A 223,843-nucleotide genomic window follows, 5' to 3' on the forward strand; every position below is an offset into this window, starting at 1 on the left:
CGGAACCAGCGGTAGCTCACCGCCGTCACCGCGCTCAGCACCAGCAGCACCGCCAGGAAACTCGCAAGAATGCGGTGGCGGATTGTCAGTCGGGTCATGACCAGCTTTCATCGCAAGCGAAATGTAGAGACCGCAAGGTAACAGGCAGATATTGCCACAATCTTGCTCAAAACCTTGGTATCGAAGGTATCAAGGTAAGATAACCCAGCGTCCGGGCGCCGATGCCGGCAGCCTGCCCTGGGTCAGCCAGGCGAGCGGGATGGGCCACAGCGTGTCCTGAAAGCGCGCATGGAAGAAGGCGAAATGGCCGATCGCGGCCACCCCGATATCGGCCGGGGCGATCCGCAGATGGGCGCGCGCCGCGCCGGTAAAATGGCCGAGCGCCCGTTCCAGCGCCGGCACGGTGCCGTAGGGGTCGTCCTCCAGCCCGATGGCGAGCAGCGCCGCGCGGGCGGTGGCGAAGCGCGCGGCGAGACGTTCGGCTTCGCCGGGACGGTGCCGGCGCACGCTTGAGGGGTAATGCGGGCCCATACCCGCCCAGTCGTGCGCGACGCCGGCCGGTGTGTCCTCCATCCAGCCGAGGCGGCCGCCGGGAAAATAGCCGGCGAGCCGGGTTAGCGCGGGCATGGCGACATGCCATTTCAGCACCATGCCGGCGCGGGACGTGGGGGCATAGTCGCGCCAATGGGCGTATTGCGCGCCGACCGTCACCGCGCGGCGCACCTGCGCATTGGACGGCGCGAGGCCGAAAGCGACGCCGCCGAAGGAATGCGCGACGAGGTCGAGCGCGTCGCCGGGGAAGCTCCGGCGGATGAAGACGAGCGCGCCCTCCAGATCCTTTTCGCCCCAATCGGTCCAGTCGGCCTCAAAGCCGCGCAGCCGGGCGGGACGGCTCTCGCCAATGCCGCGATAGTCGAAGGTGAGCACGTTGAAGCCATGGCTGTGCAGCCAGCCGGCGAAGCGGGCGTAATAGCGCGCCCGCACCGACGTCGCGCAGGCGATGACCACGCTCGCCTGGTGCGGCGCCCTATCCTCATGACGCCACAGCGTCCCGCCGAGCTCATAGCCATCGGCGGCGGGAAAGCGGACGGGCAGGCCGGGAGGGTAGGGGATCACGGGGGTCGTCACGCGGCGGCACCTCTCGGCGCCGAGCATGACGCGCCGGCCCGCGCCTGTCGATCAGGCCGGCGTCGAGACAGGTGGGGCCGGAGCGGGCGCGGGCACCAGCTTTCCCGTCAGCAGCAGCCAGAGCGAATGGCCGGAGGTGATCCCCACCACCACTGTCGCCAGAGCGAGCAAGGCGGGGGCGAGCAGCGCCAGCGCCCCGGTCTCGCCGCGCCCGATCAGCTGGATGCTGGCGGTGGCCAGCGCGGTGAGACCGAAGGTGAAGGCCCAATAGGCCGGCGACAGCGATTGCTTGAGGATCCACGGCAGCAGCCGCGCCAGCAGCAGGAGCTGCAGCAGGCCATAGCCGATCAGGGCGCGCACAAAGATGTCCGGCGGGCCGTTGGTGACGGCGAGATAGGTCACCGCGCCGACCACCGGTGGGGCGAGCTGGATGCCGAGCGTCGGGCGCAGCGCCGGGGCGAGCGCGGCGCCGTGCTGGAAGCGGTAGAGCAGCACGGATTCCATGGCGAGCCAGGAGAACAGCCCGGCCCCGAAGGCGAGCTGGCCCCAGTCGGGATAGCCCAGCACGCCGCAGGCGGTGCCGGTGACGTAGCAGCCGGCGACGGTCGGCAGATAGAGCACCGGCGTCGCCAGCGCCGGGTCGCGCTCGCCATAAAGCAGCGCGCCGGAGCGCCAGACGCCGAAGCCGAGAGTGAAGGCGGCGCCCGCGATGAGCAGCAGGATCGCCAGATCGCGGGAATAGGGCGCGGCGGCGATGCTCACCAGCAGCGTCGCGACGCCGGCGAGGCCGACAAAGCCCGATTGCACGGGATGGCTGATCTCGGCCATCGCGGCGGGCCGGGCGCGCAGCCATTTCAGCGCGTAGAGCGCGAGCACCACGGCCCAGACGAGGGAGCCGGCCGCCATGATCGCCTCGCCGATGACAGCGGGCGTGCCCCAGACATGATGGGCGGCGCGCCAGCTGCCGCCGAGGCCGACCAGCCCCAGCACCATGCCGAAGAAGGAGACGGGGATGATGGGCAGTCGCGGGTGTGGCACGGTTCTCTCCTTCGGCACGCGGCATCGCCCCGTGCCGGCTTCTCGCACGCGCCGGCGCGCGGGTCTTTCAGGGATGCCGGGCGGATGGTCCGGTCAATCGTCCCGCAGGCCCGTCAGCAGCGCATCATAGGCGGGCGCGCCGCGCCGCGCGACGGTGTGGAGGCGACCCTCCGCGAGCAGGACGAGCGTATCGGCGATCGCCGCCTCGCGCCGCAGATGGGTCGCCAGCACCAGCGTGTGGTCTCCGGCGCAGGCGGTGAGCTGCGCCAGCACCGCGCGGGCGGTGGCGCCGTCGAGCCCATCGGTCGGCTCGTCGAGCAGCCAGAGCGGAGCGCCACGCAGGATCAGCCGGGCGAGTGCCAGGCGGCGCTGCTGGCCGCCGGACAGCCCGATGCCGCCTTCGCCGAGCCGGCTTTCCAATCCGTCCGGCTGCGCCTCCACCACATCGGCAAGGCCGGCCTGTGCCAGCGCGGCGTAGAGCTCGCCCTCGCTGGCGGAAGGTTTGGCGAGCCGGAGATTGCCGGCGAGGCTGTCCTGGAACAGCTCGGTGCGCTGGGTGAGCAGGCTCGATGGCAGGGTGGCGAGCGCGCCGGCCTGCGGCGTGAGTTCGCCCGCCAGCGCCGCGAGCAGGGTCGACTTGCCGGCACCGCTCGTCCCGAGAAAAGCGATGTGCGCGCCGCGCGGCACATCGAGGCTGAGCCCGGTCAGAACCCGCGCGCCGCCAGGTTTGAGCGCGTCATGGCCGAGCGTCACATCGGCGAGGCGGAGCGCCAGCCCCGGCGGCGGCGCGGCGGGGGCCGGGGGCGGCGCGGCGGGCCGCAGGCGCGGGGCGAGACGGGTGGCGGCGATGAGCGCGCGTTCGGCCTCGATCACGCCCCGCCGCAACGCCGCGAAGGGATCGAAGGCGGCGAGTGCCACCAGCAGCACCAGCGCCGCGATGGGGGCGTCAATGCCGCCGCCCTGCGCGAGCCCGGCGACCAGCACCAGCATCACGGCCAGCAGCACGCCGGAGGCCGCGGTGAAACTCGCGCCAATGCGCGTCTCCACCCGGTTCAGCGCGTCATCGGCATCCGTGAGCCGGGCGTCGGCCGCTGTGAGCGCGGCGCGCTGCGCCCCGAGCCGCCCGGCCATGACGAGATCGGTCTGCCCGGCGAGCAGATCCACCGCGCGGGCGCGCAGCACTTCCAGCACATGCGCCCGCCGCCGCGCAGGCTTGCGCGCGGCCTTCAGCGCGACGAGCGGCACGCCGATGCCGACACCGAGCAGCAGCGCGGCGAAGATCAGCGCGGTCGTCCCGTCGATCACCGCGATGGCGCCGATCAGCCCGGCCGCCACGATGAGCGCCGCCGCGACGGGCAGGGCGACGCGCAGATAGAGCGAATCCAGCGCGTCAATGTCGAGCGTCAGGCGGAACAGCAGGCGCGAGGGCCGGTCGGCCAGCCGTCCGGCCGCCTCCGGCGCCGCCCAGCCGCGAAACAGCCGCTCGCGCAGCCCGGCGAGCACGCCAAGCGCGGCATCATGCGTCACCAGCCGCTCGCCATAACGCCCGGCGGTGCGCAAAAGCGCCAGCAGGCGGATGACGGCGGAGGGGGCGAACAAGTCGAAGGCCAGCGCCGTCGCGGTACTCAGGCCGGCAATGGCGGTGGCGGTGATGAACCAGCCGGCGGTTCCGAGCAGGGCGATGCCGGCCACCAGCGTGACCACGGCAAGGCCGATGCCAGCGGACAGCGCCAGCGGCTTTTGCGCGAAGAACAGCCGGAGAATGGCAAAGAGCGCGCGGGCGCGGCCGGGGGGATGCTGACTCATGCCGCCTCTCCCGCTGCCGCGCCGGGGGCGAGGGTTATGACACGGTCCATCCGCGCGGCGAGTGCGGGATCATGGGTGGCGAGGATCAGCGTGCGCCCCTGCGCGAGCGCGAGCAGACCCTCTGTCACCTCGGCGCTCGTGGTGGCGTCGAGATGGGCGGTCGGCTCGTCGGCGAGGATGAGACCCGCCTGCGGTGTCGCGGCAAGACGCGCCAGAGCGAGGCGCAGCGCTTCGCCGCCGGAAAGGCCGCGCCCGGCTTCGCCAATGGGAGCGGGCCCACGCCGGGCGGCTACCGTGTCAAGCCGCGCCGCCGTCAGTGCCGCCGTGATGGCGGGCGCGTCCACGCCCGCGCGTCCGAGGCTGACATTGGCGTTCAGCGTCCCGGCGAAGATATGCGGGCGCTGGCCGATATGGGCCATGCGGGCGCGCAGCCGCGCCGCGCTCGCCTCGGTGAGCGTCTCGCCGTCGACCAGCACCCGCCCGGAATCCGGCGCGGCAAGGCCCGCGATGAGCGCCAGCAGCGTCGACTTGCCGGCGCCGCTCGGGGCGAACAGCGCCACATGCTCGCCTGCCGCGACATCCAGCGTGAAGCCGTCGAACACCGCCGCGCCATCGCCATGGCGGAAGCCGAGCGCCTCCAGCCGCACCGAGGGCGCGCCCTGCGCCGCCACCCGTCCCGGCGCGTCGTCGCCGACAATACCCGGCCCCGGCGCGGCGAGCCGCTCCAGCGCCGCGAGGGCCGCCTGCCCGGCGGCGCGGTCGTGCCAGGCGCTGGCGAGCTCGCGCAGCGGCTCGAACAAAGCGGGCGCCAGCAGCAGCATGAACAGGCCCTGCGCGAGACCGAAATCGCGGCCCCAGCTGCCGAATTCCAGCGCGCCCAACAGATGCAGGCCGATATAGGCGGCGACCAGCGCCACGCCGATGGCGGAGAACAGCTCCAGCACCGCCGAGGACAGGAAGGCGATGCGCAGCACCACCATGGTGCGGCGGGCGAGGCTGTCGGCATCCTCGCGCAGCCGGCGCGCGGTGGCATCCACCGCGCCGAGCGAGCGGATGGTGGCGAGGCCGCGCAGCCGGTCGAGCAGGAAGCCGTTGAGGCTGCCCATCTCCACGAGCTGCGCCTCGCTCGCCGCCTTCGCCTGCAGGCCGATCAGCGCCATGAAGAGCGGGATCAGCGGCGCGGTGAGCAGCAGCAGCAGGCCGGCGGCCCAGGAGATCGGCAGGACGCAGGCGAGCAGCACCAGCGGGATGACGCTCGCCTTCATCCGCGCCGGGGCGAAGCGGGCGAGATAGGGCACCACCGCCTCCGCCTGCTCGGTCAGCACGCTGGCGGCGAGGCCGGAGGCCGGCCGGTCGATGGCGAGCGGGGAGCGGGTGGCGAGCGCACGCGCCGCCTCTGCCCGCAGCCGGGTGAGTTCCGCCCGCGCGGCGCGAAAGCTCAGCCGGGCGCCGGCGGCGTCGAGACCCGCGCGCAGAAAGCCGAGCAGGGCGATGCCGAGCGCGGGCAGCAGCGCGGCGCTCGCCGGCTGGCCGTCGGCAATGGCGCCCACGGCGAAGGCGAGAAGGCCGGCCTGCGGAATCCACACCAGCGGGGCGGCGAGCTGGAGCATCAGCCCCGCTCGCTCGGCGCGGCGGGCGGCCGTGCGCATTCTGGGTTTCACGCGCGGCACAGGCGCCGCCACGGTCGCGGCGGGCATGTCAGGCGGCTCCGTCCGGCCGGCGAGGTGGCATCAGCGGCAATCCCGTTTCATCCGGTTCCTCTATAGGCCGGGTCGGGCGGGCGGCCTATCGGGGGCTTGCCGGATCGCGCTTCTGTGAGCGGGGACATTGTGTCCCAGCCCGCCCGCGCTCCAGTTACGCGCGCCGGCTTAGCTGCGCCGGGTTCAAACGCGCTCCTGCAGCGCCCGCGCCGCCGCCATGCCGATGAGCATCGCCGGAACGAAGACGAGGGTGCCCGGCGCGGCAAGGCCGATCGCCGTGAAGGCCGGGCCGGGGCAGAAGCCGCCGAGCCCCCAGCCGATGCCGAACAGCCCCGGCCCGACGATCAGCCGCGCGTCGATGTCGCGTCGTGTCGGCAGATGGAAGCGGGCGGCCAGCAGCGGCGCGGGGCGGGCCAGCGCGAGCCGGAAGCCGACAAACGCCACCAGCACCGCCCCGCCCATGACAAAGGCGAGGGACGGGTCGAAGCTTCCCGCGAGATCGAGGAAGTTCAGCACCTTGGCCGGGTTCGCCATGCCGGAGATGACGAGGCCGACGCCGAAGATGAGGCCGATGGCGAGATGGACAAGGACGGAAAGCGCCGCGCGCATGGCTCAGCCTCCGATCAGGTGGCGGGTGACGAAGACGGTGAGGAAGCCCGCCGCCATGAACACAGCCGTCGCCACCAGTGAGCGCGGGGAGAGCCGGGCGAGGCCGCACACGCCATGGCCGGAGGTGCATCCCCCGCCCCAGACCGAACCGAAGCCGACCAGCAACCCGGCGACACCCATCAGCACGGCATTGCCGGAGACGGTCTGCGCCACCGCCTCGCCGGTGATCACGCTCACCAGAAAGGGCGCGGCGACAAGGCCCGCGAGAAAGGCGATGCGCCCGCCATTTCCCCCATCGCGCGCGGGCGGCAAAAGCCGGCTGGCGATGCCGCTGATGCCGGCGATGCGGCCCTCGACGAGCAGCAGGAGCACGGCGGAAAGCCCGATCAGCACGCCTCCGGCGAAGGAGGCGTAGGGGGTGAACGCGGTCGCGGTGGCCATGAAGATCGTCATCTCGGCTCCTCGTCCCCGGCGGCGTGAGCGCCGCCCGGTGCGGCGCAGAACAGGCCGTGCATGGTGGTGATGAAGGTCTGAACGCGCGGATCGGCGAGCCGGTAGAATACCTGCTTGCCTTCCTTGCGGCCGGTGATCAGCCCGGCCGCCCGCAGGCCCGCGATCTGCTGGGACAGCGCCGGCTGGCGCAGGTCGAGCAGCGCCTCCAGTTCGCCGACCGAGCGCTCGCCGCCCACCAGCGCGCAGGCGATGAGCAGCCGGTCGGGATTGGCCAGCGTCTTGAGGAAGGCGCTGGCCTCCTCGACGCGGGCCTTCATCTGCGCGGCTTCATGCGAGAGCGCGTCGGTTTGCGAGAGCGCGTCCGTGTGCGAGAGCGTGTCGGTCATCGGCGTTCCGTTTCAGTCCCAGGGCGCGCCCTGCAGCAGGTCGAGCGGGATCTTGAGATAGCGCATCCCGTTGGCCTCCGCCTCCGGCAGCCGCCCGCCATTGGTGTTGATCTGCAGTGAATGCAGGATCAGCTTGGGCATGGGAAGGGTGCGGTCGCGGGCCTCGCGGATGGCGACGAAGCCGGCCTCATCCTTGCCGAGGTGGATGTTGCGCGCCTTCTGCTCGGCGACGGTCGACTCCCATTGCGGCGCCCGCCCGCCGGGCTGGTAGTCATGGCCGGTGAACAGGCGCGTCTCGTCCGGCAAAGCGAGAATGGCCTGGATCGAGCGCCACAGCGCGTGGGCGCTGCCGCCGGGAAAATCGGCGCGGGCGGTGCCGCTGTCGGGCATGAACAGCGTGTCATGCACGAAGGCGGCGTCGCCGATGACATAGGTGACGGAGGCCAGCGTATGGCCGGGCGAGAACATCACCCGTGCCGGAATGCCGCCGATGGAGAAGGTCTCGCCATCCGCGAACAGCCGGTCCCATTGCGAGCCATCGTCCGGGAAATCGGGCCAGTTGTAATAGCCCTTCCACAGCCGTTGCACGTCGCGCACCCCCGCGCCAATGGCGGTGGGGGCGCCGGTGCGGCCCTTCAGATAGCGGGCGGCGGAGAAATGGTCGGCATGGGGGTGGGTGTCGAGGATCCACTCCACCGTGTAGCCGCGCTCCTCGATGAAGGCGAGCAGGCGGTCGGCATTGTGGGTCGCGGTCTGGCCGGACTTCTCGTCGAAGTCGTGCACCGGGTCGATGATGGCGCAGCGCCCCGTCGCGGGATCGGCGACGACATACTGCACCGACCAGGTGCGGGGATCGAAGAAGCCGGTCACTTCCGGCTTCCGGTTCGCGGGAAACGGCGTCGCAGACGTGGTTGTCGCGGGAAGGGTCATGGTCGCGTCCTCCGCCGTCGGCTCAACGCCCGCGCGGGCAGGTGGAGATGCCGATCAGGCTGTAGAGCGGGCAGTTGCCCATCGCCGCGGTGGCGAGCGGCACGAGGCCGATCAGGCCGAGCCAGCGCAGGTCGCCCTGCAACAGCACGAGGAGCGAGAGCAGGCCGAGGCCGATGATGACGCGCAGCGCGCGGTCGATGCTGCCAATGTTCCGGGTCATGGGTGCCTCCCGAGGTGGAATGTCAGGAGGCTAATTCATTTGCAGAAAAATGCAATCGAAATAATGCAAGTGAAAACACGTAAGCCGACACCCGCGCGGCGTCGGGGCTGAGGTGCCCATGGACGTGTGGGTGACGGGAAAGCGCGCGGTGCGGCAAGGAAGGGTTCAGGCGAAGCGTGCGGGCGGCCGGTCGGCTACCCCCTCGGAGCCGACCGGCCGCGCCGCTTCCCCGCCCCCCGGGGAAAGACAACCCATATTAAGCCGGAACGGGCTCGCCGGCGAGTTCGGCTTCCTCGGCGGCGATGGCCGCGCGCTGGCGGCGGGCGGCAGCCGCATCCGCCCGGCGCTTCCAGATCTCATAGGCGATGGCGCCGATGATGGTGACGCCGACGATCAGCACGGCAAGCGCGCTGATGGCGGGCGTGGTGCCCTGGCGCACGCGCCCGGCGAGCACCGTGGTCAGCGTCTTGTCCGAGAGGATCGAGAAGGTGGTGGTGTTGTAGTTCTCGAAGGAGGACAGGAAGGCCAGCACCGCCGCCGAGGCCAGAGCGGGCTTGAGGAAGGGCAACAGGATGTGGCGGAACACCTGCGGGTAGGAGGCGCCGAGGTCCAGCGCCGCCTCTTCCTGCACCCGGTCGAAGCGTTGCAGCCGGGCGAGGATGATCAGCATGCAATAGGCCGAGATGAAGCTCGACTGGCCGAGCACGGTCAGGATGATGCCGTCATAGAGGAAGCGCGTGCCGGTATCGGCGGTGAACTGGCGCCAGAACACCACGGTGGAGATGCCGATGATGATGCCCGGCGTCAGAACCGGCGAGACCACGATCAGGTAATAGGTCGAGCGCAGCCGCGCGCTGATCTGCGTCATCACGATGGCGCCGGCGAGCCCGACCGGCACGGAGATGCACACGACGAGCAGCCCGATCCAGATCGAGGTCTTCAGCCCGTACATCATGTCGGCATCGGCCAGCAGCAGGCCGAACCAGTCGAGCGTCAGCCCTTCAATGGGCCAGACCTGCGGGTATTGCGGGGTGTTGAAGGCCGAGACCCCCATCACCGCCAGCGGACCGAGCAGATAGATAAAAAAGATCGCGATGTAGATCGCGAACATGATGCGCTGGAAAGGCCCCCCGCTCATCGCGTGATCTCCCCGAGGCTCAGGCGGAAGGCCTTCAGCACCAGCAGCACGAACAGGATGCAGGTGACCAGCAGCACGAAGGCATAGGCCGCGCCCTGCGGCCAGTTGAAGGCCTGATAGAAGCGGTCATAGACGATGGGCGTGAACCACAGCGTGCGCGGTCCGCCCAGCACCAGCGGCGCGGCGAGCGCACCGGCGCAGAGCATGAACACCAGCGTGCAGCCCGAGGCGATGCCCGGCTTGGCGTGCGGCATGACGATGAAGGCGTGGATGTGCCACCAGGGCGCGCCAAGGTCGCGCGCCGCCTCGATCTGGTTTTTGTCGAGGCTCTCAATGGCGTTGTAGAGCGGAAACACCATCATCAAGAGGTAGGCATAGCTGAGGCCCATATAGAGCCCGACATCGGCGGCGAGGAAGTCGATCGGCTCGGAAGTGAGGCCCGACCCCAGCAGCGCCTGGTTGATGATGCCGCCGGAGGAGAGCAGCACGCGGAAGGCGAAGGCGCGCAGGATCTCGTTCACCCAATAGGGCAGGATCAGCAGCAGCAGCAGGATGCGCAGCCGCCCGACGCTCGCCGACTGCGCCATGTGGAAGGCGATCGGGTAGCAGATGGCGAAGTTGAGCAGGGTGATGGCGATGCTCACCCCGATGGTGAGCAGGAAGGCCTTGATGTGCAGCCAGTTCCATTCGGCCGTGGAGGTGGTCGAGCCGAACAGGAAGTAGCGGTAGTTCTCCAGCGTGTAGAGATCCTTCGGCCCGCCCATCTGCGAGGGCGGCAGCTTCGGGCGGAACGACATGTCCACCATGGCGAGCTGCGGCAGCACGATGACGAAGAACGCCCAGAACCCCACCGCGATGACGAGGTAGAGCCCGACCGCCAGGCCGTTGCGCTGGAAGAAGGCCGGCCCGCTGGCGAGGCCCGCCCGCCGCTCATAGGCGGCGAGCGCGAACAGGATCAGCGCCACCGCGAGCGGCAGGCCGAAGGCGAGGGTGAGGCCGCCGGTGCCGGTCATGCGCGCTCCGGGCGTGCCAGCAGCAGCCCGTCCTCGGGCTGGAAGCCGATATGCAGCGTCTCGCCCGGCGTCGGCAGGGCGGTCGCCGCGCTGAGCGTGGCGGTGATCTTCTGGCCGGTGCGCACGCGCAGCGTCACATGGGTCACGCTGCCCTCATAGGCGACATCGAGCGCCTCGCCCTCGAAGCCGAGAGTGGAGGCGTTGCTGGCCTGCGGGTGCAGCCTGAGCTGCTCGGGGCGCACGAAGATCAGCGCCTCCTCGCCGGCCTTGAGGCCGACCGGGTTGCGACCCTTCAGCGTGCCGAGCGGGGTCTCCAGCGTGGCCTGCCCGTCCGTGACGGCGCTGATGCGGCCGCGGATCTGGTTGTTCTCGCCGACGAAGGAGGCGACGAAAGGCGTGCGCGGCTCGGCATAGACGGAGCGCCCGTCGCCGACCTGCTCGATCACGCCGGCATTCATCACCGCGATGCGGTCGGACATGGTCAGGGCCTCGCCCTGGTCATGGGTGATGTAGATGAAGGTGATGCCGACGCGCTTCTGGATGGCGCGCAGCTCGGTGCGCATATGCTGGCGCAGCTTGAGATCGAGCGCCGAGAGCGGCTCGTCGAGCAGCAGCACGGAGGGCTCCACCGCCAGCGCGCGGGCGATCGCCACGCGCTGCTTCTGGCCGCCGGACAGTTCGGAGACGCGCTTGTGGCCATGCTCGGACAGCGCGACCTGGATCAGCAGGTTCTTCACCTTCTCGTCGCGCTCATGGCGCGGCACGCCGCGCACGCGCAGGCCGTAGCCGATATTCTCCGCCACCGTCATCATCGGGAACAGAGCGAGGTTCTGGAAGATCAGCGCGGTCGGCCGCCTGTTCGGGCCGATGCCCTTCATGTCCTGCCCGCCAATGCGCACGCTGCCGCGCGTCGGCTCGATGAAGCCGGAAATGGTGCGCAACAGCGTGGTCTTGCCGCAGCCCGACGGGCCGAGGAAGGAGAAGAACTCGCCCGGTTCGATGGTGAGATTGGCGTCCCGCACGGCGACGAAGTCCCCGAAGGTGACGTTCACGCCCTCTAGCTCGACGGCAGCGGCCATAATGTTCCGTTCAATTTGCACGTGACAGGAGCGGCGCTCCGCGCGCCGTCCAACTCGGAGCGCCGCACCCGGACGCCCTCGCTTCGTCGTCATCCCGGCCAAGGCGAAGCCGCAGAGCCGGGATCGCCCACCATCCGGGCAGCGATCCCGGATCGCGCCGGTGGCGCGTCCGGGATGACGGGGAAGGTGGCCCGCAGGCCACCCGCCCGCGCCTCTTTCTCACGCCGCCTTGAACTTCTCGGCGTACTGGGTGCGCAGCTCGGCGAACCACGACGGCTCCGGCGGGCGGCTCCACAGATTGTCGAGCGCGTTGCCCGGATAGGCTTCGGCGAAGTTCTTCTTGGCGACCTCGGAGAGGAAGGCGTCCGCGCCCTTCACCACCGGGTTGTAGCCCGAGCCGTCGGCGACGGCGGCGGAGGCTTCCGGGGTGTGGATGTAGTTGATGAACTCATAGGCCTGCGCGATGTTCTTCGCGCCCTTGGTCAGCGCCCAGCCGTCGACCCAGGTGATGGCGCCTTCCTGCGGGGCCATGTAGGTGACGGGCTTGCCCTGCTTCTTCAGCGAGAGCGGCGGGCCGTCCCAGGTCTGGCCGATGACGCAGCCATTTTCCATGAAGCCGGACTTGGTGTTGTCAGCCGAATCCCAGAACTGCTTGACCTGCGCCTTGTTCTCGATGGCGAAGGCGAGGATCGGGTCGTAGATCTTGCGCATCGACGCTTCGTCCTTGAAGGCGTCGAGCATGCGGTTGGACGGCAGCTTGCCGGTCTTGTCCCACCACAGGCCGATGCCGAGCAGCAGCGAGTGCGGGCGGCCCTGCATCTTGCCCTTGAACTCGGGGGCCCAGAGCGTGCCGTAGGACAGCTTGTCATAGGTCAGGCCGGGCGCGAGGTCGGTGCGCCAGGAAATGGCTTCCGAGCCCCAGCAATGCGGCACATGGTAGAGCTTGCCGTCCCAGGTCCACACGCTGGTCGAGGCTTCCAGCATCGCCGGCAGGATGTTGTCGAGCTTCAGCTTCGAGGTGTCGTAGGGCGCGAGGACGTCGAGCTCCTTGAACTGCGGGGCGCGGTCGCGCGTCGGGGCGCAGAGGTCGAAGCCCTCGCCGCCGGTGGCCTGCAGCTTGTTGATCTGCTCCTCGTTCTGCGAGAACGGCGTGGTCTTCACCTTGATGCCGGTCTTCTTCTCGAAGTTCGGGATGACCGGGGCGGGCAGTTCGTCGTCCCAGTTCAGCAGGCTCAGCTCGCCCGAGGAGGAGAAGGCGTCCTTGACGATCCACGGGCCGGTTGCGGCGATGGTGCCGGCGGCAAGCGCGCCCTTGAACAGCACGCGGCGGTTGAAGCTGCGCGCCGCGAGCAGCGTTTCGGTCGTTGAATTGGTGGCATCCGGCTTTTTGGTCACGTCGGTCCCCTGCTCTGGTCGCCCCTGTGCGGGGGCGGATGGCTGGGGCCTGTTCAGCACGAAGCGTGCCAGAGGCGGAGGGCGTTGAACAAAGGCGACGGGGGATTTGCATGCGGCCGACAGGGCGTGCGTGGGCGCCATGCCCGGCGTCACCCGTCGCTACGTCAGGCGCCCGGCTGCCGCGCTTTTATGCAACTCCCGCGCGGGGCTGCACGCGGAACGGGCGCAGATACCACCGGGAACGAAACATCAGCGCTTTCGCTTCGGCTTATCCCGCGCCTTAACCGAGCGTCGCGAGGATTTCCGCCGCCAGCTCGTGCAGATCGTCGCGGTGGCCGGTGCGCCCCGATGGCGCGTCGACCGTCGAGGTCATCACCAGCGAGACGCCGAGCGCGGGGGCGACATAGAGCATCTGCCCGCCATAGCCCCAGCCATAATGCACCGGCGTGCCCGCCATCTCGCGGGTGAACCAGCCATAGCCGTAACCGTCGCCGGTGAAGCGCGAGGCCGTGCGCACGCGCCAGCTCTGCGCGATCCAGCCTTCCGGGATGATCTGCGCGCCCTCAGCATTCCGCCCGCCGCGCCGGTACAGCTCGGCGAAGGCGAGCAGCGAGGTCGGGCGCATCGCCATCTGGTTGCCGCCGAAATAGATGCCCTGCGGGTCGCGCTCCCAATCGGTGATGGCAAAGCCCTCGACATCGCCCAGCCAGTCGCGCGCCAGAGCGAGCGTGGAACGCCCGCTCACGCGGGTGAGGATGGCGGAGAGAAGATGCGTCGAGCCGGTGGAATAGAGCATCGCCCCGCCCGGCGCGTCGACGAAGGGCCGGTTCAGCGCCGCGCGCACCCAGTTCCGGCTGGCGATCCACTCGCCATAATAGGGCCCGGAGGTACGCTCCAGCCCCGCCTGCATGGACAAGAGATTGCCGATGGTGATCTCGTTGAGGCGCGGGTCGGGATTATCCGGCAGATCCGCGCGCAGCAGCGGGGCGACCGTCTGGTCGGCGCCCTCCAGCACGCCCTTGTCGATGGCGATGCCGACAAGGGCGGAGACGATGCTCTTCGACGCGCTCTTGATATTGCTCGGCCGGTCCACCCGCCCGCCCCGATAGCCGCGCGCGACGAGCCGCTCGCCCTCCTTCGCCACCAGCACGGTGCGCAAGGGCTCCAGCGCGGCAGCGCGGTCGAGGATCGGCGCGAGCCCCGCCGCCCGGTCAACTTGCGGGGCGGGGGAGGCGGGCGAAGGGGCAGCGGGCGCGCCGCGCTCACCCTGGGCGAGCGCGCGGGAGGCGAGAAGCAGCAGCGGAGCGGCAATCAGCGAACGACGGTGCATCCGGGGGAAGATAGGGCGGATGCGGGGGAAGGGTGGTCACGATGAGGGGAGTAACAACGAAGATAGTAAAGCATATAAAGTAAAGTGACGGCAAAACTACTTGAAGGAAATTTTCTGGTAAATTGCGCTTAATATTGGGTAAAACCTATTTATAAAAGGCAAACTGATCGAGCGTTAGTATCGTTTGCAGTGCCCTATGTTGTGTGTAATGTTCCGCCTTTGCTCTGCCATGTCCAACCGCGTGCCGTGCGATCACTCCTTTTTCATTTTCGAGATCGTAGTTGCCATAGATAAAATTTTTCAAATAAAAAGCAAATTCGATGGGAAAAAATAAAGTATCCTTTCCTCCTGCCATTTTGTTAGCTGCTTCGATCACGAAATCGAGCATCTTATTGATGTTACGGGTATGTGTTCCGGTCGACTTGAAATAAGCATCTCCAATTATTCCTTCAATTTCCGTAAGTAAAATTTTAATGCATGCAATCCAATCTCTATTTTTATAGGCATTTAAACCGGAACATATTATCTGTTCTCTGTCTTTAAAGTGTTCTTTGGTCATCCATCTGTCAAACATACGATCTATGCGTTCATCATTAAAAGAATCTACAATTTTTAATTCTTCTTCGTGCGTCGATAGTCCGTCCTCGTAGCATTGAAATAGATTTCTAAATTCAATATTCATTATCTCGACAAAGGGAAACCAGCCGTCAACGATGATTTTGCTGAAAATTTCATTAGCAGAAAATACGGCATACAGATCAGCGTATTTCATCTTCCGATGAAGCGCCCCTAGATCTCTTTTAGCTAAAGATATATCTAGCGACATATCTTCATTAAAGTCAAAGAACAGTCCAAATCGAAATCCTTCGCGGAATATAACTACGATTTTATCATAAATAGATATATTAACAAGTGGAAACCACATTTCAGTTACGTCAGCGATATCGCTGTTGAATATAATAGAACCGCCTTCGATTCTTTTTTTCGGAATTATGTCTATAGTAGTTGCTGCTGAATCTACCCAAAGCTCCGCCGAATCGTCGGGTCTAATAACAAGAAGTATCGTATTTGCGTTATAAAAACGTGGGTGAAAACCATTTTGTTTTGCGCAGAAATCAAGACATGAAATAATATTTGGTGCGACCCGATGAAAAACCGACTGATCGGACGTCATCGAGCCCCGCACCCAAACCTTAACGCTTGCCCCAGACTCGGCAGCTTCAGCCGATATGCCGTGAAAATTTACATTGGCAAGCATGAATGGCGAGCCAATATTCCGAAATCGCTCTTCTTGCTGCGGAGGTGTCGGAGTTGAAGTATCGTTCAAATCAACACCCATGAATGGTTACGGAGCGCCGGCCTCTGAATTGGTCAAATGGAATCGTTATGGCCAGTGCTATGCGATGAAACCTAATGCGCTTCTGGATCCGAGGCGAGCCTGCCAGACAACTAGTGCACCCTCACCCCCCCGTGGCGATCACCAGATCATCCCGGTGCACCATCGCCGCGCGGCCTTCAAACCCCGTGATCGTCGCGATCTCGTCGGAGGAGCGGCCGCGGATGCGGTCGGCGTAATCGTGGTCATAGGCCACCAGCCCGCGGCCGACTTCGGCGCCGTCCGGCCCGCGCAGCACCACGGCGTCGCCGCGCTGGAACTCGCCTTCCACCCGGCTCACCCCCGCCGGCAGCAGCGAGGAGCCCCGGCGCAGGGCGGCGACCGCGCCGGCGTCGAGATGCAGCACGCCGCGCGGCTCCAGCGAGCCGGCGATCCAGCGTTTGCGCGAGGCGACCGGGTTGGTGGGGGCGAGGAACCAGGTGCAGCGCGCGCCCTCGGCGATGGCGCGGATCGGGTTCTTCCCCTTGCCGGAGGCGATGACCATATGCGCGCCCGCCGTGGTGGCGATCTTGCCGGCCTCGATCTTGGTCTTCATCCCGCCGCGTGACAGCTCCGTGCCCGCGCCGCCGGCCATCGCCTCGATCTCGGCGGTGATGCGCGGTACCACGGGCAGGAATTCGGCGTTCGGGTCGTCATTGGGCGGGGCGGTGTAGAGCCCGTCAATATCGGAGAGCAGCACCAAGAGATCCGCGCTCGCCATGCCGGCGACGCGCGCGGCGAGCCGGTCATTGTCGCCATAGCGGATTTCCGAGGTCGCCACCGTGTCGTTCTCGTTGATGACCGGGACCACTTTGAGATCGAGGAGCTTGGCCAGCGTCGAGCGGGCATTGAGGTAGCGCCGGCGCTCCTCGGTATCGCCGAGCGTGATGAGGATCTGCCCGGCATTGACCCCCTCATGCGCCAGCGCCTCCGACCAGGCCCGCGCCAGCGCGATCTGCCCGACCGCGGCGGCGGCCTGGCTTTCCTCCAGCTTCAGCGGGCGCTTGGGGAGCTTCAGCACATTGCGGCCGAGGGCGATGGCGCCGGAGGAAACCACCAGCACCTCCTTGCCCTCGCGGTGGAGCTGGGCGACATCCTCCGCCAGCGCCGCGAGCCAGGCATGGCGCAGCGCCCCGCGCGCGGAATCCACCAACAGCGCCGAGCCGACCTTCACCACCACCCGGCGGAAGGCGGAAATCTGCGGCACCGCCGCCCCGCCCGTGGCAAGCGCGGCAGCCGCCGCCGGCTCAAGGGAGGCGTCGGCGGTGGGGGCGGAGGTGGTCTCGGAGGTCTGGGCGGCGGGGCGGCGGGTCATCGGGCGGCTTCACGGCAAGGGCGCGCCGGTCACCGGGCCGCGCCGAAGAAGGGGATGCCGTCTCATACGCGCTTTCGCCAAAACTCGCGCGGATTTTTGCGGGGCGGGGGGAGCAACCACCCAATACGCCGTCATGCCCGGGCTTGAGCCGGGCATCCACGTCTTCCCGCGTGCCGTCCGCTCCCGGTCATGGATCCCCGGGTCAAGCCCGGGGATGACGGGGGAGGGGAGCGGCGCCCCCCCTTCACGTCATCCCGGACGGCCGCAGGCCGATCCGGGATCGCGCCCCCGCTATTGAGCGCCGCTATTGCGGCCCGACAGGCACCACCCCACACGCCGTCATGCCCGGGCTTGAGCCGGGCATCCACGTCGTCCCGCGTGCCGTCCGCTCCCGGTCATGGATCCCCGGGTCAAGCCCGGGGATGACGGAGGAGGGGAGGGAGCGGCCGGGATGACGACGGAGGAAGGGCATTGCAGCCGTCGGCCTCACCCACACTGGCCGGATCGGTCACCCACCGTGTACACATCGTCCACCTCACTGCACTGACTGGTCACGGGCGGACCGGACGGCAGCGCGGAGGTATAAAAACACCGATCAGGGGCGCCAGGGTTCGGCCGGCTCGCGCGCCAGTTCCTCGGCGCGGCCCTCGTCGATGACATAGGCGAGCGCGCGCAGCGCCTCGCGCACGCCCTGGCCGGACTGCGCCGAGAGCGCCAGCGGCTTCTTCTTCGCCGCGCGCTGGAGCCGGGCGAGCTGGCTCTTCAGCGTCTCGGGATCGAGCGCGTCGGTCTTGGTCAGCGCGACGATTTCCGGTTTATCCTCAAGGCCCTGGCCATAGGCGTCGAGCTCGGCGCGCACGGTCTTGTAGACCTTGCCCGCGTGTTCCGACGTACCGTCGACGAGGTGCAGCAGCACGCGGCAGCGCTCGATATGGGCGAGGAAACGGTCGCCGAGGCCGACGCCCTCATGCGCGCCCTCGATCAGGCCGGGAATGTCGGCCAGCACGAATTCGCGGCCATCCACCTGCACCACGCCGAGGCCAGGGTGCAGAGTGGTAAAGGGGTAGTCCGCCACCTTGGGCTTCGCGGCCGTCGTGGCGGCGAGGAAGGTGGATTTGCCGGCATTGGGAAGGCCGACAAGTCCCGCATCGGCAATGAGTTTCAGCCGCAGGATGATCCAGCGCTCCTCGCCCTCCTGGCCGGGATTGGCACGGCGCGGCGCCTGGTTGGTCGAGGTCTGGAAATGGGCGTTGCCGAAGCCGCCATTGCCACCCTTCAAGAGGCGCACCCGCTGGCCGATCTCGGTGAGGTCGGCGAGGATGGTTTCGCCATCTTCATCAAGCACTTCGGTCCCGGCCGGCACCTTCAGCACGGCGTCGTCGCCCTTGCCGCCGGCGCGGTTCTTGCCCATGCCGAAGCCGCCCTTCTTGGCCTTGAAGTGCTGCTGGAAGCGGTAATCGATGAGGGTGTTGAGCCCGTCGACGCACTCGATCCACACATCGCCGCCCCGCCCGCCATCGCCGCCATCGGGGCCGCCGAACTCGATGAACTTCTCCCGCCGGAACGACAGACAGCCCGCCCCACCATCGCCGGAGCGGACGTAAATCTTTGCCTGGTCAAGGAATTTCATCGTGGATGCTCAAAATGTGGGGCGGGGCCCCCGCGTGGGGAGGCCCCTCAACCTAGCAGAATCTCCGGCTCAATGCCGGGTGTCGATGGCGTGAAGCGTCGGATGCGCGCTGGCCCCCCAGGCCCGCAGCGAACTCCACAGACGCTTCTCCAGCCGGAACCGGTCGACCGGCACCGAGGCACCGAGCGCCCGGACCCGCGTCAGCCCGACGCCGGTCCACTGGAAGCCGCACTTCTCCAGCACCCGGCGCGAGGCCGGATTGACGACGCGGGCGGAGGCGACAATGGCCTCGAGCCCGCGATCGGCAAAGGCGTGGTCGATCAGCGCCCGGACCGCCTCGGTGCCGATCCCGCGATCCCAATAGGGCTCGCCGAGCCAGTAGCCGATCTCCGGCGCATCCTCGTCGCGCTGGACGAAGCCGCACATGCCAACGGGAATGGGCGGGCCAAAGTTCGATTCGTCCGCCCCGCGAAGCGCGGCTTCGTTCTTCAAGAAGATCGCAAAGGTCGCCGCCTTCGGCCCACCCGGCAGCTTGGCGATGAACGCCGCCGCATCCGCCATGCCGTAGGGATGGGGAATGTTGGCGGTCATCTCGGCGACTTTTCGGTTGTCGGCGAGCTCCGCGATCCATGCCATGTCCTCGATTCGCGGCGCGCGCAGCACGAGGCGGCCGGTTTCGAGGACGGAGGTACAGCTCTCAGCGAGGGGTGACCCGAAGGTCGCTTCGACGATGGTCATGGGAGGTCTCCTGGGGGGCCTGGAACGACGAAGGGGAGGCGGTTTCCTCGCCTCCCCTGTCGGGCACCCCGGGATGTCCTCTCAGGACGTTCGGGAAATCCTACCGGTCGGGCGAGACCAGTGGGATTTCAAGAACCTCACTGGCTTTATTCGGCGGCCTGGGCGGCCGGAATGACGGATACGTAAGTGCGGGAATTGGCTTTGGTGCGGAACTCGACTCGGCCTTCGGTCAGCGCAAAGAGGGTGTGATCTTTGCCCATGCCGACGTTCACGCCGGGATGCCACTGCGTCCCACGCTGACGAACGATGATGTTGCCGGCCACGACCTGCTCGCTGCCGAACTTCTTGACGCCGAGGCGACGGCCGTCGGAATCGCGACCGTTGCGGGAAGAACCGCCAGCCTTCTTATGAGCCATGATGCTCTCCTGTTTCTCTCTGTGCGGTCTACGTCAGCCGGCGATCGAGGTCACGCGCACGACGGTGAAGTCCTGGCGATGACCGATCTTGCGGCGGGAATTCTGACGGCGACGCTTCTTGAATGCAATAACCTTGGCGCCGCGGGTGTGCTTCACGACCTCGAGGGTCACGGAAGCGCCGTCGACCAGCGGAGCGCCGACCTTCGGGCTGTCGCCACCGAGCATGAGGACCGGCAGGGTCACGGCAGTGCCGGGCTCGGCGTCGATCTTGCCGACAGTGACGAGTTGTTCGGCGGCAACGCGGTACTGCTTGCCACCCGTCTTGATGACCGCGAACATGTTATGTCCTTTCGTTCGAGCCCGAACTCCTCGCCGCAAGCGGCGCGGGATCGGCTTCTTTCGGTCGGTTGCGGGATGCGCATGGGCCGGATTGCCCTTTTCATGCGCGCTGCCTCTTAACCGCGAGCGCCCGTCCTGTCAAGGAATGGGCGGCACGCAAATGACCCGCCAGCCACGGCGCGCGCTGGCTTTGACGGGTCTTTCGATACCGGCCGTGAACCTTCCGGCGGGCGTCGCGTTGTCAGCGGCAATGGCGTCGCAGATGGCGACGCGCTCCAGATCGAGAGGCCTATCATGAACAGCCACCAGATCACCGGTGCCGCCCGTCAGATCGGCGGACGCCTGCGGAACGTCGCCGGCCAAGTGTCGCACGACGCGGCGCTGCGGGGCGAGGGCGTGTATGAGGAAGCGCTCGGCCGCGGCCAGCGTCTGGCGGGCGATGCCCGCGAGCAGGCGGTCCGTCTCGCCGACGGCGCCTATGACATGGGTCAGGAGTATTATGATAGGGGTGTGCGCGCCCTCGCCCAACAGACCCGTGCCCACCCCCTCGCCGTCGTCCTCGCGGCCGGTCTCACCGGCGCGGCGTTGGCCTGGCTGTTCAGCTCCGGCCGCCGTCGCTGAGCAAGGAAATCTCGGCTTGGCTGCGTCCCCTGAGGCGGCGCCCACAGCCTCTCCCGGCTTCCGGCGCGTCTTCCCTTGCAAGGCGCGCCGGCCTCGGCTATTGAGCCCCCGCTCCACGGCGCGGACCTGATCCGCGCCCCGTGCGCGGAGAGGTGCCGGAGTGGTCGATCGGGACGGTCTCGAAAACCGTTGTGCGTGCAAGCGTACCGTGGGTTCGAATCCCACCCTCTCCGCCATTCATTCTTACTGATACATTTCACGCGGTGTAGCCGCAGGCTTCACGAGCCTGCACCCGCCATGCCGTCGGCATGAGCGAGGCTGGCGAAGAAGTCGCGCAGGCGGTCGCCCTGGATGAGCACGTGGTCGCGAATCTCGTTGGCGGCCCGCTCGCCATCGCCCGCCAGTATCGCCTCGACGATACGCTGATGTTCGGCGAAGGAACTGGCGATGCGGCGGCCGGCGCGGAGCTGGAGGCGCCGGTAGGGTTGCAGCCGCGTCTGGAGCTGGCGCGCCTGCTCGGCGAGGAAGCCGTTGCGCGAGGCGGCGTAGATCAGCTGATGGAACCGTTCATTGGCCAGGTAATAGCTGTCGCCATCGCCCTGCCGTGCCTCATGCTCGCATTCCGCCAGCGAGGCGAGCAGCGCCGCGCGGTCCTGGTCGTCGAACCGCCGCGCCGCCAGAGCCGCGCACATGCCCTCCAGCGCCGCCATCATCTCGAAGCGCTCGACGATTTCCTGAAAGCTCAGTGAGACGACGAAGGCGCCGCGGCGCGGCAGCAGCTTGACCAGGCCGTTGGCGGCGAGCTGCACCAGCGCCTCGCGCAGCGGCGTGCGCGACACCCCGAAACGGTCGGCGAGGCTCTGCTCGTCGAGACGCTCGCCCGGCCGGAACACGCCGGTGACGATGTCGGTCTCGATCGCTTGTCGCAGCCGGTCCGCGTGGCGTGTGCGCCCGGTCTCCGGCTCCATCTGTCCCGTAGTCATGCGTCTTCCCAACCGGCCTGCGCGACGGCTCGCCCCTGGCGGACCCGGCGGGCGAGAAAGGTGGCGAGTCAACGGGCCGCCCCGAGCTTTGTCAATGATGGGCGGATGCAGTGCCGAGCATCTCGTTCATCCGAACGCCTGTCGCGAATACGTAGTTAGCATTCTTGTATACAAAAATGTTGACAGGTTATGCGCACGGGTCATGATCCCCGGCAGCAGGGATCAACACAACGCCTGCAATGGGGAACGCCAATGACGAGAGAGCAGGAGACCGTCCGCGGATGCGGGCGGGGCCGGATGAGCCATGTCCCATGTGTCGCGAGGCTTCGCATCCGGGAGGTCGACCATGTCGCATGAGATGCTGTCGATCCTCGGCCTTGCCGCCATGTTCGTGGTGGCGACCATCCTGCCGGTCAATATGGGCATCCTCGCCTTTGCCGGCGCGTTTCTCGTGGGTACGACCCTCGCCGGGCTGACGACGGCGAAGATCCTGTCCTTCTTCCCGTCTGGCCTGTTCCTGACGCTGGTCGGCATCACTTATCTCTTTGCCATCGCCCAGAACAACGGCACCATCGACTGGCTGGTGCGCCTCGCCGTGCGGGCGGTGCGCGGCCATGTGATCGCGATCCCGTGGGTGATGTTCCTGGTGGCAGCGGCGCTGACATCGGTGGGCGCGGTGAGCCCCGGCGCGGTCGCGATCATCGCCCCGATCGCGCTCGGCTTCGCCGTCAAATACGGCATCAGCCCGCTGCTCATGGGCCTGATGGTGATCCATGGCGCTCAGGCCGGCGGCTTTTCGCCGATCAGCATCTATGGCGGCATCACCAATGGCGTCGTGGCGAAGGCGGGGCTTCCGCTCGACCCGATCGTTACCTTCCTCGCGAGCTTCGCCGTCAATGGCGGCGTCGCGGTGCTGCTGTTCTTCGCGCTGGGCGGGATGAAGCTCATCGGGCAGCAGGTGCACATGGCCGGTGCCCCCGCCGGCGCCGGCTACCCGGCCGCGACCCCGCCGCGCTATGGTGACGCGGAAACCGAGGCCATCACGCTGGAGCGGCGCATCGCCGAGGGCGGTGTCGCCAGCAACGACCCGATGGCCAATAACCGCTTCTACCAGCTCTCCACGCTGGCCGGACTGATCCTCCTCGCGGTTCTCACTCTTGTCTACAAGCTCGATATCGGCTTCTGCGCCATCTCCATCGGCCTCGTCCTGTCGCTCATGGCGCCGACGCTCCAGCGCAAGGCGGTGGCGCAGGTCACCTGGCCGGAGATCGTGCTGATCACCGGCGTCTCGACCTATGTTGGCGTGATGGAGGCGATGGGCACCATCAGCTATGCCGCCAACAGCGTCGCGGGTCTCGCCTCGCCGCTCATGGCGGCCCTTGTGCTGTGCCTGATCGGCGCGGTGGTCTCGGCCTTTGCCTCATCCACGGCGGTGCTGGGCTCGCTGATCCCGCTGGCGGTGCCGTTTCTTCATGCCGGCACGGGCGTCGATGCCATCGGCTTCATCGCCGCCATGGCGGTGTCCTCGACTATCGTCGATGTGAGCCCCTTCTCGACCAATGGGGCGCTGGTGCTGGCCAACTCGCCGGAAGCCTCGCGCGACGGCTTCTTCAAGCAGCTGCTCGGCTACGGGGCGCTGGTCACCGTCATCGCACCCTTCGTGGTGTGGTTCCTGTTCGTCGTATTGTGAGGACATGCCGATGACGCAACCGGGCGCGGAGAAGCCCGCTCGCTCATGGTCGAGCCGGCGGGAGGACAAGGAGCGGCGGCTCACGCGCGTCGCGCCCTTCGCGGATGGTCGCGTGCTGAGGACCGGGGACATCGTCGCGGCGCTGGAGGCGGTTCTCGCCTCCGGCGACCGGGTTGCCCTGGAAGGGGACAACCAGAAGCAGGCGGACTTCCTGTCGCGCTCGCTGGCCAAGGTCGATCCGGCCAAGGTGCATGATCTGCACATGCTGGTCTCCAGCATCTCGCGGCCCGAGCAGATCGACATTTTCGAGACCGGTATCGCCCGGCGCATCGACTTCGCCTATGCCGGGCCGCAGAGCCTGCGGGTGGCGCAGCTGCTGGAGGATGGCAAGCTCGAGGTCGGCGCCATCCATACCTATGTCGAGCTCTATGCCCGCATGTTCGTCGACCTGACGCCGCGCGTGGCGCTGGTGGCGGCCGAGAAGGGCGACCGGCACGGCAACCTCTATACCGGCGCCAACACCGAGGACACGCCCACCATTGTCGAGGCGACGGCCTTTGGCGGAGGCATCGTCATCGCGCAGGTCAACGAGATCGTCGACGCCCTGCCGCGCGTCGACATTCCCGGCTCCTGGGTGGATTTCATCGTCAAGGCCGACACGCCGGCCGCCATCGAGCCGCTGTTCACCCGAGACCCGCGCCTCATCACCGAGCAGCACATATTGATGGCGATGCTGGCGATACGCGGCATCTATGAGCGCCACGGCGTGGTCTCGCTCAATCACGGCATCGGCTTCAACACCGCCGCCATCGAGCTGCTGCTGCCGACCTATGGCGCCCAGCTTGGCCTCAAGGGCAAGATCTGCCGCCACTGGACGCTGAACCCACATCCGACCCTCATCCCTGCGATTGAGAGCGGCTGGGTGGAAAGCGTCCATTGCTTCGGCGGCGAGGTCGGCATGGAGCGCTATATCGAGGCGCGCTCCGACGTGTTCTTCACCGGCCCCGATGGCTCGCTGCGCTCCAACCGGGTGCTGTGCCAGCTGGCTGGCCAATATGCCGTCGACATGTTCATCGGCGCGACGCTGCAGATCGACGGCGACGCCAACTCATCGACCGTCACAGCCGGCCGTCTCGCCGGCTTCGGTGGCGCGCCCAATATGGGGCACGACCCTGGCGGGCGGCGCCATGCCAGCGCGGCCTGGCTCGCCATGAAGACCGACCCGCGCCCCACCGCGCGCGGCCACAAGCTGGTGGTGCAGATGGCCGAGACGTTCCAAGCCGGCGGCGTGCCGACCTTCGTCGAGGAGCTGGACGCGGTTGCCGTCGGGCGCGCGGCGGGAATGCCCATCGCGCCGGTGATGATCTACGGCACGGACGTCTCGCATGTCGTGACCGAGGAGGGCGTGGCCTATCTCTACCTCGCCCGCGACGAGGAGGAGCGCCGCGCCGCGCTCGCCGCCGTGGCGGGCGTCAGCCCTATCGGCCTCAAGCATGATGCCTCCCGCACCCAGGATCTGCGGCGCCGGGGGCTCGTGGCCTATCCCGAGGATCTCGGCGTGCGGCCGACCGACGCCAAGCGCTCGCTGCTGGCGGCCCGGAGCATCGACGATCTGGTCACCTGGTCGGGCGGGCTCTACCAGCCGCCCGCGCGTTTCAGGAGCTACTGAGCCATGGTCCAAGCCCTCCATTTACCGGTTCGGCTGCACCCGGCCGACAGGCTTGCCGATCTCGCCGTGGCGGCTCTCATCGCCGAGGCCGAGCTGACGCCGAAGCCCGGTCTGGTCGATGCCCGCGGCCCGGGCGCCCATGCCGATATCGACCTCGCGACGCTGCTCTCTTCCGCCGAGGCCCTGCGCGGCTGTTTCCGCAATCTTGCGCTCGCGGGTTCCGGGCAGGCACCATCGCCGGAACTGCGCGAAGAACTCGCGCGCATCGGCCGTGTGGGCGAGGAGGCGATGTACCGCGTGACCGGCGGCGCCAACACTCATCGCGGCGCCATCTGGGCGCTCGGCCTGATGGTGGCTGCCGCTGCATTGCGACCGGACGAGACGGACCCGGATGCGGTTTGCGCCCTGGCCGGTGCGATCGCCCGCTTTCCCGACCGCCACGCCCCGGAAGCTGCGACCCATGGGGCGCGGGCCTGCCGTGTCTACAAGGTCGCCGGCGCGCGCGGTGAGGCCTGGCAGGACTTTCCCCATGCGCGTCTGGCTCTCGCCACGCTGCGTGAGCGCCGTGCCGCTGGCCATGCGGAGGAGGCCGCGCGGCTCGATGCGCTGATGGCGGTGATGGCCCGGCTGGACGATACCTGCCTGCTGCACCGTGGCGGCCGGCGCGCCCTGCGCGTCGCCCGGCTCGGCGCGCGCGCGGTGCTCGCGGCGGGCGGCGCCGGCGCCCCGACCGGACGTGCCGCGCTGCTCGGGCTCGACCGCCGCCTGCTGGCGCTGAACGCCTCCCCCGGTGGGGCGGCCGACATGCTGGCCGCCGCGCTTTTCCTTGACCGCCTCGATCGGGAGGGCTGAGCGATGGAGACCCTCGACCTCACCTTTCCCGGCACCCGACCCGTTACCCGGCGCGCCCATGTCGGCGTCGTCGCCTCGGGCGATCTCGAAGTGCTGCTCTGGCCAGCGGAGACCACGACGGTGCGGGTGCGGACCAGCGTCGATGGCTTCGGCGCGGTGTGGCGTGAGACCCTCGCCCGCTTCTTCGCCCGCTACCCGGTGGCGGTGCGCGTGGAGATCAACGATGCCGGCGCCACGCCGGGCGTCGTGGCGCTGCGTCTGGCGCAGGCGCTTGAGGAGACCGAGTCATGACCCGTGTCGCCGACCTGCTCACCCGCGCCAGCTTCGTCGAGATGAACGCCCGCGAGCGCGCCCGCAGCCTGCTCGATGCCGGCACGTTCCGCGAATTGCTCGGTCCCTTCGAGGGGCTGGAATCGCCCTGGCTGCAGCGGCAGGGCGTGGTGCCGCAGAGCGATGACGGGGTCGTGGTCGCCCGCGGCACGCTGGGCGGCGTGCCGGCGGTGGTCCTCGCCATCGAGGGCGCGTTCCAGGGCGGCAGCACGGGCGAGGTCTCCGGCGCCAAGATCGCCGGCGCCCTTGAACTCGCGCTGCGCGATGTCGAGGCGGGCAAGCCCATCCGGCCGGTGCTGCTGTTCGAGACCGGCGGCGTGCGGCTGCAGGAGGCCAATCTCGGCCTTGCCGCCATGGCCGACATTCACGCGGCGCTGATTGCGCTGCGCCGGCATGTGCCGGTGGTGGGCGTCATAGCCGGCATGGTTGGCTGCTTCGGCGGCATGTCGATCACGGCGGGCCTCGTCAGCCGCCTCATCATGACGCGGCAGGGCCGGCTTGGCCTGAACGGTCCGGAGGTCATCGAGCAGAATGCCGGCATAGCCGAGCTGGACAGCCGCAACAAGCCGCTGATCTGGAGGCTGACCGGCGGCGAGATACGGGTCGCCACCGGCTTTGCCGACGTGCTGGTGGAGGATGACGCGCAGGCCATTGCGGGTGAGGTGCGGGTCGCCTTCGCGGCGGGCGCGCCGGCCGAGCCGAACAGCGCGCGCGTCGCGTTCTGGCAAGCCCGATTGGCGGAATTGCCACCCAGCGCGGACGGCGCGGCGCTGCGGACCCTTTGGGCGGGAGACGATTGATGGGTGAGGTTTTGAGCCTGCGCGGCCGGCACTGGTTCGAGGCGCTGACGGACGGCGTGACGCCGCTTGCCGGCGGCATTCCCTCGGTTCTCGCCGCGGATATCCCGCTCGGATCGGACATGGCGCGCGTCATCGCCGTGGTGCCGGATCCCAACAATCGGTTGCCGCGGGCGCGCCAGGGCGAGATCGGCATTGACGAAGGCTGGGCCATCGCCCGGCGCGTGCGCGAGGCGATCGACGGCAGCGCCCGCCCCATCCTTGCGGTGGTCGATGTGCCGAGCCAGGCCTATGGCCGCATGGAGGAACTTCTCGGCATCCATCTCGCCTGCGCCGCTGCGGTTGACGCCTATGCCACGGCCCGGCTCGCCAGCCATCCCGTGGTGTCGCTGGTGGTCGGCAACGCGCTGTCCGGCGCCTTCCTCGCCCATGGCTATCAGGCCAACCGGGTGCTGGCACTCGATGACCCGCACGTGTCGATCCATGCCATGGGCAAGGCGGCCGCCGCCCGCGTCACGCGCCGCAGCGTCGCCGATCTGGAGCGGCTGGGGCAGGAGATCCTTCCTCTCGCCTATGACGTCGCTTCCTTCGCCAAGCTCGGCCTGCTGCATGAGCTGATCGGCGGGGTGGATGCGGATGCGCCTCCGCCCGCCGATGTGGCGCGAGTGCGGGAGCGCATCGTCGCCGCCATCGCCGATGCGCGGCACGGGCCGCCCGATCTCTCCAGCCGGCGCGGTTCGGCGGCGGCGCAGCAGAACCGGGCCGCCTCCATCGCCGTGCGCGCGAGGCTCGCGGCCGAATGGGACTGACCGAGCTTCGGGTCCACGACCTGCTGCAGGTTCCTTCCCCGGATGCGGTGGAGGTCGTGGACCCGCCCTTGTGGCTTGCCGGGGCGCTGGCGGCGGCGCCCTGGGTGGTGGTGCGCCGCGCCGGGCCCCGTCACGGCCGGGTCGCTGTCGGGATACGCGGCGCCATGCGGGACCAGCGTTGCGCGGCCTATCTCGATCCCGCCCATATCCGGCAGCGCGTCGCGCCGGAGGATCTCGTGGCCCGCGCGGCATGGGAGACGGCGCCACGCCGCGTCCAGCCGGTGCTGATGGAACTCGCCCGCCGCGCGTCGGCCTTCACGGCGACCGGCCTTAGCTGGGGCATCGCCGGCGGTGCCGGGTTCGAGCTGGCGACCGGGATGCCGGTCCTCAGCGATTCCAGCGATCTCGACCTGGTCCTGCGCGGCACGGCGCCGCTTCCCGAAACGGCGCTCACAGCCTTTGCGTCACTGGCGGGAGAGGCCGCGTGCCGGATCGACGTTCTGGTGGAAACGTCGGCCGGCGGCTTCTCGCTGGCGGAATATGTGGGCGCATCTGACACGCTCCTGCTGCGCCAGCCGGACGGCGCCCGGCTCATCGCCCGCGCGAGCCTGCGGGCCGGTGTCGCGCCATGAGGCTCGGATGATGCGCACCGCTCTCATCTTCCCCGGCCAGGGCGCCCAGCGCGCCGGGATGCTCTCGGCGCTGCCGGACCATGCCGCCGTCCATGCGACGCGCAGCGAGGCCGCCGAGGTGCTCGGGCAGGACTGGCGCGAACTGGAAACTAATGACGCGCTCGCCGGCGCGCGCGCCGCGCAGCTCGCCTTGCTCATCGCCGGCGTCGCCACGGCGCGCTTGCTGGCGTCGGCAGGGGCGGCCATTGATGTCGTGCTCGGCCAGTCGGTCGGCGCCTTCCCGGCGGCGGTGGCGGCGGGATGCCTGAGCTTCGCCGATGCGCTCACGCTGGTACGTGCGCGGGCCAGCCACATGGCGAGCCTGTACCCGAGCGGGTTCGGCATGGTCGCCATCATCGGCCTGCGGGCCGTGCGGGTGGCCGACATCGTCAGGCAGAGCGAGGCGGACGGGGCTCTCTACGTCTCGAATTATAATGGCCCGCTTCAAACCGTGATTTCCGGCGCCGACGCAGCGCTTGAGGCGGCGGTCGAGGCGGCGCTCGCGGCGGGCGCGCGCAAGGGGGAGCGGCTGCACATCGCCACCCCCTCGCATTGCCCTTTGCTCGCGCCGGTGGCCGCGGAGCTGAGGGAAGTGTTGCGGGGCATTCCCCTCCAGCCGCCGCGCATCGCCTATGCCAGCGCCAGCCGGGCGCGGCTCATCACCGATCCGGCCGCCATCGCCGAAGATCTCGCGGCCAATGTCGCCGAGCCTGTGCGCTGGCACGACGCCGCCAGCCTTCTGGTGGAGCGCGGCGTCGAGCTTTTCCTGCAGGCCCCGCCCGGCACTGTGTTGTGCGATCCGGTGAGCGAGGCCCATCCCGCCCTGCGCAGCGTCGCGCTCGATGGTCTATCGCTGGATTCCGCGCTTTATCTGGCGCGGGGCGACGGAGCGTCCGCCTGAGGCGCCTGCGGGCCCTCCAGGGGTGGCGCATCCGCCAGCCACGCCGCCAGGGCGCCGCGCCCAGCTTCGGTCAGCGCATAGATGCCGCGTTCGGCGCGCTCGAACCAGCCATAGACATTGCGGTGCAGGATCTTCTGCGCGTCCGGCAGGGTGGGGCGCAGATCGCGCGGGCGGCGTGGCGCGGCCTCCAGCGCCGCCGCGCAGGCGAGCGCCTGCTGGCGATAGGCGGTCATCACCGGCTTGCGCGTACCGCCCCCGGCGACCGGATCGCCCTGCCGGCGCTTGTGTTCCTCGACCAGCCGGGAGCGGCGGCGCGGATCCTTGCGCGGCAGGGCCGCAGTGGGGGAGATGAGAATCTCGACGCGCCCATCAGCGCTGATGCCGAGCAGGCCGAGCCCGAGGCGGCGGCACAGATTGCGGAAGCGCGGATCGCTCTCGCGCCCCCTGCCGCGCGCGGAGAGTTTCGCCGCCAGCCACACCTCGTCGCCAATTGCCAGTCGGTCGACGCCCTGCAGCACCAATTCAAGATTGAAGGTCAGCTTCAACTCGCCGATGACGACCACCGGCGGCTCATCAGGGCGCAGGCCGACGACGTCGCACGGGCCGATCTCGCCCTTGACGCTGTAGCCGAGCGCCTCAAGGAAGCGCTTCACGGGTTCATAAAGGGCGGTTTCCACGGGCACCTCACCGCCCGCGCCTAGCATGATTCCGGCGGGGAACGGGAGGGCTTTGCGGCGACTGGGTGCGTCGGCCACCGGCGTATCGGCTGTGAGTGTGCACTATCCGGGAGGCGAAGACCGAGCCATGCGCGGCCAGTGGCGACGATTACCGCGTCGAAGACTTGTTGCTCGCGCGCACCGCGCCGGCGGTCGAGCAGACTGGCGCGAATCGTGTCGCCCTCCCGCGCGTCGGCTTCGCAGCCGGACGGGGTTGCGGCCCAGGCCGGTGCCGCACCTGGCAGCTCGCGCGCGCCTGTGGCAGGCCGAGGCGCGGATCGCCGGCTGGATCTTGCCGCCGCTGCTGGTCGCGGCCCGAGAGGCGCTGGCGCGCGGGGGGGTACGTCGCCCCCAACGTCCCGCCGGCGCCCACCGCCATCGCGCTGGCCGGGCTTCGGGTCGGCGGGCTGATCGGGCTCGTCTTCGGCATCGCGCCGCTGACCGCCAAGGTGATCGCCGACCAGCATTCGTGGCTGACACCTTCTTCGATCTGGGCCTGCTGCCGACGAAAATCGTGGTGGCCAACGCGGTGATCCGCACCGGCGGCTGAACCGGGCTTACTGGACCGGTGGGGCGGCGTGCGTCGCCTCGTCGCTTGCCGTCTCGCCCTCGACCGTGCCGGTGGCCGGCGTCGCCGTCTCGGTGGAGGCGGTGCGGATCAGCGAGGCGAGCAGGCGCTTGCGCTTGGCCTCGTAGTAATAGCCCTTGGAATAGAGCACCACGGCGCGCGTCTCGTCGCGCCCGGCGGTGCGGTAGGCATTGGCGAGATAGGCCACCGCATAGGTCATGTTGGTGTCGGCATCGAGCAGGTCTTTCGGCTCGCCGCGAAAGCCGAGGGCGCGGGCGGTGTCGACGCGTATCTGCATGAGTCCCCAATAGGGCCCGTTGCGCCGGGTCGGCTCGAACTTGCTCTCGCGCCACGCCACACGGCGCACCAGCCATGTCGGTACATCGTAGCGCGCGGCGTGGCGCTCGATCAGCGCCTCGATATGCGGGGGCGCGCGGTCGGCCGTGGCGCGCGTCGCGGCGGGCTCCGGCGTGTCGTCGATCGGCCGGGCGGCGTCTTCCTGTTCCGCCCCGGCCGCCTCATCCTCGGGCGCGGCCTCAGCGTCCGCTGCGGCTTCCGGCTTGGGCGCGCGCAGCATAGCCAAGCCGGCGGCAGGCGGCGGCGCGAAGGCGAGAGGCTCAGCTGCACGGGGCTCGGGGGTGTCTGGCTCGGCGGCGCGCGGTGGCGGAAGGGGCGCGATGGAGGCGAGAACGATGCGCTTCTCGGCCAGACGCTTGGGCGGCAGCGGCACCACGGCGAGCTCGGCCGTAGGCGCCGCCACGGCGGGGGAAGCTATGGCCGGCGCGGGCGCCGCGGTCCTTGCCGCTACCGTGCCTACCGGCCGCTGGAGGCTGGTGGCGGTCGCCTGTGCCGGCGGTCGGGCGACGAAATGTTCGGTCGGCAGGCTTGCGGCGGGCGGCTCAACGAGCCAGTCGCCATAGGAGGGCGCGACCATGGCCGCACCGGCGCCGGGAACGAGCAGCGCCAGCGTCACGGTGCTGCCCGCTGGAGCGACGAGCGGGCCCCCGGCGCCCTGGCTCGGGCGCGCATCGGTCGCCCTTGCGGTGCCGGGTACTGTGGCGACGAGGCCAGCTGCCGCGAGCGCGACGGCGGTGAGCACAGGGGACCGTCCGCCGGCCCGCCAATATGTCGTTCGCTGTTTCACGCGTGCTGACTAGCACAGTTCGCCGCGTGTCGAAACGTTGCCGCCGCACCGCAGGTCGCCCGCGCTTCCCGACGGGTCAGATGTGGTACATCAGGTCGATGTCGGCATTGTCGGAAAAGGCCAGCATGTCCTTGAGCGACATGCGGTCGAGAATGTCCGACATGGCGTCGCGCACCTTGGTCATGGTGATGCGCACGGCGCAGCTGCCGAGGTCGCGGCAGTCCTGGCAGGGCACATAGGCGCTCTTGCTGGCGCAGCCGATCGGTGCCAGCGGACCATCCAGCACGCGGATGATGTGGCCGACGCGGATATCGGTGATCGAGCGCGAGAGCGCATAGCCGCCGCCCGGCCCCTTGCGCGAGCGCAGCATGCCGGCATTGCGCAGGTCGAGAAGAATGGCGTCGAGGAACTTCTTCGGAATGTTGTTCGCCGTGGCGATCTCCTGGCCGAGAGAATTCTTCCCTTCCGGTTGACGGGCAAGGTACAGCATTGCCTTAAGGCCATACTTGCCCCTGTTGGTCAGCATGTGCGGTCGGTCCTCGGCCGATGATGGGAGGGCTCCGCGAATGTGGCGCCTTGTTCTTCATGTGCCAGTCTCGTGCGGCCCAATCAACGGGCCGCGCCCGTGTGATGGCCGGCGCATGCGGTTTCCCGCCGTCCGGTCGGCGCTGGACGGGGGGTAGCGCCCGGCGCATCATCAACCGGCGCGCGCGTCCTCGCCGCCGCGGCGGTGCGCCGCGCGCGGGGAGCGCGGCGATGCAACCGGTAAACACCGACCATAAGGGCCGGATTCGCACGACGCTGCTCGCTGTCGCGGCGGGCGGGCTGGCGATCGGCCTCGCCCTGCACTTCGGCGGGCTGGCGGGCGGCGCCATACTCGCCTGGCGGCTCGGTGTGCTGCCGGTGCTGGCGGGGCTGGTGGTGGAGATCATCAGCAGCCTGCGGCGTGGCGAGGTCGGGCTCGACATCGTCGCCGCCCTTGCCATGGGCGCCGCGCTGGCGGCGGGGGAAACGCTCGCCGCTGCCGTCGTGGCGCTGATGTATTCCGGCGGCAGCTTTCTGGAGAGCTTCGCCGAGGGCCGGGCCCGGCGCGAGATGCAGGCTTTGCTCGCCCGCGTGCCGCGCACCGCGACGCGCTATGGTGACACTGGCCTCACCGAGGTGCCGCTCGCCGCCATCGCCCCCGGCGACCGGCTGCTGATCCGCCAGGGCGATGTCGTGCCGGTGGATGGCACGGTGGCGACGACTTCCGCCTTTCTCGACACCGCCGCGCTCACCGGCGAGTCGCTGCCCCAGCGGCTGGCGCGCGGTGCCGAGGCGCTGAGCGGGGCGACCAATGCGGGCGAGGCGTTTGATCTTCTCGCCACAAGGCGGGCGCAGGAGAGCACCTATGCCGGCATCGTGCGGCTGGTCGATGAGGCGCAGCGCTCCAAGGCGCCGATGGCCCGGCTCGCCGACCGTTGGTCGCTCGGCTTCCTCGCCGTCACGGTCGCGCTGGCGACGGCGGCCTATGTCGCGACCGGCGACCCGATCCGCGCCGTCGCCGTGCTGGTGGTGGCGACGCCCTGCCCGCTGATCCTCGCCGTGCCGGTGGCGCTGGTCGCCGGCCTGTCGCGCGCCGCGCAGTTCGGCGTGCTCATCAAGGGTGGCGCGCCGCTGGAAGCGATGGCCCGGGTGCGCACGCTGATCCTCGACAAGACCGGCACGCTCACGCAGGGCCGGCCGGAGATCGTCACCCTCGCCCCGGTTGCCGGCGGCACGGCGGACGAGATGCTGCGCCTCGCCGCCGGGCTGGAGCAAGCCTCGCAGCACCCGATGGCGCGGGCGCTGGTGGCGAGCGCGCGGGCGCGTGGTCTCACCCTCGCCTTGCCCGAGGCGGTGGAGGAACTACCGGGCGAGGGGCTTTCCGGCACGGTGGAGGGGCGAGGCGTCGCGGTGGGCGGGCCGGCCTATATCGCCGCGCGTCTCGCCACCGCGATGCCGGCGCCGCCGCCGCACATGGCGGGTTCCGTGCTGGTCGCCATCGCGCTCGACGGGGGGCTAGCCGGTTACATCGTCATGGCCGATCCGCTGCGGGAGGGCGTGGGCGCCGTGCTGGCCGGGCTGCGGGCGCAGGGCATCGCCCGCCTGCTGCTGGCAACCGGCGACCGGGCCGAGGTCGCCGCGCGCATCGCCGGCGGGCTCGGGCTCGACGGCCTGCATAGCGGGCTCTCCCCGGACCAGAAGGTCGACCTGGTGCGCGCCGAGCGCCGGCACGGCCCGGTGATGATGGTCGGCGACGGGGTGAACGACGCCCCGGCGCTCGCCGCCGCCGATGTCGGTGTCGCCATGGGCGCGCGCGGCGCCGCCGCCAGTGCGGAGGCCGCCGATGTGGTGCTGCTGGTCGACCGCATCGACCCGCTGGTGGCGGGCCTCGCCATCGCCCGCGGCGCGCGCGCCATCGCGCTGCAGAGCGTGGCGGTGGGTATCGGCCTGTCGGTGCTCGGCATGGTGGCGGCGGCGTTCGGCTATCTCGCCCCGGTGCAGGGCGCGCTGCTTCAGGAGGCGATCGACGTCGCCGTCATCCTCAACGCGCTGCGGGCGCTGCGCCTCATGCCGCCCGGAGTGGCGAAGGGCGCGGGGGGGTGATGCGACCGACAGAACTTCGACAGGTTGAGGGAGCTAGGCGACAGGGGGGAGCAAGATGAAGGGAGGGGCAAAGTGCCCGATCGTGCTGAGACCCGGCGTGTCCGCCACCGCCTCGCCCGCCGCATCCGTCAGGTCCGTGCCTGTTTCACCCCGCTCTGCTTCATCAACGGCGCCGCCGCGGCCTGCGTGGCCATCACCAGCCTGTTGGCGCCGGGTGGCTCTGCCGCTCATATCATTGCTGGCGGCATCGGCGCCGCGCTGGTGATCGCCGGCCTGTTCTGGGCGGCCGACCACGCCGGCGGCCGGCCCGGCCTGCGTCTGCCCGCCATATCGCTGCTGCTGACCGTGCTGTCGGTGGTCAGCCTCGGCGGCGCGATGATGACCGGGGTGCATCTGGCGGTGGCGCCAGAGCTGGATCTGGCGAGCGCGGCCAGCCTGCATGGCCGCATGGCCCTTCTGGCGCTGCTGTGCGCGCCGCTGGGCCTTGCCGGCGCCGTGCAGCTGCGGCTCGCCCGACTTCCCAGAGCGTCCGCGCCGCCGGCACCGACTTTGTCCCTCGGTGCGCGATGACGGTGGCGGTCGACATGGAGAGCTTCCACCCGTCCAGAACCGCCCCGGCGACCGCGATGCCGGAGGCGCGCGCGCCGTTTGCCGCCGCATGGGTGCTCCCGGGGGCGATGCCGGCGCCGGGCCTGCCCGACATCTCCGTGGTCATCCCCGCGCGCGACGAGGCCGGCGCCATCGCGCCGCTGCTGGCCGAGATTGCCGCCGCGCTGGCCGGGGAGCACTATGAGATCATCGTGGTGGATGACGGCTCGGCCGACGCCACGGCGGCCGTCGTCACCGAGGTCGCGGCGGCACAGCCGGAAGTGACGCTGCTGCGCCATCGCCGCTCGCACGGCCAGAGCGCGGCCATCCGTTCCGGGGTGGACGCGGCGCTCGGCTGGATTATCGTCACCCTCGACGCCGACGGGCAGAACGACCCGGCCGACATTCCCGCTTTGCTCGCGCTCTACCGCGACGCCACCCGCGGGCCGTATGTGCGCATGATCGCCGGCCAGCGGCGGCGGCGCAATGACAGCGTCGTCAAGCGCCTGTCCTCGCGCATCGCCAACCGGGTGCGCGGCGCGCTGCTCGGCGACGGCATCGTCGATACCGGCTGCGGGCTGAAAGTGTTCGATCGCGCCACCTATCTGCGGCTTCCCTATTTCGACCACATGCACCGGTTCCTCCCGGCTCTGGTGCAGCGCGAAGGCGGCGTGGTATTAACTCACCCGGTGAACCACCGCCCGCGCTCCGCCGGCCGCTCCAAATACGGCACCTGGAACCGGCTCTGGGTCGGCCTCATCGATCTCGCCGGGGTGATGTGGCTGACGTCGCGCATGAGCCGGCCGGAGGTGCATTCATGATCGCGGGTCTCTGGCTGGGTATCGGTCTTGTCGGGCAGGCCATGTTCTCGGCGCGCTTCCTCGTCCAGTGGTGGGCGAGCGAGCGCGAGGGGCGCAGCGTCATCCCGCACAGCTTCTGGTATCTGAGCATCGCCGGCTCGCTGAGCCTCGTCGCCTACGCGCTCTACCAGCGCGACCCGGTGTTCATCATCGGCCAAGGCGCGGGCCTTGCCATCTACATGCGCAACATCCGCCTGATCCGCCGTCAGAGCCGGGCGCCGGAGGCGCGGGTTGAAAGCGCCGCCTGAGGGCTTCGTCCCTGCCCCTGCCAAAAGTGTCGCCGGCCCGCTCGCGTTGGCCCTCGCTTTGTCCGTGTTCACCGTCGCGCTGACGCTGACGTTGCGTGGGGCCTATCCCGTCGACGAGACGCGCTATCTCACCGTCGCCTGGGAGATGTGGAACTCCGGCGACGCGGTGCTGCTGCATCTCAATGGCGAGCCCTACAGCCACAAGCCGCCGCTGCTGTTCTGGCTGATCAACCTCGCCTGGCACGTCACTGGCCCGCAGGAATGGAGCGCCCGGCTGATGCCGGCGCTGTTCCTGCCCTTGAGCGTGCTGGCGACCTACCGGCTCGGCCGCGATCTCGCCGGCCCGGTGCTGGGCGCCCGCGCGGCGCTGGTGCTGGCCGGCTTTACCGTCTACGCCGCGCTCGCCGCTTCGGTGATGTTCGACGCCATGCTGACGCTGGCCACCATCACCGCGCTGATCGGCCTGTTGCGCGCCGGCCGGCATCAGCCGCGCGGCTGGGCGCTGTTCGGCGTCGCGCTGGCGCTCGGCCTGCTCGCCAAGGGGCCGGTGATGCTGGTGCATGTGCTGCCGGCCGCGCTGCTCGCCCCGCTCTGGGTCGAGGGCGCGATGAACTGGCGGCGCTGGTATGGGCTGACGCTCGGCACGGCGCTGCTCGCCGGCATCCCCGTGCTGGCCTGGGCGCTGGCGGCGGGCGGCGCGGGCGGCGGGGAATTCGCCGGCACGCTCCTGTGGCACCAGACAGCGGGCCGCATGGTCGAAGCCTTCGCCCATCGTCGGCCGTTCTGGTTCTATCTGCCGCTGCTCCCGCTGCTGCTGTTCCCCTGGTGGTGCCTCCAGGGCTTCTGGAACCGGGCGGCGCTCGCCCCGCTGTGGCGGGAGCGGGCGTGGCGGCTGCCGGTCATCATGGCCGCCGGCACCTTCCTCATCATGTCGGCGATCTCCAGCAAGCAGCTGCATTATCTGTTGCCGGTGCTGCCGGCGGCGGCGCTGATCCTTGCCCGGCTGATCGGCGACGCCCCGCGCCGCAGCGAGACCGGGCCGGCGCTCGCCGTGCTGATCGCGGGGCTCGCCTTGCTGGCGGGCGCGCTGCTGGCGCCGCGCTACCCGCAGCTTCTGCCGCCGCTGGCGGTGGGACCGGGCCTGCTGCTGATCGCGCTCGCCGTGCCGGTCTGGGCGCTGCGCCAGCGGTGCTGGAGCGCCGGCGCGGCCGTGACGGGCGCGCTGCTGCTGGCTGGCTTTCTCGAAGCAGGAATGGGACGCGTGCCGGCCTTCGATCTCGCGCCGCTGGTCGCCCGGCTCGACACGGCGCGGCCGATCGCGGTGGTCGGTATCTATGAGGGCGAGATCGGCTATCTGGCGCGGCTCACCCGCCCGGTCGACCTGCCGACCCTCGCCGAACTGCCGGCCTGGCGCGCCGCCCATCCCGACGGGCAGATCATCGCGCGCTTCAAGCCCGGTCTGGCGCCGCTGGCTGAGCCGCCGCTCTGGGAGCAGCCCTTCGTCAAGGAGCGGCTCGCTCTGTGGCCGGCAAGCCCGGCGCGCTGAGCCTCACGCGGCCTCGGTAGCGGGGAAACTTATGCGGGCCAGTGTGCCGCGCTCCGGCGCCCGGCCGATCTCGAAGCGGGCGCCGTGCAGCTCGCAGATGCGGCGCACGATCTCCAGCCCGATGCCGAGCCCGCCGGCCGGCTTGTAGAAGCCCGGCGCGTCCTCGCGCGTCACGCCGCCAAAGCCGATGCCGTCATCGGCCACCTCGACGCTGCCATCGGGCGCGGAGGCGACGCGGATGGCGACGCCCCGCCCGCCATGGCGCACCGCGTTCTCGATGAGGTTGCGCACCGCGTCGCGCAGCAGCGGCGCGTAGCCGGCGACCACCGGATCGGTCGACGCCTCGAAGCCGATGGAGGCGCCGGCGCCATAGACGAAGGCGGCGGTGGAGCCGACGACTTCCTCCAGCAGGCGGTCGACATGAACCGGGGCGAAGCCACGCTTGTCCACCGCCTCCAGCCGCGCCAGCGCGACCATCTGCTCGAGGAAGCGCGAGAGTTCATCCACCTCGTGGAGCGCCTGGCGCGCGCGCGGGTGGTCGATGCGCTCCAGTTCCAGCCGGACCACGGCGAGCGGGGTGCGGATTTCGTGCGCGATGGCCGAGGTGAACAGCTTCTGCCCGGCGACCAGCGCGCGGACCCGTTCATAGGACCGGTTCACCGCCCCGGCGAGCTGGGCGATCTCGCGCGGCATGCCGTCGGTCGGCAGGCCGCTATCGGGCTTCATCGGGTCAAGCTGCTCGGCGGCGAGGGCGGCGGCGCGCACGGGTTTGAGCGCGGTGTGGATGGAGTAGAGGCTGGCGCCGAGCACGAAGATCAGAGTCATGCTCATCGGCACCAGCATGTGCTCGGTCACCTCGTCGGCGAAGACGCCCCAGAGCGCGCCCTGCGGATCGCCGTCAATGGCCACCTCGATGAACGCCCGCCGCCCGCCGATCTCCACCGTATGGCCGCCGGCGAAGGTCAGCGGGTAACCCTCGCGCAGGATGCGCATCCAGAAGCTCGGCGGGTTGAGATCGAGCGGGAGGAAATGCTCGGTGCAGGATTCGTCGCAATGCGAGAACAGGATGACGCCGGAGGGCGTGCGCACCCGCGCGACATAGCCCGAGCCTTCCACGTCGTAGCGGCGGGCGAGGTCTTCCGGCAGCTCGTAGCGCAGCGCCGAGCCGTTCAGGGAGAAGCCCTCGGCCAGTGCCTGCGTCTCGCGCTCCAGCAGCAGGCGCGAGAGATTGTCGGGATCGGCGGCGTATTCGGCCACCACCGCCACGAGCTGGGCGAGCATGGCGAGCAGCGTGAACAGCACGATGCGCTGGGCAACCAGCACGCCGAGCGCGCGCCGACCGGTGCGGGCGTTCTGGCGGCGCGTGCCGGCGCCTAAGCCCTTGCTTGTGGTCATGCCTCGGTCTCGCGCAGCAGATAGCCGACGCCCCGCACCGTCTCGATGGCGATGCCGGCGTCATGGGCGGCGATCTTCTTGCGCAGGCGCGAGAGATGCAGGTCGATGGCGTTGGCCGAGATGTCCTCGTCGAAATCGGAGAGCTTGTGCTCCAATACGCGCTTGGGCGTGACCTTGCCGAAATCGCGCATGAGTATTTCCAGCACGGCGCGCTCGCGCGGGGTGAGCGGCAGGATCTCCTCGCCGCAGCTCACCTCCAGCCGGGAGAGGTCGAAGCGCAGCCGCCCGGCCTCCAGCACCGGCGCCATGGTGGGCGCCCGGCGCAGCAAGGCCCGGGAGCGGGCGAGCAGTTCGCCATTGTTGAACGGCTTGGTGAGATAGTCGTCGGCGCCGGCGTCCAGGCCGGCGATGCGCTCGTCGATCGCCCCGCGCGCGGTGAGCACGAGGACGGGAATGGTGCTGCGCTTGCGGCGGATGGCGCGCAGAAAGTCGAGCCCGTCGCCATCCGGCAGGCCGAGGTCGAGTAGCACGAGGTCGTAGGCATTGGTCTCGACGGCGGCCTCGGCCTCTTCCAGCGAGGCCACCGTGTCGATCCGCCAGCCGGCCTGGCGGATCGTCTCGCTCACCAGCTCGCGCAGCCGCTCGCTGTCCTCGACCAGAAGGAGCCTCATGCCAGGCTCCCCCTCGCATCGTTCAGGCGCGGCGCTTGCGGCCGGTGATCATCGACAGCACGAGGTTCTCGCGGTGGCGATGGCTCTCGACGAGCGCCGCCAGCGCGTGCAGCAGCGCCAGGACCAGGATGGAATTGGCGAGCCATTCGTGCGTCTCCTCCAGCCAGTCCTCGCCCCAGAAGGCGTCGAGCCCCATCATCCACCCGCTGACGCAGGTGGCGGCGAGCAGGGCCATCAGCGCGAGCATCATCACCGCACCGGCGGGATTGTGCCCCAGCATGCGCGGCTCGCGGCCCTTGGCAAGAGCGGAGAGATACCGCCCGAGCCGGCGCGGGCCGGGAACGAACTGCGCGAAGCGCGCGTAATGCGTGCCGATGAAGCCCCAGATCACCCGCACCACCAGAACCGCGGCCACGACATAGCCGATGATCTGGTGGAGCGATTCGCCGTCCTCGACGACGAAGAGGTTCAGCAGGCACCCGGCGACCACGGTCCAGTGGAAGATCCGGACCACCGGATCCCACACCACGACCTCAGGGGAGGCCGTGGTTGAGGCGCTGGCCGGGCCGCGCGCGGCGGCACCGGCAGTGGGGGCGGGGCCGGTCATCAGTCGATCTCGGACTTCACGACCGCGCCGGAGACCGGGTTGAAATAGACCTCGGCCTTCTTGCCGTCCTTGGTGTAGCCGTAGATCTCGTAGCAGCTGCCGGAGACCTTGAAGGTCTTGATCTTCTGATAGCCCATCTCGGCGACCTTCGCCTTCATGGCGTCTTCGGTCATCCACTTGTCCTTGGCCTCGGTGGTGCAGGCCGGGCCGGCATAGGCGGCGATCGGGGCGACGACCGGAGCGATCAGGAACGCGGCGGTGAGGCTGGCGGCGAAAAGGCGCATCGGGTTAAGTCCTCAAGCAACATCGGCGACTTGCCGACGGCGAGAGACTTCGCCGCGTAAACCTGTCGGTGAACTGTCGTCCTCGCCAAGAAATGAGAAGCGAATGAGCGCCGCTCGATTGGTCATTTCTGACAGCTTCCCGACAGGAACAGCGCGCGACACAGGCCCCGACCAAGTGTCCGGGGAGATGACGCGTGCGGGGGATGTGGGGGCGGATCGGGCGTGGCGCGGCCTGGCTGGGGATGGCCATTTTCGGCGCCGCCGCGCTCTATGCCGGCGTGACCGTGGCGCAGGGCAATCTTCACGCGGTGATCCCCGGCGAGCTCTACCGCTCCGCCACGCTGTCCGGGCCGCAGCTCGAGGCGACGCTGAGCGGGCTCAACATCCGCACCATCGTCAATCTGCGCGGCGCCTCGCCCGATCAGGGCTGGTATCGCGAGGAGGTCCGCCTCGCCAGCACGCATGGCGCGACGCTGATCGACCTGCCCTGGTCCGCGCGCCGCGAACTGACCGATGCGGAGGTCGCCGATTTCATGGCGCGCCTCAAGGACGCCCCGCGCCCGATCCTCATCCATTGCCGCTCCGGCGCCGACCGCACGGGCCTCGCCGCCGCGCTCTACCTCGCCGCCATCAAGCGTTCGGACGAGGAAACCGCCGAGAGCCAGCTCTCGCTGTGGTTCGGCCATATCGCCCTGCCGTTTACGCCCTTCTACGCCATGGACGAGACCTTCGAGCGGCTGGAGCCGAGCCTAGGCTATTTCGACAGCTGATCGCGGGGCGCCGGTGTCGCCGGGGGACGGGCGCGCCGGCAGCGCTCGGAGCAGAAGCGCACCGCCTCCCAGTCCCGCGCCCATTTGCGGCGCCAGGCGAAGGGCCGCCCGCAGGCGGCGCAGGGCTTGGTCGGCAGTTCCGCCTTGCGGCGCATCCGGCTCATGGTGCCCAGCTCATGGCGGCGACACCCGGCCGCTCACCACGGAATGGTCTCGCCGCGCCAGTCGACAAAGCCGCCGCTCTGGTCGGGCGCGAGACCGTCAACGACCGCCAGAAGCTGCGCCGCCGCCTCCGCCGGCGTCTGCGCCGGGTGGTCCGGCCGGGCGAAGGGGGCGGAGAGCGGGGTCGCGACCGAACCGGGATGCAGCGCCACGCAGATCGCCTCGGGCGCGCGGCGGGCCAGCTCGATGGCGGCGGTGTGGACGAACTGGTTCAGCGCCGCCTTCGCCGCCCGGTAGCCGTACCAGCCGCCGAGCCGGTTGTCGCCGATCGAGCCGACCCGCGCCGACAGGGTGGCGAAGACCGCGCGCCCGCTGCGCGGCAGGGCCGGCAGCAGGTGCTTCATCAACAGAGCGGGTCCGATGGCGTTGATGGCGAAGCTCTCGACGAGATGGCCGGCATCGAGCTCGCGCCAGCTCTTTTCCGGCCGGTAGTCTCCCGTGTGCAGCATGCCGGTGGCGTCGATGGCGAGACGGATCTCGCCGTGCCCGGCGGCATGGACGACCGCGCGCTCAAGGCTCGCCTCGTCGGTCAGGTCGATCGAAACCGGCGTGCGCCGCCCGAAGGCCAGCACGGAGTCATACCGGCCGGACGACTGGAGCGTCGCCACGAGGGCGGTGCCGATGCCGCCGGTGGCACCGAAGACGACGGCGCAGCTTCGGGGTTCGGTGGTCATCGGGCACCTGTGGGCGAGGGAGAAGGAAGCGGGCGTATCATGCTGGCACTACGTGACACGCCCCCCGCCGGATGACCCGGCATGGTGTGGGCCGGTCGCCTTCGGGGGCGGAAGCCTCAAGGTTGCAAGGCGCGCGCCCCACGATTGTTTGGGTTGCGCGGCGGGCGTGAGAGATGATCTAACGGAAGGCTCATCAGAACGATTCAAATCAATGGGTCGGTGCATGTCTCACCACAAGCATCTCGTCATCACCGGGACAGGGCGGGCGGGCACGAGCTTTCTCGTGCAGTATCTTCACGCCAACGGCTTCGACACCCATCTCGGGCGTAACCCGGACGCCCAGCTCGACGACGCGGCCAATGCCGGGCTGGAGGATCTTCTGCTGCCCGGCCAGCTCGACGATCTGCCCTATGTGGTGAAGTCGCCCTGGATCGCCTTCGATCCCGCGAGCGCCATTCCGCCTCAGGTCACGGTCGACGCCTTCATCGTGCCGGTGCGGGCGCTGGAGGAGGCGGCGGCGAGCCGCGTCCTCGTCGAGCGCACGGCGATCCATCGCGCGGTGCCGTGGATGGCCGATCTGCCGGAGAGCTTCCACCAGTGGGGCACGGTTCCCGGCGGCATGGTGCATACGCTGAACGCGATGGATCAAGCCCGCATCCTCGCGGTCGGCTTCCACACGCTGGTGCATTACGCCGTGCAGAAGGACATCCCGGTGGTGTTTCTCGACTTTCCGCGCTTCATCGAGGATGGCGAGTATCTCGCCGCCAAGCTCTCCGCCGTGCTGCCGCTGCAGCGCGAGCGGGCGATGGCGGCGCATGCGGCGCTGTCCGATCCCTCGCTGGTGCGCACCGGCCGGGAGGTGCAGGCCGGGCTGCTCTCCGATGCCGATGCGGACCGGCTCGCCATCGCCCGCGAGCTTCAGGCCGCGCGCCGGCAAGTGGCGCAGACGCAGGCGCGGCTGGAGGAGATGGGCGCGCGCTTGGCCAATCAGACGGCGGCGATGACCGTGTCGGCTGCCATGAACGTCAACGCCTATGTCCGCCTGCGCAGCTGGTGGCGGCAGTGGCGCCGCGCCCGGCGGCATCGTGCGGCCTGAGGCCGCATAAACCGGGCCTGTCCTCAGGCGGGGCGTCTCTCGGGGCGGTGCGCGCCGTAGCGGAAACCGCCAAAGCGGCGAATCCGCCGCCCCTCCGCAACGTCATGTCTCTGTTATCATCCTACCGGAAGCGAGACGCGAATCGCGCGCGACGGGGGGACGGATGATCATCGAGGAGCGCGCGGGCAGCGCCGTCACCAGCGCCTCGGCGCGGGGCTGGCTCATCTGGGGCACCGCGGCGCTGTTCTATCTCTATGAGTTCTTTGTCCGGGTCGCGCCGGCGGCGATGGAAGAGGAGCTCCAGGCGCATTTCGGCCTCACGGCGGCGGCGCTCGGCGCGGCGGCGGGGGCCTATTACTTCATCTATTCGCCGATGCAGCTCGTCTCCGGCACGATGATCGACCGGTTCGGGCCCAAGCGCGTGCTGCTGGTCTCGGTCGCGATCTGCACCTTCGGCGTGTTCATCGAGGTGGCCGGCTCGAATTCGGCCTTTCTGGTCGCCGCCCGTTTCTGTCAGGGCATGGGCTCGGCCTTCGCCTTCGTCGGCACCATGTATCTCGCGGCGGCGTGGTTTCCGCGCTCCATGCTGGCGCTCCTGTCGGGATTGACCACCTCGCTCGGCATGGCCGGGGCCATCATCGGCAATGCCGGCGTGGCACGGCTCGTCGATTCGGTGGGCTGGCAGATGGCGCTGCTCATCACCGGCGCGCTGGGCATCGTCATCGGCCTGCTGATCGCCCTCATCATTCCGGCCGGCGGCAGCGCCGGGCCGGTGCCCGAGGTCGGCGAGCCGCCGGCGGAGCGGGCGGGCATCGTGGCGGCGCTGCGCGTGGTCTATGCCAACCCGCAGAGCTGGTACATCGGCATTGTCGGCGCCAGCCTCTACATGCCCCTCTCGATCCTCGGCGCGCTCTGGGGCGAGAGCTACATCGCCGCGCTGACCGGTGCCGACAAGATCGGCGCCTCCGGCGCGGTCTCGATGATGTATGTCGGCTGGATGATCGGCGGCCCGCTCGCCGGCTTCGTCTCCGACCGTTTCGGCACCCGCCGGCCGCTGCTGGTCGGCGCGAGTATCGCCACGGTTGCGGTGACCGTCGTCATCGCCTTGCTGCCCGCCGCGTCGCTGACCGGGATGTATGCGCTGCTGCTGCTGCTCGGCCTTGCCTCGACCTCACAGGTCGTGTGCTTCGCCGCCGCCGTGGAACATAATCCGGCCCGCGTCACCGGCACGGCCATTGCCGCCACCAACATGATGATCATGCTGCTCGGCGGCCTCGGCGAATGGGGCTTCGGCGCGTTGCTGGACCTGTTCTCCACCCGCGCCGACCCGAGCCCGGCGGCGTTCCGCGCGGCCATCTGGTTGCTTCCGGCGGTAAATCTCATCGGCCTCCTGGCCGCGCTTCGCCTCACCGAGCACCGCGCGCCCGCACGGCTTGCCGCCGCTCGCGCCTGAAGGATGTGAGCCGAGGGCTTCTCAGCCGGTCAGGTCGCCCGGACGGTGTCCGGCGCGCGCGCCGCGCCGTGTGCCATGGCGGGGCCGGCTGCCGAGCGAGGCGGCGAGGGCGCGGGCCTGCTCCAGCGGCTGCGGGCGGCCGAGGAAGAAGCCCTGCCCATGGGTGCAGCCGGCGCGGCGGGCGACGTCCTGCTGTTCGGCGGTCTCGATCCCCTCGGCGGTGGTGGTCATGCCGAGCCGGCCCGCGAGGTCGGCGATGGTGTCGACGATGGCGGCGCTGTCGGGCCGTATCACCATCTCGCGCACGAAGGAGCGGTCGATCTTGATCGTGTCGAGCGGGAACAGCCGCAAATGGCTGAGGCTCGAATAGCCCGTGCCGAAATCGTCGAGCACGATGCCGACGCCGAGCGCCTTGAGCTCGCGCAGCGCCTCGAGGTTGCGGGCATTATTGTCGAACAGCGCGGTCTCGGTGATCTCCAGTTCCAGCCGCGCGGCCTCGAATCCGGTGCGCGCCAGTACCTGGTTGACCACGCCGACGAGATCGCCCACCGCGAGCTGCACCGGCGAGAGGTTGACCGCGAGGCGCGGCGCGCCCGGCAGGTCGGCAATGTCGGCGCAGGCCCGCTCCAGTGCCCAGGCGCCGATCTCGACGATGAGCCGCGTTTCCTCCGCCAGCGGGATGAAGGTTGCCGGGCTCACCAGCCCGCGCTCGGGGTGCTGCCAGCGCAGCAGGGCCTCGAAGCTGGTGAGGCCGTTATCGGCGAGATCGAAGATCGGCTGATAGACGAGGTGGAACTGGTGGCCTTCCAGCGCGGCGCGCAGGTCCGTTTCCAGCTCGATGCGGCCGCGCAGATGCGCGTCCATGTCGGGCGTGAAGACGCAATAGGTGCCGCGCCCCTTCGCCTTGGCGTGATAGAGCGCCAGATCCGCCTGCTTGAGCAGGGCGTCGGCGTCGAGCTCGGTGCCGTCGGAAATGGCGATGCCGACGCTGGCGCTCGCCGCGATGGTGTGGCCGAGGATGCTGTAGGGCGTGCTCAGCTCGGCAATGATGCGCTCGCTGAGCGCCTGCGCCGTTTCCGGCTGGTTCGGGGCGAGGCTGATGATGGCGAATTCGTCGCCGCCGAGCCGGGCGACCCGCTCATCATCGGCGACGCTGTGGCCGAGCCGGGCGGCGGCGGCGCGCAGCAGCGCGTCGCCCACCGGATGGCCGAGCGTGTCGTTCACATCCTTGAAGCGGTCGAGGTCGAGATAGAGCAGAGCGAGGCGCTCGCCGCGCTCGGCGGCGGCCTGCAGGGCGGCGTCGATGCGGCTGCGGAACAGCACGCGGTTCGGCAGGCGGGTGAGGTCGTCATGATGGGCGAGGAAGCGGATCTGCCCCTCGCGCTCGATCAGCGCGGCGTTCTGCCGGCGCGCCTCGGCGGCGGCGGCGTTGGCGCGGGCATTGGCCTCGGCAAGCTCCTCATGGGCGGATTTCAGCGCGGTGATGTCGGCGCGGATGCCGACCATGCCGCCATCGGCGGTGCGGCGCTCGCGGATGAGGATCCAGCGCCCATCGGAAAGCTGGCGCTCGGCCGAGCCCGAGGCATCGCGGTGCATGGCGATCATCTCGTCGACCAGCGCGCCGCGCTCATGCTCTGGCACGTCGTACTGGCCCGCTGCCACCGCCTGCCGCACGATGGCCTCGAAGCGGGCGCCGGGAATCATGAAGGGCGCGCTGACCGCGTAGATGTCGCGGAAGCGCTGGTTGCAGGTGACCAGCCGGTCGTCCTGGTCCCACATCACGAAGCCGTCGGACATGGCCTCGATGGCGTTGACCAGCACCGAGGCGGCGCGGCTGCGCTCGGCTTCCATGCGCTCGCGCTGGCCGAGCGCGACGATCATCACCGTGCCGAAGGCGCCGACCAGCAGCATGCCGATGGCGACCGAGAGAAGCATGCGGTCGCGGTCGCGCAACCAGTTGGCGAGCAGCACCTGGCGCGGCGCGCTGAGCACGACGCGCACATCATTGTAGAGCGAGGCGCGGGCGACCGAGAGCGTCGTCCCCTCCGGCCCGGCGGCCGGCAGAAGATAGGCCGTGCCGTCCGGCGTCGGGGTCGCGGGGCCGCTGGCGACAAGCTCGCCGGTGCGCAGCTCGTCATGCGGCAGTGTGGCGATGAGCTGGCCGTCGGGGCGCTGGAGGGTGATGCGCACCTGCGGGTCGACGCCGGTCTCGGCCAGCAGCTTCATCAAGGTGAGCAGCGGCACTTCCGCCACCGGCGTCACCCCGCCCCATTGCGGCACAGTGCGGGCGAGATAGAGCGACCAGTCGCCGGAAATCTTGTTGCGCAGCGGCCCGAGCAGAGCGAGCGGCGCGGCGCGCAGCCGGTCGGCGGTGAAGGGCAACTCGCGCTGGCCGCCATGGGCGCGCGCCGTGGCGATCACGGCGCCGTCCGGGGCGACCAGCATGAGGTCGCGATAGGCCAGCGTCTGGAAGTTGAGGCTGCTGAGCAGCTCGGCGGCGAGACCGGAGCTCTGCGGGGTCGCCTTGGCGGCAGCGAACAGGCTGGGCAGGCTGGCGAGGGCGCCATGCACCTGCAGGAGCTGGCGGTTAAGGGCGTTCTCCACCGCCTGGGCGGACCGTTCGAGGCTGGTGGCCGCGGCCGCCATGGCGGCCCGCTCGCCGCGGTCGACCAGCAGGGCCGTGCCCGCGGCGACCGTCAGCAGGATCAGCCCCGTGCCGGCGGCGACGACCATCTTGAGCCGCGGCCAGAGCATCACCACGCGGTTTCGCAAAGCATGACGCATCACTCCCGATCCGCGTGAATGCCGTGAACTGGCGCCAGATAGGTGTTCCAGGCGGAGGCGCAGCTCGGCCCGCAACGCAGGATCCAGCGCGGGATCACCACCTCTTGCAGCAGGCGCTCGCGCCGGGCCGCGTCCTTGGGCGAGGTCGGCACCAGCGTCATCTCGCCGATGGTCTCGCCGCAGGTGGCGCCGCCGCTGTTGCAGGCGAGGCCGCGCTGGGTGTCGGTGTCGGCCTGGATCCAGACCCGGCGCTCGAGATCCGCCACGCCGGTGCGAATCACCTCCTGAAGATCCGGGGGGATGGCGTCCCAGGCGGCGCGGTTGGCGCCGAAGAAGGAGAGCCCCCAGCTGATCGCCATGGAATGGACATGGGTGGCGATGCCCGGCAGGCCGATCTCATAGCCGCTGAGCGTGCCGGTGATGGCGCATTCGGCGACGCCGGATTTAAGCGCCCGCACGATTTCGGCGAAGGGCAGCAGCACCGGCACCGCGCCGAGCCCGGCCATCAGCTCAGCCTGGCCGACGGAGGAGGTGCGCACCTTGCGCCCGGCGAGATCGTCGAGGCCGCTGAACGGCTTGGTGCAGAAGATCACCTGCGCCGGGTAGGCATAGACCGCGAGCAGCACGATGTCGTAGCGCTGCAGCAGATAGTCCGTGAGGTGCTGGCGCGTGGCGCCGACGGTACGGCGCAGCGTGCCCATGTCCGGGTTCAGCACCGGCAGGTCGAAGGCGTTCAGCTCAGGGTCATCGCTCGACACGCGCGAAAGGCTCGCCGAGCCGAAGGGCACGACGCCAAGGCGCATGAGCTGGAGCGTTTCCTCGGCCCGCAGGCCGCCAGCGTCTAGCGGGCGGATGGTCGCCTTGATTCGCCCGCCGGAACGCTCGGTGATCTCCTTCTCCCAGAAGGGCTGCTCGTAATTGGTGTACTGGGTGACGCCCGCGAGGCCGCCGACGATCTGCAGGTTGACCGTGGCCGGCGGGCCGCCAGCGGGCGGTGGCGTGGTGTCGGCGCGTGCGGTGGCGGCACATGGCGGGGCAAGGCCGAGCAGCGCCGCAAGGACGAGGCCGCCGGCGCGGCATACCTGCCGCGCGAGCGCGCGCCTGCCCCTGTCACGACGCACCCGCTGACCCGCCATGGCTACCTTCATTGACGTCCCCAGGCATCAGCATAGGCACGAACAGCATTTCGGCAAATGCCCAAATATATTGGTAAATTAGCGGCGATAACGGCGGTATTTCAGAACCACATGCCGTTAAGTCATGTACTTAGACCGCTTCCAGCCCGAGCGCCGCGCAGGTTGTCTCGCTTTCGCGCGCCAGTTGCTCGAACTGAACCGCCCGCCCGCTACCGGCGCGCCAGAAATAGCCCATGTCGCGGCTCGCCGGCCAGCCATCGAGGGTGAGCAGGGCGATGTCGTCCTCCATGCGAAACTCAGAGCGGGCATAGAGTTCGGGAAACAGCGACATGCCCATGCCCATGACCACCATCTGGCGCAGCGCGTCGAGGCTGGTGCCCTCATAGTCCTCGCGCATATCGGCGCCGCAGGCGGTGGCGAGCTCGCGCACGCGCTCGAACAGATGATGGCCGCGCCCGAGCGTGAGCAGCCGCTCGCCGCGCAGCGCCTTCGGGTCGACATGGCCGACCGGGGCCAGCCGGTGGTCCTTCGGCACGCCGAGAAAGATTGTTTCGCGGCAGAGCCGGCGAAAGGTCACCGCGTGGTCCGAATCGGGCGCCGGGCCGAGCCCGCAATCGAGCGCGCCGGAAATCACCTCGCGCAGGATCACCGCCGGGCGCTCTTCCTTGATGTAGATCTGCAGCGCCGGGTATTTGGCGTGCAGCGCCGGCAACAGATTGGGCAGGAAATAGGGCCCGAAGGTCGGGGCGACGCCGAGCCGGATCAGCCCGCCGAGATTGCGCGAGCTGCTCGCCGCCGCCGCGACGATGTCGTCCAGCGTCAGCAGCACCTGCCGCGCCGCCTCGATCACGTGAACCCCCACCGGCGTCGGCTGGACGCGGCCGGGCGTGCGCTCGAACAGGGTGGCGCCGAGCTGGGCCTCGAGCTGGGCGATCTGCACCGAGAGCGTCGGCTGCGAGACATGGCAGCGCCGCGCCGCCGCGCCGAAATGGCCGGTCTCGGCCAACGCGACGGCATATTCGAGCTGGCGATGGGTGGGGCGGAAGGCCATGGCGATAGCTTCACTCAATCGAGACTATTGAGACTATGCATTGGAACTATGGGTTCGTCCACGTCATGTTCCTCCCATCGAAAGGAGGTTGACGTGGACCAGTTCCTCAAGTCGCTGACGACCCGCAGCAAGATGCTCGATGCCGAGATGGATGCCGAGCGCCGGCGTCTGGACCCTGATGGCGAGCGCCTGGTGGCGCTGAAGCGGATCAAGCGCCAGCTCGGCGCGCAGATCGACTATATCCGCCGCGAAGGGCGCCAGATCACCGAGGTGATGGTGGTGCGCAAGCCCCGCCGCTTCACCGATCTCCGGCTGAAGTCCATCCGGTGAGGTCGCCGCCCCGTTGAGCGGTTACGCCTAGCCTTATCCCCACACTTGCCCGAGGTCCGGGCCCCTCTGACGGCGTTGCGCCGCCATGTCGGTCCTCTCCCCACCGACCGTCCAGAGCGGACGTCCGGCACGGACGGTTCGCGGCGCTTGCCCCAGCGCTGCGGGCCGTTCCTTGCGCGTGCGCCACTGGGCCCTGACCCGAGGACTCTATGGACACTCTGATTTCGCTGATGACGGCCGACTTCGTCGGCAAGCCGGCCTGGCTCTGGCTGAGCTTCCTGGCCATCGTCTTCATCCTGCTCGCCTTCGATCTCGGCGTGCTGAACAAGGGCGAGAAGGAACTCGGCATCGCCGAGAGCCTCAAGCTCTCCGCCTTCTACATCGCCGTCGCCATCGTGTTCGGTGGCTGGATCTGGTACTCGATGGGCCCGGAATCCAGCCTGCAGTACTTCACCGGCTACGCGATCGAGAAGGCGCTGTCGATCGACAACGTCTTCGTCATCTCGCTGATCTTTGGCTACTTCGCCATTCCCCGCGCCTATCAGTACCGGGCCCTGGTCTGGGGCATCATCGCGGTGCTGGTGCTGCGCGGCATCATGATCGGCGTCGGCGCGGCGCTGGTGCAGGAATATGACTGGATCCTGCTGCTGTTCGGCGCCTTCCTGATCGGCACCGGCATCAAGATGCTCATCGTCAAGGAAGGCGATGCGGACGTCTCGAAAAACCCGGTGGTGCGCCTCCTCTCCCGCTTCCTGCGGGTGACGCCCCAGCTGCACGGCCAGCGCTTCTTCGTGCGCCAGCCGCACCCGGTGACCGGCAAGCTGGTGCTGTGGGTGACGCCGCTCTTCCTGGCGCTGGTGGTCATCAACATCGCCGACCTCGTCTTCGCGGTCGACTCGGTGCCGGCGATCTTCGCCATCACCACGGACACCTACATCGTCTTCACCGCGAATATCATGGCGATCCTCGGCCTGCGCGCCCTCTACTTCGCGCTGGCCGCGATGGTCCACCGCTTCGAATACCTGAAATACGCCCTGGCGCTGGTTCTGGTGTTCATCGGCGGCAAGATCTTCTGGAACTACTTCTACGGCAAGCTCGACCCCGCCATCTCGCTCGGCGTGACGCTGGCCATGATCGGTGGCGGCATCGTCTTCTCGCTGTGGAAGACGCGGCAGGTCGCCGCCGGTGCCCACAATTCGGGCGCCGACACGCCCGGTGCCCAGACCCCTGGCGCGCAGATCCCTGGCGCCCACTGACCCCGGCGCCGGCGGTTCGCCGCCGGACCTCTGCACCAACCCAGAACGGCCGGCCTCATGGGCCGGCCGTTTCACGAGAACAACGGCGCGGCCTTACGGGCCGGCCGTACCACCAACCAGACGGCGCGGCCTCAACGGCCGGCCGTCTCATCACCAGGCGGCGCGACCTTCGGGTTGGCCGTTCCACGACCGCCGCCTCCGCCATTCGGGGAGGCGCTGAGTGCCTGAGGGGCCGGGCCGGCTGCCGCTGATGCGGGGCCGTGTCCGGCTTCACCACGTCTGAACCACCCGTCGTCACATCCACAACGGATTCATTGCCCGCCACCCACCCGGAGATCTGCCATGTCGCTCGCCAGCGCCGCCCTTCTCTCGCCACCGGTCCTGTGCTTCGGCCTTGGCGCGCTCGCCTGCGCGCTGCGCAGCAATCTGCGCGTGCCGGCGCCGGTGTTCGAGGCGGTGTCGATCTATCTGCTGCTGGCGATCGGTCTGAAGGGCGGGGCGGAACTGGCGGAGACGCGCTGGGCCGATTTTGCCGGCCCGGCCGCCGCCGCGCTCGGGCTCGGCATTCTGATCCCGCTCTGGTGCTACGCCGCGCTGCGGCGCGTCGCCGGCTTCAGCGTGGCGGATGCCGCCTCGCTCGCCGCCCATTACGGCTCGGTCTCCGCCGTCACCTTCATCGCGGTGGTGAGCTATCTGGAGCGCGCCGGCACGCCGCATGAGGGCTTCATGACCGCGATCCTCGCGCTGATGGAGGCGCCCGCCATCGTCGTCGCGCTGGTGCTTGCCCGGCTCGCCGGTGCGGGCGGGCAGGGGACAGGCGGCGCGGGGGGCGCCCGCTCGCTCGGGCCGGCGCTGCATGAGGTGATCTCGGCCAAGAGCTTCCTGCTGCTGGTCGGCGGCCTGGTCATTGGCGGGGTGATCGGCAAGGCCGGGCTCGCGCCGGTGCGGCCCTTCTTCGGCGACCTGTTCCTCGGCTTCCTCTGCCTGTTCCTGCTGGAACTCGGCATCGTGGCGGCGGAAAAGGCGGATGCGGCGTGGAAGGCGGGCGGGCGGCTTTTCGCCTTCGCGCTTCTGGCGCCGCTGGTCAATGGCGCGCTCGGCCTTCTGGCCGGTCATGCGGCCGGCCTGTCGGAAGGTGGGGCGGTGGTGCTGGCGACGCTGGCAGCGAGCGCCTCCTATATCGCCGCGCCGGCGGCGGTGCGGCTCGCCCTGCCGGAAGCGAACGCGGCCTATTCGCTGGCCGCCTCGCTCGCCATCACCTTCCCGTTCAATGTCGTGCTGGGCATTCCGCTCTACGCGGCGGCGGCGGGGTTCCTCTACCGCTGAGCCTCACAGCGGGCCCGCCGGTTCGGCGAGGCCCGTGCTGGCCGGGGCGCGGCGCTGTCGGCGGCGCGGGGCGATGCGGTTCTTGATCACCTTGAGCAAAAGCGTGGTGACGACCAGCATCACCACGGTGATGCCGACCATGGAGAGCGCCCAGCCTTGCGTGCTGCCGCCGCCCAGCGCCTGCGCGCTCTCGGCCGCGAACCAGCCGGGCGCCAGCATCACCGGCGCCCAGACGAAGGCGGAGGAGACATTGGCGAGCTGGAAGCGGCGCTGCTCCATCCGCATCATGCCGGCGACCATCGGCATGGTGCAGCGGACCGGGCCGAAGAACCGGCCGATGAACACCGAGGCGAAGCCGAAGCGGCGGAAGAACAGCCGCGCCTGCGCCACCTGATGGCGGTAGCCCTGCAGCGGCCAGCGATGCACCACGCGCGGGCCGACCCAGCGGCCGAGCCAGTAGGAGGCGATGTCGCCGAGAATGGCGCCGGCGATCGCGCCGCCCACCACCGGCACCGGCTCGACAATGCCGGAGCCGACCAGCCCGCCAATCGCAAGCATCAGCGCGGTCGCGGGAATGACGAGGCCCAGAAGCACCAGTGACTCACCGAAGGCGATAATGCCGACGACGACGGGAACCAGATAGCTGTGGCTCTGCATGAGCTGAGCCAGATCGGCGGTGATGCTCTCCATGACCTCGCAGAAAGACCTCTCTGAGAAACGGGCTGCCGGCGCAGGACGCCGACGGCCCCATCTTGGAAGCGATCATGGCAAGGGCAAGACAGCGGCCTGCCGAAAGGTAAGGCAGGGCGCTTTGGTCGCGGGGGGAGGCGGCGTGATGGCGGCGTGACGGACGTCGCCCGCCGGAATGGCTGCGGCAGGAGGCGTCCCGAGATGGTGGCCTCCCGGAAGGGAATCGAACCCCTGACCCCAGGTTTAGGAAACCTGTGCTCTATCCTGCTGAGCTACCGGGAGAGACCGCGCGTAGATGAACCGAAACGCCGGTCGCAATCAAGGGGGGCGGGGCGACGGGTCGGGCGCCCGCGGACCTGCCCGCGCAGACCTAGGGGAATAGGCGCGGCTGCGCTATGATATGGGCCAAGTGCTTTGAACCATTGGATCGCACATGCCCAGAGGCCGGGATGCCGGAACGGGCCGGGACGAGCTAAAGGCACCGCCCACGTGGCAGCGGCCGCGCGGACGGCTGCGCGTTGATGGTGCGCGCGCCCACCCGGTTGCTGGCGGGCTTTGGCCGTGGTCGCGCGTCTCCTCCCGTTGTGCCGGGGCGACGCCCTCTGCCGCGCCTTTCCTTGCACGATGCGCGGTCTCCCGCCCGATGAGGTGGCGGACGAGTGTTGCGGCCTTCATGGGCGCGGGGCTGCTCCTTCTCACCCCGGTGGCACCGCTCGCGGCGCAGGACTGCCCGTCCCCCGCGCAGCCCGCCGGGCGCGTCGCGGCGGTCGATGGGTTTGGTGACCTCGTTCTGGAGGATGGCCGCGTGCTGCGCCTCGCCGGCCTCGCCGTGCCGGCGGATGCGTCCGGGGCCGGGGAGGCCGCCTACCGCGCCGCGCTCGCGCCGCTGGTCGGTCAGGCGCCGCGCATCGCCCTGCTGACCGAGCGGCCGGATCGCCATGGACGGCTCGCCGTCCGGCTGGCGGTGCAGGACGCGGACGACGCGGCCACCCTCCAAGCGGCCAGCCTCCCAGTACCCAGCGTCAATGAGCGCCTGCTCACACAGGGCCTCGCCGTCATGCGCCCCGAGCCGGGGCTCGGGGCCTGCCTGCCCGCGCTGCTCGCGGCGGAGGCGCCGGCGCGGCAGGCCAAGCGCGGCCTCTGGGCGGATCTGCCGGTTCCCGCCCGCGATGTCGCGCGGCTCAGCGCCCAGGAGGGGCGCTTCACAATACTGGCAGGGCGTGTGCTTTCGGTTGGAAAGGGCCGCGCGGTGGATTACCTCAATTTCGGCCCGGTTTGGCGTAATGACGCTACGGTGCGGCTGACAAAGCCGGCGCGCGCCGCGCTGGAGGCGGCCGGAACGAGCCCCGACGGGCTCGCCGGTGCGTTGATACTGGCGCGCGGGGTGGTTCATGCCGCCGGCGGTCCGGCGATCACGGTCGAGGAGGCCGGGCAGATCGCGCGGCTGGATGAATGGGACGGGAAGCGGGCGGGGACGTGGTGAGGGCGCCACAGCAGAACGCATCGGCCGGACGGGGCATGACGGGCGCGGCGCCGCGCATGGCCCGCGCGCTGGCGCTTGCCGGCCTGTTCGCGCTCGTCCTCCTGCTGGCCGGCTGCGCGGGACTGGAACCCGCCCGGCAGGCGCAGGCCCCGACCCCGCAGGCCGCCCCCGGCTTCGACGACACGATGACGCCGGCGCAGCGCCGCGAGCATGAGCGGCTCGTCGCCTCCTATGGCGGCGCCTATAACGACCCCAAGCTCCAGACCGAGGTGCAGCAGATCGTCACCCGGCTGGTCGCCGCCTCCGAGCGGCCCGACCAGAAATACCGCGTCACCATCCTCAACTCGCCGGCCATCAACGCCTTCGCTTTGCCGAACGGCTCGCTCTATGTGACGCGCGGCCTGCTCGCGCTCGCCTCCGACAATGCGGAGATCGCCTCGGTGCTGGCGCATGAGATGGCGCATGTCATCGCCAACCACGCGGCGACGCGCGAGGACCAGATGAAGCAGGCGGTGCTCGTCTCCCGCGTCATTTCCGATGTGGTGAATGATCCTGACCTGGGCGCGCTGGCGCTGGCCAAGAGCCGCATCTCGCTGGCGAGCTTCTCGCGGGCGCAGGAGCTGGAGGCGGACGCGATCGGCGTCGGCATCAGCGCGCGGGCGGGCTTCGATCCCTATGGTGCCGAGCGCTTCCTCACCACCATGGGCAAGCAGGCCTCGCTGAAGACCGCCTCGACCATGGGCCAGACCGGCGCGGGCGAGCAGGCGGACTTCCTCGCCACCCACCCGGCGACGCCCGAGCGCATCTCCATCGTGATGGCCAATGCCCGCGAATATGCCTCGCCCAACAAGCCGGGCGAGCGCGACCGGGGCGAGTATCTCGCGGCGATCGACGGGCTCGTCTATGGCGACGACCCGAAGGAAGGCTTCATTCGCGGCCGCCGCTTCTTCCACCCCAAGCTCGGCTTCACCTTCAGCGCGCCGGAAGGCTTCGCGCTGGAGAACACCTCGCAGGCCGTGCTCGGCGCCTCCGCCTCGGGGCGCGAGGCGCTGCGGCTCGACGCGGTGCGCGTGCCCGGCGACCAGTCGCTGGCGCAGTATCTCTCCTCCGGCTGGATCGAGGGTGTCGAAGTGTCCTCGGTGGAGAGCCTGGTGCTGAACGGCTTTCCGGCGGCGACCGCCGTGGCGCGCGGCGACCAGTGGTCGTTCCGCATGTTCGCCATCCGCTTCGGCAGCGATGTCTACCGGCTGATCTTCGCCGCGCGCGAACTGACCCCGGAACTCGACCAGTCGTTCCGCGCGGCGGCGGAGACCTTCCGGCGCGTCTCCATCGAGGAGGCGGAGAATGTGAAGCCGCTGCGCATCCGCATCGTGACCGCCGGCATTACCGACACGCCGGAGAAGATGGCAGCGAAGATGGACACGCAGGACAAGGCGCTGGAGCGTTTCCTGATCCTCAACGGCCTCGATCGCGGCGACAAGCTCGTCTATGGCGAGGAGTACAAGATCGTCGCGGAATAGCCGGGCGGCAGCGCGCCTCCGGCCTCAGCCGAAGGCGCCGCGCGGCACGCCCTCGCCCTGGGTGAGGGCGACGCGCAGCTTCTCGATGGCGCGGCTCTCGATCTGCCGCACCCGCTCCTTGGAGATGCCGAGCCGCGCGCCGAGCGTTTCCAGCGTCTCGCTCTCCTCGCTCAGCCGTCGCGCCTTGATGATGCGGATCTCGCGCTCGTTGAGCGCGGTCAGCGCCCGGTGCAGCCAGCGCCGGCGGCGGGCGCCGTCGATCTGCTGCGACACCTGCTCGTCGGGCAGCGGGTCGGTGGCGATGAGCTGGTCCATGCGCTCGGCGCCATTCTCGTCGTCCGAGGCAAGCGGGGCGTTGAGCGACAGGTCGGGAATGTTGAGGCGTGCATCCATGCGGGCGACCTCGACCGGGTTCACCCCGAGATTGCGGGCGATGGAGAGGTGCATCTCCTCGCGCGTCGCGGTGCTGTCGGCGCGCTCAAGCTTGGCGCGCATGCGGCGCAGATTGAAGAATAGCGCCTTCTGGCCGGAAGAGGTGCCGCCGCGCACGATGGACCAGTTGCGTAGCACATAGTCCTGAATGGCGGCGCGGATCCACCAGGTCGCGTAGGTCGAGAAGCGCACCTCATGCGCCGTCTCGAAGCGGGCGGCGGCCTCCATCAGGCCGATATGGCCTTCTTGGACGAGGTCCGACATGGGCAGGCCGTAATTGCGGAAGCGCCGGGCAATGGCGATGGCAAGGCGCATATGGGCGCGGATGAGGGCGTGCAGCGCCTGCTCGTCGCGCGCCTCGCTCCAGCGGCGGGCGAGCTCATATTCCTGCTCGCGGCCAAGCAGCGGTGCCTTCATCGCTTCACGCGCCAGCCGGCTGTGGCGCTCGCCCGGATCGCTCATGCGCGTCTCCCCACGGCTCCGGTCATGACCCCGCACGCGCCGGGCGCGCCGGACAGGACCAACCGCAAGTGAACGCCGGGAGGCGCCGAAGGTTCCCCCGCTCAGGCGGCGGTGGAGTCGGAAGGCGAGCGCAGCGGGGTGATACGCGCGAGCGCGGCCGCGAGCTGCGGGGTCTGGGTCTCCACCTCATAGCTCTGCTGGAGGTTCAGCCAGAAGCCCGGTGAGGTGCGGAAGAAGCGGGCGAGCCGCAGCGCCGTGTCGGTGGAGATGCCGATTTCCTCGCGGACGATGCGCTCGATGCGGGTGCGCGGCAGACCGAGCGCTCGCGCAAGCTGCCCGGCGCTCATGCCCAGCGGCACGAGATACTCCTCCCGCAGGAATTCCCCGGGGTGCAGAGGTCGCGCAAAGGTGACGGCCATGGCGAATCTCCCTCAGTGGTAATCGACGATCTCGACGTCTTCGGCGCCGCGCGAGGTCCAGCGGAAGCAGATACGCCACTGGTCGTTGATGCGGATCGAGTGCTGTCCCTGCCGATCCCCTTTCAGCGCCTCAAGCCGGTTGCCCGGCGGAGACCGCAAGTCCTCAAGCTCCACGGCGGCATTGACCGCCCGGAGCCGGCGCTCCGCCTGCCGCAGCAGATCAGCCGGAAACCCCTTCGGCGCCCGCCCCGCCAGCACATGCTCGACATGCTTGCCCCGCGTGGAGACGATCATGGCGTCCTTTCTACCGTGCGGGAGCGATCGGTCAGAATTGTATCAATCGTTGATACCTAGGACAACAGCGTCTCCGCGCGCCTGATCGCCACGCCACTTCCCGTCATGCCCGGCCTTGGGCCGGGCATCCATGACTTGGAATGCGCCGGTAAAGTCATGGATGGCCGGGCTGATCCACGGATCACCTCCCGGGACGGTCGTGACCCCCGAGGGGTGCCCCCAGCCCCGCCGTCTCCCAACGAAAAAGCCCGGCGCAAGGCCGGGCTTTTCCTGAAACGTTCGGAAGGCGTGCCGCTCAGGCGGCGGCTTCCTCGGCGTCGTCCTCGGCCACTTCGGCCTCGGCTTCCGCCTCGCCCTTGCCGGTGCGGCGCGGGCCCTTGAGCAGGTTCTGCTCGATCTGCTTGATCGCCTCGGTCTCGGTCAGGTTCTCAACCGCCGCGAGCTCGCGGGCCATGCGGTCGAGCGCGGCCTCGTAGAGCTGGCGCTCGGAATAGGACTGCTCGGGCTGGGCGTCGGAGCGGTAGAGGTCGCGCACCACTTCGGAGATCGCGACGAGATCGCCGGAATTGATCTTCGCCTCATATTCCTGGGCGCGGCGGCTCCACATGGTGCGCTTCACGCGGGCGCGGCCCTTGAGGGTCTCCAGCGCCTTCTTCATCACGGTGGCGTCCGAAAGCTTGCGCATGCCGACGGTGGCGATCTTCGGCACCGGCACGCGCAGCGTCATCTTGTCCTTTTCGAAATGAATGACGAAAAGCTCAAGCTTGAAACCCGCGACTTCCTGCTCTTCGATCGCCATGATGCGTCCCACGCCATGCGAGGGATAGACGATGTGCTCGCCCGTCTTGAAACCCTGGCGGATGTTGGTGGACGGCTTCTTCGTCGTCGACGTCATGCTGTGCCTGCTCCTGGGTCTCGGTTCTTCGGCGCCACGCCGCCCTCGACGCGCGTCGCCTCGCGGGCTGCCGCGCGCGAGGACAAGAAACACCCCGGCTGTGGCGGATGCCGCAGCCGTACTTCAGCCGTCGACGGAAAATTCAGGAAGTCCCGGCGCGCGGAGGCGCGCTGGACGAGAACCCGACATGAATTCCGGGAAGATCGCTCCGGTTCGGGAGCGTTGCACCATGGCAAATCCATTCGACTGCACGAGCAGCCTTATAACACAAATCCGGTGGAAATCAAAATACTGCCGCAATGCAGCGCGCACGCGGATTCGCTCGCGGCGCGAGGGCCGCGGCGGCGTGTCAGGCGCCAGGACAGGCGCTACATGGCGGCGTCGGCCTTCCCGTAACGGGCGCCGCAGCGGTGCGTCGTCAGTCCTGCTTACCCGGTTCGGGCGAGAGATACTGTAGCTTGTCGGCTACACCATCCCATTCCTTCGCCTCGGGCAGCGGATCCTTGCGCTCGGTGATGTTCGGCCAGACCTTGGAATAATCGGCGTTGAGCGTGAGCCATTTGTCGAGGCCCGGCTCGGTGTCCGGCTTGATCGCCTCGGCCGGGCATTCGGGCTCGCACACGCCGCAATCGATGCACTCGTCCGGATGGATGACGAGGAAGTTCTCGCCCTCATAGAAACAGTCGACGGGACACACCGAGACGCAGTCGGTGTACTTGCACTTGATGCAATTGTCCGTGACGACGTAGGTCATTCATCCGGTCTCCGCGCGAGGCATGTGGTTTGGCCCGCGGTCATCCCCTAGCGCACCCTCTTTTGGGGCGCAAGGAAGCTGTTTGGAACGATATTGAACGCCGCAAACCCGTGAAAACCCGCATGGGCGCTGAATCGCGCGCCCAGGCGGGCCGCCGCCGGCTCAGGGGCGGATCTGGCCGGTGCCGCGCACGCGGTACTTGAACGAGGTGAGCTGTTCCGCGCCCACCGGCCCGCGCGCGTGCATCCGCCCCGTGGCGATGCCGATCTCGCCGCCGAAACCGAACTCGCCGCCATCGGCGAACTGGGTCGAGGCATTGTGAACGACGATGGCCGAATCCACCTCGGCGAGGAAGCGCTCGGCGGCGGCCGCATCCTCGGTGAGGATTGCGTCCGTGTGATGGGAGCCATGCGTCTCGATATGGTCGATCGCCGCATCGAGCCCGTCCACCAGCTTCACCGCGATCACCGCGTCGAGATATTCGGTGCGCCAGTCGTCTTCGCTGGCGGGGGTGACGCGCGCATCGACCGCCAGCGCGGCCTCGTCGCCGCGCACCGCGCAGCCGGCGTCGAGCAGCATGGTGACCAGCGGGGCGAGCAGCGTGTCGGCGGCGCGCGAATCCACCAGCAGCGTCTCGGCCGCGCCGCACACGCTGGTGCGCCGCAGCTTGGCGTTCCTGACGATGGTCAGCGCCTTGGCGAGGTCGGCGGCCTGGTCGACATAGACGTGAACAATGCCTTCCAGATGGGCGAAGACCGGCACGCGCGCCTCCGCCTGCACGCGGGCGACGAGGCTCTTGCCGCCGCGCGGCACGATCACGTCGAGCGTGCCGTCGAGGCCGGCGAGCATGGCGCCCACCGCCGCGCGGTCGCGGGTCGGCACCAGCTGGATGGCGTCGGCGGGAAGGCCGGCCGCCGTGATGCCCTCGACCATCGCCGCATGGATGGCGCGGCTGGAATTGAAGCTGTCCGAGCCGCCGCGCAGGATCACCGCATTGCCGGCCTTGAGGCAGAGGCTGCCGGCGTCCGCCGTCACATTGGGCCGGCTCTCATAGATCACGCCGATGACGCCGAGCGGGGTGCGCACGCGCTCGAGGCGCAGGCCGTTCGGCCGCTCCCAGCTCTCCGTCACCGCGCCGACGGGATCGGGCAGGGCGGCGATCTCGGCGACGGCGCTGGCGACGCCTTCGAGCCGGGCGGGGGTCAGGGCGAGGCGGTCGATCACCGACTCGGCGATGCCCGCGGCGCGGGCGGTGGCGACATCCTCGGCATTGGCGCTGAGGATCTCGCCCGCACGGGCGCGGATCGCCGCGGCGGCGCCGTTCAGCGCCGCGGTTTTGGTCGCGGCGGGCGCCAGAGCGAGGGCACGGGCGGCGGCGCGGGCGCGCCGGCCCATGGCGAGCATCAGCGCCTCGACCTCGGCCGGCGCCGCACCCGCCGGCGCCGGCGCGCGGCGGCCGGTGTCGGAGGCGGAAACGGCGCGGGCGGCGGAGGCGGACATGAGTGTCACTCGCAAAGCCGGCCACGCGGGAGCGCGCGGCCATCAAGGGGCGCCCTTCCTATCACAACCGGGCCGGGGGCGGCAAAGCATGGGTCGCGTGCGACAGGGCCCACGCGGGCCCCGGCCGTTCCCCACCTATCCCCCACCCGGCGCATCTGCCGCGACGGCCTGCCCTTGCCATTTGGCCTGCGGTATCCGATGTGACGTGCAGCCGTCGCGCCAATAAGGAGACTGGGCGTCTTGATGCGTGCCTTCGACATCGCGTGGGACGCCTTCTGGCGCTTCGTCGAGGATGATGGCTGGGCGATCTCCAGCCATATCGCGCTGTCGGCGTTGATGTCGCTGTTCCCCTTCCTCATCTTCGTCACCGCGCTCGCCGCCTTCTTCGATTTCAAGAATCTGGCCGACGAGACGGTGCAGCTCATGCTGGAGGCGTGGCCCTCGCAGGTCGCCGATCCCATTGGCCGCGAAATAAAGAACGTGCTCACCCAGGTCCGCACCGATGTGCTGACCATCGGTGTGGTGCTGGCCATCTACTTCTCGTCGAACGGCATTGAGAGCCTGCGCATCGGCCTCAACCGCGCCTATGGCGTGCGCGAGCAGCGCGCCTGGTACTGGCTGCGCCTCGAATCCATCGGTTATGTCGTGGTCGGCGCGGCCGGGCTGCTGGCTTTGTCCTTCCTCGTCGTGCTCGGCCCGGTGCTGTGGCTGACCGCCGTGCGCTGGGTGCCGGCGCTCGCGCCCTTCGGCTGGGTGATCACGTTTCTGCGCTATGCCGCGACCTCGGCGATCCTGATCGTCGCGCTGGTGGTGGCGCATATGTGGCTGCCATCGGGCAAGCGCTCGCTGGCCGATGTGGCGCCGGGCATCCTGGTCACGCTCGCCTTGTGGCTGGCGGCGGGTGCCGCCTTCGGGCGCTATCTCGCGGAATTCGCCAATAACTATGTCACCACCTATGCCGGCCTTGCCTCGGTGATGATCGCGCTGGTGTTCCTCTACACCACCGCCTCGATCTTCGTGTATGGCGGCGAACTCAACGCCGCGATCCGCCGCGCCCGCGAGGGCCGCCTTTAGCCGCGCTCTGTGGCATCCATCGTCAGGCGCCCGGGCATCCGAGCAGCGCTTGCTCTCATTTACATACCATGTTATATAATAAGATATGTAAATGAGAGAACCCGCGGGATGGACGACATTCTCCGCCGCCTCGGCCATCTCGCGCTCGGCAGCCGGCTGAAACGGCTCGGCGAGCAGTTCCAGGCCGATACCCAGCACGTGCTCGACACGCTTGATCCGGCCGTGCCCTCCGGCCAGCACCCCTTCATTGCCGCCCTCGGCGCGCTGGGGCCGCTCACCGTCGGCGAGCTGGCGCAGGCGCTCGGCGTGTCGCAGCCGGGGGTGACGCGTACGATCGCGGGGCTCGTCGGGCGCGGTCTGGTCGAGACGCGGCCGGGTTCCCGGGACCAGCGACAGAAGGTCGTCTCGCTGACCGATGCCGGTCGCCGGCTGGTGGACCTCGCCAGGAGCGAGCTCTGGCCTCAGATCGACGCCGCCGTGGCGGAGCTTTGCGCCGGGCTTGAGGGGCCGCTGCTCGACCAGTTGACGACGATCGAGGACCGGCTCGCCGCCGAACCGCTGCACCGGCGCGTCGCCCGCCGCAGGGAGACGGGACGATGACCGCGCATCCTCTCGACCGCCCGGCCTGGTCGGCGCTCTCAAGCGCCCATGCGCATCTGGCGCTGGGCGGCCCGCTCGCCCGCCGCTATCCCGCGGACATCGTCCCGTTCGCGGCGACGCCCGATAACCGCGCCGAATCGCTCGACGCCCTCGCCGCGCTCGTCGCGCCGGGCGAACGCGTCCTTATTGCGCAGGCCGACGAGATCGTGCTGCCGCCGACGCTGGAGCAGGCCGCCAGCGCCGAGGTGGTGCAGATGATGGCCGCCACGCCGCCGGCATCGCTGGGCGACCCACGCATCGAGCCGCTTACCTCGGCCGATGCGCCGGAGATGCTGGCGCTGGCCACCCTCACCGAGCCGGGACCGTTCAGCCTGAAAGCGCTGAGTCTTGGCAGCTTCTGGGGCATCCGCCAGGAGGGCCGGCTCGTCGCCATGGCCGGCGAACGGCTGCGCCTGCCCGGCTTCACCGAGCTGAGCGGCGTCTGCACCCACACCGACCTACGCGGGCGTGGGCTCGGGCGAACGCTGTCGCTGTTCGTCTCGTCGCGGATCGGCGCGCGCGGCGACACTGCCTTCCTTCACGCCTACGCCGCCAACGGCCCCGCGATCCGCCTTTATGAATCGATCGGTTTCCGCTGGCGCAGCGACATTCGGCTGGTGGCCGCCACACGGCCGCGCTGAGCTCATGCGCGAACCCAAGGAACCCTCCCGCCTTCCCGCCGCTTGACCAAGGTCAAGGCTCCCGGCTCGCGCCGGGTGCCCAATGGCACGGTGAGTTGCGAAGGGAAGGAGGCTCGAATGAGCACCAGCTACGACAAGATCAAGATCGAGCAAGGCGCGTGGGTCGTGGTGTGCGACGGCCGCAAGGCGCTGATCCTGTGCAACAAGGGCGACGCCGCCTTTCCGAATCTGCGCACCCATGAGGTGCATGAGCAGGAAAACCCGCCGACCCGCGAGCAGGGCACCGAGGCGCCCGGCCGCGTGCATCAGTCGGCCGGCACCGCCCGTTCGGCGGTCGAGACCACCGACTGGCAGGACGAGGGCGAGCGCGACTTCCTGCGCCAGATCGCCCAGCGGCTCGACAAGGCGGTGGCCGCCGGCGAGGTGAGCGCGCTCATCATCGTCGCCGCACCGCGTGCGCTCGGCATGATCCGGCCGTTCTATTCGCGCGCGCTCAGCGATGCCCTGACCAGCGAGGTCGACCGCGACATGGTCAAGCTGCCGGTCTACGAGATCGAGAAGCATCTAGCGGCCTGAGGCCGCCCCCTTTATCCATGCGCCGGCGCCCGTGTGGCGCCGGGCTCCTGATCCACGCTGCGCCATGGCGCGGCTCTCTTTCACCTTCCTGTCATCCCCGGCGGGGCGCCGTGCGTAAGAAGCGGCTACTGTGCCGTGACGCGCCCGAATCGGCGGGGCGACCAGCACGGGGATGGACCGCATGAAGACCCTTTCCTTCTTCCGCCTCGTCGTCGCTGTCGGGCTCTGCCTCGGCGTCGGCGCCATCGGTTCGCTCGTCACCACGCCGCAGATCCCCACCTGGTATGCGGGACTGGTGAAGCCGGCCTGGAACCCGCCGAACTGGGCCTTCCCCATCGCCTGGACGACACTCTACGTGCTGATGGCGGTGGCGCTGTGGCGGCTCTGGCAGCTTCATGCGCCCTCGCCCGAGCGGCGTCGCGCCATCCTGTTCTGGTGCCTGCAACTCGCCCTCAACGCCGCCTGGTCGCCGGCGTTCTTCGGCATGGAGGCGCCCGGCGCGGCGCTCGCCGTCGTCCTCGCGCTCTGGCTCGCCATCGCCGCGACGATCTGGGCGGCGGCGAAGATCGACCGCATCGCGGCCGGGCTGCTGGTGCCCTATATTCTCTGGGTCTCCTATGCGACCAGCCTGAACGCTGCCATCGTGGCGCTCAACTGAGCCGCCGCGCCTCCCGCCACGCGGGCTGGAAGCCCGCAAGCGCCCCGGAAAGTCCATGGACATGCTCTTCGTCGCCAAATTCCTCCTCCTGCCGGTCGCGCTCGGCGCGGTGGCGGTGGTGCTGATCCTCGGCCTTGCCAATATGGCGCGCGGCGGCTCGCCGCAGCGCTCGCAGAAGCTGATGCAATGGCGTGTGCTGCTGCAGGCGGTGGCGCTGTGCTTCGTGCTCGCCACCATCTTCCTCATGAGCCAGAGCTGACGCCTTTCCCGCAAGCGGCGCGCCCCCAAGCGGCGCCGCCGTTTCGCGCCCCGCATTGCCGTCACATCACAAGGAGCCCGGCGTCCCCATGGTCGTGCTGAACCGCATCTACACCCGCACCGGCGACGACGGCACGACCGCGCTCGGCACCGGTGAGCGCCGCCCGAAATATGATCTGCGCGTGACCGCCTATGGCACGGTGGACGAGACCAACGCCGCCCTCGGCGTGGTGCGCCTCCACACCGGGCCGGACAGCGCCTTTGGCGATTTCGACGCGGTGCTGGCGCGCATCCAGAACGACCTGTTCGACCTCGGCGCCGACCTAGCCACCCCCGATGACGGGGTGGATCGCGGCTGGGAGCCGCTGCGCATCGTCGGCACGCAGGTCGACAAGCTCGAGCGCGACATCGACCTGCTGAACGCGCCGCTGAAACCCCTGCGCTCTTTCGTGCTGCCCGCGGGCACTCCCGCGGCGACCCATCTGCATGTCGCCCGCACCGTCTGCCGGCGGGCCGAGCGCCTCGTGGTCGAGCTGTCGCAGACGCCGGGCGAGATCGTCTCGGAGCCGGCGGTGCGCTACCTCAACCGGCTCTCCGACCTGCTGTTCGTCATGAGCCGCGCCGCCAATCACCGGGCCAGCGGCGACGTGCTGTGGGTGCCGGCGGCCGGCCGCGAGGGGTGAGGGGGCGTGATGGCTGCGCCGCGTCTCTACGGCACGAGCGACAGCGTCTATGTGCGGATCGCGCGGCTGGCCCTCGCTGAGAAGGGCGTGGCCCATGAGCTGGTGCCGGTCGACCCCTTCGCCCCCGGCGGGCCGCCGGAGAGCTATCTGCGGCACCACCCCTTCGGCCGTATCCCGGCCCTGGAGCATGAGGGTTTCTGGCTCTACGAGACCGGTGCGATCACCCGCTATGTCGACGACGCCTTTGCCGGCCCCTCGCTTCAGCCGACCGGCGCGCGGGAGCGGGCGCGCATGAACCAGATCATCGGCATCGCCGACGCCTATGCCTACCGGCCGCTGGTCTGGGGCGTCTATGTCGAGCGGGTGGAGAAGCCGGCCTCCGGCAGGGTCTGCGACGAGCCCCGCCTTGCCGCGGCGCTGGTCGAGGCCGGCACCTGCCTGTCCGCCATCGCGGCGCTGATGGGTGAGGGGCCTTTCCTCGCCGGCGCCCGGCTGAGCCTCGCCGACCTCCATCTCGCGCCGATGATCGACTATTTCCGCCGCGCGCCGGAAGGGGCGGCGCTCATGGCGGCCCATCCCGGCCTTGCCCGCTGGTGGGAGCGCATGGCGGGCAGGGCGCAGACACCGGTTTGATGGTGTTTTTGCGCGCGACGCGGCATTGTCGTGCGGCGCCCGTCGCCGCGCCATCCCGCGAATCATCGCCCGAGCTGCCGTCCCACGCCCATGCTGCTGCCGATCAATGACGACAACCCGCTCGAAGGCATCACCCACGCCTATGTCACCTGGGCGCTGATCGCGGCGAATGTCGTCGTCTTCCTGCTGGTGCAGCATGGCTACCGGCCGGAAATCGACATCGCCTCGGCCTTCGGCTACGGCGCCATTCCCGCTGTCGTCACCCATGCCGCCGTGCTGCCGGACGAATATGTCCGCCTGCCCTCGGAGCTGACGCTGGTCTCCTACATGTTCCTGCATGGCGGCTGGCTGCACCTCATTGGCAACATGGCCTTCCTCTGGGTGTTCGGCGACAATGTGGAGGATGCGCTCGGCCATGCCCGCTTCCTCGCCTTCTACCTGCTCTGCGGCATCGCCGGGGGGCTTGCCCATGCGCTCGCCGTGCCGGCCTCTCCCGCGCCGCTGATCGGCGCCTCGGCGGGGGTGTCGGGGCTGGTCGGCGCCTATCTCATGCTGCACCCCAATGTGCGGATCTGGGTGCTGGTGTTCCTGCGCATCCCGCTGCGCATTCCCGCCATCTGGCCGCTCGGGGCGTGGATCGCCTTCCAGCTCTGGAACCTCATCGCGGCGGGCGACGAGGAGACCGCCTGGTGGGCGCATATGGGCGGGCTGATCGCCGGCGCGGTGCTCATCGTCGTCATGCGCCGCAAAGGTGTCCCGCTCTGGGTGCTGACGCGGAACGGGACGCCGGACGGCCATCCGCCGGTGTGATCACAAACGCCTTTTCGCCACGTTGACACGCCCTTGGCGGGTCCATAGTTTCGCCCGGCTTTCCGCGGGCTGATGCCGCGCCGGGTCGTTTGTCTGCCCCCTCCCGGTTCCGCTGCGTCGCCTTCCCCCCATTGCGGCTGCCGGGGCGGGCCTCTCCCGCCGGGCGGGAGATGTGAGATGAAGATCCTTGTGCCCGTGAAGCGGGTGGTCGACTACAACGTCAAGATCCGCGTCAAGGCGGACGGCTCAGGGGTCGAGCTCGCCAACATCAAGATGTCGATGAACCCCTTCGACGAGATCGCCGTCGAGGAGGCGCTGCGGCTCAAGGAAGCCGGCAAGGCGAGCGAAGTCATCGCCGTCTCCATCGGCCCGGTGAAGACCGACGAGACCATCCGCACCGCGCTCGCCATGGGCGCGGATCGCGGCATCTGGGTGAAGACGGAGGAGGCCGGTGTCGAGCCGCTGGCGGTGGCCAAGCTGCTCAAGGCCATCGTCGCGCAGGAATCCCCCGGCCTCGTCATCCTTGGCAAGCAGGCGATCGACGACGATTGCAACCAGACCGGCCAGATGCTCGCCGCGCTGCTCGGCTGGCCGCAGGCGACCTTCGCCTCCAAGGTCGTGATCGGCGAGGGCACGGTGGATGTGACCCGCGAGATCGACGGCGGCCTGCAGACGCTGAGCCTCGACCTGCCGGCGGTGCTGACCACCGATCTGCGCCTCAACGAGCCGCGCTATGCCTCGCTGCCCAACATCATGAAGGCGAAGAAGAAGCCGATCGAGGAGAAGGCCCCGGCCGATCTCGGCGTCGACCTCGCCCCGCGCCTTCAGGTGATCTCCACCACCGAGCCGAGCGGGCGCAGCGCCGGCATCAAGGTTTCCTCGGCCGCCGAGCTGGTCGGCCATCTCAAGACGGCGGGAGTGCTCTGACCATGGCCGCGACGCTTCTTCTCGCCGAACATGACGACGCTCACCTCAACCCCGTCACCGCCCGCGCCTTGACCGCCGCGCTGGCGCTCGGTGCGCCCGTGCATGTGCTGGTGGTGGGCGCCGGCTGCGCCCCCGCCGCCGAAGCCGCCGCCAAGCTCGACGGCGTGGCCGAGGTGCTCCTCGCCGACGCGCCCGTCTACGCCCACCGCCTCGCCGAGCCGGTGAGCGCGCTGCTGGTGGCGCTCGCGGGCGATTACAGCGCCGTGGTCGCCCCCTCCACCGCCTTCGGCAAGAGCGTGCTGCCGCGCTTTGCCGCGCTGATCGACGTGATGCAGGTCTCCGACGTGATCGCCGTCATCGCCCCCGACACGTTCGACCGGCCGATCTATGCCGGCAACGCCATCCAGCGCGTGCGCGCGACCGACGCCACCCGCGTGCTGACCATCCGCACGGCGTCCTTCGCCCCGGCGGGCGAGGGCGGTGCCGCGCCGATCCGCGCCGTCGCCCCGGTCGAGGCGCCCGCCCAGACCCGCTTCCTGGCTGAGGAAGTCGCCCACAGCGCCCGTCCCGAACTCACCGCGGCGCGGGCCATCGTCTCCGGCGGGCGCGCCGTCGGCTCGGCCGAGAATTTCCACGCGCTGATCGAGCCCCTGGCGGACAGCCTCAGTGCGGCGGTCGGCGCCTCGCGCGCGGCGGTCGATGCGGGCTATGCCCCCAATGACTGGCAGGTCGGCCAGACCGGCAAGGTGGTGGCGCCCGAGCTTTACGTCGCCATCGGCATTTCCGGCGCCATCCAGCACCTCGCCGGCATGAAGGATTCGAAGGTCATCGTCGCCGTCAACAAGGACGAGGACGCGCCGATCTTCCAGGTGGCGGATTACGGGCTGGTGGGCGATCTGTTCCAGATCGTGCCGGAGCTCACCGCCGAAATAGCTAAGGCAAAAGCCTGACGGGTCTCTATACTGGATCCAAAGGGCAGGGCGGACAGGACGAACCATGGCTTTCGAGATCAAGACCGTCGGCATCATCGGCGCGGGGCAGATGGGCAACGGCATCGCGCATGTCTGCGCGCTGGCCGGCTATGACGTCGTGCTGAACGACCTCGAAAAGGACCGCGTCAAGTCGGGCCTCGCCACCATCAATGGCAACATGGCCCGGCAGGTCTCCAAGGGCCTGTATTCCGACGAGACCAAGCAGGCCGCGCTCGGCCGCATTCACGGCACCGACCAGGCGTCCGATCTCGGCGATGTCGACCTGCTGATCGAGGCGGCCGTCGAGAAGGAGGAGATCAAGCGCAAGATCTTCTCCTCCGTCTGCCCGTTCCTGAAGCCCGAGGCGATCCTCGCCACCAACACCTCGTCCATCTCCATCACCCGGCTCGCCGCCTCGACCGACCGGCCGGAGCGCTTCATCGGCATTCACTTCATGAATCCGGTGCCGCTGATGCAGCTGGTCGAGCTGGTGCGCGGCATCGCCACCGAGGATGAGACCTTCGAGCTCTCCAAGGGCTTCGTCACCCGGCTCGGCAAGACCTATGCGGTGGCGGAGGATTTCCCCGCCTTCATGGTCAACCGCATCCTGCTGCCGATGATCAACGAGGCGATCTACACGCTCTATGAGGGCGTGGGCTCGGTCGACGCCATCGACACCGCCATGCGTCTGGGCGCCAACCACCCGATGGGCCCGCTCCAGCTCGCGGATTTCATCGGGCTGGATACCTGCCTGTCCATCATGCAGGTGCTGCATGAGGGTCTGGCCGACTCGAAGTACCGCCCCTGCCCGCTGCTGGTGAAATACGTCGAAGCCGGCTGGCTCGGTCGCAAGACCCAGCGCGGCTTCTACGACTACCGTGGCGAAAAGCCGGTGCCGACCCGTTAGAGGCGGGGCACGCCGGCGGGGCCACTCGACCCCCAATTCGTATGAAGAGTTGAACGGTAATAGCTACGTAGTTTCAGCGGCCTTGTGTTCAACACATAGGTTGATGAGTTCTGATATGTCGACCCCAATTTGTTTGGGTTCATTTCCTCCACCTTTGTGGGTAACGCCGATGGCCTGATACCTCTCGTTCAGAATAGGACCACCACTCATCCCTCCATCAAGTGTCGTTGAAACTTCGATTAGCTTCACGCCGCTCCTAGTCATCTTCCCACGTATTTGGCCGCGACGAGTACTCATCCCATCACCCGGTGCAAAGGCAGGGAACCCAAGTGCGATGATGCTGTCCTCATGGATTGACGGAGCTGTGCTTGCCGGTATGTGCGTCTGATCGCTTTCAGGAATGGAGTGGTTTAGTACGATTAAATCGCGATGTTCGCATCTTATAGACGTTTTCGACGCGGTATATTTCTTTCCTGAGCTGTTCGGTCGGTATATATCTAAAACATCTGCATTAGAAGCTTGAGATACGACATGATCGGCTGTCACTAATCCGACGCCTTCTAAGAAGAAGGCAGTGCCTTGATTGCAGTCATTTTCGCCAAAATATTCTATGACCCACACTGCATTTTCTGCAATTTCGACCGGAGTTGGCTCTATCTCTAGCTTGTCAGGGAAAAGATTATTATATCTTTTGGCGAGGCGCCTGTAGGGTTCATAATTCTTGCCTCGTATCTGCGATATCCACTCAAGTCGCCCCCGTATTACACTATGAATATTCTTGTGCGTTTTGTATCTTTGTTGAAATTCCGCATTTGCGTAGTCAATTCCAAGTTTTTCCACTCGAAAAATTGAGGATCTGACATTTCTAATGTATTTTCTCTCGATATTGACGAACTTATTAACAATTAGCCCTGTTACTAGCTTCCGGTCGCGTCTTTTTGACAGCCATAGTTTCTCCGGATTCAAACTGAATCCGTTCTGAGACAATATGGCTAGGAACTCCGCAGACAGTTGATCAATGCTCAGGCGACCACTAGGGGGGTCACCTAGCTTGAATAGAGCTGAGGGTATTCTATAGCTGGATAGAGAAATATCATCTGCATAGCGTGAGTACATTATTTTGTGTTGCTTGCAGAACTCAGTTAAACTTCGATCTAGCTTATATGTAACTATATTTGAAAGTGTGGGCGACGACGGTGCGCCTTGAGGTAATTTATTGGATATGGTGCATATCGTACAAATTGCATCAGCAATGCTCTGTTCGACGCCCATGGCGACTAGGGCTCCGCGAACTCGCGGTCTTGATATCGTCCCGAAGTAATCCTTCAAATCTATATTAAGTAAATAAGGCTTTCTTTGATGTTGGAGCGCATTTGAAGCTATACCTCGCCCCTTGACAAAGCCGTGAACCGGATAAAGAGGGGTGTAAATTTGATTCAACAACAAAAGAATTCGACGTTGTAGATACTTTAATCGTGGATCGGGGCAGAGAAGCTGGCGGGTTCCCCCTTTCTTCTTGGGAACATGAAATGATTTATACTTAATAGAAACATATTTCGAAAGAAATGATAATTCTTTTGCGCTTGTCGATGTAAACGCAAGGAAGTCGCTAAACGAAACCAATTCTTTCGGGATGGTAGTCATTTTAATTGGCACCTCCTCCTTCTCTCGCCGACGATGCGATACAGCGAGTTAAGACGATCTAATTGTAGTCTATCAGTTCAAGCGTCGCAGTTACGACAACGCGTTATGCGAGGAGGTGCCGAAATAAAATTCGCAACAAACAATCTGGCTGTCAACTGATGTATCTGCCTCTTCTTGTATTCTTGCCTTACCCCTACCGCCCCTTCCCTCGCATCCACCGCCACGGGCGCCCGTCGATCGCCGCCAGCCCCAAAGCGATGATGGCGAAGCCGGCGAATTCGCGCGGCTCCAGCGCCTCGCCGAGCACCAGCGCGCCGAGCAGGATCGCGCTCACCGGCACGAGGAAGGTGACGAGCGAGATGTTGGTCGCCCCGTTCCGCGCGAGGATGCGGAAATACAGGATGTAGGCGATGCCGGTGGAGAGCACGCCGAGCCCGGCCAGCGCGCCGAGCACCTTGGGCGAGGGCACCGGGAGCTGCCAGGGCGCGTCCAGCACGGCGATGACCGGCAGCAGCATCAGGCTGGAGAAGGCGAGCTGGGTCATGGCGACGCCGAGCGGCGGCAGGGCGCGGAAGCGGCGGCCATAGACGCTGGCAAAGCCATAGGAGACCGTCGCGCCGATGGCGGCGAGCTGGGCGGCGAGGTTGTGGCCGCCAAGCTGGCCGAGCAGCGCCGGGCCCATCATCACCGCCACGCCGGCAAAGCCGAGGCTCACCCCCACCAGCTTGCCGGCGGTGAATTTCTCGTCGCGGGTGAAGGCCTGCGCCACCAGCACGGTGAAGAGCGGGGTCGCGGCATTGAGGATCGAGGAAAGCCCGCTCGGGATATGCTGCTGCGACCAGGCGATCAGCCCGAAGGGGATGATGTTGGCGATGAGCGCGAGCAGGGCGAATTCCGCCATCAGCCGGCGTGTCAGGGGCAGGCGCACCCCGGCGAGGCGGGCGATGAAATAGAGCGCGCCGGCGCCGATGGTCACGCGCGCGAACACCATGGTGAGCGGCGGGATCTCGGCGATGGCGATCTTGCCGAAGAAGAAGGAGCCGCCCCAGATCAGCGAGAGCAGCACCAGCGCGCCCCAGTCGCCGGCGGCCATCGGGTGCGGGCCGGCGGACGGGGCGGGAGTCGCTGCGGGCGTGGCCGGAGCGGGGGCCGCGAGCCCTTGGGCGGGGGCGGGCTCGGGGTGCGACATGGGGCCGGCTCCTGCAACGCGGGCGCGGCGGGCGCCCTCAAGGCCGGCGCTTTACTCCATCGCCGCGCCCCGCGCCACCCGATTTCACGGGGCGGGTACGGAGATAGGCCGGCTCAGGGCTGGGAGGGGGCGGTGCCCAGCGCGGCGCGGATGAGCGCGAGCGCATCCGGGCTCGCCCATTCCGCCGGGCCGGCGATATGGCCGATCTCGCAACCCTGCGCGTCGATCAGCATGGTGGTCGGCAGGCCGAAGCCGCGCCCCACCGTGCGCAGATCCTGGAACGCCTTGGCCTTGGGGTCGGTATAGAGCGCCAGCTCCTTGATGCCGGTCTCCTCCAGGAAGCGCTTGGGCTTGTCCGGGTCGCGGGTGTCGATGTTGAGGGCGACGACGTTGAAGGCGGGGGCCTGCGGGCCCGCCCCGGTGCCGGCTCCCGTGCCGAGCTTGGCCTGAAGCTCGTCGAGCGCCGGCATCTCCTTGCGGCAGGGCACGCACCAGGTCGCCCAGATGTTGACGAGCTTGAGCCCGTCGCCGCCGACCTTGGAGAGCGTCAGCGGCGTGCCGTCGGGACCGAGAAAGGCGAGGTCGGGAATGCGGGTCGGGGTCAGGGTCGGGGCGAAGGCGGCGAGCTCCCCCTTGGCGAGGTCGGCGATGCGGCGGGCGGTGTCGCTGGCCGCCTGGCAGGCCGGATCCTTGCCGGACAAACTGGCCTGACTGGCCACCTGATTGGCCTGATCGTTCACCCCACTGGCCTGACTGGTCACCGTTCCCGCGCCGTTCGTGGCAATGGCGTTGCGCGGATCACCCCCGATCCCGTATACGCCTGCCAGCACGGCGGCGCCGCCGAGCAGGAGCGCCGCGGCCACGATCAGCAGGCGGCGCCGCCCGGGGCGCGCCGCGTGCGTGCCTTCGTCGCCCGTCGGCGTCTCGGGTCGTTCGGTCATGACCGTCCTCGCGGAGAAAAGTTGAGCATGAGCAACAAGATGTGGGGTGGCCGCTTCGAGACCGGCCCGGACGCGATCATGGAGGAAATAAACGTCTCCATTGGTTTCGACCAGCGCCTCTATGCGCAGGACATTGCCGGCTCGAAGGCGCACGCCGCGATGCTGGCGGCCAAAGGCATCATCGACAAGGCAGATGCCGAAAAGATCGTGGCGGGTCTAGACACGATCCTGTCAGAAATCGAAGGCGGCCAGTTCACCTTCCAGCGGGCGCTGGAGGACATCCATATGAATGTGGAGTCCCGCCTCGCCGCCCTGATCGGCACATCCGCCGGCCGCCTCCACACGGCGCGCTCGCGCAACGACCAGGTGGCGACCGATTTCCGGCTCTATGTCCGCGACACGCTGGACACGCTGGATGCGCAGATTCGTGATTTGCAGAAGGCACTTACCGAGAAGGCGCTGCTTCATTCCGGTACCGTTATGCCGGGCTTCACGCATCTGCAGACCGCCCAGCCGGTGACCTTCGGCCACCATCTCATGGCCTATGTCGAGATGCTCGGGCGCGACCGCGGCCGGCTGCGCGATGCCCGCGCGCGGCTGAACGAGTGCCCGCTCGGCGCCGCCGCGCTGGCCGGCACATCGTTCCCGATCGATCGTTTCGCTACCGCAACGAGCCTTGGATTTGATAGGCCCACGGCCAATTCGCTGGATTCCGTCTCCGACCGCGACTTCGTGCTGGAGACGCTGGCGGCCGCCTCGATCTGCGCCATGCACCTCTCCCGCTTCGCCGAGGAGATCGTGATCTGGACCTCGCCGCTGGTTGGCCTGATCAAGCTGTCGGACCGCTTCACCACCGGCTCGTCCATCATGCCGCAGAAGCGCAACCCCGACGCGGCCGAGCTGGTGCGCGCCAAGATCGGGCGAATTGCCGGTGCTTTCAATGGCTTGCTGATGGTCATGAAGGGCCTGGCGCTGGCCTATGCCAAGGACATGCAGGAGGACAAGGAGGGCGCGTTCGATGCCTTCTCCACCCTCTCGCTGATGATCGCGGCGACCGCCGGCATGGTCCGCGACATGGTGCCGGACGAGAAGAAGATGAAGGAGGCGGCGGGCTCGGGCTATTCCACCGCCACGGATCTGGCCGACTGGCTGGTGCGCGTGCTCGGCCTGCCCTTCCGCGAGGCGCATCACGTCACCGGTCGCATCGTCTCGCTGGCGAGCGGGCAGGGGATCGCCCTGCACAAGCTGAAACTCGAGGAGATGCAAAGCGTTGAGCCGCGCATTACCAAGGAGGTGTTCGGCGTGCTCTCCGTGTCGAAGTCAGTGGCGAGTCGCGTTTCCTATGGCGGCACGGCGCCGAAGAATGTGCGCGCGCAGGCCAAGCGCTGGCTCAAGCAACTCGCCAAGGAAGGCTGATCGGCATGGCTGACACCACGGGCCCGACGCCGCTGCGCAAGATGCACCCGGCGCTGAAATTCGCGCTGGAGCTGGGGCCGCTGGTGGTGTTCTTCATCGCCAATGGCCGCGCCGGCATCTATGTCGCCACCGGCGCCTTCATGGTAGCGACCTTCGCGGCGCTGCTGGTGATGTGGCTGATCGCCCGCAAGATCGCGGTCATGCCGCTGGTCTCGGCCGTGGTGGTGCTGGTGTTCGGCTCGCTCACGCTCTGGCTGCAGGACGACCATTTCATCAAGATGAAGCCGACCATCGTCAACGCGCTGTTCGGCGGGTTGCTGCTCGGCGGGCTCGTCTTCCGCAAGCCGCTGCTGCCCTATGTGCTGGGCGACGTGTTCCAGCTCACGCCGGAAGGCTGGCACAAGCTGACCATCCGCTGGGGTGTGTTCTTCCTCGTCATGGCCGTGCTGAACGAGGTGGTCTGGCGTTCGGTCTCGACCGATACCTGGGTGGCCTTCAAGACCTTCGGCTATCTGCCGCTGACGCTGGTCTTCGCCATGGCGCAAGTGCCGCTGATGACCGCCCATGCCGCCAACGACCCGGCAAAGCCGACGGACGGCGCATAGGAACACAGGCGGGGCCAAGCGCGCCCCGCCTGCATAAGACCGCCCTTACGGGCAGGGATTGCCGCGCAGCTGGTGGACCGCGTCGACCTTGGCTTCCAGCTCGGATGTGAAGGCGACATTGATCGCGTCGATGTCGTTCGTCAGCTGCTCCATCGTGGTCGCGCCGATGATGACCGAGGTCATGAACTCGCGCGACAGGCAGAAGGCGATGGCGAACTGCGCCGGGTCGATGCCGGCCTCGCGGGCGATGGCAAGATAGTCGTCGATCGCCGCTTCCGCGCCGGGTGTCTGGTAGCGCTGGCCACGGTTGAACAGCGTGGAGCGGGCACCCGCCGGGCGGGCGCCGTTCTGATACTTGCCGGTGAGATAGCCCTGCGCCAGCGGGGAATAGGCGAGCAGGCCCACATCCTCGCGCAGGCTCACCTCGGCGAGCGCCGTCTCATAGGTGCGGTTCAGCAGGTGATAGGCATTCTGCACCGAGGCCGCGCGCGGGCCACCCGTGCGCCCGGCCTCGTCGAGAAAGCGCATCGTGCCCCAGGCGCTCTCATTGGAGAGGCCGATATGGCGCACCTTGCCCTCCTTCACCAGCTCGGCGAAGGCGTCCAGCGTCTCGGCGATCGGCGTCTCGTCACCGGCGACGGACTTCCAGCGCGTCGGGTTGGAGCCGAAATAGGCGATGGGCCGGCCCGGCCAGTGCAGCTGGTACAGGTCGATATAGTCGGTCTGCAGCCGGGTGAGGCTCTTCTCCACGGCTTCGCGGATCTGCCCGCGCGTCGGGCGAGCCGGGGAGCCGTCGTCGCGGAACCAGGTCATCTCCGAGAGCCCGCACACCTTGGTGGCGAGGATGACCTTGTCGCGGTTGCCGCGCGCCTTGAACCAGGAGCCGATCACGCGCTCGGTCGAGCCCTGGGTGTCCGGCTTGGGCGGGATCGAGTAAAGCTCGGCGGTATCGAAGAAATTGATGCCCCGGTCGAGGGCGTAGTCCATTTGCGCGTGGCCTTCGGCCTCGGTGTTCTGCTCACCATAGGTCATGGTGCCCAGGCAAATGGCGCTGACCTCGAGGCCGGTGCGGCCGAGCGGGCGGTACTGCATGGCAATGTCCGGGATTCGTCAGGAAGGGGGTGCCTGATGATAGGAGCGCCAACCCGGAGGTACAAGCTGCCGCAACGGAGCGTCAGGACTCCGCCGGCGCGGCTGTAGCCGTCTCCATCCCCCAGAAACGCGCCGCTTCCAGCGGCAGGTGCCGCAGCGTCTGCGTGAGGACGGCCGCGTCGACATGGCGCCGCAGCACCGCGCCGACCTGCGCCACCGCCTGATCGGTCGCCAGATTATGGCGCGCGCGCAAGGATTTGACGTCGCGCAGCACCTCTTCCTCCGTCCAGGAGGCGGGGCCGATCTCGGCGGCGCGCCAGTTCTCGATGAACAGCGCGCCCAGCAGCGGCGGCAGGGCGGCGGCGAAGGCCAGCACCTCGCCGGGCGCCAGCCGCCGGCGAAAGGCGCGGAACACGGCATCGACCACCGTATAGGCCTGATGGCGGCTGGAGAGCTGCGCCGCGTCCGCCACCTCGGCCAGGAACACGTCGAACGCCTCGCTGGCCCGGCGATAGGTCATGGGCACGGTCATGGCGCGCTCTTGAGCGTGGCGAGCCAGCGCTCCACCGCCGGGGTGATGCGCTCGACGATGACGTCGACGCCCGCCGCTGTCGGGTGGATGCCATCCGGCTGGTTGAGCTTGCCCTGCCCGGCCACGCCGTCGAGGAAGAACGGGTAGAGCGGCACGTCATATTTCGCCGCAAGGCGCGGATAGATCGCGTTGAACCGCTCGCCATAGCCGCCACCGAGATTGGGCGGGGCGACCATGCCGGCGAGCAGCACGGGAATCTTGCGCTCCTTCAGCCGCGCAAGAATGGCGTCGAGCGACTTTTCCGCAATGGCCGGATCGAGGCCGCGCAGCGCGTCATTGGCGCCGAGTTCCAGGATGACACCCTGCGTCCCGTCCTGGATCGACCAGTCGAGCCGCGCGAGGCCGGCGCTGGTCGTGTCGCCGGACACGCCGGCATTCTCGATCACCACATCGTGACCCTTCGCCGTGAGCGCCGCCTGCAGTTTCGCGGGAAAGGCGTCCTTGGCGGGCAGGCCGAGACCGGCCGTCAGGCTGTCGCCAAAGGCCACCAGACGGAGCGGTTCGGCGTGCAGCGGGGTCATGGCCATCATCAATCCCGCGAGAGCGAGCACCGGGAGAGTGAAGTTCAGCGTCCACCGTCCCTTTCGCGACGTAAACAAGGCGCCATATCCTGCCGAACCTACCGCACCGCAGCGCGCTGCTCCGGCGCGCCTCCCGCCGACGAACGCCCAGGACCACATGCAGCCGAACTCCTCATCCAAGCCCGCCATCACCCTCGACAAGGTCGAACTCTCCCTCGGCTCCGGCGCGGCGCGCGTTCATATCCTCAAAGGTGTGTCGCTCAATATAGGGCAGGGTGAGGCGGTCGGCCTCGTCGGGCCGTCGGGTTCCGGCAAATCGAGCCTGCTGATGGTGCTGGCGGGGCTGGAGCAGGCGAATTCCGGCACGGTGACGGTGGCGGGCGAGGAACTGACACGGCTCAATGAGGACGCGCTGGCGCGCTTTCGCGGCCGGCATGTCGGCATCGTTTTCCAGGCCTTCCATCTCATCCCGACCATGACCGCCATCGAGAACGTGGCCGTGCCGCTGGAACTCGCCGGGCGGGCGGACGCCTTCGAGCGGGCGGCGGCGGAGCTGGCCTCGGTCGGCCTCGGCCACCGGCTCGACCATTACCCCTCGCAGCTCTCGGGCGGCGAACAGCAGCGCGTGGCGGTGGCCCGCGCGCTCGCGCCGGAGCCGCGCATCCTTGTCGCCGACGAGCCGACCGGCAATCTCGACGAGGCGACCGGCCGTCAGATCATGGACCTGCTTTTCGCCGCGCAGACCCGGCGCGGGGCAACGCTGGTGATCGTCACCCATGACCTCGCGCTGGCGCGCCGCTGCGACCGCACCATCCGCCTGCGCTCCGGCCAGATCGAGGGCGACGAAGCGGCCGAGACGGAGATGAGCGCCGGGGTGCCGGCATGAGTCTGGCCGCCACCTCTTCGGGCGCCGAGACCGCGCGCCCGGCGACGCTCGGGCCGCGCGCCCGCGCCTCGCTTGCCCTGCGCTTTGCCCTGCGCGAACTGCGCGGCGGCGTACGTGGGTTCGGCGTGTTCCTCGCCTGTCTGGCGCTCGGCGTCGCCGCCATCACGGGCGTTGGTTCCTTCTCGCGCGCCCTGACCGACGGCCTCGCCCGCGAGGGCACGACGCTGCTCGGCGGCGACGCGGCGTTCACCCTCGTCCAGCGCGAGGCCAGCCCCGAGGAACTGGCGCTGATCCGTGCCGGCGGCAACGTCTCGACCATCGCCACGCTGCGCGCCATGGCGCGGGCCGGCGCGGGCGACAGCCTTAATTCTACGCTGGTCGAGGCCAAGGCGGTGGATGGCGCCTATCCCATGGTCGGTGCCATGGAGACGGACCCGCCACAGCCCATCGACCGCGCCCTCGCTCTGGCGGACGGCCGCTTCGGCGCGCTGGCCGACCCGGCGCTGGCCGAGCGGCTCGGAATCAAGGTCGGTGATGCCTTCCAGCTCGGCGAGGCGACGCTGCGCCTCACCGGCCTTATCACCCGCGAGCCGGACGCGCTCTCCACCGGGATTGGCTTCGGGCCTCGCCTGATGGTGTCGCTCGACGCGCTGCGCGCCTCGCAGCTTCTCCAGCCTGGCAGCCTCGTGCGCTGGCACTACCGGGTGAAAATGACGGATCCTTCCGCGCTCACCGGCTTCGTCGAGCGCGTGCAGGAAGGCGCGCCGCAGGCGGGCTTCGAGGCGCGCACGCGCAATGCCGCCGCCCCGCGGCTTGAGAACAATGTCCGCCGCTTCACCGAATATCTGACGCTGGTCGGCCTCACCGCCCTGTTGGTCGGCGGCGTCGGCGTCGCCAATGCGGTCAAAAGCCACCTCGACGCCAAGCGCGGCGTCATCGCCACCTTCAAGAGCCTGGGCGCGCCGGGCGGTACGGTGTTCACCATCTATCTGGTCGAGGTCGGCCTCATCGCCGCGATCGGCATCGCCATCGGCCTCGTCGTGGGGGCGGCGCTGCCCTTCGCGGTGAACGCGGCCTTCGGCTATCTGCTGCCCATCGCCATCGAGCCGAGTCTGCAACCGGCGGCGCTGCTTCTGGCGGTGGCCTATGGCGCGCTGATCGCGCTTGCCTTCGCGCTGTGGCCGTTGGGTCTGTCGCATGACGTGCCGGTCTCGGCGCTGTTCCGCGACGAGGTGGAGACGCGCGGCCGGCGACCCCGGCGCTCCTACATGATCCTCACCGTGCTTGCGGTTGCCGCGCTTGCGGCGCTGGCGGTGGCGGCCTCCGAGGAGCGGCGCATCGCGGTCTATTACCTCATCGCCTCGGCGAGCGTGCTGGTGACGCTCCGGCTCGTCGGCACCGGCATCATGGCGCTTGCCCGCCGCCTGCCGCGCCCGCGCCTCACCGAGGCCCGGCTGGCGCTCGCCAATATCCACCGCCCGGCGGCGCTGACCCCGACCATCGTGCTGTCGCTGGGTCTGGGGCTCACCTTGCTGGTCACGCTGTCGCTGATCGACCGCAGCCTCACGCGCGAGCTGACGTCGCGCCTGCCCGAGCAGGCACCGAGCTTCTTCTTCCTCGACATCCAGAACACCGAGACGGACCGCTTCGCCAGCTTCCTGCAGCAGCAGGCGCCGGCCGGCACGGTGGAACTCGTGCCGATGCTGCGCGGGCGTCTCATCACGCTCGGCGACCGGCCGGCCGAGAGCATCACCCCGCCGCCGGAATTCGCCTGGGTGCTCTCCTCCGATCGCGGCATCACCTATGCCGACGCGTTGCCGGAGGGCTCGCGCCTCGTCGAGGGCGACTGGTGGGGCGCCGACTATGCCGGCCCGCCGCTGGTGTCCTTCGAGAAGGAGATCGCCGATGCCTTCGGGCTGAAGATCGGCGACAGCGTGACGGTGAATGTGCTCGGACGGCCGATCACCGCCCGCATCGCCAATCTCCGGCAGGTCGAGTGGGAGCGGCTCGCCATCAACTTCGTCATGGTGTTCTCGCCCAACACGTTCCGCGGCGCCCCGCACACCTCCATCGCCACGCTCACCCTGCCCGGCGGCGGCGAGGCGGGGGTGGAGAGTGGTGTGTCGCGCGCGGTGGCGCGGGACTTCCCGGCCGTCACGGCGGTACGGGTGAAGGAGGCGCTGAGCCAGATCGGCGAGATCGTCGCGAACCTCCTGCTGGCGATCCGCGGCGCGAGCCTCGTCACGCTGGTGGCGAGCGTCCTCGTGCTCGCCGGCGCGCTGGCAGCGGGCCAGCATCACCGGGTCTATGACGCCGTGATCCTGAAGACGCTCGGGGCCACCCGCGCCCGGCTCGTGCTGGCCTATGTGCTCGAATATGCCGCGCTCGGCCTTGTGACGGCGGTGGTGGCGCTCGGGGCCGGCTCGGCCGCCGCCTATCTGGTAACCACGCAGGTGATGAAGGTCGCCTTCGCCTGGTCGGGCAGCGCGGCGCTCAGCGCGGTCGGCATCGCGCTGGTGCTGACCGTGGGCTTCGGGCTCATCGGCACCTGGCGGGCGCTCGGGCAGAAGCCGGCACGCATCCTGCGCAACCTGTGACGCTCAGCGCGCCGGTTGGGCGTGCGGGCGCGTTAAGCCTGTCGCAAACTTAACTTGCGGCAGGCGGGTGCGGACCTCATATTCCCGGTAACACTGCGTCAGGGCCGTCTCGGCACGCTGGCGCGCCACCGACGGGAGAGGATCCGACCATGTCCGACTACAACCGCAACGTCTCCGTGCCGCGCTTCGGGGCGACGGCGGCGCGGACGCAGGCCGAGATCGACCAGGGCCTGCGCGCCTATATGCTGCGCGTCTACAACTACATGACGCTCGGCCTCGCCATCACCGGCGCGGCGGCGCTGGGCATCTACATGCTCGCCGTCTCCGATGTGCCGACCGCGGCGGCCATCGCGCCGAACATCTACCTCACCGATCTCGGTGTCGCGCTGTTCCTCAGCCCGCTGCGCTGGGTGGTGATCTTCGCCCCGCTCGCCGCCATCCTGTTCCTGAACTTCCGGGTCGACCGGCTCAGCGTCGGCGCGGCGCAGAGCATCTTCTGGCTCTATGCGGCGCTGGTCGGCGTCTCGCTGGCCTCGATCTTCCTCGTCTACACCCATGACAGCATCGTGCGGGTGTTCTTCATCACCGCCGCGGCCTTCGGTGCTCTGAGCCTCTATGGCTACAGCACCTCGCGCAGCCTCTCGGCGATGGGCTCCTTCCTGGTGATGGGCCTGTTCGGCCTGATCATCGCCATGGTGGTGAACATCTTCCTCGCCTCGTCGATGCTGCAGTTCGTCATCTCGGTGGCGGGCGTGCTGATCTTCGCCGGCCTGACCGCCTGGGACACGCAGCGCATCAAGGAAATGTACTTCGCCGGCGACGACGATGTGGTGGCCGGTCGCAAGGCGATCATGGGCGCGCTGACGCTCTATCTCGACTTCATCAACCTCTTCATCATGCTGCTCCAGCTCTTCGGCAACCGGAACAGCAACTGATCGCGGCCAACGCCGCCACATGCAAAAGCCCCGGTGCGAGCCGGGGCTTTTTTGTTGGGCCGGACGGCGCACGCGGCCATCGGCTCACCAGCGCAGATTGTCCTCCAGCCAGTAGTTCACCTCGCGAAAACCCATGCCGCGATAGGGCTTGCGGGCCAGCACGATGTAGAGGCTGTCCTTGTCCTGCGTGAACTCGCGCAGCCGGTAGAACAGCGCCTCGTCCGTCTCCTCGGTCGCGACGGCGAAGGTCGTTGGCCCGATCTGGGTCCACGACATCTGCCGGATCGCCTCGATCATCGCGGCGGTGTTCTCGGGCGCGGCAAGTTCGAACGACACGATGAAGACGGCCATGGCCCCTCCGGCAGGTGGTTGGTCTCATTTTACGATGCACGGCATATGCCAGATGGTGGCGGAATGCCGGCTGGGCTCCGCAATGTCATGCAGGCGGGCGTTCGGCCTTGGGCAGCAGCGGGAACAGCGTGACGAAGCGCGCCGCGACCGCCCTGTCGCCACGCAGAACCAGCGCGCCGGCGGCTTCCAGCGTGTCGAGGGCCTGGCCGCCATAGATGGCTGCTGCCACCATCCGGGCGGCGCCGGCAAACACCACGTCCGGCGCCTTGGCGGCGCCGCGTTCGGCCTCGAAAGCCCCGTCGCGGATGCGCAGGGTGAACGTTTCGCCATCGAGATCGAGCCCGATGGTCGCGCGCATGTCGCCCGCCCGCTCGGGCGCGAACATGGTGCGCAGCGAGAGCAGCAGGGAGACCGCGCCAAAGGGCAGGGAGGGGTCATGCGCCGGCGAGCGCGAGGCCCAGCGCCCGAGCACCTGCAGGATCGGCTCGGCCTCATAGCCCCAACTTGTCAGTTCATAGACCGGTACGGAATGCGGCGGGGGCAGGCGCGTATGCGTAAGGATGCCCGCCACCTCGAGCGCTTCCAGCCGCTGGGTAAGGATATTGGCGCTGATCCCCGGCAGCCCGGCCTTGATGTCGCCGAACCGCTTCGGCCCCAGCATCAGCTCGCGCAGCACGAGGAGCGACCAGCGCTCGCCGATCAGGTCGAGCGCATGGGCGGCGGCGCAGGCATCGTCGTACCGACGACGGTTTTTGATGAATTCATCAGTTATTTTTATTAACTCCATGGTTGCTATGACTAACCATGTCCTCTATGTCTGGTCAAGGACGTGCCCTTGCGGAAGCTTTTCACTTCAGGAGGACGCCGTGCCCACACTCATCTTCATCAACCTTCCCGTCCGCGACCTCGGCCGCGCCATCGCCTTTTACGAGGCCATCGGGGCGCGAAAGAACCCGCAGTTTTCCGATGATACCGCCGCCTGCATGGTTGTCTCGGATGTCATTCACCTGATGCTGCTCACGCACTCGAAATTCGCCCAGTTTTCCCCACGCCCCATCGCCGACAGCCACGCGACGACCGGCGCGCTGTTCGCGCTTACGGAAGAAAGCCGCGCCTGTGTCGACGCCGTCGTGGCGCGGGCTGTTGCCGGGGGCGGTAAGGCCGACCCGCGCGCGCCGCAGGATCTCGGCTTCATGTATTCGCGCAGCTTCGAGGATCCGGACGGGCATGTCTGGGAGCCCTTCTTCATGGACATGGCAGCCCTGTCCGCCGAGATGGCGCCAGCCTCCTGACCATCCCACACATCACACCGAGGAAACGCCATGAGCACCACCAGCCCCGCCGTCGGCTATGTCGACGGCTTCCTGCTCGCCGTGCCCACCGCCAAGAAGGACGCCTATCGCGAGATGGCCGCAAAGGCCGCGCCGGTCTTCTTCGATCATGGCGCGCTCTCTCTGGCTGAAAACTGGGGCGACGATGTCCCGCACGGCCAGCTCACCGATTTCTATCGGGCGGTGAAGGCGGAGGCGGATGAAACCGTTGTCTTCTCGTGGGTCGTCTGGCCGTCCAAGGAGGTGCGCGACGCGGGCATGAAGGCCTTCATGGAAGACCCGCGCCTCAAGGACATGACCGACATGCCCTTCGACGGCAAGCGCATGATCTTCGGCGGCTTTGCTCCGCTCTTGCACGAGGCGCGGCCGTGAACTGACAGCGAGCACGCGCGCGGCCCGCCAGCGCGCGGCGCCTGAAGCTGCACAAGCCTTGTGATCACAAGGCCGATTGTCCGCCGGTCCCCGTGGCGCTAGATAGCCCTCAGGCGGGAGCGCCATGAGGGCGCTGCCGAACCGGAGGGCAAGACCCATGAACTGGGCGGATTTCAAGCGCGAGGCGAACTTCATCGACGGTGCGTGGGTGCCCGCCGATAGCGGCGCCACCATCGACGTCACCAATCCCGCGACCGGCGAGGTGATCGGCACCGTGCCGAATGCCGGCACGGCCGAGGCCCAGCGTGCCATCGTCGCGGCCGACAAGGCCTTTGCGAGCTTCTCGCGCACCACGGCGGATGAGCGCGCTAAGATGCTGCGCAAGCTCTACGCCGCCATCATGGACAACCAGCGCGCGCTCGCCGAGCTCCTCACCATCGAGCAGGGCAAGCCGCTCGCCGAGTCGATGGGCGAAGTCGGCATGTCCGCCGCCTATATCCTCTGGTTCTCCGAGGAGGCCCGCCGGGTCTATGGCGACACGATTCCCTCGCCCTGGGGCGACCGGCGCATCCTCGTCACCAAGCAGGCCGTCGGCGTGGTGGCCGCGATCACCCCATGGAACTTCCCGTCCTCCATGCTCGCCCGCAAGATCGGCCCGGCGCTGGCGACCGGCTGCACCTCGGTGGTGAAGCCGGCGACGCAGACCCCCTATTCGGCGCTCGCCTGGGGCGTGCTGGCCGAGCAGGTCGGCTATCCCGCTGGCGTGGTCAACATCCTCACCGGCTCCGCCTCGCAGATCGGTGGCGAGATGACGTCGAGCCCGATCGTGCGCAAAATCACCTTCACCGGCTCGACGCCGGTCGGCAAGGTGCTGATGAAGCAGGCGGCCGACACGGTAAAGCGCGTCTCGATGGAACTGGGCGGCAATGCGCCCTTCCTCATCTTCGACGATGCCGATCTCGACAAGGCGGTGGAGGGGGCGCTCGCCTCCAAATACCGCAATTCGGGCCAGACCTGCGTCTGCGCCAACCGCTTCTACGCCCAGGCCGGCATCTATGACGCCTTCGTCGAGAAGTTCGCCGCCGCCTCCGCCAAGCTCAAGGTCGGCTCCGGCCTCGAGGACGGCGTGGTGCAGGGCCCGCTGATCGACGCCAAGGCGGTGGAGAAGACCGAGAGCTTCGTCGCCGACGCGCTGGCCAAGGGCGGCAAGGTCATCACCGGCGGTGGCCGTCATGAACTCGGTGGCCAGTTCTTCCAGCCGACCGTCATCGCCAACGCCACCTCGGAGATGAACTTTGCCCGCGACGAGATCTTCGGGCCCGTCGCCCCGGTGTTCCGCTTCGAGACCGAGGAGGAGGCGGTCCGCCTCGCCAACGACACCGAGTTCGGCCTCGCCTGCTATTTCTACACCCGCGATCTCTCCCGCGCCTTCCGCGTCACCGAGGCGCTGCGCTATGGCCAGGTCGGCGTGAATGCCGGCGTCATCACCACGGAAGTCGCGCCCTTCGGCGGCGTGAAGGAATCCGGCGTCGGCCGCGAAGGCTCGAAATACGGCATCGAGGAATATCTCGACATGAAATATGTCTGCCTCGCCCTCTGAGGCCGGCTGACACAGCAAGGGCGCGCCACGGCGCGCCCTTTTTGTTTGTGGCGTTCGCCCCGGCCTATTTCGTCTTGGCGCGGGTGCGGGCGTCGTTCACGACGCTGGCGAAGCCTTCATAGTCCAGCGCGGCGGCAACCTTGTAGGGGCCGACGAGATAGACCGGCGTTCCCGGAAGCTGCAGCGCCTCGGCCTGCTCATTATTGCGCTTCAACAGGGCGCTGATGGCCTGCCCATGCGTCTTGAGATCGGCGGAGAGCTTTTTGCGGTCGATCCCGGCTTTCTCCAGCAGCGCGGGAAACCGGCCGGTGTCGCCGCGCAGGGAAGCGGTCATCAGCGTTTCATGGGCGCGCTCATAGCGGCCCTGATATTTGGCGGCGAGGGCATATTGCGCGGCGACCACCGAGCTTTCGGCCAATATCGGCCAATCCTTGTAGACGAGGCGCACATGGCCGTCGTCGGCCACCAGCTTGGCAAGTGCCGGCGCGGCCTTGCGGCAGTAGCCGCAATTGTAATCGAAGAAGGTGACGATGGTGACGTCGCCCTTCGGGTTGCCGCCCACCGGCGCCTCGGGGTCGAACAGCAGCGCATCGACATCCAGCGTCTTGGTGGAGAGCACGCCACTGCTCACGAAGGGCGCGGCGAACAGCGTGCCGAGCGTGGCCAGGGCTCCCGAACGCAGGAGCTGGCGGCGGTGCAGTGGCCGGGACGGCATGGCGGCTCCCTGGAGCTTCCCGATATCAGCCGCCCGTTCGCACGCGCACGCCATCGAGAATGATGCGTTGTATGTTGCGTGCAGCCTCCTCCGCAAAGGCCTCGTCGTCCAGCCCCGTATTGAGCAGCGCGTCGATCTGTACCGCGAAGTCCGCATAATGCTGCGTGGTCGCCCAGATCGAGAAGATCAGGTGGTGGGGATCGACCGGGGCGAGCCGTCCCGCCGCCGTCCAGGCGCGGATCACCTCGGCCTTGGCGTCGACCAGTTCCTTGAGCGAGGTCTCCAGCTCCCGGCGCAACAGCGGCGCGCCCTGCACGATCTCGAAACAGAACAGCCGCGAGGCTTCCGGGTGGGTGCGCGAGAACAGGATCTTGCGGCGGATGTATTCGCCGATGCCGGCCACCGGGTCGCTGTCGAGATCGAGGCTGCGCAAGGGGTCGAGCCACTGGTCGAGCAGCCGGCTGAGCGCGGCGACATAGACCTCGTCCTTCGAGCCGAAATAGTAGAACAGGTTGGTCTTCGACACCTGCGCCTGCTCGGCGATCTGCTCCACCGTCGTGCCGTGCAGGCCGTGGCGGGAGAACAGCATCAGCGCCGCATCGAGAATCGCGGTGCGCTTGGCCTCGATGCGCTTGCGCCGGCGCGGGGTGCGCGGCTCGGCCGAGCGGGAGCTGCGGCGAACCGGGCGGGCGGGCTCCGGCGCCTCTGGGGCGGCGGTATCGTCGGTGCGGGGCGGCGTCGGCGCGCGCTTTGATCGAGTGGCGCCTGCCAAATCTGCCTCCCTATGCATCATGCCCGAAACGGGTCATCGCCGACCATCTCCGCCTGACATGGCATGGAAATCCTTCGCATCGCAATATGGTGCCGGAGCGTCACCCCCGATTCGGATGCCGAGATGCCGATTGCCTATGACCGCGTTGCCCGCCTGTTGCACTGGACGGTGGCGGCCCTCATCCTCGTGCAATTCGCCACCGGCTGGAGCTGGGGCTATTTCGAGCGGGGATCAGACCCGCGCTTCTATCTGTTCCGGCTGCATCTGTTCTCCGGCTATGCGGTGCTTGGGCTTGTCGTGCTGCGCATCGTCTGGCGGCTGACGCACCCGGCGCCGCCGCTGCCCGCCGGAATGCCGCGCTGGCAGCACATCCTCGCCCACGCCACCCATGGCGTTCTGTACCTCGCCATCCTCATCCAGCCGATCCTCGGGGCGGTGACGACCAGCGCTTTCGGCAAAAGCCTCGGCACCGGGCGCATCCATGTGGCGCTCGCCTATGGCATCGCGGCGCTGGTGGTGGTGCATGTGGGCGCCGCGCTGTGGCACCATTTCGTGCGGCGTGACGGGCTGATCCTGCGCATGCTGCCGGCGCGACGCTGAGGATAGGGACGAGGATGCTTTATTCAGCGGGTGTTTCACGCGCGGTGATTGCCGGGCTGCTGCTCCTCTGGGCCGGTGGGGCGCAGGCCCAGGTCGCCCCCATCGAGGTGAACGCCACGGCTATCCCCGTTGACCGTTTCGAGCCCGGCGGGGCGCGGCGCTTCGGCCCGCTGGAGTTTCGCGGCGGGCTGGTGCTCTCCTCCCCCGCGGCGGATTTCGGCGGCATTTCCGGGCTGGTCATCCAGCCTGATGGGGCGAATTTCCGTGCCATCACCGACAAGGGCATGTGGCTGGCCGGGCGCATCGAGGCGGAGGGCGACCGGCCGACCGGTATCAGCGGCGCGCTGATGGCGCCGATACAGGCCGCCAAGGACCGCACGCTGGCGCGGGATGGGCGTGGCGACGTGGAATCGCTGGCGCGCACGGCGACGGGCTATGTCGTCGGCATCGAGCGGCAGCAGGAGGTCTGGAGCTTTCCCGCCGGGCCGCTGACCGCGCCCGGCAAACGGCTGATCGCCGATCCGGCCCTCATGGGTCTCGGCAATAATCAGGGGCCGGAGGCGCTGCTGGCGCCGCCGGGCGCCACGCCGGCGCCCATCATCGTCATCGGGGAAGAGAGCCCATCCGATCCCGGCGTGCTGCCGGGCTTCCTGTTCGATCCGGGTGCGAAGCCCGCGTTGACGGGGCGATTCACCATCACGCGCGTGGACGAGTTCTCCGCCACTGACGCCGCGATCTCCGATGATGGGCAGGTCTATCTGCTGGAGCGGCGCTATGATGCGCTGCGCGGCGTTGCCCTGCGGCTGCGCCGTTTTCCGCTGTCGGAGATCCGTGAGGGTGCGGCGATTACCGGCGAAACGCTGCTGCAGGCCAACCGTGCGGCGTCCATCGACAACATGGAAGCCATCGCCCTTCACCGCAACGCGGCGGGCGAGCTCATCCTCACGCTGATGTCGGATGACAATTTCTCGCCGCTCCAGCGCACGCTGCTGCTGCGTTTCGCGGTCGTCGAATAGGGGCGGGGAGAGAGCTCAGCGGGCGAAGGTGCCGCGAACCTGCTGGCCGTTCCAGGGCTTGAGCCAGCCCATCAGCGCGCCATAGGGGATGAGCGCGAGCAGCGCGCAGGCGACCTTCACCAGGAAGTCGAAGAAGGCAAGGCCAACCCAGAGCGGGACGGTGATGCCGGTGGTGGCATAGGTCACCGGGCCGGACATATCGACATCGCCGGCGAAGGCGAGCGAGAAGAACAGCACCGTGTCGATCGCCGAGCCGAGCAGGCTGCCGGCGAGCGGGGCGTGCCACCAGCTCAGGCGACGCAGGCGGTTGAACACGCCGATGTCGAGAAGCTGGCCGACCAGAAAGGCCGAGCCCGAGGCCAGCGCGATGCGCGGCGTCGCCAGCCAGATCGACAGCACGACCGCCAGCGCAAAGCCGGCATAGACCACCTGCCGCGCCACGGCCGGGCCGAAGCGGCGGTTGGTCAGGTCATTGACGAGAAAGGCGAGCGGATAGGTGAAAGCACCCCAGGTGAGCACCTCGGCGAGGCCGAGATACTCCACGGGGTGCTGAACCAGCACATTCGAGGCCGCCACCACCGCCATCATGGCGGCGACGGGGATGGCGAGGCGCGTGGCCGAAACCTCGGTGCCGGCGATCTTCATGGCAATCAGGCCGCGGCGGCAACCGAGGCCTTGGCCACGGCGCGCTTCAGCTCGGCAGCCTTCGGCGACAGCTCGTCGATCGAAGCCTTGGCGAGGAACGCATCGAGGCCGCCGCGATGATCGACAGTCTTGAGAGCGTTGGCACTCACGCGCAGCTTGACCGAACGCTTCAGCACGTCGCTGGTGAGCGTCACGTTCACCAGGTTCGGGAGAAACCGGCGACGGGTCTTGCGGTTAGAGTGGCTCACGAGATTGCCGGTCAGAACCGCCTTCCCGGTAAGTTCGCACCGACGGGACATCGTGGACTTCCTTAAGTTCGCAGCCGCTGCGCCGCAGGCTATGACAAAAGCCTGACGATCCCGCATACGGCATCGGTGAATTAGAGGTGCGCTCCTATAAGGAAGCCCCCGGCGCCGTCAAGGCCGGCCTGCCGGTTAAGCCGGATGGAGGGCTCGCACGGGTCGCGCGTGCCGCGTTCGTGAGCGGGCGAGTCACAGTTCCGCCGCCTTCCGCCGCCATCGGAATCCGGGATAAATGACAGTCTGGCGCAATCGGTGACGATTCGCCCTGTGGTTCGGGATCCGTGTCTTCATGCATCGCTTTGGCCTCTCGGCGCTCCTTGCGCTCGCCGGTTCCGGCGTAGCGGCATCCGCTCACGCGGATGGGCGTCTTGAGGCGCGCTACACGCTCTCGCTGGCGGGTCTGGAACTCGGCCGCGCGGCGCTGCTGCTGGAAGTGGACGAGCGCTCCTACACAGCGTCCGGCAGCGCCCGCCTCACCGGCATGGCGCAGGCGGTCTCGCCCGGCAAGGGCACTGCGGGCGCGCGCGGGGCGGTCGCCCGTGGCGCGCTGGAGCCGCGCGCTTTCGCCATGGAAGCCGAGTCCGACCGCAAGGCCGAGGCGATCCGCCTCGTCATGAGCCGCGACACCGTCACCGAGATGCGCGTCGAGCCGCCGGTCTCGGAATCGCCGGACCGCGTGCCGGTGACCGACAAGGACAAGAAGGGCATTCTCGACCCCATGTCCGCCGCCCTTATCATGGTGCCCGGCGGCGATGACGCGCTGTCGGAAAAGGCCTGTGACCGCGTGCTATCGATCTTCGACGGGCGCCAGCGCTACGACCTCCAGCTCTCTTATGAGCGAATGGAGGATGTGAAGGCGGAGAAGGGCGGCTATGCCGGCCCGAGCGTGGTCTGCCGCATCGCCTATCGCCCGGTCGCCGGCCACAAGCCGAACCGTGCCGGCGTCAAATACATGATGAACAACAAGGAAATGTTCGTCTGGCTGGCGCCGATCGCCGGCACGCGGATGCTTGTGCCGTTCCGTGCCAGCGTGAACACCGCCATCGGCGTCGCGCAGATCCAGGCGGAGAGCTTCGTCAGCGAGCCGATGGTCGGCCGGGGCGCCAAGCCGACCCGCGCGCAGGTTCCCTGAGCCTCTGGCGGGGCGCCTGTCCAGCGCCCATGTTCCGGGCGCGGATGGTCGCGCGGCATTGTGACTGCCGCTGCGCGAGGCGTGTCGCTCATCCTTCCGGCCTCGTGCTACAAGGGCCCTCCCGCCGGCCCGACGGACAACAAGCCCCATGAACATCGCCCCGCCGGGCAAGGCCCCTTACCCCCGCATCCAGGCGCTGCCGCCCTCGCTGCGCGCGCGGGGCGTGACCGCCGTGCTCGGCCCGACCAATACCGGCAAGACCAGCCTCGCCATTGAGCGGATGCTCGGCCATTCCTCCGGCCTCATCGGTCTGCCGCTGCGCCTGCTCGCCCGCGAGGTGTATCAGCGCCTGGTCGAGCGCGCCGGCGAGGGGCAGGTGGCGCTCATCACCGGCGAGGAGCGCATCAAGCCGGCCAATCCGCGCTTCTGGGTGTCCACCGTCGAAGCGATGCCGCGCGATCTCGACGTCGCCTTCGTTGCGCTGGACGAAATCCAGATTTCCGCCGATCTCGACCGTGGCCACGTCTTCACCGACCGCCTGCTGAACCGGCGCGGGCGGGAGGAGACGCTGCTGCTCGGCGCCGCCACGATGCGCCCGCTGGTGGAGAAGCTGCTGCCGGGCGTGAACATTCTGGTGCGCCCGCGCCTCTCCCAGCTCACCTTCGCCGGCGAGAAGAAGCTCACCCGCCTGCCGCGCCGCTCGGCCATTGTCGCCTTCTCGGCGGATGAGGTCTACGCCATCGCCGAGCTGATCCGCCGCCAGCGCGGCGGGGCGGCGGTGGTGCTCGGCGCGCTCTCTCCGCGCACCCGCAACGCGCAGGTCGAGCTCTACCAGAATGGCGATGTCGATTATCTCGTCGCCACCGACGCGATCGGCATGGGCCTGAACCTTGATGTCGATCACGTCGCCTTCGCCGGCAATGTGAAATATGACGGCTGGCAGTTCCGCCGGCTCAATCCCGGCGAGATCGCCCAGATCGCCGGCCGGGCCGGGCGTGCACAGCGCGACGGCACCTTCGGCACCACCGGGCGCTGCGAGCCGTTCGACGCCGAGCTGGTGGAGCGCCTGGAGGCCCATGCCTTCGAGCCGCACCGCGTTCTGCAATGGCGCAACAGCGCGCTTGATTTCGGCTCCATCGAGGCTTTGCACCGCTCGCTGAGCGTGGTGCCGCGCGAGGAGGGGCTCACCCGCGCACCCACCGCCGAGGATGTGCTGGTGCTCGAGGCGATGGCCCGCGATCCCGCCATTCGCCGCCACGCGCAGGGCGCGAACGCGGTCGAACGGCTGTGGGAGGCCTGCCAGTTGCCGGACTACCGGAAGGTATCTCCGGCCTCCCATTCCGACCTCGTCTCGACCGTCTATGACGATCTGATGCGCCTCGGACGCATCTCGACGGACTGGTTCGCGAAACAAGTGGCCTTGGCGGACCGGACGGAAGGTGACATAGACACGCTGTCGGGGCGCATTGCGCAGGTTCGTACCTGGACCTTCGCGGCAAACCGGCCGGACTGGCTCGACGACCCGGACCATTGGCGGGGTGTCACACGGCGTGTGGAAGATAGGCTTTCCGATGCGCTTCACGAACGGTTGGCCCACCGTTTCGTGGATCGACGGACCAGCGTGCTGATGCGGCGCCTGCGAGAGAATGCGATGCTCGAAACTGAAATCACCAAGACCGGCGACGTCATTGTGGAAGGCCATGTGATCGGCCATCTGCTCGGCTTCCAGTTCGCCGCCGATGCGTCGGCCGGTGGGCCCGAGGCGAAAGCCTTGCGCACTACCGCCCAGAAGGCGCTGTCCGGCGAGATCGAGGCACGCGCTGCGAAGCTCGCGGAGGCGGCGGACGATGCGTTCGTGCTCTCCGCCGACGGCACGCTGCGCTGGATCGGCGATCCGGTCGCCAAGCTGATCCCCGGCGAGGAGGTGCTGACCCCGCGCCTCAAGATCATCGCCGACGAGCATCTGACCGGCCCCGCCCGCGACGCGGTGCAGGCGCGCCTCGATTTGTGGCTCAAGTCGCATATTGAGAAGCTCCTCGGCCCGCTGCTGGCGCTCGGCAAGGCCGAGGATATCACCGGCATCGGCCGTGGCATCGCCTTCCAGCTCGTCGAGTCGCTCGGCGTGCTGGAGCGCCACAAGGTCGCCGAGGAGATGAAGAGCCTCGCGCAGGAGGCCCGCGCGGTGCTGCGCGGTCATGGCGTGCGATTCGGCGCCCATCACATCTACCTGCCGGCGCTGTTGAAGCCGGCGCCGCGCGCGCTGGCCGCCCAGCTCTGGGCTCTCAAGCATGGTGGCCTGCAGCAGAAGGGGCTCGATGAGCTCCCGCACCTTGCCGCCTCGGGCCGCACCTCGATTCCGGTCGACCCGGAGATCCAGAAGGGCCTCTACCGCGCCGTCGGTTTCCGCGTCGCCGGCGAGCGGGCGGTGCGCGTCGATATTCTCGAGCGCCTCGCCGATCTCATCCGCCCGGCGCTCGCCTGGCGGCCAGGAGCTTCCGGCGAGAAGCCGGCCGGCGCCTTTGACGGCTCGGGCTTCCTCGCCACCGTCGCCATGACCTCGCTGGCCGGCTGCGCGGGCGAGGATTTCGCCTCGATCCTGCGTTCGCTCGGCTACCGCATGGAGCGCCGCCCCGCCCCGGTCGAGACTGCGCCCGTCGAAGCCGCTCCGGCCGAGCCGGCTGCGGTCGAGGTGGTGTCGGACACGTCCGAGGCGCCCGCTGAGGTGCCGGTCGGCACCGACGTTGTCTTCGACCAGACGGTCGAGCCTGCGCTGGAACCGGAGGCCGTCGCTGAGGCTGTCGCGCCGGTTGCCGCCGAGCCGGTCGAGATCACCGCCGATGTCACGGCCGTCAGCGGCGAGGTCTTCACCGATCCGGTGTTCGACCAGACCGTCGAGCCGGCGCTGGAGGCGGCTGTCGAGACGCCTGTGGAAGCGTCGGCCGAGGAAGCGTCGGCGGCGGCTGCCGCGGCTGAGGTTGCTGCCGAGGCGCCGGCCGAGCCGGCCATGATCGAGATCTGGCGTCCCGGCCGTCCGCCGGGCCAGAATCGTCCGGGCCATCGCGGCAAAGGCGGGCCCGCCCGTTCCGGCCGCGCCGAGGCTCCGGCCGGTGATGCTGCCGCCGGCGCCGCGGCTCCTGCCCGCGAGGGCGAGGCTGGCCGTGGTGAGGGTGGACGTCGTCCGTTCCGCGACGACCGCCGTCCCGAGGCGCGCGCGCCGCGTCCCGAGGGGGGAGGCCCAGCGTTCCGGTCGTCCGCCGCGCCGTGATGAGAATCGCGGCGAACGCGGGGAAGCCCGGCGCGACGAGCGTCCCGGCGGTGGCCGTGGGCCGCGCCCGCAGGGCGAACGTTTTGGTGGCCGGCAGGACCAGCGGCCGGATGCGCGGCAGGAACCGCGCCACGAGCCGCGCCAGGATGCGCGTCGCGACAAGCCGGTCGATCCCGATTCGCCCTTCGCCAAGCTGCTCGCGCTGAAGGCGCGCATGGAGGCGGAGAAGAATGGCGGCTGACCCCGTCGCCTTCCGCCGCTGAGCGGAGGGCGGTGCCATCGGCACGGATGCAGCCTTGCCGACCACAGGGCCGGCGCCGCTGGCGGCCGCGACCCGCATTCCCCCGCTCACGCCGGGGATGCGGATCGGGCTGTACGGCGGCAGCTTCAACCCACCCCATGCCGCCCATCGCGCGGTGAGCCTGCTGGCGCTGAAGCGCCTGCGGCTTGACCGGGTGTGGTGGCTGGTGACGCCGGGCAATCCGCTGAAGGACAATCACGGCCTGCCCCCGCTCGATGAGCGGCTGGCGCAGGCGCGGGCGATGGCGGATCACCCGGCTCTCATCCCCACCGGGCTGGAGGCGGGGCTCGGCACCCGCTTCACCTATGACACGGTGGCCACGCTGGTGCGCCGCTATCCGCAGGTGCGGTTCGTCTGGCTGATGGGGGCGGATAATCTCACCTCCTTCCATCGCTGGCAGCGCTGGAAGGATCTGACGGCACTGCTGCCCATCGCGGTGATCGACCGGGCGGGCTGCTCGCTGAAGGCCACGGCCTCGCCGGCGGCGGGCGCGCTCGGGCGCTTCCGCATCAATGAGGCGCAAGCGGCCACGCTGGCGGATCGGGCGGCACCCGCCTGGGTCTTCCTGCATGGATTGAAGTCGCCCTTGTCCTCTACTGCGCTGCGGCGGCAGGGCATGGGAAGAGCCGGCGGCGGCCCCACGGCCACGCTGGTTGAAAAATGAGCCCTTTGAGACTATTTTAAGCCGGCATTAACGGCGTGGAGGTCTGCGCCGTGTCCGTTGCCGAATTGACGAGAGGATCCGGACCCCTGTCCATCATGGCGCTCTCAGCAGCCGCCTCCAGCCCGGCGACTGCACCCGTCTCCGAACCGCGTTACGACGCCGAGGAGATTCTTGCCCTGGCCCTGGCCCGTCTTGACGACGACAAGGCCGAGGATATCGTTTCCATTGAACTGCGCGGCAAGACCACCATCGCCGACTATATGGTGGTGGCGTCCGGCCGTTCCCAGCGCCATGTCGGCGCCATCGCCGATCACCTTGTCGAGGCGCTCAAGGAGCGCGGCGTCAAGGGCATCCGGGTCGAGGGCATGCCGTCCTGCGACTGGGTGCTGATCGATGCGAACGATATCATCGTCCACGTCTTCCAGCCGGAAGTCCGCGGCTTCTACAACATCGAGAAGATGTGGTCGGGCGCCCACCCGGGCGGCGCGACCAAGGGTGTGGCCGCGGCCCTGCCCAGCACGCCGCACGGCTGAGCGGCGCGCGTGCGACTGGTGATCGTTGCCGTGGGCCGGCTCAAGGCCGGTCCCGAGCGGGAGCTGTGCGCACGCTATATCGACCGGACCGCGAAGGGCGGGCGTGCGCTCGGCCTGTCGGGCCCGGATGTGCTTGAAATCGGCGAAAGCCAGGCCCGCCGCCCCGAGGACCGCATGGCCGAGGAGGGCGCCGGCATCATCGGCGCGCTCGCGGCCGAGACGGCGGTGATGGGGCTCGACCCGCGTGGGGCCGAACTTTCCAGCGAACAACTCGCCGCCGATATCGCCGCCTTGCGCGATCGCGGCGTGCGCGCGCTATCCTTCCTGATTGGCGGCGCGGACGGGCTGAGCCCGGCGGCGCGGGGGCGGGCCGACCGCCTCATCGCTTTCGGACGAGCGACGTTCCCACACCAGCTTGTTCGCGTCATGATGGCCGAGCAGCTTTACCGCGCCACCACCATCCTCGCCGGCCACCCCTACCACAAGGCATGAAGCGGGAGGACGGCGGCGCGGTGGTGCGGCGGTAACGCAACATTAACCACGCGCACGTTCCCTCAGCCGATGCCCGAGAGACGCCGACTCACTTACCCGTCCCCCGCCGCCTCCACCGGGCGCGGCGCGCACGGGCGCGTTTTCAAGGATGGCTGGCTGAAGCGGGGCGTCGCGCTGTCGCTCGCGCTCACCCTTGCCGTGCCGCTCGTCGCTCCTGCCGCTATCGTCCCGGCCCGCGCCCAGACGGCAGACGCGCCGTCCTCCCCGGAGGCACCTGATGCGCCGGCCGATCCGCGTCAGCGCATGGAGCAGCTCGACACCGACATCAAGGGCAGCGCCGCCGAGCAGGAGCGCCTCGCCACCGAGATCGCCGCGATCAAGGGCGACCGCGCCAAGCTGAACAGCGCGCTGATCGACACCGCGCTCAAGGTGCGCGACGTGGAGGGCAAGCTCGACGCCAGCGAGCAGCGCCTCATCCAGCTCGGCCGTGAGGCGGCGGACATCCGCGAGTCGCTGGACGCCCGGCGTGACACGCTGGCCGATGTGCTCGGCGGCCTCTCCCGGCTCGGTCAGCGTCCGCCCCCGGCCTTGCTGGTGCGCCCGGACGACGCGCTGCAATCGGTCCGCTCGGCCATTCTGCTCGGCGCGGTGCTGCCGGAACTGAAGGCCGAAACGGAATTATTGGCCAGCGAACTCGCCGCACAGGAGCGTGTGCGGCAGGAAACCGCCCGCGAGCGGGACGCTCTCGCAGAATTGAAGGTCTCGCTGGCGGAGGAACGCCGGCGCACGGCGGCGCTGGTGGATGAGCGCCAGGCCTCGCTGGAAGCGGGCGAGGCGGCGCTGCGCTCGGAGCAGCAGCGCGCCGCCGCCCTCGCCGCCGAGGCGGGCAATGTGCGCGAGCTGGTCGACCGCGTGGAGAAGGAAATCGCCGCCGCGCGCAAGGCTGCTGACGCCGCGAAAGCCGCGCCGACCGAGACGAATCAAGGCCCGGCGGCCCGGCTCGCGGCGCTGCAGAACCCCGCGCGGCTCTCGCCGGGCATCCCGTTCGATACGGCCAAGGGTATGTTGCCGCTGCCGGCGGGCGGGGCGATTCTCAAGGCGTTCGGCACCGAGGACGGCTATGGTGGACAGGAGAAGGGCATCTCCTTCGGCACCCGCGTGGAGGCGCAGGTCTCGGCGCCGGCGGATGGCTGGGTGGTCTATGCGGGGCCTTTTCGCTCTTATGGGCAACTCTTGATCATCAATGCCGGCGGCGGATACCATATTCTTCTGGCGGGAATGGATAAGATAACCGTGGGTCTGGGACAGTTCGTCCTCTCGGGCGAACCGGTGGCGGTAATGGGTCAAGGACCGCAGCTTGTGTCATCGGTCGGCCTTGGAACCGCCCAACCCATTCTCTATGTCGAGTTCCGCAAGGATGGTAACTCGATCGATCCAACGCCCTGGTGGGCGACGAGCGAGAGCGAAAAGGCACGCGGATGATGCGTAAGACGTCAGTATTTCTGTTTGGCGCGGCGGTCGGCGCGCTGGTCGCCGTCGGCGCGTCCCAGCCGCGGCTTCTTCTCTCGCCGACGCAGGCGATGGCCGCGGCCTCCGACACCTACCGGCAGCTCAACCTGTTCGGTGACGTGTTCGAGCGCGTGCGTGCCGACTATGTCGAGAAGCCCGACGATGCCAAGCTCGTCGAGGCGGCTATCAATGGCATGCTGTCCTCGCTGGACCCGCACTCCACCTATATGGACGCGAAGGAATTTCGCGACATGCAGGTGCAGACGCGCGGCCAGTTCGGCGGTCTCGGCATCGAGGTCACCATGGAAGACGGCCTCGTGAAGGTCGTCACCCCGATCGACGACACCCCGGCGGCCAAGGCCGGCGTGCAGGCGGGCGATCTCATCGTCAAGCTCGACGATGACGAGGTGAAGGGCATGACCCTGCAGCAGGCGGTCGACAAGATGCGCGGCGCTGTGGCCACCCCGATCCGGCTCACCATCGTCCGCAAGGGTCAGGACAAGCCGCTCGAGCTGACGCTGACCCGCGACATTATCAACATCAAGTCGGTGCGCTCGCGCGTCGAGGATGGTGACATCGGCTATATCCGCATCACCTCCTTCAGCGAGCAGACCGGCGAGGGGCTGAAGAAGGCGATCGAGGATCTGACCAAGCAGATCGGCGAGGACAAGCTCAAGGGCTTCATTCTCGACCTGCGCAACAATCCCGGCGGCCTGCTCGACCAGGCGATAGACGTCTCCGATGCCTTCCTCGATCGCGGCGAGATCGTCTCCACCCGCGGCCGCAATGCCGACGAGACCGAGCGGCGCAACGCGCGTCCGGGCGATCTCGCAAAGGGCAAGCCGGTGATCGTGCTGGTCAATGGCGGCTCGGCCTCGGCGTCTGAAATCGTCGCCGGCGCGCTGCAGGACCACAAGCGCGCCACCATCCTCGGGTCGCTGTCCTTCGGCAAGGGCTCGGTGCAGACCGTTATCCCGGTGTCGGGCAATGCCGCGATCAAGCTGACCACGGCGCGCTACTACACGCCGTCGGGCCGTTCGATCCAGGCCAAGGGCATCTCGCCGGATATCGAGCTGGTTCAGGACGTTCCGCAGGACGTCAAGGAGAAGGCCGAGGCGGCGGGCGTCGAGACGACGCGCGGCGAGGCCTCGCTCAAGGGTCACCTGAAGAATGGCGAGGACGAGAAGACCGGCTCGCCGGCCTATGTCCCGCCGGATCCGAAGGATGACACCCAGCTCAAGCTGGCCATCGACCTGATCCAGGGCGTGCAGAAGAACGCGGCCTACCCGGCCGACCCGAAGGCCGCGGTCCCGAACTGACCGTCGCCCACGGCGCGCCCGGTGGACCGGGTGTGACATCACGGCAACAGCCCCGCTCTTTCGCGAGAGCGGGGCTTTGTTTTTCCGGCGCCGCGCCGCGCGCCTTTTTCCGCCCCGATCCCGCCAAGGTCCGGGCCGAGAAGATTCGCATGCGTATCGAACCGCTTCGGCCGTCCGGCCATGACACGATCGATGAGGCGCCGCTGGGCCGCGATGCCGGCCAGGACAGCGCCCGCAACATGGCTGCCTTCGCCATTGTGGGCCTCGCCTGCGTGGCGGTGATCGCCGTCGGCGTCAGTTGCTACGCCTGGAACGGCCACGAGCCGGTCTGGTCCTTCCATGACACGCCGGACATGGGCGGCTTCGCCCCGCAGGGCGTGGCGGTCGATCAGCCCATGCTGCGCCCGAGCCTGTCGGCGGGGGATCCTCGCATCACCGTCTATGACGCCGCGACCGGCCGCAGCGAGACGCTCGGCGGTGATGAGCTGGACACTGCCGATGCCGCCCGCGTCACGGGCGTCGTTCCGAGCACCGAGCCGGCCTCGCTCACCCGCTGAGCGTTTACCTAACCGCAACTCAGGTGCCGCCGCTGTCTTAACGGTGAGGGGGCGGCTCGCCTATCATGGCGGCACGTTCCGCCCGCGCCTCCAGCCACGGCTTGCCTCATGACCCCCTTCGAACAACTCCCCTACCGCCCCTGCGTCGGCATCGTCCTGGTCAACCAAGCGGGGCTGGTCTTCCTCGGCCAGCGGACCGGCGGGGCCGAGCATGTCGACGCGCATCACTCCTGGCAGATGCCGCAGGGCGGCATTGACGAGGGCGAGAGCCCGGCCGAGGCGGCGCTGCGCGAGCTTTATGAGGAGACCAATGTCTCCTCGGTCGAGCCGCTCGCGGAGGCGCCGGACTGGTTCGCCTATGATCTGCCTGAGCCGATCGCCCGCGAAGCGTGGAAGGGGCGCTATCGCGGCCAGACACAAAAATGGATCGCCCTGCGCTTCACCGGTGACGACAGCGAGATCGACGTCCGCCGGCCGGGCGGCGGCAAGCACAAACCGGAATTCCTCGCCTGGCGCTGGGAGCGGCTGGAGAACACGCCGCAGCTCATCGTCCCCTTCAAGCGGCCGGTCTATGACCGGGTGGTGAGCGCCTTCCAGCCGCTGCTGACCGGCGTCTGAGCCCTACGGCTGAGCCCTGCGGGCCCGCCGCCGTGACGCTCCGGTCGAGTGCATTCGAAATGCGAACGAACGTTCGTTCTTGACTCCTGACGCTGCGTTGCACTAGATGCGAACGAACGTTCGCTCTCGATCGGATCCTTGCATGACCGTAGCCCCTGGCCAGATCCCGGTACCGTCCGCCAAGCGGCCTCGCGTCAAGCCATCACTGGCTGAGCGTCCGGGAGCCCCGCTGTCGGAGCTGGCTGCCGCCCCCGCCAAGCGGGCGCCCGCCCGCCGGCCGGAGCCGCGCCGGCGCGTGCTCGATGCCGCTATCATCTGCTTCACCCGCTCCGGCTTCCACGGCACCTCGATGCAGCAGATCTGTGCCGAGGCCGGCATGAGCCCGGGCGGGCTCTACCGCTACTTCCCCTCCAAGGAATCCATCATCCTCGCCATCATCGAGGAGGAGAGCGCGGCCCGGGCCACGCTGATCGACGTGCTGGAAACCGCCCCAAGCTTCGTGGAGGGCATTGCCCGCATGGGCGCGGCGCTGTTCTCCCGCGAGGCGCCGGCGGTCTGCCTCGAACTCGGCCCGGAAATCTATGCTGAGACCGCGCGCAATCCCGCGCTCAAGCCGACCTTTGATGCGGTCGAGACCGAGATGAACGAGGCTATCCTGCGCTGCTTCCGCGTGGCGCAGGCCAAGGGCGAGGTCGATGCCGACCTTGATGCCGACACGGTTATGCTGCTGCTCGGAGCCATAGGCGATGGACTCGTGCTGCGCAATCGCTTCGATCCCGACGTGCCGCTCGACCGTATGATGCCCCAGATTGCCCAGTTGATCGCGCGGATGCTCGCGCCGCGCGCCACGCCGACGCCTGCCACGGATGTAACCCCATGACCGCCGAACGATCCTCTGTCAGCGGGCGCGTCGCGCTCGCCCTCACCATGACCGCGGTGGTGGTCGGCGTCGCCGGATATGCGTTCCGCGACCGCGTCGCCGCCGGGCTGGGCATCAGCGAGCCTGCGCAGGCCGAGGTTGTGGCGCCCGAACCCTCAAAGGTCGCGGGCATCACCATCTCCGTCGTCCCCGCCGCGCGGCGCGAGGTGGTGGAGACGCTGTCCGTCACCGGCACGCTGGTCGCCCGCGAGGAGATCATGGTCGGGCCGGAAATCGACGGGCTGCGCATCGAGGAGATCCTCGTCGAGGAAGGCGACCGGGTGGAGAAGGGGCAGGTTCTTGCCCGCCTCTCGCGCGACACGCTGGAGACGCTGCTGGCGCAGAACGCCGCCAATGCCGCCCGCGCCCGCGCCGCCATCGCCCAGCAAAAGGCGCAGCTCCAGCAGGCTCTCGCCCAGCAGACCGAGGCGGATGCTGCGGTGGAGCGCGCGCGCACCCTCATCAAGACCGGCGCCACCTCGCAGGAGGTGCTGGACCAGCGCGAGCGCGCGGCCAAGGTCGCCGCCGCGCAGGTCACCGCCAATGAGGAAGCCGTCGTCGCCGCCGAGGCCGACGTCGCCCAGATCGCCGCCAATCGCGACGAACTGGCGGTGCGCCTTGCCCGCACCGACATCAAGGCGCCGGAGGCCGGCATCGTCTCGTCCCGCGCCGCGCGCATCGGCGCCATCGTGCTCTCCGCCAACACCGAACCGCTGTTCCGCATCGTGAAGGACGGGGCCATTGACCTCGATGCCGAGGTGCCGGAATCGGCCCTGCCGCGCGTGCGCGTCGGCCTGCCGGTCGCCGTGACGCCCGCCGGCTTTACCGAACCGATGGAAGGCAAGGTGCGCCTTGTCGGCGCCAAGGTGGACAACGCCACCCGCCTGGCCCGCGTCGCCGTGGCGCTGCCCGCCGATGAGCGGCTGCGGCCCGGCGCCTATGGGCGCGGCCTGATCGAGCTCGCCCGCCATGAGGGTCTCGCTCTGCCGCAATCGGCCGTGCAGTTTGGCCCCGAGGGCGCGCAGATCCAGGTGGTGGAGAACGGCACGGTGCGGTTGCGCAAGGTCAAGACCGGCCTCAAGGGCGACGGCTATGTCGAAATCCTCGATGGCGTGAAGGAAGGCGAAAGCGTCGTCGCCCGCGCTGGCGGCTTCCTGCGCGACGGCGATCTGGTTACGCCGGTGCCACTCGCCACGGCGGTGAAGGGTAGTTCGTGATGGCGCTGAACATCTCCGCCTGGGCGATCCGCAAGCCGGTCCCCTCCATCGTCCTGTTCGTGGTGCTGACCGCGATCGGCCTGTTCACCTTCGACCGGCTGCCGATCACGCGCATGCCGAACATCGACGTGCCCATCGTCTCGGTCGTCGTCACCCAGCCGGGCGCGGCGCCGAGCGAGCTGGAAACGCAGGTCACGAAGCGTGTCGAGACGGCGGTGTCCGGCGTGCAGGGGGTGAAGCACATCACCTCCTCCATCACCGAAGGCTCGTCCATCACCACGGTCGAGTTCCAGCTGGAGACGCAGGTCGACCGCGCCGTGAACGATGTGCGCGACGCGGTGACCAATATCCGCTCCGACCTGCCGCAGGACATCGAGGAGCCGCTGATCCAGCGCATCGATGTCGAGGGCATGGCCATCGTCACTTATGCCGCCTCCGCGCCTTCCATGACGCCGGAGGAGCTCTCCTGGTTCGTCGACGACACGGTCATTCGCGCGCTTCAGGGCGTGCGCGGCGTGGCGCAGGTCAAGCGCGAGGGCGGCGTCGACCGCGAGATCCGCATCTCGCTCGACCCCGATCGGCTGGCCGCGCTTGGCGTCACTGCCGCCGATGTGAACCGTGAACTCGCCGCCACTAACGTGGACCTCGCCGGCGGGCGCGGCGAGATCGGCACGCAGGAACAGTCCGTGCGCACCTTGGGCGGCGCCACCACGGTGCAGGAACTGGCCCAGACCCGCATCTCGCTGCCGGGCGGGCGGCATGTGCGCCTCGCCGATCTCGGCACCGTCACGGACGGCGCCGCCGAGCCGCGCATCTTCGCCCGGCTGGACGGCAAGCCGGTGGTCGCCTTCGGCATCTACCGCGCCAAGGGCTTTTCCGACGTCGTCGTCGCCGACCGCGTGGCGGAAGACCTGAAGACGCTGGAAGCCGCGCATCCCGAGGTGCGCATTACCCTCATCGATTCCACCGTGAAGTACACGCAGGCGGATTATGAATCCGCCATGCACACGCTGATCGAGGGCGCCATCCTCGCCATCATCGTGGTGATGCTGTTCCTGCGCGACTGGCGCGCCACCATCGTCTCGGCGCTCGCCATCCCGCTCTCCATCCTGCCGACCTTCTGGGTGATGGATCTGCTCGGCTTCTCGCTGAACGGGGTGAGCCTGCTCGCGGTGACGCTGGTCACCGGCATCCTGGTCGACGACGCCATCGTCGAGATCGAGAACATCGTGCGCCATATGCGCATGGGCAAATCCGCCTATCGCGCCTCCATCGAGGCGGCGGACGAGATCGGCCTCGCCGTGGTGGCGACGACGCTCACCATCGTCGCGGTGTTCCTGCCCGTCAGCTTCATGGGCGGCATTGCCGGGCAATATTTCCGCCAGTTCGGCATCACCGTCGCGGTCGCCGTGCTGTTCTCGCTCCTGGTCGCGCGCCTGCTCACCCCGATGCTCGCGGCCTATTTCATGCGCGACACCGGCCACCGGGAGAAGCCCGACAGCGCGCTGATGCGCGGTTACGTCCGCCTGCTGCACGCCTCGATCCGTCACCGTTTCCTCACCGTGGCGGCGGGCATCCTGCTGTTCATCGGCTCGATGTGGCTCTCCACTTTGCTGCCCTCGGGCTTCATCCCCAATTCCGACGTGTCGCGCTCGGTTCTGTCGGTCGAACTGCCGCCCGGCGCGACGCTCGCCTCGACGCAGCAGGTGGTGGACGAAATCTCTGACGCGATGAAGGCGCAGCCTGAGGTGACGAGCGTCTTCGCCACCGCCGGCTCCGGCTCCACCGACGGGCCGGCGAACGGTTCGGGCGAGGTGCGCAAGGCGACGCTCATCGTAAATCTGGTGCCGCGCGCCGACCGGAAGCTGACGCAGAAGCACTTCGAGACGCAGATGCAGGCGCAGATCGCCCGCATCCCGGATCTGCGCTTCAGCTTCGGCTCCTCCGGCGGCGCCGGGCCCGGACAGCGCGAATTCACCGTCATTGTCTCCGGCTCGGATGGCGCGGCGGTGGAGAAGGCGGCGCTGGAACTGGAGCGCGAGATCCGCGCCGATGTGAAGGGGCTGACCAATGTCGTCACCACGGCGGCGCTCGACCGGCCGGAACTGCGGGTGATGCCGAAGCTCGCGGAAGCTGCCGAGCTCGGCGTCTCCGTTGCCGACATCGCGCAGACCGTGCGCATCGCCACCATTGGCGACGTGTCGCAGAACCTCGCCAAATTCTCCGCCGGCGACCGGCAGGTGCCGATCCGCGTGCAGCTCGACGAGGCGGCCCGCGCCGACCTCTCGACCTTCGAGACCCTGAAGGTGCGCACCGCCGCCGGCGCCTCGGTGCCGCTCTCGGCGGTGGCCGACATCTCCTTCGGCACCGGCCCGACCAGCCTCGACCGCTATGACCGCGCCCGCCGCGTCGCCATTGAGGGCGACCTTGCCGGCACGACGCAGCTCGGCGAGGCGCTGGCGGAGGTCTATGCCCTGCCGGCGGCTAAGAACCTGCCGGCGGGCGTCACGCTCAAGGAGAGCGGCGACGCGGAGATCATGGGCGAGGTGTTCGGCGGCTTTGCCACCGCCATGGGCGCCGGCGTGATGATGGTCCTGGCGGTGCTGGTGCTGCTGTTTGCCAATGTCCTTCAGCCGATCACCATCCTTATCGCCCTGCCGCTCTCGGTCGGCGGCGCCTTCATCGCGCTGCTCATCACCGGCAACGCGCTGACGCTGCCGGTGGTCATCGGCTTCCTGATGCTGATGGGCATCGTGACCAAGAATGCTATCTTGCTGGTCGACTTCGCCATCGAGGCGGTGCATGCCGGCACGGACCGCACCACGGCGCTGATCGAGGCCGGCCGCAAGCGCGCGCAGCCCATCGTCATGACCACCATTGCCATGGCGGCGGGCATGGTGCCCTCGGCGCTCGGGCTCGGGGAGGGCGGCTCTTTCCGCTCGCCCATGGCCATCGCGGTCATTGGCGGCCTTCTCGCCTCGACCGCGCTGTCGCTGGTGTTCGTGCCGGCGGTGTTCACGCTGATGGACGATCTTGGCCACTTCTTCGGGCGCGTGTTCGGCCGCTTCGTCGGGGCGCGCGACGAGCCTGATGAGCACGCGACCCCGGCGGCGTTGCCGACGATGCATGTCATGCCGCGCCCACCCATGGCGGCGGAGTGAGGTGAGGCCCCCCGGCCGCGCCGGGAGGCCACCCCGCTACTGAAGCGAGTTGTCGCCGTCGCCGCCGGCGGTGCGGGCCATCGCCATCTGGGTGACGGCGATCAGCATCTCCGCCCGATTGGCGAGCGTGGCCGCCTCCAGAAGGGCCTGCTTCTCGCGCGGGCCGAAGGGCGACATCATGGCGAGCGCGTTCACCAGCGCCTCGTTGGGCGCGTCCTTGATGCTCTCCCAGTCCGCTTCAAGCTGGTTGGCATCGAGATAGTCGGCCAGCGTGCGCAGCAGCGCGCCGCGATCCACCGCGTCACCGCCGGCGCCCGGCTTGAAGTCATCGGCGAAGGCATTGAAATCCACCTCGCCCTGGCGGAACGGGGTGTCCGCCTCGATCTCCGCCAGCAGGCGGAAGCGCGCGACGCCGGAGAGGTTGAGGATGTAGCGCCCGTCGCCGCTCTCGGCGATCTCGGTGATGCGCCCGACACAGCCGACCCCGGCCAGCGCCGCCCCGCCCGCGAGCGGACGCCCGGTCGGGTCGAAGGCCGGCTGGATCATGCCGATGAGCCGGCTGCCCGCCAGCGCCGCGTCCACCATCGCCACATAGCGCGGCTCGAAGATGTTGAGCGGCAGCTGGCAGCGCGGCAGCAGCAGCGCCCCTTCCAGCGGGAAGAGCGGGATGATGCGCGGCAGCTCCTCGGGGCCGCCATAAGGCTTGTTGATCGCCATCGGGGCTCCTTGAAGCGAGGGGAAGGATCAGGCGAACAGGATGGAGGAGAGGCGCCGGCGCCCGGCCATGGTGTGCTCGTCGGTCGGACCCCAGGCCTCGAAGAACTGCACCAGCTGCTTGCGGGCGCCGTCGTCGTTCCAGGTGCGGTCCTTGCGGACGATGGAGAGCAGGTGGTCGGCCGCCTCCTCGCGCTTGCCGCGCGCGTTCAGCGCGACGGCGAGGTCGAAGCGGGCCTGATGGTCGAGCGGATTGGCCGCGACCTTGGCTTCCAGCTCACGCACATCGCCGAGCGCGGCGGCAGCCTCTTCCAGCTCGATGGCGGCGCGCACGGCGGCCAGGCCCGAATCAGTGGCGGCGGTGTCGGGCGCCAGCGCCAGCGTCGCCTTGGCCTGATCGAGATTGCCGGCGGTGAGCTGCGTCTTGGCGAGGCCGGCGAGGGCCTTGAGGTTGCCGGGCTCCTCGGCCAGCACGGCGGCGAAGATCTCGGCCGCACCGACGAGGTCGCCCTCCGTGAGCGCCGCCTCGGCGGAGGCCAGCACGTCGGCGATGTCGCCGCCGCCCGCGCCCTGCACGAGACGGTCGACCAGTGCCTTGATCTGGGTCTCCGGCTGGGCGCCCATGAAGCCATCGACCGGCTGGCCGTTGACGAAGGCATAGACGGTGGGCAGCGACTGGATGCCGAGCTGCTGGGCGACGGCGGGGTGCTCGTCCGTGTTCATCTTGGCGAGGCGCACCTTGCCCTTTGCCGCCCGCACCACCTTCTCGATGATCGGGGTGAGCTGGCGGCACGGCCCGCACCACGGCGCCCAGAAATCGACCAGCACCGGGCGGGTGCGGGATTCCTCGACCACGTCCTTCATGAAGCTCCGGGTCGTGACATCGATCACGACATCGTCGCCGGCCGGCGTGGCCCCGTTCTCGGCCGGGTTGGCGGGCTGGTTCAGCAGCATGGGTGTCGTCCTCGCAATCCTTGTCGCCGGCTCAGCGCGGGTTCCGGCGCCGCTCTAACATGGTTGGTCGGTGCATGAATGCAACCGTTTCGAGAGCCCCGATCAGGCCGGGTCGCCCTCGGCCTCCTCCGCCCGGCGCGGCACGGCGAGGATGATCGGCTCATGGCCGGTGGCGCGCAGGAAGCGCACCAGATCGTCGCGCGCGATGGTCGTCGTGGCGGTGTTGATCAGCGGGTGGCAGTTGATCTCGGCATGCTCCATCAGCGCGGCATCGAGCACGACGGTGACGCGGCCGGCCGTGTCGTTCACCGGGCCGAACGCCGTGACCGCCCCCGGCTTCACCCCCAGCACTTCCTCCAGCAGCTCGGCGCTGCCGAAGGAGAGCCGGCTCGCCGCGCCCAGCGGGCCGTGCAGGCTCTTGAGGTCGACCCGCGCCTCCTCCTCCACCACGACGAGGAAGAGATTGCCCTTCTTGTCCTTCAGGAACAGGTTCTTGGTGTGCCCGCCGGCAATGTCGCCGCGCAGCGCCTGCGAATCCTCGACCGTGTAGAGCGGGGGATGCTCCACCGTGCGCGTGACGATGCCGAGCGCGGCGAGGCGGGCGAACAGGTCGGCGGAGGTCAGCGGTGCGGCGGTCAGAGGTTCGGTCATGGGAGCTTCCGGCGGGGTGCGTGCCCCGCTTCTAGAGCCGCTGGCGCCCGGCCGGCAAGGGGAACCGCACGCCCTCTGTGCCGCGGCCCGCCGGGCTGCGCCGGCTCCTTACCAGAACGGCGCCGATTGCATGGCTCGACCCGCGGCTTCCGGTTGACAGGCGCGGTGCGCCGATCCCACATCGGGGGACGGCAGGGCGAAGGCCGCGCCGCCGGCACGAGGTCGGTAAGTCAGGATAGGGCATCATGCGTCCAGTCATCGGCGTGATCAGCGACGTGAAGACCATCAATGGTCAGGTCACGCACGGGGTCACGGAAAAGTACATCTATGCGGTTGCGCGCGGCGCGCAGGCCATGCCGGTGCTGATCCCCGGCACCATTTCGGCGGTCGACGCCGCCATGGCGCCCGAACGCGTGGTGATCGACGAGATCCTCGACCTCGTCGACGGCATCTTCCTGCCGGGCAGCCCGTCCAATGTCGGCCCCCATCATTATGGCGACCGCCCGCACGATCCGCCGCTGCCGGCCGATCCGCACCGCGACGACATCTCGCTGCCGCTCATCACCGCGGCGCTGCAGCGCGGCGTGCCGCTATTCGGCGTGTGCCGGGGCTTTCAGGAAATGAATGTCGCGTTCGGCGGCACGCTGTTCCAGAAGCTCTATGAGCAGGAAGGCCGCTTCGACCATCGCGAGGATTCCACCCTCGACCTTAACGGCCAGTACGCGCCGGTTCACGACGTCGCGCTCACCCCCGGCGGCCTGCTGGCGGGCCTTGCCGGGGCCGAGACGTGGCGGGTGAACTCGCTGCACGGGCAGGGGGTCGCCACGCTGGCGCCCGGTCTCGACGTCGAGGCCAAGGCGCCGGACGGCACCATTGAGGCGTTCCGCGTGCCCAACACGCCGGGCTTCAACCTCGCCATCCAGTGGCACCCGGAATGGCGCTTCTGGGAGGACAAGCTCTCCACCGGCGTCTTTACCGCCTTTGGCGCCGCCGCCCGGCTCTATGCCGAGGAGCGCCGCGGTAACCCGAAGCTGAAGGCGACGGGCTAAGCGAACCTACGACGGTCTCTTGTCATGGCCGGGCTTGTCCCGGCCATCCACGTCTTGTTCCCCTGCCGCAACGAAGTCATGGATGCCCGGGCCAAGCCCGGGCATGACGATGGGTCTCGGTTCCCTACCCCAGCCGCGCCATGAGATGGCCGATGCCGTCGCGGATGTCCGCCTCGATGGCGCCGCGTAGCCCGGCCTCGTCCTTCGCCTCCAGCGCGGTCAGCGCCTGAACATGGCGATCGACCGGGTAATGCGTCTCCAGATCCTCCAGCGCGAGGCGCATGAACGGGCCGATCTGCAACCAGACCGATTCGATCAGCGGCAGCAGCACATTGTCCGGCCGCCCGCCATAGAGCGCGCCATGGAAGGCGAGGTTGGTCTCGATCATCGCCTCGACGTCGTTCGTCTCCACCGCCGCGTCCGAATCGCGGTTGAGCGCGTGCAGGCGACGCAGGAACACCTTGTCCGCGACGGCGAGGGCGCGCGCGGCGGCCTCGCATTCCAGCAAAGTGCGCGTCGCCACCAGTTCCTCGAAGCGGCGGGCGGTCATCTCGGGCACGCGCACCCGGCGATTGTCGAGCAGCACCAGCGCCCGCTCGGCCACCAGCCGGCGCAGCGCCTCGCGCACCGGCATGGCGGAGACGCCCAGCGCCTCGGCAAGCCCGCGAATGGTCACCGCCTGGCCGGGCGGGAAGCGCCCGCTCATCACCGAGCGGCGCAGGCGGCGGAACACCCATTGCTGCACCGTCTCGCCATGCAGGCGCGGCTCAAAGACGAGATCGAGCGGGGACGTGTCCATGGCGGCTCGCGGAACGGCAGGGCAAGGAGGGTGGCGCGGGTGAGGTGAGCGGCGGGTGACGTGAGAATGTCAGCCGGCTGCGTTATATAGCGCAGTTGAGGCGTCCCGCACGCCGAACCGACACGGGGAGAACATCCATGGCCGATACCGACCTCCAGCCGACCGGCCGCGCCGGCTATGAGCTCGATCCCAAGCTTCTGGAGATCCTGGTGTGCCCGGTCACCAAGGCGCCGCTGGATTATGACCGCGAGTCGCGCGAGCTGATCTCCCGGCCGGCGCGCCTCGCCTATCCGATCCGCGACGGCATCCCGATCATGCTGGCGGACGAAGCCCGCTCGCTGACCGAGGACGAAGCCGAGCGCCGCTGGGGGGCGTGAGCGGCGCCCGCGCTGCGGCCTGACTTTAGAGCGCCTCGCCGCGCAGCAGGCGCGGGGCCTGCCCGACAATGCCGGCGGCGTCGCGGATGAAGAAGTCCTTCAGCCGCGGCAGGCGCTCGACCACGCCCAGCCCGACATCGCGCACCAGCCGGGCAATGTCGTTGCGCTGGCCGAACAGCCGGTTCAGCCCGTCGGTCGCCACGCCCATGGTCAGCGTGTCGAAGCGCCGCCAGCGCTGGTAGCGCTCCAGCACATCCGGTCCGCCAATATCGAGGCCGAGCCGTGCGGCGTCCGTCACCGTCTCGGCGAGGGCGGCGACATCCCGCAGGCCCATATTGATGCCCTGCCCGGCGATGGGATGGATGGTGTGCGCGGCGTCGCCCACCAGCGCGAGGCGCTCGGCGACGAAGTGCCGCGCCATCTGGAAGCCGAGAGGGAAGGCCTTGGGCTCGTCAAGGATCTCCAGCGCGCCCCATTCCAGCCCGAAGCGCCGCTCCAGCTCGTCGAGCAGCAGGATGCGCGGCAGGCGCAGGAGGCTCTGCGCGGTCTCCGTGGTCTCGGTCCAGACGATGGAGGAGCGGTTGCCGGTGAGCGGCAGGATGGCGAAGGGGCCGGCCGGCAGGAAATGTTCGATCGCCTTGCCCTCATGCGGGCGCTCATGGCCGACCGTCAGCACGATCGCCGACTGCTTGTAGGACCAGCCGACCACGCCGATGCCGGCCATGGCCCGCAGCTTCGAGCGCCCGCCATCGCAGGCGGCGAGCAGCGCCGCGCGGGCGCCCGCGCCGTCCGATAGCGTGACGTCGACCGCGCCCGGCCGCGCCGCATAGGCGGCGATGCCGGCGGGGATGAGGGCGACGCCGCGCGCGCGGGCGAGCTCGGTCATGGCGTCCTGCAGTACCGCGTTCGGCACCATATGGGCGAAGGGTTCGCCCGGCGCGACCTCGCCGTCGAAGGACAGGAACACTGGCCGCGCCGCGTCGGTGAGCTTGGAATCGGTGATCTCCATGGCGAGCATGGGCTGCGCCTGCCCGGCGATCGCCTCCCACACGCCCAGCGTCTCGAACAGGCGCCGCGCCCCGGCGGCGAAGGCGGAGGCGCGCATGTCGCTGCTCTTCACCTGTGCGTGGGCGAACACCGGATCGGCGACGGCCAGCCGGGCGCTGTCGCCCAGCCCCTGGCGCAGCGCGAGGGCGAGGGTGAGCCCGGCGAGCCCGCCGCCGGCGATCACCGCGTCGTAAGCCTGCGTCTGCTCCATGGCTATTCTCCTTCGCGCTATCATCCCGGCCGGATGCCGGACCGGTTCTACCGCCCCGCGCCCTACGCTTCACTACGCAGGAGCCCGGAGCCCGGACCGGTGCCGGCCGAGGGCCCCATGCGCGATGCATTGTGCGCCGCCCCTCCTATGCCTTAGCTACGGGGAGGGGACAATGCGCGCGCCGCCTGTCCCTCCGCCGCCGCCACAGCCGGAGCCGCCGCCATGAGTCCGTCCGACGCCACGTCGCCCGCTTCCGGCCCGACCGGGTCCAGTGCCGCCGAACTCGTCAATCTGCTCGATCTCGAAACCCTTGAGGTCAATCTGTTCCGCGGCAGCAACCCGCCGGAATCCTGGCCGTTCCGCACGCGGGTGTTCGGCGGGCAGGTGCTGGCGCAGGCGCTGGTCGCCGCCCAGCGCACGGTCGACCTCGCGGCCCATTCGCTGCACGCCTATTTCCTGCTGGCCGGCGATCCGGCCGCGCCGATCCTCTACGAGGTCGAGCGCGTGCGCGACGGGCGCTCCTTCGCCACGCGGCGCACCGTGGCGATCCAGCACGGGCGGCCGATCTTCATCATGTCGGTGTCGTTCCACCGCGAGGAGCCGGGCCTCGACCATCAGCTCGATCTCGAGGGCGAGGTGCCCGCGCCGGAGGATGTGCCCGGCATTCACGACCTTCCCGCGAACGTGCTTGCCAGCCTGCCGGAGCCGGTGCGCGCCTATTGGTTGCGCCCGCGCCCGATCGAGCTCAAGCCCATCGGCCTCGGCGAGCGGCGCAGCGTGCCCCGCCGCATGGTGTGGTTCCGCGCCGCGCAGGCGCTGCCGGACGATCCGGCGCTGCACCGGGCGGTGCTGGCCTACGCCACCGACATGACGCTGCTCGAGGCCACCACCGTCGTTCACGGCACCAGCGTGCTCGGCGCGGGCATCCAGGCCGCCAGCCTCGACCACGCGCTGTGGCTGCACCGCCCCTTCCGCGCCGATGGCTGGCTGCTCTATGTCCAGGACAGCCCGAGCGCCTCCGGCGCGCGCGGATTGGCGCGCGGGCTGATCTACGACCAGGCCGGTCGCCTCATCGCTTCCGTGGCGCAGGAAGGGCTCATACGCCCGGTTGGTCAGGCCGACTGACGCGATCTGCCTAAAAATGTGGCGCCGTGTGTCAATTTCTGGGCGCCGTCTCGGGGCGTGAATCGCCGCCGATCAAGAATTGTGCACCGCGCCGCCGCCCGCGCCGGGCTGAATCAGGGCGTCGCCCCTGCATGCGCGGCCTCCGGCACCCCCTTCGGATGCATCAAAGGGTTGTCCCGCCTCGGTTGGCACGCGAATTGATTCCCTTTCCCCGGATTGACCGAAAGGGTCGGGAGTAAGCCCGCCTGGCCGAGTCCGACATGAAACGCCCGGGACCGATGTGCAAGGGTCCGGGGCCAAGCGGGGACAGGAACCATGAAGATCGTCATGGCTATCATCAAGCCTTTCAAGCTTGAGGAAGTCCGGGATGCGCTCACTGGGATCGGTGTGCACGGACTGACCGTCACGGAAGTGAAGGGGTATGGCCGCCAGAAGGGCCACACCGAAATCTACCGTGGCGCCGAATATGCGGTGAGCTTCCTTCCGAAGCTCAAGATCGAGGTCGCCGTGGCCTCGGAGAACGTGTCCAAGGTCATCGACGCCATCACCACCTCGGCGAAGACCGGCCAGATCGGCGACGGAAAGATCTTCGTCTATGCGATCGACCAGGCCGTTCGCATCCGCACCGGCGAGACCGACGCCGACGCGCTCTGAGCCAGCGCCACTGATCCCGATCTTTTCCGATTGCGACGGAGCATTGAACCCATGACGACGAAGAAGTGGATGAGCGCGGGTCTTCCCGCGCTGGCGGTGACGACGCTGGCTTCGGCCGCCGCTTTCGCCCAGGACGCGGCCCTTGCCGCGGCGCCGGCGGCGCCGACCATCAACAAGGCCGATACGACCTGGATGCTGCTCAGCACCATCCTCGTGCTGATGATGGCCGTTCCCGGCCTCGCTTTGTTCTATGGCGGCCTTGTGCGCGCCAAGAACTTCCTCTCGGTGATCGCGCAGGTCTTCTATTCGGTCTGCGTCGTCACGATCATCTGGTTCGCCTATGGCTACAGCCTCGCCTTCACCGGCGGCTCGTCCTTCATCGGCGGCTTCTCCAAGGCCTTCCTGCACGGCGTGACGCTGGAATCGCTCGGCGCGACCTTCTCGGTCGGCGTGGCGATCCCCGAGCTGGTGTTCATCGTCTTCCAGCTCACCTTCGCCGCCATTACCCCGGCGCTGATCGTCGGCGCCTTCGCGGAGCGCATCAAGTTCTCGGCCGTCGTGCTGTTCATCCCGCTCTGGGTGACCTTGATCTACTTCCCGATGGCCCACATGGTTTGGTACTGGGCCGGCCCGGATGCGGTTGACGCCGCTGCCAAGGCTCTCGCTGCCGCCACCGACCCGGCCGCCAAGGAGGCCGCGCAGGCCGCCCTCGACGCCGTGCTCGCCGATACCGGCCTGATCTTCTCCTTCGGCGCGATCGACTTCGCCGGCGGCACCGTCGTTCACATCAATGCGGGTATCGCCGGCCTCGTCGGCGCCCTGATCATCGGCAAGCGCACCGGCTACGGCAAGGAGCTGATGCCTCCCCACTCGCTGCCCTTCGCGCTGGTCGGCGCCGCCCTCCTGTGGGTCGGCTGGTTCGGCTTCAACGCCGGTTCCAACCTCGAAGCCTCCCCGCTCACCGTCCTCGCCGTGCTCAACACCTTCGTGGCCCCGGCCGCGGCGGCTCTGGGCTGGGCGCTGGTCGAGTGGCTGGCCAAGGGCAAGCCGAGCCTGCTCGGTCTCGCCTCGGGCGTCGTCGCCGGCCTCGTGGCGGTCACCCCGGCGGCGGGCTTCGCCGGCCCGATGGGCTCCATCGTGCTCGGCTTCGTCACCGGCATCATCTGCTTCTTCTTCTGCACCACCGTGAAGAACGCGCTGGGCTATGACGACAGCCTCGACGTGTTCGGCGTCCACTGCGTGGGCGGCATCGTCGGCGCCATCGGCACCGGCATCGTGGTCAGCCCCGCCCTCGGCGGCACCGGCATCTATGACTACGTCGCCGGCGCGGTCGCGTCCTACGACATGGCCACCCAGGTCACGGCGCAGATCAAGGGCGTGCTGGTCACGCTGGTGTGGTCGGGCGTCGGCTCCGCGATCCTGTTCTGGATCGTCAATCTCATCGTCGGGCTGCGTCCGTCGGTCGAGAAGGAGCGCGAGGGTCTCGACATCGTCGATCACGGCGAGCGCGCCTATCACAGCTGATCGGGCGCCGGCGCCTCTCGCGCCGGCTGCCTCCCGCTTCTCACGCGGCTCAAACCCCGGCGCTCCCCGCGCCGGGGTTTTTCTTTGCCCGGTTATCGCGGCCGGGTTTTTCGCGGCCGGGATTTTCGTTGGATCGGCCCGCCGCGTGCCGCATCCCCGGCCAAATCCATGCGCATGGTTAAGAACGCCTTTACCGCGGGCGCGCTATCCTGACGGGAAGACCCCGCATTCCGCGGGCGTGCCGGAACCGTTTCGTGACCGACCCTATGCGCCATGGCGACGCCCGCCACCCCGTCCCCGCGGCTGCCGATTCACCGGCGGCCTCGTCCCCGGCTGGCGCCTCCCCGGCGGGCGATGCCGGGCCGGCGGCGCGTTCTCCCTTCATCCGCCTCAACGAATTGCTGGCCGACATCGCGCCCGGCAAGACGCCGCTGAGCCTCGCCGTCGGCGAGCCGCGCCACGCCATGCCCGGTTTCGTCGGCGAGGTGCTGGCCCGTCATCTCGACGGTTTCGGTCGCTACCCCGCCGGCAAGGGGCTGCCGGAGTTCCGCCGCGCGGCCGCCGACTGGTTCGCCCGCCGTTACACGCTGCCGCGCCCGCTCGATGCCGAGCGCGAGGTGCTGGTGCTCAACGGCTCGCGCGAGGGGCTGTTCTTCGCCGCGCTGATGGCGCGCCGCCTCGCCTCGCCGCGCAAGCAGGCGCAGCTTGCCGGCGCCGCGCCGGCGGTGCTGCTGCCCAACCCGTTCTATGCCGCCTATGGCGCGGGCGCCGAGGCTGCCGGCTGCGAGAGCGTCTCGCTGCCGCTGCCGCCGGGCGGGGGCTGGCTGCCCGATCTCGACGCGCTGGACCCCGCTTTGCTCGAGCGCGCCATCGCCATCTATTTCGCCTCGCCCGCCAACCCGCAGGGCACCATCGCCCCGCGCGCCTATCTCGAGCGGCTGGTCGCGCTGTGCCGCCGTCACCAGGTGATGGTCTTCGCGGACGAATGCTATTCGGAGATCTGGCTGGGGGACGCACCGCCGACCGGCATCCTCGAGGTCGCCGGGCCCGATTATGCCGGCGTCGTCGCCTTCAATTCGCTGTCGAAGCGCTCCAGCCTGCCGGGCCTGCGCCTCGGCTTCTGCGCCGGCGACGGCCGCTTCATGGAAGCCTTCGGCGATTTCCGCAACGTGGCGGCGCCGCAGGTGCCGGAGCCCCTGCAGCATGTCGGCATCGCCGCGCTGGCGGACGAGGCGCATGTGAGCGCCAGCCGCGACCTTTACATGGCGAAATTCGACGTGGCCGACCGGCTGCTCGCCGGGCGCTTCGGCTATCAGCGGCCCGATGGCGGCTTCTTCCTCTGGCTCGACGTGGCCGAGCTTGGCGGCGGCGAGGCCGCCTGCCGCCGGCTCTGGCAGCGGGAGGGGCTGCGCACCGTGCCCGGCGGCTATCTGTGCCGCAGCGAGGCGGACGGGCGCAATCCGGGCGAGACCTATCTGCGCATCGCGCTCGTTCATGACCTCGCCACGACCGAGGCGGCGCTCGCGCGCCTTCTCGCCGGGCTGGGCTGACGGGCCATCGAAAGGGCGGGCGAGAGCATGGGCCGGACACAGACGACGATGCGGGCGCCGCGCCTCGAACCCGAGGCGCCCCGCGCCGCGCGCGCCCCCCGCAAGGGAGGCGGCGCCGCCTCCGCTCCGCCGGCGGGGCCGGCGCGCGCCCCTCGTCGCCGGCAGAAGGTCGGCGGCTTCCTGCCCGAGGAGGTGAAGGGCGTCCTGGGTCGCCGGGCCGAGGAACTGATCGGTCTGACGCTCCTGATTGGCGCGATCGTCCTCCTCACTGCACTCATTAGCTGGTCCGCCGACGACCCGAGTCTCAGCCGTTCCAGCGCCGCCGCGCCGGCCAATCTGCTGGGCCTGCCGGGCGCCGTGATGGCCGATCTCATCATCCAGCTCTTCGGTCTGGCCGCCCTCGCTTTCGTCCTGCCGATCGGTATGTGGGGGTGGCTGTGCCTCACGCATCGCCGGCCTAACCGCTTGCGTCCACGCTTCTTTTGCTGGATTGCCGGCTTGGTCTTCGCCAGCGGCTTCGCCGGCTGCCTGCCCCGCTTCGGTGCCTGGCCGCTGCCGATCGGGCTCGGCGGTGTGCTGGGCGAAGGGGTGCTCGCCATCCCCGACGCGCTGCGCTCCAACTGGCTCGGCACCTTCGACTATGCCGTGGTCGGCGCGCTCTGCCTGTTCGGCATGGTGCTGACCCTGCCGATCGCCCTCGGCATGGGCCTGCGTTCGGCGCAAGTATCTGACGAATATAACGAATCGAGCGAGTTTGAGGATGACGAGCCCGGCCGGCTGGCCTTCCTTTTCGGCATGGCGACCCATGGTTTCCTGAACCTTCGGGCGCGTTTCTCCAGCCGTAATCGTCGGTCGACCCGCGAGCGCCCCAGGCGCAACCTGCTCGCGCGCCTGCTCGGCATTGGCGCGGAGGAGGTAGAGAATTACCGACCCTCGGCCCGGCTGGAGCCGAATTTCCACGACCGCGTCGAACTGCCGGGCATTGATACGGCGGGCTTCGCCAGCGATCTCGGGCCGCTGGATGACGAGCCATTCGAGGCGCCGACCGCACCCGCTCCCCCCGCCGCTCCGGCGGCGGCCCCCGGTCGTCGCCCGCCGCTGCGCTCGATCCGGGGCGGGCGCGCCGCGCTGGAGGAACAGCGCCGGCGCTATATGCTTCCCCCGCTTGATCTTTTGACGCCGGCCGCCGCCCGCAGCGGTCCGGCCCTGTCGCGTGAGATGCTCGACCAGAACGCCCGCGACCTGGAAGGCGTGCTGGAGGATTTCGGCGTGCGCGGCGCCATCGTCAATGCACGTCCCGGCCCGGTGGTAACATTGTACGAGCTGGAGCCGGCGCCGGGCATCAAGTCGAGCCGCGTTATCGGTCTCGCCGACGACATTGCCCGCTCCATGAGCGCGGTCTCGGCCCGCGTCGCGGTGATCCCCGGCAAGAACGCCATCGGCATCGAGCTGCCGAATCCCAAGCGGGACAAGGTCTTGCTGCGGGAGATCGTCGCCGCCAAGGATTTCGGCGAGGCCGCGCACAAGCTCGCCATCGCGCTCGGCAAGACCATTGGCGGCGAGCCGGTGATCGTCGATCTCGCGCGGATGCCGCATCTGCTGGTCGCCGGCACCACCGGCTCGGGCAAGTCGGTCGCCATCAACACCATGATACTGTCGCTGCTCTACCGCCACCGGCCCGAGCAGTGCCGCCTCATCATGATCGACCCGAAGATGCTGGAGCTTTCCGTCTATGACGGTATCCCGCACCTCCTCTCTCCCGTCGTCACCGACCCCAAGAAGGCGGTGGTCGCCCTCAAATGGGCGGTGCGCGAGATGGAGGAGCGCTACAAGAAGATGTCCAAGGTCGGCGTGCGCAACATCGACGGTTTCAACGCCCGCGTGGCCGAGGCCATCGCCAAGGGTGAACAGATCGTCCGCACCGTCCAGACCGGCTTCGACCGCGAAACCGGCGAGGCGATCTATGAGCGCGAGGAGATGGACCTCTCGCCCATCCCCTACATCGTCATCGTCGTCGACGAGATGGCCGACTTGATGATGGTGGCTGGCAAGGACATTGAAGGCGCGATCCAGCGCCTTGCCCAGATGGCCCGCGCTGCCGGCATCCACCTGATCATGGCGACGCAGCGGCCGTCGGTCGACGTCATCACCGGCACCATCAAGGCGAACTTCCCGACCCGCATCTCTTTCCAGGTGACGAGCAAGATCGACTCGCGGACCATTCTTGGCGAGATGGGCGCCGAGCAGCTGCTGGGCCAGGGCGACATGCTCTACATGGCCGGCGGCGGGCGCATCTCGCGCGTCCACGGCCCCTTCGTCTCCGACCAGGAAGTTGAGCGCATCGTCGAGCACCTCAAGGCGCAGGGGGCCCCCGATTATCTCGATGCCGTCACCGCCGATCCCGACGAGGAGGGCGAGGATGGTGCGGTGTTCGACAAAGGCGGGATGGGAGCCGCCGATGAGGGCGGCGACCTCTATTCGCAGGCGGTGGCGGTGGTGATGCGCGACAAGAAGTGCTCCACCTCCTACATCCAGCGCCGGCTGCAGATCGGCTACAACCGCGCCGCCTCCCTCGTCGAGCGCATGGAACGCGAGGGCCTCGTCGGCCCGTCCAACCATGCCGGCAAGCGCGAGATCTTGATCGAACCGGGCGGGGGCGACAGTTATTGACCGGGCGCCTGGGCGTCCCGCCCCGGGCAGGGCCACAGGATCGACACAGCGGGGTTTTAACCCTGCGACCTACCGTCAACCGCGTCGCGTGCCGCGCGCGACCGCTGCGAGGCATCATGCGCCATCTCACCGTGCTTAGCGTCGCCTCCCTCCTTGCCGCGCTGACCGTCGGCAGCGCGCTCGCGCAGGTGCCGGCTCCGCCCTTCGCGCCCGCGAAGAAGCCGGCCCCCCCGCCGCGTCGGCAACGAAGCCGGCGGCGGATCCGAACATCCAGATGTCGGCGAATGCCGGCCAGCAGGCCGCCGCCGTCACGGTTCAGCGCATCAACGACTACTTCAACAGCTTCCGGGCGATGAGCGGCAATTTCGTGCAGGTGGACCCGGACGGGACGCGGCGCGAGGGCGAGTTCTACATTCTGAAGCCCGGCCGCGTGCTGTTCGAATACGCAGCGCCCAGCCCGATCGAGCTGGTGGCCGATGGCCGCTCTGTCGCGGTGCGCGACAAACGGCTGAAGACGCAGGACATCACCCCGCTCTCGGCCACCCCGCTGCGTTTCCTGCTGGCGGAGAATTTCGATCTCGCCCGCAACGCCAATGTCACCGGCGTCTACCAGGACGACATCTTCGCGACAGTGGTGATCGAGGAGAAGCAGCCGATGGTGGGTACGTACCGGCTGATGATCATGTTCGACGCCAAGACCATGCAGCTCAAGCAGTGGACGGTGACGGACCCGCAGGGCTACGACACCACGGTGGCGGTTTCGAACCTGAACACCAGCGAGCGGCCCGACCCGATGCTGTTCGTCATCAACCGCGATTGACGAAGGGCGCCATCCGGCGCGCGGCTCAGCGTCGTTCGGACTGTTGGAAGCCGCATTTTGGACGAGCGAAGGGCAGGCGCTTTCGCGCAAAATGCTCTAGGGTCGCGCGCGCTTTATTCGAGGACGTCCCGCCCGTGCCGCTGACCATCGCTACCTGGAACATCAATTCGGTGCGTCTGCGCATCGAGCTCGTCGCCAAGCTTGCGGCCGAACACCAGCCGGATGTCATCTGCCTGCAGGAGACCAAGACGCCGGATGACCGATTCCCGCTCAAGGATGCGGCGCGGTTCGGCTACCCCCATGCGGCGATCCACGGCCAGAAGGGCTATCACGGCGTCGCCATTCTCTCGAAGCGTCCCTTCGAGGCGGTGAGCCGGCAGGGCTTCTGCGACATGGGCGATGCCCGCCACATCTCGGTGGTGCTGGGCACTGAGGCGGGGCTCGCCACGCCGGTGACCATCCACAATTTCTACATTCCGGCGGGCGGCGATATTCCCGATCCTGAGGTGAACGACAAGTTCCGGCACAAGCTCGCCTTTCTCGATGAAGCGACGGCCTGGGAGGCGCTTCACCCGACGGCGCCGGACGCGCGCTCGGTGCTGGTGGGCGACCTTAACATCGCACCGTTGGAGGCGGATGTGTGGAGCCACAAGCAGCTCCTTGATGTCGTCAGCCACACGCCGATTGAGGTCGACAAGCTTGGTCGCCTGCAGGGGGCGGGCAACTGGGTGGACGTGATGCGCAATTTCGTCCCGCCGCAGGAGAAGCTCTACACGTGGTGGAGCTACCGCGCCGCCGATTGGGAGGCGTCGAATCGCGGCCGGCGGCTCGATCACGTATGGGCAACCCCGGCACTAGCCCCGACGGCCCGATCGATGACCGTGGTGCGCGAGGCGCGCAGCTGGGAGCGGCCTTCTGATCACGTGCCGGTGGTCGTGACCTTCGACGCCTGAGACGGCGTCAGTCTGTCCCTGTCCGCCTCTCGCCTTTCGCGGCATCGCGTTATAGGTTGCGCCGTGCCTCGATGCTGGAGCGTTGCCGGAGTTTCCTGCCGCGTCGTCACGTCGAGCCGTCTTGTCGCGCGTTTCCTGCCGAACCGAGGTCGCCCTTGTCTCGTCCACGCTCTTTTCTCCGCGTCGCCGCTGTCGCCGTCCTGATGGGGGGAGCCCTGGCGCTCGCGGGCTGCGGCGTGCGAGGGCCGCTGGAGCCGCCGCCGGATTCGGCGCTCGGCCAGCCCGGCCCGGATGGCAAGATGCCGAAGGACACTGGGCCGGTGAAGCCGAACAAACCGTTCATCCTCGACCCGCTTCTCTGAGCCGACCGCCTTTCTGCGCCGATCTCGCGCCCGACCCCGCGCTCCCGAGCCATAACGATGCATCATTTCGCCTATCGCGACGGCGTTCTCCACGCGGAGGACGCCAACCTTCTCGACATCGCGCGGGACGTCGGCACGCCTTTCTATGTCTATTCCACGGCGACGCTGGAGCGGCACCACCGGGTGTTCACGCAGGCTTTCGCCGATACGCGCACCACGCTCTGCTACGCGCTGAAGGCCAATTCCAACCAAGCGGTGATCCGCACCCTCGCCAAGCTCGGCGCGGGCGCTGACATCGTCTCGGGCGGTGAGCTCAAGCGCGCGCTGGCGGCGGGCGTCGATCCGCACAAGATCGTGTTCTCCGGCGTCGGCAAGACGCGCGAGGAGATGGCGGCGGCGCTCGATGCCGGCATCATGTGCTTCAATGTGGAGAGCGAGCCGGAGCTGCTGACGCTCTCCGAAGTCGCGGTCAGCCATGGCGTCGCCGCGCCGATCTCGATCCGCGTCAACCCGGACGTCGACGCCAAGACCCACGCCAAGATCTCCACCGGCAAGTCGGAGAACAAGTTCGGCATCCCGGTGTCGCGCGCCCGTGAGGTCTACGCCCATGCCGCCGGGCTGCCGGGCCTGCGCATCACTGGCGTCGACATGCATATCGGCAGCCAGATCACCGATCTCGAACCCTTCGACAACGCCACGGCACTGCTGGCTGAACTGGCCCGCGATCTGATGGCGGATGGCCACCGGCTGACCCATCTCGATCTCGGGGGCGGGTTGGGCGTGCCTTATGTGGCTGGCGAGGCCGAGCCGCCGCTGCCTTCCGCCTATGCCGCGCTGGTGAAGCGCCACACGCATAATCTCGGCCTCGGCCTCGTCTTCGAGGTCGGCCGGATGCTGGTGGCGAATGCGGGCATCCTGGTCACGCGCGTCATCTATGTGAAGGAAGGCGCCGGCAAGCATTTCGTCATCGTCGATGCGGCGATGAACGACCTGATCCGGCCGACACTGTACGACGCTCATCACGAAATTTTGCCCATCCGCGAAGCATCGTCCGACGGTAGCTCGATGGTGGCGGATGTCGTCGGGCCGGTATGTGAAACCGGCGATTTCCTGGCGCTCGGGCGGCGCCTGCCGGCGCTGCGGGCAGGCGATCTCGTCGCGGTCATGACCGCTGGCGCCTATGGCGCCGTGCAGGCCTCGACCTACAACACCCGCGCGCTGGTGCCGGAAGTGCTGGTGAAGGGCGGGGATTTCGCCGTTGTGCGCCCGCGTGTCGAGGTCGAGCAGCTCATCGCGCTCGACCGCGTGCCGGCCTGGCTGGCCTGAACAGGCCCGCCACATTCCCGGCGCCTCCCGGGCTCACAATCTGATGATGTCTTGGGCTCGCCCGTTTCCGCGGCAGGGCTGGCGCGTGCCGGACCTCATGTTAAGGTGACGTTGGGGCTGGTGTGGGGCGCAGGCGTCGGAGGTTCGATCGCGTGACGGCGACACCGGAAGGACAGTCGGAAAAGGGCGCGGACGCTCGTTCCGAGGCCACTTATACGCGTGCCCTGCCCGCGGAGCGGCAGCTGACCAGCGCCCTGCAGCGCGCCTGGGCCGCCCTGCTCTGGGAGCGCGTGTGGCCGGCCGTGGTCGCCGTCGGCGCGGCGGTCGGCTTGTTCCTCATCGTTTCCTGGCTCGGCCTGTGGCTCGCCCTGCCGCCCTATGGGCGGATGATAGGCCTTGCCTTCTTCGCCGGGCTTCTCCTCGTCGCTCTCATTCCCGCCCTGCGCATCCGCGCGCCGAGTTCCGGTGAGGCGCTGTCGCGGCTCGACCGTGAGAGTCGCCTGCCGCACCGGCCGGCGACCGCGCTGTCCGACCATCTCGCGACCCGTCCGGACGACCCGGTGGCCGCTGCCCTCTGGCGCGCGCACATCACCCGCATGACCGCCCAGCTCGGCAGCCTGCGCGTCGGCCTTCCCTCGCCGCGCCTCGCGGCGGTCGACCGCAAGGCGTTGCGGGCACTCGTTCTTCTCGGTGTCGTCGCGACCTTCTTCATGGCGCCGGGCGATCATCTGCTCCGCATGGGCGCGGCCTTCGACTGGTCGGTATTCAGCCCGCCCCCGCCCTACCGGATCGACGCCTGGGTCACGCCGCCTGGCTATACCGGCCGCCCGCCGGTGATGCTGCCGGGCCTTCGTTCGCAGGAGGCGACGCAGACCGCCGCGGTGGCCGATGACCGCGTACCCCAGGACTTCGAGGCGACCGCGCTCACCGTCCCGGTGGGTTCGGAACTCGTCGTGCGCATTACTGGCCTCAGGGAAGCTCCGCTGTCGGTGGCGGGCGGCCTCGCGTCACCCAAGCCCAAACCCGTCGCCGAGGGTGGCGCACTTCCCACTCCGCCAGCGCCCAATGCCACGCCCGGCGAGGAGCGCCGCTTCGTCATAGCCTCCGACGGCTCCGCTCGCATCGAAGGGCCGGACGGGCGCAGCGTGGCCTGGCATTTCCGTGCCCTGCCGGACCAGCCGCCGACGATCGAGCTCACCAAGGAGCCGCAGGCCTCCGGGCGCACAGCGCTGGCGCTGAACTACAAGGCGCAGGACGACTACGGCATCGTCAGTGCGCAGGCGAAATTCACCCCGCTGCCGCCGTCCGCGCCGCTGCATGCGCTGAAGAACGCCGCGCCGAAACCTCCGGCCCGCCCGCTTGTCGAGGCGCCCGATTTCCCGCTGCCGCTCAGTGGCGCGCGCGGCAAGATCGCCACCGGCCAGACCGTCAAGGATCTCACCGAAAGCCCCTGGGCCGGAACACGCGTGTCCATGGTGCTCACCGCGCGTGATGAGGCGGGTCAGGAGGGGCGTTCGTCGCCGCGCAGCTTCGTGCTGCCCGCCCGCGTCTTCGCCAATCCGCTCGCTCGCGCGCTGATCGAGCAGCGGCAGGTGCTGGCGCTTGACGCCAATCAGCGCGAGCGCGTGCAGACGGCGCTGGACGCACTGGCCATCGCGCCGGAGCGTTTCACGCCCGATCCGTCCCAGTATATGGGCCTGCGTTCAGTCTATTGGCGCCTCGCCAATGCGCGCAGCGACGAGGATCTGCGCGGGGTTGTCGACTATCTCTGGGACATCGCGGTCCGGATCGAGGATGGCGATCTCTCGGATGTCGAGAAGCAGCTCCGCGACGCGCAGCAGGCCTTGCAGAACGCGCTGGAGAACGGCGCCAGCGACGAGGACATCCAGCGCCTGACGCAGGAATTGCGCGAGGCGATGGAGAAGTTCATGCAGGCGCTCGCCGAGGAGGCGCAGCGCAACGCCCAGCGCGGCGACAATAACCAGCCGATGGATCCCAACGCCCGCACGGTCCGTCCGCAGGATCTGCAGAAGATGCTCGACCGCATCGAGGACATGGCGCGCAACGGGGCCCGCGACGCCGCCCGCCAGATGCTGAGCGAATTGCAGAACATGCTCAACGGGTTGCAGGCGGGACGGCAGCAGCAGCGCCGCCAGCAGGGGCAGAGCCAGATGTCCCAGGCGCTCGATCAGCTCGGCGACATGATCCGCCGCCAGCAGCAGCTGCGCGACCGCACCTTCCGCGAGGGGCGCGAGGACGGTCAGCAGGGTCAACAGGGCCAGCCCGGCCAGAATGGCGAACAGAACCAGTCGTTCAACGATTTGCGCCAGAATCAGGAGCAACTGCGCGAGCAGCTCCGCCAGCTGCGCGAGCGGATGCAGCAGGCCCAGCGCGGGCGGCAGCAGGGTGAGCAAGGCCAGCAGGGCGAGTCCGGCCAGGAGGGGCAGCAAGGTCAGCAGGGTCAAAAAGGCCAGCAAGGTCAAGGCGGTACGCCCGGCGATGGCGGGCTCGGCGAGGCGGAGCAGGCGATGCGGGAGGCGGAGGAGGCGCTCAGCCAGGGCGATGGCACCGGCGCGGTCGACGCCCAGAGCGAAGCCCTGCAGGCGCTGCGCCGCGGCGCCCAGCAAATGGCCGAGGCGATGCAGCAGCAGGAAGGCGGCCCCGGCGGCGAGCAGCCCGGCGGGCCCTCGGGCCAGCAGGCCGAGCGCACCGACCCGCTCGGCCGGCCCCTGCGCTCGCGCGATTATGGCGACGATACAACGGTCAAGGTGCCGGACGAGATGGACATGCAGCGCGCCCGCCGGGTGCTCGAGGAGCTGCGCCGCCGCTTCGGCGAGCCCGACCGGCCGCGCCTCGAGCTCGATTATCTGGAGCGCCTGCTGCGCGATTTCTGAGTTGCGCGGGCCGCGCGCGTCTTCGCCCGAAATGGGCGATTTTGACGTGACCGATGAGTGCAGTGAGGTGAACAGTCAGGCCGAAGAGGCCGAGACGCGTGGCCGATCCGTGCGGATCGCCCCAGACGCTCCGCCTCGCCCGATACGGGGAGGGAAGGGGGCCGGTCGACAAACCCGACAGGTCCGCGCCAGCCCTACGCCGCCCCTTCAGCCCTCCGCGTCGGACTGCGGCTGATGAGGGGACGTCGTCCCCGAGCTTGGCCCGGGGATCCACGACTTCCCCCGACCGTCCCTGCCACGCACGAAGGCGTGGATGGCCGGGTCAAGCCCGGCCATGACGGTGTGTGAGCGGTAACGTCGGAAGTAGGAGCAGCAGCGACGTTGCGTCTGTCCCCTTCGGGCCCTGCCCCCCGCGCCATGCAGGGAAGACGTGGATGGCTGGGTTAAGCCCGGCCATGACGGTATGTGAGCGGTAAAATCGGCAGCAAGACTACCAGCGACGTGCTGCCTGTCTCCTGCGGGCCCCGCCCGCCCCCGCGCCACGCACGAAGACGTGGATGGCCGGGTCAAGCCCGGCCATGACGGTGTGTTAGCGGTCAACGTCTGCAGCAGGGCCAGCAGCGACGTGGCACCTGTCCTCTCACGGGGGGCGCGCCGTCCGCCTCCCTTCGCGCTCGGCGTTGAACTGTGGCTGATGTCGGGACGTCATCCCCGGGCTTGGCCCGGGGATCCACGACTTCCCCCCCGCGCCACGCAGGGAAGCCGTGGAGGGCCGGGCTGATCCCCGGATCACGTCCGGGGACGGCCATGACGGTGTGTGAGCGGTAACGTCGGAAGCAGGGCAACCAGAGACGTGGTGCTTGTCCCATCCGGGGGGATGTGGCGTCTGTCCGCTTCGGGGACCACGCGGGCCCTCGCTCGCGCGTCTTCAAATCTCCCGCCCGTCAGCCCTCGGCGTCGGGGATGTAGCCGATGAAGGGGAGCTGCCGGTAGGCGTGCGAGACGTCCATGCCGTAGCCGACGACGAAATAATCCGGGCATTTGAACCCGACGAAATCGGCGTCGATCTGCACCGCGCGCTTGTGCGGCTTTTCCAGCAGCACGCAGACCATCACCCGGTTGGCGCCGCGCGCCGCCAGCAGATCCTTGGCGAAGGCGAGGGTGCGGCCGGATTCGAGGATATCGTCCACCAGCAGCACGTCGCGCCCGCGCACCTCGGTCTCAATGTCCCGGAGCACGGTGACATGGCCGGAGGAGACCCGCGCGTCGCGGTAGCTCGACAGGGTGATGAACTCGACCTCCGGCGCCAGCCCCGCCTCATGCATGGCGCGGATGAGGTCGGCGGCGAAGACGAAGCTGCCCTTGAGCACGGCGATGACGACGAGCTTTTCCGGCTTTTGCCCGACGATCTCGTCCACCAGCTCGCGGTTGCGCGCGGCGATGGTGCCGGCGTCATAGAGCACCTCGATGTGCGGCGCCGGCTTCTCGGGGGTGTCGCCGTGGGGCTCGCTGGGGGCGCCCGCGGCGCGGGTCTCGGTCGGCTCGGTCATGCGTGTCCTCATGCGTGGCGGCCCTTCTGGGCCGTCCCTTTGCTCGGCCGCCACCATGGACGCATGCACGCGCGCCGTCCAGTTGGCGCCGATCGGCGCCGGCATTTAGATACCGCGCCACGCCTTTGGGCGCCGGGGTGCGCCCATGGCCGCGCGCTCTGTGCTAGGAGTGCTGCGCACCAGAATCATCCGCCCCGGGCGGAGCGTCGGCAAGAGCTCGTCGAGGGAAGAACTTGGTCCGATTCGAAAATGTCGGCCTGCGCTACGGCATGGGGCCGGAAGTGCTGCGGGACGTCACCTTCGGCATACCGCCGCACTCGTTCCAGTTTCTCACCGGCCCCTCGGGCGCCGGCAAGACGACGCTGCTGCGCCTGCTGTTCCTGTCGTTGCGCCCGACGCGCGGCCTCATCAACATCTTCGGCCGCGATGCGGCCAAACTCGGGCCCGATGAAACCGCGGCGCTGCGCCAGCGCATCGGCATCGTGTTCCAGGACTTCCGCTTGCTCGACCATCTCACGACCTATGAGAATGTCGCCCTGCCGCTGCGCGTGCAGGAGAAGGAAGAGGCGAGCTACCGGGCCGAGGTGCGCGAGCTGCTGAACTGGGTGGGGCTCGGCGAGCGCATGCATGTGCTGCCGCCTGTGCTCTCCGGCGGCGAGAAGCAGCGCGCCGCGATCGCCCGCGCCCTCATCAGCCGCCCGGAGATCCTGCTGGCCGACGAGCCGACCGGCAATGTCGATCCCGGCCTGGCGCGTCGTCTCATGCGGCTGTTTCTCGAACTGCACAAGACCGGCACGTCGGTGCTGATCGCCACCCATGATATCGGGCTGATGGACCAGTTCGATGCCCGCCGCCTCGTCATCAACCAGGGGCGGCTGACGGTTTATGACTGAGACGCGCACCCGCCACCCCTTCGCCCTGTTCTCGCGCCTGCGCGGCCGCACCGCCGCGACGGAGGAGGGCACGGACGCCCATCACGACCCGCGCCCCGGGCGGGGCCAGCCGCATTCCATCGTGCCCGGCGCCACCATCACCGGCAGCGCGCTGGTCGCGGTGGTCGCCATCATGACCTTTCTCGCCGGCCTCACCATTGGCAGCGTCGCGGCGGTGCGCACCGTGGCGGCGGACTGGACGTCGCAGATCGCCCGCGAGACCACCATCCAGATCAAGCCGGGCGACGGGCTCGACATCAAGGCGGCGCTCGACGCGGCGGTGATGGTGGCGAAGGGCACGGAGGGCGTGGCCGATGCGCGGGCACTGGGCGACGCCGAGACCGCCGCGCTGCTGGAGCCCTGGCTCGGCTCGGGGCTTGATCTCAGCAGCCTCCCAGTGCCGCGCCTCGTCATCGTCAAGCTCGGGCCGGAGGCCGGGCCGCAGACCCTGCTCGCCCTGCGCGCCGGGCTCGCCGCGCAGGTGCCCTCGGCGACCTTCGACGATCACCGGCAATGGTCCGACCGGCTGATCGCCACGGCCCGCCTGGTGGTGCTGATCGGCCTTGCCGTGCTGGCGCTGGTCGGGGCCGCCACGGTGCTCTCCGTGGTGTTCGCCACCCGCGCGGCGGTGGATGCGGCGCGGGCGATCGTCGAGGTGCTGCATTTCGTCGGCGCCCGCGACAATTTCATCGCCGCCGCCTTCCAGCACCATTTCCTCTGGGTCGGGCTCAAGGGCGGCATGATCGGTGGTGGAGCGGCGATGGCGCTGTTCTTCCTGGGCGCGACGCTGCCGGGCTGGCTCGGGCTGACCAGCCGGGCCGATACGCTGATCGGCGCGGTCGGGCTCGACATGCGCGGCTATGGCGGCATTCTCGGCGTGTCGGTGCTGGTGGCGCTGGTGACGGCGATCACCTCGCGCATCACGGTCTATCGCACCCTGCGCCGGATCAGCTAGGGCTTTTCCCGAGAAAGCCCGTTCGCCAGAAGAGCTCTAGCTCTCTGATTTTACGCAATTCCTCCCGCAAAACCGCTACGCACTTTTGCGGGAATTGCTCTAGGCTGACGACCGTGACGCGCCGCGCTTTGCCCTCTTCCGCTTCTGACCCGCGCCCGCCGCGCCCCAGCGCGCTGCTGCGTGTCCTGCGCGCCGGCTTGCTGTTCGGCGCGGCCGGGGCCGTGCTGGTGCTGGCCGGCTTCGCTGCCTTTCTCTTCGCGCTGGAACGCGAGGCGACGCCGCAGGCACCCGCCGCCGACGGCATCGTGGTGCTGACCGGCGGGGCCGACCGCATCACCGCGGCGACGGTGCTGCTGACCGAGCGGCGCGGCAAGCGCCTGCTCATCACCGGCGTGCATCCCGACACGACGCTGCCCGAGATCAGCCGCACCGTGCCGGCGACGCAGGAGCAGCTGGAATGCTGCGTCGAGCTTGGCCGCTCGGCGCTCAACACGCGCGGCAACGCCATCGAGACCGCCGTCTGGGCGCGCGCCCACGACTTCCGCTCGCTGATTGTGGTGACCTCGGCCTGGCACATGCCGCGCGCGCTGGTGGAGCTGTCGCGCGCCATGCCGGACATCGCGCTGCTGCCCTATCCGGTGGTGGCGCGCCTGCCGCGCGACACGGGCTGGCGCGGGGCGCTGGCGAGCGCGCGGCTGCTCTTCGTGGAATATGTGAAGTTCGTCGCCGCCTATGTCGGCATCGGCCCCTGGCCCGCCGTCACTGCCAAGGTCGGCGAGGGCATCACCAGCCCGGCGCCCTGAGCCCGGCGCCGTAAGCCCGGCGCGCTGGCGGGGACATTCCCGGAACAGCCCGCGGGAACATTCTGGCACGCTCGCGGATTCACGCTGCGAGACCTGTTGACGATGCCAATGGATGTTCTAGATTTGTTCTCATGCTGACACACCCTGTGACGTCGAGCGATTCGCTGAAAGATGATGGCCCGCTGAGCGCCGCGGACGCGCTGCTGGCGCGCCGTTTCCGTCTCTGGCGCGGGCCCGACGGCCGGCGGCAGGTCTATTCGGTCTATGGCGTCGACGAGGCGCCCGACTACCCGGACGCGGTCGCCATGGCGGTCCGCACCGAGGGCGGGCGGCGCGTCGCGCTGTGGAGCGGGCCGGCCGGCGCACGGGCGCGCGCGGCCTGCTACGCCATGGGCGCGCAGGAGATCCATCTGCGCATCCTGCCGGAGACCGACAGTGGCGCCCTCGCGCCAAGCTGACGCGCTAAGCTGACGCGCCACGCTGACAGGGCGGGCCTAGAGCCGCTCCACCAGCCAGCGCAGTTCGGCATCGTGGATGCCGAGTTCCGCCAGATGGCTCGCGGTGGCGGTGACATAATCGACGTTCGGGCCGCCCACGCCATGGCCCTGGCGGATCAGATGCAGCCGCTCCTCGCGCGAGAGCTTGCCGGCATATTGGCTGTGGCCCCGGTCGACCAGGAAGGTCACGGCGGCGACCGCGCGCGCGCTGCCATCCTTCAGCCAGACCCGGCGCACCGCTTCGCGGTAGATGTTCGTGACCTGCTCGCGCTCGCGCAGATAATCCAGCGTCGCCTGCGCCCGCTCTGGCGCGATGCGGAAGGCGATGCCGATGCAGGCGCCGCCCTGGTCGAGGCCGAGCACGAGGCCGGGCTTTTCCGGCGTGCCGCGCCAATGCACCGATTTCACGCAGAAGGAGCGGTGCGCGCCAATGAGCTTAGCCGCGACGCGCTCCTCATAGTCGAAGCCCGGATTCCACATCAGCGAGCCATAGCCGAAGACCCAGAGCTCGGCGGGGGGAGGGACGGCACTCATCGGGGCACCCGGAAGGAGAGGGGAATCGGCGCGGTGGCGCTGCGAGACTAGGGCGCCGCAGGCCGGGCGTTAAGGCAGGGAGCGCGCGGAGCTTTGGACAATCGCGCTTCCGACGTAGAAAGAACCGCGCCGCCGCCCGCCTCGCGGGCCCGGCGCCCGCCATATCGCCGCCGCACCGGCGGAAGAACGTGCCGCGCCGTTTCACAGGAGTTCCTCATGAGCCAGCAAGAAGCCCCGGTCTCGGGCGCCCCGGCTTACGCCCCGCCGCCCGCCGCGCGCCGGAAACCCTGGTTCCTGATCGGTCTGCTGGCGTTCATCGTCATCGGTGGCGCCGGCTGGACCGCCGCCTGGTTCTACGCCTCCGGCCGCGCGGTGCAGGAAATCGACCGCTGGATGGCCGCCGAGGCGGAGAGGGGACGCAGCTGGAGCTGCGCCGACCGGCAGTTCGGCGGCTTCCCCTTCCGCTTCGAGCTGATCTGCACCGAGCCGACCGTGACCTTCACCGGCCCGGCCGGCGGCTCGGCCAAGGCGACGCGCGCCCATGCGGTGGCGCAGGTGTGGAACCCCCGGCACATCATCGCCGAATTCGACGGGCCCGGTGTCATCAGCAGCCCGCAGGCCGGCGAGATCACCGCCACCTGGTCGCTGCTGCAGGTGAGCGGCGTCGGGCGCGGCAATGATCTCGATCGGCTGTCCGTCGCCGCCGATGATTACGCGCTGACGCAGGGCGGCACCGTGTTCTTCGGCGCGCGCCATGCCGAGTTCCATGTCCGCCACACGCCGGGCTCCGATGCCGCGACGCTCGATATCGCCGCCGGGGTAAAGGGCGCGACGGGGGTGACGACCGCCGCCGGCGGCGCCGCGCCGATCGACGGGGCGCTGGAGATGACGGCGACGCAGGTGCCGGAGTGGCGCGCCGTGCTCGCCCCGGCCGCGCGGCTTCAGGCCTGGCAGGCGGCGGGCGGGCGGGTGAAGCTGCTCGAGGCCCGGCTCAGCGGCGGCGGCGGGGCGATGAACGCCACCGGCGAGATCGGCCTCGACCCTGAGCGCCGCCCGAGCGGCACGATCAACCTCACCATGGCGAACGCGCCGGCGCTGATGTCGGCGCTCTCCGCCGCCGGGCTGATGCCCGCCTTCATGGTGAACCTCGCCCCGGCGCTGGCGGTGGTCGGCATGCCCGGCACGCTTGACGGCGCGCCGGCCAGCACCTTCCCCTTCACCTTCCGCGACGGGCGGATCTCGCTCGGCATGCTGCCGCTCGGCAAGATCGGCCCGGCTTTCTAGGCGGGCCTCTCGAACGTCAGACCGCGAAGATGCTCGCGCCCGTGTCCGCCGTGCCCACGGCGGCGCGGAAGGCGGTGAACAGCTCGCGCCCGACGCCGACATGCGCGGCGGAAAGGTCCGCCGGGACCGGCGCCCGCTCGGCCCAGGTCTCGGCGTCGATCAGCACGGTGAGCGTGCCGGCGACCGCGTCGACGCGGACGATGTCGCCGTTCTTGATGCGGGCGATCGGCCCGCCATCGGCGGCTTCCGGCGTGACATGGATGGCGGCCGGCACCTTGCCGGAGGCGCCCGACAGGCGGCCATCCGTCACCAACGCGACCTTGTGCCCGCGATCCTGCAGCACGCCGAGCGGCGGCATCAGCTTGTGCAGCTCGGGCATGCCATTGGCCTTCGGGCCCTGATAGCGCACCACGGCGACGAAATCGCCGGTGAGCGTGCCCGCCTTGAACGCCGCCTGAAGCTCCTCCTGGCTGTGGAACACGCGGGCCGGCGCCTCGATGATGTGGCGCTCGGGGGCGATGGCGGAGGTCTTGATCACCGCCTTGCCGAGATCGCCCGCCAGCAGCTTGAGGCCGCCGGTCGCCTGGAAGGGCGCGTCCGCGCCCCGCAGCACCGCCTCGTCGCCGCTGGCCGACGTGCCGTCGCGCCAGGCGAGCGTGCCGTCCTCGGCGAGCACCGGCTCCTGCGTGTAGACGCCGAGATCGCCGCCCCAGACGGTCTCGACATCCCGGTGCAGCAGCCCCTCGCCGAGCAGCGAGCGGATGACGAAGGCCATGCCGCCGGCGGCGTGGAAATGGTTCACGTCGGCCTTGCCGTTCGGGTAGACGCGGCAGAGCAGGGGGGTCACATCCGCGAGGTCCGAGAAATCGTCCCAGGTCAGCCTTATGCCGGCCGCTGCCGCCATGGCGACGATGTGCAGCGTGTGGTTGGTCGAGCCGCCAGTGGCGTGCAGGCCGACAATGCCGTTGACGAAGGCCTTCTCGTCGAGCATCCGGCCGACCGGCGTGTAGTCATTGCCCAGCGCGGTGATCGCCATGGCGCGCTCGGCGGCGGCGGTGGTCAGCGCCTCGCGCAGCGGGGTGTTCGGGTTGACGAAGGAGGCGCCGGGCAGATGCAGGCCCATGATCTCCATCATCATCTGGTTGGTGTTGGCGGTGCCGTAGAAGGTGCAGGTGCCCGGCCCGTGATAGGACTGGCTCTCGGCCTCCAGCAGCGCTTCGCGGCCGACCTTTCCTTCCGCGAAAAGCTGGCGGATCTTCGCCTTCTCGTCATTGGGCAGGCCTGAGGTCATCGGCCCGGCCGGGATGAACACCGCCGGCAGATGGCCGAAGGACAGCGCGCCGATGACGAGGCCCGGCACGATCTTGTCGCAGATGCCGAGGAACACCGCCGCGTCGAAGGTCTGGTGCGAGAGGGCTACCGCCGTGGCCAGCGCGATGACGTCGCGCGAGAACAGCGAGAGCTCCATGCCGGCCTCGCCCTGGGTGATGCCGTCGCACATGGCGGGCACGCCGCCCGCGACCTGCGCCACGCCGCCGGCGGCGCGCGCGGCGGCGCGAATCAGCTCCGGGTAGTTCTCATAGGGCTGGTGGGCGGAGAGCATGTCGTTATAGGCGGTGACGATGGCGAGGTTGGCGCCGGCGCCGGCGCGCAGCATCGCCTTGTCGGAAGGGCCGCAGGCGGCGAAGCCATGCGCCTGGTTGGCGCAGCCGAGCTTGGCGCGGCTCGGGCCGCGCTCGGCGGCGGCGGCGATCCGCTCCAGATAGCGCGTGCGGGCGTCATGCGAGCGCTTGACGATGCGCTCCGTGACCTCGCCGATACGGGCGTTCACGCTGGACGGGATGGCGGTTGCCATGCGGCTCTCCTTCAGGTGGTCAACGGCCGGAAAGGACGCCGGCCGCGTCGTCGCTCAGATGGGGTGGGCGTGAAGGCTCACGGGCACCAGAAGATGTCGAGCGCCGGGCGCGCGCGCAGCACGGCGCGGATCGGCATGTCGGTGGCGGGGCCATCGCCCAGCGCGGCGTCCAGCACCGGGCGTTTGGCCGCGCCTTCGATATGCAGCGCCAGCGCGTCGGCGGCGAGCAGCACGGGCAGGGTCAGGGTGATGCGCGGCTCGCCGGCGGCGGGGGCATGCATCGGCAGGAGGCCGAGCGCGCCATCGGGGTCGATGGCTTCCTCAAGATGGTCGCCGCCCGGAAAGAAGGAGGCGGTGTGGCCATCGTCGCCCATGCCGAGCACGGCGGCCGCGAGCGGCCAGGGCAGGTCTTCCAGCGCCTCATTGACGGCGAACAGCCCATCCTCGGGCGTCGGCGCGTCATTGGCGAGCGCCACGAAGCGGGCCCCGGCGGCCTTGTTGGTCAGGAGGTGCTGGCGGACCAGCCGGGCATTGGAGCGCTCCGAGGTCTCGCGCACCCAGCGCTCATCGACGAGGGTGATGAGGATCTTGTCCCAGGGCAGGTCGCGGGTGGAGAGCGCGTCGAAGAAGCGGGTGGGGGTGCGCCCGCCGGAGACGGCAAGGCTCGCCAGCCCGTCGCGCTGCACGCGCGCGCCCAAGGCCGCCGCCACATAATCGGCCAGCGCATGCGCCACTGCCGCGCTGTCGGCAAACTCCTGGAAATTCGGCACGCTCACGCTCCCTCACTGTGCCGCCGGCTGGTGCCGGCGGGTCTGCCTGTCGCCAGCCTCGCTGCGGCCCGGCGCCGCCCGCGAGTCTAGCCTTGCCCCGCAATCCGCGCGCTACACGAGCGCGTCACGCGGGGCCGGCGCGCTCTTGCGCCGTCCTTTTAACCACGGGCGCCGATCAGGCGCCGTCTTCCAGCCCGAAGGCGCCGGTCAGGCGCCGTCTTCCAGCCCGCAGGCGCCGGTCAGGCGCCGTCTTCCAGCCACGTCCGGCCATCGCGCTCGATGAGGGCGATGGAAGCCGACGGGCCCCAGGTGCCCGCCGTGTAGGGCCGGGGCGGCTCCTTGGCGCCGCGCCAGGCCTGCAGGATCGGGTCGACCCATTTCCAGGCCGCCTCGACTTCGTCGCGGCGCATGAACAGGGTCTGGTTGCCGCGCACCACGTCGAGAATCAGCCGCTCATAGGCGTCCGGGTTGCGCACCTTGAACGCCTTGGCAAAGCTCATGTCGAGCGGCACATGGGTGAGGCGGATGCCGCCCGGGCCGGGATCCTTGATCATCAGCCACAGCTTCACACCTTCATCCGGCTGCAGGCGGATGACGAGGCGGTTGGGCTCGATGGCGCCGACCGCATCGCCGAACACCGAATGCGGCACATGGCGGAAGCCGATGACGATCTCGGAAACGCGCGAGGCGAGGCGCTTGCCAGTGCGCAGATAGAAGGGCACGCCGGCCCAGCGCCAGTTCTCCAGCTCGGCCTTCACGGCCACGAAGGTCTCGGTCTCGCTGCGGGAGGAGCCGAGTTCCTCCAGATAGCCGGGCACGGCACCGCCGGCCGAGGCGCCGGCGCGGTACTGCCCGCGCACGGTGAGCTGGGCCATATTGTGGTCGGCGATGGGCTTGAGCGCGCGCAGCACCTTCAGCTTCTCGTCGCGCACCGCGTCGGCGTCGAGCGAGGCCGGCGGCTCCATCGCCACGAGGCAGAGCAGCTGGAGCATGTGGTTCTGCACCATGTCGCGCATGGCGCCGGCGGTGTCGTAATAGCCGGCCCGCTCCTCGACGCCGAGCGCCTCGGCCACCGTGATCTGCACATGGTCGATATGGGCGTTGTTCCACAGCGGCTCGAACAGGGCGTTGGCGAAGCGCAGCGCCATCAGGTTCTGCACCGTCTCCTTCCCCAGATAATGGTCGATGCGGTAGACGCGCTCTTCCGGGAAGATGCGGCCGACCTGCTCGTTCAGCGCCACGGCCGAGCTCAGATCCTTGCCGATCGGCTTCTCGATGACGACGCGGCCCTTCTCGGCCAGGCCATATTTGCCGAGCCGCTCGCAGATCGGCCCGAACAGATGCGGCGCGGTGGCGAGGTAATAGACCGGGATCATATCGCCGGCGTTCGCGACGCGGGTGGCGAGTTCCGACCAGCCGGGCTCGGCATCGGCATCGGCCGCGACATAGGAGAGGCGGCCGAGGAAGCGCTCGAGCTCCGGCTCCTTCAGCTCCGCGGCGGGGATGTGATCGGTCAGCGCCTGATGGGCGAAGGCGCGGAACTCGGCATCGCTCATCGCCCGGCGCGACACGCCGATGATGAGGGCCTCGTCGGGAATCTGGCCGTCCGCGTCGCGGTGGAACAAAGCGGGGATCAATTTGCGCCGGGAGAGGTCGCCGGTGGCTCCGAACACCGTCAGCACGAAGGGCGGAACCGGAATCAGGCGGCTGGTCATGGACGAACTCTCCTCAGGGCTCGGCAGGCCGTCGGGCCCGCCGCGGACACGGCACGGGTAACGCCGGCGGCAAGCCTAGCTCCACCATTCCGGCGTCATTGCGGTGGCGCCCGGCCTCACGTTCCTGCGCCGGGCTCTGCCTAGCAAAAACGAGTCCGTGCCGGAACGTCCTCCCGGTAGCACGGAGCCGGTCTAGCCGCCTCCCGCGACGGGGCGATGATCACAGCCTTGCGCGCGGCCGTCGAGCCTTTCGACGCTGCATTGCAGCATTATGGCGCAAAAAAGGGATTTGAGCGGGCGAATTCGGGCGGCAAAGACCGCCGGCAAGTATTCGCGTGAGCCGCTGCACCGGAGTTGGCGCTGGGGCGCTGGGTGTGCGCCGAGGTGGCGTAAAGCGGCGCGGCGCGGGGATGCGGCGCGCGGCGCGAGGGAATAACGAGATAGCTCAACGGCTTACTTAATAAGGTATGCCTACGCACATTATGCAATATTAAGTATGCCAAAGTCTGTATGCCACATACAAAATTCCTATAATACGTAATACAAACTGACCTTGCGCCGCACCATTGAACTTTAGAATTAGCTCTTGGCTTTGTTCTAATCTTGGTACAACTTATTACACGGAGTATCCGGCGGAGAGACGAAGCAATCGGCCTGCCGGCTATGACGGATCCGCTCCGGTATCGCGAAGCGGAACGCAAAAACAAGACCGACCAAAGATCGGTTGAACGCCAGAATCCTTTTGGGAAGGAAACGCCAAATGAAACATTTCCATGCTCTTGGTCTGGGCGCCATTACCGCCCTCGGCATGACGGCGCTCTCCATGCTGCCGGCCTCGGCCGCCTGGGCGCCGACCAAGCCGGTTGAGTTCATCGTGCCGGCCGGTACGGGTGGTGGCGCCGACCAGATGGCGCGCACGCTCCAGGGCATCATTGCCAAGCACAATCTGATGTCGACGCAGCTCGTCGTCATCAACAAGTCGGGCGGCGCCGGCGGCGAGGGCTTCCTCGACGTCAAGAGCAACAAGGGCAACCCGCACAAGATCGTCATCTCGCTGTCGAACCTGTTCACCACCCCGCTGGCGACCGGCATTCCCTTCAACTGGAAGGATCTCACCCCCGTCGCCATGCTGGCGCTGGACGAGTTCGTCCTGTGGGTGAACGCCCAGGAGCCCTACAAGACCGCGCAGGAATATGAGGCGGCTATCAAGGCGGCGCCGGACGGCACCTTCAAGATGGGCGGCACCGGTTCCAAGCAGGAAGACCAGATCATCACCGTCGCCATCGAGAAGGCGCTCGGCAAGAAGATGACCTACATCCCCTATAAGGGCGGTGGCGAGGTCGCGGTGCAGCTGGTCGGCGGTCACATCAATTCGAGCGTGAACAACCCGATCGAGGCCGTCTCGCAGTGGCGCGGCGACAAGCTGCGTCCGCTCTGCGTGTTCGATTCCAAGACCCTGCCCTACACCGACAAGATCCTCGGCGACCAGTCCTGGTCCTCGATCCCGACCTGCATCTCGGCGGGCCTCAACGTCGAATATCTCATGCTGCGCGGCATCTTCATGCCCCCGGGCGTGACCGACGAGCAGGTCGCCTACTTCATCGACCTGTTCAAGAAGGTCCGCGAGACCCCCGAGTGGCAGCAGCTCATGAAGGACGGCGCCTTCAACCCGACCTTCATGGCCGGCGCGGAGTTCAAAACCTGGCTCGATCAGGCTGAAGCCAAGCACAAGACCCTGATGCAGGAAGCCGGCTTCATCGCCGGGAACTGAACGACCTCGCTCCCCGGGCCGGCTTTGCCGGCCCGGTTGGAGCCGGGCTTCCCACGGGGAGCCCGTTGACGTTTTCGACCGAGCGCCGCTGCGGACAGCGGCACTGCCGCCGGCACCGTTCCGGCCGCACCTGTCCCGGGCGCCGGGAAACAGCAAGAACGAACGTTAGAGCAAGCTGACGTCCAACGTGCCTCCGGCGGGTCGCCCTCGCCGGACACTCCTTTGCGCGGATTTTTCGGAGACAATCTATGGAACAGGCTCACCATGGGGCGGGCGGGGGAGGCCCTAAGCAGCGCACCGTCGAAATCGGCACCGCACTGCTGACCCTGCTCTTCGGCCTCATCGTTATCTATGGCAGCTACCTGGTCGGGGTCGGCTGGAGTTCGGACGGCCCGCAAGCCGGGTTCTTTCCGTTCTATGTCGGGCTGATCATCTGCGGGTGCAGCCTGATCAACCTCGTGCATGGCATGCGCGAGAGCTCCGAGCCGCTCTTCGCGGAATGGAGCCAGCTCGGCCAGGTGCTCCGGGTGCTCATCCCGGCCTGCATCTATGTCGGGCTCGTGCCGTTCCTCGGCATCTACATCCCCTCTGTCGCGCTGATCCTCGGCTTCATGATGTGGATCGGCAAATACAAGCTGCCGCTGTCGCTCACCGTGGCGGTCTGCGTGCCGGTCTTCTTCTACATGACGCTCGAGCGCTGGTTCATGATTCCGCTCCCCAAGGGGCCGATCGAGGCGATGCTCGGACTGTGACCACCGACAGATAAGGCGGGCACCGCGAGCCGCCTGCCAGGGAAACGCCCATGCTTGAGAATTTCACCTATCTCTACCACGGGTTCGGTATCGCATCCGACCCGTTCAACATCCTCCTGATGGCCATCGGCATCCTGCTCGGCGTCATCATCGGCGTGCTGCCGGGACTTGGCGGCGCCAATGGCGTTGCCATCCTGCTGCCGCTCACCTTCTCCATGTCGCCGACCTCGGCGATTATCCTGCTGACCTGTATTTACTGGGGCGCCCTGTTCGGCGGCGCCATCACCTCGGTGCTGTTCAACATCCCCGGTGAACCCTGGTCGGTGGCGACAACCTTTGACGGGCATCCAATGGCCCGATCAGGACGAGCCGGTGAAGCGCTTACCGCGGCCTTCACCTCGTCCTTCATCGGCGCCTTCTTCGCGGTGGTGATGATCACCCTCATCGCGCCGCTGGTCGCCCAGTTCGCCCTGCAATTTGGTCCAGCCGAGAAGTTCGCGGTCTACTTCCTCGCCTTTGCCTCCTTCGTGGGCATGAGCAAGGAGCCGCCGGCCAAGACCATCGTGTCCATGATGATCGGCTTTGCCCTCGCGGCGGTCGGCCTCGACATGGTCACCGGTCAGCTCCGCCTGACCTTCGGCGTCACCGAACTGCTCAACGGTTTCGACTTCCTCATCGCGGTCATCGGTCTCTTCGGCATCGGCGAGATCCTGCTGACCATGGAAGAGGGCCTCGAATTCCGCGGCAAGTCGGCGAAGATCGACCCCAAGGTGGTGTGGAAGACCTGGCTGACGCTGCCGCGTTACTGGATGACCTCGCTGCGCTCCATCATCATCGGCTGCTGGATGGGTATCACCCCGGCCGGCGCCACCCCGGCCTCCTTCATGGCCTATGGCATCGCCAAGCGTGTGTCGAAGAACGGCAAGAACTTCGGCAATGGCGAGATCGAGGGCGTCATCGCCCCCGAGACCGCCGCCCACGCCGCCGGCACGGCCGCCATGCTGCCCATGCTGGCGCTGGGCGTCCCCGGTTCGCCGACCGCCGCGGTTCTGCTCGGCGGCCTGCTGATCTGGGGTCTGCAGCCCGGTCCGATGCTGTTCGTCGAGCAGGCCGAGTTCGTGTGGGGCCTCATCGCCTCCATGTATCTCGGCAACATTGTCGGCCTCATCCTCGTGCTGACCACGGTGCCGCTGTTCGCCTCGATCCTGCGCATCCCCTTCTCGATCATCGCCCCGGTGATCCTGGTGGTCTGCGCCATCGGTGCCTACACGGTGAACAACAACGTGTTCGACGTGCTGATGATGATGGTCTTCGGTGTCCTCGGCTACCTGCTGAAGAAGACCAACTACCCGCTGGCGCCGCTGGTGCTCGCGATCGTCCTCGGCGACGCCGCCGAAGAATCCTTCCGCCAGTCCCTGCTTGGCTCGGGCGGTTCGATCTCGGTGTTCTGGTCGAACGGCCTCGTGGCCTCGATCATGGGCCTCGGTGTCCTCGCCGGCATCTGGCCGATCCTCGGCCACCTGTTCGGCAAGCTGCGCGGCACGTCCGCCCAGCCGGCCTGAGGGCGACAATGACAAGGCCCGCCGCGCTCACCGCGCGGCGGGCTTTTGGGCCGAACGGAAGCTGACGCAGCGTCAGGTACGTCCGGCGCCCAGGCGAAGAGCGGGGCAAATCGCTCTTCCGCCGAATCCCTCGCCCCCGGAGAGGGAGATCGGGCAACACACGGCCGCCGCAGGAACCCGCCCCGCAGACGAGCCATAGAAGCTCGATGGAGGCGCGCTGGCGGACCGAGGTATCGGGGGGTTCGGGAGGCAACGCCAATGTTCTGTGCCAAAACCAGGCTTCATCATCTCCGTCCGGCCGGCGCCCGGTCGGTCACGGACTCCGGGACGGACGCTGCATGATGAGCATCGAAAGCACCATTCGCCGGGTGAATGGCGGGGCTGCGAAGCTCTCCGTAGCGCCGCTGGAGGACACGTCCACTTTCAAGAACCGCGCCTATACCGCGCTCAAGGAAGTCATCGTCTCGCTCAACATCTACGACCAGACCCAGGAAGTGCGGCTCGACGAGCGCCAGCTCGCCCAGAGCCTCGGGGTCAGCCGTACCCCGGTGCGCGAGGCGATGGCGCAGCTGGAGCGCGAGGGCTTCGTCCACTCGGTGCCGCGCCGCGGCATCTATGTGGTGCGCAAGACCAAGCGCGAGGTCATCGAGATGATCCAGGTCTGGGCGGCGCTGGAAAGCCTTGCCGCCCGGCTCATCACCCAGCACGCCACCGATGACGAGATCGGCCGGCTGCGGGAAATGTTCGCCTCATTCGACGATCCCAATGGCGCCCCGCACGCCAAGCTCGACGAGTATTCCGAGGTGAACATCCAGTTCCACCAGACCATCATCGCCATGGGCGGCAATGGCATCCTGGTGAATCTCGCCGAGAACCTGTTCACCCATATGCGCATGATCCGCCGCAAGACGATCGGCGAGGAGGATCGGGCCGACCGCTCGATCCAGGACCACCTCGCCATCATCCAGGCGCTGGAGGCCCGCGACACCGACCTTGCCGAGGTGCTGGTGCGCAACCACGCGCTCGGCCTTGCCGACCATGTCGCGCGTTTCGCCGACTATCTGGAATAGGCGATCACCCATCGGCGCCGGCCGGAAGCAACCGGCCGCGCCACCGCTCTACCTCTCCCCGGCGGGTTCCTCGACCCCGCCGGCTTTTTTTGTTAGCGCGTCCGGTGACCCTGAGGGCTGGCTCACCCGTCAGAGTGCTTTCGCCGGACCCACCCACCCATCACACCGTCATCCCTGTCCATCCCTCACGCCGTCATCCCCGGGCTTGGCCCGGGGATCCACGTCTTTGGCCGCGTGCGACGGCAGGGAGTCGTGGATGGCCGGGCCAAGCCCGGCCATGACGGTGCGCGCGGCCCTGCCAACGCCCCCGTTGAGCGTGGTGCCGCCCGTTGCGCGGGGGCGGTGATTCGGCTACGCACAATCACCTAGATTCATCCCGGTAAGGCCGGCCGCCGCGAGGCGGGGCGGCCCTGCCATTCCCCGCGCCCCTCGACGAGAGCCCGCCAGCATGCTGCGCAGCCTGACCGATTTCATCGCCGAGATCGCCGGCGGCACGCGCGAGGCGGCCTTTGCCGAGAATGATTACCGGCTCGCCGCCGCCGCGCTGCTGGTGCATGTCGTCACCATTGACGGGGTGATCGGCACTGAGGAGCTGGCCAAGCTGCGCGGCATTCTCGGGGCGCATTTCAAGCTCGACGCGGCGGAGGCCGAGCGCCTGCTGGAGGCGGCCATCGCCCGCGATGCCGAGGCGGTCGACCTTTACGCCTTCACCAGCGTGCTCAACCGCGCCATGGATGATGAGGGCCGCAAGCGCGTCGTCGCCATGATGTTCGAGGTGGCCTATGCCGATGGCGGGCTCACCGAGTTCGAGGACAATCTGGTCTGGCGCGCCGCCGAGCTGCTGAACGTCGCCTCGCGCGACCGCGTGCAGATCCGCAAACAGGTTCGCGCCAGCTTCGACGCGGAGAGTTGAGCACGATACGGGCGGCTTGATGCCGGTGCCCAACTGGCGCCATCCTTGCCTGTGACCTGTTGAGTCGCGGTCGGCAACGCCCGCGCTCCGTGCACCCCGAACCAAGCGACGCCCGCCCGGCGCCTGGAGACCATGCCGCATCCCGTGCTGATCGTGCTCCATCAGGAGCATTCCTCACCCGGACGAATCGGACGCCTGCTGACCGAGCGTGGCTACCGGCTGGATATTCGTCGCCCCTGCCTCGGCGAGACGCTGCCGGCGACGCTGGCCGAGCATAGCGGCGCCATCATCTTCGGCGGGCCGCAAAGCGCTAATGACTGCCACGCCTATGTCCGCTCGGAGATCGACTGGATCGGCGTGCCGCTCGCCGAGGGCAAGCCCTATCTCGGCATATGCCTCGGCGCGCAGATGCTCGCCCGCCACCTCGGCGCGCCGGTGGCCCGCCACCCGGAAGGGCTGGTGGAGATCGGCTATTACCCGATCCGCGCGACGCAGGCCGGCGCCGCGCTGCTGGCCGAGGGCGGAGTGGGCGAGGGCGGAGTGGCCGAGATCGCCTGGCCCGAGCATGTCTATCACTGGCACAATGAGGGCTTTGCCCTGCCGGCGGGGGCGGAATTGCTGGCGGAAGGCGAGGCCTTCCCCAACCAGGCCTTCCGCTACGGCCCGGCGGCGCTCGGCATCCAGTTCCACCCGGAAGTGACGCACCACATGATGTGCCGCTGGACGGTGACCGCGGCCGACAGCTTCCATCTGCCCGGCGCCCGCCCGCCGCGCGCCCATTTCGTCGACCGCCTCCAGCATGACGGCCGCATCCGGCTCTGGCTCGACGCCTTCCTCGACCGCTGGCTCGCCAGCGGCCAGCCAATGGCGGCGGAGTGAGCGGTTAGCGCTTTTCCAGCGACAAGGACTCCGGCCCGCGTGAGAAAAAGATGCTCGCGCGGACGGTCTTCAGTCGCGGGTCGGCGTGCCGCCGAGCCGCAACCGCGCGATCTCGCCCACCGCGCTGAACCAGAGCCGGGTAATGAGGGCGACGATGCGCAGCCGCAGCAGCGGCGGGATGCCTTTGGTACGCAGCATGTGACGGGTCTCGCCGGCGCAGCGCCGGCTCTCGCGCAGCAGGAGCTGCGGCGCGGTCAGCGGCACCGGCTGCTTCATCCAGCCGCCGCCGACGATGCGCCGGCGCTTGCGGGCGATATCGTCGAAAGTTGCGCGCACCGGATGGCCGATCACCATGTCGGTGACGAAGGCCAGCGTATAGCCGGCTTCGCGCACGCGCCGGCAGAAGTCGCGGTCGCCACCGGACTTGAGCTGGGCGTTGAAATTGTCGACCTCGGCCAGCACGCCGCGCGGGCACATGAGGTTCGCCGTCACGAAATGCCCCTGGCTCATGAACAGGGTCTGGTTGAAGGCGAAAAGCAGCTCGTGCTGGATGCACTCCGGCGCGCCGCCGCCTTCCGGCACGAACAGCTCGATCGGCCCGCCATAGATGCCGTGGCCGGGATTGTCGCGCGTCGCCTCCACGGCCGCCTCGATCCAGCGCGGCGCGGGCACGCAGTCGGCATCGGTGAAGGCGATCCACTCGCCCCTGGCGACCGCGATGCCGGTGTTTCGCGCGCGGTAGGAGCTCGCCACCGGCTCGACCAGCAGGCGGGCCCAGGGGAAGGACTGGATGGCGGCCACCGTGCCGTCGGTCGACCCGTTGTCGACCACGATCACCTCGTAGCGATCCTTCGGGTAGGTCTGGGCCTCCAGCGCGCGCAGGCATTTGACGATGAGCTTTTCGCCGTTCCAGACGGGAACGATGACGCTGACGAAAGGCAATTCGCTCATGGCATGAGGCCCGTTGGTGATGTCACTGCGTGAGGGAGGAGGTGGGCGCGCCGGCGAGGTGGCGGAAGAACGCGTCGAGCCGTCGGCCGATTTCGTCCCACTCATGCGCCGACAGATCGGGCTCGGTCCCGCGCGGGGTCGCGCGGAGCCAGCGGGTGAAGTCGGTCACGACCTCGGCGGTCAGCTCGCCCTCATAGAGATAAAGCCACGCGGCGCCGACCTGCGCCTGCAGCTCCACCAGACTGCCGAGCCGCGGCGCCAGAACCGGGCGCGCGCGCGACAGGGCGTAAAGCGCGGCGCCGCTGTTGAGAATGTCGCGATAGGGCAGGGCGACCGCGTGCGCGGCATCCACGCGCTGCTCCATGTCGGCATCCGACAGCCGGCCGATGGAAAGCCGGACATGCGTCCTGTCGCCGACCAGCGCCGTGAGATGCTCGGCGAAGTCGGCGCTGTTGCAACTGCCGCCAATGTCCAGCCGCACCGTTTCCGCCGGCAGCGATCCCACCACTTCGATGAGCGTGTCCGCTGCCTTGTAGCGGCGGAGCTGGCCGATATAGGCGAGCTTGACGGGCCCCTCATCGAGCGCGGGCAGGGGAACCTGCGGGGCGAGCGCCTGCCCCTTGTAGTGGCCGTGCGTGATCACCGCATAGGCCTTGCCGCGCAGTTCCGGCCAGCGCCGGTACAGCAATTCGCGGGAGGTCTCCGACAGGAAGATCAGCCCGTCCACCGCGCGGAACAGCCAGCGCCGGGCGAGGGGAAATGGCCGGTGGTTCTTCTCATGCGGCTCGATGTTGTGAACCACCCAGACGAGCTTCTGGCCGCGAAGCGCGGCGAGAGCGGTCTTGATGGCCAGAAACAGCAGCGCGCGAATATTGGTCTTGAGCGAGCGCGCGACGAAGAACTCGTCGGGCCAATGCAGCACGATGATGTCGGCGTCGCGGGGATATTGCCAGAAGCCGCCGGCAAAACCCCTGACCGCGTGGCCATGGGCGGCGATGGCGTCCGCGAACATGCCGGTAAAAGGGTTCGGCCCATCCCAGGCCGGACGCAGCGCAATGGCGAGGCGCCGCGCTTTGCTGGGCGGCACCTTGCCCTGGGAGGGGCGCGGCGCGGGAGAGGCGGCGGGGGCCTGGCTCATGACGTTGCGGGATCTTCCTGCGGAAGGGAGAGGAGGTCGGCGACAGGATGGCGCCGCCTAGGCGACGAACGCGGAGACCGCCTCCTGCGGGGCACCGGACGACGCGTCGATATTGGCCAGTTCGCGGAACTCGGGGCAGGTCGCCAGCAACTCGTCAAAGGTGCCGGAGGCCAGTACGCGACCGGCCTTGATGAAGAAGATGCGGTCGCAATTGCGCACCGTCGACAGGCGGTGGGCGATCATGATGAGGGTGCGGTCGCTCTTGGCATGCTCGATCGCCGCCATGAGGCGGGTCTCCGTCGCATTGTCGAGCGCGGCGGTCGCCTCGTCGAGAACGAGCACCTGCGGCGTGTAATACAGCGCGCGGGCGATGCCGATGCGCTGGCGCTGGCCACCGGAAAGGCGCACGCCGCGCTCGCCGACATTGGTCTGGAGCCCTTCGGGCAGGCCACGGACATAATCGGCGAGCTGCGCCGCCTCCAGCGCGCGCCAGACCGCGTCGTCGTCGATCTCGCCTTCGGGAACGCCGAGCGCGACGTTGCGCCGGATCGAGGCGTCGGTGAGATAGATGACCTGCGGGATGTAGCCGATGAGACGCTGCCAGCCCGGCAGATTCTCACGGATGGAGCGCCCGCCCACGGAGATGTCGCCGGCGCTGTACTCCAGAAAGCCCAGCATCACGTCGACGGCGGTGGTCTTGCCCGATCCGGTGGGGCCCACAAAGGCGACGGAGCTGCCGGCGGGAATGGTGAGGTTCAGATCCTGCAGCGCCGCCCGCTCCTGCCCCTCATAGCGGAAGGTAACGTCCTTGAAGACGATGTCGCCCATGCTCATCGGCTCATGGGCGGCGGTGTCGGTGGGGAGCGGCATGCCCGGCGCGATGCCGAGGGTCTTGTACTCCTTGACCAGATTGTTCACGGCCGACAGGTTGGACCGCATGGTCCCGAGCTGGGCGGCGAGCTGGTTCAGTGTCGGCAACATGCGCACGGCGACAGCGCCCAGCATGGCGAGGGTCGGCACCACGAGGTCCGGTGAGCGCCCCTGCAGCAGCATGATGAAGACGAGCAGGATGAGGGCGGTAAGGCCCACCGTCTCGAAAACCGGCTTGGACAGGCCCTGATTGAAGCGAATGGTGCGCTGGGCCGCCTCGCGCCGGTCGGCATGGTGGGAGAATTCGCGGCGAATATCGCCTTCCAGACCGCGCAGGCGCGTGTGCTTGAAGGAGCCCAGGCCTTCGTTGAGCGTCTGCGTCAGCCGGCGGTTGCGGTCGCTGAACTCCGTGCCGACCCGGTGCAGCCGGTCGCGATGCGCGCGGACGAACAGAAAGCAGCCGCCCCCCGCCGTCACGCCGAGGATCAGGGCCATGGTGGGGTCGGAGATGACGACCAGGAGGGTCAGTGAGGCCAGGATGAACACCGCCTGCGCTGAATTCAGCAGCGGCTGCATGTAGTTAGCCACCATCCGGGCCGATTCGCCCATGACCAGATGGGTGAAGTGTGCGGTGTTCTGGCTCAAATGGAACATGTAGGGCGCGTGCAGATAGGCGGTGAACAGGCGCAGCGCCGTCTCCCCGCCGACAGCGGCCATGAAGCGTGCCTGCACGCGCAGCAGGACGAGATTGAAGGCGCCGCGCACCAGAAACAGCCCGATGACGATCGCGCCGCTGACATAGAGCAGCGTCGTCACGTCATGAATGCCGATCCAGTCGAGCCAGGCGCGCACGCGCGGCATCGCCATCACCTCGGTCGAGCGGCTCATCAGCAGCACATAAGCGGGCACAGCGCCGACCGCGACGAATTCGAGCGCGCTGGACGTGATTTGCAGGGCGAGGAGCCCCAGCATCTGGCGCTGCCTCTCCCGGGTCAGCAGACCCCACATCTCGGCCAATCCGTCGATCTTCATGAGTCCCTACTTGATCAGAGCGCCGATGCCGGTCAGGCCCGCCGGTGTCGCAGTTTGTTCAGCACCTTGGCCAGGGAGCGCCGGACAAGGCCCATCCAGCGTTCGCGCAGCAGCCAGGCGAGGATCAGCCCGCCGGCCACGGCCTCGGTGTGCAGCGTCCCGGCCGGCGATGCAAGGAGCGTTCCGGCGGCGAGCACGATGAAGCTCACCGCGCGCACGGTGTTGCGCGGCACCTTCTCCTTGTCGCCGCCCGCGCGGTAGACCGCATAGGTCATCCACATCGCCACGGTCTGCGCCAGCAGCAGCGCCGCGCCGAGCGCGAGGCCGGGGAGCAGCAGCAGCGGCGCCAGCAGCTTGGCGGACTGCAGCAGCGGATAGAGCAGAATGCGCCGCGGCTCCGGCAGCCGGTTATAGCCATAGAACAGCCCGCGCACTGCCAGCAGCGCCGCCAGCCAGAGGCCGGCGAACAGGGCGAAGACACCCGTATCGAGCGTGCCGCCGGTGGCGCGCAGGCTCGCCAGCAGCGCGCCGACAAGGCCGAGCGCGATGGCCCAGCTCCACGCATGGCGGGCGAGCGGGAAATCGCGGAAGCGCGCGGCCATCGGCGTCAGCGTCGGGTTCGCCTCGCGCGCGGCGGCGACCTGATCGTTCTCGAAATAGCCGATCTCGTAGACCGCGAGCATGGAGACGAACAGCGCCAGCGCCGCGCCGAGCCACAGCCAGGGCGCGCCGGCGAGCGGCAGGGTCGCGAGCAGCAGCAGCGGCAGCTCGACGAACAGCGTCTGCTTGCGCACATAATAGGCGTTGTATTTCGCCAGCGCCGTGTAGCGCATCGGCAGGTAGAAGGATTCCTCCGCCGCGCTCTTCTCGCCGACCGGCTCGACCAGCAGCGGGATCTTCACCTGGTCGAGCAGGTCGCGGTCGTCCTCCGAATCGGTCACCAGCGCGGCGGTGGCGACGACGCGCGGCGGGAACAGCCCGCCAATGAGCCGCGCCTTGCCGTGCCGCAGCGTCTTCAGCACGCGCGGGTGCAGCTGGAACGGCACGCAGGCGCGCCGGCAGCTCTCCCAATGCGTGCCCTTCACCAGCGGGCCGATCAGCATGTCGAAGCCGAAGGAGACGATGACCGTGCGCTCGGCCGGCACGACTTTCAGCGCCTGCGCCAGCTCATGCGCGCCGCGCGCGGCGAACAGCGCCGGGGCGTTGCGGCGCCAGCGGGCGAGGTTCCACGGCATGAGCAGCGTCACCGCGACCACGGCGGCGTAGTCGCGGAAGCGGAACCAGTGCTTGCCGAAGAATTTGCGCCACGGCAGGAAGCCGCGCACGAAGGCGAGGATGAGGCTGACCAGCAGCGCCGGGCGGGCCTGCCGCAGATATTCCTCGGTGGTGTTGCCGGCGAACAGCGTGTGGTCGAAATCGAGGAACACGGTGCGCCCGGACGGCCCGGCAAGCGCAGCGCGGACCTCCTCCGGCGTCACCGGCGGCAGCGGGAAGCCGGCCGCGCCGGACGGTTCGCGCACCACCTCCTCGCGCCGGAAGGCGGGTGCCGCCTCGGCCGACGGGGCGGCGGGCAGCGCGCTTTCCAGCAGCGCGACCGCGTCAGCGACGCCGCGCGTGCCGTCCTGCATTGACGGGTGGCAGATGTAGTAATCGCGGATCAGATAGCCGCTCAGCGCGTCGAAGCGCGCGCGGCGGGCCTCCAGCTCGGCGGGTGTCGCGCTTGCGGCCAGCTCGATGCAGCGGGCGAGGTCGTCCGGCCCCTCCGGCTCGAAGAAGACGCCCTTGCCGCTGAACGGATCGCGGACCAGATGCACCAGCGGCGTGCCGAGCCGCACCGCCATCACATTGAGCGAGCCGCCCATGCTGACCGCGAGGTCCGCCTCGCGCAGCAGTTCGAGCGGCGGGGTGTCGACGATGCGGGCATTGGCCGGCAGGTCGTCGACATCGGTGAGGTGGGTGATCGAGGGATGCGCCTTGATCAGCACCTGCGCCTGCGGGCAGGCCAGCGCGACGGCGCGGGCCGCTTTGAAGCTGTCGGCGACATGCGGCATGTAGAGCGGCCGGTCGGGATTGCCCGCCGGGAAGGTGCCCACCGTCGCGTCATCCGTGGTGAGGAAGGCGATGAGGCGGGCATCGGCGCCCGCCGCGTGCGTGCCCTCTGGCGCCGTGCGGGGCGCCTTCTCGGTGATGCGGGCGAGGCTTTCCAGCGGCCAGTTCTCGACATAGGCCGCGCCGGCCCGCGCCGCCTCCGGCCAGTCGGCGGCCGGCAGCAGTTCTTCCAGCGCGACGCCCGCCACCGCGCTGGCGCCGAGGAAGCCGCTGCGGTCGAGATGATAGGTCGCGGGCAGCAGGCCCCGCTCCAGCGTCGCGGTGGCGATGCCCGCCGCCCGGCACAGCGCATAGGCGACGCCGGTATGCGGGGCATAGGGATTCCAGGCGACGAACAGATCGGGCCGCGTCGCCTCCAGCACCTGCTCGCTCGCCGCCCGCAAGGCCGCGTAGAGCGCGGGCGCCTGGCTGGCGGGAGCGCCCTGCCTGGCCAGATGCGCGATCCGCCCGCTCCACAGCGCGGCGTCGACCTCCAGCGCGCTGAAACGCGTCGGTCCGCTCGCGGGATAGAGCCCCGCGAGCTTGTGCAGCGGCCAGGGCAGAGGCAGGCACTGCGCCTCCCGCCCCGCCAGCGGCTCGGGCGCCCACAGCACGACACTATGCCCGCGCGCTTCGAGCTGGCCGATCAGGTCACCGAAGAACTGGCCGACCGGTCCCCGCGGCGCGAGGAGGGTGGAGAGGAGGAGACGTGCCATGCCGCCGTGTTCAATCCTTCGTAGGGCGCGCTAGTGACGGGTGACCATCAGCAGCGCGTCGCTGGTGCGGGCCGCCTCGCGCGCCGCCCGCCATGAGGCTTCCAGCCACCAGCGGTCCGTCCCCTCGAAAAGGTCGGGATTGGCGCCCTGCGGCTTGTTGAAATGGATCCAGTGAAAATAGTTGAAGAGGCCGTAGCGCTGATAGCCGTACACGTTGACAGAGCCATGATGGCCCGCGCGGCGGGTGACGTTCTCCAGCAGGGGCGCGAAGGCCCGGTGAGGAACCAGCGCTTCCGTCATAGCTGGATGTTTCTGGCTTGAACGATCTCGATCACGCGGTGCAGGTCTTTCGGCGTGTCGACCGAGAGGGTCTCGTCGGATTCCACCACCACCATCTTCAGGGGAATGCCGCGCTCGATGAAGCGCAGCTCGTTCACATCCTCGACCTGCTCGACCGGGCCGCGCGGTGTCGAGGCGAAGAAGGCCAGCGCCTGCCGATTATAGATGAGCACGCCGACATGCTTGTAATAGTCGAAGGAAAGGCTCGACTTGGGATACGGGATCGGGCTGCGCGAGAAGAAGACCGCATTCATGTCCGGGCCCCAGACCACCTTGATATTGGTGGAGTCGAGAACTTCCGGCGCGGATTTGATCCTGCTGGTCAGATTCGCGACATAAGGAGCATCGGCCGGCCATTCGGTCGGAATGATCTTTTCGATGACCCTGTAGTCGATGAGCGGTTCATCGCCGTTCACAACGATGAACAGATCGCCGTCGATCTTCTGCGCGACCTCGTTGACCCGCTCGGTGCTGGTGCCGTGCTTGTCGGAGGTGACGATGTAGGGGATGCCGCGCTCGCGGCAGACCGCCTCCACCCGTTCGTCGTCCAGGGCCACGATCACCTGGCTGATCCGCTCGCTCATGGCGACGCGCCGGTAGACCCATTCGATCATGGGAGCGCCGGCGATCATCGCCAGCGGCTTTCCCTGATAACGGCTGGAATTATAGCGGGCGGGAATGACCGCCACTACTCGCGGGTCGCGCGCGACCGACATGCTTCGCCCTCGTGTCCGTGTATCACCCCGCCTTGCGGCGGTATTTGTGGTGCTCGCTTGAATTGACCTTCTTTTCTTCCTCGCCGACGATGCGCTCCGCCTCGCGGATGCGGTCGACATATTCCTTGAAGGCCGGCGTGGTGAGGTCGACGGCGACGGCGTCGAAATGCGCCCACTCGGTGTTGCCGAGCTTCACATGCTTCTCGACCATGCGCGCGCCCGCCGCGACCGCCAGCGCCGAGCCGAGCCAGCCGAAATCATGGCTCGAATAGGCCGGCATGAGGTGCGGGTATTGCTTGGACAGCTCGTGATAGTGCCGGACGATACCGACTCCGCAATCTTCCAGCGGCGTGGGATAGGCCGAGTTCGCCTGCATCAGCACCAGCTTCTCGCAGGCGGTGAAGGTCTCCAGCACCCAGCGCTCATAGGCGTCGTCGGTCATGCCGGTCGAGAGCACCACCGTGCGGCGGTAGTTCTTCGAGACATGGTCGAGATAGTCGCGGTGCTCGGAAATGGTCGAGGGCAGCTTGATGATCGGCGGGTCGAATTCCTGCAGGAACTCGAAGGAGGGTTGGTCCAGCACCGAGACGAACCAGCCGATATTGAGGTCGCGGCACAGCTTGTCGACGAAGGCGAAATCGTCGCGCGAGAGTTCGAGCTGCTGGCGATACTCGCCGAAGGTCTTGCCGAAGGGCGAGACATAGGGCGCCGAGAGCTGCTCGGGCGCATAGAAGCTGGCGACATCGCGCTTCTGCAGCTTGATGTAGTCCGCCCCCGAGGCCTTGGAGGAGCGGATCATCCGCTCGAGCCGCAGCCGGTCGCCGAAATGGTTGGTGGTCAGCTCGGCGATCACCGAGACCTTGTTCGGGCGCCCGTCATTGGCCGGCTCCAGCTGGCGGCCGAACAGGTGGTTCAGCTCGGTCGGCGAGAGCACGCTGAAGGGCTTCGCGCCGACATGCTTCACCTCCAGCTCCGATCCCTTGAGGATGTAGAGCGCGTTGATGAAGAAGAATTCCTGCATGGTGAAGACGAGGCGCCGGTCATTGTCGGTCGCCCCGGTGAAGTCGCGCTCCACCCGCTCGCTATAGGCGTGCCCGGCCTCGAAGCTGAAATCGAAGCCGACCATGTAGACGGTTTGCCGGCGCCCGCGAATGGCGGCGACCTGGCGGGCCACCTGCAGCGCGGTCATGAACAGCACATCCTCGATCTTCAGCACGCCCGCCTGGAAGCGCTGCATCATCAGATCGGTGGATTCCTGCGTCAGCGGCACATGCTCGACATGCGCCACCTCGCGCTGCGGCGCGGTGAAATCGGCCGAGGTGAGATAGGCGCGCGAGCGGTAGCCATTGGCGGCGATGCCCGCCTTGGCCCAGTCGGCATGGAACACGGTGATGTCGGCCGGGGCGATCTGCTCGGCATCGTTCAGCGCGATGACCAGCGCCGAGGAAAACACCTGCGGGTCGATCAGATCGGCCGAGGGGCCCTTACCCAGGATGAAGATCGTATCGGTGGCGTATGTCGAAGCGATATTTGCGATCAGGTCGGAGATAGTGTCCGCCATAGCTTGCCCCCTCCACGTCGATGTCACAGCCGTGCTCGCGCGCCAGCATGAGACCCGCAAGAATGTCCCAGCTCTTGGCGCCGGCCGGATTTGAGAACCCCGCCAGCGCCCCGCGCGTGACGTTGAACAGATTATAGGCCGCGCAGCCCATGATCCGCGCTTCCCCGGCCCGCGCCACGCGCGCGGCCAGCTCGTCGGTGATCGAGGAGGAGAAGCCGATGATGCGCGAGCGCTGATAGGGGATGGAATCCCCGCTCATCAGCCGGTCGCCGAGCTCCGGCAGGAAGATCGCGCTGCCCTGGTGCGCCCCGTCGCGCCAGAGGGAGAGCGAGACGCCCCATTCCTTGAAGCCGGAGCAGAAATTCTCGGTGCCGTCGATCGGGTCGAGCACGGCGGTCCAGCCCGCGGCGGTCTCGGCCGCCTCGCCCTCCGCGCCGGGCGCGTAGCTCTCTTCGCTGATGAAGGTGAGGCCCGGCAAATGCTGGGCGAGATAGGCGTGGACGTTCTTCTCCACGCGCAGATCCGCCTCCGTCACCGGGCTGCCATCGTCCTTCCATGTGATGTTCCGGCGCATGGAGAGGATGGTCGGCAGGTCTTCGGTTATCAGGCCGCCGACCGAATGAAGTAGATCGTTCACGATTGTCATTGGTTTTGCCGCAGTGCGATATAAGGTCATTTACACGGTCGCGGGCGGGCGTCCAAGGCGCTTTTACCGATTTGTGGTATCAGCGGGCACCTGGCCGCTCCCGGCGGCCGGGGCGGCGCGGCGGCTGGCTATCGAGTTTGTGTAAAGGGGGCATCCCCCATCTGGCGGTCTTCTGCCGGTGTGCGATGTCGGGATGTAACGACGCTGGGCGGGATTGTGAAGAATGCCAGAGACGGCGGTTAGCGTTGTCATTCCTTTGTATAATAAAGAAAAATCGATCGAGAGATGCCTGAATTCGATTATTTCTCAGACATTTGCAGATTTTGAAATCATCATCGTCAATGACGGAAGCAGCGATAAAAGCGTCGAGATTGTCGCCGGGTTCAGTGATCCGCGCCTGACGCTGATACATCAGGAAAACAAGGGTCCAGGAGCGGCGCGCAACCGGGGCGTTGCGGCGGCTCGATCCCCGTTTATTGCGTTCATCGACGCCGATGATGAGTGGGACGCGGATCACCTTGCCATTGCCGTGGCGCGACTGACCGCCCAACAGGATGCGGCGGCACATATCTGTGGGTATTACATTGGGCCGGCGAAGGAGAGCCGCGAAGATCTCAACAGATCACGCGGCATCGTGCCTGGCGCCGCCCCGATACTGGCTCACCGCGATCCGGTCGGGTTGAAGTTCCTCGTCGATTTCATGCATTCGAGCTGCATTGTCTGCCGGCGCGACGTGGTGCTCAGCTATGGCGGCTATTACGACGCGTTCAAGTGCCTCTATGGCGAGGACAGCTATCTGTGGCTGCAGATCCTGTTCGCCGAGACGGTGCTGTTCGACCCGGTGCCGCATGTCTGGTTCCACACCGAGTTCTCCGATCTCGGCGCCAAGAATATGGGCCGGCACCCGACCCGTCCGGCGCTGACCGATCCCGCGCCGCTGCGCCGCGCCGTGCCGGCCGCGCAGCAGCGCAACCTCGCCTGTCTGCTGGCCCTGTACCGCCTCATCGAGACGGAGAAGCTGGTGCGCTCCGGCGACGGCACGCTCGGCCGGATCCGCGAGTTGCGGGCGCAGTTTCCCTGGCCTGACGCGCCGCCGGCGCGGATCCGCTACCGGGAGGCGCGCGTCAGCGCCAAGGCGGCCGTCGCGCCCCTCCGCCATGCCCTTTCCCACTGGCTTCGATAGACCAAGGCGCACGACGATGCGGATTCTCGCCTGGCCGGCGTTCAGCAACAAGAACGACAATCCCTACCAGTACAACCTGTATCAGGAGATGCTGGCCGACAGTGACGTGGTCGAATGCCGAAGCGGGCCGCGCAGCATTTTGCGGCTGATGGGTCAGCGCTTCGACATCTTTCACGTCCACTGGATCGACAAGGTTCTGTGGCGGGACAGCCGGCGGCAAATCGCCCTGGGCTGCCTGCTGCTGTCGGCCCTGCTGCTGAGGCTGCGGCTGGGTGGCACGAGCGTGGTGTGGACGGTCCACGATCCCCAGCCCCATCGCATTGTCGCCAATGAGCGCAGCACGCGGTTTCCGGTCAACCTGCTCTGGCGCGCCTATCATGCGATCATGATGCGCTCGATCGGCGGGCTCATCTTCCTGAGCGCGACCCATCGCGACATGATCTATGCCGCCTATCCCCGGCTGGCGCGTCTGCCCTACTGCGTGGTGCCGCACCCGAGCTATATCGGTTCCTATCCCGACACGGTGGACGGCCCCACGGCGCGCCAGGCATTGAGCCTCGATCCCGACGCCCGGTGCGTGGTCTTCTTCGGCAAGATCCGTCCCTATAAGGGCGTGGAAGCTCTGATCACGGCCTTTCGCGGCCTGCGGGATGAGGATGCCCGGCTTCTCATTGCCGGGGAGCCGGACAGTCCGGACTATCTCGCCGCGCTGGTGGCGTTGGCGGAAGGCGATCCGCGCATTCGTTTCGAGGCGCGGTTCATCGCCGGCGAAGACATCCAGCTCTTCATGCGCGCGGCGAATGTGGTCGTGCTCCCCTTCGCCAAGGCGACCAATTCGGGCTCGGTGGCCCTCTCCCTCTCCTTCCGCTGCCGGACGGCGGTGCCGGACATTGCGGTCTTCCGGGAAGTGCAGGAGGTGGTGGGCCCTGAGTGGCTCCACCTCTATGAGGGCGGGCTCACGCCGGACAAGCTGGCGGGCATCCTCGGCTGGAGCGAGGAAGCACCGATCCCGCCCGGCTCCCCCCTGGCCGAGCTGAGCTGGAGCCGCGCCGCGGCCCGGACGCGCGCCTTCTTCGACGAGCTGCGGCAGACCCATTGAGCAACTGGGCGTCGTTCCGCGGCCCCGACCGGCGCGGCGGAGCGGGCCACAAGTCTCTCAAACGATAGCGCGCCCAAACAGAAAAGCCCCGGCAGGCGGACCTGCCGGGGCTTTTTCATGGATCTTGGGCAAGCTGACGGGGCGTAGCCCGATCAGGCGGCCTTCTTGCGGGTGCGGGGCTTCGGCGCCGGGGCGACGGGCTTCTTGCGCTGCTGGCCGAGGCCCATCTTCTTGGCGAGGTTGGAGCGCGCTTCCGCATAGCTCGGCGCGACCATCGGATAGTCGTTGGGAAGGCCCCACTTCGCCCGGTATTCCTCGGGCGTCATGTTGTACTTCGTGCGCAGATGGCGCTTCAGCGACTTGAACTTCAGGCCGTCCTCAAGGCAGATGATATATTCCGGCGTCACCGACTTCTTGACCGGGATCGCCGGCTTCAGCACTTCTTCCACCGCTGCCGGCGCCGGGGCCGTGAGGCGAAGCAGAGCGCCATGCACCTTGGCGATGAGATCGGGGAGCTCTGTCGCCGGGACGCTATTGTTGCCGACAAAGGCGGCAACCACATCAGCGGTAAGGCCGAGATAGTCGACCGACGAGCTTTCCTGTTCCGACATATATTTCCTCCATCGCGAACGTCATCGGTGTAACACCGTCGCGCCGCAGGTCAATAAGTAATCAAAAAAAATAGTTGTCACGGTCAAGATAAAAACATCGTGCCTGGCATACACGATCTGGCTTGAAACTGTGCTCATTCGCTCCACCGCCGGTTTCCGCGAGGACACCTCGTTACGGAAGCCTTGAGGCGCCTCGCTTTTCCAGCGTCGTCCGGTGGCGGTCGTGGCTAAGCATAAAAAAAACGGATGCAGTGGCGAATTATGTCCAAAGTTGAACTAGTGCATCCAGAGGTGGTGGCGACCGAATACGCCCGCCACCCTTGGGAGGGATGGCAGGCGCCGAAAAACGCCCCTCAGGCGTAGATGTGATCGAAGAAGGCGCGCTCAAATACCACGGCGCGCGAGAAGAAATCGGCGGCTGATTCGCGTCGCCGGGGATCGCTGGCCGCGCCGACACGGTCGAGTTCGCCGCGCAGCCAGGTAACAAAGCTGCGAAAACCATCATTATTATGCAGCGTGATCCATTCGGCATGGACGAAGCTTGGCGGCAGTGCCGCGCTGGGGCGGTCGGCCCAGTCGAGATAGAGCCATTCGGCGACGGTGAGCACGGCGAGGGCGTTAGCATAGTCGCGGCTGGCCGCCGCCTCCTGCATGAGCGCTTGCAGACCGGCCGTCGCCGTGGTGATGGCGGGGGCGTGGCGCTCGGCCTCGGGCACGCCGAGCGCGTCGAAGGCGCGCAGGAAATAGGTGTTCTCGTCGCTGGTGATCATCGCCGCGAACTGGGTGAAGCGCACCCGCGCCTCGAAGCGGTCGGCGGTGGCGATGGCGGTGCCGAGCAGGGCGACGAAACGGTCGACGAACTGGTAGTCCTGCACGAGATAGCGGCGCATCACCGCTTCCGGCACGGCGCCGGCGAAGATCTCATCGACAAAACGGTGATTTTTGGCCGCGTCCCAATCGTCCGCGTTGGTCTCGCGCAGCGCCTCGCTGAAGCTCATCCGGTCCTCCCTGGTCTGGCGGGGACCGCTCTAGAGCATTTCGCGGCAAACTTCTTGGACTTTCCGTTCCGAAACGGCGGCTGCTTCTTCGCGAGGCGCGCTCACATGCGCACGGTCTGCCCGCCATCGACCACCAGCACATGGCCGTTGACGAAGGAGGCCTCATCCGAGGCGAGGAACACCGCCGCCGGGCCGAGTTCCTGCGGGCGGCCCCAGCGGCCGATGGGGATCCGCATGTCGACGAAGGCGGCGATCTCGGGATTGGCGACCATCGCCGCGTTGGTCTCGGTGGCGAACATGCCCGGCGCGATGGCGTTGGTGGTGATGCCGGCGCGGGCATAGTCGATGGCGAGCGCCCGCGTCAGCCCGTTCAGCCCGGCCTTGGCGGTGCTGTAGACGGGATCATGACCATAGATCACGTCGGCGGCGATGGAGGAGACATTGATGATGCGCCCGTGGCGGTGGCGCGCCATCACCTCCGCCGCTTCGCGCGCCAGCAGGGCCGGGGCGACGAGATTCGCGCCGAACAGCGCCTGCATCTCGCTTTCCGTGAAATCCTTCAGCGGGCGTCGGTCGCGCATGCCGACATTGTTGACGAGAATGTCGAGCCGGCCGAAGCGGCGGTCGAGATCGCCGATGGCGGCGCGCCCGGCCGCGCTGTCGCCGACATCGAAGATGGAGGTTTCCACCACGCCGCCCGTCGCGTCCCGGAGCGCGGCGGCGGCCGTATCGAGCCGCCCGGCGTCGCGGCCATTGATCACGACGGTCGCCCCGGCCTGCGCCAGCGCCTTGGCGATCTCGAAGCCCAGCCCGCGCCCGGCGCCGGTCACCAGTGCGACGCGGCCATCGAGGGCGAAGAGGCGGCGGGGGGCGTCAATCATCGGGCGGTTCTCCTCAAGTGGCGTGACGCATCGTGCCGTGGCCTCGAAGCGTCGGCCACCCGCTTTCGGCACGGGGCCGCTTTTCTCGTCCCGACGCTTCATGCCTAATGGCGCAAAGGCCGTGCCGACGCCAGCCGCAGACGGTGCCGGGGCGCTGGCATCGCTTTCGCATGGCCCGGCCGGACAGGGACGGGCGGTGAGCCCGAGGGGAGACGAGCATGACGCTGATCCGCAACAGCTATGGCAAGGGCCGCGTGAGGGTGATGCGGGTGAAGCGCGACAGCGCGCGGCATGAGGTGCGCGAGCTGAATGTGCAGGTCATGCTCACCGGCGCTTTCGATGCCGCCTATACGGAAGGCGACAACCGCTCGGTGATCGCCACGGATTCGGTCAAGAACATCGTCAACTTCCTCGCCCGCGACCATGTCGGGGCGGAGAATGAGGTGTTCGCCGGGGTGATCGCCGATCATTTCCTCGCGCGCTACGACCATGTGACGGGCGTCGAGGTGAGTGCGAGCGAGACGAAGTGGAGCCGCATCCTCGTCGACGGCGCCGCGCATGACCACGCCTTCACCCTCGACGGCAATGGCCGGCCCTTCGTGAAGCTCGTCGCCACACGCGAGAGCCGCACGCTCACCTCCGGCGTCAGCGGCTTCACCTTTCTGAAGACCACGGAATCGGGCTGGGAGGATTACTGGTTCGACGAGGCGACCACGCTGAAGCCGACCGCCGACCGGCTCTTTGCCACGGCGATGGAGGCGGGCTGGCTCTGGGCGGGCGTGCCGGCTTCCTATGAGGCGGCGAATGCGGCCCTCATCGAGGCGGCGCTCAAGGTCTTCGCCACCACCTACAGTCCGGGCGTGCAGAACACCATGTATCTGATGGGACAGGCGGCGCTCGCCGCCGTGCCGGAGATCGCGGAAATCTCGCTCGCCTGCCCGAACAAGCATTATCTGCCGATCGACCTCTCGCCCTTTGGCCGCTCTTTCGACGGGCAGGTGTTCACGCCCACCGACGAGCCGCATGGCCAGATCGAATGCACGGTGGGACGGGGCTGAGCGCGGGGTGGATCTCAATGCGGTACAGGCGGTTCTAAAGCCCCGCGCGCGCGATGAACTCGCGCTGGCGCCGGGCGATGTGTGCCTCGCCGGCGGCACCTGGCTGTTCTCCGAGCCGCAGCCGGCGGCGCGGCGGCTCATCGATCTCTCGCGCCTCGGCTGGGCGCCGCTGGAGCTGGGCGAGGCGGGCCTCACCATCGCCGCGACCTGCACGGTGGCAAATCTCGACGGGCTGGAACTCCCGGCCGACTGGCGCGCCGGCTGGCTGGTGCGCGAATGCTGCCGGGCCTTCCTCGCCTCCTTCAAGATCTGGAACATGGCGACGGTCGGCGGCAATATCTGCCTCGGCCTGCCGGCCGGGCCGATGACCTCGCTCGCCAGCGCGTTGGAGGGCGAGGCGCTGATCTGGGGGGCGGACGGGGCGGAGCGGCGTATGCCGGTCGCCGCTTTCGTGCGCGGGCCGCTCGATGTCGGGCTGGCGCCGGGCGAGGTGCTGCGGGCCATCGAAATCCCCGCCCGCGCGCTGCGCCGGACTGCTGCCTTCCGCCGGGCCTCGCTCACCCCGCTCGGCCGCTCGGGCGTGCTGCTCATCGGCACGCAGGACGCAGAGGGGTTTCATCTTACCGTTACCGCGTCGACCCGCCATCCGGTGGTGCTGGCCTTCGATCACCTGCCGGGCGGGGACGAACTCGCGGCCCGGCTCGGCGCGGCGATCCCGGACGCGCTCTATTATGACGACATCCATGGCCGGCCCGACTGGCGGCGCCACATGACCTTTCTGTTCGCGCAGGAAATCCGCGACGAACTGGCGGGAGCCGCGCCATGAGGCTGGTCGTCAATGGCCACCCGGTCGAAGCCGCGCCGCGCCCCGGCCAGTGCCTGCGCACGCTGCTGCGCGAGCTTGGCTGGTTCGGGGTGAAGAAGGGCTGCGATGCCGGCGATTGTGGCGCCTGCACCGTCCATGTCGACGGCGCGCCGGTGCATAGCTGCCTCTACCCGGCCTTCCGGGCCGAGGATGCGGCGGTGACGACCATTGAGGGGCTGGCCGATCTTGACCCCGAGCCCGGCCTGCACCCGATGCAGCAGGCCTTTCTCGACGCGCAGGGCTTCCAGTGCGGCTTCTGCACGGCCGGCATGGTGATGACCGCCGCCGCGCTCGACCAGAGCCAAACGCATGACCTCGCCAGCGCGCTGAAGGGCAATCTGTGCCGCTGCACCGGCTACCGCGCTATCGCCGATGCGGTGGCGGGCGTCGCTCATTGTCATGCGGACGCGGCGGGTGGCGCGGTCGGGCGCAACGTGCCCGCCCCCGCCGGGCCGGCCATCGTGACCGGCGCGGCGCGCTACACCATGGATGTCGCGCCGGAGGGCGAACTCGCCGGGCTGCTGCACATGAAGATCCTGCGGGCGGAGGTGCCCCATGCCCGCATCCGCGCGATTGACGCGGCGGCGGCGCGGGCGCTGCCGGGGGTGGTGGCGGTGCTCACTTATGAGGACGCGCCTGAGCGCCTGTTCTCCACCGCCCGGCATCACCACGCCACGGATGATGTGGACGACACCCGCGTGCTCGATCCCGTCATCCGCCATATCGGCCAGCGCGTCGCCGCGGTGGTGGCGGAGAACGAGGCGGTGGCGGAAGCGGCCTGCGCTCTGATCCGCGTCGATTACGAGCCGCTGCCGGCGGTGTTCGACCCCGAAGCGGCGATGGAAGAGGGCGCGCCCGCGCTGCATGGCGAGAAGGGAGCGGAATCACGCATCGCCGATCCCGCCCGCAACATCGTCGCCCGGCTTCACAGCGAGACCGGCAATGTCGCGGCGGGCTTTGCGGCGGCCGATGTCATCCACGAGGCGAGCTATCAGAGCCAGCGCCTCCAGCATGCGCATCTGGAAACCCATGGCGCCATTGGCTGGCTGGATGGCGATGGGCGCCTCACCTTGCGCAGTTCGACCCAGACACCCTTCCTCACCCGCGACGCGCTCGCCGACCTCATGGGGCTACCGCGCGACAAGGTGCGGGTCTTCGCCGCCCGCGTCGGCGGCGGCTTCGGCGGCAAGCAGGAAATGCTGGTCGAGGATATCGTCGGGCTCGCCGTGCTGAAGACCGGCCGCCCGGTGAAGCTGGAATATACCCGCGCCGAGCAGTTCGCCGCCTCCACCAGCCGCCACCCGATGCGGGTCAAGGTGAAGCTCGGCGCGACGCGGGACGGGCGGCTGACCGCTATCCAGCTCGACATGCTCCTGAACACCGGGGCTTACGGCAATCACGCGGTGGGCGTGCTGTTCCATGGCGCGGGCGAGTGCGTCGCGCTTTATCGCTGCCCGAACAAGCGCGTGGACGGGCGCAGCGTCTACACCAACAGCCTGCCGAGCGGCGCCTTTCGCGGCTATGGGCTGAGCCAGACCATCTTCGCGGTGGAATCGGCGCTGGACGAGCTGGCGCACAGGCTCGGCATCGACCCGTTCGCGCTGCGCCGGCTGAATGTCATCACCCCCGATGACCATGCCGGGCATGATGATGTGGAGATCGGCAGCTACGGGCTCGACCAGTGCCTTGATGCCGTCGAGGCGGGTTTGCGCGGGCCGCTTCCCGCGCTTGGCCCGGACTGGGCGGTGGGGCGCGGCATGGCGGCGGCGATGATCGACACCATTCCCCCACGCGGCCATGTCGGGCAGACCCGGCTGCGCCTCACCGCTGAGGGGCGGTACGAACTTGCCACCGGCACGGCGGAATTCGGCAATGGCACCACAACCGTCCACGCGCAGATCGCCGCCGGCGCGCTCAATGCCGCCATCGCTCAGATCAGCATCCGCCAGTCCGACACCGACCATGTGACGCATGACACCGGCGCCTATGGCTCGACCGGCACGGTGGTGGCGGGCGCCGCGACGCAGCGGGCGGCCGAGGCGCTCGCCCTGATGATCCGGCAGGCGGCGGGCGCGCGGCTCGGCGTGCCGCCGGAGGCATGCCGGATCGCGGGTGATGACGTGATCGCGGGCGAGGCGCGCCTGCCGCTCGGCGATCTCGCGCCGCTCGAGGCGGTGGGCGAGGCGAATGGCACGCCGCGCTCGGTCGCCTTCAATGTGCAGGGCTTCGAGGTCGCGGTGAACCGGCGCACGGGTGAGATCCGCATCCTGCGCTCGGTGCATGGCGCGGATGCCGGCACGGTCATCAATCCCCTGCAGTGCCGCGGGCAGGTGGAAGGCGGCGTCGCCCAGGCGATCGGCGCGGCGCTCTATGAGGAGTTGCGCATGGACGGGCAGGGCGCGGTGAGCAACCCCAGCTTTCGCGGCTACCACATCCCCGCCTTCGCCGATGTGCCGGTGACGCAGGTGTTCTTCGCCGACACCCATGACCGCATCGGCCCGCTCGGCGCCAAATCGATGAGCGAGAGCCCGTTCAACCCGGTGGCGCCGGCGCTGGCCAACGCCATCTTCGATGCCACCGGCGTGCGGCTGCGGGCGACGCCCTTCACCGCCGACCGGCTCTATACGTTCCTGATCGAGAAGGAGCCGGCATGAGCGCGCTCACCGCCTTGCGCGGGCCCGCCGCGACGCTGACCGACGATCCCTTCGACAAGCCCTCGCGCGGCTGCCTCGCTTTTCACGAGGACGCGCTGGTGGTGATCGAGGATGGCATCATCCGCGCCTTCGGCCCCTATGCCGAGCTGGCTCCAAGCCTGCCGGACGGGCTGGAGCCGGTGCATTACCCGCACCACCTCATCGTGCCCGGCTTCATCGACGCGCATGTGCATTACCCGCAGCTTCAGGTGATCGGCGCCTATGGCACGCAACTCCTGGACTGGCTGACCACCTATACCTTCCCGGCCGAGCAGGGCTTCGCCGATGAAGGCCATGCCGCCCGCGTCGCCAAACTGTTCCTGCGCGAATTGCTGCGGGCGGGCACCACGACGGCGATGGTCTATTGCACCGTGCACCCGCAATCGGTGGATGCGTTCTTTGCCGAATCCGAGCGTTTCAACACCCGCATGATCGCCGGCAAGGTGCTGATGGACCGCCACGCCCCGGCGGCGCTGCTCGACACCGCCCAGCGCGGCTATGATGAGAGCCTCGCTTTGATCGAGCGCTGGCATGGGCGCGGGCGGCAGCTCTATTGCGTCACCCCGCGCTTCGCCCCGACCTCGACCGACGCTCAGCTCGAGGCGGCCGGCGCCCTGCTCAAGACCCGCGACGACCTCTTTCTCCAGACCCATCTGTGCGAAAATACCGACGAGATCGCCTGGGTGCGCGAGCTTTTCCCGGCGCGGCAGAGCTATCTCGACGTCTACGCCCATGCCGGACTGGTGCGTCCGCGCTCTATGTTCGGCCACGCCATCCATATGCATGAGGGCGATTTCTGCACCTGCCACCAGAGCGGGGCAGCACTCGCCCATTGCCCGACCTCCAACCTCTTCCTCGGCAGCGGCTTGTTCCCGCTGTTTCAGGCGGTTGACCCGCGCCGGCCGGTGAAGGTGGGGCTGGGGACGGATGTCGGCGGCGGCACCAGCCTCTCGCAATTGCAGACCCTAAACGAGGCCTACAAGGTTGCGGCCATGGCCGGGCACAAGCTCGACGCGGTGCAGGCCTTCTATCTGGCGACGCTCGGCGGGGCGCGGGCGCTGCATCTGGATGACCGCATCGGTATTTTGGCACCGGGGCGCGAGGCGGATATCTGCGTGCTCGACCCGCATGCGACGCCGCTGATGGATTTCCGCGCCGGCTATTGCGCCTCGGTCGAGGAATTGCTGTTCATGCTGATGACGCTGGGCGATGACCGGGCGGTGCGGGCGACCTATGTCGCGGGCGCCCCAGTCTATGACCGCGCGCGGGCGGGCGATCCGTTCCGCTCATTCGCCGAGGCGTGAGGAGGCCACGTGACCGAAACCCTTTCGCTGCAACAGCTTAACGCGCTCGACGAGGCCGGCTTCATCGCGGCGCTGGACGGGATTTTCGAGCACGCGCCCTGGGTGGCGGCGGGTGCCTTAACGCACCGCCCCTTCGCCACAGTGACGGCGCTGCACGAGGCGCTGATGCAGGCGGTGCTGGAGCGGCCGGAAGAGGAGCGCGTCGCCTTCGTCGCCGCCCACCCGGACCTTGCCGGCAAGGCGGCGCGGGCCGGTAGCATCGCACCGGCCTCGGTTTCCGAACAGGCGGGGCTTGGGCTCGACCGGCTACCCGACGCGGAGTTCGAGCGGTTCGAGCGGCTGAACGCCGCCTATCGCGCGCGCTTCGGCTTTCCCTTCGTGATCTGCGTGCGGCGCCAGACGCGCGACGCCATTCTCGACGCCTTCGAGGCCCGGCTGGCCCATGAGCGGGCGCAGGAGCTGGCCACCGCACTCGCCGAGATCGGCCACATCACAAGGCTGCGGCTGGTGGAGCGGGTGACCGGCGCGGGCGTGCCGAAGACCACGGGGCGGCTCTCCACCCATGTGCTCGACACCCATAAAGGCGCGCCGGCACAAGGGGTTGCCGTCACGCTCTATGAGGTTGGCGCCTCCGGGCGGGCGCTTCTGCGCGAGGCCTTCACCAATGCGGATGGGCGCACCGATGAGCCGCTGATCGGCGGCGTGCCGCTGCGCGTCGGCACCTATGAGATCGTGTTCGCCATCGGCGCCTATTTCGCCGCGCGCGGGCTCGACCTGCCGGAAAAGCCGTTCCTCAATGAGGTGCCGATCCGCTTCTCCATCAGCGAGCCGGAAGGGCACTACCATGTGCCGCTGGTCGCAACCCCCTGGAGTTACTCGACCTATCGCGGAAGTTGATTCTTAGAACGCATTTCCTGGCACAAAACCGCTTCGCGCTTTTGCTGGAAAGGCTTAGCGGGGACGGAGTGCTGCCGGGCCGAGCTTTTTGAGTTGGTCGATGGAGGTCAGCCCCATCAGACCCAGAGTGAGGCTCACCTCTTCGGTGAGATGGGCGATGATGCGGGCGACGCCCGCCTCGCCGGCGGCCGCGAGGCCATAGATATAGGCGCGGCCGAGCAGCACGCCGGAGGCGCCGAGCGCCAGCGCCTTGATGATGTCCGCGCCGCGCCTGATCCCACCGTCGAACAGTATTTCAATACCGCCATCGACCGCCTCGGCGATGCCGGGCAAAGCAGCGATGGTCGAGGTCGCGCCATCGAGCTGGCGGCCGCCATGGTTGGAGACGACGATCCCGTCCGCCCCCGCCGCGCGGGCGAGGCGGGCATCCTCCGGCGAGAGGATGCCCTTGAGCACGAGGCGCCCCTTCCAGCGGGCGCGCAGGCGCTCAACATCGGCCCAGGAGAGGCGCGTGTCGATCCGCCGGGAGAGGTTACTCGCCTGTTCCAACACGCCTTTTCCGAACTCCGGGCGGTGCGCGACGGCGCCCACTTCCGGCATTCCGGCGCTGAGCATGTCGAGGCACCAGGCGGGGCGGGTGAGCAGGCGCAGCCCGAGCGCGGGCGATATGCGGGTGAGCGCGCGAAAACCGTTGCGCACATCGCGCTCGCGCACCGAGGTAATGGCGGTGTCGACGGTGAGGAACAGCGTCTCCACGCCCGCCTCCTCCGCCTGCGCCAGCAATTCGTCGCCGATGGCGCGGTCGGAGAGCACATAGAGCTGGAAGGCCAGCGGGCCGGAGGTGGCGGCGCGCAGCTGGCCCAGCGAGGCGATGGAGAAGGTGGAAAGGCACAGCGGCACCCCCGCCGCATGGGCGGCGCGGGCCGCCGCGATCTCGCCCTTGCCGGCATAAAGCCCAAGGAAACCAACGGGTCCGAGCATGAAGGGCAGGGGGTGGGAGGCGCCGAGATAGTGCGTGGTGAGGTCGCGGGCTGAGACGTCATTGAGCACGCGCTGCACCAGCGTCCAGCGGGCGAAATCGGCCCGGTTGGCGGCCAACGTTTCCTCGCCGAAGGCACCGCCATCGACATAATCGAAGAAGATGCGCGGCAGGCGGGCTTTGGCGGCGGCGCGGGCATCCTCGACATTGACGATCATGGGTGGCGTCTCCCGGCGGACGGTCGTCGTCCTATAGACCCGGCCGGCGGTCGGGGTCGATGGCCTCAAGGAAGCGGGTGACGGTATCATCGCCCTCCACCGGCGCGGAACCGACCATCACCGCCACGCAAAGCCCTATCAGCGAAGAGATTTCCGTGTGGGCCCGCACGCCGGCGCGCAGGTTCATCACGAGAGTGGGGCACAGGAACAGGCCGAGGCGGATCACCTGCCGCCAGTCCGGCGGTAGCATGTTGCTGTTTTTGAGATCGGCCAGCAGGGGGCGCCACACCTCGCGCGCCTTCACGGCCAGCAGCTCGGCGCGGATGGGCGAGAGCCGCCAGTCGGTCTCGACAATGAGGCGGCCGGGCTCCAGCGCCATCTCGGCGCTGAACCACTCGCTCGCCAGCGACGGCTCATAGAGCCAGAACGGATGGGCGAAGATGTTGTGAAAGCTGGTCTTTATCTCCGCCAGCAGGCTCGGCACGTGCTCGCCGGCAAAGGCCGGATCGAAATAGGAGAGGGTTGCCCGCTCGCCCTCCCGGCTGAACCAGACATTGGCGTTGTGCGCGTCGCCATGGGCGACCACGCCGCCGGCATCCGCAAGATGTTCCGGGCGCAGGCGTTCTTCGGCGGCGGTGAAGAGCTCGCCCAGCGTGCTGGCATAGGTAAGGCCGTTCACGGTGAAGCGGCGGGTGGAAAGATCGTCCCACTCAAGCACATGGCCGGGCAGCGGGAAGCTCTGGCCGACATAGAAGTCGCGGTAGCGCCCGCCGGGGAAGGCGTAGGGAGCGCGGTCGATCAGCCGCTCATGGAACAGGCGGTGGATCGGCTCGGCGCTCGCCTCAGCCGCTGAGATCGGGTGCAGCGTGTCGCGATAGGTGGCGCTAAGGCTTTGGGAAAGCTGGCGTTCTGCTTCCACCGCGATGGCGCGGGACACGGGGTCGTCGGCGAGGTCGAGGGTGCGCAGCACGTCGGAAAAGCGCGGCTCGTCGCGGCGGCGATAGATCAGGATCTGCTCGCCGGGCAGGGTCGACATCAGCACCGGCTGGTCCACCGGCAGGCCGGCGCGGGCGAGGATGTCGGCGCGGTAATATTCTCCGGCCATGCCTTCCTCGCCTTCCTCCTGATGGAACTTGAAGAAGAAGGCGCCGTCCTGCGTGTCGAAGAATCCGTTCAGCGAATTCAGGCTGTACTGATCGAGATTGACCGTCAGATTCAATGGCTTGATGGCGAAGAGGTCGGCCAGCAGGGCAGCCAGCGGTGCCTCCGCCGCCGCCGGATCGCGCAGCGCCAGAGCGCGGATATGGGCGGTGCGGCTCGGCGTCGGATTGTCGGGTGTCATGATACCCCTTGCGGGCGCAGGATCGTCTTCAACCCGGTCGCCTCGCCGGCGAGAAGCCGGGCATAGGCGGCGGGCGCGGCGTCCAATTCCACCTGCTGATCCACGAGGCCAGTCAGTGCAGTGTGGTGGACGGTCAGTGCAGTGAGTGCAGTGGGGAGTTCATCGGTGAAGGCGTGGCAGCCGATCAGGCTCACCTCGCGCTCGACCAGCAGATTGGGGTCGATGTCGAGCCGGCCGTGAAAAATGCCGACGAGGCCGATCCGCCCGCCGCCCTCGACACAGCCGATGAGATGGCCGAGCGCCGCCGTGCTCCCCGTGGCCTCGATGGCGGCCATGGGCAGGCCCCCCTTGAGCGCCGCGCGGATCGCTTCCGCCTCCAGCGGGACGATGGTCGCCCCGGTCACCTCAGCCACCCTTTGGGCGCGAGCGGCGTTGCGGTCGGCGACCAGCAGGGGCCCGTCATGCTGGCGGGCGATGAGCAGGGCGCAGAGCCCGCCAATGGTGCCGCAGCCGAGCACCAGCACCGGCTCGCCGGGCTGGAGCGCGAGGCGCCGCAGCGTGTGCAGGGCCACCGCCAGCGGCTCGGCCATGGCGGCCACCGCCGGGTCGATGGCGGGGTCGACCGGCAGCAGCAGGCGCGCGGGCAGGTTCACCTCTTCGGCGAAGCCGCCATCGCAGGCCTCGCCGACAAAGCCGAGTTTTTCGCAGAGGTGATGGCGCTGGCCGAGGCAGGCCGGGCACGTCCCGCACCAGAAGCGGGAATCGGCGACGACGCTCTGGCCGACGCTCAGTCCCTCAACGCCCTTACCCAGCTCCGCGACGATGCCGGTAAGTTCATGGCCGGCGACGGAAGGGGCGCGGGTGATCCATTGCCCGGTGCGGAAATTATGCAGGTCCGAGCCGCAAATGCCGGCCGCCGTCACGGTGAGCCGCACCCAGCCGGGCGCGGGCGTGCCCGGCGCGGGGATGTCCTCGACGCGCAGGTCGCCAGCGGCGTGCAGGCGGACGGCTTTCATAGCGAACGGTCCCTGATTGTTCCCGATGCCGAGGATGCCAAAGACTCGTGCGCTGGATCCCGGATCGGCGTTCCGCCTTCGGCGTCACTGGTCCGGGACACGGGGGTTGTTTCCCGGACAAGCTGCGCGCCGCGCGGCGCCGATCCGGGATCCAGCGGAAAACCCTTCGGCCAAATCCTCAACTCACCCCTTCAGCAATTCGTCGCGGATTTCCGACACCGCGTTCTCGTGGCTGGAGAAGCCCTCATAGCGGGCGAGGCGGCGGGCGTGCTGGGCGAATTCGGGATAGGCGCCGGCGGTGACATAGCCGATGGAGGAGCGCTTGAGGAAATCCGTCACCGAGAGCGGGCCATAGGTGCGGGCCCAGCGGCTGGTCGGCAGCACGGCGTTGGGGCCGAGCACGAAATTGGCGATGGTGACCGGCGTGTGCGGCCCCATCAGCACTTCCGCCGCCTCGGTGATGCGGCCGAGATGGGCGAAGGGGTCGGTGGAGAGGATTTCCAGATGCTCGGGCGCATAGGCGTTGATGAAGTCGATGCTCTCCTGAACGGATGAGGTCAGCACGATGCCGCCGCACTTGCCGGTGAGGACCGCTTTGGAGAAGGCGACGCGCTGCTCGCTCATGCGCGCCCAGAGGCCCGGCAGGGCTTTCAGCGCGGCCTCGGCCACCTCGCGCGAATGGGTGACGAGATAGGCGGAGCTGTCCGGCCCATGCTCGGCCTCGATCAGCAGGTCCAGCGCGGCGACCGCGCCATTCACCGTGCCGTCGGCGAAGATGATGGCTTCCGATGGGCCAGCCGGCAGGCCGGTGTCGATGATGTCGGAGAGCAGCCGCTTGGCCGCCACCAGCCAGGGCGAGCCGGGGCCGACGATCTTGATCGCCTTGCCGACGGTCTGCGTGCCATGGGCGACCGCCGCCACGGCCTGCGCGCCGCCGCTTTTATAGACCGTCTCGACGCCAGCGAGCCGGGCGGCGACCAACGTGGCCGCGTCCACGCCGCCATCCTCGGTCGGCGGCGTCACAATCGCGATGTTCGGCACCTTGGCGACGCTCGCCGGCACGGCGGTCATCATGGTGACGGAGGGAAAGGCGCCCTTGCCGCGCGGCACATAGAGCGCGACGGAGGAAATCGGCGTCCAGCGGTCGCCGGCGAAGGCGCCGGGGCGCACCTCCTTCAGCCACATCGGCTCGGGCGCCTGCTCCTCATGGAAGCTGCGGATGTTGGAGATGCCGAAGCGGATGCTGTCGATCACCTCGGGGGCGACCTTGGTGAAGGCCTCGTCGAACTCGGCCTCGGTCGCCTTGATCCGGTCGGGCGACAGATTGGCCTTGTCGAAATCGCGGGCGAAGCGGGCCAGCGCCGCGTCGCCCTCGGTGCGCACCGCCTCGATGATCGGGCGCACCTTGTCGATGAAGCCGGAGAGATCGGTTTCCGAGCGCTTGAGCAGGGCGGCGCGGCCGGTCGCGTCCAGCGTCGCCAGCTCGTGAAGGTTGCAGATGGAATCCGCCATGGTTCAGGCCCTCAACATCACGTGTCGCGGGGCAATATGTACATACATATTAGCCCGCCCGTGAGACCAAAATTTTCGCGCCACCTGCCCAATTCGCGGGCGGGTGGGACGCGGCGCGGGCCCCAGATCGAAGCCAAAATCAGATTGAGGCCAAAATCAGATTGAGGCCAGGAAGCCGCCATCGACCGGGAAGCACTGGCCGGTGATGTAGCCGGAGGCGTCGCTGGCGAGGAAGATGACAAGGCCGGCGAGGTCGCCCAATTCGCCGAACCGGCCGAGCGGGATTTTCGGCAGCATGGCCGCCTGCCAGGCGGGATCGGCGTAGAACACTTCCGTCATCGCCGTGCGGAAATAGCCGGGCGCGATGGCGTTGACGCGGATGCCGAGCGGCGCCCACTCCGTCGCCAGCGCGCGGGTCATGCCGAGCAGGCCGGTCTTGGACGAGCCATAGGGCACGGCGGTTGGGATGCCGACCTCGGAAGTGAGCGAGCACAGATTGATGATGGCGCCGCCGCCTTTGCCTGCGCCGCCCGCGCGCATCGCCTTCGCGGCCGCCTGCGCGCAGAAGAAGGCGCCCTTGAGATTGGTGTCGAGAATGGCGTCCCACAGCGCCTCCTCCACCTCCAGCGCCGGGCAGACCTGCTCCATGCCGGCATTGTTGACGAGGATGTCGAGCCCGCCCAGCGCGGTGGCCGCCGCCGCGACGGTTGAGCGGATGCCGGCGACATCGGTGACGTCGAGCGCCAGCGGGATGGCCCGTCGGCCATGGGCTTCGATGGCGGCTTTCGTCTCCGCGAGGGAGGCCGCGTCGCGCGCGGTGATCGCCACATCCGCCCCGGCGGAAGCCAGCGCGGTCGCCAGCGCCGCGCCGATGCCGCGGCTGGCGCCGGTGACGAGGGCGGTGCGGCCGGTGAGGTCGAACAGGGGCTGGGTCATCGGAGGTTCACTCGGGTCGGCGTTGTCGCGGCGGGACGTCGTGGATGGCCGGGCCAAGCCCGGCCATGACGGTGTTCTTTTGGCTGTCGGGCCATTCCCCCCGCACGACGTCATCCCCGGGCTTGGCCCGGGGATCCACGACTTGGGGCCGGGCGCAGGGCGGGAAGGCGTGGAGGACCGGATCAAGTCCGGCCATGACGGTGTTCTGTTTCATCGGGCGTCGTCTCCCAAGAGGACGCCCTGACGGTTGTTCTGTGGGCTGTCGGGGCATCCTACCTCCCAAACCACGTCATCCCCGGGCTTGACCCGGGGATCCACGACTTGGACCAGATGCGCCGTGGAAGTCGTGGATGGCCGGATCAAGTCCGGCCATGACGGTGTTCTGTTTCATCGGGCGTCGTCTCCCAAGAGGACGCCCTGACGGTGTTCTGTGGGCTGTCGAGGCATCTCACCCCCCGCACGACGTCATCCCCGGGCTTGGCCCGGGGATCCACGCTTTTGGGCCGGGTGTGTGACGGCAAGTCGTGGATGGCCGGGCCAAGCCCGGCCATGACGTGGTTCTGTGGGGTGGGCGACTGGCATTTGGCGGAAGGGGTAGTCGTCCGCGCCGCCCCTCAATCCCGCCCTCAGTGCTCATCGTCCTTGATCTCGTTCTTCAGGAGCTCAAGGATCTGCCGCTTCACCGCGATGAAGGCGGGGTCCATCACCATGTCCATCGAGCGCGGGCGGGCGATGGGGACGATGATCTCCTCCTTCAGCCGGCCGGGGCGGGCGGTCATCACATAAATGCGGTCGCCGAGCAGGATGGCTTCGTCAATGTCATGGGTGACGAAGAGGACGGTCTTGCGGTTCTCCTCCCACACCCGCAGCAAGAGCTTCTGCATGGTGTTGCGGGTCTGGCTGTCCAGCGCGCCGAAGGGCTCGTCCATCAGCAGGATCTTCGGGTCGTTGGCGAGCGCGCGGGCGATGGCCACGCGCTGCATCATGCCGCCGGAGAGCTGCTTGGGGTAGGCGTCGTGGAAGGCGGCGAGACCGGTCTCGTTGAGGTAGCGGTTGACGATCTCCTCGCGCTCGGCCGCCGGCACCTTGCGGCGCTTCAGCCCGAACTCGACGTTCTCCCGTACGGTGAGCCAGGGGAACAGCGTGTAGGACTGGAACACCATGCCACGATCGGGGCCGGGGCCGTCCACTTCCTCGTCGCCGAGCAGGATCTCGCCCGAGGTCGGTTGGGCGAGGCCGGCGACGAGATAGAGCAGGCTCGACTTGCCGCAGCCGGACGGGCCGACGATGACGGCGAACTGGTTGTCCGGCACGTCGATGGAGATGTTGTCGATCGCCACCACGGTCTTGCCGCGGGTCGCATATTCCAGCCGCACATCCTTGATGCGCAGGCTCGGCTCCACGGCGGCGGAGGCCTCGGCGGGAGTGGCGGGCGCGGGAACGCGCAGGATTTCGGCGGCGCTCATGGGAGGCCCTTTCGTTCTCAGTTGGCCCGGTTGCTCAGCGCGTCCCGTCTCAGCTCGCCCAGGGCACGAGGCGCAGGCGGATGAGGCGGAACACCGTGTCGGTGAACAGGCCGAGCAGGCCGATGACGGCGATGGCGAGGAAGATCACGTCGACCTGGAAGCCGCGCATCGCCTTCATCGAGATGTAGCCGAGGCCGGAGGAGGCGGCGACGAGTTCGGCAACCACCAGATAGGTCCAGGCCCAGCCCATGGTGATGCGCAGCGTGTCGACGATGCCGGGCAAGGCGGCGGGGGTGAGCACATGCAGCAGCGCGTCGCGGCGCGAGGCGCCGAGCGTGTAGGAGGCGTTGAGCAGGTCTTTCTGCACGCCGCGCGAGACATCGGCGATCATGACCAGCTGCTGGAAGAAGGTGCCGAAGAAGATGACCATGATCCGCTGCTCGATGCCGATGCCGATCCACAGGATGAACAGCGGCACGAAGGAGGTCACCGGCAGATAGCGGATGAAGTTCACCAGCGGCTCGAGGCCCGCCTGCACCACGCGGAAGGTGCCCATGAGCAGGCCGAGCGGCACGGCGAGGACGGAGGAGACGAGGAAGCCGATGACGACGACCTGAAGGCTGGCCCAGATGTGCTGGGCCAGCGTGCCATCGTCCAGCAGGCGGAAGAAGGCGCCGACCACGGCGGTCGGCGAGGGCAGGAAGATCTCCTGCATGAAGCCGCCATAGGTGGCGAACGACCACAGGCCGATGACCACGAACCAGACCAGCGTCGAGACGAGATAGCGCAGCCCCGCCGGCACCTCCTCCTTGGGGGTGAGGCAGAGATCAAGGGTGGAACGCTTGCGGGCCATAGGGCTGTCTCAGGCTATCTCGAACGGTCGGGGACGGCGGGTGGGGGAAGGGGCGCCCGCCAGGCGGGCCTCGAAGGGCGCCCCCTCGGGCCTCACTGGGTGAAGGACGGGTCGATGATCTCGGCATAGGTGATCGGCTTCTTGATCTTGCCGAGGTCGGTCCAGATCTCGTTGCCGAGGGCGATCACTTCCGTGACCTTGCCGGGCTTGTCGGGCGTGCCGAGGTAATCAATGGTCATCGCCTTGTCGTAGAACTTCACGCCCGAGGCGGCGTCGGCGAAGTCCTTCGGCTCGGAGAGATAGCCGCCCACGCCCTTGGCCATGATGGCATAGGCCTTTTCCGGGTTGGCCTTGATGTAGTCGACCGCCTTCTGCAGGCCCATCACGAAGCCCTTCACGTCCTTCGGGCGGTCCTTGATGACCGAGCAGGAGAATTCCAGCACGTCGACGATGACGCCCGGGGTCGCTGCGCTGTCGGTCAGCACCTTGCCGACATTCTTGGTCTTCACCATGGTGAGGTTCGGCTCCCAGGTGACGGCGGCGGGCACCTGGCCGGCGATGAAGGCGGCGGCGGCGGCGTCGGCGCTCATGTTGAGCACTTCCACGTCCTTCAGCGGCAGGCCCTGCTTCTTCATCAGGTAGGAGAACCAGAACTGCGAGGTCGAGCCCTCGTTCAGCGCCACCGTCTTGCCCTTGAGGTCGGCGAGCGAGTTGATCTCCTTGAGCGAGACCATGCCGTCGCCGCCATGGCTCTCGTCGAACAGGGCGACCGCCTTGAAGCAGAAATTGTCCGAGCGGTACTTCAGGATCTCGTCCAGCGTGGTGGCGGTGCCGTCGAGCTTGCCGGCGGCCTGGGCGGCCATGGCGAGCGCGGAATCGTCGACCACCTGAAGCTCGACGTCGACGCCGTTCTCCTTGAAGAAGCCGAGCTCCTTGGCGAGGTAGAGCGGGCCGTAGCCGACCCACACCGTGTGGCCGATGGAGATCTTGCCGGCGGCGGCCGGCTGGGCGGCGGCGACCGCGAGAACGGCACCGGTGACGGCGCCGGCAAGGCACCGGCGGAAGGCAGTGGTCAGCATGATGGTCTCCCTGTGGATCCGGTACTCTCCGGGGCCGACGCCGGGCCATAAGGCTGGCGGCACCCGGTGATGAACTCGGCTGGGTCGGGATCGGGAGTGTCTATCTTTAGCACCGCGAAACCGGCCTAGCGGCAAACAGTTAGCTTCCGTGAGAGGGCCTTCGCCAGCTTAGGGAAGTGGCAAAAACGCTATGCCGAAACGCTTTCTTAGGCACGCCTATGTTTTGGGCGGCGCGCGCCTGTTTCTGTATCAGCGGCCGGGGCGCCGCAGGTAAGCCGTTGGGTCGTGAATCCCCGCGCCTTTGCTTTGGTCGCGCGCGATCCGCGTCACCTGCGCCCTCCGGCCCGTGCCCGGCCCGCCCCGCCGGATGCACGCAAAGCGAGCGCCGCCCGAGACCGCCGGCGCGCCCTTACTCCGGGCTCGCGCCGTTGATGGCGTGGTAGCGGCGGCTGAAATAGATCAGCCCCTCGCGCGCATCCCCGCTCGCCAGCCCCACCACCTCGCAGAACAGCACGTCATGGGTGCCGACCTCGACGGTGCGGGTGATGCGGCAGTCGAAGGCGGTGAGCGCGCCCACCAGCATCGGCGCGCCGGTGGCGGAACGGCGCCACTCGCCGGCGGCGAAGCGCTCCTCGACCGGCTTGCCGCCGCCGAACATGTTGGAGAGCGTCTCGTGGCCCGGCGCCAGCGTGTTGACGCAGATGACGCCATTGGCGTGGACCACGGCGCTCGCCGACGAGCCCTTGTTGAGGCACACCAGCAGCGTCGGCGGCTGGTCGGTGACCGAGCACACCGCCGAGGCGGTGAAGCCGTGCCGCCCGGCCGGGCCGTCAGTGGTGACGATGTTCACGGCGGCCCCGAGGCGCGCCATCGCATCGCGGTACTCCTGCCGCGTCACCGCGGGGCCCGGTTCCGCTGCGGGAGCCGGAATGATGGTCTCGGCGGAGCCCGCCGGCTGCCACTGTCCCATGGAACGCCTCCTTCGGCATTAAGGGTTGTAAGCCGACTAAGGAGGGGCGGCGGCGCCGTCCCTCCCTTGAATCGCGACGCGGCTCAGAACTCGCGCAGATTGTCGCGCAGGAGCTGGTGCTTGTATTCCTTGCGGGTCAGGCCGCGGGCCTGCAGCTCCGGCACCAGGCCGTCGCAGATCTCGGTGATGTAGCGGCGCGAGACGCGCAGCACCGGCGTGGTGATGAGGAAGCCGTCGCCGCCGACCTCGGCCATGGCGGCGCCCATCTTCTCGGCGACCTGCGCGGGGGTGCCGATCAGCTCCATGGAGGAGACGAGGCCACCGCCGCCCGCCGCCGCCAGCTCGCGCAGCGTCTTGCCCGAACCCCATTGCTGGAACTTGTCGAGCGTGCCGGATTCGCCGTTGGTGACCAGCTTTTCCGGCAGCGGCTTGTCGAGCGGGTATTGCGAGAAGTCGATCTCGGTGATGGCGGAAATCGAGATCAGCACGTCGGTGACGAAATTGTCCGACATGGTGACGTTGCGGTAGCGGGCATGCGCCTCCTCCTCGGTCTCGCCGAGGCTCGGGCAGATGCAGAAGAACACCTTGATGTCGTCGGGGTTGCGGCCGAGCTTCTCGGCGCGGGCGCGGATGTCGGCGCGGAACGCCTTCATGCCCTCGACGCCATTGGCGACCGAGACGATGGCGTCGGCATAGCGCGCGGCGAAGTCACGCCCGCGCGGGGAGGCGCCGGCCTGGAGGTAGACCGGGCGGCGCTGCGGCGAGGGCACGGTGTTGAGCGGGCCGCGCACCTGGTAATAGGTGCCCTTATGGTCGATGGTGTGGACCTTCGAGCCGTCGGCATAGATGCCGTTCTTGCGGTCGAGCACCACGGCGTCCGGCTCCCAGCTGTTGAACAGCTTGTCGCAGACTTCCAGATACTCCTCGGCCATGGCGTAGCGGTCCTCGCGCGGAGGCAGCTTGTCCATGCCGAAATTCTTCGCCATCAGGTCTTCGGCCGAGGTGACGACGTTCCAGCCGAAGCGGCCCTTGGTCAGGCTGTCGATGGTGGAGGACAGCCGCGCCAGCATGAAGGGCGGGTAGGCCATGGTGGACATGGTGGCGACCACGCCGAGATGCTTGGTGGCCATGCCCATGGCGACCGCGAGCGGGGCGGGATCGGCCTTCGGCACCATCATGGCGTGCTTGAGCGAAATGTCGCGCGAGCCGCCATAGGTCTCCGGCACCATCAGCTTGTCCTCGATCATGATGAGATCGAAGCAGGCGCGCTCCATGGCCTGGGCCATCTCGATATAGAACTGGCCGTCCCACGGATTGCCGCCCTGGCCGAAGGGCTCGCGCCACTCGTCGGGCGTGAAGTTCATGAACCAGGCGAGGTGGAAGGGCTTGGGGGCGGCGGCAGGCGCCGTTTCGGTGGCAGACATCGTTCAGTCCTTCACGAGAAGCCGCGCCGGCGCGGGGCCAGCGGACGGGATCGGTGACGCGGGAGTGGGGGTGGAGGAGACGAGGGTGAGGCGCACGCGTTCGCGCTCGGCCTCGAACTGGCGGGATTCGCGCACGATCCGGCACTTCGCCTCGTAATCGGAGACGATGGTGGCGCCGAAGCGCTCGGGCGCCTGCGGATCCTTGCGCGGGCGGTCCACCGCGATGACGCGGGTGCCGAGCAGGAAGGCCTCGGGCAGATCATGCGTGACCATGACGATGGTCATGCGGTTCTCTTCCCAGAGCTCGCCGACCAGCTGGTGCATCGATTTGCGGGTGCCGGGGTCGAGCGCGCCGAAGGGCTCGTCGAGCAGCAGCACTTTCGGCTTCATGATGAGCGCCTGCGCCAAGGCGAGGCGCTGCTGCTGGCCGCCGGAGAGCTGGGCCGGGTATTTCCGCGCGTGCTCGGCAAGGCCGACGCGGGCGAGCAGCGTCATTGCCTGCGCCTCCAGTGCCCGGCGCCTCTCCCCAAAGAACCGGCCGAGGATCGGCGACCCTGCCCATTGCGGGCCGAGCATCACGTTTTCCAGCACGGTCTTGTGCGGGAAGACCGAGTAGCGCTGGAACACCACGCCGCGATCGGCGGTCGGCTCGGCGGCGATGGGCTCGCCGTCGATCAGGATTCTTCCACGCGTGGGCACTTCCTGGCTGAGCAGCAGGCGCAGCAGCGTGGTCTTGCCAACGCCCGAGGGGCCGATGATGACGAGGAATTCGTGGTCGTCGAGCGACAGGTTGACCTGCTCGAGCACGATGCGCTCGTCATATTCCTTCCAGACATTGTCGAAGAGGATCGTGGTCATGGGTCAGGCCGCCTTGATCCGGTCCCAGGGATAGGCGGCGGCCGCGAGCTTGCGCAGGCCCCAATCCATGAGGAAGGCGAGCAGCGTGATCCAGACGACATAGGGCAGGATCACGTCCATCGCGAGATAGCGGCGCACCAGGAAGATGCGGTAGCCGAGCCCGCCCTCGGCGGTGATCGCCTCGGCGGCGATGACGAACAGCCAGGCGGCGCCGAGCGAGAGCCGCACGGAATCGATGAGGCGCGGCATGACCTGCGGCAGCACCACGCCCGTCACCATCTGCCAAGTCGAGGCGCCCAGCGTCTGCGCCTTGATGATCTGCTCGGTCGGGATGGCGGCAACGCGCAGCATCACGTCGCGAATGATGAAGGGCGCGATGCCGAAGACGATCAGCACGATCTTCGAGGCCTCGCCGAGGCCGAAGATGATGAACAGGATCGGCAGCACGGCGAGCGGGGGAATGAGCGAGAAGGCGGCGAAGAACGGCTCGAACATCGCCCGGAGGTAAGGGACGAAGCCGACGGTGACGCCGAGCACCAGCCCGAGCACGGCGGCGATGCCGAGGCCGACGAACAGCCGCCAGAGCGAGAGCCAGGTGTCCCACCACAGCAGATACTGCTTGGTGGCGATGTCCAGCGTCGTCGCCAGCCGGGCCATCGCCGCATAGAAGGAGGCGAAGCCCGGCATCAGCTTGTCGTTCGGCTCGATGGCGAGCCGGGCGTTCGAGGCGATGAGATAGATCGCGATCACCGCCACGAAGGGCAGAGCGGCGAGGATCAGCTTCACGCCGGGGCGGGGCGCGTAATTGATGATGCGACGCATGGTGTGGCCTCTACTTCCCTCTCCCCGACGGGGAGAGGTGGCCCGCGAAGCGGGTCGGTGAAGGGGCTGCTTTCGTGTCCCGGCCCAGCGGAGGCGAAGCCGGAGCGCCGAGCCGGGACCCAGCGCAAAACTTTTCGGCAAAGCCTCAATTGGTCGGCCAGGCCGTCACGCTCCGGGGATTTGCCGGCTTTCGCCGAGCCTTACCCTGGGCCCCGGATCATCGCTCCGCTCGCGCGTCGCTTGTCCGGGGCGCGGGCGGCACGGCGTGCCGCCGGCCAGCTCACAGCTTCCCGTCGACCGCCAGCTTGGTGAAGCTCGGGTTGATGCGCATCTTGATGTTGCCCTTGTCGCCGAGCACGGCGCCGCTGGCGACCTCGATGCCGATCGAATCGACGCTGGTCGCGCCCTGGCCGAACAGGCCCTGCTGGAAGCAGAAGGTGCGGATGCTGTCCCAGATCTTGGCGTTCTCGGCCACGGTCAGGAAGTCATAGGCTTCCGCCGGGGTGTAGAAAAAATGGGTGGTGTCGAGCTGCGCCTGCAGGCCGCTGGCATCGGTGCCCATGGCGCTCGTCATCACCGACCGCATTTCCTCGCCCTTGGCGCCGCCGGCCTTGAGGATGCCGAGCGCTTCATACCAGGCGCCGATCACCGCCTTGGCGAAGTCCGGGTTGTCCTTCAGCACATCGGTCTTGCCGATGAACACGTCCATGATCTCGCCGGGGATCTGCGCGCTGTCGAACAGCTTGGTGGCGCCCTTCACCTTCAGCATGTCTTCGGTGAGCGGCTTCCAGGAAACGGCGTGCTTCATCGCGTCCTGCGAGATGAAGGCGGCGGCGATCTCGGCGTCGGAGATGTTGATCGCCTTAGCGGCGGCCGGATCCTCGATGCCGGCCTTCTGAAGGGCGCGGTTCAGGAGGTAGTGCGAGACGGAATATTGCAGCAGGTACACGTCCTGCCCGGCGAGTTCCTTCACGTCCTTGGCGGTCTTGGAGACGATGAGGTCGTTGCCGTTGGAATAGTCGGTGATGAGGAACACCGAGGTGTCCACCCCGCCGGCCGCCGGCATGGTCAGGCCATCCATCGAGGCGACGCCGACCGCGTCGATGTCGCCGGCGATGAACTGGTTGACGCCGCCGACATAATCATTGGTCTGCAGCAGATCGACCTCGATGCCGTATTTGTCGGCCCACTTCTTCATGATGCCCGACTGCTTCATGTAGGCGAAGGGCATGAAGCCGATATAGACGGTGTAGGCGACCTTGAAACTCTTCTTGGGGGCGGCGTCGGCCGGGTTCTGGGCGGCGCCGGTGATGGCGGCGGTCAGGCCGGCGAACAGCACGGCGGCCCTAAACATGCGCTTCATGGGGACGGCTCCTGGTCGCTCTAGGCGGGGCGGGCGGGACCAGGTTATTAAACGTTGACTTAATTAGGCCTGCAAGCCTAACAATTGAGCACGCCTAGCATATAGGCGAGGCAAAAAATTCCGTAGAATTACGGAGGGAGAGAGCATGACCGCCAAGGCCGCGCGCAAGCGCCTGCAGCCCAGCGAACGGCGCGCCATGATCCTCGACGAAGCGTTGCGGCTGTTCGCCGAGCGGCATTTCGCGACGGTGGCGGTGCGCGACATCGCGCAGGTCTGCGGCATCAATGTCGGGCTGCTCTACCACTATTTCGACAACAAGGAAGACCTCGTCCGCCGGGCGCTGGCCTACGCCATTGACGAGCTGGTGGCGGGCTATGAGGCACGCCGGCTGGCGAGTGGCGAGCCGCTCGCCCAGATCCTCGCCTGGGTGGAAACCCACGCCGCCATCACCCCGACCATCACCCGCATGGTGAAGCTGATGGCTGATTACGCCACCTCCGGCCTGCGCGACCCGGAGCTCGATACGCTGATCGCCGGCTTCTATGCGCGCGAGAAGGTGCTGCTGGAGGATGCGCTGGAGCGCGGTGTCGCCAGCGGCGCCTTTCCCCCGCTCGACACGGCCAGGACCGCGCGGCGCATCGGCCTTGTGCTCGACGGCATCTTCTTCGCCTCGGCCAGCCGCGGCGATGATCGCATCGTCGAGGATGTCCGCGATCTCGCCGATTTCGTCCCGGTGATGCTGGGCGTCGCGCCCGTGACGGCGGGCACCCGTGCGAATTCGGAAGGTCTTGTAAACGTAGGAATATAGCTCACCGAACGGTGATTAGATGATCGTCATCATGATCTCCTAGCTTCCCGGCAGGAGCGCACATTCGGAAATCGTCGTCGGCCGGGATGCCCGGCGATTCCCTTTGCTGCGTCCTCACCCGCAAGGAGAGGGCGACATGAAATTCACACTCAACGGAACCGAGCGGACGGTCGAGGCGGCGGGCGACATGCCGCTGCTCTGGGCGATCCGCGACATTGTCGGGCTCACCGGCACCAAATTCGGCTGCGGCGCGGCGCTGTGCGGCGCCTGCACCGTGCATGTGGACGGGACGCCCGTCCGCTCCTGCCAGACCAGCCTTGCCGATGTCGAGGGCAAGAGCGTCACCACCATAGAGGGCGTGGGCGGCGAGGTCGGCACGGCGGTCGTCGCCGCCTGGCGCAAGCTCGACGTCGTGCAGTGCGGCTACTGCCAGTCCGGCCAGATCATGTCCGCGATCGGCCTGCTGAGCGAGAACCGCAAGCCGAGCGATGCCGACATCGACGCCGCGATGGATGGCAATGTGTGCCGCTGCGCCACCTATCAGCGCATCCGGGCCGCCATTCACGACGCTGCCTCCAACCTCGCGTGAGCGCCATGCACCTCATCACACCGGATCAATACCGCCAGATGCTGGCGAGCCTCGCGCCGGCGACGGTTCCCTCGCGCCGCACCTTCATCAAGGGCCTCGCCGCCGCCGGCGGCGCGCTCGTCATCGGCGTGCATTTCCAGGCGGGCAAGGCCTTCGCCGCGACGCCCGCCGCCGCTGCCGCGCCGGCGCCGAACGCCTTCGTGCGCATCGCGCCCGATAGCACGGTCACGGTGCTGATCAAGCATCTCGACATGGGCCAGGGCGTCACCACCGGCCTTGCCACCATCGTCGCCGAGGAACTCGACGCCGACTGGAGCCAGGTGCGCGCCGCCTTCGCCCCGGCCAATCCGCAGGTCTACAACAACCTGCTGTTCGGCCCGATCCAGGGCACGGGCGGCTCGACCTCCACCGCCAATAGCTGGGAGCAACTGCGCAAGGCCGGCGCCGCCGCCCGCCACATGCTGATCGCCGCCGCCGCCGAGAAATGGGGCGTGCCGGCCTCCAGCATCACCATCGCGAAGGGGGTGCTGACGAGCGGCACCCGCACCGGCTCCTTCGGCGACTTCGCCGAGGCCGCCGCCAAGCTTCCGGTGCCGGCCGAGGTGACGCTGAAGGATCCCAAGGACTTCACGCTGATCGGCACCAAGCTGCCGCGCCTCGATTCCGTCGCCAAGACCGACGGCACGGCGATCTACGCGCTCGATGTGCGCCGGCCGGGCATGCTCACCGCCGTGGTCCGCCGGCCGGACCGCTTCGGCGCCACGGTGAAGAGCTTCGACGCCACCGCCGCCAAGAAGGTGCCGGGCGTCACGGACGTCGTGGCGGTGCCGAGCGGCATCGCCGTGCTCGCCACCAACACCTGGGCGGCAATGCAGGGCCGCGAGGCGCTGACCGACATCGTCTGGGACGAGAGTGCCGCGGAGACGCGCGGCACCACGGAGCTGCTCGCGGAGTACCGCGCCCTTGCCAAAACGCCCGGCAAGCCGGCGGCACGCCGGGGCGACGCGGCGAAGGGGCTGGCGGGCGCGGCCAAGACCGTTGAGGCCGAGTTCGCCTTCCCCTATCTCGCCCATGCGCCGATGGAGCCGCTCAACTGCGTCATCGAGAAGACGGCGGAGGGCGTGACCATCACCACCGGCTCGCAGTTCCAGACCATCGAACAGGGCGTGACGGCGGCCATTCTCGGCCTCAAGCCCGAACAGGTGACCATCGAGACGGTGTGGGCCGGCGGCTCCTTCGGCCGGCGCGCCAACATCCCCGCCGACTACATCGCCGAGGCGGCGACCATCCTCAAGGCGACGGACGGGCGCGCCCCGGTGCATCTCGTCTGGACCCGCGAGGATGACATCAAGGGCGGCTTCTACCGCCCGATGTTCCTGCACACGGTACGCGCCGGCGTGACCGCCGACGGCAAGATCGCCGGCTGGGAGCAGCGGATCGTCGGCCAGTCCTTCATCATCGACACACCTTTCGAGGCGTTCATGGTGAAGGAGGGGGTGGACGGCACCTCGGTGGAGGGCGCCTCCGACACCAATTACGACATCACCAACTTCGCCGTCGACCTGCACACGCCGAAGGTGAAGGTGCCGACGCTGTGGTGGCGCTCGGTCGGCCACACCCACACCGCCCATGTGGTGGAGGTAATGATCGACGAACTCGCCCATGCGGCCGGGCGCGATCCGGTGGAGTTCCGGCTGGAGCTCTTGAAGGACAAGCCGCGCCATACCGCCGTGCTCAAGCTCCTCGCCGAGAAGGCGAATTGGGGGCCGAAGGCGGGGCAGGGCAAGGGGCGCGGCATCGCCCTGCATGAGAGCTTCAACTCGGTGGTTGGCAGCGTCATCGACGTGTCGGTGGTGAACGGCCAGATCAAGGTCGAGCGCGTGATCTGCGCGGTCGATTGCGGCATTGCCATCAACCCGGATGTGGTGGCGGCGCAGATCGAGGGCGGCGTCGGCTTCGGCCTCGGCGCGGCGCTGCATGACGAGATCACGCTCGACAAGGGCGTGGTCGAGCAGGCCAATTTCGACACCTATATCCCGCTGCGCATGTCGGAGATGCCGAAGGTCGAGGTGCATATCCTGCCCTCCGCCAACGCCCCAACCGGCATTGGCGAGCCGGGCGTGCCGGGCGTCGCCCCGGCGCTGTCCAACGCCATCTTCGACGCCACCGGCCAGCGCCTGCGCGCGCTGCCCTTCAAGCTCGAAGACTTCAAGGCGTAGATCGCGCCATCGTTCGTCGTCATCCCGGACGCTGCAAAGCGGCGATCCGGGATCGCCCTCCGTACAGCGCGATCCCGGATCGGTCCTGTGGACCGTCCGGGATGACGACGGGATGGGTTTTGGCGGTCATCCCCCCGCGACCGCCCGCATCCCCTCGACCAGCGCGTCGAACACCGCCCGGTGCGGCGCGCTGGCCTTCAAATCCTCATGCATGACGATCGCCACCGACAGGTCGAGGCTGAAGGCGTCGGCCAGCACCGGTACGAGGTCCGGCTCGCGCGCGGCGATCACCTCTTGGCAGAAGCCGATGCCGAGGCCCGCGCGGATGGCCGCCAACTGCGCGAGGTCGCTGTCGGTGCGCAGCGCGAAGGCGGCGCGCCCCAGCATGGGAAAGCGCGCCAGTACCGCGCGGATCGCCGGCGTCTCCGTGTCGAAGCCGATCAGGTCATGCCCGGCGAGGTCGTCGAGGGTCTCCGGCAGGCCCTTGCGCGCGGCATAGGCGCGATGGGCATGCAGCCCGACGCGCAGCGGCGGCAGGCGGCGGGCGAGCAGCGCCTGCTGCGCCGGCGGGGCCATGCGCACGGCGATGTCGGCGGCGCGCTCCAGCACATTCTCCACCGCATTGGTCAGCACCAGCTCGAGGACGAGGCGGGGATGGCGCGCCCGCACGTCTGCCAGCACCGGCGGCAGATGGAGGGCGCCGACCACTTCCGAGGCGCTGATCCGCACGGTGCCGCGTATCTCCCCGGCCGCCCCCGTCGCGGCGCGCCGCAGCGCGGCGGCCTGCGCGGCGAGCGCGCGGGCATGGGGGCCGAGCTCACGGGCAAGCTCGGTCGGGATGAGCCCACGCGGCGAGCGCAGGAAAAGCTGCGCGCCGAGCGCCTGCTCCAGCGCGTCGAGATGGCGGGCCAGCGTCGGCTGCGTCAGCCCGAGCCGGCGGGCGGCGCCGGAGAGCGAGCCCGCTTCCAGCGCGGCGAGGAAGGAGCGGTAGAGATCCCAGCCCGGCTCGTCAGTCATAGATTTACGTATAACAGTGCCACGTATTTCGACAATTCCGTTGAGCTCTTTCCGGGCCGATGATCGCCCCATCAAACGAGAGGAGGTCGCGATGGCGACGAAGACGGTTCTGGTGCTGGGGGCGACGGGCGGGATTGGCGGGGAAATGGCGCGCACGCTGCTGGCGCGCGGCTGGCTGGTGCGCGCGCTCACCCGCAGCGGCACGCCGGGCCTGCGCGACGGCATCGCCTGGGAGCCGGGCGACGCGCTGGTGGCCGAGGATGTGCGCCGCGCCGCCCATGGCGCTTCGCTCATCGTCCATGCGGTGAACCCGCCCGGCTATCGCCATTGGCAGACGCTGGTCCTGCCCATGCTCGCCAACACGCTCGCCGCCGCCCGCACCAATGGGGCGCGCGTGCTGCTGCCGGGCACGGTGTATAATTACGGGCCGGACGTGTTCCCGTTCATTGCCGAGGACGCGCCGCAGGCCGCGCTCACCCGCAAGGGGGCCATCCGCGTGGCGATGGAGCGGGAGCTGGAAGCCGCCGCGGCGCGCGGCGACAGCCCGGTGCTGATCGTGCGGGCCGGCGATTATTTCGGCCCGCGCGCCGCCAATAACTGGTTCAGCCAGGTGCTGGTGAAGGCCGGGCAGGCGCCGCGCGCCATCCAGTATCCCGGCCGCGCCGGGGTCGGTCATCAATGGGCCTATCTGCCCGATGTCGCGCAGACCATGGCGCAGCTGGTCGAGCGCGACGACCTGCCGGATTTCGCGCGCTTCCACATGGACGGGCACTGGGACGGGGACGGGACGCAGATGATCGCCGCGATCCGCCGGGTGCTCGGCGCGCCGGATCTGCCGGTCAAGGCGTTTCCCTGGATGCTGGCGCGCCTCGCCTCGCCGGTGGTGCCGCTGTTCCGCGAGCTGATGGAGATGCGCTATCTCTGGAAGGAGCCGGTGCGGCTGGACAATGCCCGGCTGCGCGCCACGCTGGGGGATGAACCGCACACGCCGCTCGATCAGGCGGTGCGGGCGAGCCTCATCGGCCTTGGCTGCCTGCCCGCCACCCCGCTCGCCTCAGGCCGTGCCGGCGTCGGGGAGGAATTCGGCACCGCGCCGTGACAGGAACTCGGTGAGCGCGGCGGCCGGCGGGGTCTGGCGCTTGGCGGTGCGCTTCACCACGAACCATTGCCGCACCACCGGCAGCCCCTCGACGTCGAGCGTCGCCAGCCGGTGGTCGGCGATCTCGGCGGCGATGGTGTGGGCGGAGAGGAAGGCGAGGCCGAGGCCCGCCATTACCGCCTGCTTGATGGTCTCGTTGGAGCCGATCTCCATGGCGATGCGCGGTTCGATGCCGGCATCCTGAAAGAACCGCTCCATCAGCCCGCGCGTGCCCGAACCCGGTTCGCGCACCAGAAAGCTGGCGCTGGCGAGCGCCGCCGGGGCGATGCGCCGGCCGAGCAGCGGGTGGTCGGTCGGGGCGATGATGACGTGGGGGTGCTCGCCGATCGGGTATTTGTCGACCTCCATATCGACCGGCGGACGGCCGGTGATGGCAAGGTCGATGGCGTCACCGCGCAGCGCCGCGATGATCTCCTCGCGATTGCCGACGCTGAGCACCACGTCGATGCCGGGGTGCAGCCGGGCAAAGGCGCCGAGCGCGCTCGGCACGAAATACTTGGCCGTCGACACGAGCCCCACCGAGACCCGGCCGGACCTCAGTCCCTTCATGGCATCGAGCCCGGCGCCGCAATCGGCCATCGCCGCCTCGATGCGTGAGACGGCGGCCAGCACCTCGCGCCCGGCGGCGCTGGGCTGGAAGCGGTCGCCCGCGCGGTCGAGCAGTGGCAGGCCGAGATGCTCCTCAAGCTGCTGCACCTGCATCGTTACCGCCGGCGGCGTGACGTTGAGCTTGCGTGCCGCGCCGGTGACCGTGCCGGTCTCAACGATGGCGGCGAGGGCGCGAAGCTGCTTGAGCGTGGCATTACGCATGCAACATTACATTTCAGCTAAATTGAAAAGGTATCAAAGAATATTCGAATTTCCTTAGCCCAGCAACTCGGGCAGTGTGTCAGCAACAAGAGGCGTCCGCCGCTTCGGGTCCCCCACTCGAAGGCTCAACGGAAACGACACGCCAAAGGGCAAAAAGCCCTCACAACACTGGGGAAACGCCAATGACACGCCCGACGCTGCACGACCACCTTGAGGGGTGGTCGCAGACGAACGCCCTGCGCCGCGACGTCGCGGCCGCGATCCGCGCCCTTGCCGGCGCTGGTATCCGAATTTCCGAGCTTCTCGCCGCCGGTCCCCTCGCGGGGCAGCTTGCGACCGTGCGCGGCTATCACGAGGACGGTGACAGCCAGAAGGAACTCGACGTCATCGCCGACGATCTGGTGCGCGAGGCGCTGCGCGCCGCGCCGGTGGCGCTGTACGGTTCCGAAGAGGCCGAGGCGGCCGAGCCGCTGAACGAGGCCGGCACGCTGGCCGTCGCGGTCGATCCGCTCGACGGCTCCTCCAACATCGACGCCAATATGAGCGTCGGTACGATCTTCTCGATCCTGCCGCATACGGGCCCGGACGCGCTGCTGCAGCCCGGCAGCGCCCAGCTCGCCGCCGGCTTCCTGATCTACGGGCCGCAGACCTCGCTGGTGCTGACGGTGGGCGCGGGCACGCAGATCTTCGTGCTGGAGCGGGCGAGCGGGGCGTTCCTGCTGGCCGAGTCTCAGGCGCAGGTCGCGCCCGAGACCGGCGAATACGCGGTCAACGGCTCGAATGAGCGGCACTGGGATCCGGCGATCCGTTCCTATGTCGACGATTGCCGGGCCGGGATCGACGGGCCGCGCGCCAAGGATTTCAACACCCGCTGGGTCGCTTCCATGGTGGCCGATGTCTACCGCATCCTCGTGCGCGGCGGCGTCTATCTCTATCCGGGCGATGCGCGCCAGGGCTACCACACCGGCCGGCTGCGCCTCGTCTATGAAGCAAACCCCGTCGCCTTCCTGCTGGAGCAGGCGCAGGGCGCGGCGACCGACGGGCACGATCCGATTCTCGCGCTTCAGCCGACCCATTTGCACCAGCGCGTGCCGCTTGTGTTCGGCTCGCGCAGCGAGGTCGAGTGCATCGCCCGCTATCACCACAACGCATCCGCCATGCCCGAACGCTCGCCGCTGTTCGGACGCCGCGGCCTCTTGCGCGCCTGAAGGAGACGGGCATGTCGATCCATCACCCGATCATCTCCGTCACCGGCTCCTCGGGCGCGGGCACCACCTCGGTCCGCCGCATCTTCGAGCAGATCTTCCGGCGCGAGAACGTCACCGCCGCCTATATCGAGGGCGATGCCTTCCACCGCTATGACCGCTTCGAGATGCGGCGCGTCATGGCCGAGGAGGCCGGGCGCGGCAACCACCATTACAGCCATTTCGGCCCCGATTCGAACCTGTTCGAGGAGCTGGAGGAGACCTTCCGCTCCTATTCCAAGACCGGCACCGGCAAGTCCCGCCACTATATTCACGACGACAAGGAAGCCGAGGAATATGGCAGCGCGCCCGGCACCTTCACCGAATGGGAGGCAATCCCGAAGCCGACGGACCTCCTGTTCTATGAGGGCCTGCACGGCGCGGTGGTGAGCGGCAATATCGACGTCGCCCGCTATGCCGACCTGAAGATCGGCGTCGTGCCGGTGATCAATCTCGAATGGATCCAGAAGATCCACCGCGACCGCTCTCACCGGGGCTATTCGACCGAGGCGGTGACGGACACGATCCTGCGCCGCATGCCGGATTACGTGAACTACATCTGCCCGCAATTCGCCCACACCGACATCAACTTCCAGCGCGTGCCGACGGTGGACACCTCCAACCCGTTCATCGCGCGGTGGATCCCGACGGCGGACGAATCCATCGTCGTCATCCGCTTCAAGAGCCCGCGCGGCATCGACTTTCCCTACCTGCTCTCGATGATCCAGGGCTCCTGGATGAGCCGGGCCAATTCCATCGTGATCCCCGGCGGCAAGCTCGACATCGCGATGCAGCTCATCCTCACCCCGATGATCCTCAATCTCGTCGAGAAGAAGCGGCGCGCCGCCTGATCCGGGAGGACACCATGCTTACCAGCCAGACCCAGACCACGCCCGACGCGCTCGGCCAAACCTCGCTGACGGACCTGCCGCTGCACGACATGGCGAACGCGCTGCGCGCGCTCTCCATGGATGCGGTGGAGAAGGCCAAGTCCGGCCATCCCGGCATGCCCATGGGCATGGCCGATGTCGCGACCGCGCTGTTCAGCCGCTTCATGATGATCGACCCGAGCCGGCCCGACTGGCCCGACCGCGACCGCTTCATTCTCTCGGCCGGCCATGGCTCGATGCTGCTCTACGCCATGCATCACCTGCTCGGCTATGCCGACATGCCGATCGAGCAGATCCGCAGCTTCCGCCAGCTCGGCGCCATCACCGCCGGCCATCCCGAACATGGCCACACGCTGGGGGTGGAGACCACCACCGGCCCGCTCGGCCAGGGGCTCACCACGGCGGTCGGCATGGCGCTCGCCGAGCGCATGATGAATGCCCGCTTCGGCGACGATCTGGTCGGTCACTACACCTATGTGATCGCCGGCGATGGCTGCCTGATGGAAGGCATCTCGCAGGAGGCGATCGACCTCGCCGGGCATCTGAAGCTGTCGAAGCTCATCGTGCTGTGGGACGATAACGGCATCTCCATCGACGGGCGCACCACGCTCTCGACCTCGACCGACCAGATCGCCCGCTTCCGCGCCGCCGGCTGGGACGCGCTCAGTGTGGACGGCCACGCGCCCCACGCGGTGATCGACGCCATTGCCGAGGCGCGGGAGAGCGAGCGCCCGGTGCTGATCGCCTGTCGCACCACCATCGGCTTCGGCGCGCCGACCAAGGCGGGCACCGAAGCCGTGCATGGCGCCCCGCTGGGCGCCGCCGAGATCGAGGGCGCCCGCGCCCGACTCGGCTGGAACCACCCGCCCTTCGAGGTGCCGGAGGCCGTGCGCGCCGCCTGGGCGAGCGTCGCCGCCCGTGGCCGCGCCGCCCGCGAGGCCTGGGAAGCACGGCTTGCCGCCGCGCCCCAGCGCCGCGCCTTCGAGGTCGCGATTGACGGCGAGCTGCCGGCCGATTTCGACGAGAAGCTGGTCGCCTACAAGAAGGAGCTGAGCGACACCGCCCCGAGCGTTGCCAGCCGCAAGGCCTCCGAAATGGTGCTGGGCGTGGTGAATGCCGCGACCGACCTGACGCTGGGCGGCTCGGCGGACCTGACCCACTCCAATCTCACTCACACCAAGGGTCTGGTGTCCGTGAGCCCCGGCAACTATGCCGGCCGCTACCTGCATTATGGCATCCGCGAGCATGCCATGGCGGCGGTGATGAACGGTCTCGCTCTTCATCGCGGTTTCATCCCCTATGGCGGCACCTTCATGGTGTTCTCCGACTATGCCCGCGGGGCGATGCGGCTCTCGGCGCTGATGGGCCAGCGTGTGGTCTATGTGCTGACCCACGACTCCATCGGCCTCGGCGAGGACGGACCGACGCATCAGCCGGTCGAGCATCTCGCCATGCTCAGGGCGACGCCGAACCTCAACGTGTTTCGCCCCGGCGACGCGGTGGAGACGCTGGAAGCCTGGCAGCTCGCGCTGCATGCGGAGGGCACGCCCTCGGTGCTTGCCTTGTCGCGGCAGAACCTGCCGACCTTCCGCACCGAGCACCGTGAGGAGAACCTCACCGGCTATGGCGCCTATGTGGCGAAGAAGCCCAAGCGCCGGCGCGACGTCACGTTGCTCGCCACCGGCTCGGAGGTCGAGATCGCCTTCAAGGCGGCTGAACTTCTGGAGGCCCGCGGGGTCGATGCCGCCATCGTCTCCATGCCCTGCTGGGAGCTGTTCGAGAAGCAGAGCCCGGACTACCGCCGCGCCGTGCTCGGCACCGCCCCGCGCGTCGGCATCGAGGCCGCCGCCCGGCTCGGCTGGGACCGCTGGATCGGCGAGCGTGGCCGCTTTGTCGGCATGACCGGCTTCGGCGCCTCCGCGCCGGCGCCCGCCCTCTATGAGCAGTTCAACATCACACCGGAAGCCGTGGTCGATGCGACCTGCGAGCTTCTGACCTGCGCCTGAGCCGGAGAGCGATCATGGCCCGCATCACCCTTCGCCAGCTCCTCGACCATGCGGCCGAGCAGGGCTACGGCGTCCCCGCCTTCAACATCAACAATATGGAGCAGGGTCTCGCCATCATGGAGGCCGCCCATGCGGTGGACGCGCCTGTCATTATGCAGGCGAGCCGCGGCGCGCGCTCCTACGCCAACGACATCATGCTCGCCAAGATGATCGAGGCGCTGGCGGAGATGTACCCGCACATCCCGCTCTGCATGCACCAGGACCACGGAAACAACGAAGCGACCTGCCTCTCGGCGATCCAGCACGGCTTCACCTCGGTGATGATGGACGGCTCGCTGAAGGAGGACGCCAAGACCCCCGCCGATTACGATTACAACGTCACCATCACCCGCCGCGTGGTCGATGCCGCGCATTGGGTGGGGGCGTCGGTCGAGGGCGAGCTCGGCGTGCTCGGCTCGCTGGAGCATGGCGCCGGCGAGCAGGAGGACGGGCACGGCGCGGAAGGTGCGCTCAGCCACGACCAGCTGCTCACCGACCCCGATCAGGCGGTGGACTTCGTCGCCCGTACCAAGGTCGACGCGCTCGCCATTGCCATGGGCACCTCGCACGGCGCCTATAAATTCTCGCGCAAGCCCGACGGCGACATCCTCGCCATGAATATCATCGAGGAGATCCATCGCCGGCTACCGAACGTGCATCTGGTGATGCACGGCTCCTCCTCGGTGCCGCAGGCGCTTCAGGATCTGTTCAACGCCTCGGGCGGCGAGATGCCCCAGACCTGGGGCGTGCCGGTGGAGGAGATCGTGCGCGGCATCCGCCACGGCGTGCGCAAGGTCAATATCGACACCGATTGCCGCCTCGCCATGACCGCGCAGTTCCGCAAGGTGGCGCAGGCGAACAGGTCGGAATTCGATCCGCGCAAATTCCTCAAGCCGGCCATGGACGCGATGCGCGACCTCTGCCGCGAACGCTTTGAAGAGTTCGGCACGGCGGGCCAGGCCTCCAAGATCAAGGTCTTGCCGCTCGCGGCCATGGCCAAGCGCTACGCCTCCGGCGCGCTCGATCCGGTGATCGGCGGCGCCCGCGCGGCGGCGGAATGAACCAACCCGCGCGGGTCGCGGGAGCACCAAACATCTCAGAGGGAACTCGACCGGCGCGCGCCGAATGCGCGGCGCGACCCCCGGCAACGCCATAGGAGCGAGCGATGAACGCCATCGACAAGACCACCACCGGCGAGAAGACGCGCGACCGCTACAGCGCGGGCGTGATGGAATACCGCAAGATGGGCTATTGGGAGCCCGATTACGAGCCGAAGGAGACCGACGTCATCGCCCTGTTCCGGGTCACCCCGCAGGATGGCGTCGACCCGATCGAGGCCTCGGCGGCGGTGGCGGGCGAGAGCTCCACGGCGACCTGGACGGTGGTGTGGACCGACCGTCTCACCGCGCACGACAAGTACCGCGCCAAGTGCTACCGGGTCGACCCGGTGCCGAACACGCCCGGCTCGTATTTCGCCTATATCGCCTATGATCTCGACCTGTTCGAGAACGGCTCGATCGCCAACCTCTCGGCCTCGATCATCGGCAATGTGTTCGGCTTCAAGCCGCTCAAGGCGCTGCGCCTCGAGGACATGCGCCTGCCGGTCGCCTATGTGAAGACCTTCGATGGCCCGGCCACCGGCATCGTGGTGGAGCGCGAGCGGCTCGACAAGTTCGGCCGCCCGCTGCTCGGCGCCACCGTGAAGCCCAAGCTCGGCCTGTCCGGCCGCAACTATGGCCGCGTGGTCTATGAGGCGCTGAAGGGTGGGCTCGACTTCACCAAGGACGATGAGAACATCAACTCGCAGCCCTTCATGCATTGGCGCGACCGCTTCCTCTACTGCATGGAGGCGGTGAACAAGGCGCAGGCGCAGACCGGCGAGATCAAGGGCACCTATCTCAACGTGACCGCCGCGACGATGGAGGACATGTACGAGCGCGCCGAGTTCGCCAAGAGCCTCGGCTCCAGCATCGTCATGATCGACCTGATCATCGGCTACACGGCGATCCAGTCCATGGCCAAGTGGGCGCGCCGCAACGACATGATCCTGCACCTGCACCGCGCCGGTCACTCGACCTATACCCGGCAGAAATCGCATGGCGTGTCGTTCCGCGTCATCACCAAGTGGATGCGCCTTGCCGGCGTCGATCACATCCATGCCGGCACGGTGGTCGGCAAGCTGGAGGGCGACCCCCACACCACCAAGGGCTATTACGACCTGTGCCGCGAGGATTTCGTGCCGCAGAACCTCGCCCACGGCATCTTCTTCGACCAGCCCTGGGCCTCGACCCGCAAGCTGATGCCGGTGGCCTCCGGCGGCATCCATGCCGGCCAGATGCATCAGCTCATCGACCTGCTCGGCGAGGATGTCGTCCTGCAGTTCGGCGGCGGCACGATCGGCCACCCGATGGGCATCCAGGCCGGCGCGCAGGCCAACCGCGTGGCGCTGGAAGCGATGATCTTCGCCCGCAACGAGGGCCGCGACATCGTCCATGAAGGGCCGGAAATCCTGAAGGCGGCCGCCCGGCACTGCCTGCCGCTGAAGCAGGCGCTGGAGACGTGGAAGGACGTGACCTTCAACTACTCCTCCACCGACACGCCCGACTTCGTGCCGCAGGCCACCGCGGCGGAGTGAACTGAAGGCTGAACCCAATCAAGGGCGTCATCCCGGACACGCCGGCGGCGTGATCGCGGATCGCAAGCCGACAGGGGCGCCCTCCTTCTGGACCCGATCCCGGCTCGGCCTTCGGCCGTCCGGGATGACGAAGAGAGAGACATCACCATGCGCCTGACCCAGGGAGCCTTCTCCTTCCTGCCCGACCTCACCGATGCGCAGATCGCCAGCCAGGTGCAGTACTGCATCGACAAGGGCTGGGCGGTGAACATCGAGTTCACCGACGATCCGCACCCCCGCAACACCTATTGGGAGATGTGGGGCATGCCGATGTTCGACGTGAAGGACGCCGCCGGCGTGCTGTTCGAGCTGAACGAGTGCCGCAAGGCCTATGCGGGCCGGCACTACATCCGCGTCAGCGCCTTCGACGCGACCCATACGTGGGAATCGCTGCGCCTCTCCTTCATCACCGACCGCCCCGCGGACGAGCCCGGCTTCATGCTGGAGCGCCAGGAAATCGACGGGCGCTCGGTGCGCTACACCACGCGCGCCTATGCGGCGAACCGCCCGGAGGGCGCGCGCTACTGATGCCTTTCGCGCCGGCGGCGGTCACCTCCTGACATCCTCCCGCCGCTGGCGCACCCCCATCCGTCGGTCTCCCTACTACTCCCCCGACGGAACTATCGCGGCCGCCTCGGTTTCCTCCCCGGCCGCGAGGGACCGGTTCCGGAATGCCGCGCCCGGAACCGGTCCCCTTTCCTTTCGCGGATTTCCGCCATGCAGGGAGCCTTGCCATGGATGCCCTCACCCTCGATGCGACGCCCGAGCTGGCGACCCCCGAGGCCATCGATCTACGTGCCGAATTTGTCACCAGCGGCCTCGCCGAGGTGCTGGACGAGCTCGACACCGATCTCGTCGGCCTCGGCCCGGTGAAGGGCCGTCTGCGCGAGATCGGCGCGCTGCTGCTGGTCGACCGCGCCCGTGCCCGCTTCGGGCTTCAGGCGGTGAGCCCGACGCTGCATATGAGCTTCACCGGCAACCCCGGCACCGGCAAGACCACGGTGGCGCTGCGCATGGCGCAGATCCTCCACCGGCTCGGCTATGTCCGCAAAGGCCATCTCGTCACCGTCACCCGCGACGATCTGGTCGGCCAGTACATCGGCCACACCGCGCCGAAGACCAAGGAAATCCTCAAAAAGGCGATGGGCGGCGTGCTGTTCATCGACGAGGCCTATTACCTCTACCGGCCGGAGAACGAACGCGATTACGGGCAGGAGGCCATCGAGATCCTCCTGCAGGTGATGGAGAACCAGCGCGACGATCTCGTCGTCATCCTCGCCGGCTATGCCGACCGGATGGAGCGTTTCTTCACCGCCAATCCCGGTTTCCGCTCGCGCGTCGCCCATCACATCGACTTCCCCGACTATTCCGGCGGCGAGCTGGAAGCGATCGGCGGGCGCATTCTCGGCCAGATGAACTACCGCCTCAGCCCGGCGGCGCAGGAAGCCTTCCACCGCTATGTCGAGCTGCGCATGGTGCAACCGCATTTCGCCAATGGCCGCTCGGTGCGCAACGCGCTGGACCGCGCCCGCCTGCGCCAGGCCAACCGGCTGTTCGCGGGGGACAAGCCGGTGACGGCCGATGACCTCAGCACCATCGAGGCCGAGGACATTCTGGCGAGCCGGGTGTTCTCCGGCGGCATCGACAGCTACCCGCCACTGCCGGCGCGGTGACAGGACGAACAGGCGTCATCCCGGACGGCCGCAGGCCGATCCGGGATCGTGCTCCGACTTTCGCGCGATCCCGGCTCTACGGCTTCGCGGAGCCTGCCCTTGGGCTTGCCGGAGGCAAGACCCGAGGGGCCGGGATGACAGCGCCCGCCCCGACATTTCGCAAGGAGACCCCCATGCCCCTCATCGCCCCCTCCATGCTGGCCTCGGACTTCGCCCGCTTCGGCGAGGAGGTGCGCGATGTGGTGAGCGCCGGCGCCGACTGGATCCATCTCGACGTGATGGACGGGCATTTCGTGCCGAACATCACCTTCGGCCCGGACGTCATCAAGGCGATGCGCCCGCACACCGACAAGGTGTTCGACGTGCATCTGATGATCGAACCGGTGGAGCCCTATATCGAGGCCTTCGCCAAGGCGGGCGCCGATGTCATCACCGTGCAGGCGGAGGCCACACACCATCTCGACCGCTGCCTCCAGCTCATCCGCTCGCTCGGCAAGAAGGCGGGCGTGGCGCTGAACCCGGCGACGCCGGAGAGCGCGGTCGCCTATGTGCTCGACAAATGCGACCTCATCTGCGCCATGACGGTTAATCCCGGCTTTGGCGGCCAGAGCTTCATTCCCGACGTGCTGCCCAAGGTGGCGCGGCTGCGCGCGATGATCGGCGAGCGACCCATTCACCTTGAGATCGACGGCGGGGTGAACCCGCAGACCGGCGCGCAATGCGTGGCGGTGGGCGCGAATGTACTGGTCGCCGGCTCCGCCGTGTTCAAGGGCGGCGTGGAAGGCTACCGCGCCAATATCCAGGCGATCCGCAGCGCCTGCGCGCAGGTTCGCGCAGCGGCCTAAAATCCCGGGCGGCGGCGTCGAGCTGCCGCGCCGAAGCCTGAGGATGTGCTGACTCGATCAGCGCAGCGCGTCCTCGGTCAGGTTCAGGATCAGCACCTGCCGGGCGGCGGCGGGGATGGAGGGCGAGGCGCGCAGCTCGATGTCGAGCGAGGGGCGCTTGGACTGGATGAGGCTCGCCAGCTTGTTCGCCTCGTCCGTGCTCGCCGCGTGATAGGACAGCGTGTTGGAAGTCGGCGCGGCGATGCCGGTGTCGGACACCACCACCTCGAAGCCCGCACCCTTGAGAATATTGGTGATCGCGTCGATCCGCGCCGCCGGAAGGTTCTTCACCGGCGCGAAGAGACGCACGGTGTAGCCATCGCCCATCTGTGCCGGGCGCGCCGGCGGCTCGGGCGCGGGGGGGACGTCCGGCGCCGGGGCCGTAGCGGCGGCCGCGTTCGCAAGCGGTTCGCCCGGCGTGCCGGCGAGCGGCTGTTCGGGTGCCGGTGTCGGCGCCACGGGTGCCGCCGGGGCGGGCTGCGGCACAGCGGGCGGGGCGGCGGCCATCTCGGCCGCGCGCGTCTCGGCATCCGCCACGCGGTTTTCCAGCGAGGCGAGCGCGCTGCGCAAGGTCGTCACCTCGCCGCGCAGCGCCGCGACCTCGGTGCGCTGGGCGGCGGTCTGCTGCGCGCTGATGCCGGCGAGCGCGCCGAGAACCAGCGCGAGAATGCCGACGATGATCGTCAGCAGGCGCCCGGCGCTGGCGCGGGCGGGCACTTCCGGCGCGGCGGTGGTCGGGCCGGGCGGCTCGACGGCGCCGGCGGCGCGGCGGTTCTCCAGCTCGAGCCGGCGGCTTTCCACCTCAAGCCGGCGCATGTTCACCTTGAGCTGCTCGATGCCCAGCCAGCGCTCGAACTCGGCCGGATCAGCCGGCGGCCCCTTGGCGCGTGAGGCGGGAGCGGCGGCCGGCGTGGGCGCCGTGGCCGGTGCGCGGGGCGGCGCGGTGGGGCCGGCCGGATTGTGCCGCACTTCCGGGGCCGGGGCAGCGCCCTCGCGCCCCTCGGACGGGGCGTCGGTCGGCCGAGCATTGTCCCGAGCCTCGTTCAATGAAGGTTCGCGCTTGTCCATGCTTCACTCCCGAGACGCGGCCCGTCCGATGGTCCGGCCGGATGACCCTGCACCCTCACGCGGGGCATGCCGAGGGAAAATATAAAGCAGTCCGACGGTGCGCGGGGCTTGCGGCGGCTGCGTCGGGGCCATTTTCCGTCGTTCCGGTTAACGCCCGCCGGCTAACCCCCGTCCGTGATCCTAGCTGTCGAGCCCGACTATGGCGCGGGCGAAGTCGCGCGCGGCGAAGGGCTGGAGATCGTCAATGCCCTCGCCGACGCCGATCAGATGCACCGGCAGGCGGTGCTTGGCGGCGATCGCCACCAGAATGCCGCCGCGCGCCGTGCCGTCCAGCTTGGTCATGACGAGGCCGGTGACGCCGGCGACGCGGGTGAACGCCTCGACCTGCGACAGCGCGTTCTGGCCGACCGTGGCGTCGAGCGTCAGCACCACCGCATGGGGCGCGCCTGGCTCCTGCTTCTTGATGACGCGCACCACCTTTTCCAGCTCGGCCATAAGCTCGGCGCGGTTCTGCAGGCGCCCGGCGGTGTCGATGATGAGCACGTCCGCCCCGTCGGCGCGGGCCTTGGCGAGGCCGTCAAAGGCGACGCCGGCGGCGTCCGCGCCCGGCTCGCGCGACACGATGGTGGCGCCGGTGCGGTCGGCCCAGACTTTCAGCTGCTCGATGGCGGCGGCGCGGAAGGTGTCGCCGGCGGCCAGCACGACCTTCTTGCCCTGCGCGCGCAGCGTCGAGGCGAGCTTGCCGATAGTGGTGGTCTTGCCCGAGCCGTTGACGCCGACCATCAGCAGCACGAAGGGCTTGGAGGTGGTCTCGAAGCTCAGCGGCGTGGCGATGGGCGTCAGCACCGCCTCGATCTCGGCGGCGACGAGGGCGCGCACCTCTTCCGGGTCGATGCCCTTCTCATAGCGGCCTTTGCCGACGGCTTCGGCGATGCGGGCGCTGGTCTCGACGCCCAGATCGGCGCGGATGAGGATATCTTCGAGATCCTCCAGCGTCGTGGCGTCGAGCTTGCGCTTGGTGAAGAGGTCGGTGATCCCCGTGGAGAGGCTGGACGCGGTGCGGGTGAGCCCCTGTGTCAGCCGCTTCCAGAAGCCGGGGCGGGAGCCCGTCATGTCGTCAGGGGTGTCGTTCATGCGGCGAGCAGCCTTGTTCCGTCATGGCCGGCGATGCGCACGATGGCGCGCGCGCCGGGGGCGAGGGGGCGGGCGAGCCGCACAGGGGTGAAGCCGGGGGTGCGGGCGATGCCGCCGCGCTCGGCGAGCACGTCGCGCAGCGTACCGATCTCGCCGGCGAGGTGACGGCGCAGCGCGTCCGCGCCCTTGGCGCGCAGCCGGGCGGCGCGCTCGCGTATCAGCGGGCCGGCCACTTGCGGCATGCGGGCGGCCGGCGTGCCCGGACGGGGCGAATAGGGGAAGACGTGCAGATGCGTCAGCCCGCACTCATCCACGAGATCGAGCGAGGCGCGGAACTGCGTCTCCGTCTCGGTCGGGAAGCCGGCGATGAGATCGGCGCCGAACACCATGTCCGGCCGCAGCCGGCGCATCTCGCCGCAGAAGCGGATGGCGTCGGCCCGCAGATGGCGGCGCTTCATGCGCTTGAGGATGAGGTCGTCGCCGGCCTGAAGCGAGAGGTGCAGATGCGGCATTAGCCGTTCTTCCTCGGCGAGGGCGCGGATGAGGTCGCCATCGGCCTCGATGGAATCGATGGAGGAGAGCCGCAGCCGGGGCAGGTCCGGGATATGCCGCAGCAGCGTGCGCACCAGAGCCCCGAGGCGCGGCGCGCCGGGCAGGTCAGCGCCATAGGAGGTGAGGTCGACGCCGGTGAGCACGACTTCGCCGAAGCCTTGCTCGGTGAGCGCACGCACCCGTTCCACCACCGCGCCCATCGGCACGGAGCGGGAATTTCCCCGTCCATAGGGGATGATGCAGAAGGTGCAGCGGTGATCGCAGCCGGTCTGCACCTGGACGAAGGCGCGGCTATGGCCCTCGACGCTCTCGCCCGCGCCGTCGAGAAGGTGCGGCGCCATTTCGCGCACGCTCATGATATCGCCGACCAGCGCCTTGGGGCTGTCACCAAGCCCGAAATCCAGCGCCGCGCGGGTCGCCTGCCAGGCGGCCGGCGACAGCTTTTCCTCATTGCCGAGCACGCGGTCGACTTCCGCCATGGCGGCGAAGTCGGCCGGGCGTGTCTGCGCCGCGCAGCCGGTGACGAGGATGCGGCGGGCGGGATCCTCGCGCTTCAGGCGGCGGATGGTCTGGCGTGCCTGGCTTACCGCTTCGCTGGTGACGGCGCAGGTATTCACCACCACGGCGCGCTCGACCCCCGCGTCGCGGGCGAGGGCCTTTACCGTCGCGGCATCCAGCGCGTTGAGGCGGCAGCCGAAGGAGACGACGTCCAGCGTCATGATCGCACCCGCCTCACCCGGCGGTCGCGCCCAGCATGGCGGCGGTGAGACGGCCCTCGAACTCGAATTCGGCCGGGCCGGTCATCAGCATGTGGTCGTCATCGCGCCAGTCGATGACGAGATCGCCACCGGGGAGCGTGATGGTGACGCGCCGGCCGGTCATGCCGTTGCGGGCGGCGGCGACGGCGGTGGCGCAGGCGGCGGTGCCGCAGGCGCGGGTGAGGCCGACACCGCGCTCCCAGACCTTCAGCCGGATATGGTCGGGCCCGACCAGCTGCGCCAGCGAGATATTGGCGCGTTCGGGGAAGATCGGGTGATGTTCCAGCTCCGGGCCGTAAGAGCTGAGGTCGACAGCGTCGACGTCATCGACCCAGAAGATGGCGTGCGGGTTGCCGACATTGGCGACGGACGGGCCGCGCAGCACCGGCGCCTCATGTGGGCCAGCCTGAAGCTCGATGGCGCGGGTGTCGTCCACCGGGCCGGCGAGCGGGATGTCGTGCCAGCCGAAGCGCGGCACGCCCATGTCAACGGTCACCGTCTCCCCGCTCACGCGGCAGTCGAGCGGGCCGGCGACGCTCTCGAAGACCAGATGGTCCGCGCCGGTGCGGCCGGCCTCATAGAGCGCGATGCAGCGCGTGCCATTGCCGCAGGCGCCGGATTCCGAGCCGTCCGCATTGATGATGCGCACGAAGGCGCTCGTGCCCTCGGTCTTCGGCGGGTAGAGCGCCATGATCTGGTCGAACGGCACCACGTCGGGCCGGGCGATGGCGCGCGCTTCTTGCGGCGGCACCGCGACCGGCGCGTCGCGCAGGTCCAGCACCACGATCTCGTTGCCGAGGCCGTTCATCTTCACGAAGGGGCGGTTGTCGAGCGCGGGCATGGGGCCGGTCAGCGTCTGTGGACGGAGTGCCGCTCTTATATGGCCAAGCGCCGGGAAATGGCCAGCGGCAATGCCCGCATCGGGGGCGCGCGGGCCGGTGCGGCGAAACGGCCACGTTTGCGCGCGACATGATCCCGGCGCCGTTGCGCCCGTCGCGGAGCGGGGGCGGGGATGCTAGAAGGAGGGGCCCTCGCGCCCCGGTGATCCGATGACGTTCTCGCCTCTGTCCGCCCGCGCCCGGCCGTGCTGGCTCGTCTCGACGCTGGCGGTGCTACTGGTGCTCATTCTGGCCTCGGCGCCGCTCGCACCGCTGCAGGCGCAGAGCCCCGCGCCGCCAGCGAACGGCGGGACCGACAGCGCGCCGCTCGACGATGACGACATGGTCGCCCCGCCGGTGATCGATCCCAAATCGGTGGAGACGCAGGCCGTCGCCCCGGAGGACGATCCGCTGAAGCGGCCCGACGGCTTCGGCGACCTCGCCGAGCTCAAGCCCGTGCCGGTGCTGATGAAGGCGGCCAAGAGCGGCTGGGACGACGCCTTCGCCAGCATTGTCGCGACGCTCAGGCAGGTCGACGCGGAAATGACCCGGCTCGGCCTCAAGCCCCATGGCGCGCCCTTCGTCATCTACACCGCGACGGGCGAGGAGAGCTTCGACTATGAGGTCGCCGTTCCCTTTGACGGGGCGACGACGGAAAAGCCCGGCAATGGCGTGGTGTTCTCCGCCTCGCCCGCCGGCAAGGCGCTGCGCTTCACCCATCGCGGACCCTATGACGCCATGGACCCGACCTATGAGCAGATCGCCAACCTGCTCGACGCCAAGGATCTGGAAGCGCAGGATCTCTATGTCGAGGAATACCGCTCCGACCCCCGCACAACGTCGCCGGACGATCTGGTGATCGACATCTGGGTGCCGCTGAAGTGAGGCACCGCGGTGGTTCCTCGCGACGTCATGGCCGGGCTTGACCCGGCCATCCACGTCTTCCTTTTCCCATGCGCCGGTTGAAGTCGTGGATGCCCGGGGCAAGCCCGGGCATGACGCACGAGGCCGAAGGGCTTTGCGCTGGGCCCCGGATCATCGGTGCGCATGCGCGCACCTCGTCCGGGGAACGAAGCCAGGTGGGTCTTCCGTGCCCCGGACCAGCCGCGCGAAGCGTGGCGCCGATCCGGGGCCCAGGGGAAACTCTTCGGCATTCTTGCTGTTGCCGCCCATTGCGCGCCGCACAGCCACCCCGCGCGGGGCGCAGTCGCCATGCGGGCTCCCCTGTGCTATGAGGCGCGCAAACGGACACCTTCGATAAAGCCATGAACCTGATCGATACCACAGCGGCCCAAGCCGCCGGGGCAGCTGTTGCTGGGGCCTCTACCGGCGTCGCGCCGATGGCCGTTGCGGCCGCCCCCGCCAAGCGCTCCCTCGCCGGGCTCGACCGCGCCGGCCTTGGCGCCGCGCTTGCCGAAATCGGCGTGCCCGAGCGCGAGCGCAAGATGCGCGTCGCCCAGCTCTGGCACTGGATCTATCTGCGCGGCATCACCTCCTTCGACGACATGACCAATGTCGGCAAGGGCCTGCGCACCCAGCTCGCCGACGCCTTCACGCTCGCCCGGCCGGAAGTGGTGGTCGAGCAGGTGTCGAATGACGGCACCCGCAAATGGCTGCTGCGCCTGCCCCCCGACATCGCCGGCGACAAGCCGCATGATGTGGAGATGGTCTACATCCCCGAGAGCGACCGCGGCACGCTCTGCGTCTCCTCTCAGGTCGGCTGCACGCTCAACTGCTCCTTCTGCCACACCGGCACGCAGCGCCTCGTGCGCAACCTCACGAGCGCCGAGATCATCGCGCAGGTGATGGTGGCGCGCGACCGGCTCGGCGACTATCCCGGCATGGCCCGCGCGGTCGGCCCCGGCCTGCCGACCGAAGGCGACCGGCTGGTGACCAATATCGTCTTCATGGGCATGGGCGAGCCGCTCTATGCCTATGACTCGGTGGCGACCTCCATCGAGGTGCTGGCCGATGGCGAGGGCCTCGGTATCGGCAAGCGGCGCATCACCGTCTCCACCTCCGGCGTGGTGCCGGAGATCGAAAAGCTCGGCCGCGAGGTCGGGCCGATGCTCGCCATCTCGCTGCACGCGGTGCGCGACGAGCTGCGCGACGTGCTGGTGCCGATCAACAAGAAGTACCCGCTGAAGGAGTTGCTGGAGGCCTGCCGGACCTATCCGCCGGCGTCCAACGCCAAGCGCATCACCTTCGAATACGTCATGCTCAAGGGCGTGAACGATTCACCGGCCGACGCCAAGGCGCTGGTGAAGCTGCTCGCCGGCATTCCCGCCAAGATCAACCTGATCCCGTTCAACCCGTGGCCGGGCACCAAATATGAGTGCTCGGACTGGGAGACGATCGAGACCTTCTCCGACATCGTGTTCCGCGCCGGCTATTCGAGCCCGGTGCGCACGCCGCGCGGGCGTGACATCCTCGCCGCCTGCGGCCAGCTCAAGAGCGAGACCGAGAAGCTGACCGCCCGCGAGCGCCTCGCCTTGCGCGCCATGGCGGCGGCGGCGGAATAGGCGGAGCTCATGGATTCGCTGCTGCGGCTGTTGCTGCGCCTCGTCCTCGTGCCGCTCGGCGGCGTTGTCGGCATGACGGCGGCGCTGGTCGTCATCATGGTCGGCTACTGGCAGCTGGGCGATGTGCTCTCCGGTTCGCCCGAGGTGGAGTTCCTCGCGCTGATGGAGGCTCTCTCGGCCGCCGCCTTCGTGATGATGGCGATCGTGCTGGTGATGGGCGGCATCGCGCTGATCGGCATCTTGTTCGCCGAAGCCTTCGCCGTGCGCTCGTGGATCTTCCACACCGCCAATGGCGCGGTCTCGGCCTGGATCGCGGCGCAGATATTCCCGCCCTTCCCGGATACGCCGGTGCCGTTTGACGGGCTGCTCTACATCATCGGCGCGGGGCTGGCTGGCGGTCTCGCCTATTGGGCGGTGGCGGGCTGGAGCGCCGGCTTCTGGAAACCGCTCGGGCGCGCCTATCCGGTTGCCTCGCCGCACGATGTTTCCGGCGCCCCGCCCCCGCGCATCCCGCCGCAGGACTGAGACCGGCGGCTTGCCCCTGCTAGGCCGCCGCTCCCGGCGCGCGGTACTTGCGCGCGGGCGCGCCATGCCTATAGTCCGCGCGCCTTTAAAGCTCATGCCTCTCTCTCGTGCGGAATCCTTCGACATGGCTGACGTCAAGCGCGTGGTCCTCGCCTATTCGGGCGGTCTCGACACCTCGGTGATCCTGAAATGGCTGCAGACCACCTATGGCTGCGAGGTGGTGACCTTCACCGCCGATCTCGGCCAGGGCGAGGAGCTGGAGCCGGCGCGCAAGAAGGCGGAGATGCTCGGCATCAAGCCCGAGCACATCTTCATCGAGGATGTGCGCGAGGAGTTCGTGCGCGACTATGTGTTCCCGATGTTCCGGGCGAACGCGCTCTATGAGGGCCAGTATCTGCTGGGTACCTCCATCGCCCGCCCGCTGATCGCCAAGAAGCAGATCGAGATCGCCCGCAAGGTCGGCGGCGATGCCGTGTCGCACGGCGCCACCGGCAAGGGCAACGATCAGGTGCGCTTCGAGCTGAGCTATTACGCGCTGGAACCGGAGATCAAGATCATCGCGCCGTGGCGCGAATGGGATTTGCGCTCGCGCGAGCAGCTCATCGCCTTCGCCGAGAGCCACCAGATCCCGATCGCCAAGGACAAGCGCGGCGAAGCGCCGTTCTCGGTCGACGCCAACCTGCTGCACTCCTCCTCCGAGGGCAAGGTGCTGGAAGACCCGTCCGTCGAGGCGCCCGAGATGGTCTATATGCGCACCATCGCGCCCGAGGACGCGCCGGACAAGGCGACCTACATCACCATCGATTTCGAGCAGGGCGATGCGGTCGCCATTGACGGCGAGGCGCTGTCCCCAGCCAACCTGCTGACCCGCCTCAACGCGCTCGGCAAGGAGAACGGCATCGGCCGGCTCGACCTCGTCGAGAACCGCTTCGTCGGCATGAAATCGCGGGGTGTTTATGAAACGCCGGGCGGCACCATCCTGATCGCGGCCCATCGCGGCATTGAGAGCATCACGCTCGACCGCGGCGCGGCGCATCTCAAGGACGAGCTGATGCCGCGCTATTCGGAGCTGATCTATAACGGCTTCTGGTTCTCGCCCGAGCGCGAGATGCTGCAGGTGCTGATCGACAAGAGCCAGGAGCTGGTCACCGGCCGGGTGCGGCTGAAGCTCTACAAGGGCAATGTCACCGTGGTCGGCCGCGAGAGCCCCTATTCGCTCTACAATCAGGATCTCGTGACATTCGAGGAAGGCGCGGTCGCCTATGACCACCGCGACGCGGCGGGCTTCATCAAGCTCAACGCGCTCCGCCTGCGCACCCTCGCCAATCGCGACCGCAAGGTCGGCCGCTGAGATCCCGGCACGCCGGCTGATCGCTCCGCGCGTCACCTAAAAACAAACCGCCCCGCAGCGATGCGGGGCGGTTTTCGTTTGCAGGGTTGGTGAGGAGAGGGCGAAGAACTCTCCCTCAGAACCCCCTCCCTCAGACCCCCCCTCAGAACCGGATGCTCAACCGTGCGTTGACGCCGTTCTCGCTGACGCCGTCGCCATACTGGCCGGTATAGGCGATGCCCAGCGTCGCGGTGGCGCTGATCAGCATGTCGAGCCCGGCCTCGATCACCGCCGCGTCCTCGGCGATCGGCGCGCCGGTGACGGTGAAGGCGTCGGAGCCCGCAAAGGCCTGCGTCACCGTCGGGTCGATGTCGCCGAAAGCATGGCGCCAGCCCAGCGCGCCGCGCAGCGTCGCCGCCGTCGAGCCGAAGGCGATCTCCTTGGCAAGGCGCACGCCCAGCGTGGTGAAGGTCGTGTCCATGGTCTGCGAGTCGCCCGTTAAGGCTGCCGCGCCGCCCTCTTCCGTGTAGCCGTCCTGGTGCAGGCTGACATAAGAGAGGTTGGCGAAGGGCTCGAAGGCGATGCCGGCGGCGTCGATGCGGTAGCCGAGTTCGCCGAAGGCCTGCACCGTCCCGGCGTCATAATCCGCCGACAGGCTGTCGGAATAGCCGGTGAAGGCGACGCTGCGGTTGGTCGAGATGTCCTGCCACGTATAGGCGAGGCCGGTGCGCAGCGCGAGCGGCCCCCATTCGTTACCGCCATAGACGCCGATGTGCCAGTTGTCGCTCGAGCCGGAGGAGTTGCGGCCCGAGATGGAGAAGTCGGTGTAGCTGTAGCCGCCGGCGACGCCCACGCGCCAGCCCTCGCCGACCCGCGTGTCGGCGCCGATCAGGAAGCCGCCGGTGGAATCGGAGACGCCGGCGGCGTTGGAATTGCCGTCCATCTCGCCCCAATTGCCGAAGGCGGTCGACCACAGCGCGAAGCGTTCCACCGGCGCGAGCGCCGGGGCCGCCTTGACCGGCATGCTCATGTCAGCCGCGACCTTGATCGGCGACGGCGCCGCATAGGCCAGCGCGCCCGAGGACGTCTCGACCACATTGACCACCGTGCCGGCGGAGGCCCCGACGCCACCCTGCGCCGCCCGCAGCCGGTCATTCAGCGCGCCGCGAATGAGCGAGGACTGTTCCATGAACAGGCTCTGCGTCGAGGCATGCACCTCGCCGGAGAGCTGGTCATAGGCCCATTGCGCCTCGCCGGCCGAGGTGAGGAACAGGAGCGAATTGTACAGCGCGAGCGAGGCCCCGCTCTGCGGCAGCGTGCCCAGCGCCGCCGAGGTGGCGATCTGGTTCGGCGTCACCGCGACGCTGGTGAAGGCATCGGGCGAGGCCACGGCGATGACGACAGTCACCCCGGTGGCGAATTCCTCGGCCTGCGCCCGCAGGAAGATCGAGGTCGTCGTCACCTCGCTGAAGGAGCCGCTGACACCTCCCGCCGCCTCCAGGATGGTGTAGCTCTGGCCGCTGACATAGCTCACCTCCGGGTCGAGCGCGACGAGGTTCAGCGTGGCGCCGTTCAGGGTGATCTGGCCGGTGGCCGAGATGAGGTCGCTCGTCCCGTCGCCCGCCAGCTCCACCTGATAGGTCGAGCCGGTCAGGAAGGTGACGTCGCCGGTGACGTGAATGGTGCCGATGGAGTTGCCGGGCGACAGCGTGCCGCCGCTGGCGACGGTGACCGAGCCGGTGGTGCCGATGCCGCCCAGCGTCGCGCCGTCGGCGACGAAGACCGCGCCGGCGATGCTCGCACCGGCATGGCTGGAATCGCCGACCACCAGCTTGCCGTCGGCCACGGTGACGAGGCCGTCGAAGCTGGACACGCCGTTCAGCGTCAGCGTGGCGTCGCCCTGCTTGGTGAAGCTGCCCGTGCCGGTGATGGCACCGGCATAGACGCTGGCCACGTCCAGGTTCGTGGTGAGAAGCTGGTTGCCGAGGGCGAGCGTCGCGCCGGTGGCGGTGCCGGAGAGCGCGCCGATGGTGATGGGATTTGCGGCGTCGGAGATGTCGAACACGGCGGTGTCGCCGTTGAGGGCCAGCGCGCCGCTGCTGGCGAGCGCGCCATTGCCGGCGAGAGCCAGGGTGCCGGCGAGGATGGTCGTGCCGCCCGTATAGTCGCTGACCCCGGTGAGGGTCTGCGTCGTCGTGCTATCGACAATGAGCGCGCCGGTGCCGGTGATGGTGCCCGCGAAATTCGCCGGACCCGCGCCGCCCAGCGTCAGGCTGCCGCCATCGATCAGCACGGTGGCGAGTCCGTCGCCGCTGTTCTGCAACCCGGCGACGGTGACATTGACATCGTCGATGGTGAGCTGCGCGCCATCGGCGAGGATGACCAGGTTGCTCGCCGAAGCGGCGGCATCATTGGCCAGCACCAGCGTGCCGGCGGTCACGCCGATATAGCCGGTGAAATTGTTGACGCCGCTGAGGATCTGCGTGCCCGTCCCCATTTGCAGCACCGAGCCGAGCAGGCTCAGCCCGCCGCCGCCGGTGATCGAGCCGGCATAGTCATAGGTGCCGCTGTCGGCCATCAGGTGGATTGACCCGGCCAGCACCAGCGACACCTCGCTGCCAGCGACGCCGTTGAGGCCGTAGACATTGGTGGCGATGTTGTTGAGCTCCAGCACCGCCGTGCTGCCGGAGAGATTGACCGCGCCGGTGCCGAGCGCGTCGGCATTGGTCACTTCCAGCGTGCCGGCCGCGATCTCGGTGCCACCGGAATGGGTATTGGCGCCGGTGAGGGTGAGCGTGCCCGCGCCCTCCTTCACCAGCGCGCCGGTGCCGGTGAAAACGCCGCCAATGCTGATATCGAAGCCGTTGCTGTCGATCGTGCCGCCGCCCGCCTCCAGCGTGACGCTGCCGGTGAGGAAGCCCGACATGAAGTTGGCGTTGGTCTTGTTCGCACGCAGCACGCCGCCATCAAGGTTCATGGTCGACACGCCGCCGTAGCGCGCGAAGCCATCCGTCGCCAGCACGCCGCTCCCGTTGGTCGCGTCGCCGGAGATATTGATGACGTTGGTGGTGAAGCCGTCGCCGTAGAACCAGAAATCGCCCGTACTTAGCGTGGCGCCGGCCTCGATGTTGAGCGTGTTGTCGCCGCCATTGTCCTGCATCGCCACATAGAGGCTCGATATCACCACGCTATCCCCCGCCTCGGATCCCGAAGGAAGGCCGATGGTCAGGGTGGTGGGTCCGACTGGCGGTACGCCCGCGCCGATCCCGAGTCCTTCGGCGAAATCGGCGGATGTTCGCAGGGCGAGTTCGCCACTGCGGACCTCGATATACCGTAGCGTGTCCAGGCTGCCGGTCAGTGTGAGGGTGGCATCGCCCTTTTTGACCACATAATAACCGCTGCTGACGCTGAAGCCGCCAGCATAGGTTCCGTCGGTGTCCTGAACAATGTTCAGGGAATTGGCGCCCAACGTCACAACGGCGTCCGAGGCGGTGCCGGACAGCGAGCCGATGGTGGCGAATCCAAAAGTGCCCGCGCCGGACAGGTCGAGCACGGCGGTGTCGCCATTCAGCGCGACCCCGCCCGCGGTCGGCAGGGCCGTGGTCGAGGTGATGGCCAGCGTGCCCGCCTCGATCACCGTACCGCCGGTATAGCCATTCGTGCCGGAGAGGGTCAGCGTGGCGCTGCCGGTCTTGGTCAGGCTGCCCGTGCCGGTGATGGTGCCAGCATAGGTGCCCGCGGTCGTCTGGTCGACCGTGAGGTTCTTCTCCCCGGCGGTGACGGTGCCGGCGCTCGACCCGGAAAGGTCGTCCAGGCTCGTGCCGGCGGCGGTAATGCCGGAAATGTCCAGCGTGGCGTTGACGGTGACGCTGGAGGCATCCTCCAGCGTGGCGCCGCCGGTCAGGGCCAGCGTGCCGGCGCTGACGACGACGGTCATCTCGTCGCCGACGCTGCCATCGTTAACGGTCCAGGTCGAGGTGCCCGCCTTCTCCAGCGTGCCGAAGCCGCTTCCGGCGATGGTGCCGAGCGTGCCGTTGAAGCTCGCTGACACATTGTTGCTGCCGCCCAGCACGAGGGTGTCGTCACGGCCCGCGCCGGTAATGGCGCCGGTGATCGTGCCGAGGTCGCCGGAGCTGTCGGCGCGCATTTCGAGCACATTCGTGCCGCCGGTGAAGGCGATGGCCGCCGCGGTGCCGATGCCCTGCGTGCCGCCGCTGATGGAACCCGCAGCGCCGTCGAGAATGACGGTCAGATCGGCGCCGGTGATGCCGGCGCCACCGGTCGGGTTCGACCCCGTGCCACTCGCCCCGCCCGTTACCGCCGACTGGACGAGGATGGTCGTCGCGCCCGTGCTGCCGGTCGCGTCAATGCCGGCACCGCCGATGCCGCTGCCGAATATGCCGTCGGTGGCCGACCCGCCGGTGACGGACGCCCTGATCAACAGCGAGGTATCGCCGCTAGTGTCGGTCAGGAGGATGGCGGCGCCGCCATTCGCGCCGATACTCGCGCCCGAACCGGCCGCGCCCCCGCTCACCGTGCCCTCGAAGGTGAAGCTGTTGTCGCCGGTGGCGCCATTGAGTACGAAGCCGCTCGCGCCGTTGCCGCCCTGATTAGAGGCGTTGATACCGGAGCCGCCATTGCCGCCGGTGAGAGCCGCGCCGATGGTCAGCGTGTTGTCGCCGGTCGGCTGATAGATGACGAGGCCGCTGCCGCCATTGCCGCCCGTTGCCGCCCAGCCATAGCCGCCGCCATTGCCGCCAGTGATCGTGGCCACATCAGCCGCGTCGATGGTGGCTGTTGTCCCGGTAAGGCCGGTGATTACCGCGCCGAAGCCGCCGCCGCCGCCGCCGCCGCCCGCCCCGGCAAAGCCGGCCGCGCCGCCATTGCCGCCAGTGCCGCCGGTGACGGAATTGCTCAGGTCGCCAATCGCGCCGACAAAGCCATGCACGCCACCGCCGCCGCCGCCGCCGGAATTGTTATCCCCGCCGGCCTCACCATCGTTACCGCCTGCGCCTTCCCACTCACCACCGCCGCCGCCAGCGCCGCCGCCCGTGGAGGCGGCGCCGCCGTCGCCACCCACGACACCGCTACCGCCGCCGCCACCACCGGTGGTCATTTCCGCATCCGATCCGGCGGCGCCATCGCCGCCTGTCCCGGTGCTGCTGGCCGCGCCGCCGACGCCCGCGCCGACCCAAACGGACACGCCGCCCGCGCCACCATCGCCATCCGCCGCGCGGGCGGGGGCGAGGGGCACGAGCAGCGCGGCGACAACCAGCGTGCCGGCGAGGGAATTCATGAGCAGGGTGCGGTGGTGAACGCGCGGGTTGCTGCGGTTGCACGACAGAATGAGAGAGCTTGCGCCCCCGATGCGATGTCCCAGACTCACGTGAATCCCCCGATACTTAACAGGGGTACGTCTAACAGCGGAGTAACACGGAGTGTCGACCATATTGATGGTAGGGGGGTGTCGATTTTTGGTTGGATTGCCCTTTTCGCATCGGCCCTTAGGCTCCTGATTTGCCGCACAATCCGTTGGCGGCAGAGCTATGGGGCGGCACGGTGAGCGCCACAGGGGGGGCGCTCCAGCCGCACGCGAACGCGGCGCTGGAGCGATCCGAACGGCCTCACGCCGACTTTCTGAAAACCCCGACCTCGATCTCGTCGCCCGCCGCGCCGATGATGCCGGCGGGGTCGTTGGCGAGTTCGAGGTCGGTCTCGTCGATGGCGGCGGGCGCGTTCAGGCGCGGCGCCGGGCGCATCAGCAGCTGCGCGGCGAGCGCGATCAGCGCCATGCCGGGCATCACCACGCTCATCGCCAGCGTCGGCGACGGGAAGAGGCTCGCGGCCGCCGAGCCGGCAAAGCCGCCGCCGATCTGCAGGCAGCCCATCAGCGCCGCCGCCGAGCCGGCAATGGCCGGCGAGCCGGACAGCGCGGCGGTGGTGGCACCCGGCATCACCAGCGCCATGCCGCAGGCCCACACCGCGACCGGCCCCATCACCGTGGCGAAGGAGAGCGGCAGAACGAGCGGGAAAAGCGCCATCGCCGCGCCGGCCAGTGTCACCATGCCGAGCCCGATAGGGATGAGCCGATTGGCGTCCACCCGCTTCATCGCCTGCCCCGCGAGGATCGTCCCGCCCATATAGGCGCCGGTCTGGCAGATCATGGCGAGGCCGAACTGGGTCGGGGTGAGGCCGACCGCGTCGATCAGCACGAAGGGCAGGATGGCGCCGAGCGCGTAGATGCCGCCGACCGAGAAGCCGATGGTGAGGCTCGCCCGCATGAATCCGGTGTCGCGCAGCAGCGTGGCGTAATTGCCGAGAATGCGCGTGGGGCGCGCCTGCGCCGGGTCGGGCTTCGGGTTGGTCTCGGGCACGGCGAGCACGATCAGGCCGAGCGCGGCAAGGCCGTAGAGCACCATCACATAGAAGATGGGCTGCCAGCCGAACGCCACGAGAATTGCCCCGCCCAGCGTCGGCGCGACCGCGGGGCCGACCGCCAGCATGGTGCCGATGAGGTTGAGGATGCGCGCCGAGGGCTGGCCGATGAACTGGTCGCGCACGATGGCGCGGGCGATGGCCGGCCCGGCGGCGACGCCGATGCCCTGCAGGACGCGCCCGGCGATCAGCCAGCCGACGCTCGGCGCCGTCGCGGCGATCAGGCTGCCGGCGACATAGAGGGTGAAGAAGCCGATGGCGGCGGGGCGTCGCCCATAGGCATCCGACAGCGGCCCGCACAGAAGCTGCGCCAGCGCGAAGGCGCCGAAATAGACGGAGAGGGTCAGCTTCAACGTCGAGGCGGTGCTGCCGAAGGCGGTCACCAGCTCCGGCATGGCCGGCGTGTAGAGCGACATGCTCAAGGGGCCGATGACGATGATGAGCGCGCCGATGATGGCGGTGCGCCGCTCGCTCATTACCGGAACAGCCTCGGGACGAAGGTGTGTGCTCATGCGCTCTCTCCCCGGCCGGGCGCGCACAGATTGGCGCGGATGAGCTGGAGCGCGTGGCGCAGCGCGTCGCGCTCTAAGGGGGCGACGCCGTCCAGCGCCTCCTCGCGCGCGGTCGCGGCGGCGGCGAGGATGCGCTCCAGCAAGGGCGCGGCGTCCGGCGTGAGCCGCACGATCTTGGCGCGGCGGTCGCTCGGGTCGGGATCGCGGGCGATCACGCCCAGCGCTTCCAGCCGGTCGAGATAGCCGACCATGGTCATCGGCTCGATACTCATGCGCTCGGCCAGCGCCCCCTGGCGCAGGCCGGGATTGATCTTGAGATGCAGCAGCGTGCGCGCCTCGCCCGCCGTGATGCCGAGACCCGCCTCGGTGAAGGCGCGGTCCATGCGCGCCCGGTAGAGCCGGGCAGCGTCGACAAGGATGAAGCCGAGAGGAATGTCCATCATGATAAGCTGGACATATAGTAAGGTAGACTTACGATCAACTGCGACTTTTAGTGGGGGAGGCTCGCGTGTTCGGGTGGGGCGTCATCCCGGACGACCAAAGGCCGGGCCGGGATGACGCGAGGGGCATGAGGCGTCACCTCCCCCAACCACGTCATCCCCGGGCTTGACCCGGGGATCCACGACTGACGCGCGGCACCGAAGACGTGGATGGCCGGGTCAAGGCCATGACGGCGTAAGGGGCTGGAAGGTATGGCCGGGGATGGGCCTTCCCGTTGTCCTCAGTCCAGCGGAACCTTGCGGTTCTCGCCGAGATTGGCGCGCTCGCCGGAGATGCGGGCGGCGAGCATTTTCAGCGTGATGAGGATGGAGGAGCCGGTGCCGTCCCAATATTCCGCGTCGGAGGGCAGGAAGCGCAACACACGGATATTCGGATCGTCCTTCCCGTCCGGCCAATAGGCGCGGGCGGCGTCGTTCCACAGCTCGTCCACCTTGGCGCGGTCGTCGAGCACCTCGCATTCGCCGGAGACCGAGAGGAAGTCGTTGCCCGACGATTTGGCGAAGGTCAGGCAGCCCTGCGGGTCGCGCGCCAGCTCGTCATCGACATGACCGCGCCGGTCGGTGAGGAACCAGATGCAGCCTTCCTCGCGGGACGGGAAGGCGTGCATCGGCCGGCCGCGCAGGGTCAGGCCCTGCTTCGTCACCAGCATGCAGGTGCGGATTTCCGTCATCATCGCCCAGGCGGTGTCGATGGCGTCGGATGTCGTCTTGTCGCTGTGGTCCATGAATGCCTCCTGTTTCGGAAGAGGCAACCCGTGGCGGGGACGAGGGTTCCGGCCGGGAGGCAGTCATCGCTGCGCGATGTCATGGTGTTCTGGCACGGGCCGGCTATTGTTGGGGTAATGCCTCAAGGAGTTCCCGCATGCCCTGGTCGCTTACCGTCGGCTATGTCTATGGCACGGCCGTGCGTATCCACGTCACCTTCCTGCTGTTCCTGATCTGGATCTGGGCCGCCTATTACCAGCAGGGCGGGGTCGGGGCGGCGTGGAACGGCGTTGCCTTCGTCGCGCTGCTGTTCCTCTGCGTGCTGCTGCACGAGTTCGGCCACATCTTCGCGGCGCGGCGCTACGGGGTGAAGACGCCGGAGGTGACGCTCTGGCCGTTCGGCGGCATCGCCCGGCTGGAGCGCATCCCGGAAAAGCCGTCGGAGGAGCTGGTGGTGGCGCTCGCCGGGCCGGCGGTGAATGTGGTGATCGCGCTGGTGCTGCTGGTGCTGCTCGGTGGCGATGTCGGCATGGAGCACATCGAGAAGATCGAGAACCCGCAATCGAGCCTGATGGCCAAGCTCGCCGCCGCTAACATCTTCCTCGTCGTGTTCAACCTCATCCCCGCCTTTCCGATGGATGGCGGGCGGGTGCTGCGGGCGCTGCTTGCCATGAAGATGGGCCATGCCCAGGCGACGCAGGCCGCGGCCTCGATCGGTCAGGCGCTGGCGGTCGGCCTCGGCCTGCTCGGCATCTTCGGCAACCCGATGCTGATCATCATCGCCGTCTTCGTTTTCCTTGCCGCCTCGGGCGAGGCCGGGCAGGTGCAGATGAAGCAGGTGGCGCAGGGCCTTCTGGTGCAGGACGCGATGATCACCCAGTTCGAGACGCTGGGCCCGCAAGCGAGCGTCGGGGACGCCGCCGAGGCGCTGATCCGCACCACGCAGAAGGAATTCCCCATCGTCGACGGCGCCGGCCATCTGCGCGGCGTGCTGACCCGCGACGCGATGATCCGGGCGCTGCAGGCCAAGGGTCCGGCTTCCTCCGTGCTAGAGGCGATGGGCGAAGTGCCGACCGTGCCGATGCGCGCGCCGCTCGACCGGGCGCTGAAGCTCATCACCCAGAGCGGCGCACCGCTGGTAGGCGTGATCGATGCGGAGGGGCGGCTCGCGGGGCTGCTCTCGCCGGAGAATGTCGGCGAGATGATGATGTTGCGCGCCGCCCAGCCGGAAGGCCGCTTCGGCCCGTGGGCCCGCAAGCCCACGGCCTGAGGCCGGAAGCTTCGCGGCCTGAGGAGACGGAGGAGGGCCGGTCAGCTCTCCCGGACGCCGGTCATGCGGGTGAAGGCGGGCGGGTCGCTGGCGGGGAAGCTCTCATCGAGCGCCTCGTCGACATCCGCCTCATTCGGCTGCGATTCACCGGGCCGGATCACCTGCGTCCCCCCAGGCACCCCGCCATCGGAGGGCTCGACCGCGCCCGTCGTGCCACTGAAGGAGGGCGGGTCGCTCGCCGGGAAGGTGTCCTCGATGGTGGTGTCGACCTCGCGGTCGGAGTAATCGGTGCTCTCGCCCGGCCTTGGGTTCGATGCCGGGGCGGGGCGGGGCTCGCCGTCGCGCGGATGGCTCATGGTGCAATCTCCCTCATCTGTACCGGGACAACTGGGCAACCTGCCTCCGGGTTCAAGCCGCTGAGGCGCCGAGGTCCGTGTTTCGCACGGCGGGAACCGGTGACGCGGCGTCGGCGTTGCCTTCCACACGCCGCGCCCAGCGCGCGCGGCGCGCCGGTTCGGACCGGTCGCGAAAGGCCGGCCGACCGTCCCGCAACCGAGGAGGTAGGCTGATGACCCCCGATCAGGAACCCGTTCGTCTGCAATACTGGCCGCCGTCTCGCACTGTGGACTCCCCCGATGGCTGGCCCGACAGCTATGAATTCGACAGCGTCGAGGACGCAGTGGCCTTCGCAATGACCCAGTCGCCGGCCGACCGGGAGCTCGCCTGGCTGCGCGACAGCGAGGGCAACATATTGAAGCTGCCGCAGATTCGGCGTCTGTGGGCGCTGCGCGCGGCGGGCTGACCTCGCGTTCACGCGCCCCTTCGCACGCCCTTTGGCCCAGCGGCGTTGATATCCGGGCGGTTCTGAGTATAGTGCGCCGCAAAATTCTGGCGCGGGTCCGAACTGCCTTCGGGCCCGCTTTTTGGTGTTATTCATGAAGCTGCGCAACATCGCCATCATCGCCCACGTCGACCACGGCAAGACCACGCTGGTGGACGAGCTGCTGAAGCAGTCCGGCTCCTATCGTGAGAACCAGCGCGTCGCCGAGCGTGTGATGGATTCGAACGACCTCGAAAAGGAGCGCGGCATCACCATCCTCGCCAAGGCCACCTCGGTGGTCTGGAAGGATACCCGGATCAACATCGTCGACACCCCCGGCCACGCCGATTTCGGCGGCGAGGTGGAGCGCATCCTGAACATGGTGGACGGCGCCATCGTGCTGGTCGACGCCGCCGAGGGCCCGATGCCGCAGACCAAGTTCGTGGTCGGCAAGGCGCTGAAGGTCGGTCTCCGCCCGATCGTGGCGATCAACAAGGTCGACCGCTCCGACGCCCGCTCGCAGGAAGTCATCAACGAGGTGTTCGACCTGTTCGCCGCGCTCGACGCGAGCGACGAGCAGCTCGACTTCCCGATCCTCTACGGGTCGGGCCGCAATGGCTGGATGGCCCATTCGGCGGAAGGTCCGCAGGACGAGGGCATGGCCCCGCTGTTCGACCTCGTGCTCAAGCACGTTCCCGAGCCCACCGTCGATGACGGCCCGTTCCGCATGATCGGCACGCTGCTGGAAGCCAACCCCTTCCTCGGCCGCATGATCACCGGGCGCATCACCTCCGGCTCGATCAAGCCGAACCAGTCGATCAAGGTTCTGGCGCAGGACGGCTCGCTGGTCGAGCAGGGCCGCGTCTCCAAGATCCTCGCCTTCCGCGGCATTGAGCGCCAGCCGATCGAAGAGGGCGTGCAGGGCGACATCATCGCCATTGCCGGCCTCTCCAAGGGCACCGTCGCCGACACTTTCTGCGACCTCTCGGTCGATGCGCCGCTCAAGGCCCAGCCGATCGACCCGCCGACCGTCACCATGTCCTTCATCGTCAACGATTCGCCGCTCGCCGGCACCGAAGGCGACAAGGTCACCAGCCGCGTCATCCGCGACCGCCTGCTGCGCGAGGCCGAGGGCAATGTCGCGCTGAAGATCGAGGAATCCAGCGACAAGGACTCGTTCTTCGTGTCCGGTCGCGGTGAACTCCAGCTCGCCGTGCTGATCGAGACCATGCGTCGCGAAGGCTTCGAGATCGCCGTCTCGCGCCCGCGCGTCGTGTTCAGCAAGGACGAGGCGACCGGCGATATCCTCGAGCCGATCGAGGAAGTGCTGATCGACGTCGACGAGGAATATTCCGGCGTGGTCGTCCAGAAGATGAGCGAGCGCCGCGCCGAGATGGTGGAGATGAAGCCGTCGGGCGGCAGCCGCCAGCGTCTCGTCTTCTACGCCCCCACCCGTGGCCTCATCGGCTATCAGGGCGAGCTGATGACCGATACGCGCGGCACGGCGATCATGAACCGCCTGTTCCACGCCTATCAGCCGCACCGCGGCGAGATCCCCGGCCGCCGCAACGGCGTGCTGATCTCGAACGAGGCCGGCGAGGCCGTGGCCTATGCGCTGTGGAACCTCGAGGATCGCGGCCCGATGATGATCGAGCCGGGCTGGAAGGTCTATCAGGGCATGATCATCGGCGAGCACAACCGCGAGAACGATCTCGAGGTGAACGTGCTCAAGGGCAAGAAGCTCACCAACATCCGCACCACCTCGAAGGACGAGGCCGTGCGCCTCACCCCGCCGATCCGCATGACGCTGGAGCGCTCGCTGGCCTGGATTCAGGACGACGAGCTGGTCGAGGTGACGCCGAAGTCGATCCGCATCCGCAAGCGCTTCCTCGACCCGAACGAGCGCAAGCGCGAGGAGCGCCGCAAGGAATCCGAGGGCGTCTGACGCCCTCCCTTCTCCCGCTGCAACGGTACCAGCGTGGCGCCCGCGCCACGCTCACGCAAATGCTTCGTGCATTCTGGCGTCAAGCCCCTTGATCCGGCGGAGCGGTTTTGCTCCCATCGGGGGGATGAGCACGCTCCTTATCGAGACCCGCCGGGCGCGCCCGGCCCACGCCGCGGACATCGCCGATATCCATGATTCGGCGTGGCGCGCGACCTATCGCGGCCTGATACCGGGTATGGAGCTGGAGAAGATGGTCCAGCGCCGTGGCCCGCTCTGGTGGGAGACCGCGATCAAGCGCGGCTCGCGCGTGCTGGTGCTGACCTTCGGCGACGCGGTGGCGGGCTATGCCAATGTCGGGCGCAACCGCGCGCGCGGCCTGCCCTATGAGGGCGAGATTTACGAGCTCTATCTGCGGCCGGAATATCAGGGCCTCGGCTTTGGCCGGCGCCTGTTCGAGGATGCGCGCAAGGAACTGGTGAGCGCCGGTTTCGACGGCCTCGCCGTCTGGGCGCTCGCCGATAACGAACCCGCGCTCGGCTTCTACAAGGCGCTCGGCGGCATGCGGGTGGCCCGCTCGTCGGAGAGTTTCGGCGGCCGCACGCTGGAAAAGCTCGCCTTCGGCTGGAACGGCTGAGCCTTCATTTCCTCGCCAGACGAGGGGCCGCCTGAGGGCTCGCCGCCGCCGCCGTGCTGGCGGCAGTCCGGGAACGCGGCACGCCATCCCATACACCGTCATGGCCGGACTTGACCCGGCCATCCACGTCTTCGCCTCGCGGTTCCCAAGTAGTGGATCCCCGGGTCAAGCCCGGGGATGACGATGCTTGGGGAGAGCCGGAAGCCGCGCCGCTCACTCCCCGACCAGCGCCTGAAGCCGGGCGGTGAGGGTGGCGGGGTCGCCTTTGAGCCGGAAGGTCTTCAGCCGCGCCGTCGCGCCGCTCACCAGTTCGACGCTGGAGGGGGCGATGCCCGCGCCCTTGGCAAGCAGCCGGGTAAGCGCCGCATTGGCCTTGCCGTCCTCCGCCGCGACGCTGACGCGGGCCTTCAGCGCCCGCCGCCCGTCGGCGAGGTCCACCAGCCCGTCAATGGCGTCGCGCCCGCCGCGCGGTGTTGCCCGCACGGTCACAAGGAGGCCATCAGCCGCCACCGACCAGGCGGATGGCGATCCGGCGCTCACGGGGCGTGCCGGCTGTTCAGACGAACAGCTCGAACACCAGGTTGCGGATGAAATAGAGGCCGATGATCAGCACCACCGGCGAGATGTCGATGCCGCCGAGATTGGGCAGGATGCGGCGCAGCGGCGCCAGCACCGGCTCGGTGGCGCGCCACAGGAACTCGCCGATGCTGCGCACGACCTGATTGTGCGCGTTGACGACGTTGAACGCCACGAGCCAGGACAGGATGGCCGAGGCGATGAGAATCCAGACGTAAAGCGTGATGATCGTGTCGAAAAGCCAGAGAAGCGAATACATCGCGAGCCTCGAAGCGGGGCGCAGGGCAGGACGTGTCGGGACGATACGTGTCGCACGATGCTTAAAGGCGCCGCCGCCCGGCGGCAACCCCATCCGTTGACGCGGGGCCGCGCGTTCGCCCCCAGCGCCGGGTGAAGGAGCGCCGGAGCGCGCCGGCCGGGGTTTTCAACAGCTCGGCCGGCCGTCGCACAGCTTCGTGACGATCCTTGGCAGGGCGCCTTGACAGCGGGGCGGCCGCAACCGTACAAGGCGCGGCCTGACGCGTGGGGCCGTAGCTCAGTTGGGAGAGCGCTGCAATCGCACTGCAGAGGTCAGGGGTTCAAATCCCCTCGGCTCCACCATCCCCCCGCGCTGGCATTTCTCTCAATTCGATCATTTCAGCCGCGTCACCGCGAGCGGAAAAGCCGCGTCGCCGCCGGCGATGTCGACCGTCGAACCGATCGAACGGTAGCTGATTTCCACGCCGCCGATCTTGCCGCTGCCGCTGACATAGCGGCTGCCGCCCTCCGGCCGGCAGCGCACCAGCGCGAGGTCGAGCAGGCGCACCGGCCCGTCCGCCTCGGGGGCGTTGTTGGACCAGGCGAGCAGCGGCGCCGGGCTGTCGATCACCTGCACGCCGCGCGCCTCCACGTCCAGGCAGCGGGTCGGGGCGTTGCCCTCGCGCCGCAGCACCACGGCGCTGCTGGAGCCGGGCCGGCTGCCGATGCCCTCGAAGCTGCCGCCCTCGAGGCGCACGCCCGACAGGTCGCCCAGCGGGTGGCTGAGGATCTTCAGCCCGTCGCCGAGCGGCGTGCGGATCACATTGTCGCGCAGGGTGATGTTGCGGCCCGGCTCATAGATGAAGATGCCGTGCGGATGGACCTTCTTCATCAGCCGCTGGCCCAGCACATTGTCCTTCAGCGTGCCCGCGTCGACGACGAGATTGCGCTCGATCAGCAGGTCGGACGCCATGCCGCCATCCATCGTCTCGCAGACAATGCCGGCGATGTTGGTGCGACGGATGCTGTTGTCGCGCAGATGGCCGTTCGGCACGGCAATGACGATGCCGCGCGCGCCGGAATCCTGCACGTCATTATTGTCGATCTCCACCCGCCGGATGTTCTGCGCATCGGAATGGCCGACATAGATGCCGTCATCGCCGGTCTCGCGCACGCGGCAACGGGTGATGCGGGTCTCGACCGCAGGGCTGACGATCCAGATGCCGGTATCGCCGATGGAGGCGTTGCTGTGGGGCTGGCTCTCGCGCCGCCCGCCGACATCACAGCCGGAAATGATAATGGACTCCGGCACGAAACGCGGCGCCTTGGCGTCCCCCCGGCCGATGGTAATGCCCATATTGTCGGCGGAGGGGATGGTGATGTCCTCGATCCGGTAGGCACGAAAGCCCGACAGGCCGACCATGTCGCTGCCGCCCGTGCGCACCGTGGGTCGGTTGTGGCGAAGAAGCAGCCCTTCAATATGCAGCGCCCCGCCCTGGCGCCGGGTCGCGGCAACCCGCAGGCGGGCGCCCATCTTCGGTTCGGGCGCGGTGAAGATGAACTCCGCCCCCTGACCATAGATGGCGAGACTTTCCAGCGTCGCCGAGCCGAGGAAAAGGTCGCCCGAGATCGCGTAGCGCCCGCCGGGAATGACCGCCTCGCTATAGCCGCCTGTCGCCAGTTCGGTGAAGAACGCCTGGAATGCCGTGCGATTGTCCGTGCCGCTGCCATCCTCCCCCGCATCGGCGGTAATCGCGAAATCCGTGGCGTTCAGGCGGCGCGAAGGGGCCGCGGATAACTGCGCAACGGCCGGCATGGCGATCAGGCTGGCACCCAAGGCGAGAGCGGAGCGGCGGCTGATCGGCATGCGTCGAGCTTCCCCTGAGTTGACGTCATCTTGGTGGCGGGGCGGGTATCGTCAAGCCTCGCGCCCATCATCGTGGCACGCCTGCCCCATCGTCCCCAATTCGCTCGCGGCGGGTCGGTAACATGTTGGGTGCTCGTCATCGGCATGATATTTGCCACGGCAATGGTGATTTGGGGCGTGCGCGTGAGTCTCAGTCATCGGCGCGACCACGGCGCTGTACCGGATAGAAGCGGCTTTGGGGCGGGGTAGAGTGATGAGGCAAGCACGGCCAGCATGGTTACATGCGGCAGGAGCGCGAGGCGGGGCGTGGGGCAACGGCTTCGCCTGTCCGCCGACATCTCGCACCTTCCGCACGGGCGTAGTGTCTCGCCCCTGGCGATGCCACGCGTGAGGCTGTCGTTCCGTCGATCGTTTTGACCCCGGCCGCTTTCGCTTCTCCGCTTTCTTTCAAACTTCGAGGCAATCCGCATGTCGTTTTCCGGCGGCGCCGCAACAGCCATCATTTTTGGCGGTGCGGGCTTTATCGGCACGCATCTGCTGGCCCATCTCAAGACCACCGGCCGCTATAGCCGGCTTATCTCCTACGATATCCGCGCGCCGCAGAGCCCGGTTGCCGGTGTGGAGTACATAATCGGCGACGTGCGCGAGCCGATCCGTCTGACGGGCGATCTGGCGGGCGCGGAGATCTACAATCTCGCGGCGGTCCACACCACGCCGGGCCATGAGGACTGGGAGTATTTCTGGACCAATGTGCTGGGCGCCACCCATGTGTGCGATTTCGCCAGCCGGATCGGCACCTCATTCCTGCTCTTCACCGCCTCGATCTCGGTCTATGGCCCGACCGAGGAGCCGGTGGATGAGCGCACCCCGCCCGCTCCGGTCTCGGCCTATGGCCGCTCCAAGTTCCAGGCCGAGGGTATTCATCGCAGCTGGCTGGAGAACGGCGCGGATCGCCGGCTGGTCATCGTCCGTCCCGCCGTCATCTTCGGGCCGGGCGAGGGGGGCAACTTCACCCGCCTCGCGGGTCTGCTCGCCAAGAAGCGCTTCGTCTATCCGGGCCGCAAGGACACCATCAAGTCGTGCGGCTATGTCGGCGAGCTGGTGAATTCGATGGAGTTCGCCCGTGGCCTCGGCCGCCGGGAGTTCACCTATAATCTGTCCTATCCCGAGCGCACGACGTCCGAGACCATCTGTCAGGCCTTCGCCAAGGTGGCGGGCTTTGCGGCGCCGACGCGGGTGGTCCCGCTGAAGCTGATGCTGCTCGCCGGCTTTGGCTTCGAGGTGCTCGGCAAGTTCGGGCTGAAGACCTCGATCAACCGCGAGCGGGTCTGGAAGCTGGTGCGCTCCACCAACATCCTGCCGACCGCTCTGGTGGAGGCCGGCTACACCTATCAGACCGACATTGAGAGCGCGCTGGTCGCCTGGAAACAGGCGAGCGAAGGACGCTTCACATGAGCCTTCCCGCGCCGCTCGCATCGGCGCCCGCGCGCGCGCCGGTGGTTCTGCTGTTGAGCTACCATCTCTACAGCCAGCGCCGGCGTGGCGGCATGCATTGGGTGTGCGACGCGCTGCGGCGCGCCGGCTGGCAAGCACGCTTCGTCACCTGCGACTTCAGCTGGATCACCCGCCTGAAGGGCGACCGCCGGACCCAGTTCGGCGAGGTGGTGGGTCTCAATCGGCTTGAGGCGATCGACGACAGCCTGAGCGTCGGCGTGGTCGCGACGCCGTTCCACCAGCTCGGGCGGGCGCGGGGCATCGTGCACCGGCTGGCGGATCGCCTGACCGCCGCCTATCCCTGGCCGGCCGGCGGGGTCGTGGAGCGCTTTGCCCGTGGCGCTGATCTCGTCATCGTCGAGAGCTGCGGTGGCCTCGCCATGCTGGACCATGTCCGGCGCGCCACCGACGCGCCGATCGTCTACCGGGTGTCGGACAATATCGAGGTGGTGCGCCCGGTGCCGTCGCTGCTGGCCGCCGAGGCGCGGGCGGTGCCGCAGGTCGACGCCGTCAGCCTCGCCAGCGAGATCCTGGCGCAGAAGTTCATCGGTCGCGGCCGGGTGCAGATCGACCCGATGGGGCTGGAAAAGCATCTGTTCGACGCGGCGGACACGTCGCCTTATGCCCAGGATGGTCGCCTGAAGGTCGTCATCTCCGGCAGTTCCGGTCTCGATGCGCCGAGCCTTGCCGTGGCGGCGCAGGCCTTTCCCGACTGGGACTTCGTGCAGTTCGGCAGCAGCAACGATCTGCCCGCCGTGCCGAACATCCGCGCCATGGGCGAGCGGCCCTTCGCCGAGATGGTGCCTTATGTGAAGTTCGCCGATATCGGCTTCGCGCCCTATCTCGCCAAGCCGGGCTTCGAGTATCAGGCGGAGCATTCCAACCGGCTGCTGCAATATGTCTATAGCCGCCTGCCCTGCGTCGTGCCGGCCGCGCTCAGCAGCGCGGCCAAGCCGCATTTCCTTGGCTACACCCCCGGCGACAGCGCCAGCATTCGCGGCGCCTTCGAGCGGGCGCAGGCGTTCGAGCGCGCGCGTGTTCCCGCCGAGACGGTGATCGACTGGGACGGGCTCGCCGCGCGCCTTGCGGCGGTGCGGCGCCGAACGACCCTTGCGACGGAGGCTTGAAGAGCGGCATGCGCATCGTTCACGTTCTGACACGCCTGCTGCGCGCGGGCTCCGAGGAGAACACGCTGGCCTCCTGCCGCGGGCAGATCGACGCCGGGCATCAGGTCTATCTCGTCCATGGCCGGGATTTCGACCCGCGCTACTACGCGGCGCCGATGCCGGGCCTCGAACTGGTGAAGATCGACTCGCTGGTGCACCCGCTCGACCCGGTCGCCGACGCCAAGGCCTTCGCCGCGATGCGCCGCTTCTTCCGCACCATCCGGCCGGACATCGTCCACACCCATCAGAGCAAGGCCGGCATCGTCGGGCGTTTCGCCGCCAGCGCGGCCGGGGTGAAGCACATCGTGCATGGCGTGCACATCGTGCCCTTCATCAATGTCGGCAAAGCCCAGCGCCTGATCTATCTCGCCGCCGAGCGCGCGGCGGCGCGGGTGACGGACGCCTTCATCGACGTGTCGCGCGGCATGCGCGATGTCTGCGTCGAGGCCAAGGTCGGCCGGCCCGACCAGCACCATGTCATCCATTCGGGCTTCGACCTCAAGCGCTTCGCCGGGGGCGAGCCGCCGGAGGATTGGCGCGACCTCATCGGCATCGGGCCGGAGGAGGCGAAGCCGCCGGTCATCGTGATGATGGCGGCGCTGGAGCCGCGCAAGCGCCATTGCGAGTTCCTCGAGGCGTTCCCCGCCGTCGTCGCGCGCTTCCCGCAGGTGCGGCTGCTCATGCCCGGCGAGGGGCCGCATCGGGCCGAGGTCGAGGCGAAGATCGCCGCCCTCGGCCTTGGCCATAATGCCCGGCTGCTCGGCTACCGCACCGACCCGGAAAAGCTGATCGCGCTTGCCGATTTCTGCATGCTCACCTCCACCCGCGAGGGGCTGCCGCGCGTCGTCATGCAGTATCTCGCCGCCGGGCGCACCTGCATCATCTCCGACATTCCCGGTCTCGACGAGGTGGTGCAGGACGGGCGCAACGGCATCGTCACCGGCGCCGACGACATGGCGGGCGCCGCGCAGGCGGCGATCCGGCTCATCGAGGACAAGGCGCTGCTCGCCCGCCTGACCGCGGGGGCGCGGGCCTCCGACATGAGCAGCTGGCAGGTCGAGAACATGTGCGCCGGCATCGAGCGCGTCTATCGGCAGCTTGCGGCATGAGCGCGGGCACGTATCCGGTCTTCATCAATGGCCGCTTCC

211 protein-coding genes, 3 tRNA genes and 1 pseudogene (2 of these 215 running past the window's edge) are annotated in these 223,843 nt (G+C 68.5%); 112 read left to right on the top strand and 103 right to left on the bottom strand.

The features are described from left to right. The 21 genes from OU996_RS05435 to rplU form a co-directional block, all read right to left on the bottom strand. A protein-coding gene (locus OU996_RS05435) for a methyl-accepting chemotaxis protein (RefSeq protein WP_267584622.1) crosses the window boundary here: on the bottom strand, positions 1-98 show its beginning. 1,516 nt of this gene lie to the left of the window's left edge; only the first 98 of its 1,614 coding nucleotides appear in the window; the start codon lies at positions 96-98; its stop codon lies beyond the left edge, outside the window. A 91-nt stretch (positions 99-189) separates the two neighbouring features. Next, on the bottom strand, positions 190-1,128 hold the full coding sequence (locus OU996_RS05440; protein WP_267584623.1) for an alpha/beta fold hydrolase: 939 nt from the start codon (positions 1,126-1,128) through the stop codon (positions 190-192). Between the two features lie 51 nt (positions 1,129-1,179). Then, entirely contained in the window at positions 1,180-2,166 is a 987-nt protein-coding gene (gene tehA, locus OU996_RS05445) for a dicarboxylate transporter/tellurite-resistance protein TehA (protein WP_267584624.1), read from the bottom strand. A gap of 93 nt (positions 2,167-2,259) precedes the next feature. Next, complete coding sequence (cydC, locus tag OU996_RS05450; protein WP_267584625.1) at positions 2,260-3,972, bottom strand: thiol reductant ABC exporter subunit CydC; 1,713 nt, start codon at positions 3,970-3,972, stop codon at positions 2,260-2,262. Continuing rightward, positions 3,969-5,669 carry a thiol reductant ABC exporter subunit CydD gene (gene cydD / locus OU996_RS05455; protein WP_420712700.1) on the bottom strand — a complete coding sequence of 567 codons (1,701 nt, stop codon included), beginning with the start codon at positions 5,667-5,669 and terminating at the stop codon, positions 3,969-3,971. The genes cydC and cydD overlap by 4 nt, the downstream gene beginning before the upstream one ends. A 186-nt stretch (positions 5,670-5,855) precedes the next feature. Then, entirely contained in the window at positions 5,856-6,281 is a 426-nt protein-coding gene (locus OU996_RS05460) for a DUF6691 family protein (RefSeq protein WP_267584627.1), read from the bottom strand. A gap of 3 nt (positions 6,282-6,284) precedes the next feature. Beyond that, positions 6,285-6,734 carry a YeeE/YedE family protein gene (locus tag OU996_RS05465; protein WP_267584628.1) on the bottom strand — a complete coding sequence of 150 codons (450 nt, stop codon included), beginning with the start codon at positions 6,732-6,734 and terminating at the stop codon, positions 6,285-6,287. After that, on the bottom strand, positions 6,731-7,051 hold the full coding sequence (locus OU996_RS05470) for an ArsR/SmtB family transcription factor (RefSeq protein ID WP_267585607.1): 321 nt from the start codon (positions 7,049-7,051) through the stop codon (positions 6,731-6,733). The genes OU996_RS05465 and OU996_RS05470 overlap by 4 nt, the downstream gene beginning before the upstream one ends. An 81-nt stretch (positions 7,052-7,132) precedes the next feature. Next, positions 7,133-8,050, bottom strand: coding sequence for an MBL fold metallo-hydrolase (locus tag OU996_RS05475; RefSeq protein ID WP_267584629.1), 918 nt, complete (start codon positions 8,048-8,050; stop codon positions 7,133-7,135). A gap of 22 nt (positions 8,051-8,072) precedes the next feature. After that, positions 8,073-8,270 (bottom strand): YgaP family membrane protein, encoded by a 198-nt coding sequence (locus OU996_RS05480; RefSeq protein WP_267584630.1) that lies wholly within the window; start codon positions 8,268-8,270, stop codon positions 8,073-8,075. Between the two features lie 256 nt (positions 8,271-8,526). After that, positions 8,527-9,408, bottom strand: a complete 882-nt coding sequence (locus OU996_RS05485; protein WP_267584631.1) for an ABC transporter permease — start codon at positions 9,406-9,408, stop codon at positions 8,527-8,529. Beyond that, complete coding sequence (locus OU996_RS05490) at positions 9,405-10,421, bottom strand: ABC transporter permease (protein ID WP_267584632.1); 1,017 nt, start codon at positions 10,419-10,421, stop codon at positions 9,405-9,407. The genes OU996_RS05485 and OU996_RS05490 overlap by 4 nt, the downstream gene beginning before the upstream one ends. After that, positions 10,418-11,500, bottom strand: coding sequence for an ABC transporter ATP-binding protein (locus OU996_RS05495; RefSeq protein ID WP_267584633.1), 1,083 nt, complete (start codon positions 11,498-11,500; stop codon positions 10,418-10,420). The genes OU996_RS05490 and OU996_RS05495 overlap by 4 nt, the downstream gene beginning before the upstream one ends. Before the next feature lie 219 nt (positions 11,501-11,719). Continuing rightward, the gene (locus tag OU996_RS05500) at positions 11,720-12,895 is read right to left on the bottom strand and encodes an extracellular solute-binding protein (RefSeq protein WP_267584634.1); all 1,176 of its coding nucleotides are present in this window, start codon (positions 12,893-12,895) and stop codon (positions 11,720-11,722) included. A gap of 280 nt (positions 12,896-13,175) precedes the next feature. Beyond that, entirely contained in the window at positions 13,176-14,225 is a 1,050-nt protein-coding gene (locus OU996_RS05505) for a serine hydrolase domain-containing protein (RefSeq protein WP_267584635.1), read from the bottom strand. A 145-nt stretch (positions 14,226-14,370) separates the two neighbouring features. Beyond that, positions 14,371-15,564, bottom strand: a complete 1,194-nt coding sequence (locus tag OU996_RS05510; protein WP_267584636.1) for a hypothetical protein — start codon at positions 15,562-15,564, stop codon at positions 14,371-14,373. Between the two features lie 121 nt (positions 15,565-15,685). Then, a complete protein-coding gene (gene proB, locus OU996_RS05515; RefSeq protein WP_267584637.1) occupies positions 15,686-16,915 on the bottom strand; it encodes a glutamate 5-kinase in 1,230 nt (409 codons plus the stop codon). A 595-nt stretch (positions 16,916-17,510) separates the two neighbouring features. Then, entirely contained in the window at positions 17,511-18,545 is a 1,035-nt protein-coding gene (obgE, locus tag OU996_RS05520; protein ID WP_267584638.1) for a GTPase ObgE, read from the bottom strand. A gap of 69 nt (positions 18,546-18,614) precedes the next feature. After that, on the bottom strand, positions 18,615-19,283 hold the full coding sequence (locus OU996_RS05525) for a GNAT family N-acetyltransferase (protein WP_267584639.1): 669 nt from the start codon (positions 19,281-19,283) through the stop codon (positions 18,615-18,617). A gap of 146 nt (positions 19,284-19,429) precedes the next feature. After that, positions 19,430-19,699, bottom strand: a complete 270-nt coding sequence (gene rpmA, locus OU996_RS05530; RefSeq protein ID WP_267584640.1) for a 50S ribosomal protein L27 — start codon at positions 19,697-19,699, stop codon at positions 19,430-19,432. 33 nt (positions 19,700-19,732) lie between these two features. After that, the gene (gene rplU / locus OU996_RS05535; RefSeq protein WP_267584641.1) at positions 19,733-20,038 is read right to left on the bottom strand and encodes a 50S ribosomal protein L21; all 306 of its coding nucleotides are present in this window, start codon (positions 20,036-20,038) and stop codon (positions 19,733-19,735) included. Positions 20,039-20,332: 294 nt separating this feature from the next. Here rplU and OU996_RS05540 point away from each other — a divergent pair, with 294 nt between their 5' ends. Both OU996_RS05540 and OU996_RS05545 read left to right on the top strand, forming a co-directional pair. Then, complete coding sequence (locus OU996_RS05540) at positions 20,333-20,659, top strand: CsbD family protein (RefSeq protein ID WP_267584642.1); 327 nt, start codon at positions 20,333-20,335, stop codon at positions 20,657-20,659. Positions 20,660-20,805: 146 nt separating this feature from the next. Further along, a tRNA-Ser gene (locus tag OU996_RS05545) sits at positions 20,806-20,895 on the top strand. A gap of 42 nt (positions 20,896-20,937) precedes the next feature. Here the strand turns inward: OU996_RS05545 and OU996_RS05550 are convergent. After that, positions 20,938-21,642 carry a GntR family transcriptional regulator gene (locus tag OU996_RS05550; protein ID WP_267584643.1) on the bottom strand — a complete coding sequence of 235 codons (705 nt, stop codon included), beginning with the start codon at positions 21,640-21,642 and terminating at the stop codon, positions 20,938-20,940. Between the two features lie 346 nt (positions 21,643-21,988). Between OU996_RS05550 and OU996_RS05555 the strand changes: the two genes are divergently transcribed. Genes OU996_RS05555 through OU996_RS05590 form a run of 8 tightly spaced genes read left to right on the top strand, consistent with a single transcriptional unit; the run spans position 21,989 to position 29,361 of the window. Then, positions 21,989-23,332: an SLC13 family permease gene (locus OU996_RS05555; protein WP_267584644.1), complete on the top strand. Its 1,344-nt coding sequence runs from the start codon at positions 21,989-21,991 to the stop codon at positions 23,330-23,332. Between the two features lie 10 nt (positions 23,333-23,342). Next, positions 23,343-25,001, top strand: a complete 1,659-nt coding sequence (mdcA, locus tag OU996_RS05560; RefSeq protein ID WP_267584645.1) for a malonate decarboxylase subunit alpha — start codon at positions 23,343-23,345, stop codon at positions 24,999-25,001. Between the two features lie 3 nt (positions 25,002-25,004). Continuing rightward, a complete protein-coding gene (locus OU996_RS05565; RefSeq protein WP_267584646.1) occupies positions 25,005-25,853 on the top strand; it encodes a triphosphoribosyl-dephospho-CoA synthase in 849 nt (282 codons plus the stop codon). Between the two features lie 3 nt (positions 25,854-25,856). After that, entirely contained in the window at positions 25,857-26,144 is a 288-nt protein-coding gene (locus OU996_RS05570; protein WP_267584647.1) for a malonate decarboxylase subunit delta, read from the top strand. Beyond that, positions 26,141-26,983, top strand: coding sequence for a biotin-independent malonate decarboxylase subunit beta (locus OU996_RS05575; protein ID WP_267584648.1), 843 nt, complete (start codon positions 26,141-26,143; stop codon positions 26,981-26,983). The genes OU996_RS05570 and OU996_RS05575 overlap by 4 nt, the downstream gene beginning before the upstream one ends. Continuing rightward, positions 26,983-27,789: a biotin-independent malonate decarboxylase subunit gamma gene (mdcE, locus tag OU996_RS05580; protein ID WP_267584649.1), complete on the top strand. Its 807-nt coding sequence runs from the start codon at positions 26,983-26,985 to the stop codon at positions 27,787-27,789. The genes OU996_RS05575 and mdcE overlap by 1 nt, the downstream gene beginning before the upstream one ends. Further along, complete coding sequence (locus OU996_RS05585) at positions 27,780-28,421, top strand: malonate decarboxylase holo-ACP synthase (protein ID WP_267584650.1); 642 nt, start codon at positions 27,780-27,782, stop codon at positions 28,419-28,421. Before mdcE ends, OU996_RS05585 begins: the two co-directional genes overlap by 10 nt. Before the next feature lie 7 nt (positions 28,422-28,428). Beyond that, a complete protein-coding gene (locus OU996_RS05590; protein WP_267584651.1) occupies positions 28,429-29,361 on the top strand; it encodes an ACP S-malonyltransferase in 933 nt (310 codons plus the stop codon). Here OU996_RS05590 and OU996_RS05595 read toward each other — a convergent pair. The 3 genes from OU996_RS05595 to OU996_RS05605 all read right to left on the bottom strand — a co-directional run bounded on the left by OU996_RS05595 (position 29,328) and on the right by OU996_RS05605 (position 32,315). Then, complete coding sequence (locus OU996_RS05595; RefSeq protein WP_267584652.1) at positions 29,328-30,038, bottom strand: DUF2161 domain-containing phosphodiesterase; 711 nt, start codon at positions 30,036-30,038, stop codon at positions 29,328-29,330. The two genes, OU996_RS05590 and OU996_RS05595, sit on opposite strands and share 34 nt — an antisense overlap. A 596-nt stretch (positions 30,039-30,634) precedes the next feature. Further along, positions 30,635-31,744, bottom strand: a complete 1,110-nt coding sequence (locus OU996_RS05600) for a transglycosylase SLT domain-containing protein (protein ID WP_267584653.1) — start codon at positions 31,742-31,744, stop codon at positions 30,635-30,637. Between the two features lie 121 nt (positions 31,745-31,865). Continuing rightward, complete coding sequence (locus OU996_RS05605; RefSeq protein ID WP_267584654.1) at positions 31,866-32,315, bottom strand: RrF2 family transcriptional regulator; 450 nt, start codon at positions 32,313-32,315, stop codon at positions 31,866-31,868. Positions 32,316-32,545: 230 nt separating this feature from the next. Between OU996_RS05605 and OU996_RS05610 the strand changes: the two genes are divergently transcribed. From OU996_RS05610 to OU996_RS05630, 5 genes are all read left to right on the top strand, one after another. Continuing rightward, entirely contained in the window at positions 32,546-34,417 is a 1,872-nt protein-coding gene (locus OU996_RS05610) for a heavy metal translocating P-type ATPase (protein WP_267584655.1), read from the top strand. Positions 34,418-34,489: 72 nt separating this feature from the next. Then, complete coding sequence (locus OU996_RS05615; RefSeq protein ID WP_267584656.1) at positions 34,490-34,987, top strand: hypothetical protein; 498 nt, start codon at positions 34,490-34,492, stop codon at positions 34,985-34,987. Next, the gene (locus OU996_RS05620; RefSeq protein ID WP_324290738.1) at positions 34,984-35,826 is read left to right on the top strand and encodes a glycosyltransferase family 2 protein; all 843 of its coding nucleotides are present in this window, start codon (positions 34,984-34,986) and stop codon (positions 35,824-35,826) included. The genes OU996_RS05615 and OU996_RS05620 overlap by 4 nt, the downstream gene beginning before the upstream one ends. Further along, positions 35,823-36,113 carry a lipid-A-disaccharide synthase N-terminal domain-containing protein gene (locus tag OU996_RS05625; RefSeq protein ID WP_267584657.1) on the top strand — a complete coding sequence of 97 codons (291 nt, stop codon included), beginning with the start codon at positions 35,823-35,825 and terminating at the stop codon, positions 36,111-36,113. Before OU996_RS05620 ends, OU996_RS05625 begins: the two co-directional genes overlap by 4 nt. Continuing rightward, a complete protein-coding gene (locus OU996_RS05630; protein WP_267584658.1) occupies positions 36,097-37,659 on the top strand; it encodes an ArnT family glycosyltransferase in 1,563 nt (520 codons plus the stop codon). Before OU996_RS05625 ends, OU996_RS05630 begins: the two co-directional genes overlap by 17 nt. 3 nt (positions 37,660-37,662) lie before the next feature. On the opposite strand, the gene OU996_RS05635 is transcribed toward OU996_RS05630, so the two are convergent. From OU996_RS05635 to OU996_RS05650, 4 genes are read right to left on the bottom strand one after another with little or no spacing between them, the layout of a single operon-like run. Beyond that, entirely contained in the window at positions 37,663-39,054 is a 1,392-nt protein-coding gene (locus tag OU996_RS05635) for an ATP-binding protein (protein ID WP_267584659.1), read from the bottom strand. Next, positions 39,051-39,725, bottom strand: a complete 675-nt coding sequence (locus tag OU996_RS05640) for a response regulator transcription factor (RefSeq protein WP_267584660.1) — start codon at positions 39,723-39,725, stop codon at positions 39,051-39,053. The genes OU996_RS05635 and OU996_RS05640 overlap by 4 nt, the downstream gene beginning before the upstream one ends. A gap of 22 nt (positions 39,726-39,747) precedes the next feature. Continuing rightward, positions 39,748-40,332 (bottom strand): cytochrome b/b6 domain-containing protein, encoded by a 585-nt coding sequence (locus OU996_RS05645; protein ID WP_267584661.1) that lies wholly within the window; start codon positions 40,330-40,332, stop codon positions 39,748-39,750. Next, entirely contained in the window at positions 40,332-40,616 is a 285-nt protein-coding gene (locus OU996_RS05650) for a PepSY domain-containing protein (RefSeq protein ID WP_267584662.1), read from the bottom strand. Before OU996_RS05650 ends, OU996_RS05645 begins: the two co-directional genes overlap by 1 nt. A gap of 203 nt (positions 40,617-40,819) precedes the next feature. Here OU996_RS05650 and OU996_RS05655 point away from each other — a divergent pair, with 203 nt between their 5' ends. Next, positions 40,820-41,386, top strand: coding sequence for a tyrosine-protein phosphatase (locus OU996_RS05655; RefSeq protein WP_267585609.1), 567 nt, complete (start codon positions 40,820-40,822; stop codon positions 41,384-41,386). Here OU996_RS05655 and OU996_RS05660 read toward each other — a convergent pair. After that, complete coding sequence (locus OU996_RS05660; RefSeq protein ID WP_267584663.1) at positions 41,371-41,550, bottom strand: DUF2256 domain-containing protein; 180 nt, start codon at positions 41,548-41,550, stop codon at positions 41,371-41,373. The two genes, OU996_RS05655 and OU996_RS05660, sit on opposite strands and share 16 nt — an antisense overlap. Before the next feature lie 33 nt (positions 41,551-41,583). Continuing rightward, the gene (locus OU996_RS05665) at positions 41,584-42,282 is read right to left on the bottom strand and encodes an SDR family NAD(P)-dependent oxidoreductase (RefSeq protein ID WP_267584664.1); all 699 of its coding nucleotides are present in this window, start codon (positions 42,280-42,282) and stop codon (positions 41,584-41,586) included. Between the two features lie 223 nt (positions 42,283-42,505). On the opposite strand from OU996_RS05665, the gene OU996_RS05670 reads away from it, so the two are divergent. Further along, complete coding sequence (locus OU996_RS05670; RefSeq protein ID WP_267584665.1) at positions 42,506-43,378, top strand: hypothetical protein; 873 nt, start codon at positions 42,506-42,508, stop codon at positions 43,376-43,378. A 163-nt stretch (positions 43,379-43,541) separates the two neighbouring features. After that, the gene (locus OU996_RS05675; protein WP_267584666.1) at positions 43,542-44,831 is read left to right on the top strand and encodes an MFS transporter; all 1,290 of its coding nucleotides are present in this window, start codon (positions 43,542-43,544) and stop codon (positions 44,829-44,831) included. Positions 44,832-44,852: 21 nt separating this feature from the next. Here OU996_RS05675 and OU996_RS05680 read toward each other — a convergent pair whose 3' ends face one another. From OU996_RS05680 to OU996_RS05690, 3 genes are all read right to left on the bottom strand, one after another. Further along, entirely contained in the window at positions 44,853-47,585 is a 2,733-nt protein-coding gene (locus OU996_RS05680; protein ID WP_267585610.1) for a putative bifunctional diguanylate cyclase/phosphodiesterase, read from the bottom strand. A gap of 29 nt (positions 47,586-47,614) precedes the next feature. Then, on the bottom strand, positions 47,615-48,763 hold the full coding sequence (locus OU996_RS05685; RefSeq protein WP_267584667.1) for a TRAP transporter substrate-binding protein: 1,149 nt from the start codon (positions 48,761-48,763) through the stop codon (positions 47,615-47,617). 118 nt (positions 48,764-48,881) lie between these two features. Further along, a complete protein-coding gene (locus tag OU996_RS05690; RefSeq protein WP_267584668.1) occupies positions 48,882-49,802 on the bottom strand; it encodes a hydrogen peroxide-inducible genes activator in 921 nt (306 codons plus the stop codon). A 93-nt stretch (positions 49,803-49,895) separates the two neighbouring features. On the opposite strand from OU996_RS05690, the gene OU996_RS05695 reads away from it, so the two are divergent. The 3 genes from OU996_RS05695 (at position 49,896) to OU996_RS05705 (ending at position 52,714) form a co-directional block, all read left to right on the top strand. Next, complete coding sequence (locus OU996_RS05695; protein WP_267584669.1) at positions 49,896-50,132, top strand: hypothetical protein; 237 nt, start codon at positions 49,896-49,898, stop codon at positions 50,130-50,132. Between the two features lie 209 nt (positions 50,133-50,341). Beyond that, complete coding sequence (locus OU996_RS05700; protein ID WP_267584670.1) at positions 50,342-51,388, top strand: TerC family protein; 1,047 nt, start codon at positions 50,342-50,344, stop codon at positions 51,386-51,388. 342 nt (positions 51,389-51,730) lie between these two features. Beyond that, positions 51,731-52,714: a sodium-dependent bicarbonate transport family permease gene (locus OU996_RS05705; protein WP_267584671.1), complete on the top strand. Its 984-nt coding sequence runs from the start codon at positions 51,731-51,733 to the stop codon at positions 52,712-52,714. 3 nt (positions 52,715-52,717) lie between these two features. On the opposite strand, the gene OU996_RS05710 is transcribed toward OU996_RS05705, so the two are convergent. Together OU996_RS05710 and OU996_RS05715 are read right to left on the bottom strand one after the other, a co-directional pair. Next, entirely contained in the window at positions 52,718-53,404 is a 687-nt protein-coding gene (locus tag OU996_RS05710; protein WP_267584672.1) for a DedA family protein, read from the bottom strand. A 205-nt stretch (positions 53,405-53,609) separates the two neighbouring features. Continuing rightward, positions 53,610-53,686, bottom strand: a tRNA-Arg gene (locus tag OU996_RS05715). A 391-nt stretch (positions 53,687-54,077) separates the two neighbouring features. Between OU996_RS05715 and OU996_RS05720 the strand changes: the two genes are divergently transcribed. Further along, positions 54,078-54,887: a thermonuclease family protein gene (locus tag OU996_RS05720; protein ID WP_267584673.1), complete on the top strand. Its 810-nt coding sequence runs from the start codon at positions 54,078-54,080 to the stop codon at positions 54,885-54,887. Between the two features lie 35 nt (positions 54,888-54,922). Further along, positions 54,923-56,407 carry a M48 family metalloprotease gene (locus tag OU996_RS05725; RefSeq protein ID WP_267584674.1) on the top strand — a complete coding sequence of 495 codons (1,485 nt, stop codon included), beginning with the start codon at positions 54,923-54,925 and terminating at the stop codon, positions 56,405-56,407. A 24-nt stretch (positions 56,408-56,431) separates the two neighbouring features. Here OU996_RS05725 and OU996_RS05730 read toward each other — a convergent pair whose 3' ends face one another. The 6 genes from OU996_RS05730 to OU996_RS05755 form a co-directional block, all read right to left on the bottom strand. Next, positions 56,432-57,301, bottom strand: a complete 870-nt coding sequence (locus tag OU996_RS05730) for an RNA polymerase factor sigma-32 (protein ID WP_267584675.1) — start codon at positions 57,299-57,301, stop codon at positions 56,432-56,434. Positions 57,302-57,402: 101 nt separating this feature from the next. Continuing rightward, positions 57,403-57,720, bottom strand: a complete 318-nt coding sequence (locus OU996_RS05735; protein WP_267584676.1) for a HigA family addiction module antitoxin — start codon at positions 57,718-57,720, stop codon at positions 57,403-57,405. 12 nt (positions 57,721-57,732) lie between these two features. Then, positions 57,733-58,014 (bottom strand): type II toxin-antitoxin system RelE/ParE family toxin, encoded by a 282-nt coding sequence (locus tag OU996_RS05740; protein WP_267584677.1) that lies wholly within the window; start codon positions 58,012-58,014, stop codon positions 57,733-57,735. Between the two features lie 295 nt (positions 58,015-58,309). Next, positions 58,310-58,909, bottom strand: coding sequence for a CarD family transcriptional regulator (locus OU996_RS05745; RefSeq protein ID WP_267584678.1), 600 nt, complete (start codon positions 58,907-58,909; stop codon positions 58,310-58,312). 418 nt (positions 58,910-59,327) lie between these two features. Then, positions 59,328-59,663 carry a ferredoxin FdxA gene (gene fdxA / locus OU996_RS05750; protein WP_267584679.1) on the bottom strand — a complete coding sequence of 112 codons (336 nt, stop codon included), beginning with the start codon at positions 59,661-59,663 and terminating at the stop codon, positions 59,328-59,330. A 162-nt stretch (positions 59,664-59,825) separates the two neighbouring features. Then, positions 59,826-61,067 (bottom strand): glutamate-5-semialdehyde dehydrogenase, encoded by a 1,242-nt coding sequence (locus tag OU996_RS05755; protein WP_267585611.1) that lies wholly within the window; start codon positions 61,065-61,067, stop codon positions 59,826-59,828. A gap of 336 nt (positions 61,068-61,403) precedes the next feature. On the opposite strand from OU996_RS05755, the gene OU996_RS05760 reads away from it, so the two are divergent. The 12 genes from OU996_RS05760 (at position 61,404) to OU996_RS05815 (ending at position 69,940) form a co-directional block, all read left to right on the top strand. Further along, positions 61,404-62,237 carry a YihY/virulence factor BrkB family protein gene (locus OU996_RS05760; protein ID WP_420712701.1) on the top strand — a complete coding sequence of 278 codons (834 nt, stop codon included), beginning with the start codon at positions 61,404-61,406 and terminating at the stop codon, positions 62,235-62,237. Between the two features lie 108 nt (positions 62,238-62,345). Further along, positions 62,346-62,837 carry a MarR family winged helix-turn-helix transcriptional regulator gene (locus OU996_RS05765; protein ID WP_267584681.1) on the top strand — a complete coding sequence of 164 codons (492 nt, stop codon included), beginning with the start codon at positions 62,346-62,348 and terminating at the stop codon, positions 62,835-62,837. Then, on the top strand, positions 62,834-63,517 hold the full coding sequence (locus OU996_RS05770; RefSeq protein ID WP_267584682.1) for a GNAT family N-acetyltransferase: 684 nt from the start codon (positions 62,834-62,836) through the stop codon (positions 63,515-63,517). Before OU996_RS05765 ends, OU996_RS05770 begins: the two co-directional genes overlap by 4 nt. Positions 63,518-63,634: 117 nt before the next feature. Further along, on the top strand, positions 63,635-64,093 hold the full coding sequence (locus OU996_RS05775; protein WP_267584683.1) for a host attachment family protein: 459 nt from the start codon (positions 63,635-63,637) through the stop codon (positions 64,091-64,093). A 181-nt stretch (positions 64,094-64,274) separates the two neighbouring features. Then, positions 64,275-64,751, top strand: coding sequence for a TspO/MBR family protein (locus OU996_RS05780; protein WP_267584684.1), 477 nt, complete (start codon positions 64,275-64,277; stop codon positions 64,749-64,751). A gap of 55 nt (positions 64,752-64,806) precedes the next feature. Beyond that, on the top strand, positions 64,807-65,010 hold the full coding sequence (locus OU996_RS05785) for a twin transmembrane helix small protein (protein WP_267584685.1): 204 nt from the start codon (positions 64,807-64,809) through the stop codon (positions 65,008-65,010). Between the two features lie 88 nt (positions 65,011-65,098). Then, positions 65,099-65,692, top strand: coding sequence for a cob(I)yrinic acid a,c-diamide adenosyltransferase (locus OU996_RS05790; protein ID WP_267584686.1), 594 nt, complete (start codon positions 65,099-65,101; stop codon positions 65,690-65,692). Between the two features lie 6 nt (positions 65,693-65,698). After that, positions 65,699-66,325: a glutathione S-transferase family protein gene (locus tag OU996_RS05795; protein WP_267584687.1), complete on the top strand. Its 627-nt coding sequence runs from the start codon at positions 65,699-65,701 to the stop codon at positions 66,323-66,325. Positions 66,326-66,415: 90 nt separating this feature from the next. After that, positions 66,416-67,135 (top strand): rhomboid family intramembrane serine protease, encoded by a 720-nt coding sequence (locus tag OU996_RS05800; RefSeq protein WP_267584688.1) that lies wholly within the window; start codon positions 66,416-66,418, stop codon positions 67,133-67,135. A gap of 177 nt (positions 67,136-67,312) precedes the next feature. Beyond that, positions 67,313-68,062: an electron transfer flavoprotein subunit beta/FixA family protein gene (locus tag OU996_RS05805; RefSeq protein ID WP_267584689.1), complete on the top strand. Its 750-nt coding sequence runs from the start codon at positions 67,313-67,315 to the stop codon at positions 68,060-68,062. A gap of 2 nt (positions 68,063-68,064) precedes the next feature. Beyond that, the gene (locus tag OU996_RS05810; RefSeq protein ID WP_267584690.1) at positions 68,065-69,012 is read left to right on the top strand and encodes an electron transfer flavoprotein subunit alpha/FixB family protein; all 948 of its coding nucleotides are present in this window, start codon (positions 68,065-68,067) and stop codon (positions 69,010-69,012) included. A gap of 46 nt (positions 69,013-69,058) precedes the next feature. Next, positions 69,059-69,940 carry a 3-hydroxybutyryl-CoA dehydrogenase gene (locus tag OU996_RS05815; RefSeq protein ID WP_267584691.1) on the top strand — a complete coding sequence of 294 codons (882 nt, stop codon included), beginning with the start codon at positions 69,059-69,061 and terminating at the stop codon, positions 69,938-69,940. A 63-nt stretch (positions 69,941-70,003) separates the two neighbouring features. Here the strand turns inward: OU996_RS05815 and OU996_RS05820 are convergent, their stop codons facing one another. From OU996_RS05820 to tlpA, 3 genes are all read right to left on the bottom strand, one after another. Continuing rightward, entirely contained in the window at positions 70,004-71,584 is a 1,581-nt protein-coding gene (locus tag OU996_RS05820) for a reverse transcriptase domain-containing protein (protein WP_267584692.1), read from the bottom strand. Between the two features lie 193 nt (positions 71,585-71,777). Next, positions 71,778-72,677 (bottom strand): DMT family transporter, encoded by a 900-nt coding sequence (locus OU996_RS05825; protein ID WP_267585612.1) that lies wholly within the window; start codon positions 72,675-72,677, stop codon positions 71,778-71,780. A 209-nt stretch (positions 72,678-72,886) separates the two neighbouring features. Then, a complete protein-coding gene (gene tlpA / locus OU996_RS05830; RefSeq protein ID WP_267584693.1) occupies positions 72,887-73,714 on the bottom strand; it encodes a thiol:disulfide interchange protein TlpA in 828 nt (275 codons plus the stop codon). 27 nt (positions 73,715-73,741) lie between these two features. On the opposite strand from tlpA, the gene argH reads away from it, so the two are divergent. Both argH and OU996_RS05840 read left to right on the top strand, forming a co-directional pair. Further along, on the top strand, positions 73,742-75,130 hold the full coding sequence (gene argH, locus OU996_RS05835) for an argininosuccinate lyase (protein ID WP_267584694.1): 1,389 nt from the start codon (positions 73,742-73,744) through the stop codon (positions 75,128-75,130). Positions 75,131-75,135: 5 nt separating this feature from the next. Then, a complete protein-coding gene (locus tag OU996_RS05840; protein WP_267584695.1) occupies positions 75,136-75,735 on the top strand; it encodes a septation protein A in 600 nt (199 codons plus the stop codon). Between the two features lie 45 nt (positions 75,736-75,780). On the opposite strand, the gene OU996_RS05845 is transcribed toward OU996_RS05840, so the two are convergent. The 3 genes from OU996_RS05845 to OU996_RS05855 form a co-directional block, all read right to left on the bottom strand. Further along, positions 75,781-76,827 carry an aldo/keto reductase gene (locus OU996_RS05845; protein ID WP_267584696.1) on the bottom strand — a complete coding sequence of 349 codons (1,047 nt, stop codon included), beginning with the start codon at positions 76,825-76,827 and terminating at the stop codon, positions 75,781-75,783. An 82-nt stretch (positions 76,828-76,909) separates the two neighbouring features. Then, a complete protein-coding gene (locus OU996_RS05850) occupies positions 76,910-77,359 on the bottom strand; it encodes a DUF2267 domain-containing protein (protein ID WP_267584697.1) in 450 nt (149 codons plus the stop codon). After that, positions 77,356-77,946 (bottom strand): arylesterase, encoded by a 591-nt coding sequence (locus OU996_RS05855; protein ID WP_420712749.1) that lies wholly within the window; start codon positions 77,944-77,946, stop codon positions 77,356-77,358. The genes OU996_RS05850 and OU996_RS05855 overlap by 4 nt, the downstream gene beginning before the upstream one ends. Before the next feature lie 151 nt (positions 77,947-78,097). Between OU996_RS05855 and OU996_RS05860 the strand changes: the two genes are divergently transcribed. From OU996_RS05860 to OU996_RS05870, 3 genes are all read left to right on the top strand, one after another. Next, positions 78,098-78,826 carry an ABC transporter ATP-binding protein gene (locus tag OU996_RS05860; protein ID WP_267584698.1) on the top strand — a complete coding sequence of 243 codons (729 nt, stop codon included), beginning with the start codon at positions 78,098-78,100 and terminating at the stop codon, positions 78,824-78,826. Continuing rightward, positions 78,823-81,423, top strand: coding sequence for an ABC transporter permease (locus OU996_RS05865; protein WP_267584699.1), 2,601 nt, complete (start codon positions 78,823-78,825; stop codon positions 81,421-81,423). Before OU996_RS05860 ends, OU996_RS05865 begins: the two co-directional genes overlap by 4 nt. A gap of 149 nt (positions 81,424-81,572) precedes the next feature. After that, positions 81,573-82,358 (top strand): Bax inhibitor-1/YccA family protein, encoded by a 786-nt coding sequence (locus OU996_RS05870; protein WP_267584700.1) that lies wholly within the window; start codon positions 81,573-81,575, stop codon positions 82,356-82,358. A gap of 84 nt (positions 82,359-82,442) precedes the next feature. On the opposite strand, the gene OU996_RS05875 is transcribed toward OU996_RS05870, so the two are convergent. Continuing rightward, positions 82,443-82,709 carry a hypothetical protein gene (locus tag OU996_RS05875; protein WP_267584701.1) on the bottom strand — a complete coding sequence of 89 codons (267 nt, stop codon included), beginning with the start codon at positions 82,707-82,709 and terminating at the stop codon, positions 82,443-82,445. An 85-nt stretch (positions 82,710-82,794) separates the two neighbouring features. Next, positions 82,795-83,496, bottom strand: a complete 702-nt coding sequence (locus OU996_RS05880) for a winged helix-turn-helix transcriptional regulator (RefSeq protein ID WP_267584702.1) — start codon at positions 83,494-83,496, stop codon at positions 82,795-82,797. A 79-nt stretch (positions 83,497-83,575) separates the two neighbouring features. On the opposite strand from OU996_RS05880, the gene OU996_RS05885 reads away from it, so the two are divergent. The 3 genes from OU996_RS05885 to OU996_RS05895 all read left to right on the top strand — a co-directional run bounded on the left by OU996_RS05885 (position 83,576) and on the right by OU996_RS05895 (position 86,012). Continuing rightward, positions 83,576-84,001, top strand: a complete 426-nt coding sequence (locus OU996_RS05885) for a VOC family protein (protein ID WP_267584703.1) — start codon at positions 83,576-83,578, stop codon at positions 83,999-84,001. A 30-nt stretch (positions 84,002-84,031) separates the two neighbouring features. Beyond that, positions 84,032-84,412 (top strand): DUF1428 domain-containing protein, encoded by a 381-nt coding sequence (locus OU996_RS05890; RefSeq protein ID WP_267584704.1) that lies wholly within the window; start codon positions 84,032-84,034, stop codon positions 84,410-84,412. Between the two features lie 157 nt (positions 84,413-84,569). Beyond that, the gene (locus OU996_RS05895) at positions 84,570-86,012 is read left to right on the top strand and encodes an NAD-dependent succinate-semialdehyde dehydrogenase (RefSeq protein WP_267584705.1); all 1,443 of its coding nucleotides are present in this window, start codon (positions 84,570-84,572) and stop codon (positions 86,010-86,012) included. A 64-nt stretch (positions 86,013-86,076) separates the two neighbouring features. Here OU996_RS05895 and OU996_RS05900 read toward each other — a convergent pair whose 3' ends face one another. Both OU996_RS05900 and rutR read right to left on the bottom strand, forming a co-directional pair. After that, positions 86,077-86,727, bottom strand: coding sequence for a DsbA family protein (locus tag OU996_RS05900; protein ID WP_267584706.1), 651 nt, complete (start codon positions 86,725-86,727; stop codon positions 86,077-86,079). A gap of 25 nt (positions 86,728-86,752) precedes the next feature. Further along, complete coding sequence (rutR, locus tag OU996_RS05905; protein WP_267584707.1) at positions 86,753-87,499, bottom strand: HTH-type transcriptional regulator RutR; 747 nt, start codon at positions 87,497-87,499, stop codon at positions 86,753-86,755. Between the two features lie 123 nt (positions 87,500-87,622). On the opposite strand from rutR, the gene OU996_RS05910 reads away from it, so the two are divergent. Next, positions 87,623-88,099, top strand: coding sequence for a cytochrome b (locus tag OU996_RS05910; RefSeq protein ID WP_267584708.1), 477 nt, complete (start codon positions 87,623-87,625; stop codon positions 88,097-88,099). A 14-nt stretch (positions 88,100-88,113) separates the two neighbouring features. After that, positions 88,114-89,115: an esterase-like activity of phytase family protein gene (locus tag OU996_RS05915; protein WP_267584709.1), complete on the top strand. Its 1,002-nt coding sequence runs from the start codon at positions 88,114-88,116 to the stop codon at positions 89,113-89,115. Positions 89,116-89,130: 15 nt separating this feature from the next. Here the strand turns inward: OU996_RS05915 and OU996_RS05920 are convergent, their stop codons facing one another. Both OU996_RS05920 and rpmB read right to left on the bottom strand, forming a co-directional pair. Continuing rightward, a complete protein-coding gene (locus OU996_RS05920; protein ID WP_420712702.1) occupies positions 89,131-89,760 on the bottom strand; it encodes a queuosine precursor transporter in 630 nt (209 codons plus the stop codon). A gap of 5 nt (positions 89,761-89,765) precedes the next feature. Next, positions 89,766-90,059 carry a 50S ribosomal protein L28 gene (gene rpmB / locus OU996_RS05925; RefSeq protein WP_267584710.1) on the bottom strand — a complete coding sequence of 98 codons (294 nt, stop codon included), beginning with the start codon at positions 90,057-90,059 and terminating at the stop codon, positions 89,766-89,768. A 292-nt stretch (positions 90,060-90,351) separates the two neighbouring features. Here rpmB and OU996_RS05930 point away from each other — a divergent pair, with 292 nt between their 5' ends. The 12 genes from OU996_RS05930 (at position 90,352) to OU996_RS05985 (ending at position 105,749) form a co-directional block, all read left to right on the top strand. Next, complete coding sequence (locus OU996_RS05930) at positions 90,352-91,194, top strand: DUF3108 domain-containing protein (protein ID WP_267584711.1); 843 nt, start codon at positions 90,352-90,354, stop codon at positions 91,192-91,194. A gap of 148 nt (positions 91,195-91,342) precedes the next feature. Then, on the top strand, positions 91,343-94,459 hold the full coding sequence (locus tag OU996_RS05935) for a helicase-related protein (RefSeq protein WP_420712703.1): 3,117 nt from the start codon (positions 91,343-91,345) through the stop codon (positions 94,457-94,459). A gap of 296 nt (positions 94,460-94,755) precedes the next feature. Beyond that, entirely contained in the window at positions 94,756-95,424 is a 669-nt protein-coding gene (locus OU996_RS05940) for a nicotinate-nucleotide adenylyltransferase (protein ID WP_267584712.1), read from the top strand. A gap of 95 nt (positions 95,425-95,519) precedes the next feature. Beyond that, on the top strand, positions 95,520-95,957 hold the full coding sequence (gene rsfS, locus OU996_RS05945; protein WP_267585615.1) for a ribosome silencing factor: 438 nt from the start codon (positions 95,520-95,522) through the stop codon (positions 95,955-95,957). A gap of 9 nt (positions 95,958-95,966) precedes the next feature. After that, positions 95,967-96,449 carry a 23S rRNA (pseudouridine(1915)-N(3))-methyltransferase RlmH gene (gene rlmH, locus OU996_RS05950; protein ID WP_267584713.1) on the top strand — a complete coding sequence of 161 codons (483 nt, stop codon included), beginning with the start codon at positions 95,967-95,969 and terminating at the stop codon, positions 96,447-96,449. A gap of 69 nt (positions 96,450-96,518) precedes the next feature. Then, positions 96,519-97,931 carry a murein hydrolase activator EnvC family protein gene (locus OU996_RS05955; RefSeq protein ID WP_267584714.1) on the top strand — a complete coding sequence of 471 codons (1,413 nt, stop codon included), beginning with the start codon at positions 96,519-96,521 and terminating at the stop codon, positions 97,929-97,931. Further along, a complete protein-coding gene (locus OU996_RS05960; protein ID WP_267584715.1) occupies positions 97,928-99,277 on the top strand; it encodes a S41 family peptidase in 1,350 nt (449 codons plus the stop codon). Before OU996_RS05955 ends, OU996_RS05960 begins: the two co-directional genes overlap by 4 nt. 149 nt (positions 99,278-99,426) lie before the next feature. Further along, the gene (locus OU996_RS05965) at positions 99,427-99,834 is read left to right on the top strand and encodes a hypothetical protein (protein WP_267584716.1); all 408 of its coding nucleotides are present in this window, start codon (positions 99,427-99,429) and stop codon (positions 99,832-99,834) included. 108 nt (positions 99,835-99,942) lie between these two features. Next, entirely contained in the window at positions 99,943-100,452 is a 510-nt protein-coding gene (locus tag OU996_RS05970) for an RNA pyrophosphohydrolase (RefSeq protein WP_267584717.1), read from the top strand. Positions 100,453-100,594: 142 nt separating this feature from the next. Beyond that, positions 100,595-101,332, top strand: coding sequence for a TetR/AcrR family transcriptional regulator (locus OU996_RS05975; protein ID WP_267584718.1), 738 nt, complete (start codon positions 100,595-100,597; stop codon positions 101,330-101,332). Beyond that, entirely contained in the window at positions 101,329-102,588 is a 1,260-nt protein-coding gene (locus tag OU996_RS05980) for an efflux RND transporter periplasmic adaptor subunit (protein ID WP_267584719.1), read from the top strand. Before OU996_RS05975 ends, OU996_RS05980 begins: the two co-directional genes overlap by 4 nt. Then, a complete protein-coding gene (locus OU996_RS05985) occupies positions 102,588-105,749 on the top strand; it encodes an efflux RND transporter permease subunit (RefSeq protein WP_267584720.1) in 3,162 nt (1,053 codons plus the stop codon). Before OU996_RS05980 ends, OU996_RS05985 begins: the two co-directional genes overlap by 1 nt. A gap of 36 nt (positions 105,750-105,785) precedes the next feature. On the opposite strand, the gene OU996_RS05990 is transcribed toward OU996_RS05985, so the two are convergent. The 3 genes from OU996_RS05990 to OU996_RS06000 all read right to left on the bottom strand — a co-directional run bounded on the left by OU996_RS05990 (position 105,786) and on the right by OU996_RS06000 (position 108,068). Further along, the gene (locus OU996_RS05990; protein WP_267584721.1) at positions 105,786-106,466 is read right to left on the bottom strand and encodes an LON peptidase substrate-binding domain-containing protein; all 681 of its coding nucleotides are present in this window, start codon (positions 106,464-106,466) and stop codon (positions 105,786-105,788) included. A 27-nt stretch (positions 106,467-106,493) separates the two neighbouring features. Next, entirely contained in the window at positions 106,494-107,417 is a 924-nt protein-coding gene (gene trxA, locus OU996_RS05995; protein WP_267584722.1) for a thioredoxin, read from the bottom strand. Positions 107,418-107,519: 102 nt separating this feature from the next. Then, on the bottom strand, positions 107,520-108,068 hold the full coding sequence (locus OU996_RS06000; protein WP_267584723.1) for a prolyl-tRNA synthetase associated domain-containing protein: 549 nt from the start codon (positions 108,066-108,068) through the stop codon (positions 107,520-107,522). Between the two features lie 245 nt (positions 108,069-108,313). Here OU996_RS06000 and OU996_RS06005 point away from each other — a divergent pair, with 245 nt between their 5' ends. Beyond that, the gene (locus OU996_RS06005; RefSeq protein WP_267584724.1) at positions 108,314-109,117 is read left to right on the top strand and encodes a gamma-glutamyl-gamma-aminobutyrate hydrolase family protein; all 804 of its coding nucleotides are present in this window, start codon (positions 108,314-108,316) and stop codon (positions 109,115-109,117) included. 124 nt (positions 109,118-109,241) lie between these two features. Here OU996_RS06005 and OU996_RS06010 read toward each other — a convergent pair whose 3' ends face one another. After that, positions 109,242-109,916, bottom strand: a complete 675-nt coding sequence (locus OU996_RS06010; RefSeq protein WP_267584725.1) for a GntR family transcriptional regulator — start codon at positions 109,914-109,916, stop codon at positions 109,242-109,244. A 137-nt stretch (positions 109,917-110,053) separates the two neighbouring features. Here OU996_RS06010 and OU996_RS06015 point away from each other — a divergent pair, with 137 nt between their 5' ends. Next, entirely contained in the window at positions 110,054-110,293 is a 240-nt protein-coding gene (locus tag OU996_RS06015; protein WP_267584726.1) for a Trm112 family protein, read from the top strand. A 25-nt stretch (positions 110,294-110,318) separates the two neighbouring features. On the opposite strand, the gene OU996_RS06020 is transcribed toward OU996_RS06015, so the two are convergent. Then, positions 110,319-111,551 carry a ubiquinone biosynthesis hydroxylase gene (locus OU996_RS06020; RefSeq protein WP_267584727.1) on the bottom strand — a complete coding sequence of 411 codons (1,233 nt, stop codon included), beginning with the start codon at positions 111,549-111,551 and terminating at the stop codon, positions 110,319-110,321. A gap of 222 nt (positions 111,552-111,773) precedes the next feature. Here OU996_RS06020 and OU996_RS06025 point away from each other — a divergent pair, with 222 nt between their 5' ends. The 10 genes from OU996_RS06025 to OU996_RS06070 all read left to right on the top strand — a co-directional run bounded on the left by OU996_RS06025 (position 111,774) and on the right by OU996_RS06070 (position 125,429). Then, the gene (locus OU996_RS06025; RefSeq protein ID WP_267584728.1) at positions 111,774-112,676 is read left to right on the top strand and encodes an acyl-CoA thioesterase; all 903 of its coding nucleotides are present in this window, start codon (positions 111,774-111,776) and stop codon (positions 112,674-112,676) included. A gap of 315 nt (positions 112,677-112,991) precedes the next feature. Then, positions 112,992-113,330 (top strand): P-II family nitrogen regulator, encoded by a 339-nt coding sequence (locus OU996_RS06030; protein WP_267584729.1) that lies wholly within the window; start codon positions 112,992-112,994, stop codon positions 113,328-113,330. Positions 113,331-113,381: 51 nt separating this feature from the next. Next, positions 113,382-114,854, top strand: a complete 1,473-nt coding sequence (locus tag OU996_RS06035; protein ID WP_267584730.1) for an ammonium transporter — start codon at positions 113,382-113,384, stop codon at positions 114,852-114,854. 266 nt (positions 114,855-115,120) lie between these two features. After that, entirely contained in the window at positions 115,121-116,404 is a 1,284-nt protein-coding gene (locus OU996_RS06040) for an aminotransferase class I/II-fold pyridoxal phosphate-dependent enzyme (RefSeq protein WP_267585616.1), read from the top strand. Positions 116,405-116,431: 27 nt separating this feature from the next. Next, complete coding sequence (locus OU996_RS06045) at positions 116,432-119,074, top strand: DNA translocase FtsK (RefSeq protein WP_267584731.1); 2,643 nt, start codon at positions 116,432-116,434, stop codon at positions 119,072-119,074. Between the two features lie 274 nt (positions 119,075-119,348). Then, a complete protein-coding gene (locus tag OU996_RS06050) occupies positions 119,349-119,894 on the top strand; it encodes a LolA family protein (protein WP_267584732.1) in 546 nt (181 codons plus the stop codon). A gap of 134 nt (positions 119,895-120,028) precedes the next feature. Next, on the top strand, positions 120,029-120,847 hold the full coding sequence (locus OU996_RS06055) for an exodeoxyribonuclease III (protein ID WP_267584733.1): 819 nt from the start codon (positions 120,029-120,031) through the stop codon (positions 120,845-120,847). Positions 120,848-121,002: 155 nt separating this feature from the next. Next, a complete protein-coding gene (gene lptM / locus OU996_RS06060) occupies positions 121,003-121,209 on the top strand; it encodes an LPS translocon maturation chaperone LptM (protein ID WP_267584734.1) in 207 nt (68 codons plus the stop codon). Between the two features lie 57 nt (positions 121,210-121,266). Next, complete coding sequence (lysA, locus tag OU996_RS06065) at positions 121,267-122,535, top strand: diaminopimelate decarboxylase (protein WP_267584735.1); 1,269 nt, start codon at positions 121,267-121,269, stop codon at positions 122,533-122,535. 152 nt (positions 122,536-122,687) lie between these two features. Beyond that, a complete protein-coding gene (locus OU996_RS06070; protein ID WP_267584736.1) occupies positions 122,688-125,429 on the top strand; it encodes a TIGR02302 family protein in 2,742 nt (913 codons plus the stop codon). A 944-nt stretch (positions 125,430-126,373) separates the two neighbouring features. Here the strand turns inward: OU996_RS06070 and hpt are convergent. Next, a complete protein-coding gene (gene hpt, locus OU996_RS06075; RefSeq protein WP_267584737.1) occupies positions 126,374-126,979 on the bottom strand; it encodes a hypoxanthine phosphoribosyltransferase in 606 nt (201 codons plus the stop codon). Between the two features lie 233 nt (positions 126,980-127,212). Between hpt and ftsE the strand changes: the two genes are divergently transcribed. The 4 genes from ftsE (at position 127,213) to OU996_RS06095 (ending at position 130,127) form a co-directional block, all read left to right on the top strand. After that, positions 127,213-127,872, top strand: coding sequence for a cell division ATP-binding protein FtsE (gene ftsE, locus OU996_RS06080; protein WP_267584738.1), 660 nt, complete (start codon positions 127,213-127,215; stop codon positions 127,870-127,872). Then, entirely contained in the window at positions 127,865-128,866 is a 1,002-nt protein-coding gene (locus OU996_RS06085) for a cell division protein FtsX (RefSeq protein WP_267584739.1), read from the top strand. The genes ftsE and OU996_RS06085 overlap by 8 nt, the downstream gene beginning before the upstream one ends. A gap of 113 nt (positions 128,867-128,979) precedes the next feature. Further along, entirely contained in the window at positions 128,980-129,669 is a 690-nt protein-coding gene (locus OU996_RS06090; protein ID WP_267584740.1) for a YdcF family protein, read from the top strand. Positions 129,670-129,800: 131 nt separating this feature from the next. Next, positions 129,801-130,127, top strand: a complete 327-nt coding sequence (locus OU996_RS06095; RefSeq protein WP_267584741.1) for a hypothetical protein — start codon at positions 129,801-129,803, stop codon at positions 130,125-130,127. A gap of 36 nt (positions 130,128-130,163) precedes the next feature. Here the strand turns inward: OU996_RS06095 and OU996_RS06100 are convergent, their stop codons facing one another. Continuing rightward, on the bottom strand, positions 130,164-130,700 hold the full coding sequence (locus OU996_RS06100) for a gamma-glutamylcyclotransferase (RefSeq protein ID WP_267584742.1): 537 nt from the start codon (positions 130,698-130,700) through the stop codon (positions 130,164-130,166). Positions 130,701-130,916: 216 nt separating this feature from the next. Between OU996_RS06100 and OU996_RS06105 the strand changes: the two genes are divergently transcribed. Beyond that, positions 130,917-131,984 carry a DUF2125 domain-containing protein gene (locus OU996_RS06105; protein ID WP_267584743.1) on the top strand — a complete coding sequence of 356 codons (1,068 nt, stop codon included), beginning with the start codon at positions 130,917-130,919 and terminating at the stop codon, positions 131,982-131,984. Between the two features lie 16 nt (positions 131,985-132,000). Here the strand turns inward: OU996_RS06105 and edd are convergent, their stop codons facing one another. The 3 genes from edd to zwf all read right to left on the bottom strand — a co-directional run bounded on the left by edd (position 132,001) and on the right by zwf (position 136,324). Continuing rightward, complete coding sequence (gene edd, locus OU996_RS06110; RefSeq protein ID WP_267584744.1) at positions 132,001-133,839, bottom strand: phosphogluconate dehydratase; 1,839 nt, start codon at positions 133,837-133,839, stop codon at positions 132,001-132,003. A gap of 77 nt (positions 133,840-133,916) precedes the next feature. Further along, positions 133,917-134,609 (bottom strand): 6-phosphogluconolactonase, encoded by a 693-nt coding sequence (pgl, locus tag OU996_RS06115; protein ID WP_267584745.1) that lies wholly within the window; start codon positions 134,607-134,609, stop codon positions 133,917-133,919. Between the two features lie 239 nt (positions 134,610-134,848). Beyond that, positions 134,849-136,324 (bottom strand): glucose-6-phosphate dehydrogenase, encoded by a 1,476-nt coding sequence (gene zwf / locus OU996_RS06120; RefSeq protein WP_267584746.1) that lies wholly within the window; start codon positions 136,322-136,324, stop codon positions 134,849-134,851. 760 nt (positions 136,325-137,084) lie between these two features. On the opposite strand from zwf, the gene OU996_RS06125 reads away from it, so the two are divergent. The 6 genes from OU996_RS06125 (at position 137,085) to OU996_RS06150 (ending at position 143,271) form a co-directional block, all read left to right on the top strand. Beyond that, a complete protein-coding gene (locus tag OU996_RS06125; protein ID WP_267584747.1) occupies positions 137,085-138,095 on the top strand; it encodes a Bug family tripartite tricarboxylate transporter substrate binding protein in 1,011 nt (336 codons plus the stop codon). A 248-nt stretch (positions 138,096-138,343) separates the two neighbouring features. Further along, positions 138,344-138,847, top strand: coding sequence for a tripartite tricarboxylate transporter TctB family protein (locus OU996_RS06130; RefSeq protein ID WP_267584748.1), 504 nt, complete (start codon positions 138,344-138,346; stop codon positions 138,845-138,847). Between the two features lie 50 nt (positions 138,848-138,897). Then, a complete protein-coding gene (locus tag OU996_RS06135) occupies positions 138,898-140,409 on the top strand; it encodes a tripartite tricarboxylate transporter permease (protein WP_267584749.1) in 1,512 nt (503 codons plus the stop codon). 338 nt (positions 140,410-140,747) lie between these two features. Next, complete coding sequence (locus OU996_RS06140) at positions 140,748-141,479, top strand: GntR family transcriptional regulator (protein WP_267584750.1); 732 nt, start codon at positions 140,748-140,750, stop codon at positions 141,477-141,479. A 448-nt stretch (positions 141,480-141,927) separates the two neighbouring features. Continuing rightward, the gene (locus OU996_RS06145; protein ID WP_267584751.1) at positions 141,928-142,392 is read left to right on the top strand and encodes a TerB family tellurite resistance protein; all 465 of its coding nucleotides are present in this window, start codon (positions 141,928-141,930) and stop codon (positions 142,390-142,392) included. Between the two features lie 132 nt (positions 142,393-142,524). Continuing rightward, positions 142,525-143,271, top strand: coding sequence for a glutamine amidotransferase (locus OU996_RS06150; RefSeq protein WP_267584752.1), 747 nt, complete (start codon positions 142,525-142,527; stop codon positions 143,269-143,271). Positions 143,272-143,340: 69 nt separating this feature from the next. Here the strand turns inward: OU996_RS06150 and OU996_RS06155 are convergent, their stop codons facing one another. The 8 genes from OU996_RS06155 to OU996_RS06190 are packed head-to-tail and all read right to left on the bottom strand — an operon-like array spanning position 143,341 to position 153,319. Beyond that, positions 143,341-144,222, bottom strand: coding sequence for a glycosyltransferase (locus OU996_RS06155; RefSeq protein ID WP_267584753.1), 882 nt, complete (start codon positions 144,220-144,222; stop codon positions 143,341-143,343). A 22-nt stretch (positions 144,223-144,244) separates the two neighbouring features. Continuing rightward, positions 144,245-145,360 (bottom strand): hypothetical protein, encoded by a 1,116-nt coding sequence (locus OU996_RS06160; RefSeq protein ID WP_267584754.1) that lies wholly within the window; start codon positions 145,358-145,360, stop codon positions 144,245-144,247. 57 nt (positions 145,361-145,417) lie between these two features. Then, positions 145,418-147,262, bottom strand: a complete 1,845-nt coding sequence (locus OU996_RS06165; protein ID WP_267584755.1) for an ABC transporter ATP-binding protein — start codon at positions 147,260-147,262, stop codon at positions 145,418-145,420. Positions 147,263-147,294: 32 nt separating this feature from the next. After that, positions 147,295-150,066, bottom strand: a complete 2,772-nt coding sequence (locus tag OU996_RS06170; protein ID WP_267584756.1) for a hypothetical protein — start codon at positions 150,064-150,066, stop codon at positions 147,295-147,297. A gap of 30 nt (positions 150,067-150,096) precedes the next feature. Further along, positions 150,097-150,366, bottom strand: coding sequence for a hypothetical protein (locus OU996_RS06175; RefSeq protein ID WP_267584757.1), 270 nt, complete (start codon positions 150,364-150,366; stop codon positions 150,097-150,099). Beyond that, complete coding sequence (locus OU996_RS06180; RefSeq protein ID WP_267584758.1) at positions 150,363-151,121, bottom strand: 3-deoxy-manno-octulosonate cytidylyltransferase; 759 nt, start codon at positions 151,119-151,121, stop codon at positions 150,363-150,365. Before OU996_RS06180 ends, OU996_RS06175 begins: the two co-directional genes overlap by 4 nt. A 22-nt stretch (positions 151,122-151,143) precedes the next feature. Next, on the bottom strand, positions 151,144-152,682 hold the full coding sequence (locus tag OU996_RS06185) for an N-acetylneuraminate synthase family protein (RefSeq protein ID WP_267584759.1): 1,539 nt from the start codon (positions 152,680-152,682) through the stop codon (positions 151,144-151,146). Next, positions 152,606-153,319: an inositol monophosphatase family protein gene (locus OU996_RS06190; protein ID WP_267584760.1), complete on the bottom strand. Its 714-nt coding sequence runs from the start codon at positions 153,317-153,319 to the stop codon at positions 152,606-152,608. The genes OU996_RS06185 and OU996_RS06190 overlap by 77 nt, the downstream gene beginning before the upstream one ends. Positions 153,320-153,551: 232 nt before the next feature. Here OU996_RS06190 and OU996_RS06195 point away from each other — a divergent pair, with 232 nt between their 5' ends. Both OU996_RS06195 and OU996_RS06200 read left to right on the top strand, forming a co-directional pair. Beyond that, entirely contained in the window at positions 153,552-154,511 is a 960-nt protein-coding gene (locus OU996_RS06195) for a glycosyltransferase family 2 protein (protein WP_267584761.1), read from the top strand. Positions 154,512-154,527: 16 nt separating this feature from the next. Next, a complete protein-coding gene (locus OU996_RS06200) occupies positions 154,528-155,610 on the top strand; it encodes a glycosyltransferase (protein ID WP_267584762.1) in 1,083 nt (360 codons plus the stop codon). A gap of 152 nt (positions 155,611-155,762) precedes the next feature. On the opposite strand, the gene OU996_RS06205 is transcribed toward OU996_RS06200, so the two are convergent. The 3 genes from OU996_RS06205 to OU996_RS06215 form a co-directional block, all read right to left on the bottom strand. Beyond that, on the bottom strand, positions 155,763-156,221 hold the full coding sequence (locus OU996_RS06205; RefSeq protein ID WP_267584763.1) for a MucR family transcriptional regulator: 459 nt from the start codon (positions 156,219-156,221) through the stop codon (positions 155,763-155,765). A 353-nt stretch (positions 156,222-156,574) separates the two neighbouring features. After that, entirely contained in the window at positions 156,575-157,219 is a 645-nt protein-coding gene (locus OU996_RS06210) for a TenA family protein (protein WP_267584764.1), read from the bottom strand. A gap of 101 nt (positions 157,220-157,320) precedes the next feature. Next, positions 157,321-158,100, bottom strand: a complete 780-nt coding sequence (locus tag OU996_RS06215) for an SDR family oxidoreductase (protein WP_267584765.1) — start codon at positions 158,098-158,100, stop codon at positions 157,321-157,323. A gap of 218 nt (positions 158,101-158,318) precedes the next feature. Here OU996_RS06215 and pucL point away from each other — a divergent pair, with 218 nt between their 5' ends. Genes pucL through uraD form a run of 5 tightly spaced genes read left to right on the top strand, consistent with a single transcriptional unit; the run spans position 158,319 to position 164,917 of the window. Continuing rightward, positions 158,319-159,158 carry a factor-independent urate hydroxylase gene (gene pucL / locus OU996_RS06220; protein WP_267584766.1) on the top strand — a complete coding sequence of 280 codons (840 nt, stop codon included), beginning with the start codon at positions 158,319-158,321 and terminating at the stop codon, positions 159,156-159,158. 7 nt (positions 159,159-159,165) lie between these two features. Further along, entirely contained in the window at positions 159,166-159,984 is an 819-nt protein-coding gene (locus OU996_RS06225) for an FAD binding domain-containing protein (protein ID WP_267585617.1), read from the top strand. Continuing rightward, positions 159,981-162,677 (top strand): molybdopterin-dependent oxidoreductase, encoded by a 2,697-nt coding sequence (locus OU996_RS06230; protein ID WP_267584767.1) that lies wholly within the window; start codon positions 159,981-159,983, stop codon positions 162,675-162,677. The genes OU996_RS06225 and OU996_RS06230 overlap by 4 nt, the downstream gene beginning before the upstream one ends. Further along, positions 162,674-164,020: a guanine deaminase gene (guaD, locus tag OU996_RS06235; RefSeq protein WP_267584768.1), complete on the top strand. Its 1,347-nt coding sequence runs from the start codon at positions 162,674-162,676 to the stop codon at positions 164,018-164,020. Before OU996_RS06230 ends, guaD begins: the two co-directional genes overlap by 4 nt. A gap of 9 nt (positions 164,021-164,029) precedes the next feature. After that, positions 164,030-164,917, top strand: coding sequence for a 2-oxo-4-hydroxy-4-carboxy-5-ureidoimidazoline decarboxylase (gene uraD, locus OU996_RS06240; protein WP_267584769.1), 888 nt, complete (start codon positions 164,030-164,032; stop codon positions 164,915-164,917). Positions 164,918-164,971: 54 nt separating this feature from the next. Here uraD and OU996_RS06245 read toward each other — a convergent pair whose 3' ends face one another. The 14 genes from OU996_RS06245 to OU996_RS06310 form a co-directional block, all read right to left on the bottom strand. Further along, on the bottom strand, positions 164,972-166,114 hold the full coding sequence (locus tag OU996_RS06245; RefSeq protein ID WP_267584770.1) for an alpha-hydroxy acid oxidase: 1,143 nt from the start codon (positions 166,112-166,114) through the stop codon (positions 164,972-164,974). A 31-nt stretch (positions 166,115-166,145) separates the two neighbouring features. Then, positions 166,146-167,456 carry a hypothetical protein gene (locus OU996_RS06250; RefSeq protein WP_267584771.1) on the bottom strand — a complete coding sequence of 437 codons (1,311 nt, stop codon included), beginning with the start codon at positions 167,454-167,456 and terminating at the stop codon, positions 166,146-166,148. Beyond that, positions 167,453-168,472: a zinc-dependent alcohol dehydrogenase gene (locus OU996_RS06255; RefSeq protein ID WP_267584772.1), complete on the bottom strand. Its 1,020-nt coding sequence runs from the start codon at positions 168,470-168,472 to the stop codon at positions 167,453-167,455. Before OU996_RS06255 ends, OU996_RS06250 begins: the two co-directional genes overlap by 4 nt. A 183-nt stretch (positions 168,473-168,655) precedes the next feature. Beyond that, the gene (gene hisD / locus OU996_RS06260) at positions 168,656-169,984 is read right to left on the bottom strand and encodes a histidinol dehydrogenase (protein ID WP_267584773.1); all 1,329 of its coding nucleotides are present in this window, start codon (positions 169,982-169,984) and stop codon (positions 168,656-168,658) included. A 156-nt stretch (positions 169,985-170,140) separates the two neighbouring features. Further along, positions 170,141-170,920 carry an SDR family NAD(P)-dependent oxidoreductase gene (locus OU996_RS06265; RefSeq protein ID WP_267584774.1) on the bottom strand — a complete coding sequence of 260 codons (780 nt, stop codon included), beginning with the start codon at positions 170,918-170,920 and terminating at the stop codon, positions 170,141-170,143. Positions 170,921-170,927: 7 nt separating this feature from the next. Continuing rightward, positions 170,928-171,134, bottom strand: coding sequence for a hypothetical protein (locus tag OU996_RS06270; protein WP_267584775.1), 207 nt, complete (start codon positions 171,132-171,134; stop codon positions 170,928-170,930). A 412-nt stretch (positions 171,135-171,546) separates the two neighbouring features. After that, a complete protein-coding gene (locus OU996_RS06275; RefSeq protein ID WP_267584776.1) occupies positions 171,547-172,386 on the bottom strand; it encodes an ABC transporter ATP-binding protein in 840 nt (279 codons plus the stop codon). 49 nt (positions 172,387-172,435) lie between these two features. After that, entirely contained in the window at positions 172,436-173,239 is an 804-nt protein-coding gene (locus OU996_RS06280) for an ABC transporter permease (protein WP_267584777.1), read from the bottom strand. Between the two features lie 92 nt (positions 173,240-173,331). Next, positions 173,332-174,318 carry an ABC transporter substrate-binding protein gene (locus OU996_RS06285; protein ID WP_267584778.1) on the bottom strand — a complete coding sequence of 329 codons (987 nt, stop codon included), beginning with the start codon at positions 174,316-174,318 and terminating at the stop codon, positions 173,332-173,334. A 409-nt stretch (positions 174,319-174,727) separates the two neighbouring features. Next, the gene (locus OU996_RS06290) at positions 174,728-175,189 is read right to left on the bottom strand and encodes a flavin reductase (RefSeq protein ID WP_267585618.1); all 462 of its coding nucleotides are present in this window, start codon (positions 175,187-175,189) and stop codon (positions 174,728-174,730) included. Between the two features lie 182 nt (positions 175,190-175,371). Next, entirely contained in the window at positions 175,372-176,712 is a 1,341-nt protein-coding gene (locus tag OU996_RS06295) for an NtaA/DmoA family FMN-dependent monooxygenase (protein ID WP_267584779.1), read from the bottom strand. Between the two features lie 3 nt (positions 176,713-176,715). Next, positions 176,716-177,570: an ABC transporter ATP-binding protein gene (locus OU996_RS06300; RefSeq protein WP_267584780.1), complete on the bottom strand. Its 855-nt coding sequence runs from the start codon at positions 177,568-177,570 to the stop codon at positions 176,716-176,718. Positions 177,571-177,573: 3 nt separating this feature from the next. Then, entirely contained in the window at positions 177,574-178,392 is an 819-nt protein-coding gene (locus tag OU996_RS06305; RefSeq protein ID WP_267584781.1) for an ABC transporter permease, read from the bottom strand. Positions 178,393-178,672: 280 nt separating this feature from the next. Further along, positions 178,673-179,755: a putative urea ABC transporter substrate-binding protein gene (locus OU996_RS06310; RefSeq protein ID WP_267584782.1), complete on the bottom strand. Its 1,083-nt coding sequence runs from the start codon at positions 179,753-179,755 to the stop codon at positions 178,673-178,675. 145 nt (positions 179,756-179,900) lie between these two features. Between OU996_RS06310 and OU996_RS06315 the strand changes: the two genes are divergently transcribed. The 3 genes from OU996_RS06315 to OU996_RS06325 all read left to right on the top strand — a co-directional run bounded on the left by OU996_RS06315 (position 179,901) and on the right by OU996_RS06325 (position 183,371). Beyond that, positions 179,901-180,563 (top strand): TetR/AcrR family transcriptional regulator, encoded by a 663-nt coding sequence (locus OU996_RS06315; protein ID WP_267584783.1) that lies wholly within the window; start codon positions 179,901-179,903, stop codon positions 180,561-180,563. Positions 180,564-180,699: 136 nt separating this feature from the next. Continuing rightward, positions 180,700-181,152: a (2Fe-2S)-binding protein gene (locus OU996_RS06320; RefSeq protein WP_267584784.1), complete on the top strand. Its 453-nt coding sequence runs from the start codon at positions 180,700-180,702 to the stop codon at positions 181,150-181,152. A gap of 5 nt (positions 181,153-181,157) precedes the next feature. Continuing rightward, positions 181,158-183,371, top strand: a complete 2,214-nt coding sequence (locus tag OU996_RS06325; protein ID WP_267584785.1) for a xanthine dehydrogenase family protein molybdopterin-binding subunit — start codon at positions 181,158-181,160, stop codon at positions 183,369-183,371. Between the two features lie 126 nt (positions 183,372-183,497). On the opposite strand, the gene OU996_RS06330 is transcribed toward OU996_RS06325, so the two are convergent. Further along, on the bottom strand, positions 183,498-184,388 hold the full coding sequence (locus OU996_RS06330; protein ID WP_267584786.1) for a LysR family transcriptional regulator: 891 nt from the start codon (positions 184,386-184,388) through the stop codon (positions 183,498-183,500). A 91-nt stretch (positions 184,389-184,479) separates the two neighbouring features. Here OU996_RS06330 and OU996_RS06335 point away from each other — a divergent pair, with 91 nt between their 5' ends. Next, the gene (locus OU996_RS06335; protein ID WP_267584787.1) at positions 184,480-185,487 is read left to right on the top strand and encodes an NAD-dependent epimerase/dehydratase family protein; all 1,008 of its coding nucleotides are present in this window, start codon (positions 184,480-184,482) and stop codon (positions 185,485-185,487) included. Here the strand turns inward: OU996_RS06335 and OU996_RS06340 are convergent. Further along, positions 185,443-186,357 (bottom strand): LysR family transcriptional regulator, encoded by a 915-nt coding sequence (locus OU996_RS06340; protein WP_267584788.1) that lies wholly within the window; start codon positions 186,355-186,357, stop codon positions 185,443-185,445. The two genes, OU996_RS06335 and OU996_RS06340, sit on opposite strands and share 45 nt — an antisense overlap. A gap of 182 nt (positions 186,358-186,539) precedes the next feature. On the opposite strand from OU996_RS06340, the gene OU996_RS06345 reads away from it, so the two are divergent. From OU996_RS06345 to rpe, 8 genes are all read left to right on the top strand, one after another. After that, positions 186,540-187,565: a class 1 fructose-bisphosphatase gene (locus tag OU996_RS06345; protein WP_267584789.1), complete on the top strand. Its 1,026-nt coding sequence runs from the start codon at positions 186,540-186,542 to the stop codon at positions 187,563-187,565. 11 nt (positions 187,566-187,576) lie between these two features. Continuing rightward, on the top strand, positions 187,577-188,452 hold the full coding sequence (locus OU996_RS06350) for a phosphoribulokinase (protein WP_267584790.1): 876 nt from the start codon (positions 187,577-187,579) through the stop codon (positions 188,450-188,452). 14 nt (positions 188,453-188,466) lie between these two features. Then, on the top strand, positions 188,467-190,497 hold the full coding sequence (tkt, locus tag OU996_RS06355) for a transketolase (RefSeq protein ID WP_267584791.1): 2,031 nt from the start codon (positions 188,467-188,469) through the stop codon (positions 190,495-190,497). 14 nt (positions 190,498-190,511) lie between these two features. Next, complete coding sequence (gene fba / locus OU996_RS06360) at positions 190,512-191,597, top strand: class II fructose-bisphosphate aldolase (protein WP_267584792.1); 1,086 nt, start codon at positions 190,512-190,514, stop codon at positions 191,595-191,597. 104 nt (positions 191,598-191,701) lie between these two features. Next, positions 191,702-193,171, top strand: a complete 1,470-nt coding sequence (locus OU996_RS06365; RefSeq protein ID WP_267584793.1) for a form I ribulose bisphosphate carboxylase large subunit — start codon at positions 191,702-191,704, stop codon at positions 193,169-193,171. Positions 193,172-193,318: 147 nt separating this feature from the next. Continuing rightward, the gene (locus OU996_RS06370) at positions 193,319-193,738 is read left to right on the top strand and encodes a ribulose bisphosphate carboxylase small subunit (protein WP_267584794.1); all 420 of its coding nucleotides are present in this window, start codon (positions 193,319-193,321) and stop codon (positions 193,736-193,738) included. 206 nt (positions 193,739-193,944) lie between these two features. Next, positions 193,945-194,883, top strand: a complete 939-nt coding sequence (gene cbbX, locus OU996_RS06375; RefSeq protein ID WP_267584795.1) for a CbbX protein — start codon at positions 193,945-193,947, stop codon at positions 194,881-194,883. 173 nt (positions 194,884-195,056) lie between these two features. Further along, the gene (gene rpe / locus OU996_RS06380) at positions 195,057-195,728 is read left to right on the top strand and encodes a ribulose-phosphate 3-epimerase (RefSeq protein ID WP_267584796.1); all 672 of its coding nucleotides are present in this window, start codon (positions 195,057-195,059) and stop codon (positions 195,726-195,728) included. A 57-nt stretch (positions 195,729-195,785) separates the two neighbouring features. Here rpe and OU996_RS06385 read toward each other — a convergent pair whose 3' ends face one another. The 4 genes and pseudogenes from OU996_RS06385 to dapF all read right to left on the bottom strand — a co-directional run bounded on the left by OU996_RS06385 (position 195,786) and on the right by dapF (position 200,120). Next, positions 195,786-196,835, bottom strand: coding sequence for a hypothetical protein (locus OU996_RS06385; protein ID WP_267584797.1), 1,050 nt, complete (start codon positions 196,833-196,835; stop codon positions 195,786-195,788). A gap of 180 nt (positions 196,836-197,015) precedes the next feature. After that, positions 197,016-197,930 (bottom strand): annotated as a pseudogene (gene ftsY, locus OU996_RS06390) (signal recognition particle-docking protein FtsY); the annotation flags it as partial. Positions 197,931-197,965: 35 nt separating this feature from the next. Further along, positions 197,966-199,240, bottom strand: a complete 1,275-nt coding sequence (gene mtaB, locus OU996_RS06395) for a tRNA (N(6)-L-threonylcarbamoyladenosine(37)-C(2))-methylthiotransferase MtaB (protein ID WP_267584799.1) — start codon at positions 199,238-199,240, stop codon at positions 197,966-197,968. 13 nt (positions 199,241-199,253) lie between these two features. Next, positions 199,254-200,120 carry a diaminopimelate epimerase gene (gene dapF / locus OU996_RS06400; protein ID WP_267584800.1) on the bottom strand — a complete coding sequence of 289 codons (867 nt, stop codon included), beginning with the start codon at positions 200,118-200,120 and terminating at the stop codon, positions 199,254-199,256. Between the two features lie 208 nt (positions 200,121-200,328). Here dapF and OU996_RS06405 point away from each other — a divergent pair, with 208 nt between their 5' ends. From OU996_RS06405 to OU996_RS06420, 4 genes are all read left to right on the top strand, one after another. Further along, positions 200,329-201,042, top strand: a complete 714-nt coding sequence (locus OU996_RS06405; RefSeq protein ID WP_267584801.1) for a GyrI-like domain-containing protein — start codon at positions 200,329-200,331, stop codon at positions 201,040-201,042. A gap of 380 nt (positions 201,043-201,422) precedes the next feature. Further along, positions 201,423-202,679, top strand: coding sequence for a 23S rRNA (adenine(2503)-C(2))-methyltransferase RlmN (rlmN, locus tag OU996_RS06410; RefSeq protein ID WP_420712705.1), 1,257 nt, complete (start codon positions 201,423-201,425; stop codon positions 202,677-202,679). A 9-nt stretch (positions 202,680-202,688) separates the two neighbouring features. Continuing rightward, complete coding sequence (locus OU996_RS06415) at positions 202,689-203,204, top strand: hypothetical protein (RefSeq protein WP_267584802.1); 516 nt, start codon at positions 202,689-202,691, stop codon at positions 203,202-203,204. A gap of 124 nt (positions 203,205-203,328) precedes the next feature. Beyond that, positions 203,329-204,555 carry an argininosuccinate synthase gene (locus OU996_RS06420; RefSeq protein WP_267584803.1) on the top strand — a complete coding sequence of 409 codons (1,227 nt, stop codon included), beginning with the start codon at positions 203,329-203,331 and terminating at the stop codon, positions 204,553-204,555. 142 nt (positions 204,556-204,697) lie between these two features. Here OU996_RS06420 and OU996_RS06425 read toward each other — a convergent pair whose 3' ends face one another. From OU996_RS06425 to OU996_RS06440, 4 genes are all read right to left on the bottom strand, one after another. Further along, on the bottom strand, positions 204,698-209,830 hold the full coding sequence (locus tag OU996_RS06425; RefSeq protein ID WP_267584804.1) for an autotransporter outer membrane beta-barrel domain-containing protein: 5,133 nt from the start codon (positions 209,828-209,830) through the stop codon (positions 204,698-204,700). Between the two features lie 328 nt (positions 209,831-210,158). After that, positions 210,159-211,481 carry a multidrug effflux MFS transporter gene (locus tag OU996_RS06430; RefSeq protein ID WP_267584805.1) on the bottom strand — a complete coding sequence of 441 codons (1,323 nt, stop codon included), beginning with the start codon at positions 211,479-211,481 and terminating at the stop codon, positions 210,159-210,161. Further along, complete coding sequence (locus tag OU996_RS06435; RefSeq protein WP_267584806.1) at positions 211,478-211,924, bottom strand: MarR family winged helix-turn-helix transcriptional regulator; 447 nt, start codon at positions 211,922-211,924, stop codon at positions 211,478-211,480. The genes OU996_RS06430 and OU996_RS06435 overlap by 4 nt, the downstream gene beginning before the upstream one ends. 278 nt (positions 211,925-212,202) lie before the next feature. After that, entirely contained in the window at positions 212,203-212,706 is a 504-nt protein-coding gene (locus OU996_RS06440) for a pyridoxamine 5'-phosphate oxidase family protein (protein ID WP_267584807.1), read from the bottom strand. A gap of 137 nt (positions 212,707-212,843) precedes the next feature. Between OU996_RS06440 and OU996_RS06445 the strand changes: the two genes are divergently transcribed. Continuing rightward, positions 212,844-213,956, top strand: coding sequence for a site-2 protease family protein (locus OU996_RS06445; protein ID WP_267584808.1), 1,113 nt, complete (start codon positions 212,844-212,846; stop codon positions 213,954-213,956). 41 nt (positions 213,957-213,997) lie between these two features. Here the strand turns inward: OU996_RS06445 and OU996_RS06450 are convergent, their stop codons facing one another. Further along, complete coding sequence (locus OU996_RS06450) at positions 213,998-214,312, bottom strand: hypothetical protein (protein WP_267584809.1); 315 nt, start codon at positions 214,310-214,312, stop codon at positions 213,998-214,000. A gap of 212 nt (positions 214,313-214,524) precedes the next feature. Here OU996_RS06450 and OU996_RS06455 point away from each other — a divergent pair, with 212 nt between their 5' ends. The 3 genes from OU996_RS06455 to OU996_RS06465 all read left to right on the top strand — a co-directional run bounded on the left by OU996_RS06455 (position 214,525) and on the right by OU996_RS06465 (position 217,355). Next, positions 214,525-214,758, top strand: coding sequence for a hypothetical protein (locus OU996_RS06455; RefSeq protein WP_267584810.1), 234 nt, complete (start codon positions 214,525-214,527; stop codon positions 214,756-214,758). A gap of 133 nt (positions 214,759-214,891) precedes the next feature. Next, positions 214,892-216,721, top strand: coding sequence for a translational GTPase TypA (typA, locus tag OU996_RS06460; RefSeq protein ID WP_267584811.1), 1,830 nt, complete (start codon positions 214,892-214,894; stop codon positions 216,719-216,721). A 124-nt stretch (positions 216,722-216,845) separates the two neighbouring features. Then, positions 216,846-217,355, top strand: coding sequence for a GNAT family N-acetyltransferase (locus OU996_RS06465; protein ID WP_267584812.1), 510 nt, complete (start codon positions 216,846-216,848; stop codon positions 217,353-217,355). Between the two features lie 213 nt (positions 217,356-217,568). On the opposite strand, the gene OU996_RS06470 is transcribed toward OU996_RS06465, so the two are convergent. Both OU996_RS06470 and OU996_RS06475 read right to left on the bottom strand, forming a co-directional pair. Then, positions 217,569-217,895 carry a DUF167 family protein gene (locus tag OU996_RS06470; RefSeq protein ID WP_267584813.1) on the bottom strand — a complete coding sequence of 109 codons (327 nt, stop codon included), beginning with the start codon at positions 217,893-217,895 and terminating at the stop codon, positions 217,569-217,571. A 16-nt stretch (positions 217,896-217,911) separates the two neighbouring features. Continuing rightward, entirely contained in the window at positions 217,912-218,190 is a 279-nt protein-coding gene (locus OU996_RS06475) for a YggT family protein (protein ID WP_267584814.1), read from the bottom strand. 265 nt (positions 218,191-218,455) lie between these two features. Between OU996_RS06475 and OU996_RS06480 the strand changes: the two genes are divergently transcribed. Next, positions 218,456-218,531: transfer RNA gene (locus OU996_RS06480), tRNA-Ala, on the top strand. A gap of 31 nt (positions 218,532-218,562) precedes the next feature. Here OU996_RS06480 and OU996_RS06485 read toward each other — a convergent pair. Then, entirely contained in the window at positions 218,563-220,035 is a 1,473-nt protein-coding gene (locus tag OU996_RS06485; protein WP_267584815.1) for a right-handed parallel beta-helix repeat-containing protein, read from the bottom strand. Positions 220,036-220,503: 468 nt separating this feature from the next. Between OU996_RS06485 and OU996_RS06490 the strand changes: the two genes are divergently transcribed. The 4 genes in view from OU996_RS06490 to OU996_RS06505 are tightly spaced (at most 8 nt apart) and all read left to right on the top strand, a layout consistent with a single transcriptional unit that may run on beyond the window. Further along, positions 220,504-221,490 (top strand): NAD-dependent epimerase/dehydratase family protein, encoded by a 987-nt coding sequence (locus tag OU996_RS06490; RefSeq protein WP_267584816.1) that lies wholly within the window; start codon positions 220,504-220,506, stop codon positions 221,488-221,490. Then, positions 221,487-222,656 (top strand): hypothetical protein, encoded by a 1,170-nt coding sequence (locus OU996_RS06495; protein ID WP_267584817.1) that lies wholly within the window; start codon positions 221,487-221,489, stop codon positions 222,654-222,656. Before OU996_RS06490 ends, OU996_RS06495 begins: the two co-directional genes overlap by 4 nt. Before the next feature lie 8 nt (positions 222,657-222,664). Next, entirely contained in the window at positions 222,665-223,804 is a 1,140-nt protein-coding gene (locus OU996_RS06500) for a glycosyltransferase (protein ID WP_267584818.1), read from the top strand. Then, positions 223,801-223,843: the start of a glycosyltransferase family 4 protein gene (locus OU996_RS06505; protein WP_267584819.1), read on the top strand. 1,121 nt of this gene lie beyond the right edge of the window; the window shows 43 of its 1,164 coding nt (coding positions 1-43); it begins with the start codon at positions 223,801-223,803; the stop codon falls past the right edge of the window. The genes OU996_RS06500 and OU996_RS06505 overlap by 4 nt, the downstream gene beginning before the upstream one ends.

This window comes from Ancylobacter sp. SL191, from assembly GCF_026625645.1.
Classification (GTDB): domain Bacteria; phylum Pseudomonadota; class Alphaproteobacteria; order Rhizobiales; family Xanthobacteraceae; genus Ancylobacter.

What these genes read in the sequence shown, in the direction of transcription:
- cydC (WP_267584625.1), bottom strand. Translation starts at nt 3,972, where the DNA reads ATGAGTCAGCATCCCCCCGGCCGCGCCCGCGCGCTCTTTGCCATTCTC.
- cydD (WP_420712700.1), bottom strand. Translation starts at nt 5,669, where the DNA reads ATGCCCGCCGCGACCGTGGCGGCGCCTGTGCCGCGCGTGAAACCCAGA.
- OU996_RS05460 (WP_267584627.1), bottom strand. Translation starts at nt 6,281, where the DNA reads ATGCGCGCGGCGCTTTCCGTCCTTGTCCATCTCGCCATCGGCCTCATC.
- OU996_RS05465 (WP_267584628.1), bottom strand. Translation starts at nt 6,734, where the DNA reads ATGACGATCTTCATGGCCACCGCGACCGCGTTCACCCCCTACGCCTCC.
- OU996_RS05470 (WP_267585607.1), bottom strand. Translation starts at nt 7,051, where the DNA reads ATGAAGGCCCGCGTCGAGGAGGCCAGCGCCTTCCTCAAGACGCTGGCC.
- OU996_RS05475 (WP_267584629.1), bottom strand. Translation starts at nt 8,050, where the DNA reads ATGACCCTTCCCGCGACAACCACGTCTGCGACGCCGTTTCCCGCGAAC.
- OU996_RS05480 (WP_267584630.1), bottom strand. Translation starts at nt 8,270, where the DNA reads ATGACCCGGAACATTGGCAGCATCGACCGCGCGCTGCGCGTCATCATC.
- OU996_RS05485 (WP_267584631.1), bottom strand. Translation starts at nt 9,408, where the DNA reads ATGAGCGGGGGGCCTTTCCAGCGCATCATGTTCGCGATCTACATCGCG.
- OU996_RS05490 (WP_267584632.1), bottom strand. Translation starts at nt 10,421, where the DNA reads ATGACCGGCACCGGCGGCCTCACCCTCGCCTTCGGCCTGCCGCTCGCG.
- OU996_RS05495 (WP_267584633.1), bottom strand. Translation starts at nt 11,500, where the DNA reads ATGGCCGCTGCCGTCGAGCTAGAGGGCGTGAACGTCACCTTCGGGGAC.
- OU996_RS05505 (WP_267584635.1), bottom strand. Translation starts at nt 14,225, where the DNA reads ATGCACCGTCGTTCGCTGATTGCCGCTCCGCTGCTGCTTCTCGCCTCC.
- OU996_RS05510 (WP_267584636.1), bottom strand. Translation starts at nt 15,564, where the DNA reads ATGGGTGTTGATTTGAACGATACTTCAACTCCGACACCTCCGCAGCAA.
- proB (WP_267584637.1), bottom strand. Translation starts at nt 16,915, where the DNA reads ATGACCCGCCGCCCCGCCGCCCAGACCTCCGAGACCACCTCCGCCCCC.
- obgE (WP_267584638.1), bottom strand. Translation starts at nt 18,545, where the DNA reads ATGAAATTCCTTGACCAGGCAAAGATTTACGTCCGCTCCGGCGATGGT.
- OU996_RS05525 (WP_267584639.1), bottom strand. Translation starts at nt 19,283, where the DNA reads ATGACCATCGTCGAAGCGACCTTCGGGTCACCCCTCGCTGAGAGCTGT.
- rpmA (WP_267584640.1), bottom strand. Translation starts at nt 19,699, where the DNA reads ATGGCTCATAAGAAGGCTGGCGGTTCTTCCCGCAACGGTCGCGATTCC.
- rplU (WP_267584641.1), bottom strand. Translation starts at nt 20,038, where the DNA reads ATGTTCGCGGTCATCAAGACGGGTGGCAAGCAGTACCGCGTTGCCGCC.
- OU996_RS05540 (WP_267584642.1), top strand. Translation starts at nt 20,333, where the DNA reads ATGAACAGCCACCAGATCACCGGTGCCGCCCGTCAGATCGGCGGACGC.
- OU996_RS05550 (WP_267584643.1), bottom strand. Translation starts at nt 21,642, where the DNA reads ATGACTACGGGACAGATGGAGCCGGAGACCGGGCGCACACGCCACGCG.
- OU996_RS05555 (WP_267584644.1), top strand. Translation starts at nt 21,989, where the DNA reads ATGTCGCATGAGATGCTGTCGATCCTCGGCCTTGCCGCCATGTTCGTG.
- mdcA (WP_267584645.1), top strand. Translation starts at nt 23,343, where the DNA reads ATGACGCAACCGGGCGCGGAGAAGCCCGCTCGCTCATGGTCGAGCCGG.
- OU996_RS05565 (WP_267584646.1), top strand. Translation starts at nt 25,005, where the DNA reads ATGGTCCAAGCCCTCCATTTACCGGTTCGGCTGCACCCGGCCGACAGG.
- OU996_RS05570 (WP_267584647.1), top strand. Translation starts at nt 25,857, where the DNA reads ATGGAGACCCTCGACCTCACCTTTCCCGGCACCCGACCCGTTACCCGG.
- OU996_RS05575 (WP_267584648.1), top strand. Translation starts at nt 26,141, where the DNA reads ATGACCCGTGTCGCCGACCTGCTCACCCGCGCCAGCTTCGTCGAGATG.
- mdcE (WP_267584649.1), top strand. Translation starts at nt 26,983, where the DNA reads ATGGGTGAGGTTTTGAGCCTGCGCGGCCGGCACTGGTTCGAGGCGCTG.
- OU996_RS05585 (WP_267584650.1), top strand. Translation starts at nt 27,780, where the DNA reads ATGGGACTGACCGAGCTTCGGGTCCACGACCTGCTGCAGGTTCCTTCC.
- OU996_RS05590 (WP_267584651.1), top strand. Translation starts at nt 28,429, where the DNA reads ATGATGCGCACCGCTCTCATCTTCCCCGGCCAGGGCGCCCAGCGCGCC.
- OU996_RS05605 (WP_267584654.1), bottom strand. Translation starts at nt 32,315, where the DNA reads ATGCTGACCAACAGGGGCAAGTATGGCCTTAAGGCAATGCTGTACCTT.
- OU996_RS05610 (WP_267584655.1), top strand. Translation starts at nt 32,546, where the DNA reads ATGCAACCGGTAAACACCGACCATAAGGGCCGGATTCGCACGACGCTG.
- OU996_RS05620 (WP_324290738.1), top strand. Translation starts at nt 34,984, where the DNA reads ATGACGGTGGCGGTCGACATGGAGAGCTTCCACCCGTCCAGAACCGCC.
- OU996_RS05625 (WP_267584657.1), top strand. Translation starts at nt 35,823, where the DNA reads ATGATCGCGGGTCTCTGGCTGGGTATCGGTCTTGTCGGGCAGGCCATG.
- OU996_RS05635 (WP_267584659.1), bottom strand. Translation starts at nt 39,054, where the DNA reads ATGACCACAAGCAAGGGCTTAGGCGCCGGCACGCGCCGCCAGAACGCC.
- OU996_RS05640 (WP_267584660.1), bottom strand. Translation starts at nt 39,725, where the DNA reads ATGAGGCTCCTTCTGGTCGAGGACAGCGAGCGGCTGCGCGAGCTGGTG.
- OU996_RS05645 (WP_267584661.1), bottom strand. Translation starts at nt 40,332, where the DNA reads ATGACCGGCCCCGCCCCCACTGCCGGTGCCGCCGCGCGCGGCCCGGCC.
- OU996_RS05650 (WP_267584662.1), bottom strand. Translation starts at nt 40,616, where the DNA reads ATGCGCCTTTTCGCCGCCAGCCTCACCGCCGCGTTCCTGATCGCTCCG.
- OU996_RS05655 (WP_267585609.1), top strand. Translation starts at nt 40,820, where the DNA reads ATGTGGGGGCGGATCGGGCGTGGCGCGGCCTGGCTGGGGATGGCCATT.
- OU996_RS05660 (WP_267584663.1), bottom strand. Translation starts at nt 41,550, where the DNA reads ATGAGCCGGATGCGCCGCAAGGCGGAACTGCCGACCAAGCCCTGCGCC.
- OU996_RS05665 (WP_267584664.1), bottom strand. Translation starts at nt 42,282, where the DNA reads ATGACCACCGAACCCCGAAGCTGCGCCGTCGTCTTCGGTGCCACCGGC.
- OU996_RS05670 (WP_267584665.1), top strand. Translation starts at nt 42,506, where the DNA reads ATGTCTCACCACAAGCATCTCGTCATCACCGGGACAGGGCGGGCGGGC.
- OU996_RS05675 (WP_267584666.1), top strand. Translation starts at nt 43,542, where the DNA reads ATGATCATCGAGGAGCGCGCGGGCAGCGCCGTCACCAGCGCCTCGGCG.
- OU996_RS05680 (WP_267585610.1), bottom strand. Translation starts at nt 47,585, where the DNA reads ATGCTCTGGCCGCGGCTCAAGATGGTCGTCGCCGCCGGCACGGGGCTG.
- OU996_RS05685 (WP_267584667.1), bottom strand. Translation starts at nt 48,763, where the DNA reads ATGAAGGTAGCCATGGCGGGTCAGCGGGTGCGTCGTGACAGGGGCAGG.
- OU996_RS05690 (WP_267584668.1), bottom strand. Translation starts at nt 49,802, where the DNA reads ATGGCCTTCCGCCCCACCCATCGCCAGCTCGAATATGCCGTCGCGTTG.
- OU996_RS05700 (WP_267584670.1), top strand. Translation starts at nt 50,342, where the DNA reads ATGGACACTCTGATTTCGCTGATGACGGCCGACTTCGTCGGCAAGCCG.
- OU996_RS05705 (WP_267584671.1), top strand. Translation starts at nt 51,731, where the DNA reads ATGTCGCTCGCCAGCGCCGCCCTTCTCTCGCCACCGGTCCTGTGCTTC.
- OU996_RS05710 (WP_267584672.1), bottom strand. Translation starts at nt 53,404, where the DNA reads ATGGAGAGCATCACCGCCGATCTGGCTCAGCTCATGCAGAGCCACAGC.
- OU996_RS05720 (WP_267584673.1), top strand. Translation starts at nt 54,078, where the DNA reads ATGGGCGCGGGGCTGCTCCTTCTCACCCCGGTGGCACCGCTCGCGGCG.
- OU996_RS05725 (WP_267584674.1), top strand. Translation starts at nt 54,923, where the DNA reads ATGACGGGCGCGGCGCCGCGCATGGCCCGCGCGCTGGCGCTTGCCGGC.
- OU996_RS05730 (WP_267584675.1), bottom strand. Translation starts at nt 57,301, where the DNA reads ATGAGCGATCCGGGCGAGCGCCACAGCCGGCTGGCGCGTGAAGCGATG.
- OU996_RS05735 (WP_267584676.1), bottom strand. Translation starts at nt 57,720, where the DNA reads ATGGCCGTCACCTTTGCGCGACCTCTGCACCCCGGGGAATTCCTGCGG.
- OU996_RS05740 (WP_267584677.1), bottom strand. Translation starts at nt 58,014, where the DNA reads ATGATCGTCTCCACGCGGGGCAAGCATGTCGAGCATGTGCTGGCGGGG.
- OU996_RS05745 (WP_267584678.1), bottom strand. Translation starts at nt 58,909, where the DNA reads ATGACGTCGACGACGAAGAAGCCGTCCACCAACATCCGCCAGGGTTTC.
- fdxA (WP_267584679.1), bottom strand. Translation starts at nt 59,663, where the DNA reads ATGACCTACGTCGTCACGGACAATTGCATCAAGTGCAAGTACACCGAC.
- OU996_RS05755 (WP_267585611.1), bottom strand. Translation starts at nt 61,067, where the DNA reads ATGCTCGCCATGGGCCGGCGCGCCCGCGCCGCCGCCCGTGCCCTCGCT.
- OU996_RS05765 (WP_267584681.1), top strand. Translation starts at nt 62,346, where the DNA reads ATGGACGACATTCTCCGCCGCCTCGGCCATCTCGCGCTCGGCAGCCGG.
- OU996_RS05770 (WP_267584682.1), top strand. Translation starts at nt 62,834, where the DNA reads ATGACCGCGCATCCTCTCGACCGCCCGGCCTGGTCGGCGCTCTCAAGC.
- OU996_RS05775 (WP_267584683.1), top strand. Translation starts at nt 63,635, where the DNA reads ATGAGCACCAGCTACGACAAGATCAAGATCGAGCAAGGCGCGTGGGTC.
- OU996_RS05780 (WP_267584684.1), top strand. Translation starts at nt 64,275, where the DNA reads ATGAAGACCCTTTCCTTCTTCCGCCTCGTCGTCGCTGTCGGGCTCTGC.
- OU996_RS05785 (WP_267584685.1), top strand. Translation starts at nt 64,807, where the DNA reads ATGGACATGCTCTTCGTCGCCAAATTCCTCCTCCTGCCGGTCGCGCTC.
- OU996_RS05790 (WP_267584686.1), top strand. Translation starts at nt 65,099, where the DNA reads ATGGTCGTGCTGAACCGCATCTACACCCGCACCGGCGACGACGGCACG.
- OU996_RS05800 (WP_267584688.1), top strand. Translation starts at nt 66,416, where the DNA reads ATGCTGCTGCCGATCAATGACGACAACCCGCTCGAAGGCATCACCCAC.
- OU996_RS05805 (WP_267584689.1), top strand. Translation starts at nt 67,313, where the DNA reads ATGAAGATCCTTGTGCCCGTGAAGCGGGTGGTCGACTACAACGTCAAG.
- OU996_RS05810 (WP_267584690.1), top strand. Translation starts at nt 68,065, where the DNA reads ATGGCCGCGACGCTTCTTCTCGCCGAACATGACGACGCTCACCTCAAC.
- OU996_RS05815 (WP_267584691.1), top strand. Translation starts at nt 69,059, where the DNA reads ATGGCTTTCGAGATCAAGACCGTCGGCATCATCGGCGCGGGGCAGATG.
- OU996_RS05820 (WP_267584692.1), bottom strand. Translation starts at nt 71,584, where the DNA reads ATGACTACCATCCCGAAAGAATTGGTTTCGTTTAGCGACTTCCTTGCG.
- OU996_RS05825 (WP_267585612.1), bottom strand. Translation starts at nt 72,677, where the DNA reads ATGGCCGCCGGCGACTGGGGCGCGCTGGTGCTGCTCTCGCTGATCTGG.
- tlpA (WP_267584693.1), bottom strand. Translation starts at nt 73,714, where the DNA reads ATGACCGAACGACCCGAGACGCCGACGGGCGACGAAGGCACGCACGCG.
- argH (WP_267584694.1), top strand. Translation starts at nt 73,742, where the DNA reads ATGAGCAACAAGATGTGGGGTGGCCGCTTCGAGACCGGCCCGGACGCG.
- OU996_RS05840 (WP_267584695.1), top strand. Translation starts at nt 75,136, where the DNA reads ATGGCTGACACCACGGGCCCGACGCCGCTGCGCAAGATGCACCCGGCG.
- OU996_RS05845 (WP_267584696.1), bottom strand. Translation starts at nt 76,827, where the DNA reads ATGCAGTACCGCCCGCTCGGCCGCACCGGCCTCGAGGTCAGCGCCATT.
- OU996_RS05850 (WP_267584697.1), bottom strand. Translation starts at nt 77,359, where the DNA reads ATGACCGTGCCCATGACCTATCGCCGGGCCAGCGAGGCGTTCGACGTG.
- OU996_RS05855 (WP_420712749.1), bottom strand. Translation starts at nt 77,946, where the DNA reads ATGGCCATGACCCCGCTGCACGCCGAACCGCTCCGTCTGGTGGCCTTT.
- OU996_RS05860 (WP_267584698.1), top strand. Translation starts at nt 78,098, where the DNA reads ATGCAGCCGAACTCCTCATCCAAGCCCGCCATCACCCTCGACAAGGTC.
- OU996_RS05865 (WP_267584699.1), top strand. Translation starts at nt 78,823, where the DNA reads ATGAGTCTGGCCGCCACCTCTTCGGGCGCCGAGACCGCGCGCCCGGCG.
- OU996_RS05870 (WP_267584700.1), top strand. Translation starts at nt 81,573, where the DNA reads ATGTCCGACTACAACCGCAACGTCTCCGTGCCGCGCTTCGGGGCGACG.
- OU996_RS05875 (WP_267584701.1), bottom strand. Translation starts at nt 82,709, where the DNA reads ATGGCCGTCTTCATCGTGTCGTTCGAACTTGCCGCGCCCGAGAACACC.
- OU996_RS05880 (WP_267584702.1), bottom strand. Translation starts at nt 83,496, where the DNA reads ATGGAGTTAATAAAAATAACTGATGAATTCATCAAAAACCGTCGTCGG.
- OU996_RS05890 (WP_267584704.1), top strand. Translation starts at nt 84,032, where the DNA reads ATGAGCACCACCAGCCCCGCCGTCGGCTATGTCGACGGCTTCCTGCTC.
- OU996_RS05895 (WP_267584705.1), top strand. Translation starts at nt 84,570, where the DNA reads ATGAACTGGGCGGATTTCAAGCGCGAGGCGAACTTCATCGACGGTGCG.
- OU996_RS05900 (WP_267584706.1), bottom strand. Translation starts at nt 86,727, where the DNA reads ATGCCGTCCCGGCCACTGCACCGCCGCCAGCTCCTGCGTTCGGGAGCC.
- OU996_RS05910 (WP_267584708.1), top strand. Translation starts at nt 87,623, where the DNA reads ATGCCGATTGCCTATGACCGCGTTGCCCGCCTGTTGCACTGGACGGTG.
- OU996_RS05915 (WP_267584709.1), top strand. Translation starts at nt 88,114, where the DNA reads ATGCTTTATTCAGCGGGTGTTTCACGCGCGGTGATTGCCGGGCTGCTG.
- OU996_RS05920 (WP_420712702.1), bottom strand. Translation starts at nt 89,760, where the DNA reads ATGAAGATCGCCGGCACCGAGGTTTCGGCCACGCGCCTCGCCATCCCC.
- rpmB (WP_267584710.1), bottom strand. Translation starts at nt 90,059, where the DNA reads ATGTCCCGTCGGTGCGAACTTACCGGGAAGGCGGTTCTGACCGGCAAT.
- OU996_RS05930 (WP_267584711.1), top strand. Translation starts at nt 90,352, where the DNA reads ATGCATCGCTTTGGCCTCTCGGCGCTCCTTGCGCTCGCCGGTTCCGGC.
- OU996_RS05935 (WP_420712703.1), top strand. Translation starts at nt 91,343, where the DNA reads ATGAACATCGCCCCGCCGGGCAAGGCCCCTTACCCCCGCATCCAGGCG.
- rsfS (WP_267585615.1), top strand. Translation starts at nt 95,520, where the DNA reads ATGGCGCTCTCAGCAGCCGCCTCCAGCCCGGCGACTGCACCCGTCTCC.
- OU996_RS05955 (WP_267584714.1), top strand. Translation starts at nt 96,519, where the DNA reads ATGCCCGAGAGACGCCGACTCACTTACCCGTCCCCCGCCGCCTCCACC.
- OU996_RS05960 (WP_267584715.1), top strand. Translation starts at nt 97,928, where the DNA reads ATGATGCGTAAGACGTCAGTATTTCTGTTTGGCGCGGCGGTCGGCGCG.
- OU996_RS05965 (WP_267584716.1), top strand. Translation starts at nt 99,427, where the DNA reads ATGCGTATCGAACCGCTTCGGCCGTCCGGCCATGACACGATCGATGAG.
- OU996_RS05970 (WP_267584717.1), top strand. Translation starts at nt 99,943, where the DNA reads ATGACCCCCTTCGAACAACTCCCCTACCGCCCCTGCGTCGGCATCGTC.
- OU996_RS05975 (WP_267584718.1), top strand. Translation starts at nt 100,595, where the DNA reads ATGACCGTAGCCCCTGGCCAGATCCCGGTACCGTCCGCCAAGCGGCCT.
- OU996_RS05980 (WP_267584719.1), top strand. Translation starts at nt 101,329, where the DNA reads ATGACCGCCGAACGATCCTCTGTCAGCGGGCGCGTCGCGCTCGCCCTC.
- OU996_RS05985 (WP_267584720.1), top strand. Translation starts at nt 102,588, where the DNA reads ATGGCGCTGAACATCTCCGCCTGGGCGATCCGCAAGCCGGTCCCCTCC.
- OU996_RS05990 (WP_267584721.1), bottom strand. Translation starts at nt 106,466, where the DNA reads ATGGCGATCAACAAGCCTTATGGCGGCCCCGAGGAGCTGCCGCGCATC.
- trxA (WP_267584722.1), bottom strand. Translation starts at nt 107,417, where the DNA reads ATGCTGCTGAACCAGCCCGCCAACCCGGCCGAGAACGGGGCCACGCCG.
- OU996_RS06000 (WP_267584723.1), bottom strand. Translation starts at nt 108,068, where the DNA reads ATGACCGAACCTCTGACCGCCGCACCGCTGACCTCCGCCGACCTGTTC.
- OU996_RS06005 (WP_267584724.1), top strand. Translation starts at nt 108,314, where the DNA reads ATGCGTCCAGTCATCGGCGTGATCAGCGACGTGAAGACCATCAATGGT.
- OU996_RS06010 (WP_267584725.1), bottom strand. Translation starts at nt 109,916, where the DNA reads ATGGACACGTCCCCGCTCGATCTCGTCTTTGAGCCGCGCCTGCATGGC.
- OU996_RS06015 (WP_267584726.1), top strand. Translation starts at nt 110,054, where the DNA reads ATGGCCGATACCGACCTCCAGCCGACCGGCCGCGCCGGCTATGAGCTC.
- OU996_RS06020 (WP_267584727.1), bottom strand. Translation starts at nt 111,551, where the DNA reads ATGGAGCAGACGCAGGCTTACGACGCGGTGATCGCCGGCGGCGGGCTC.
- OU996_RS06025 (WP_267584728.1), top strand. Translation starts at nt 111,774, where the DNA reads ATGAGTCCGTCCGACGCCACGTCGCCCGCTTCCGGCCCGACCGGGTCC.
- OU996_RS06030 (WP_267584729.1), top strand. Translation starts at nt 112,992, where the DNA reads ATGAAGATCGTCATGGCTATCATCAAGCCTTTCAAGCTTGAGGAAGTC.
- OU996_RS06035 (WP_267584730.1), top strand. Translation starts at nt 113,382, where the DNA reads ATGACGACGAAGAAGTGGATGAGCGCGGGTCTTCCCGCGCTGGCGGTG.
- OU996_RS06040 (WP_267585616.1), top strand. Translation starts at nt 115,121, where the DNA reads ATGCGCCATGGCGACGCCCGCCACCCCGTCCCCGCGGCTGCCGATTCA.
- OU996_RS06045 (WP_267584731.1), top strand. Translation starts at nt 116,432, where the DNA reads ATGGGCCGGACACAGACGACGATGCGGGCGCCGCGCCTCGAACCCGAG.
- OU996_RS06050 (WP_267584732.1), top strand. Translation starts at nt 119,349, where the DNA reads ATGTCGGCGAATGCCGGCCAGCAGGCCGCCGCCGTCACGGTTCAGCGC.
- lysA (WP_267584735.1), top strand. Translation starts at nt 121,267, where the DNA reads ATGCATCATTTCGCCTATCGCGACGGCGTTCTCCACGCGGAGGACGCC.
- hpt (WP_267584737.1), bottom strand. Translation starts at nt 126,979, where the DNA reads ATGACCGAGCCGACCGAGACCCGCGCCGCGGGCGCCCCCAGCGAGCCC.
- OU996_RS06085 (WP_267584739.1), top strand. Translation starts at nt 127,865, where the DNA reads ATGACTGAGACGCGCACCCGCCACCCCTTCGCCCTGTTCTCGCGCCTG.
- OU996_RS06095 (WP_267584741.1), top strand. Translation starts at nt 129,801, where the DNA reads ATGCTGACACACCCTGTGACGTCGAGCGATTCGCTGAAAGATGATGGC.
- OU996_RS06100 (WP_267584742.1), bottom strand. Translation starts at nt 130,700, where the DNA reads ATGAGTGCCGTCCCTCCCCCCGCCGAGCTCTGGGTCTTCGGCTATGGC.
- OU996_RS06105 (WP_267584743.1), top strand. Translation starts at nt 130,917, where the DNA reads ATGAGCCAGCAAGAAGCCCCGGTCTCGGGCGCCCCGGCTTACGCCCCG.
- edd (WP_267584744.1), bottom strand. Translation starts at nt 133,839, where the DNA reads ATGGCAACCGCCATCCCGTCCAGCGTGAACGCCCGTATCGGCGAGGTC.
- zwf (WP_267584746.1), bottom strand. Translation starts at nt 136,324, where the DNA reads ATGACCAGCCGCCTGATTCCGGTTCCGCCCTTCGTGCTGACGGTGTTC.
- OU996_RS06125 (WP_267584747.1), top strand. Translation starts at nt 137,085, where the DNA reads ATGAAACATTTCCATGCTCTTGGTCTGGGCGCCATTACCGCCCTCGGC.
- OU996_RS06130 (WP_267584748.1), top strand. Translation starts at nt 138,344, where the DNA reads ATGGAACAGGCTCACCATGGGGCGGGCGGGGGAGGCCCTAAGCAGCGC.
- OU996_RS06135 (WP_267584749.1), top strand. Translation starts at nt 138,898, where the DNA reads ATGCTTGAGAATTTCACCTATCTCTACCACGGGTTCGGTATCGCATCC.
- OU996_RS06140 (WP_267584750.1), top strand. Translation starts at nt 140,748, where the DNA reads ATGATGAGCATCGAAAGCACCATTCGCCGGGTGAATGGCGGGGCTGCG.
- OU996_RS06145 (WP_267584751.1), top strand. Translation starts at nt 141,928, where the DNA reads ATGCTGCGCAGCCTGACCGATTTCATCGCCGAGATCGCCGGCGGCACG.
- OU996_RS06150 (WP_267584752.1), top strand. Translation starts at nt 142,525, where the DNA reads ATGCCGCATCCCGTGCTGATCGTGCTCCATCAGGAGCATTCCTCACCC.
- OU996_RS06155 (WP_267584753.1), bottom strand. Translation starts at nt 144,222, where the DNA reads ATGAGCGAATTGCCTTTCGTCAGCGTCATCGTTCCCGTCTGGAACGGC.
- OU996_RS06160 (WP_267584754.1), bottom strand. Translation starts at nt 145,360, where the DNA reads ATGAGCCAGGCCCCCGCCGCCTCTCCCGCGCCGCGCCCCTCCCAGGGC.
- OU996_RS06165 (WP_267584755.1), bottom strand. Translation starts at nt 147,262, where the DNA reads ATGAAGATCGACGGATTGGCCGAGATGTGGGGTCTGCTGACCCGGGAG.
- OU996_RS06170 (WP_267584756.1), bottom strand. Translation starts at nt 150,066, where the DNA reads ATGGCACGTCTCCTCCTCTCCACCCTCCTCGCGCCGCGGGGACCGGTC.
- OU996_RS06175 (WP_267584757.1), bottom strand. Translation starts at nt 150,366, where the DNA reads ATGACGGAAGCGCTGGTTCCTCACCGGGCCTTCGCGCCCCTGCTGGAG.
- OU996_RS06180 (WP_267584758.1), bottom strand. Translation starts at nt 151,121, where the DNA reads ATGTCGGTCGCGCGCGACCCGCGAGTAGTGGCGGTCATTCCCGCCCGC.
- OU996_RS06185 (WP_267584759.1), bottom strand. Translation starts at nt 152,682, where the DNA reads ATGGCGGACACTATCTCCGACCTGATCGCAAATATCGCTTCGACATAC.
- OU996_RS06195 (WP_267584761.1), top strand. Translation starts at nt 153,552, where the DNA reads ATGCCAGAGACGGCGGTTAGCGTTGTCATTCCTTTGTATAATAAAGAA.
- OU996_RS06200 (WP_267584762.1), top strand. Translation starts at nt 154,528, where the DNA reads ATGCGGATTCTCGCCTGGCCGGCGTTCAGCAACAAGAACGACAATCCC.
- OU996_RS06205 (WP_267584763.1), bottom strand. Translation starts at nt 156,221, where the DNA reads ATGTCGGAACAGGAAAGCTCGTCGGTCGACTATCTCGGCCTTACCGCT.
- OU996_RS06210 (WP_267584764.1), bottom strand. Translation starts at nt 157,219, where the DNA reads ATGAGCTTCAGCGAGGCGCTGCGCGAGACCAACGCGGACGATTGGGAC.
- OU996_RS06215 (WP_267584765.1), bottom strand. Translation starts at nt 158,100, where the DNA reads ATGATTGACGCCCCCCGCCGCCTCTTCGCCCTCGATGGCCGCGTCGCA.
- pucL (WP_267584766.1), top strand. Translation starts at nt 158,319, where the DNA reads ATGACGCTGATCCGCAACAGCTATGGCAAGGGCCGCGTGAGGGTGATG.
- OU996_RS06230 (WP_267584767.1), top strand. Translation starts at nt 159,981, where the DNA reads ATGAGGCTGGTCGTCAATGGCCACCCGGTCGAAGCCGCGCCGCGCCCC.
- guaD (WP_267584768.1), top strand. Translation starts at nt 162,674, where the DNA reads ATGAGCGCGCTCACCGCCTTGCGCGGGCCCGCCGCGACGCTGACCGAC.
- OU996_RS06245 (WP_267584770.1), bottom strand. Translation starts at nt 166,114, where the DNA reads ATGATCGTCAATGTCGAGGATGCCCGCGCCGCCGCCAAAGCCCGCCTG.
- OU996_RS06250 (WP_267584771.1), bottom strand. Translation starts at nt 167,456, where the DNA reads ATGACACCCGACAATCCGACGCCGAGCCGCACCGCCCATATCCGCGCT.
- OU996_RS06255 (WP_267584772.1), bottom strand. Translation starts at nt 168,472, where the DNA reads ATGAAAGCCGTCCGCCTGCACGCCGCTGGCGACCTGCGCGTCGAGGAC.
- hisD (WP_267584773.1), bottom strand. Translation starts at nt 169,984, where the DNA reads ATGGCGGATTCCATCTGCAACCTTCACGAGCTGGCGACGCTGGACGCG.
- OU996_RS06265 (WP_267584774.1), bottom strand. Translation starts at nt 170,920, where the DNA reads ATGACCCAGCCCCTGTTCGACCTCACCGGCCGCACCGCCCTCGTCACC.
- OU996_RS06270 (WP_267584775.1), bottom strand. Translation starts at nt 171,134, where the DNA reads ATGAAACAGAACACCGTCATGGCCGGACTTGATCCGGTCCTCCACGCC.
- OU996_RS06275 (WP_267584776.1), bottom strand. Translation starts at nt 172,386, where the DNA reads ATGAGCGCCGCCGAAATCCTGCGCGTTCCCGCGCCCGCCACTCCCGCC.
- OU996_RS06280 (WP_267584777.1), bottom strand. Translation starts at nt 173,239, where the DNA reads ATGGCCCGCAAGCGTTCCACCCTTGATCTCTGCCTCACCCCCAAGGAG.
- OU996_RS06285 (WP_267584778.1), bottom strand. Translation starts at nt 174,318, where the DNA reads ATGCTGACCACTGCCTTCCGCCGGTGCCTTGCCGGCGCCGTCACCGGT.
- OU996_RS06290 (WP_267585618.1), bottom strand. Translation starts at nt 175,189, where the DNA reads ATGGCGCGCCTCGGGGCCGCCGTGAACATCGTCACCACTGACGGCCCG.
- OU996_RS06295 (WP_267584779.1), bottom strand. Translation starts at nt 176,712, where the DNA reads ATGTCTGCCACCGAAACGGCGCCTGCCGCCGCCCCCAAGCCCTTCCAC.
- OU996_RS06300 (WP_267584780.1), bottom strand. Translation starts at nt 177,570, where the DNA reads ATGACCACGATCCTCTTCGACAATGTCTGGAAGGAATATGACGAGCGC.
- OU996_RS06305 (WP_267584781.1), bottom strand. Translation starts at nt 178,392, where the DNA reads ATGCGTCGCATCATCAATTACGCGCCCCGCCCCGGCGTGAAGCTGATC.
- OU996_RS06310 (WP_267584782.1), bottom strand. Translation starts at nt 179,755, where the DNA reads ATGAAGCGCATGTTTAGGGCCGCCGTGCTGTTCGCCGGCCTGACCGCC.
- OU996_RS06315 (WP_267584783.1), top strand. Translation starts at nt 179,901, where the DNA reads ATGACCGCCAAGGCCGCGCGCAAGCGCCTGCAGCCCAGCGAACGGCGC.
- OU996_RS06320 (WP_267584784.1), top strand. Translation starts at nt 180,700, where the DNA reads ATGAAATTCACACTCAACGGAACCGAGCGGACGGTCGAGGCGGCGGGC.
- OU996_RS06325 (WP_267584785.1), top strand. Translation starts at nt 181,158, where the DNA reads ATGCACCTCATCACACCGGATCAATACCGCCAGATGCTGGCGAGCCTC.
- OU996_RS06330 (WP_267584786.1), bottom strand. Translation starts at nt 184,388, where the DNA reads ATGACTGACGAGCCGGGCTGGGATCTCTACCGCTCCTTCCTCGCCGCG.
- OU996_RS06335 (WP_267584787.1), top strand. Translation starts at nt 184,480, where the DNA reads ATGGCGACGAAGACGGTTCTGGTGCTGGGGGCGACGGGCGGGATTGGC.
- OU996_RS06340 (WP_267584788.1), bottom strand. Translation starts at nt 186,357, where the DNA reads ATGCGTAATGCCACGCTCAAGCAGCTTCGCGCCCTCGCCGCCATCGTT.
- OU996_RS06345 (WP_267584789.1), top strand. Translation starts at nt 186,540, where the DNA reads ATGACACGCCCGACGCTGCACGACCACCTTGAGGGGTGGTCGCAGACG.
- OU996_RS06350 (WP_267584790.1), top strand. Translation starts at nt 187,577, where the DNA reads ATGTCGATCCATCACCCGATCATCTCCGTCACCGGCTCCTCGGGCGCG.
- tkt (WP_267584791.1), top strand. Translation starts at nt 188,467, where the DNA reads ATGCTTACCAGCCAGACCCAGACCACGCCCGACGCGCTCGGCCAAACC.
- fba (WP_267584792.1), top strand. Translation starts at nt 190,512, where the DNA reads ATGGCCCGCATCACCCTTCGCCAGCTCCTCGACCATGCGGCCGAGCAG.
- OU996_RS06365 (WP_267584793.1), top strand. Translation starts at nt 191,702, where the DNA reads ATGAACGCCATCGACAAGACCACCACCGGCGAGAAGACGCGCGACCGC.
- OU996_RS06370 (WP_267584794.1), top strand. Translation starts at nt 193,319, where the DNA reads ATGCGCCTGACCCAGGGAGCCTTCTCCTTCCTGCCCGACCTCACCGAT.
- cbbX (WP_267584795.1), top strand. Translation starts at nt 193,945, where the DNA reads ATGGATGCCCTCACCCTCGATGCGACGCCCGAGCTGGCGACCCCCGAG.
- rpe (WP_267584796.1), top strand. Translation starts at nt 195,057, where the DNA reads ATGCCCCTCATCGCCCCCTCCATGCTGGCCTCGGACTTCGCCCGCTTC.
- OU996_RS06385 (WP_267584797.1), bottom strand. Translation starts at nt 196,835, where the DNA reads ATGGACAAGCGCGAACCTTCATTGAACGAGGCTCGGGACAATGCTCGG.
- mtaB (WP_267584799.1), bottom strand. Translation starts at nt 199,240, where the DNA reads ATGACGCTGGACGTCGTCTCCTTCGGCTGCCGCCTCAACGCGCTGGAT.
- dapF (WP_267584800.1), bottom strand. Translation starts at nt 200,120, where the DNA reads ATGCCCGCGCTCGACAACCGCCCCTTCGTGAAGATGAACGGCCTCGGC.
- OU996_RS06405 (WP_267584801.1), top strand. Translation starts at nt 200,329, where the DNA reads ATGACGTTCTCGCCTCTGTCCGCCCGCGCCCGGCCGTGCTGGCTCGTC.
- rlmN (WP_420712705.1), top strand. Translation starts at nt 201,423, where the DNA reads ATGAACCTGATCGATACCACAGCGGCCCAAGCCGCCGGGGCAGCTGTT.
- OU996_RS06415 (WP_267584802.1), top strand. Translation starts at nt 202,689, where the DNA reads ATGGATTCGCTGCTGCGGCTGTTGCTGCGCCTCGTCCTCGTGCCGCTC.
- OU996_RS06420 (WP_267584803.1), top strand. Translation starts at nt 203,329, where the DNA reads ATGGCTGACGTCAAGCGCGTGGTCCTCGCCTATTCGGGCGGTCTCGAC.
- OU996_RS06425 (WP_267584804.1), bottom strand. Translation starts at nt 209,830, where the DNA reads ATGAATTCCCTCGCCGGCACGCTGGTTGTCGCCGCGCTGCTCGTGCCC.
- OU996_RS06430 (WP_267584805.1), bottom strand. Translation starts at nt 211,481, where the DNA reads ATGAGCACACACCTTCGTCCCGAGGCTGTTCCGGTAATGAGCGAGCGG.
- OU996_RS06435 (WP_267584806.1), bottom strand. Translation starts at nt 211,924, where the DNA reads ATGATGGACATTCCTCTCGGCTTCATCCTTGTCGACGCTGCCCGGCTC.
- OU996_RS06440 (WP_267584807.1), bottom strand. Translation starts at nt 212,706, where the DNA reads ATGGACCACAGCGACAAGACGACATCCGACGCCATCGACACCGCCTGG.
- OU996_RS06445 (WP_267584808.1), top strand. Translation starts at nt 212,844, where the DNA reads ATGCCCTGGTCGCTTACCGTCGGCTATGTCTATGGCACGGCCGTGCGT.
- OU996_RS06450 (WP_267584809.1), bottom strand. Translation starts at nt 214,312, where the DNA reads ATGAGCCATCCGCGCGACGGCGAGCCCCGCCCCGCCCCGGCATCGAAC.
- OU996_RS06455 (WP_267584810.1), top strand. Translation starts at nt 214,525, where the DNA reads ATGACCCCCGATCAGGAACCCGTTCGTCTGCAATACTGGCCGCCGTCT.
- typA (WP_267584811.1), top strand. Translation starts at nt 214,892, where the DNA reads ATGAAGCTGCGCAACATCGCCATCATCGCCCACGTCGACCACGGCAAG.
- OU996_RS06465 (WP_267584812.1), top strand. Translation starts at nt 216,846, where the DNA reads ATGAGCACGCTCCTTATCGAGACCCGCCGGGCGCGCCCGGCCCACGCC.
- OU996_RS06475 (WP_267584814.1), bottom strand. Translation starts at nt 218,190, where the DNA reads ATGTATTCGCTTCTCTGGCTTTTCGACACGATCATCACGCTTTACGTC.
- OU996_RS06485 (WP_267584815.1), bottom strand. Translation starts at nt 220,035, where the DNA reads ATGCCGATCAGCCGCCGCTCCGCTCTCGCCTTGGGTGCCAGCCTGATC.
- OU996_RS06490 (WP_267584816.1), top strand. Translation starts at nt 220,504, where the DNA reads ATGTCGTTTTCCGGCGGCGCCGCAACAGCCATCATTTTTGGCGGTGCG.
- OU996_RS06495 (WP_267584817.1), top strand. Translation starts at nt 221,487, where the DNA reads ATGAGCCTTCCCGCGCCGCTCGCATCGGCGCCCGCGCGCGCGCCGGTG.
- OU996_RS06500 (WP_267584818.1), top strand. Translation starts at nt 222,665, where the DNA reads ATGCGCATCGTTCACGTTCTGACACGCCTGCTGCGCGCGGGCTCCGAG.